The sequence below is a fragment of the Klebsiella sp. K-Nf6 genome, assembly GCF_002806655.1.
In the GTDB taxonomy this organism is placed as follows: Bacteria; Pseudomonadota; Gammaproteobacteria; order Enterobacterales; family Enterobacteriaceae; genus Klebsiella; species Klebsiella variicola.
In genome coordinates this window covers 112775-341660 of the sequence record NZ_PIBN01000001.1, presented here as the reverse complement: position 1 = coordinate 341660, position 228886 = coordinate 112775, and the positions used below count along the sequence as shown (strand labels likewise).

Here is a 228886-nt window from a genome sequence, read left to right as displayed (position 1 = left end):
TGTACCAGCAGGAAGTTCCGCAGTACGGGACGCTGCTGGAGCTGGTGGCAGACGTCAATCTGGCGGTACTGGAAAATAATCCGAAGCTGCATGAACAACTGGCCAATGCCGACGAGCTGGCGCGCTTAAACGTGGAGCGCCACGGCGCAATCCGCGTGGGCACAGCGGAGGAACTGGCGACGCTGCGTCGCATGTTTGCCATCATGGGGATGTATCCCGTCAGCTATTACGATCTCTCGCAGGCCGGCGTGCCGGTCCATTCCACGGCCTTTCGTCCCATCGACGATGCCGCGCTGGCACGCAATCCGTTTCGGGTTTTCACCTCGCTGCTGCGCCTGGAGCTGATTGAAAATCGCGCCTTGCGCGAGCGGGCCGAGGCCATCCTCGCCCGGCGCAAAATCTTTACCCCCCGCTGCCTGGCGCTGATTGCGCAGTATGAAGCTGAAGGCGAATTCACCTCTGCCGACGCGCGCGAGTTTGTGCAGGAGGCGCTGGAGACCTTTCGCTGGCACCGGCATGCTACCGTCGATGAGGAGACCTACCATGCCCTGCATCGCGAGCACCGCCTGATTGCCGATGTGGTCTGCTTTCCGGGATGCCATATCAATCACCTCACGCCGCGGACGCTGGATATTGATCGCGCCCAGGCCCTGATGCCCGAGTGTGGTATTGAACCCAAAGCGCTGATTGAAGGGCCACCGCGGCGGGAGGTCCCGATCCTCCTGCGGCAGACCAGCTTTAAGGCGCTTGAGGAGCCGGTGATGTTTGCCGGTGAGCATAAAGGCACCCACAGCGCCCGCTTTGGTGAAATTGAGCAACGCGGCATTGCGCTAACGCCAAAAGGACGCGCGCTGTACGACCGCCTGCTGCAGGCAGCGGGGACCGGAAAGGACAATCTCAGCCATCAGCAGCATCTGCAGGAGGTATTCCGCGAATTCCCGGACAGCGAATTTTTGCTCCGCCAGCAGGGGCTGGCCTGGTTTCGCTACCGCCTGACGCCCGCCGGCGAGGCGCATCGCCAGGCGTTTCGCCCGGGCGACGATCCGCAGCCGTTGATTGAGCGCGGGTGGGTGGTTGCCCAGCCGATTATCTATGAAGACTTTTTACCGGTCAGCGCGGCGGGTATTTTTCAGTCCAATCTGGGCAACGAAACGCAGGCGCGCAGCCACGGGAATGCCAGCCGCGAGGCCTTTGAGGCGGCGCTGGGCTGCCCGGTGGAGGATGAGTTTGCCCTGTACCGACAGGCGGAGGAGCGCAGCAAACGACGTTGCGGTCTGCTGTAAAATCAGTACCCTGCTGGCATCAGCCTTACAGGGAGCAGGTTATGCAACATCCGTCGAAACCGTTGGCGAAAACCCGCCAGGGAACCGTATCCGGGAGCGCAGAGCAGGGGATCCATATCTGGCGCGGCATTCCGTATGCCGCGCCGCCTGTGGGCCCGCTGCGCTGGCGCGCGCCGCAACCTCCTGCCCGCTGGCAGGGCGTCCGCCAGGCCGACGCCTTTTCCGCCGCCAGCTGGCAGGACATTGACTACTGCCGTGAGCTCGGCGGCGGCGATCCCGGCGCTTTCAGCGAAGACTGCTTATATCTCAATATCTGGGCACCTGCTGCTGCGGCGCAGCCGCTGCCGGTGATGGTCTGGCTGCACGGCGGCGGGTTTACCATCGGCGCCGGCAGCCTGCCGCCTTACGATGGCAAAGCGTTAGCCAGCCGCGATGTGGTGGTGGTGACGGTCAACTACCGGCTGGGCCATCTCGGCTTTTTCGCCCATCCGGCGCTGGAAGAAGAGGCAGGCGAACGTCTCTATAATTTCGCGCTGCTGGATCAGATTGCCGCCCTGCAGTGGGTTCAGGAGAATATCCACGCCTTTGGCGGGGATGCCGCTAACGTCACGCTGTTTGGCGAATCCGCCGGGGCGCGCAGCGTGCTGTCGCTGATGGCCTCGCCGAAAGCGAAAGGGCTGTTCCATAAAGCGATTATTCAGAGCGGGTATACGTTACCCGACCTGCCGCGAGAGAAGGCGCTGGAGAAAGGCCGCCTGCTGGCGGAACACTTTGCCTTACCGCAAGCCAGCGCTGAGGAATTGCGGGCGATCCCCGCGGAGGCCTTCTGGTCACTCACCGCACCGCTGAACACAGGGCCGGCCCCCATCGTCGGCGACGCGGTGCTGCCGCAGCCGATGCTGGAGACCTTTTTTGCCGGGCACCAGCATCCAATGCCGGTGATGATCGGCTCCAACAGCGATGAAGCCAGCGTGATGGCCGTGTTTGGCGTCGATATCGCCGGGCAGATCCAGAAGCTGCGCCGTGAGCGCCGCCTGGGTCTGGGGCTGATCAAACTCCTTTATCCCGGCGTGAAGGGCGATGAAGCGCTGGGGCGGGAAGTGTGCCGCGATATGGCCTTCACCACCCTCGGCTATGTGGTGATGCAGGCGCAGCAGCGCGTGGGGCAGCCGTGCTGGCGCTACTGGTTTGATTATGTTGCGGAAGCGGAGCATGACACCTATCCGCACGGCGCCTGGCATGGCAACGAGGTGCCCTACGTGTTTGATAACCTGCGGTTGACCGACCCGGTGTGTCAGTACGCCAGCGAAGCGGATCTGGCCTTCGCCGCTCAGGTCGCTGATTACTGGGCCCAGTTTGCCCGCGTCGCCAGCGGCGACCTGGCACTTTCCGGCGCAGTGCGCTGGCCGGCGTGTCTGCGTGGACGGGATCGTCTGTTGCGCATTGGCTTGCATAAGCGTGCCGGTTTTAAAGTGGAGAATCGCTTTATGCGCGCCCGGCTGGCGCTGTTTCGCCGGGTGATGAAGCATCACGTGACGCTCGAGTAAAGGTGGTTGTTCGTGGTTCCGCAAGGACATGACTCTGCTGAAAGCCACCGGCGGTGGAGAAACCGACACGTGATGAAGATGCCATACCAGGAACCGCTATCCGGTCCGATGACAGGCAGGCCTCAGACTGTGCCTTGCAGTCTCACTTCCCCGGAGATGAAAAAACGGGCTGTTCTGGTAGACAGGGCTTTTTTACCTTTTTTCTGCGGGCAACAATTGGATTATTAATCGTTTTTGTCTAGAGTGGGCGGAATTTATCACGCAGCGTGATGACGCGTTGCGAATCAATTCACCCGTGTAGAAGGACGCTTTCTCAGGCATGAACCGCAGACGTTTTCTTAAATCTTCCATGGCTGTTGCCGCCGTATGCGGAACGTCAGGAGTCGCCTCCTTATTCAGTCAGGCCGCTTTTGCCGAAGACGCGGGCATTGCCGACGGGCAAACGCGTCGTTTCGATTACACCGTGCTGCAGGGGATGGCCCACGATCTGGCGCGCCAGCCATGGGGCGGCGCCCCGCGCGATCTGCCGCCGACGCTGGCCAATCTGACTCCGCAGGATTATAACAGCATCCAGTATGACGCCAACCACTCGCTGTGGAACAACATTGAAGAACGCAAACTGGACATCCAGTTTTTCCACGTCGGGATGGGGTTCCGTCGCCGCGTGCGGATGTTCTCTCTTGACGCCGCCACCCAGCAGGCGCGCGAGATCCATTTCCGCCCTGAGCTGTTTAAGTACAATGACGCCGGGGTCGACACCCGCCAGCTGGAAGGCCAGTCCGACCTCGGTTTCGCCGGATTCCGGGTGTTTAAAGCGCCGGAGCTGGCGCGCCGCGATATCGTAGCGTTCCTCGGCGCCAGCTACTTCCGCGCGGTAGACAGCACTTACCAGTACGGCCTGTCGGCTCGCGGGCTGGCGGTGGACACCTTTACCGATACCCCGGAAGAGTTCCCTGATTTCACCTCCTTCTGGTTCGAAACAGTCAAAGGGGACGCCACGGTATTTACCGTTTACGCGCTGCTGGATAGCCCGAGCATCACCGGGGCCTACAAATTCACCATCCATTGCCAGGATACCCAGGTCATCATGGATGTGGAAAACCACCTTTATGCCCGCAAGGACATCAAACAGCTGGGTATTGCGCCGATGACCAGTATGTTCAGCTGCGGCAACAACGAGCGTCGGATGTGCGATACCATCCACCCGCAGATCCACGACTCCGATCGGCTGTCGATGTGGCTGGGGAACGGCGAATGGGTCTGCCGGCCGCTGAATAACCCGCAGAAGCTGCAGTTCAACGCCTTCCAGGACAAGAACCCGCGTGGCTTCGGTCTGCTGCAGCTGGACCGCGATTTCTCCCATTACCAGGACGTGATGGGCTGGTATAACAAGCGTCCCAGCCTGTGGGTCGAGCCGCGTAACCAGTGGGGCAAAGGGGCCGTCAGCCTGATGGAGATCCCGACCACCGGTGAAACGCTGGATAATATCGTCTGCTTCTGGCAGCCAGAAAAAGCGGTGAAGGCGGGCGACGAACTGGACTTCCGCTACCGTCTCTACTGGAGCGCGCAGCCGCCGGTGAGCACTCCGCTGGCGCGTGTGCTCGCCACCCGCACCGGGATGGGGGGCTTCCCGGAAGGCTGGGCGCCGGGCGAGCACTATCCGGATAAGTGGGCGCGCCGTTTTGCCATCGACTTTGTCGGCGGCGATCTGAAGGCCGCCGCGCCGCGCGGTATTGAACCGGTGATCACCCTCTCCAGCGGCGAAGCGAAGCAGATTGAGATCCTCTATGTTGAGCCGTTCGATGGCTACCGGATCCTCTTCGACTGGTATCCGACCTCCGACTCGACCGATCCGGTGGAGATGCGCCTGTTCCTGCGCTGTCAGGGCGAAGCCATCAGCGAAACCTGGCTCTATCAGTACTTCCCGCCGGCGCCGGATAAACGTAACTACGTTGACGACCGGATCATGAAATAGTCCCGTGACAGCCGCGGCCCGCAGGCAACGCCTGTGGGCCAGTAGAGAGCCCCATGACTACAGACATTCCCGCAGTACCTGAGTCGATCCCGGTGACCGACGCGCTGACGCTTATCGCGATTGATGAGCGCTACGTCAGCGATCTGCACCAGCTGGTGGTCAAAAACCGCCACTGGCTGCAGCAATCGCTCAACTGGCCCGCCGAAGTGAACAGCGAAGAGGAGACCCGCCGCCATGTGCAGGGTAACGTGATTCTGCATCAGCGGGATTACGCCAAAATGTTTTTGCTGTTTCTCGACCATCGACTCGTTGGCGTCCTGTCGTTCAACCAGATCGAGCCGCAGAACAAAACAGCCTATATCGGTTACTGGATCGATGAAGAGCACCAGGGGCAGGGGCTGCTTTCCCGCTCCCTGCAGGCCTTTATCCACCATTATGCCCGCAGCGGGCTGGTGCGCCGGTTTGTGATCAAATGCCGGGTGGCCAATACCCGCAGTAACCAGGTGGCGTTGCGCAATGGGTTCGTTCTGGAAGGTTGCCTCAGGCAGGCTGAGTATCTGAACGGCAGCTATGACGATCAGAATATCTATGCGCGCATTATTGACCGCGACGAGGCGCTAGAGGGCGCCTAACAGCGGCGTGCGGGTGATGTGCTGCTGGCCGTCAAGCGTTTTCGGGCCGCGCAGATGAATGGCCTCACCCTCCTGCGCGGCGATCTGCACCTCGTCATTGATGGTGACCTGGTGCTCAATGATCACATCGCCGATGATGACGGTCCGCCCCTGAATCAGCACGTCGTCGTCGAGCAGAATCGGACCACCGCGCAGCTGCGCCTCGCCACCGACCATCGCCCGGTGCTTTAACAGGCAGTTGCCTTCAATCACCGCATTCTCCGCAACCTGCGAACTGTAGCGCACGGTGGGAATGGCATCCTCTCCGCGACCGGCGATCAGACGCGCGTGACCATAAACCCGGGCATTATCGCACACCCAGACGTCGTTTTCTTCGTTCCCCTCCAGTCTTGCCTGGTCGAATACTTCTGCCCGGTGTTCGACAAAAGCGTGCTCGACAAAGGCATCGCCGTAGATTTGCGCCTGGTGGAGAATACGCGAGGCGCTAACAGTGGCTCGCTGATAAATCTGCAGGACTTTGTCGCGATCGGCGGTCAGCCCGCGGGCGGCAATCACCTGGCAGTGGGGCAGGAGACGCGCTTCGTCGGCAAGACGACAATAGCCGCGTACCTGGCTGTGATTAACCGTGACGTTGTCACTTATCTGCGCGTGATGGCTAATGTGCGAGGCGTGAATGCATGCCCGTCCGCCGATGGCGGCCTCATGGCTGACCACGCAAGGCCCGGTTACGCGGGCGTCGTCGCGGATGCATGCTCCGGCGAAAACCACGCTGTTGGCATCGTAGATCCAGCACAAGCCCTGTTGGCTGAGAGCGCTTTCCGCGTCAACCCAGCCGCCTTCGCTGCCCGCTTTGACGTCAGCGAAATCGATAAGCGCCACTATCTGGCGCAGGGTGACGCTCTGTTTGCCATCCTCTTGCTGGTAACAATACTGCCGGGTCTGTTCGCTGAGACGGTATTTACGCATTCCCGATCCTCATTACTTATGGTTAACATAAACATAGCAAAGAACGCCGTAGCGCGCGGGATAAGGTTCCTTTAAAATGCAACTTCAAATTAAATTGATATCATCAACAAAATGAAGAGTAAGCAAACGCCGCGGCAGGTGCTGAACCTGCCGGCAGGCTACTTTGGTATGGTGCTCGGCACCATCGGAATGGGCTTCGCCTGGCGCTACGCCAGCACGCTCTGGCCGGTTAGCCGCAGCATCGGCGAGGGTCTGGTGACGCTGGCGATAGCGATGTGGGTGCTGCTCAGCATGGCGTTTATCAGCCGGGCGATTCGCTTTCCGGCGAGCGTGCTACGGGAGATGCGTCATCCGGTCAGCAGCAGCTTTGTCAGCCTGTTTCCAGCCACCACGCTGCTGGTGGCGATCGGGCTGGTGCCATGGTGGCGGCCGCTGGCGCTGGGATTGTTTGTGCCGGGGGTGGCGCTGCAGCTTGCCTATGCCGCCTGGCAAAGTGCCGGGCTGTGGCGGGGGACGCATCCTCACGAGGCCACCACGCCGGGACTCTATCTGCCGACGGTGGCCAATAATTTCATCAGCGCGATGGCCTGCGGCGCGCTGGGGTTTACCGACGCCGGGCTGGTGTTCCTCGGCGCCGGGGTCTTCTCCTGGCTGAGCCTCGAGCCGGCCATCCTCCAGCGTTTGCGCAGTGCGGGCGAACTGCCGACGCCGCTGCGCACCTCGCTGGGGATCCAACTGGCGCCTGCGCTGGTGGCCTGCAGCGCCTGGCTCAGCGTCAACGGCGGGGAAGCGGATACCTTCGCGAAGCTGCTGTTTGGTTACGGCCTGCTGCAGTTGCTGTTTATGCTGCGCCTGATGCCCTGGTATCTTCGCCAGCCGTTCAATGCTTCCTTCTGGAGCTTCTCGTTCGGTATTTCCGCACTGGCCACCACCGGCCTGCATCTCGGCCAGGCCAGGGCGGACGGCTTTTTTCACCATCTGGCAATGCCGCTGTTTATTTTTAGCAATCTGGTTGTCGGCCTGCTGTTACTGCGCACAATTTTGCTGTTGGTGAGCGGGAAACTGCTGGTACAGGTCGACCGGGAAACACTCCTGAATGAGAAGGAAAGATCATGACAACGCGTGACGCGGATTATTTTTGTGAAAAATATGGCCTGACTCGCACCCATTCCGAGGTGCTGCATGCTGCGACGGTGGTGCCGCCGGGGCGGGCGCTGGATCTGGGCTGTGGCAACGGGCGTAACAGCCTTTATCTGGCGGCGAACGGATTCACGGTGACCGCGTGGGATAAAAATCCGATGAGCATCAATAATCTGGAAAGTATTCGCGCTGCCGAGGCGCTGGAAAATCTCCGCACCGCGGTAACAGACCTCAATAGCCTGACCTTTGATGGCGAATATGACCTGATCCTCTCCACCGTGGTGATGATGTTCCTGGAGCCTGACACCATCCCGGGCCTGATCGCCAATATGCAGCGCTGCACCGCCGCCGGCGGCTATAACCTGATTGTGGCGGCGATGGATACCGAAGACTATCCCTGCACCGTCGGCTTTCCGTTTGCCTTTAAACCCGATGAGCTTCGTGAATATTACCAGGGCTGGGAGCTGCTGAAATACAATGAGGACGTCGGCGAGCTGCATCGCACCGACGCCAACGGCAATCGCATCAAATTGCGCTTCGCCACCCTGTTGGCGCGCAAGCCTGCCTGATACGCGGCGGCGTGGGAAGCTGAGCATGGCCCGCGCCGCGTAGTAAGGTGAAGAGCAGGGAAAATAAGCGAGGAACTCCCCGTAAAAAAGAGGGATAAAATGCAGGCTTCTGCCTGTTTTAAGTGATTATTTAATAACGTAATGTTCATCCTATCAATATTTGTAAATCTTCCTTGACGAAGCCCATTTTTTGTCACAAAACTAGTGGGTCTTATTTGCTATAACGTCTGCCGAAAAAAAACTGCATTTACAGGGATCTCTCTATGCGTACTCGCGTGTTATTGAAAGTCGCCGCTCTGGCGGGGATGTTAGCGTTGACCGGCTGTGCGTCGAAGGTGGCGCAACCGAATCAGTATTCGGGCTTCTTAAAAGATTATTCCAACCTGAAAGAAACGACCTCCGCCTCCGGCAAGCCTGAGCTGCGCTGGATCGATCCAAACTACAATCCGGCCAACTACGATAACGTCGTGTACCATCCGGTAACCTATTATCCCGTCCCGAAACCGACCACCCAGGTAGGGGAAAAGGCGCTGCAGGATATTCTGAATTACACGAACAAAGAACTGAAACAGGCTATTTCGGAGCGTAAACCGCTGGCCACTACCGCCGACAAACGCAGCCTCATCTTCCGTGGCGCGATCACCGGTGTGGACTCCAGCAAAGAGGGACTGCAGTTCTATGAAGTGATCCCGGTCGCCATGATTGTTGCGGGTACCCAGGCCGCCACTGGCCATCGTACTATGGACACCGACCTCTATTTTGAAGCCGAGCTGATCGACGCCAGCACGAACAAGCCGGTGATCAAGGTTGTTCGTAAAGGGGAAGGCAAAACCCTGGCTAATGAAAACACGCCGCTGACCGTCGATACCCTGAAGCAGGTGATCGATGATATGGCAGTGGACGCCGTCAAATTTGACCCTTCTCAGCGTTAATCGCACCAGCGCCGTCTGACCGACGGCGCTGTTCTCCCTGCCATCGCCTTCTCAGGCCAGCTTGCGACGCAGCAGCAGCTGTTCCGGTTTGGCAAACATCACCAGGTTACCCAGCAGGATCAGCGCCAGCCCGATAACGGCGTTGCTGTGCCAGATATACCCTTCATAGACGGTGGAAATGGATAACGCCACCAGCGGAAACAGCAGCGTACTGTACGCGGCTTTGCTGGCGCCGATGCGCCCCACGAGAGTGAAATAGGCCCCGAAGGCGATCACTGAGCCGAACAGCGCCAGATAAAGCAGGGCGCCAAGGTAGCTGACGGTCCACTCCGGCGTAAAGTTATCGCCACGTAGCAGGGCGATAGCGCCCATCACCAGCGTGCCGTAGAGCATCGCCCAACTGTTTGTGGTCAGGGTTTCCAGCCCTCGCCGCTGGTGGCGAATGCTGAACATATTGCCCAGTGAAAAGCCGTAGGTGCCCAGGGCGCTCAGACCGATCCCCCACAGCAGCGAGGCGTTCAGCCCGTTGGCCAGCAGGTCATCCCAGAACAGCGTGACAATACCGGCCAAACCCAGCGCGGCGGCGGCCCAGAAGCGGCCTGGCGGCTGCTGGCGGAAAAAAAGGAAGCTGTTAATGGCGTTAAACAGCACCGCCATGGAAAAGATAACCGATTCCAGCCCGGTATTGATCCAGGCCGCGGCCGTGTAAAAACACCAGAAATTAAAGCAGAAAACGCAGCAACCCTGCAGCAGGCAGCAGAGGTGATCTTTCGCGCGCAGCGGCCGCAGCCGTCGCGTGACAAGCAGAACTGCCAGCATCGTGACGCTGGCCACGGCGAAACGCCAGAAAATGGAGACCGGCGCCGCCACCGGCCCCTGCTGTAAAAAAATCGCAATCCACGTCGTTCCCCAGATAACGACAACGAGTGCATAAAGTAATGCGTTCACCTGACTCTCCTCTGCCTGTTGAAGGGAGGAGTATGCCGCCTGTCGCAACCGGCAGCTTTCACCCGCTTGTTGTCGGCTTGCAAATTCTTGCGCTTATTTGTCATTCGTCTGCGGTGAGGACTGGAAACCGCGCCGGAGTCTCCCTAGACTAGAGCTTTTACGGGCAGATGCGTGAAGGCGATGGGTTACGGGACGTTTGAAACATTACGGCGACAGAACGCGGTGCTGCGGGGCACGGTGGAGCTGAATTCCGGTATTCAACTGGCCGCCTGGTACAACAATTGCGATACCGTGACGGTGCGCAGCGATCACCATACGTTAAGCCTGTACGTCGCCGATGGCTATGAAAGCTATCAAAAGACGCCGCACGGCTGGAAAAATGGCGGCGGCCCGGATCGCTTTTGTCTGATGCCGAAAGGCGATGAGAGCGTCTGGGATATCCGCGGCGATCTGTCGTTTGTGCATCTCTACTGTACCGATGAGCACCTGCGCCGCGTCGGCGAAGAGGTGTGGGATCGTAGCCCGGCAAACTTCACCCTGCAGGAAAAAACCTTCGCCAGCGATGACAAAATCACCGCGGTGTACCGCCAGTTTTTGCTGGCCAATGACTGGCGACAGCCGGCGAACCAGTTGACCCTCAGCGCCGCCAGCAGCTTATTGCTCACCCATCTTATCCAGCACTATTCCACCGTACAGTGGCGTTTGCCGACGGTCACCGGGGGGCTGGCGCCGGGCGTAAAGCGTCACGTGCTGGCCTGGATCGATGCCCACCTCGATCAGCCGCTGACCCTGGCCGACCTGGCGCAGCAGGCGGGACTCAGTGAGTTCCATTTTGCTCGCATGTTCCGCCAGTCGCTGAATATGGCCCCGCATCAATACGTCATGCAACGGCGAATGGCGAAAGCGCAAAATCTGCTCTGCCACAGCGCGCTGGCGTTAACCGAGATTGCGCTGGCCTGCGGCTTCAGCTCCGCCAGCCATTTCAGCCATCGGGTCAAAGCCGCCACCGGCCTGACGCCGTCCCAGCTACGGGCGGCGCAGCGCGGATAAGACGCCGTAGCTCACCCCACCGAGCACCACGCCCCAGAAGGCCGACCCAATTCCTGCCAGCGTCACACCGCTGGCGGTGACCAGGAAGGTCAGCACCGCCGCATCGCGTTCACTGGCCTGATGTACCGCCTGAAAAAGGCTGCCGCCGATGGTGCCGAGCAGCGCCAGGCCGGCCAGCATCTGGATCCACGCCGTCGGTAAGGCCGACATCAGAGCGGTGATCGACCCGCCAAACAGACCGGCCAGCAGATAAAAACCGCCTGCCGCCATGGCCGCCAGCCAGCGCTGTTGCGGATCCGGATGCGCTTCCGGACTCTGGCAAATCGCGGCGGTGATCGCCGCGATGCAGAGGGAGTACACCCCAAACGGCGCCAGCAATAGCGCCAGCCCTCCACAGACGACGAGCAGTGCCGACACCGGTACGGTGTAGCCGGATGCCTGCAGGGTGGCGAACCCGGGGGCGTTCTGCGAGGCCATGGTGACGAGGAAAAACGGCAGGCCGACGCTGAGCAGCAGCGCCGGGGTAAACTGCGGCGCGATCCACTCCGGTGCCGCGAAGGCCAGCGGTACGGCCGTCCTGGCGACGTCCCCGGAGGCCGCCGCGATCAGCGCCCCCACCACCAGCGCGGCGACTACCGCGAAGCGGGGCCACAGCGCTTTACAGAGAAGCCAGGCGGCGAGCATGCCGCCGCACAGCAGCAGATGGTCCTGCAAGCCGGCGAAGGCCTGCAAACCGAAACGCAGCAAGATCCCGGCCAGCATCGCGGCGGCCAGCGAATGGGGAATGATCTTCATCAGCCGGGCAAACAGGCCCGTCACGCCGCAAAGGACGATCAGCGCGTTGGCGAAGATAAATACCCCCACGGCCTCGGCGAGGGTGACTCCTTGTAGACCGCTGACCAGCAGCGCGGCACCCGGCGTTGACCAGGCAGTGAGCACAGGAACTTTACGCCAGCCGCTCAGCGCAAGGGTGCTGATACCCATGGCGAGGCCAAGGGCCGTCATCCATCCGGCGATCTGCCCGGGGGTAGCGCCAGCAGACGCAGCAGCCTGCCAGATAATGGCGGCTGAACTGGCGTAGCCCACCAGTACAGCGACGAAACCCGCCAACAGCGTGGGAAGAGGAAGGGTAAACGAGCGCATAGGGTTCTCTTGTGCGTTATAACATACGAACACTCTATCACTGTGCGTTATAGCGCACAAGGTGCGGATGGGGAGAGCGTAAGACAGCTGTTCTCATCGGTGATATGCCGAGAAACGCCCTGTAGAATCAGGCAAATGGGGATATACTCTTGCCTGTACAAGTCAGGAGGTAGGATGAATATTGCGCAACATCTGGCGGCAACGCTCAAAACCCTGCGCCAGCAGCGTGGCTGGAGCTTGTCGCGTCTGGCAGAAGAGACGGGGGTGTCGAAAGCCATGCTGGGGCAGATTGAGCGTAATGAATCGAGCCCGACGGTGGCGACGCTGTGGAAGATTGCTACCGGACTGAACGTGCCGTTTTCGGCGTTTATCGTTCCGGACGCCAGCGCGGCGCCTTCCGCTTTTGATCCGCAGCAGCAGGCGATGGTGGTGACCCCGGTCTTCCCGTGGGATCCGGAGCTGCGCTTTGACCATTTTTCGATAACCCTTGCCCCCGGCGCGTTGAGCGAATCGACGCCGCATGAGAAAGGGGTGATTGAACATGTGGTGGTGATTAGCGGCGCCCTGGATCTCTGTTTACAGGGGGAGTGGCATTTACTGCAGCCAGGTGAGGGACGGCGCTTCGCCGGCGATGAGGCGCATGCGTATCGTAACCGCGGCGTTCAGGCGGCCCATTTCCATTCACTTATCCATTATCCAAAAGAAAAAACCGCGGGCGAACCCGCGGCCAGACAAGATGACTGATGATAACCACTCACAACGTGACGAGGAAAATCCGGAATACGTGATGACAGTACGCTGCGCGATGATGTGAAGGAACTATCTTTTCCATCAATACTTTGCTGAAAAATGAAAATTCGTCGTCGTGCGGTGGTGGAAAAGGTTTTCGTCTGTGCCCGGTTCTGACTACAATAGCCGCCATTTCGACCCCCTTATACTGGATAACAACACGCGTATGCGCCTGCACAATCATCGTCTTGAACTTCTTAGTCCTGCCCGCGACGCCGGTATCGCTCGCGAAGCGATCCTCCACGGCGCCGACGCCGTTTATATCGGTGGGCCTGACTTTGGCGCTCGTCACAATGCCAGCAACAGCCTGAGCGACATCGCCGGTCTGGTGCCTTTTGCCCATCGCTATGGCGCCAAAATCTTTGTCACACTGAACACCATTCTGCATGATGATGAGCTGGAGCCGGCGCAGCGGCTGATTACCGATCTTTATGAGGCGGGCGTTGACGCGCTGATTGTGCAGGATATGGGGATCATGGAGCTGGATCTGCCGCCGATTGAGCTGCACGCCAGCACCCAGTGCGATATCCGCAGCGTGGAAAAAGCGAAATTTCTCTCCGACGCCGGCTTCAGCCAGATCGTGCTGGCGCGTGAACTGAATCTCAGTCAGATCAAAGCCATTTACGACCATACCGACGCGACCATTGAGTTCTTTATTCATGGCGCGCTGTGCGTGGCCTATTCCGGTCAGTGCAACATTTCGCACGCCCAGACCGGACGTAGCGCCAACCGGGGCGACTGCTCGCAGGCTTGCCGCCTGCCGTATACCCTGAAAGACGATCAGGGACGGGTGGTGGCCTATGAAAAACATCTCCTGTCGATGAAGGACAACGATCAGACCGCCAACCTGGCGGCACTGATCGACGCCGGGGTACGTTCCTTCAAAATTGAAGGCCGTTACAAAGACATGAGTTATGTGAAAAACATCACTGCGCACTACCGTCAAATGCTTGATGCCATTATTGAAGACCGCGGCGACCTGGCGCGTGCCTCGGCAGGGCGCACCGAGCACTTTTTTATTCCGTCTACCGATAAAACCTTCCACCGCGGCAGCACCGATTACTTCGTCAATGCCCGTAAAGGCGACATCGGCGCCTTTGATTCGCCCAAATTTATCGGGCTGCCGGTGGGCGAAGTCTTGAAGGTGGGTAAAGACCATCTTGATGTCGAAGCGAGCGAACCGTTAACCAACGGCGATGGCCTTAACGTGATGATTAAGCGTGAAGTGGTGGGCTTCCGTGCCAATACGGTGGAGAAAACCGGCGAAAATCGCTATCGGGTGTGGCCGAACGAGATGCCGGCGGATCTGCACAAAGCGCGTCCGCACCAGGCGCTTAACCGTAACCTCGATCACAACTGGCAGCAGGCGCTGCTGAAGACCTCCAGCGAACGCCGCATCGCCGTGGACGTTACGCTGAGCGGCTGGCAGGAACAGCTGGTTCTGACCATGACCTGTGAAGATGGCGTCAGCGTGACCCATACACTCGACGGCGACTTCGCCGAAGCCAACCAGGCAGAAAAAGCGCTGGCCAATTTGCGTGACGGTGTCACAAAACTGGGGCAGACCATTTACTACCCGCGCGAGGTGCAGGTCAACCTGCCGCCGCTGTTTGTCCCCAACAGCCTGCTCAACCAGCTGCGTCGTGAAACGGCTGAAATGCTCGATGAAGCGCGCCTCAACGCCTGGCAACGTGGCACCCGCAAGCCGGTCTCCGTACCGCCGCCGGTCTATCCCGAGACCCATCTCTCCTTCCTCGCCAACGTCTATAACCATAAGGCGCGGGCCTTTTACCAGCGCTATGGCGTACAACTGATTGACGCCGCCTATGAAGCGCACGAAGAGAAGGGCGATGTGCCGGTGATGATCACCAAACATTGTCTGCGGTTTGCCTTCAACCTCTGTCCGAAACAGGCGAAAGGCTCCATCAAGAGCTGGAAAGCCACGCCGATGCAGTTGATCCACGGCGATGAAGTGCTGACCCTGAAGTTTGACTGTCGCCCGTGCGAAATGCATGTCGTCGGGAAGATTAAAAATCACATCCTCAAAATGCCGCTTCCCGGGAGCATCGTCGCCTCCGTCAGCCCGGATGAGCTGATGAAGACCCTGCCGAAACGCAAAGGGGCCTGATCCAGCACGACGCTACTGGCAGTGAGGCGCCCGCGGTTTGCGCGCATCCTGCCAGCGGTGATGCTCGCGCAGGTCGGCGGCAGCCTCCTCGCACTGACTGCGAAGCTCATCGCTGTCCGCCTCGTGCAGCAGCTGCTGTTCGAGGCTTTGCACCGGAAAGTAATCGTGCCCCTGACGGTGGGCCAGCAGATGTCCTGAAAAAAGCGCGCACAGCAACAGCAGCGCGCTCATGCTTCTCCTCAACATACCTTTTCTCTGCGAATCAATGGCGTGGGCTTACTATGCCAGGCGCTGTGCAGGTTTTTTTCTCGGCTTCTCAAAGAAGGGCAAGAGTTTGTCAGCGGTGGCTGAAGGACGGTGAAAAAAAAGCCTGGCGCGGAAGGCCAGGCCTGAGGGATTACGCTTTTGGCGGCAGTGGTTTCCCGCTGTGATCGCCGCCTTTTGGCGGCTGCTTGCCGTCATGCTGCGGCTGTTTGCCGTCACGCTGCGGCTGCTTGCCGTCATGCTGCGGCTGTTTGCCGTCATGCTGCGGCTGTTTGCCGTCACGCTGCGGCTGCTTGCCATCATGCTGCGGCTGTTTGCCGTTGTGTTGCGCTTGCTTACCATCGTGTTGGCCGTTTTTCGCCGGCGGCTTACCCTGATGCTGCGCGCCTTTTTCTGGCGGCGGCGGGTTGTCGGCAGCGAAAGCCCATGACGATATTCCCAGCGTCATCACGGCAGAGAGTAAAGCTAACTTCTTCATAGCAATATCCTTTCTTCTGATGTATCGCCGTATTTCATCAGGCAAAAGTGAAGATAAGATGGAGAAGTCCCTTTTCGGACTTCTCTGCATCCCACTCAGACTTTTAGCCCTGCGGCGGTCATCAGCAGGCGAAACAGCAGGCTGATGGCGGCCAGCGTCAGTACGCTGCCTCCCCAGATCGCGATCAGCCACAGCAGACGTTTAGGCCAGTCAGTATGCATCAGTGATATCCCTCCCCGGTCTGAACTTTGCCGCGGAACACGTAATAGCTCCAGCAGGTGTAGCCAAGAATGACCGGAATAATCAGCAGTGCGCCCACCAGCATAAAGCCCTGGCTTTGCGGGGGGGCGGCAGCCTGCCAAAGCGTGATGGCCGGCGGGATAATATGCGGCCAGATGCTGATCCCCAGTCCGCTAAAGCCGAGAAAGACCAGGCCCAGCGTCAGCGTGAAGGGCGAAACATGGCGGTCGCGCTGATGCAGCGTGCGCCACAGCCAGCCGCTGATGAGGATCACCAGCAGCGGCACCGGCAGCAGGAAATAGAGATTCGGCAGGCTGAACCAGCGGGCGGCAATTGCCGGGTGCGCCAGCGGAGTCCACAGGCTGATGACGGCAAACACCGCCAGCAGGGCAACCAGCAGCTGCCGCGATGCGCTGCGCATGCGCTGCTGCAGCGCGCCTTCGCTTTTCATCACCAGCCAGGTGGCGCCGAGCAGCGCATAGGCCACGCACAGCCCGAGTCCGCAAAACAGGCTGAACGGGGTCAGCCAGTCAAACATGCCGCCGCTGAAGGCGCGACCGCTGACGGTGAAACCGTTGATCACCGCCCCGACCACCACGCCCTGGCTGAAGGTCGCCAGCAGGGAACCGCCAAAAAAGGCACGATCCCAGAAGGGCCGGTGCGACGGCGTGGCCTGGAAGCGAAACTCAAAGGCGACGCCGCGAAAAATCAGGCCGATCAGCATCAGGGTCAGGGGGATCGACAGGGCGTCGATTATCACCGCATAGGCGAGGGGAAAAGCGCCAAACAGACCGGCGCCGCCCAATACCAGCCAGGTCTCATTGCCATCCCACACCGGGGCGACGCTGTTGACCATCACGTCGCGCTCGGTGCTGCCCCGTACGGTGCCAAACAGCATGCCGATGCCCAGATCAAAGCCATCCATGACGATGTACATCAGTGTGGCAAAGACGATAATCACGAACCAGATCACCGATAATTCGATACCCATTAGCGGGACTCCTTCTGCAGATAACCTTCGGTGGCGGCGGACAGCGGGCGGGCTGGCGTACCGGTTGTCGCGGGCTGCACCTCCTGCGGCCCCTTGCGGATCAGACGCAGCATATAGCTGTAGCCGACGCCGAAGACGGCGCTGTAGACCACGATAAAGGTCAATAAACTGACCGACATATGCAGGTCACCGTGAGCGGAAACGGCGTCTGCAGTGCGCTGAACGCCATACACCACCCATGGCTGACGGCCCACTTCGGTGGTCACCCAGCCAGCGAGAATAGCAATCAGTCCTGAAGGGCCCATCCACAGCGCAAAGCGCAGAAATGGCCGTGAATGGTACAGTCGGCCGCCCCGACGCAGCCACAGGGCCAGTACGCCGAGCAGGAGCATCAGCATGCCAAGACCGGCCATCAGGCGAAACGACCAGAACACCACGGTAGCGTTTGGGCGATCCTCAGGAGCGAACTCTTTCAACGCCGGCACCTGTTTATCAAGGCTGTGGGTGAGGATCAGGCTGCCCAGGGCCGGGATCTCAAGCCCGTAGCGGGTGCGCTCCTGATCCATATCAGGCCAGCCAAACAGCAGCAACGGCGTTGGCTCGCCCGGCGGGTTTTCCCAGTGGCCCTCAATGGCGGCTATTTTCGCCGGCTGGTGTTTCAGGGTATTCAGACCATGCATATCGCCGATCAGCGCCTGGACGGGGGCAACCAGCAGCGTCATCCAGAGCGCCATAGAGAACATCTTACGGATCGCCGGCGACTGATTGCCGCGCAGCAGATGCCAGGCCGCCGAGGCGCCGACAAACAGCGCGCTACTGAGAAACGCCGCCACTGTCATATGCAGTAAGCGGTAGGGGAATGACGGGTTAAAGATCACCGCCAGCCAGTCGACGGGCACCACCTGGCCATCGACGATCTCAAACCCTTGCGGGGTCTGCATCCAGCTGTTAGAGGCGAGGATCCAGAAGGTCGAGATGATGGTGCCCAGCGCCACCATACAGGTGGCGAAAAAGTGCAGCCCCGGCCCCACGCGGTTCCAGCCGAAGAGCATCACTCCGAGAAAGCCTGCTTCCAGAAAGAACGCTGTCAGGACTTCATAGGTCAGCAGGGGGCCGGTAATGCTGCCCGCGAACTGAGAGAAACCGCTCCAGTTGGTGCCGAACTGATAGGCCATCACCAGCCCGGAAACCACCCCCATGCCGAAGTTGACGGCGAAGATTTTTGACCAGAAGTGGTACAGCGAGCGCCAGGTGGGATTTTTGCTTTTCAGCCACAGGCCTTCGAGTACCGCCAGGTAGCTGGCCAGCCCAATAGTAATGGCGGGAAAGATAATATGAAATGAGACCGTAAAGGCGAATTGAATTCGCGCAAGATGGAATGCATCAAGACCGAACATGCAGGACTCCACAACAAAATTGATTCAGCGCAATTTTAGGCAGGGAGGAGGCAAGGGGGCAGAAGCAGTCCGGCCATTTTTTATCATAACAGTTGGCCGCTGTTATGATTTTTCACCCTCCAGCCAAACCGGGGTTCCGGATGCCGTACGGTAGCCGTATTTATCCTGTCGAGATTAACAGCCCTTTTGGGCTTAATTTATTTTCATTCATTAGTATGAGAATCAGTAAAACCGATGAGCCGGTTAATAGTGAATTAAAAAATATTAAATTGTCGAGCCATTAGACAGTTCGTACTGTATTCACTGGATAATAAAAAAAGGGAATGCCAATGTCTGAAAAAGGATTACAGAGTCTGTGCATTACGCTCGGCGTGATGATTATCTTTTGGTTTGCGTTAATCTCGCTATTCTGGGTGGTGATATTTTAAACCCGTCTCGTCCTGACGGCGGCAACGTGGACGCTTCAGGTATAACAGTTACAGGAAACTATTATTTTTTTATAACTGATATATGATAAAGGGAGGTTAACGTACGGGGACGGCCGCAATGAAAAAGTATCAACAGCTGGCGCAGCAGCTGACCGAACAGATCGCGCTTGGCGTCTGGTTGCCTGGCGATCGGCTGCCGTCGCTGCGCGAGCAGGTGGTCAGCAGCGGCATGAGCTTTATGACCGTCAGCCATGCCTATCAACTGCTGGAAAGCCAGGGGCGCATCGTCGCCCGTCCACAGTCGGGTTATTATGTCGCCCCCCAGCCGGTGAAGCTCCGGCAGCCGTCGCCACCTGCCCTGGTGACCCGCGATGAAGCTGTCGATATCAATACCTATATCTTTGAGGTGCTCCAGGCCAGCCGTCAGGCGTCGATGCTGCCCTTTGCCTCGGCCTTTCCGGACCCGCGTCTCTTCCCGCTGCAGCAGCTTAACCGCTCGCTGGCGCAGGTGAGTAAAACCGCCACCGCCATGAGCGTCATTGAGAACCTGCCGCCGGGCAATGCGGAGCTGCGGCACGCCATTGCCCGACGCTATGCCCTGCAGGGGATGAACATCTCGCCGGACGAGATCGTCATTACCGCCGGGGCGCTGGAGGCGCTTAACCTCAGCCTGCAGGCGGTGACCGAGCCGGGCGACTGGGTGGTGGTGGAAAATCCCTGTTTCTACGGCGCCCTGCAGGCGCTGGAGAGGCTGCGCCTGAAGGCGCTGTCGGTGGCGACCGACGTCAAAGAGGGCATTGACCTGACGGCGCTGGAAGCGGCCCTGCAAAATTACCCGGTCAAGGCCTGCTGGCTGATGACTAACGGGCAAAACCCGCTCGGCTTTACCCTTAGCGCCGAAAAAAAAGCGGCGCTGGTGGCGCTGCTGGCGCGCTATAACGTGATGCTGATAGAAGATGATGTCTACAGCGAGCTTTACTTTGGTCGCGAGAAACCGTTACCGGCGAAATACTGGGATCACCAGGATATGACGCTGCACTGCAGCTCGTTTTCAAAATGTCTGGTGCCCGGGTTTCGTATCGGCTGGGTGGCGGCCGGCAAACAGGCGCGGCGGATCCAGCAACTGCAGCTGATGAGTACGCTCTCCACCAGCTCGCCGATGCAGCTAGCCCTGGTGGATTACCTGTCTACCAAGCGCTATGACGCCCACCTGCGCCGTTTGCGCCGCCAGCTGGCGGAGCGTAAACAGCTGGCCTGGCAGGCGCTGCTGCGCCATCTGCCGCCAGAGGTTATCATCCACCACAGCGACAGCGGCTACTTTCTGTGGATTGAACTGCCGGAAGGGGCTGACGCCAGCGTGCTAAGCGCCCGGGCGCTGGCGTCGCACATCAGCATTGCCCCGGGAAAAATGTTCTCCACCTCCGCCAGCTGGACCTCGTTTTTCCGTTTTAATACCGCCTGGGGCTGGGGAGAACGCGAAGAGCAGGGGGTGAGGCGGCTGGGTGAACTTATTCGTGAGCAGCTTACCTGACGACTCAGGCTATTTTTCGTCGCTATCAACTCTCGGCAAAAATAAACGCGGGTGAGTTTTTATCAAGGCCGGTCATTATTTTACCGGCGCTCACCATAGGAAATATGCATACCCCTCCTTTTTCTCTAACTCGTTGTCTATAATCCATAAAGTCCTGCTTGTGTTGGCGATTTTTGCGTAATGCGTCCCGGGTCACAACCTGAATAAATTCCCCAGGGGGCGTTAATCCGCTGACTACCCTTATTTCAGGAGATATTTTTACGGCACGGCTGCCGCTAATTACCTTGTGACAGGAGTAACACCTGATGAGCAAAAAATTTGCCCGTTGCAGCCTTTATGTGCTGAGTATGGCCTGTTTGACCGTGCAGGCGGCGGAGCCACTCACCTCGCTGGATAAACCGGAAGGGCGGCTCGATATTATTGCCTGGCCGGGGTATATCGAACGCGGCCAGACTGACAAGCAGTACGACTGGGTCACCCAGTTTGAAAAAGAGACCGGGTGTCAGGTTAATGTCAAAACCGCCGCTACCTCTGACGAGATGGTCAGCCTGATGGCCAAGGGGGGCTACGATCTGGTGACCGCATCGGGCGATGCTTCGCTGCGTCTGATCATGGGCAAACGCGTTCAGCCGATTAACACCGCGCTGATTGCCGGCTGGCGCACCCTCGACCCACGCATTGCGCAAGGGGCATGGTTTAACGTCGGCGGTAAAGCCTACGGCACGCCGTATCAGTGGGGGCCGAACCTGCTGATGTACAACACCCGCGTATTCCCGACGCCGCCGGACAGCTGGAGCGTGGTCTTCGTTAAACAGAACCTGCCGGACGGCAAAACCAATCAGGGACGCGTGCAGGCCTATGATGGCCCGATCTATATCGCTGACGCCGCGCTGTTTGTCAAAGCCACCCAGCCGCAGCTGGGCATTAAAGATCCCTATCAACTGACCGAAACCCAGTATAACGCGGTGCTGAAAGTACTGCGCGACCAGCAACCGCTGATCCATCGCTACTGGCATGACGCCACCGTGCAGATGAACGACTTCAAAAACGAAGGGGTGGCCGCCTCCAGCTCGTGGCCCTATCAGGCCAACGGCCTGAAGGCTGAAGGCCAGCCCATCGCCACCGTGTTTCCGAAGGAGGGGGTGACCGGCTGGGCGGATACCACCATGTTGCACAGCGAAGCGAAGCATCCGGTCTGCGCCTATAAATGGATGAACTGGTCGCTCACGCCGAAGGTGCAGGGCGATGTGGCGGCCTGGTTCGGCTCGCTCCCGGTGGTGCCAGAGGGGTGTAAAGCCAGCGCGCTGCTCGGTGATAAAGGCTGTGAAACCAACGGCTATGACCAGTTTACCCGGATCCACTTCTGGAAAACGCCGGTTGCCGAAGGCGGGAAATTCGTACCCTACAGCCGCTGGACTCAGGACTATATTGCGATAATGGGCGGCCGCTAAGGACGGGAGGCAGACAATGACGTACGCGGTCGAGTTTCAGAATGTATCGCGCCTGTACGGCGATGTGCGGGCCGTAGATGGGGTTAGCATAGGCATTCGCGATGGTGAATTTTTCTCGATGCTGGGGCCCTCCGGTTCGGGCAAAACCACCTGCCTGCGGCTGATTGCCGGTTTCGAGCAGCTCTCCGGCGGCACCATCCGTATTTTCGGTCAGCCGGCCAGCGAACTGCCGCCCTGGCAGCGGGATGTGAATACGGTGTTCCAGGACTATGCGCTGTTTCCCCATATGTCGATCCTCGACAACGTCGCCTACGGCCTGATGGTCAAAGGCATGGCGAAGAAAGCGCGCCATGCCCGCGCCCAGGAAGCGCTGGAAAAGGTGGCCCTTGGTTTTGCTCATCATCGCAAGCCTTCTCAGCTCTCCGGCGGCCAGCGGCAGCGGGTCGCCATTGCCCGGGCGCTGGTGAACCAGCCGCGGGTGCTGCTGCTCGATGAGCCGCTGGGCGCGCTGGATTTGAAGCTGCGCGAGCAGATGCAGGTGGAGCTGAAAAAGCTGCAGCAGTCGCTGGGGATCACCTTCATCTTCGTGACCCACGACCAGAGCGAAGCGTTGTCGATGTCAGACCGCGTGGCGGTGTTTAACAATGGGCGCATCGAGCAAGTGGATGCGCCGCAGGATCTCTATCTGCATCCGAAAACCGCGTTTGTCGCTGGCTTTGTCGGCACCGCCAACGTCTTTGAAGCCGAGGCGGCCCGGCGATTGTGCGGCATGCCGGGCAGCTGGTCGCTGCGTCCGGAGCATGTTCGCCTGCAGGGCGGCGGCGAGGTTCAGGTACAGGGCGTGGTGCAGGCGGTACAGTATCAGGGGGCGGCGACACGGATTGAGCTCAGGCTGGCGGAGGGGGACAAGCTGCTGGTCAGCCAGGCGAATACCGATGGCGCGGCGGCAGCCAGCGCCCCGCGGATGGGGCAAACGGTGCTGGCGTCATGGTCGCGGTCAGCGATGACCCCGCTGGAAAGCGGAGGCTGAAATGACCATGACGATGATTCCTGCGCAGGCCGGGCGCGTATCCGGGATCTTCTGGCGTCGGCCAGCATTGGGCCTGTTTTTACTGCTGCTCGGGCCGTTGATGTGGTTTGGCATCGTCTATCTGGGATCGCTCCTGACCCTGCTGTGGCAGAGTATTTATACCTTTGACGACTTCACCATGTCGGTGACCAGCGACTTTACGCTGGCCAACCTGCGGGCGCTGTTCAACCCCGCCAATTACGACATTATTGTCCGTACCCTGGTGATGGCCCTGAGTGTGACGCTCGCCAGCGCCATTCTGGCGCTGCCGATGGCCTGGTATATGGCTCGCTATACCAGCGGCAAAATGAAGGCTTTCTTTTATATCGCGGTGATGTTGCCGATGTGGGCCAGCTATATCGTCAAAGCCTACGCGTGGGTACTGCTGCTGGCCAAAGATGGTGTGGCGCAGTGGTTTCTGGGCCATCTTGGACTCGAAGGGGCGCTGAATGCGCTTCTGACCGTCCCGGCGGTCGGCGGCAACACCTTGTCCACCTCCGGGCTTGGACGCTTTCTGGTGTTCGTCTACATCTGGCTACCGTTTATGATCCTGCCGGTGCAGGCGGCGCTGGAGCGCATTCCGGGCTCCTTGCTGCAGGCGTCGGCCGATCTTGGCGCCGGGCCACGACAGACCTTCCGCTATGTGGTGCTGCCGCTGGCTATCCCCGGCATTGCCGCCGGATCGATTTTCACCTTCTCGCTGACGCTGGGCGACTTTATCGTGCCGCAGCTGGTCGGGCCGCCGGGGTACTTTATCGGCAACATGGTCTACTCACAGCAGGGGGCGATAGGCAATATGCCGATGGCGGCGGCGTTCACCCTGGTGCCGATCGTGCTGATTGCCCTTTATCTGGCGTTCGTGAAACGTCTGGGAGCCTTCGATGCACTCTGAACGCGCACCCTGGTATCTGCAACTGGCGACCTGGGGCGGAGTGGTGTTCCTCCACTTCCCGCTGCTGATCATTGCCATCTATGCTTTTAATACGGAGGATGCGGCCTTCAGCTTTCCGCCGCAGGGGCTGACGCTACGCTGGTTTAGCGAGGCAGCAGGGCGTAGCGATATTCTCGAATCCGTGACGTTGTCACTTAAAATTGCTGCCCTGTCGACGGCCATTGCCTTAGTACTTGGCACGCTGGCTGCAGGTGCCCTGTGGCGCAGTACTTTTTTTGGTAAGAATGCGGTATCGCTACTGCTGCTGTTACCGATCGCCCTGCCGGGGATCATTACCGGCCTGGCGCTGCTGACGGCGTTTAAAGCCGTCGGTCTTGAGCCAGGGCTACTGACCATTGTGGTGGGGCACGCGACCTTTTGTGTGGTGGTGGTGTTTAACAACGTCATCGCCCGCTTTCGTCGGACCTCGTGGAGCCTGGTGGAAGCCTCGATGGATCTGGGCGCGACCGGCTGGCAGACCTTTCGCTACGTGGTGTTGCCCAATCTGGGATCGGCGCTGCTGGCGGGGGGAATGCTGGCATTCGCGCTGTCGTTTGATGAAATTATCGTCACTACTTTTACCGCGGGGCATGAGCGAACATTGCCGCTGTGGTTACTGAATCAGCTGGGGCGGCCGCGCGATGTGCCCGTCACCAACGTTGTCGCGCTGTTGGTGATGCTGGTAACGACGATACCAATCTTAGGGGCCTGGTGGCTCACCCGTGACGGCGATAACGACGCCGGAAACGGGAAATAAAACCATGAAACAGGATAATGCTATGCAACACAACCTTTTGATAAACGGTAAGTTAGTGGCAGGTGAAGGCGAAAAGGTGCCGGTATACAACCCTGCGACCGGCGATGTGATCCTGGAGATTGCCGAAGCGACAGCGGCCCAGGTCGATGCCGCCGTTGAGGCGGCGGATCGGGCGTTCGATGCCTGGAGCCAGACAACGCCGAAAACGCGCTCGGAATGTTTGCTGAAGCTGGCGGACGCCGTCACGGCGCAGGCGGAGACCCTGGCGCAGCTGGAGTCTCTGAACTGCGGCAAGCCGTTGCACTGCGTGATTAACGATGAGATGCCGGCCATTGCGGACGTCTTCCGCTTCTTCGCCGGCGCCGCCCGCTGCCTGCCGGGAATGGCCGCCGGAGAGTATCTCGAAGGGCATACCTCAATGATCCGCCGCGACCCGGTGGGCGTGGTGGCTTCCATTGCTCCGTGGAACTATCCCCTGATGATGGCGGCCTGGAAGCTGGCCCCGGCGCTGGCGGCAGGCAACTGCGTGGTGATAAAACCCTCGGAGATCACTCCCCTGACGGCGCTGAAGCTGGCGGAGCTGGCAAAAGATATCTTCCCCGAAGGGGTGATCAACGTGCTGTTTGGCCGCGGCAAAACGGTAGGCGACCCGCTGACCTCGCATGCCAAAGTGCGAATGGTTTCGCTGACCGGGTCGATTGCCACCGGGGCCCATATCATCAGCCATACCGCCTCGTCGATCAAACGCACCCACATGGAGCTGGGCGGCAAGGCGCCGGTCATTGTTTTTGACGACGCGGATATCGATGCGGTAGTCGACGGGGTACGAACCTTCGGCTTTTATAACGCCGGCCAGGACTGCACGGCTGCCTGCCGGATCTACGCTCAGCAGGGTATTTACGACCAACTGGTGGAGAAACTCGGGGCGGCGGTGGCCAGCCTGAAAATGGGCGCGCCAGAGGATGCCTCTACCGAGCTGGGACCGCTGAGCTCGCTGGCGCATCTTGAAAGGGTCAGTGCCGCAGTGGAAGCCGCAAAGGCACTGCCGCATATTAAAGTGGTCACCGGCGGTCGCCGGGCTGACGGCGCGGGCTATTACTTCCAGCCGACGCTGCTCGCTGGCGCCCGGCAGGAAGACGCCATTGTGCAGCGCGAAGTGTTTGGCCCGGTGGTCAGCGTGACGCCTTTCAGCGATGAAGCGCAGGCCCTGAGCTGGGCGAATGATTCCCAGTATGGTCTGGCGTCCTCAGTATGGACGAAAGATGTAGGCCGCGCCCACCGGCTTAGCGCCAGGCTGCAGTATGGCTGCACATGGGTCAACACCCACTTTATGCTGGTGAGTGAAATGCCGCACGGCGGCCAGAAACTGTCGGGCTACGGAAAGGACATGTCGATGTATGGCCTTGAGGATTACACCGTGGTCCGCCATGTCATGGTTAAGCATGGCTAAAGCATTGACCCTGTAGTGGCTGGCGATGATTGCGCGACGGTTGTGTTAGTTCGCTAATAGTCACAATGGCAAAAATTGTCAAAACTCTGCGAGGGGGATATGAGATTATTCTGATGCCCCTTCAAGAGCTAAGCCAATGTGAGTGCCGGAGATAAGCGCCGGATGGGGTCCGCCAGTCACCCAGGGCGCGTTGCGCCCGGCGGGTGAGGCGACAACGTCGCGGTCCGCGAGCGTATATCGGCCTCTGCCTGTTGGCAGGGGCTTTTTTATGCCCGCGGCGTCGCGGGATGAAGACCGAATGGCCATCAGGAAGCGCATCGTCTGCCCGCCATTCAGCGCTTGGTTTTTTTGCTCGGCAAACTGGCGCTACGACGGTCACGAATATAGGAAATAAGATTATACACCGCCGCGACCAGCAGGATCAGCGCGATGACCAGCGTGATGATTCCGGACATATCCACCTCGAAATATAAAAAGCGCCCTGGCGCCAAAACATTACCAATAGTTATGAATGTAAGTATTATCTGAAGGGAAGGCAAATGATATTTGTTGTCATTTAGCGCTATTTTTGGCGATTAACCGCGAGATCCACAATGAAGGGGTTATGTAACAACGGCTTGTAGCGGCCTTTTATCGTATTAAGATAGAGGCCCTGCGCGGAATATCGCATTTTTGGTGAACGCGGCGACAATCTTTTCCCCCTGAGAACGGGGACATATTATCTTTATCGGACCAATCGAATTGCCCTGAACCGAAATTATTTCACGACTATAAATAAGGATTTAATATTTGCTGTTATTGCATGATATTTGTTCTGAATATTAAATATTCCGTGAGGCGGGCAAAATGCAGGCTGCAGGGGCGCGTGGGCGCTCCCGGGTTTGACTTTCCGCCGCTGCTCATGCGATCATTTAGCGCATATTAGGTTTAACGTTGATGTCGCTGTGAAAATTTTGGCTTTTATTCTGCTGGCTATCGGCGCTGTGACGCTGAGCTATGGTAACGCCCCGGCAAAACGCATTCAGGGCTGTGAGAACGCGGGAGTGGGGCGGGCCGTCTGCGCTGCCGCAGAATGGGATAGTGAACAGATGAATTTTCTGCCGAGCTATAACCCGGAGCTTAATAAGGTTATTGCGGCAGGCCAGTCAGCACCTGTCGCTTATAACCCTAATAATATCGCTAATGTCCGCACGTAAAGTCCGTGCGTAAAAAAGCAGCCCCAGTGGGCTGCTTTTTTAGGTTTCGTTGCTGAGTAAAATCATTAAAACCAGCCAAATCTCACGGACAGCAGGCTGATAAGTACGCACGCGGCGCAGACATTAATCAGAATGACGGTTTTGCTGGAGACATCCATAACGCCACCTTAATGAGTAAGTCCCTAAAGGTATAGTACGGCGCCTGCGGTTGCGCTATCGGATTAAGACGAATCAGGCTTTATTCTCAATATTCAGCCCGTTTCAGAATTTGTTATACAGGTATCTCTGAATCACGACGTCATGGCAGATAATCATCCCACCATGGAACGCCCCTCAGGGAAGGAAGAGTAAGAATGACGTTATATCAAAAAATGCTGGTGTTTTACGCCATTATGGGCGTGATATGCGCCGTGATTAGCTGGTTTTTGACCAAAGAGAGCCGGGTGATCCGCCTGCTGGCGGCCCTGTTGATCGGCGCCACCTGGCCGTTCAGCTTTCCGATGGCGCTGCTCGTCTCGCTGTTTTAACCCTCAGATGCCGGACGGCAGAAAAGGGTGGCGGAAAGGGTAAGGTTACTGTATAAAAAACCAGTAATCTTATCATGGAGGCATACAGGTGAACGGTTTCTTTTCTTCCGTCGCAGGCGCCACGCTGCGCTGGCTCGATCTTCCGGGAGATGGCCTCCCGGTGGTGTTTATCCACGGCCTCGGCTGTGCGTCATCTTATGATTATCCCCGCGTCGCCAGCGATCCTGCTCTGAACGGACGGCGCAAAATACTCATCGATCTGCCAGGCTTCGGCTACAGCGATAAACCGCACGACTTTAGTTACAACATACATATTCAAGCGCAAGTCGTGGAGCAGCTACTTAACCATCTGCGCCTGCAGCGCTTCGCGCTGTTCGGTCATAGCATGGGAGGAAGCATCGCCATCGAAGCGGCGGGGTTGCTGGGCGAGCGCGTGACCACGCTGCTGGTCTCAGAACCTAATCTGTTCGCCGGCGGCGGTGAGTACAGCAGGCGCATTGCGGCGCAGACAGAGGCGGCCTTTATTGCCGAAGGCTATGCCAGAATGCTGGCTGAGGAGCGCTCGCCATGGGCCGGCTGTTTGCAAAACAGCGCGCCCTGGGCCGTCTGGCGGGCCGCCAGCAGCCTGATGCGCGGCAGCGATACCCCCTGGTTTACTCAGCTTTGCCAGCTGCGCTGTCAAAAATGGCTGATCGTCGGCGAGCTCTCGCTGCCTTATGCCGATATTGACCTGGCTGAGGCGCAAGGGATCCCGGTCGGGATTGTGCCCCGCGGGGGGCACTCGATGGCGTGGGAGAATCCGCAAGGGCTGGCGCAGATCATCGCCAGCCAGGGTTAAAAGAATACCGGCTCAGAAAGGGAGTTCGCGGGGCTGGGTCTGGAGTGTTATCCAGCGCAGCTCGGTGAATTCCGCGATGCCGGCCCGACCCCCAAAGCGGCCATAGCCCGAGGCTTTGCAGCCGCCAAACGGCATTTGCGCTTCATCATGCACCGTTGGGCCATTGATATGGCAAATGCCCGTTTGCAGACGTTGCGCCACGTTCCACGCTCTGGCACTGTCGCGGCTGTATACCGCAGCGGAAAGGCCGTATTCACTGTCGTTGGCTACCGTCAGCGCCTGTTCTTCATTCTTAACCCGAATAATCGCTTTTACCGGGCCGAAGGACTCTTCGTTCCACAGCCGCATGTCGCGGGTCACGCCGTCCAGCAAGGTCGGCGCCATGTGGGTATCGCTGGCTTTACCACCGGTTAGCAGGCGAGCGCCTTTGGCTAACGCATCGTCGATTAACGCGTTGCAGCGGGTGATGGTGTTCATATCAACCACCGGCCCCGTCAGGCTGGCGGGCAGGGCGGCGGCGCGCCTGGCCAGCAGCGGGATAAACACCTCCGCTACGGCGTTATCGACAATAATGCGCTCGGTGGACATGCAGATCTGGCCGGCATTGGCGAAGGCGCCAAAAACCGCGCCCGCCGCCGCTTGCTCGATATCAGCATCGTCCAGCACCAGCAGCGGCGCTTTACCGCCGAGCTCCAGCACCGCCGGTTTAAGATATTGTCCGCAGGTGCGGGCGATAATTCGCCCCACCGGCGTGGAGCCGGTAAAGTTAACGCGCCGCACCGCCGGGTGGGCAATGAGCGACTCCACCAGTGCCGGCGCATCTTCAGGCGCACAGGTAAGATAGTTCACCACCCCCGGCGGGAAGCCCGCCGCGTCAAGGGCGTCGATAATCAGTCCCTGAGTGGCCGGCGACAGCTCCGCGCCCTTGAGGATCACTGCGTTGCCGCAGGCCAGCGGCGTTGCCAGCGCCCGGGTAGCCAGAATCAGCGGTGCGTTCCACGGCGCCATGCCCAGTACCACCCCCGCCCCCTGGCGGACGCCCATCGCCAGGTTGCCCGGCACGTTGGAAGGAATAATTTGCCCTTCAATTTGGGTGGTCAGCGCCGCTGCTTCGCGCAGGATATCGGCCGCCAGATGAACGTTAAAGCCGGCCCAGTGCGCGGTCGCGCCGGTCTCCGCCGCCATGGCGGCGATAAATTTAGCCTCCCGCAACAGCATATGTTCCGCCGCGTCGAGCAGTAAACGGCGTCGTTCCGCCGGAGGGGTATCACGCCACAGCGGGAAGGCTTTGGCCGCGGCTTCTACGCAGCGTTTGCCGTCGGCGAGACTGGCGGCCGCGGCCACCGAGGCGACGTCGTCGTGGGCCGGGTGGCGTCGGGTAAAGGTGCGGCGGCCTTCGGCATCGTGCCACTGGCCGTCAATGTACAGATTGCAGGTGATTGTCATGGGGGAAACCTCTTGTTCTGCGGTTCCTCCAGTGTACCGGGCACTACTGATGGTGAGCGTGAGCAGGGCGGTTATCGCACATTTTTTTGCAGGAATTATGTGTGGCTCACAACATCCCGACACCCGCTGGCGTAAAAAACAGCGCTACGCCGATTAAACCAGCGATTTCAGCGTGATTTGCATAAGGTGATAGCCATTGATTATTTGCCGGAGGCGGGCGCCTGTGCTGATATTACGGTTCTTATAATCAATAATCAGGACTTATAACCATGTCTACAGGGAAAACCACGCTGGCGCTGCTGCTGAGCGCACTGCTGCCGGCCGGCGCCGCCTGCGCCGCAGGCAATGACACACTGGTCTACTGCTCAGAGGCCTCCCCGGAGTCCTTTAACCCGCAAATCGCCAGCTCCGGCCCGTCGTTTGTCGCCAGCTCGCAGGTGCTGTATAACCGCCTGGTCACTTTTGACCCGGTGAAGAACACGCCGATCCCGTCGCTGGCCACCGAGTGGCATGTCTCTGAGGATGGAAAAACCTGGACCTTTACTCTGCGTCAGGGGGTGAAGTTCAACAGCAATAAATTCTTCAAACCGACCCGCGATTTTAACGCCGACGACGTCCTGTTTTCCGTGCTGCGCCAGATGGATCCTCAGCATCCCTATCACAAAGTGTCGCAGGGGAACTATGAGTACTTCCACGACGTGGGCCTCGATAAGTTGATTAAGTCGGTGAAAAAGGTCGATGACTATCACGTCCAGTTCGTGCTTAACGAGCCGAACGCGGCGTTTCTTGCCGACTGGGGCATGGACTTCGCCTCTATTCTGTCGGCGGAGTATGGTGAGGCGATGCTGAAGAAAGGGACGCCAGAGAATGTTGATAACTGGCCTGTCGGTACCGGGCCGTATGCCCTGCAGCAGTATAAAGTGGATTCCCAAATCCGCTATATCGCCAATCCCCACTACTGGGAAGGCGAGGTACCGACTAAGCACCTGATTTTCTCCATTACGCCGAACGTCGAGACCCGTCTTGCGAAACTGCAGACCAACGAGTGCCAGATTATTCCTGCGCCTTCGCCGGTTCAGTTCCCGGTGATTAAGGGCAATAAAGATCTGGCGCTGCATGCGGTTGAGGCGCTAAACGTCGGCTATCTGGCGTTCAACACGGAGAAAAAACCGTTTGATAATGTGCTGGTGCGCCAGGCGTTAAACTATGCCACCGACAAGCAGGCGATCGTCAAGGCGGTATTCCTCGATTCCGGCAGCGTGGCGAAATCACCGATCCCGTCGGCGATGCTCGGGTATAAGAAAGATCTTCCGGACTACGACTATGATCCGCAGAAAGCCAAAGCGCTGCTCAAGCAGGCGGGTCTGGAGCAAGGGACGGAAGTGACCCTGTGGTCGATGCCGGTCCAGCGCCCCTACAACCCGAACTCGAAGCGGATCGCCGAAATGATCCAAAACGACTGGGCTAAAGTGGGCGTCAAAGCCAAGATTGTCAGCTATGAATGGGGCGAATACCTTGCTGGTATGCGCAAGGGAGAAGATGACAGCGCATTGTTTGGCTGGATGTCGGACAACGGCGACCCGGACAACTTTGCCGGCACGCTGCTCAGCTGTGATAATATCCAGACCGGCTCCAATGTCGCCCGCTGGTGCGATAAGTCCTATGACGCGCTGGTGAAGAAAGCGCTGCTGGTGAGCGATCCGCAGGCGCGCGCCAAACTCTATGAACAGGCGCAAGAGATCTTCTACCAGCAGGCGCCGTGGATCACCCTGGCGACCGGCAAGACTTTCTATGCCACCCGTAGCAACGTCAGCGGCTACCGCGTGAGCATGATGGGGAGTGATTTTTCCAAAGCGAAGCTGAATTAAGCGAAAGGAGAACAGGATGGCACATCTGGATGAGGTTATCGTCAAAGTCGATGACACCCTTGCCGAGGGCGTTATCACTCATATGAATGAGCTGCTGATCGCCCTGAGCGATGATCCACAACTCAGCCGTGAGGAACGCTATACCCAGCAGCAGCGCCTGCGCACTGCCATCGCCCACCATGGGCGACAGCATCAGGAAGAGCTGGACGCACGCCGCGAGCAGTTGACGAAAGGTGGCGCGATCCTCTGAAGATGCGCTCAGAACTGGCGCCTGGCCACCAGCCAGGCGCCCACCACCAGCATCACCGCGCCGCATACCGGCCCAATCAGCGCCCGCACCGGCACGCCGTGGGCGCGTACTAAATCCATGATCAACCCGCCAACCAGCTGGCTGGCGACCAGTACCGCAATGGTGGTGGCCGCGCCCACGCTCTGATAGCCGCTGATGCTGGCGAAGACGAAAAAGGACCCCAGCAGGCCGGGGATCAGCGTCCACCACTTCACGCTCAGGGCCAGCTCCTGAAAGCCGGCGACGCCCTGGCGCAGCAGTAACATCGTCACGAAAATAACGATCCCCACCAGCGAATTGAGCAGCATGGCGATAAGGATCGTCGACGCCGACTGGGTGATGCGCACCATCAGGGTATTTTGCACCACCAGACCAACGCCGGCGGCGACCAGACAGGCGAGGGTAAGCGACGCATTCATGCCTTGCCGTCCGGATCCTGACGCTCATCCAGCTGCAGCTGCATAAAGGTGAGATCCAGCCAGCGACCAAATTTGGTCCCTACCTGCGGCATCTGCCCGGTAGTGATAAAGCCCAGCGTTTCATGCAGATGCAGCGAAGCGTGGTTCTGCGATTCGATACCGGCGACCATCACATGTTTATTCAGCCGACGCGCTTCGGCGATCAGCGCAACCAGCAGTTTGCGACCCAGCCCTTTCCCCTGATGATCGGGGTGAACGTACACCGAATGCTCTACGGTGTGGCGGAAACCGTCAAACGCGCGCCAGTCGCCAAACGAGGAATAGCCGGTGATGACGCCGTTTTCCTCGTTCACCAGCACCGGAAAGCCGGCCAGCTGGCGGGCTTCAAACCACGCGATGCGGTTGTCGGTATCCACGGTTTTATCATTCCAGATGGCGGCGGTATGCGTGACGGCGTGGTTATAGATCTCGGCGATCGCCGCACAGTCGTCTTTAATGGCAGGGCGGATGGACATAGCAAACCTCAGTTTTTGTACACTATAGTAGTACGATATTATTACAATAATGAACATCGCACTGTCATCCGTTTTCCGCATAATTTTTTCTGATGACCCGGTAATAACGCGGCCCGACGGGCAGTTGTGTAATGGGTGGTCGCACACTATAGTATTACGTTATGAATACTATAGAAGACAACCTCAATCAGCGCATCAGTGCACGCATCCGCATCGAGCGCGAGTCCCGCGGCTGGTCGCTGAACGACCTCGCCGAACGGGCCGGCGCCTCACGGGCGATGATCCATAAAATCGAGCGCGGCGAAAGCAGCCCGACGGCCTCGATGCTGGGCCGTCTTTCCGGCGCCTTCGGCATCAGTATGTCAACGCTGATCGCCCGGGCGGAAATGCAGGAGGGTAAGCTGCTACGCTTCGCCAGCCAGCCGGTGTGGCACGACCCGCAAAGCCACTATCTCCGCCGCCATGTCTCGCCGCGCAGCGATCTGCCGATCGATCTGGTGCAGATTGAGCTGCCGCCCGGCAGCGATGTGCCCATGCCGGCCTCTTCCTATGCGCTCGCCCGCCAGCTTATCTGGCTGCAGCAGGGCGAGCTGGTGTTCATCGAAGGGAATACCCGTCATGAGATGCAGAAGGGGGATTGTCTGGAGCTTGGCCCGCCCAACGACTGTCGCTTTATCAATGAATCTGCGGAGACCTGCGTCTATCTGGTGGTTCGCCTTAATCAATCGCCATCCGGCTCTTAATGGTAAAGCACGTTGCGCATAAAGCAGCTAGCCTCAGTACAGTCTGCTAACAAGAGGAGTTTGCTATGACAGATCAACCGCAACGCCAACACCGCTGGGTACTGGCTTCCCGCCCCCATGGTGAACCGACGGCAGAGAATTTCCGCCTGGAAGAGAGCGAGGTGCCGACGCCGGGACCGGGGCAGGTTCTGCTGCGTACCGTTTATTTATCGCTCGACCCCTATATGCGCGGGCGCATGAGCGACGCACCTTCTTATTCGCCACCGGTGGCCATTGGCGCGGTGATGGTGGGAGGGACCGTGAGCCGCGTGGTCACCTCAAATCATGCTGATTTTCAACCCGGCGACTGGGTGCTGGGCTACAGCGGCTGGCAGGATTATGAACTCTCCGATGGCAACGGACTGGTGAAGCTGGGTGACGACCCGCAACACCCGTCCTGGTCGCTGGGAGTTCTGGGGATGCCGGGCTTCACCGCCTACATGGGATTGCTGGACATCGGGCAGCCGAAGGCGGGCGAAACGCTGGTGGTCGCCGCGGCCACCGGGCCGGTTGGCGCCACGGTCGGACAGATCGGCAACATTAAGGGCTGCCGTACCGTCGGGATTGCCGGCGGCGCGGAGAAGTGTCGCTATGCGGTTGAGACGTTAGGTTTTGATGTCTGCCTTGACCATCGCGCCGCGGATTTCGCCGAACAGCTGGCCCAGGCCTGCCCGCAGGGCATTGACGTTTACTACGAAAATGTCGGCGGCAAGGTCTTTGACGCGGTGCTGCCGCTGCTGAATACCGCGGCGCGGGTCCCGGTCTGCGGGCTGGTGAGCGGCTATAACGCCACCGGTTTGCCGGACGGGCCGGATCGTCTGCCGCTGCTGATGGCGACCATCCTCAAGAAGCGCATTCGGATGCAGGGCTTTATTATCGGCCAGGATTACGGGCATCGGATCGCGGAATTCCAGCAGCAGATGGGGCGCTGGGTGCAGGAGGGGAAAATCAAATATCGCGAACAGCTGATCGACGGTCTGGAGCAGGCGCCGCAGGCGCTGATCGGCCTGTTAAAAGGTGAGAACTTCGGTAAGGTGGTGATCCGCGTCGCGGCGGACGACTAGTCCGGCGGATCCGACTTACTCTGCCCCTTTTCCCGCGACGGAAAAGGGGCATGTCAGGCATGTCAGGCGTGTCAGGCGTGTCAGGCGTGTCAGGCGTAAAAGGCTAACCGCTGGGCGAGCAGATCGACAAAGGCTTCGCGGTCCACATCCAGCATCAGGGTGGTATTGGGCCGATTGCCAGTCAGATGGTAGTAATCGACCACCGTCATCCCCTGGGTATATTTTCCTTCCGTTTCCACGCCGACCCAGCGTTCGATAGTGGTAAATATCTCCGGCTTGAGGAGCCAGGCGATGGTGCAGGGATCGTGCAGCGGCGCGCCGTCGAACCCCCACTTTTCATCCTTGTGGTAGGCCATAAAGAAGTCGAGCAGCTCGGCGACAATGGTGGACACCGGATTGCCAATCTGGCGGAATCGCTCGATATCGGCGGGAAGGATTTGCGCCTTATGGGTGACGTCAAGGCCTGCCATCACCACCGGGATCCCCGACTGAAAGACCATTTCCGCGGCCTGCGGATCGACGAAAATATTAAACTCTGCCGCTGGCTGCCAGTTGCCCAGCCCCATTGCGCCCCCCATGATCACGATGCGGGCGATTTTCGCGTGCAGCTCCGGGTGGCAGGCGAGCAGCAACGCCACGTTAGTTTGTGGCCCGGTGGCCACCAAGGTTACCGGCTCCTGGCTCTCGCGCAGCACCCTGGCCATCAGCTCGACGGCGGTGCAGTTCTGCGGGGCAAAGGTTGGTTCCGGCAGGCTTGGGCCATCCAGTCCGCTCTCGCCGTGCACGTTATCGGCGATGATCAGATCGCGCATCAACGGCTTCCGAGCGCCGCCGGCAACCGGGATATCCGGCCGGTTCAGCAGCGTCAGCATACGCAGCACGTTGCGCAGGGTCTTCTCCGGCGTCTGGTTTCCCGCGGAAGCGGTGACGGTTTTTACCTCCAGCTCCGGCGAGGCGAGGGCGAGGACCAGGGCGATCGCGTCATCATGTCCCGGATCGCAATCAATCATCATCGGCAGTGCCATAGCAGCTCCTTGTTGGCGTTGTTCTGTGACCAGACTAACGCTGTGAGGCGAGGCATACGAGATGGTGTGCAGAATAGTGTGATGGAGGCCACGATTGCAGCGATGGCATCGCGTATCGTCACGTGATCGTCCGCAATCATGTTGCCTCGTTTTGCGGTGGCGCAAGCTGGCGCCCGCCGCGGCGCAATATAATAGAAAAATTGCTAATCCTTACGGATATTAATGGTTTGCTTTTCGGTGAGCGGATTCTTATCCTTAAGAAAACTCGAGAGGTTATTACGATGAAAGATGTAGTAGATAAATGCAGCACCAAAGGCTGCGCCATTGATGTCGGTACCATCATTGATAACGAGGACTGCGTCTACCGGGCTGAGAAAATGTTCCCGAGCCGCGAAGAAGCAGAATCCACCGTTGCCGCCGTGCGCGAACGTGCCGCCGCCGCAGCGCCGGCCAGTGAACCGCCGCAGGTTGATTACACCATTGCCGCCGCCGGCGACGCGGTGAAACTCGATCTCGCCATCGCCTTCTCCTGCCAGGCGGAAAAGATCATTTTCGAGTTATCCCTGCGAAATCTGCTTTAACCCGCGGAAGCGCAACAACGTTAAGCCTTCGCCCGCCGCTCCGCGGGCGAAGTCGAGCGTTATTCGAAGCGCCAGGCGAGGTTCAGGCCGATGCCGTAGTTACGTCCGGGAGCAGGCTCGTAGTAGCGCCCGTTGGACTCATTAACGATAACGGACCCGACGTACTCCCGGTCGAACAGATTGTCGACGCGGCCGAACAGATCCATATCCATCCTGCCGTAGCTCCATTTATAGCCAGTCGTCAGGCCAACCACCGTCCAGGAAGGCGCTTTAGCCGTGTTTTCGTCATTGGCCATGATGTCGCTCATGTAGCGAATATCGCTGCCGGCGTACCAGCCCTGCTCCGGCTGGTAGCCAAAGGAGGCGTAGCCCATATTGCGCGCGATCCCCGGAATGCGGTTGCCGTTGCAGCTGGCGTCGTCGCAGACGTTGGTGCGATAGGTCGCGTCCAGCCAGGTCCATGCCGCCTTCAGACGCCAGCTCTCGCCAAACTGCTGATCCAGCCCCAGCTCCATCCCCTGACGACGGGTCTTGCCGGCGTTTTTATAGCTGGTGCGCCCGCCGCTGCTGCTGTCGACCACGATCTCATTATCGGTATTGGTCTGGAACAGGGCGGCGGTGAACAGCCCGTTGCCAATCCGCGTCTTACTGCCGATCTCCACCGTGTCGTTGGTGGAGGGCTTCAGGCCGAAATTGAGGCCGCTCTGGTTATCGGAGCGGTATGACAGTTCGTTAATGGTCGGCGTCTCGAAGCCGCGGCCAGCGGAGAGGTAGACGTTCCACGCGTCGGTCAGGGCATACTTCAGCGAGCCTGCGGGCAGCCATTTGTGATAGCTGGCATCGCCGCTGTCGTCGCCATTGCCCGGGGTGATGTAGTAGTCATTCGAGTCGAACCATACTGAGCTGTAGCGAACCCCGGCATCGAGCGAGAGTTTTTCCGTTAACTGCCACTGGGTCTGCAGGTAGGGGTCGACGTTCCACATCAGGTTGCGTTCGTTACGGCGCAGCGCGCCCTGTTCGCCATACTGTGGCGCGCCGTTGACCATCACAAAGTTTTCATACCCTTTGCGGCGCTCGCTCATGTTCTCGTAATCGAGACCGGCGGTCAGGGTGACGGGCACCAGCCACTCTCCGCGATGGGTCAGGCGGGTATCGATCCCCTGGTAGTGACGGGTGAGATCGATCACCCCGCCCGCATGGCTCGGCTTCAGCTGCGGCGCGCGCGGGATCGACTGGTACTGCGTGGTTTCGCGTTCGCCGGCGTACATCATGACGCTGAGATCGTCCTGGGCGCTGAGCTGGCGCTCATAGCGTAGGCCGGCCTGGGTCTGCCGGGTATTCTTGCGGGTATCATACTGGTCGCCGCGCGGCGACTGGCGCGGGTTATCGCGCCATTCGTCGGCGGTTAAGCCGCCGGCGTCATTGGCTTTGATATCCACGCTGTTCAGCAGCAGAGTCAGCTTACTGACATCGTTGATGCGCACCCCCAGTCGGGCGTTTGCCAGATTTTTGCGTGCGCCGCTGTGATCTCGATAGCCATGGGTGGTGAAGCGGTTGGTCGAGACCGTGTAATCCACATCGCCTGCGTGGCTGCCGTCGCCAACCGCGCCAGTGGCTTTCATCCCGTAGTGCCAGGTACCGAAGCTGCCATAGTAGCTACTGGCTTCCACGGTGGGCGGCTGGGTACCGGTCTGGCTGGTGACGTTGATCACTCCGCCGGACGAGTTTCCGTACAGGGCAGAGAAGGGGCCGCGCAGCACCTCAATGGTGTCGACGCTGCCAATATCGATATTCGAGGTCTGCCCCTGGCCGTCGGGCATGGTCGCCGGAATGCCATCGACATAGATGCGTAGCCCGCGCACGCCATAGGTTGAGCGGGAGCCAAAGCCACGAATCGACAGTTGCAGATCCTGGGCATAGTTTTGCCGGTTCTGCACCTGCAGGCCCGGCACGGCGCCCAGTGATTCAGAGAGGTTGACGCGCGGGGCGGCCTGACGCATTTCATCCCCATTGACCACGCTGACGGCGGCGGGGGTATCCAGTTCAGAAACAGTGGTTGGCGCGGCGGTCACCACCATGGTTTGTTCATCAGCGGCCTGGGCGGCGGCGATGAGCGGCAGCAGCAGAGCCGGCAGGGCCGCGTGACGCACGGACAGGATTTTCATCGATAGTACTCGGGAAACGAACCAAATGGAACATATGTAGATATGTTACCCCGTTTGTAAAATATTTGAAAATTATTAACCGTCGTTGGTTAACGGATAGTGCTTCTTGCTGATGAATTTACCGAACAACAACAATTAGCGCTCCACTTTGAGATAAATAATGATTACTATTCGCATTCAAAAATAAAGGTAAAGCCATGACTTTACCGCCGGAAGCGATGTCGGGTCAGCACATACTGGTTTATCAAAGGGAGTCGTCATGTCACTACGTCATTTTGCCGCGCCGCGTCTGCGCCATTCACTGTTATTTACCTCTCTGCTGCTGGCAGGTAGCTTTAGCGCCCACGCCGCGGATGAGATGCTGCGTAAGGCCGTCGGGAAAGGGGCCTACGAAATGGCCTACAGCCAGCAGGAGAACGCGTTATGGATCGCCACGTCGCAGAGTCGCTCACTGGACAAAGGCGGTATTGTTTATCGTCTTGACCCCACCACCCTGGACGTGACGCAGATTATTCACAACGATCTGAAACCGTTCGGCGCCGCTATCAACCATGCCACCGGCACGCTGTGGTTTGGCAATACCGTCGACAGCACCGTCACCGCCATTGACGCCAAAACCGGCGCGGTGAAAGGGCGTCTGGTGCTGGACGAGCGTCAGCGCAGTGAAACCGTGCGCCCGCTGCAGCCGCGCGAGCTGGCGGTCAATGAGCAGACCAACACGGTCTACATTACCGGTCTGGGCAAAGAGAGCGTGATTTGGGTGGTGGATGGCGCGACCCTGAAGCTGAAAACCACTATTACCGGCACCGGGGCGATGGCGACGGGTCTGGCGATCGATCCGCAGGCGAAACGTCTCTATACCACCAATGCCGATGGCGAACTGCTGACCATCGACAGCGAGAGCAACACCATTGTGTCGCGCAAAAAATTGCAGGACGATGGCAAAGCGCACTTCTACTTAAACCTGAGCCTTGATACCGCCGGTCATCGCGCCTTTATCACCGACAGCAAGCAGCCGGAAGTGCTGGTGGTTGATACCCGCGACGGTAAAGTGCTGGAGAAAATCGCCGCGCCGGAATCGCTGGCGGTGCTGTTTAACCCGACGCGTAATGAAGCCTATGTGACGCACCGTAAGGCCGGGGAAGTCAGCGTCATCGACGGTAAGCGCTACAAGATCGTGAAGACCTTTAAAACGCCGACTCACCCCAACAGCCTGGCGCTCTCTGATGACGGCAAAACGCTGTACGTCAGCGTGAAACAGGCTTCCAGCCGTGAGAAAGAGGCCACTGCGCCGGATGATGTGATCCGTATCGCGCTGTAAGCCAGCTGCCCGGGCGCGACGACGATCGGTCAAGGTCGCGCCCCGTATGCCGTCCGGCACCTCACCCTCTGTTACAAACGCGTATTGGCCTGATAAACCAGATGGTTATACACTTAACCCTTTCCCGCCTCGCGCGGGCAGTGGTAATCAGTGGAGATAAAATGAAAAAGCCATTTATGGTGATTTGCGCCGGTGCGATGCTGGCGCTGCTGGCAGGCTGTTCGTCCAACTACGTTATGACCACCAAAAGCGGTCAGACGATCGTCACCCACGGCAAGCCGCAGCTGGATAAAGAAACGGGGATGACCAGCTATATCGATGAGTCTGGTAATAAGCGGGAAATTAACAGCAGCGACGTGTCGCAGCTGGTTGAGGATAACTAAATCCTGACCTCCCGGTTTGCCCGCGATGGACAAACCGGGAGTCCTGCCAGTTACTTCCTGAGCGTCGGCGCCGTACTGTGGATCGCATGCACGCGTTTACGCACGCCAAACCAGCCAGCCACCAGCAGCACCGCCAGCAGTGGAATTGAGCCAATGGTGTAAGTGCCGTTCGGATAATCGAAGGCCATCAGCACCAGCACGCTGAACAGGAACAGCAGCGTCAGCCAGGAGGTGAATGGCGCCCCCGGCATTCTGAAGCTCACCTTCGCCGCTTTTCCTTCCTTGATCGCTTTGCGCAGACGCATCTGACACACCACGATAAAGCCCCAGGAAGCAATGATCCCCAGTGACGCGACGTTCAGCACGATCTCAAACACCTGCGACGGCACCAGATAGTTGAGGAACACCCCCACCACATACACCGCCAGCGTCGCCAGGATCCCGGCGTAAGGGACGTGGTGACGGCTCATCTTCGACATAAACTTCGGCGCGGAGCCCCCCATCGACATCGAGCGCAGGATACGTCCGGTGCTGTAGAGGCCGGAGTTGAGGCTGGAGAGGGCGGCGGTTAACACCACGATGTTCATCACGCTGCCGATATAAGGCACGCCCAGTTTTGAGAAGAAGGTGACGAACGGGCTCTGTCCTGCCTGGTAGGCGGTCCACGGCAGGAGCAGCACCAGCAGCACTACCGAACCGACGTAGAACAGGCCGATACGCCAGATCACGCTGTTAATGGCCTTAGGTACCATCGACTCCGGATCTTTACACTCGCCGGCCGCGGTGCCCACCAGCTCAATAGAGGCGAAGGCAAAGACCACGCCCTGCACCAGCACCAGCGCCGGCAGGAGGCCGTGAGGGAAGAAGCCGCCGTTATCAGTGATCAGGTGGAAGCCGGTGGTATTACCGTCCAGCGGCTTACCGGAGCCGAGGAAAATGGTGCCGACCACAAGGAACGCAACGATAGCCAGCACTTTGACCAGCGCGAACCAGAATTCCATCTCGGCGAACCATTTTACGCCGATCATGTTCATGGTACCGACGATCGCCAGCGCGCCAAGGGCGAAGACCCACTGTGGCACATCGCCAAACGCGCCCCAGTAGTGCATATACAGCGCCACGGCGGTGATATCGACGATCCCGGTCATGGCCCAGTTAACGAAGTACATCCAGCCGGCCACGTAAGCGGCCTTTTCACCGAGGAATTCCCTGGCATAGGAGACGAAGCTGCCGCTCGAGGGTCGGTGGAGAACCAGTTCGCCGAGAGCGCGAAGAATAAAGAAGGAGAAGATGCCGCAGACCAGATAGACCAGTGCGAGCGCTGGCCCTGCCATTTGTAAACGTGCCCCGGCGCCGAGGAACAAACCGGTACCGATAGCGCCGCCGATGGCGATCATCTGTACCTGACGGTTGCCCATCGCTTTGTGATAACCCGATTCATGCGAGTTGAGCCAGTGGCGTTTTGCAGCATGGTGCTCCGCTGCAGTGTCGTGTTTCGTATTCATTGATGTATCAGTTTCCTGTCAATGCCCATGTTTGCAGCCGGAGTGGATGACGGCTGGCACATTATGCTGGCTTTCTCATCATTCTGACGTAGGAGATAAGCTCAGACATGGCGCTGAATCCTACACGTAACGTAATAGTTACGCACCTAAAACATTTACCGATAGCATTTGACAGATTTATCAATGAGATCAATGTCGCAGAGTTTTCAGCAACAGAGTGAAAGCGCTGGTATGCTGGCGTCGACTGGGGTAGTAGAGATGGTAGCCGGGGAAGGTAGGCGTCCAGTCTGCCAGCACCCGCACCAGCCGGCCACTGGCTACGGCCTCCGTTACGCAGTCGTCCGGAACGTAGGCCAGACCCAGGCCCGCCTCCGCCGCGTCGATGCGCTGCGGCAGGCTGTTGAGGATCACTTGCCCCTCCACCCGCACCTGAATCTCCCGGCCGTCTCGGGCAAACTCCCAGGCGTAAAGCCCACCCCGTGTCGGCAGCCGCAGATTGATGCAACGATGCTGCGCAAGATCCCAGGGCGTCTGCGGCGTACCGGCCAGCTGCAGATAGGCTGGCGAACCCACCACCGCCATCCGCATATCCGGAGCAATGCGCACGGCAATCATCTCTTTCGCCACCTGTTCGCCGAGTCGCACCCCGGCGTCAAACCGGCCATCCACGATATCCGTGAGGCCATTATCAACAGTGATTTCGATGTTAATATCCGGATATTGCAGCATAAATGGCTTTAGCGCCGGCCAGAGTACGGTGCTGGTGGCATGCTCCCCGGCGGTGATGCGCAGGTTGCCCGCCGGGCGTTCGCGCGTATCGCGCAGCGCGGTCAGCGCCCGCTCCATCTCCTCCAGATGCGGACCGAGGCGCTGAATCAGTCGCTCGCCCGCCTCGGTCGGTACCACGCTGCGGGTGGTGCGGGTCAGCAGCCGCACATCGAGACGCGCTTCGAGATGGCGCATGGCATGGCTGAGCGCCGACTGCGACACCCCAAGCTGGGCCGCCGCGCGGGTAAAGCTGCGCTCACGCGCCACCACCATAAAGGAGAGCAGATCGTTTACGTTCTCTTTTAGCATAATCTTTCCGGATTGATGAATACTGCTCACAGGTACGCAGAGTGTATGCCCGATGAAGGGGAGGCGCCAGCCTGTTGGCCGGACGCAGTGGAGCAGAATGACCACGACGGTTAACAACGCAGGGTTTAATTCATCAAGACGGTGAATGTAATGTAAGATGTCCAAAAAACCGCAGTGCCAGGCGAACTCACACAATGACACCCTTACACTTTCATAAATATCACGGGCTGGGTAATGATTACCTGGTGTGCCATCGCGATGTTGCCGATCAGTTGAGCAACGAGCATATTCAAATTCTGTGTCATCGCCACTATGGCGTGGGATCGGATGGCCTGCTGATCGATAGCGGCGACCAAATTAATCCCACACTGCGTATTATCAATCCGGACGGCTCCGAGGCGGAGAAAAGCGGTAACGGGCTACGGATCTATGCGCGTTATCTTTTTGATATCGGTCGTGTCGGCCATGAGCCCTTTCTGGTACATACGGCGGGCGGTGACGTTTATTGCACTGTGCATGGCGATGTTCATCAGATTAGCGTCGACATGGGGCGGGCGAATTTCAATCCGGCGGCGCTGCCCGCCTTAGTGAATTTGCCTGAGGCGGTGAATTATCCCTTGCCGCTGGCGGATGAAACCCTGTCCGTCGTGCTGGTCTCGATGGGCAATCCCCACTGCGTTGTCCTCGTCGATAAGCTCGACCTGGCGCAGGTTCATCGTTTAGGGCCGCAAATCGAAAACCATTCCTTGTTCCCCAAACGCACCAATGTCCAGTTTGTGGAAGTTATCGATCGCCATACGCTGAAGATTGGTATCTGGGAGCGGGGCGCCGGGTTTACGATGGCCTCCGGGAGCAGCAGCTGTGCGGCTGCCAGCGCGATGCGCCGGTTAGGGAAGGTGGACGATCGGGTGGATGTCAACATGCCTGGTGGTCAGCTGCACATCACCTTCGACGCGGATTTTCAGGTTCGTATGCGTGGCCCGGTGCATAAAATCGCCAGCCTGACGCTGGATAGAGACTGCTTTGTTGGCGGCAGCGCCATCTTCACTGGCGCTGCATAACAGGTGGCGCGGTCAGCCTGAAATTAACTCTCCTGAGGATCAGCCGACGGCCCGTTTGCCGAACAAACGATGGTGGCATGATCCCACCAGGCATTGTGCTTAACGTCGGTGGCAAGGACGGTAAATTGCGCCTGCTGTATCTCATTCAGTAAAGCCGGGAGGGGTTTAAGCGTACGCCAGGGCTGCCCCTCTTTCAGGAGATGATGCTTGACAGGATCGTAAGTGGCGAGGTCTTCAGCATAACGAGGAAGCCCGCACATCGAGCCGATCACCAGCCGGCCTGCGGGTTTCAGCAATCTTCTCGCCTCGGCGAAAAAACGGCGACGCTGATCTTCCAGCAGACAATGTAGACAGCTGCCATCAATGATTAAGGCAAACTGGGCATCCTCACATTGAGAAAGATGACAGACGTTGCCGACGAAAAATGTGGCGTCCAGACCCGCTTGCTGAAAACGGTCTTCCGCCCAGCGGATCGCCGTTTCGGACACATCAACACCCCACACGGCATAGCCTCTTTCCGCCAGATACTGGGCGGCCATGGCACCATTGCCACATCCCAGTTCAAGTACCGGCGCGCCGGGAGCCGGTAAATAGCCATGGGAATCCAGCCAATGAAATGTTTTTTCCTGTTGTATCTTTGCCCTGGCAAAACCATCACCCGCCCAGGCGCTTGCTCCGTTGGCTAACAGCTGTCTGTAGCGTGCTTCATAGGGGTTCATCCTGAAAACACCTTTTATCATTGATTAAGATCACTACTGTATACGCCATTTAACATTGATATAAGTATTAGTTTGGCTACCTGGGAGAAACAGAAATGAACATCAACGTGGTCGGCACCAGCGGCTCAGGCAAATCCACCCTGGCCCGGCGCCTGGCACACCGGCTGGGACTACCCTGGATCGAGCTCGATCGCCTGTACTGGCGGCCGAACTGGCAGGGCACGCCGGATGAGGCGTTTTTCGCCGCCATTGCCGCCGCCACGGCCTCGCCGGGCTGGGTGCTGGATGGCAATTACAATCGCAGCCGCAGCGTCAAATGGCGCGAGGTGGATCTGGTGATCTGGGTCGATTATAGCCTCTGGCGCACGCTGCGCCAGGCGGTGTGGCGGGCGGCGAGCCGGGCGTGGCGGCATCAGGAGCTGTGGCCGGGCACGGGCAACCGCGAGAGCTTTCGCCGTTCGTTCTGCAGCCGGGAATCCATTATCCTCTGGACGCTGAAAACCTGGCGGCAGAATCGCCGACGCTATCTGGCCGATATGCAGGATCCGCAATATCGTCATATTCGCTTCGTCCGGGTGCACAGTCCGCGGCAGGCAGAGGCGCTGCTCCGCGAGCTGGAAGCGCAGCGGTCAGGCGGGCATATCTAATTTTCAGCAGTACACATGTGAATTAATTGTTTCTCAATAGTTAGCTGAGATTTTAATAATGCAGGCACGTACTTTCATATGAGCCTGCGAAATGTCTTATCGAATCAGTATCCTGGATAAAAGTCCGCTTGCCGCCGGGGAAACCGCCGCGCAGGCGCTGGCGCGTACATTAACGCTGGCGCAACACGCCGAAGCCTGGGGCTATCACCGCTTCTGGGTCGCCGAACACCACAATACCGATCAGCTGGCGAGCCCCTCGCCGGAGCTGGTTATCGCCTGGCTGCTGGGCCACACCCGGCGGATCCGCCTCGGGTCCGGCGGCGTCATGCTCCAGCACTATAGCCCCTATAAGGTCGCGGAAAACTTTAACCTGCTGGCCGCCCTCGCGCCGGGTCGCATCGATCTCGGCGTCGGCAAAGCGCCTGGCGGCCTGCCGCTCTCCACCCGCGCCCTGCAGCAGGGCCTGCATCAGGAGGAGAAAGGGACCTTTGCCGATCAGCTGGCGCAGCTGGATAACTGGCTGTCGCTGACTGAGCCCGGTGGAGAGGAGAGCCTGCGCGCCACGCCGATCCCGCCGCGTCGGGCCGACGGTTTCCTGCTCGGTGCCAGCCTGGAGAGTGCGGAACTGGCGGCTCGTCTTGACTGGAACTTTGTCTTTGCCGCTCATCTCAATGGTGACAGCGCGCTGCGCCGTTCCGTGTTCAACCGCTGGCGCGAGCTGAGCCCGCGTGAGGCGATCGTCGCCGTGCAGGTGGTGGTGGCCGACGATCCGGCCACCGCCGCCGCGCTGGCGCAGCAGGTCGAGGTGTGGGGCGTCGAGCTGGAGAACGGCCAGCGGGTGACCGTCGCCAGTGAGGCTCAGGCCGTCGCCTTTGCCCGCCAGGCTGGCAGCCGGCCGACACGCATCCACCGCCGCGAATCCTCACTGATCTCCGGTACTCCCGAACAGGTTAAAGCCCGGCTTGACGCGCTGCAGGCGGAAAATCAACTGGATGAATTAATCATTGATACCCCTATTAGCGACGGGCCAGCGCGCCTGCACTCCCTGCGCCTGCTTGCGCAGGCTCACTACGGCAAGGAGGTGCTGAATGTCCTTTGAACAACAACTGATTAGCTGGCGGCGCGAGCTGCATCAGAACCCGGAGCTCTCCCTGCAGGAGGTGGCCACCACCGCGCGGATCCGCGACTGGCTGCAGAGCGGCGGGCTGACTCTGCTGCCCTACGATCTGAAAACCGGGCTGGTCACCGAAGTCGGCAGCGGCGACAAGGTGATTGCCCTGCGGGCGGACATCGACGCGTTGCCCATCGAGGAGGCGACCAGTCTGTCCTATCGCTCGCAGAACCCCGGGGTGATGCATGCCTGCGGCCATGATATTCACACCAGCGTGATGCTGGGGGCGGCGCTGCTGCTGAAGGAGCGGGAAGCGGAACTTCCGGGGCGGGTGCGGATCCTGTTTCAGCCGGCGGAGGAAAATTTTGGCGGCGCGAAAACCCTGATCCGCGCCGGGGCGCTGGAGGACGTGTCGGCGATCTTTGGCATGCACAATGAGCCCGGCCTGCCGGTGGGCGAATTTGCCACCCGCGGCGGCGCGTTCTACGCCAACGTCGACCGCTTCGTCTTCAAAGTGACCGGGAAGGGGGCGCATGCCGCCCGCCCACACGAAGGAAAGGATGCGATCCTGCTGGCCAGCCAGCTGGTGACGGTGCTGCAGAGCGTGGCCAGCCGGGAAGTGAACACCCTCGACTCGGTGGTGCTCAGCGTGACGCGGATCCAGGGAGGCAATACCTGGAACGTGCTGCCGGAGAGCGTCGAGCTGGAAGGGACGCTGCGCACTCACAGCAGTGAAGTGCAGCAGCGGGTCAAGGCCCGGGTCAGCGAGATCGCGGCCGGTTTCGCCAGCGCCTTTGGCGCACAGATTGACGTCTTCTGGTATGCCGGCCCGACGGCCCTGGTCAATGATGCCCGCTGGGCCGACTTCGCCAGCGACGTGGCGGCCCAGGCCGGGTACCGCACCCATCACGCCGATCTGCATCTCGGTGGCGAAGATTTTGCGGTCTATCTTCAGCATATTCCCGGGGCGTTTGTCAGCATCGGCAGCGCCAGCGAATATGGTCTACACCATCCGGCATTTAATCCGGACGAACGGCTTATTGCGCCCGCAGCACACTATTTCGCCCAGCTGGCGGAACAGGCATTACAACACATTTAATGGATGACAGGGGAAGGGGTAGCTATGTCTGAAAATCGACAATTGCGTCTGGGAACAATATTACATGGCGCATCGGGAAATATGTCCGCCTGGCGTCATCCGGCGGCGCAGGCGGACGCCAGTATTAATTTTAACTTTGTCACACAGACGGCGTTAAAAGCGGAAGAGGGGAAGCTGGATTTTATTTTTGTCGCCGACGGGTTATATATCAATGAAAAATCGATTCCCCATTTTTTAAATCGCTTCGAACCCTTAACGGTACTTTCCGCGCTGGCCGCGGTCACCCGGCGTCTGGGACTGGTGGGGACCTTATCGACGTCGTACAGCGAGCCGTTTACCACCGCCCGCCAGTTCGCCAGCCTCGACCATTTAAGCCAGGGACGGGCGGGGTGGAACGTCGTCACTTCGCCACTGGAAGGGTCGGCGAAAAACTTCTCCCGGGCTCAGCATCCGGATCATGCGCTGCGCTATCGCATTGCCGATGAATATCTGCAGGTGGTGAAAGGCTTATGGGATTCGTGGGAAGAAGACGCCTTCGTGCGCAATAAAGAGAGTGGCCAGTTCTTTGACAAAAATAAACTGCATACGCTCGATCACCATGGCGATTTCTTTAAAGTGGCCGGCCCGCTAAATATTGCCCGCACGCCACAGGGACGGCCGATTATTTTCCAGGCCGGCGCGTCGGACGACGGCAAGAAATTAGCTGCACGCCACGCCGATGCCATTTTTACCCATCAGGAATCGCTGGCCGAGGCGCAGGCATTTTATCAGGATGTCAAAAGCCAACTCACCGCATATCAGCGCACCCCGGACCAACTGCATATCTTCCAGGGCGTCAGCGTCATCGTCGGGGATGACGCCGAGGATGCGGAACGTCAGTACCAGACTACCGCGGCGCTGGTCTCCATCGAGGATGCGCTGAATTATCTGGGGCGGTATTTCGAACATCATGATTTTTCACAGTATCCGCTTGATGAGCCGTTCCCGGATATTGGCGACCTCGGACAAAACAGCTTCCGCAGCACCACCGACGAGATTAAACGTCACGCCCGCGAGCGGGGATTAACCCTGCGCCAGGTGGCCCTGGAGGCAGCGAGCCCGCGTCCGCGCTTTACCGGCACCGCCAGCGATGTCGCCGATGGCCTGCAATTGTGGTTCGAACAGCACGCGGCGGACGGTTTCATTATTCAGGGCGGCACGCCGGAAACCTTCCCGCGCTTTGTGGATGAGGTGGTTCCGCTGTTACAGGCGCGCGGCCTGTTCCGTCGCGACTATCCGGGCACCACCCTGCGGGAAAGTCTGGGTCTGGCGCTACCTGCTAATCAATTCCAAAAATAATAAAAGAGAATCACGCTATGCAGAAAACAACACTCTTGCTGGCCGTCGCGTTGGCATTTAGCGCCTCGTCGTGGGCCCAGGACGTCAAGATCAATGGCACCGGGGTGAGCCTGGAGGCCAACAAAACGCCGATTCACACCGCGAAAAATCCACAGGCCATTGCGCTGTTGCCGAAAGATCTGCATCTGGCGGTGCCGGGGAAATTCACCGTCGCGGTGGCAGCCCTGAACTCACCACCGCTGACGGTCTTCGCCGATGACAACAAAACCCTGCTCGGCAGCGAGACGGATATCGCCCGACTGGTGGCGGAGAGCCTCGGACTGGAAGTGAACGTGGTTCCTACTTCATGGGAAGACTGGCCGCTGGGCGTCACCTCCGGCAAATATGATGCCGCGATCAGCAATATTACCGTCACCAAAGAGCGCAAAGAGAAGTTCGATTTCGCCACCTACCGCAAGGACTCGCTGGGCTTCTACGTCAAAAGCACCAGTCCGCTGAGCAAAATTGACAAGGCGGAAGACATCGCCGGGCTGAAGATTATCGTCGGCTCCGGTACCAACCAGGAGGCGATCCTGCTGGCGTGGAACGCAGAGAACGTCAAGAAGGGGCTGAAGCCGTTTACCCCGGTCTACACCAAGGATGACGCCGCCCAGACGCTGGCCCTGCAGACCGGGCGCGCCGACGCCTTTTTCGGCCCTAACGTAATTGGCGCATGGAAGGCGGCGCTGACCGGCAAAACCAAACTGGTGGGCAGCGTTGACGGCGGCTGGCCGAAAGCGGCGCATATCGCGGTGACGCTGAAAAAAGACAGCGGGCTGGTGAATGCCGTCCAGGCGGCGCTGAACGGCGCTATCGCCAGCGGGGACTACGCCAAAGTGCTTAACCGCTGGGGCGAAGGGGTGGAGAGTATTCCGCAATCAGAAATCAACCCACCCGGACTGGGCGACTGACAGGAGGCGCGATGAGCGAAGCATTCCGCGATATTTCTCCGGACGCACCGGAGCTGCAGCCGATTATTAGCGGCCTGTTTGCCGAATATGCCGCCCGCTACGGCGACTATTTTTCCCGCGATGCAGAAGTGGAGTTGACTGAGTGGTATTTGCCGCCGCAGGGGCTGTTTATCGTCCTTGAGCGTGAGGGTGAAATTATCGCCACCGGTGCTTATAAACCGAAAGATCGCCACACCGCGGAGATCAAACGTATCTGGACGCACCGCCGTCTGCGCCAGCAGGGGCTGGCGGCGAAGGTGGTCCAGGAGCTGGAGCGGCGGGCGGTGCTGGCCGGGTACAGCCATATCTACCTGACCACCGGCTTCCGTCAGCCGGAGGCAGTAAAGCTCTATCTCAGCCAGGGGTATGAGGCGCAGTTTGACCTCACGCGAGACCCGGAAGAGTACAGTCAGCCGCCGTACGATGGCCGGCTGCGGTTCACTAAAGCGCTGGCGGTGAGCGCCTTCAGCCACAGCGCCTGAGGAGGCATGATGCATTCATCTGAAACGATAAAAGTGGTGCCGGCGCGCTATCCGCTGCGGGTGGTCGGGGCGCTGGTCGCCCTGCTGGTGCTGGCGGTGGTGATCCAGTCGGTGGCCTTTAACCCGCGCTGGGAGTGGGGCGTCTTCGCCCGCTGGTTCTTCGACCCGGTGATCCTCGAGGGGCTGGGACAAACCCTGCTCCTGACCCTGCTCGGCACGGTGCTGAGCGTGATCTTCGGCGGCCTGCTGGCGCTGGCCCGCTTATCCTCATCGTGGCTGCTCAGCAGCCTCGCCTGGGGCTATATCTGGTTGTTTCGCTCGCTGCCGCTGATTGTGGTGCTGATTATTCTGTACAACTTTTCCTATCTCTACGACACCCTGTCGCTGGGGATCCCGTTTACCGGCGTCACCTGGGCCAGCTATCAGACCATTAACGTGCTGGGGCAATTCTCCACGGCGGTGGTGGGCCTGACGCTGGTGCAGAGCGCCTATACCGCGGAGATCATTCGCGGTGGCTTTTTAGGGGTCGACCATGGGCAGTATGAAGCCGCCGCTGCACTGGGGCTTCCCGCCTGGCGACGTACGCTGCGCATTATTCTGCCGCAGGCGCTGCGCACCATCCTGCCCTCCGGCTTCAATGAGATCATCAGTCTGGCCAAGGGAACGGCGATGGTGTACGTCCTGGCGATGCCGGAGCTGTTCTACACCATCCAGATGATCTACAACCGTACCCAGGAGGTGATCCCGCTGTTGATGGTTGGCGCCGCCTGGTATCTGGCGATCACCAGCGTCCTCTCCGCCATTCAGTATCTGGTGGAACGCGCCCTGGCGCGCAGCGAGCGCCGCTCGGCGGTAAACAGCGCCCGCAGCAGCCGTCTGAATCAACCCGCACGTCAACCACAGCCGCAGGAGGCCGTTCATGCCCAGCTCTCATAATGGCCATATCTCTATCACCGGGGTCAGCAAATACTATGGCCGCCACAAAGCGCTGGACGATGTGTCGCTGGAGATCCCCCCGGGCACGGTGACGGTGATCCTCGGCCCTTCCGGCTCGGGCAAGTCCACGCTGCTGCGCACCATAAATCACCTCGAACGCGTCGATGAGGGATTTATTCAGATTGACGGCGACTATATCGGCTACCGCCGCAAAGGCGACAAGCTGTATGAGATGAAAGAGAAGGAGATCCTCCGCCAGCGGATCAACGTCGGCTACGTTTTCCAGAATTTTAACCTGTTTCCGCATCTGACGGTGCTGGAGAACCTGATAGAGGCGCCGATCGCCCACAAGCAGGTCACGCGCAAAGAGGCTATTGCCCGCGCCTATGAACTGCTGGACGTCGTCGGACTGCGCAATAAAGCCGACGCCTGGTCGCGGCATCTCTCCGGCGGCCAGCAGCAGCGTATCGCGATTGCCCGGGCGCTGGCGCTGGACCCGCGGGTGATCCTGTTTGATGAGCCCACCTCGGCGCTGGATCCAGAGCTGGTGGGCGAGGTACTGGATGTGATCAAGAAGCTGGCGCGCTCCGGTACCACCCTGGTGGTGGTGACCCACGAGGTAGGCTTTGCCCGCGAGGTGGCCGACCAGGTGGTGTTTATGGTCGACGGCAGGATCGTCGAGCAGGGCAGCAGCGACGAGGTGCTCAACCATCCGCAGCATCCGCGTACCCGGCAGTTTTTATCCAGGGTGCTGCCGTCATGAACAGAGCGATAGTGACCCTTGTGCTCAGCGCCCTCGCCATGGACGCTCAGGCGGCGCTGGATCTGCGCGCCAATGAGCAGCCATTGCCGGTCACCCGCGACCCGCAGGCGATAGCGAAAATTCCGCCAGGCTATCGCTTCGTGGAGCCGGGGACGCTAACGGTGGCGATCTCGGCGCTCAATTCGCCGCCGCTGGCGCTGCTGGCCAGCGACAACCGCACGCGGGTCGGCAGCGACCCGGATGTTGCCCGCCTGCTGGCCGGAAGCCTTGGCCTGAAACTCAGGCTGGTGCCCACCGCGTGGGAGGACTGGCCGCTGGGCATCGCCTCCGGCCGCTACGACGTGGCGCTGATCAATATCGCTGTGACCGAGAAGCGCAAAGAGAAGTTCGATTTTGCGACTTACCGGGTGGACTCCCTGGCCTTCTCGGTGAAATCCACCAGCGACATCGCCGCGGTAAACGGACCCGCTGACCTCGCCGGGCGCAAAGTGATCGTCGGGTCCGGCACCAATCAGGAACGGATCCTGCTGGGCTGGAACGACGACAACCGGGCAGCCGGGCGGCCGCTGGCCCAGCCGGTCTACCTGACCGATGATGCCTCCGGCAATCTCTATATCCAGTCCGGGCGAGCGGATATCTTTTTCGGCCCGCAGTCGGTGGCAGCCTATAAGGCCGCTCTCAACGGACAGACCAGGGTGGTGGGCCTGGGGCCGAAAAAGGCGTGGGTGGCGACGACCACTAAAAAAGGCAACGGTCTGGTCTTTGCCTTGCAGGCAGCACTCGACGGGGCGATTGCCCGCGGTGAATATCAGCAGGTGCTGGCGCGCTGGGGAGAGCAGGGCGAGGCGGTGGCGCAGTCGGTGGTCAACCCGCCGGGGATTACCTACTAAAAAACCGCTGTTTCGCCGGAGTACGATGCGAAACAGCGGAGGCGAATGCTCGCCAGGGTCTTCAATCAAACGGTGCGCGGAGTGAGCGTCAAGCGATCCAGCGGCCCAACGATAAACAGATAGGAGAACAGACCCAGCACGCCCATGGAACCGACGTAGAGAATGGCGTAATCAAACGAGTGGGTGTTGGCGAGGATCACCCCGATGACCAGCGGGGTAATGATGCTCGCCAGGTTGCCGCACATATTGAACACGCCACCGGCAATACCGAGCATCTCTTTCGGCGAGGTGTCGCTCAGCACGCACCAGCCGAGGTTCCCGAAACCTTTGGCAAAGAACGCCAGACTCATGGCGGCGATCACCACCACTTCCGAGGAGGTGTAGTTGGCGACGACAATGACGCAGGAGAGCAGCATGCCGCAGATCACCGGGAGCTTACGGGCGGTGGTCAGACTGTAACCGCGTTTCAGCAGCCAGTCCGAAAACACGCCGCCCAGCAGGCCGCCGATAAATCCGGCAATCGCCGGGATACTGGCGACAAACCCGACCTTGAGGATTGACATGCCTTTAGCCTGGTAGAGGTAAGTCGGAAACCAGGTGAGGAAGAACCAGGTAATCGATGTGACGCAGAACTGGCCGATATAAACCCCGATCATCATGCGATTGACGCAGACGCTTTTAATCTGCGCGAGAGTTAATTTTTGCTTTGTTTTTTGGCTACCTAATTCCGGTACGCCGCCGCCTTCACGAATATAATCGAGCTCCTGCGGGTTAATTTTAGGGTGATGTGAAGGATCCTTTACTTTTACCAGCCAGAATATTCCCAGCACCACCCCGATAGCGCCAATATAATAAAAGACATAGTGCCAGCTTAAATTATGCAGAATGATGGTCATCAGCGGCGTAATAATGCCCAGCGAAATATACTGCGCGGCCTGATAGACTGAGGTGACAAATCCACGCTCTTTATTGGGGAACCACTGGACGCTCAGGCGACTGTTGGCCGGAAAAGCGGGGGCTTCAATGGCGCCCATCATCAGACGCAGGATCACCAGCACCACCAGCGGACTGGCAAACAGATAAATAGTGCCCTGAAACATAGTGACGACCGACCAGCCAATCAGCGCGCAGCCGTAGACCAACCGCGAACCATATTTATCCAGCAGCCAGCCACCGGGGATTTGCATAATGACGTAGGAAATACCAAAAACCGAAAAGGCCAGGCCCATTGCTTCGGGGTCAAAACCTAACTCTTTACTCATCATCGGCGCGACAACGGACAGGGTGGCCCGGTCTGCATAATTAAATACGGTCGCGAGAAATAAAAAAACTAATATACCGTAACGCACGTTGCTGCGTTTTATTTGCTGTTGCATGTTATTCAACTCCTTTGCAGGGTTGTGAAGACACGTCATCTTTCATGTCGCCTTAATGCTTGCCTGAATGATTTCGTGTATTGCGAGTACAGCGGGTCAGCGATTATTTCCGGTGGCGCTGCGCTTACCGGGGCTACGGGTTCTCAGTGGTCTGCAGACCGGTAGCCCGGATAAGGCGTGGACGCCGTCATCCGGGAAAAGTCATTACGGGCGTGTTCCAAACTCGCAGCTTTGCTGGGTCCAGCGGCGGGCCTGCTCGCTGAGGGTGAAGCCCAGACCATGGCGTTCGGAAACCCACATCCGGCCATCGCGCAGTTCTAACTGCTCGTTAAACAGCGGGTTCAGCCACTCGAAGTGCTCCAGCCACGGTTCCAGCGGGTAGGCGGCGGCGAGATGCAGGTGCACCTCCATCGCAAAATGCGGGGCCAGCTTGCGACCGTGCTTCGCGGCCAGATCCATTATTTTCAGGAACGGGGAGATCCCACCGACGCGCGGGGCATCCGGTTGCACGAAGTCGCTGGCGTTGCCGAGGATCAACTGCTCATGTTCGCGGAAGCTGGTCAGCATCTCGCCGGTGGCAATCGGCGTATCCAGCGCGGCGGCCAGCTGCGCGTGGCCTTCGACGTCATAGGCATCCAGCGGCTCCTCAATCCAGATCAGATTGAACGGCTCCATTTTGCGCCCCATGCGGATGGCGGTTTCGCGATCCCATTGCTGGTTGGCATCCACCATCAGCGGAAAGTCATCACCCAGCACTTCGCGCACCGCCGTCAGACGACGGATATCTTCGGCAGTATTAGGCTGACCGACTTTCAGTTTAATCCCGCCGATGCCGTTTTCACGGGAGATAGCCACGTTTTTCAACACCTGATCCAGTGGGGTATGCAGGAAGCCGCCGGAAGTGTTGTAGCACTGCACGGAATCACGATGTGAACCCAGCAGTTTGGCCAGCGGTAGACCGGCGCGTTTGGCTTTCATATCCCACAGGGCAATATCGATAGGGGAGATAGCTTGTACCGCCATGCCGCTACGGCCGACGGAAGCCCCGGCCCACAACAGTTTGGTGTAGATCTTGTCGATGTCGTTTGGATCTTCGCCAAGCAGATTATCGGCTATCTCTTTGGCGTGAGCGTAAATGCCCTGGCCGCCCGCACGTTTCGAATAACTAAAGCCGACGCCGGTGAATCCATCCCGGGAGTGAATTTCCGCGATGATAATCGCCACTTCGGTCAGCGGTTTTTGGCGACCGGTCAGCACTTTGGCATCGCTGACGGGAGTGGCCAGCGGCAGAAAAGCCAGCGACAGCCTGACGTGGTCAATGCGGTCACCGGTTTCAGCGGCGGTTTTGACGCCGGTGGTTTTGGCGTAGGTTACGGACTCGGAATTGGCGCTTGAGGTCATAGTGGTGTCCTTTTCGATAATGAAATGATTGCGCTATCATTTGTAATGGTGAAATGCTTTTGACGCTACGGTAGTGGTTTTAATTTGTACAAACGATCACAATTGGCCGTTATAAAGGCGAAAAATTTGCTGCGCAGGTCACGATCCAAAACAGTTTGTGAAAAGTGACAAGTTATAATGATAGCGATAACATTTTGTGTTGCAGGTCGTTGATTCTGTTAGGGGAGAAGCGGCGGGCGCTGGCAATTGCGTGGGGCATCATCAATAATGCCCACAGGAAACGACTTAACACAGGGGCTTAGCCGTGAAAAGCAAAAAAACGACGCGGGCGCCGACGCTGGAGGATGTGGCTCGCAGCGCCGGGTTGTCGCCGATGACGGTCAGTCGGGCGCTGAATACGCCCCAGCTGGTCAGGCCAAAAACGGTAGAGAAAGTGATGCAGGCGGTGCAGGCGACGGGCTATATCCCCAATGCGCTGGCCGGCGGCCTCGCCTCCAGGCGCAGCAAACTGGTGGCGGTCGTGGTACCGCAAATCAATAACAATATGTTTGTCGATACCATCCAGGCGCTGAGCGATACTCTGGCGGCGCGCGGCTACCATATGCTGCTGTGCGTGGCGGGCTATGATCGGCACACCGAAGCCGAGCTGGTCTCCACCTTGCTTTCGCGGCGCCCTGATGGCGTGGTATTAACCGGCATCCAGCATGCACCGCTGTTAAAGAAAACGATCCTTAACGCCGCCACGCCGGTGGTGGAAATCTGGGATCTCACCCCGACGCCGCTGGATATGCTGGTCGGTTTTTCCCATGAAAAAGTGGGCGAAACCATTGGCGAGTACGTGCTGGAGAAAGGCTACCAGCGACCAGGCCTGCTATGGGCGGGCGATGCGCGCGCGATGTTGCGTAAGCAGGGGCTCTGTGCCCGACTGGCTAAAAAAGGGCTGGACGATGCGCCTCAGGTTGAAGTGCCGCTCCCGGCGTCGCTGGCGCTGGGGCGAAGCGGTCTGGCGGAGCTGCTCGCCGCCGGCGAGTTTGATGTGATCATCTGCAGCTCAGACACCCTCGCCCAGGGGGCGATTATGGAAGCCGAAAGCCGGGGGCTACGCGTACCGCAGGATCTGGCGGTGATCGGTTTTGGCGATCTGGATTTCGCCGCCAGCAATCGTCCGGCTATCACCACCGTCAGCGTCGACCGTCATGCCATCGGTGAACGGGCCGCCACGCTGCTGGCTGACCGCATCGAAGGGGGAGAAGACAGCGGGGTGATTATAGATATCGGCTTTCAACTGGTGGCACGAGAATCGGCGTAGGCCTGCCTTTTCAGGGCGTGGTGTGCCGGGTGGGTGAGCGGCGAGTTTCTGCCTACACTTAGGCTTTACCCTGGAGGCAGACCATGATAACCGTTTATGGCGTGCCGGGATGGGGCTCGACGATTAGCGAGCTGATGCTCTCCCTGGCCGATATTCCCTACGAGGTGGTTGACGTGGAGGGCTTTGACCAGCCCGGTCCGGCGCGCGAGCGTTTGCGGCAGATTAACCCGCTGTGCCAGGTGCCTACCCTGCAGCTGGCCGACGGGAGCATTATGACCGAAACCGCCGCCATCGCGCTGATGATCCTCGACCAGCGTCCCGATCTGGCCCCCGCGCCAGGGACGCCGCAGCGTCAGCAGTTCCAGCGTCTGCTGGTCTGGCTGGTGGCCAACGTCTATCCTACCTTTACTTATGCCGATTACCCGGAACGCTGGGCGCCCGCCGCCGCGGAGCAACTGGTGGAGAATTGTCGCCAGTACCGGAAAAATCTCTATCTCTGGTTCGAACAGCAGCTGGCCGCCGGGCCGTGGGCGCTGGGCGCGTCGGTAACGTTGCTGGATTGCTATATCGCGGCGATGTACAGCTGGGGGCCGCGACAGGCGTGGTTTGACGACCACGCGCCAAAATTCGCCGCCATCGCCCGGGCGGTCTGTCAGCGACCGGAGTTGGCCGCGGCGCTTCGCCGTAACAAGCTGATTTAACGCACGCGATGGCAACCAGAACGGCCATTCTGTGGTAGCGTTATGGTTCTGACCACAAGGAGTCTTTGCTATGCCGCATGTTGATATTAAATGCTTTCCCCGTGAACTGACTGACGAACAAAAAACCGCGCTGGCCGCCGACATCACTGAGGTGCTGATCCGCCATCTGAACAGCAAAGAGAGCGCTGTCAGCGTCGCGCTGACTCAGGTTGAGCCGGACGCGTGGCAGGCGGTGTGGGACAGTGAGATCGCCCCGCAGATGGCGCAGTTAATTAAGAAGCCGGGTTATAGCATGTAGTTGCCACTGGCGGGCATGAAGTCCGCCAGTGACGATCCGTCAGAACCAAATCTCCGTCTGCACGCCGAAGTTCCATGTCCCGCCGGCGGTAAAGCCTTTACTGCCGAAATCATCGTTGATCGCATAACGATCCAGGTCTTTATCCCAGTTCATCCACGTGACAAAGAAACGTATCTCCGGCCGCGCTTTGATATCAAACACATCGCCCACTTTAAAGGTGGGGGCGAAGGTCAGCTTGTAGAAATCACCGCGCACCGCCTGATACTGATAAACGTTGTCATTATAGCGATAGCTGCGCCCGTTCGGATTGAGATCCATATACTGCCACGAGGCCTCATACAGCAGGGCGAAGTGAGCGGAGATCCCTTGCGACACCCGCAGGTTAAACGTCGCCCAGTCGTAGCGGTCGCCGTCGCGATAGCGGTCTTCGCTGTGCTGGGCTATCACCGACGGCGCCAGCTGCCAGTTTTTCCCCAGCGGGAGGATCCCGTACGAGGCAAAGCGCAGGGAGGCCGCGTTCTCGGTCAGGTCGCCATCGCTCCCCGGCTGACGCGCTTCGGCACCCAGCCCGACGCCGTACTGCAGCGCGCTTTCCGACACCCCCGGCGCCAGGCCGTAGAACTGCTGTTTGTCGTGCAGGGCCAGCATCGCGTAGTAGCCGTTTTTGGCGGTGTTATCGCTGCGCAGGGCATAGCTCCCGGTGGTCGAGGTATTATCTTTCAGGTCATCGTTACCCTGGGCGGTCATCACCGTGGTCATCAGCTGCCAGTTGCCGTAAAAATGGTTGGCGGTGAACAGCAGATTCTGGATGTCATTATCCGCGTAATTATCGCTGCCAAGGTCGCCGAAGTTACGCGCATACACCGAATAATCGCCGCGCAGGCCGCTTCCCCAGTCGACATCGTTGATCCCGCCGCCGGTGCCACCGAGGAACATGATGTCGCTATCGGTAAAGTGGATATCGAAGTTATCCCGATCGAAGCGTTTGCCGGCCCAGATCGAGGCGCGTTTTAACGGTCCGGTGAACTCGGCGAAGTCGCCCATCTCGACGTACAGCTGACGAATGTTCATATGGTGGCTGTCGTTGTCCTGAACCCACGGATCCGGGTTGGTGGCCCCGTCGGCGAGCATGGTCTTAAAGCGCGCCCATGAGCCATCGTTGAAGGTAAGCTTTTTGCCAAAGCTCAGCTCAGCGTAATTATCTTTTTCGTTGCCGAGACGACCGACGTGGGCATCGCCGTTGAGCGAACTGGCCGGGGAGATGCCTGGCCCGCCGCGGGCGCCTTTGCCGTGGCTGTTCACCAACATTCCGGAACGGGCGTAGGCGTTAAAGGTAAAGCCATCGTCCGGGGCGCGCTTCGCCAGCTGCTCGCTCAGTTGCTGATTGGTGGCCTGCTGTTTTTGTTCGCGAGCCGTGGTCTGCTGACTGAGCGCCTGCACCTGCTGCTCCGCAGCCGCCGCGCGCTGTTCGGCGGCGGCGGTTTGCTGTTCTGCCCGCTGCGCGCGGCGACTGGCTTCGCTGGCCTGCTGTTCGGCGAGATTGAGGCGCGCTTCAAGTTGCGCCAGCCGTTGTTCGACGCTCAACCCGGCGGCGCTGGTGAGTGGAAAAAGGGCGCAGCAAACCGCTGCGCTAATCACAGAGATACGCATAAAAGTCCTTAATTTATCCAGAGGTTAAATCAGCGGGGCGCCTTACATGGCGGGGGATTCTCCGGTGGTCGGGGTCGGGGCTGGCGAGGCGCCGCGTCCGGCATCGAGGTCGGCACGGATCTGCTCATAGTGATCGTCGAGGCGGTAGAAGCGGCCCATCCACAGCATCGAAGCGAGGATCAACAGCGCCGGAATGTACAGATAGCAGGCCTTGATGGCCAACAGGGCGCTGTCGCTTTGCGCCTGGTTGGCGATATAGCCGCCGGAGGAGAGCAGTACCCCGGTGATCGCCCCGGCGCCGGCCATCGCCACCTTGCCGAGAAAGCCGTTTATCGAGGTCAGGATCCCAGCGGTATTAATGCCGGTTTTCCACACGCCGTAATCCACCGGGTCGGCCTGCATCGAGAAATAGATAGCCGTGCGCTGACCGGCGCCAAGGGAGAGGATCACCGCCCCGACGATCAGCCCCAGCGCGTAGGTGCCAGAGAGCATCATCATCCCCATCCCGAGCAGATTGATCGCGCTGGCGACCAGATAGACATGACGTTTTTTCATGCGTCGGGCCAGCAGCGGGACGGTGAGGGTGCCGAGCAGGGGAACGAAGGTGGAGATCCCGGCGATAACCGCCGTCAGCTCGGTATTCCCGACGTAATAGTGGAAGAAGTACACCAGCGCTCCGGTCTGAAAGAAGAATGCCCCCCACATCAGAAAGATATTGCTGGCGAAGATCCACCACGGACGATTGGCGCGCAGGCTAATCCAGGCGCGTTTCAGGGTCATGCGCTCCCCGGCGAGGGTGATCTTTTCTTCGACGTTGCGAAAGCTCACCAGCAGGAAAAAGGCCGCCAGTACGCCAAAAATCACTGCGGTATAGAGGAATCCCTGCTGCTGATTGCCCTTGCCCAGCGCACCGACCAGCGGCAGGGTGGCCACGGCGACGATGGTGGCCCCGAGAGACCCCAGCAGAATACGTACCGCCGACAGCGTGGTGCGCTCTGCGGAATCACTGGTTAAAAACGGCAGCATGGCGCAGAACGGAATGTTCACCAGGGTGTAGAGGAACGACAGACACAGATAGGTGACAAAGGCGTACAGCAGTTTGCCGGTGGTGCCGAAATCCGGCACATAAAAGGCCAGAATACACAGCAGACCAAAAGGCAGGGCGCCGATCAGCAGCCAGGGACGGCAGCGCCCCCAACGGGTGGCGGTATTGTCGATTACCAGCCCCATCAGCACGTCGGCCACGCCATCCACCAGCCGGGTGACCAGGAACATCAGGCCAACATAATAGGCCGGGAGGCCCATCACGTCGGTGTAAAAGAACATCAGATACAGAGAGATCATCTGCCACACAAGGTTGCAGGAGAGATCGGCAATGCCATAGCCAAGGCGCTGCCGCCACAGGGTAAACGTTGTTTCTGCCATAAATCACTCGCTTATCGTTGTTGTTAAAGTCCGTACTGGCGAATAAACCAGGCCGGGGTACAGCTCCACGCATGGCAGTAACTGTTGATGAGCTTACTGCCATACGGGGAAAAGTCAGGATGCTGTGGGTCGAAAATTTCCCAGAAGGTGTCGGCGCCGTAGTCAACCATCGCTCCCCAGTAGGCTTTGATCTCCGCCACCGCCTCCTCGCGCAGGCCGCACTGCAGCAGGGCGGCAATGTGATGATGGCGCAGGTACGGGGTATTCATGGCAATGGCGGGCGGCTGTTTCTGCAGGCGGCGCATCAGCGCTTGCCGCTGCCCGGCGGTGCCAACTTCCGCCAGCACCAGCCAGATCTGCGATGCCCATGAGACCTGGCGCGCGGCGCCGCTGATAAACACCTGCCGCTCGCTGTCCCACAGGTGCTGCTGAGCGGCCTCTTTCAGCTGCGCCAGTGTGGCGGTGTCCTCGGGCACCCGCTGTGGCTCAACACGCTGCGCCAGCCAGATGGCGCGCTGCAGGCAGTAGATGAGCACCCCTTGCGCTGACGCCTGTTTATTCAGATCCGCCTGCCAGTCGATAAATACCCACCAGTCATCGCTGTCGCACACCAGGCCGCGGGTATCGCAACGGGTCAGCGCCAGCTCGATTTGCCGTCGCGCCGTGGGCCACAGTTCACGGGCGGTTTCCATGTCGCCAGTGCTTTGCAGGTAGTGATAGAGTACGTCGACAAAAAATAATGAATAATCAAAGAGAAAGGTGTCATCGGCGCGCACGTCAGGCTGAACAAAGACATTGGCGGAGACCATGCCGTCTTCCCGGGTATGGCCGGCAAACAGGTACAGGCAGCGGCGGACCAGGTCGTGGTGGCCGAAGGTCACGTCATTGACCAGCGCCTGCAGGCGCAGGTCGCCGAGCCACAGCCGACGGTCGCGTTTCGGCCCATCCTCAAACACCTCCTGCATGCAGTTTTGCAGGGTGCGAACCGCGACGTCATCAATGGCTTTCAGTTGCGGATCGGCGATGACCGCCGGCTGCGGACTGCCGGCTGAGGTAACGGTTTCCAGGGCTATCTCATCGAACTGCAGACGAAATTTGCGCGACAGCGCTTTGACCTCCACCTTCAGGTAGCGCAGGCAGTAGCGACGCGGCAGGTCAACCCGGGCGGGCAGGACGTCGAGCCACAGATCCTGTTGCTGCAACCAGCTACTGCTCAGCCACCCCCGGTACTCGCTGAACGGCTCGCAGACTTCGCTCAGCGTTTCGCCGAAGGTGAAGTGCAGATGGGCCGGGGCATCCGGCGGGCTGCCGACGCTGCGGCAGCTGAACTGCAGGTAGCCAACAAAATGGCTGCCAAAGTCAATAATGATGCTGTCGCCGGCGCTGAGCGGTTGCTGATAAAACTGCTCCGGCGTGCAGACGGTATGCCCCCGCCAGCCGTTCAGCGCTCCTGGTTCAGCGACGGCCTCGACGATGGCCTGCGGCGTCTGGCGCTGGCGATGCAGCGCGGGCGTCAGGGCGGCCGCACGCTGTAATAAATGCGGATGACGGGTCATCGCCACACTGGAATTGTATTGAATTGCCTGTGACATACTGCGTCCTCTCCATTAGGTTAGGCGCAGCATAGGCCGTCGTCTGGCGCCACCACCACTCTGGCAATGCCAAACCGTCAGTGAAAATGGCAGGAATAATGAGGTGGGGGCGCTGGCGATCACAAATCCGCACATCGGGCGAGTGACGAAGGCTGGAATAGATTATCGTGCCCCTGCGCACCACGCTGTTCAGGATTTGCTGTAATGATGACACTGACCGTTGAGTATTATTTCACCCATCCCCAGGATAAGCTCGGCATGTACGCCAGCGACCCGGAAGATAATAGCCAGGAGCATGGCCACGAGTTTGCCGAGCTGGTGATCGTCGAGGAGGGGCATGGATTACACGTTATTAATGGCCGCCCGCTGTATATCCAGCAGGGCGATGTATTTTACGTCCAGCCTGGCGATGTCCACTATTATGATGAGATGGGGACGCTGAAGCTGATTAATGTCTTAATTAATCCGGCGGTGGCCTTTCGCTATTTACAGCAGATGGAGGGATTGCTGCAGCAATTATCGGCGCAGCGCGCCGCCTGCTATGGCTGGCTGGCGCCGGAGACCCGCAGCTATTGTCGGGAACTGGTGGAAAAGATATTTTCCCCGGCGCTGAGGGCGGCGGATAATACCCCGCTACGGGAGTCTCTCTTTTTCCAGCTGGTGACCACCATTCTCACAGCCGAGTCGGAAGCCGAATATAGCAGCACCCGCTATAAACTCCATAAATTACTCACCTGGCTGCAGGAGCACTGTTTCGAAGAACATAACTGGCAGCAGCTGGCGGAGCAATTTCATCTCACCACCCGCACGGCGTTTCGCCATATTAAAGAGGCCACCGGCTTAACGCCGGATAATTATCTGAAACGTCTGCGGCTGGTCTCCGCGCGGGTCAAATTACGTGAAACGGAGATGACCATTACCGAAGTGGCTTATCTGTGCGGCTTCGCCAACAGCAACCACTTTACCACCCTGTATAAAAAAGTGTTTGGCCTGACCCCCAGCGCCGATCGCCGCCGCCCACCGGGTTAAAAGGGGGGCCGCAGGCCGGGCAGGGGAAACCGGCCGCCTGCGGCAAGTCACGCTTACTCGTCGAGGGAGTTTGCCCGCACATGACGACCGCTGGCGACAAAATTGCCGGTGCCAAGATGATGCAGGGTATTGAGCTTATCGTCGTCGAACTGCCAGCGTCCGGTGACGAACGCGCGCTCATCGGCGGCGGCAGACACCACCTCCCCGAACAGGGTGTCGTACTGGGTCTGGGCCGCCGTCGCCGGCAGCAGTCGGCACTCCATCCATGCCAGACACTTCTCCTCGATCAGCGGCAGCCCCAGCTCCGGACCGGTCACCACCGGGATCCCCCAGGCATTGAATTTGTCCTCATCGCGGCCGCTGACGCTGCCGACGGCGTAGGTCCAGCTGGCGGCTGCGACGCCGGGAACCACAATGCCGAAGGTGCCGTTGCGCTCGATGATCTCCCGCGTCCAGGTGCTTTTATCCACCACGATAGCCACCCGCGGCGGGGCGAATTCCACCGGCATTGACCAGGCGGCGGCCATGACGTTGCGACGGTCGGACGGCGCATCGTAGCTGGTGATCAAAATGGTCGGGCCGTGGTTGAGCAGGCGGCTGGCATACTGCAGTTCAACGTGGCGAAAGCGGCTCATAGGCGTTCCTTGAATAATGGGTCGGTTGGCAGGTAACACGTTAAGCCGCAATGAAAATGTAATCAATACGTCATCTCGTCTGACTATAGTCGCCAGCACTAAGTCCCAAAGAGGATCACAATATGTTGGCTCCCCTGATGTTATCCCAGGTGAGCGTGCCCCGTCGGATGTCGGCCGCCGGGCAGGTCTCGCTGTCCCGAAAGGGAGGGCGATGATGCGCACGCTGACCCCTATCACCCTGCAGGAGGTCTCTTTTGCCTTCGCAGAGACTCCCGTTCTTGACCGTTTCTCGTTGCATATCGAACCCGGCCGCATCGTGGCGCTACTGGGTCCGTCCGGCTGCGGCAAAAGCACTTTGCTGCGTCTGCTGGCCGGGCTGAGCGTGCCGGCCAGCGGCGAAATCCGCTTTGGCGACAGGCTGGTCGCCCGCGCAGGATGGGGATTGCCCCCGGAGCAGCGCGATATCGGCATGGTTTTTCAGGATTACGCCCTCTGGCCGCATATGAGCGTGGCGCAGAACGTCGCCTTTCCACTGCGCATGCGCGGTGTCTCCCGTAGCGAACGCGAGCGCCGGGTCAGCGAGGCGCTGGCGCGGGTAGGCCTCAACGGTTTCGCCGAACGTAAACCCTCTGGTCTTTCTGGCGGTCAGCAGCAGCGGGTGGCGCTGGCGCGGGCGATCGTCGCCGCGCCGCGGGTGCTGCTGTTTGATGAACCGCTCTCCAACCTGGACAGCGAACTGCGCGAATCGCTTTGCGGCGAAATGAGCCGCCTGTTGCGACAGCTCGGCATCACCGCCGTGTATGTCACCCATGACCGACGTGAAGCCGAGCTGTTAGCCGACCAGATTGTCTATTTATCCGCGGGCCGCGTGGCCGCTGTCCGCGCCGTTACGCCAACCTCAGGGGAAGTTGCATGAACACCGTTATGACCGTTAAGAAAGGAGTGGTACTCGCGATGGCTCTCTCCGCCATGATGCTTTCCAGCGCCCATGCGCTGACCGTTTACACCGCCGGCCCTGGCTCGCTGGCGAAAAGCCTGGCCAGCGGTTTTGAACAACAGACCGGGGTGAAGGTGACGGTTTTCCAGGCCACCACCGGCAAAGTGATGGCCCGACTGGAGGCCGAGCAGGCCAACCCGCAGGCGGATGTGCTGATCTCCGCCTCGTGGGATACCGCCGAAGATCTGCACCAGCGGGGCTGGTTGCTGCCTTTTGCGAGCGCCAATGCCGACCAGGTACCGGCGAACCTGAAATCAGCGGACTATATCGCCCAGGGTGTCTCCGCCCTGGGTATTGTCTGGAACAGTAAAAGCGGCACCCCGGAACCGAAAGAGTGGCGGGATCTCACCCAGCCGGCGTTTAAAGACAAGGTGACAACCCCCGACCCGGCGCTCTCCGGCGCGTCGCTGGATTTGCTGATCGGGCTACAAAACAGCATGGGCGACCAGGCCTGGCAACTGTTTGACGATCTGAAAAAGAACGGCATGGTGGTCAGCGGACCCAACGCCCAGGCGGTGACGCCGGTGATGCAGGGGGCGAAAGCAGCGGTATTTGGCGCGGTGGATTATGTCTCCTACGGCAATATTCAGCAGGGCGAGTCGCTGAAGGTGATCTTCCCGGCCAGCGGAACGGTGATTGCCCCGCGCCCGATGATGATCCTCAAAACCAGCCAGCATGCCGACGATGCCAAAGCCTTTATCGATTATGTTCTGTCGCCGGAAGGTCAGGCGAGGGTTGCCGATGCCTGGCTGATGCCCGCCCGCCGCGACGTGGCGGCCAAACGTCCGTTGCTGGACGCGCTGAAGGTGCTGCCCACCACCAGCGAAGGCAGCAGCGAACGGGGCGCCGTGCTCGCCCGCTTCAGTCAGCTGTACGCGCAGTAATTGCTCCTGTTCCTCCGGCGCTGGCCGTCGGGGGACCCCTCAGCTTCAGGAACCGGTTGTGAAACAAACATTCCTTTCCGGCGCGACCCTCGCCGCCCTGGTGATGCTGGTCGCGTTACCGTTAGTGTTTATTCTGCTGCAGGCGATTTTTCCCCATTTTAGCGCTGGTTCGCTCGGGAACGCCTTTGGCGGCGTCTCGGCGCTGCTGGCCGATCCCCAGTTGCCGGCGATGCTCGGCGGTACGCTGTGGATCGCCGCCGGCGTGGCGCTGGTCAGCGTAATGATTGGTCTGCCGCTCGGCATCCTGCGCGGTATGTTTTCGCTGCCGCTGCCCCGGCTGTGGGATCTCCTGTTTTTGATCCCCTTTCTGACGCCGCCCTATATCTCGGCGCTCTCCTGGATGCTGGCCCTGCAAAGCCAGGGCTATCTGCAGCAGCTGACCGGCTGGCAATTGAACGATCTGCTGTTCAGTCGCAGCGGGATCGTGCTGGTGATGACCTTTAACATTTTCCCGGTGGTCTACTTTGCCGTCTCCCGCAGCCTGCTGGCGAGCGGGACCCGGCTGGCGGTGGTCGCCCGCGTCCATGGCGCCAGCGCCTGGCGCGCTTTCTGGCACGTGACACTACCGATGCTCTCCCCGGCGCTGGCGGCGGGCACGCTGCTGGCGTTTACCCTCGCTATCGAGGAGTTTGGCGTACCGGCGGCGCTGGGCAGCCGGGCGGGAGTGGTGATGCTGACGGTCGGTATTGAGAAAAAGCTGGCCGACTGGCCGGTGGACCTTACCGGCGCCGCGCTGCTGTCGCTGCTGCTGATGGCGGTGGCGTTGTTCGCCTGGTGGCTGCAAATACGGCTGGTGGGGGAGAAAGAGGTCACCAGCGTCACCGGCAAGCCGGGAGAAAACCGCGGGGCATCGCTGGGCGTGATGACGCTGCCCGCCGTGCTGATAATGGCGGCCGTCGGCGGCCTGGCGGTCGGCGTCCCCGCCGCCTCGATGATGCTCACCAGCGTGATGGGCACGCTCTCAGGGGGCGTGAGTGTTGAGAATGTCACGCTGCGTCACTTCGCGGCGCTGTTTGACCAGCAGGGGGATGCCCTGTCGGCCCTCGGCACCAGCCTGTCGCTGGCCCTGGGCTCGGCGCTGATCGTCGGCGCGCTGGGCCTGCTGGCCGCCTGGCTGGTGATGGTGCAGAAGATTAAAGGGCGCGGGATGGTGGACGCGCTGTCGCTGATGCCGGCGGCGCTGCCGGGCGTGGTGGTGGGGGTCGGTTTGATCCTGCTGTGGAATCAGCCTTTCTGGCCGCGTTCGCCCTATAACACGCTGTGGATGTTGCTGCTCTCCTATTGCTGCCTGCTGTTGCCCTGGCCGGTGCGCTATGTCGGCAGCGCGCTGCGCCAGCTGGGCCCCAATCTTGAGCCCGCCGCCCGGGTGCACGGGGCGTCGCCACTGCAGGCGCTGCGGTTGATTGTCCTGCCGCTGGTCTTTCCGGCGCTGCTGGCGGCGATGCTGATGGTGTTCGCGGTGGCCTCCCGGGAGCTGGTGACCTCGCTGCTGCTCTCTCCAGCCGGTACGCAAACCGTGGCGGTGTTTATCTGGCGCCAGTTCGAACAGGGTTCAGTCGGTCAGGGCATGGCGATGGCCAGCCTGACGTTGTTGACCGGTCTGGTCCTGATGCTGACGGCGCTGGCGCTGATGCAGCGCAGCACGCGCGGTTAACGACAAGCGCACAAAAAAGACGGTCGGCGCGGAAAAATAGGCTATAAATGTCGGACACCTACAGCTGGAGGCCTTGATGAGTCCCTTTTTACGCGCCTATTTTTCCCGTCTGGGCTGGACGGGTGAGCCTGAAGTATCCATTGATACCCTGCGGGAACTGCATCTGCAGCATAACAGCGCCATCCCCTTTGAAAACCTCGACGTCCTGCTGCCGCGTGAGATCCACCTTGACGATCGGGCGCTGGAAGAGAAGCTGATCGCTGCCCGCCGCGGGGGGTATTGTTTTGAACAGAATGGCCTGCTGGAGCGCGCGCTGCGCGAGATAGGCTTTAATGTCCGCAGCCTGCTGGGCCGCGTGGTGCTGGCCAATCCGCCGCAGATGCCGCCGCGTACTCACCGTTTATTGCTGGTGGAAGTGGCGGGCGAGCGCTGGATCGCCGACGTCGGCTTCGGCGGCCAGACGCTGACCGCGCCGATCAAACTGCTGGCCGATATCCCCCAGCAAACGCCGCATGGCAGCTATCGTCTGGTGCATGAAGGGGATGAATGGACGCTGCAGTTCAACCATCACGAGCACTGGCAGTCGATGTACCATTTCGATTTAGGCCGCCAGTATGCGTCTGATTATGTGATGGGCAACTTCTGGTCGGCGCACTGGCCACAGTCTCACTTCCGTCACCATCTGCTGATGTGCCGTCATCTGCCGGATGGCGGCAAAATGACCCTCACCAATTTCCACTTTACCCACTGGGAGAATAACCACGTGGTGGAGAAGATCGATTTTGCCGATGTCTCCGCGCTGTATGAAGCGCTGCAGACCCGCTTCGGGCTGGGCGTGGACGATCCTAAACATGGCTTTAGTGAAGCGGCGCTGGCGGCGGTAATGGCGGCGTTCGATACCCATCCGGAAGCCGGGAAGTAAATTTCCTCATGCCCGGTGGCGCTGCGCTGACCGGGCCTGGGGGAAAGCTATCGAATGAAGATAGAAGCGTTTATGTAGGCCGGATAAGGCGTAGCCGCCATCCGGCAAACTAACGGCGCAACGGGGTCAATGGCCTCCGCCAGCAGTCAGTGCCCGCGATGGATCCATGCCACGCCCTGGCAGCGTCCGCTAAAACAATTCCATGGTAATCATCTTATTCAAATAACGGCTAAACGCCGCCTCATCCAGGGCCTGGGTACCAAGGGCATAAATCCCGTCGAGGCCGCACACCATGGCGATAAAACGCCAGGCGATATCCGCCGGTGGTTCGGACGATCGAAATTCGCCGCAGGCGAGGCCCTGCTCGATGATGGCGACGGTCTCTTCATGCCACATGGTCATGGTCAGCAGGTAGGCCGCTTTGATATCCGGGTCGCTGTCGGCCAGCACCTGGCCTTCGCGCCACAGGCGGATATAGGGTTCCAGTCGGCCATCTTCGCTGCCAATCATCGAGAATAACCGCTCGCGCCAGCTGGCGTCTTCGGCCACCAGCGGCATATCGAGCATCTCGCGGATCAGACGGATGAAAACCTGCGATTTCAGCTCGCCGATGGAGGCGAAGTGGTGGTGCAACTGCCCGGCGGCCACCTCGGCTTCGCGGGCGATCTGCCGCACGGTCATGGCGGCAAAGCCCCCGCGCAGCGCCAGCCGCATGGCGGCCTGCATAATCCCTTCCCGTCGTGCATCCCGCTGTAAATAGTGCATAGAACCCCGCTGTCATCTGACTTTGGCCGAGTGTAACAAAAAGTTGGACATATGTTCAACAATCCGGCAGGATCGCCATCCTGGACATGTGTCCAATTTCCAACATTGATTGAGGTACAAGCTATGTCACGGCAATGGATGACGCTGATGGCGATTTTACTGGTTTATATTCCGGTGGCGATTGACGCCACGGTATTGCATGTGGCTGCCCCGACGCTCAGCGTCGCACTGGGTAGCAGCGGTAATGAACTGCTGTGGATCATTGATATCTACTCCTTAGTCATGGCCGGTATGGTGCTGCCGATGGGCGCCCTCGGCGATAAAATTGGCTTCAAGCGCCTGCTGCTGCTCGGCAGCGCCATTTTTGGCGTCGCCTCGCTGTGTGCCGCGCTGTCGCCGACGGCCCTGACGCTGATTGCCTCACGCGCTTTGCTGGCGGTGGGGGCGGCGATGATCGTCCCGGCGACGCTGGCTGGGATCCGCAGCACCTTTGCCGAGGCCAGCCAGCGCAATATGGCGCTGGGTCTGTGGGCGGCGGTGGGCTCCGGCGGCGCGGCCTTTGGCCCACTGGTGGGCGGCATGCTGCTGGAGCATTTCTACTGGGGGTCGGTATTCCTGATCAACGTGCCGATCGTGCTGGTGGTTATCGCCATTAATGCGAAGGTGGTGCCGCGCCAGCCCGCGCGCCGCGAACAACCGCTCAATCTGCTGCAGGCGCTCATTTTAATTGCCTCGATCCTGATGCTGGTGTTTAGCGCGAAATCGGCGCTGAAGGGCCAGCTGGCGCTGTGGCTCACCGCACTGGTGGCGATCGGCGGGGCGGCGATGTTGACCTGGTTTATCCGCAAGCAGCTGTCGGCGGCCCGCCCGATGGTGGATATGCGGCTGTTCACCCATCGTATTATTTTAAGCGGGGTGATGATGGCGATGACGGCCCTGATTACTCTGGTCGGTTTTGAACTGCTGATGGCTCAGGAGCTGCAGTTTGTGCATCAGAAAACGCCGTTCGAGGCGGGGATGTTTATGCTGCCGGTGATGGTCGCCAGCGGCTTCAGCGGTCCGATCGCCGGAATACTGGTGTCGAAACTGGGACTACGGCAGGTCGCGACGGGCGGAATGTTGCTCAGCGCCTTCAGCTTTCTTGGCCTCGCGCTTACGGATTTCAGCACTCAGCCGTGGCAGGCGTGGGGGCTGATGACATTGCTGGGCTTCAGCGTCGCCAGCGCGCTGCTGGCCTCCAGTTCCGCGATTATGGCGGCGGCGCCGAAGGAGAAAGCGGCGGCGGCCGGGGCGATCGAAACCATGGCCTATGAACTTGGCGCCGGTCTCGGCATTGCGCTGTTCGGCCTGATCCTGACCCGCAGCTACAGCGCCACCATTGTGCTGCCGCCTGGCCTGAACGATGCTATGGCACAGCAGGCGTCGTCGTCGATTGGCGAGGCGGTCAGTCTGACCGAGGCGCTGCCCGCCGGGGTGGCCGAAGCGCTGATGGCGGCGGCGAAGGCGGCCTTTACCCAGGCTCACAGCCTGGTGCTGGCGACGGCGGGCGTACTGCTTCTGCTGCTGGCCGCCGGCATCTGGCGCAGTCTGGCGAGCGTGGCGAAACCGCAGTCAACGCTATAGCTGTAGCGACAGGTCCATCGCCGCGCGTCGAAGCGGGGCGAGGGCCTTCTCTTTTAACGCCGCGGCGCTGATCGTCGCGGCGGGGACTCCGACATTCAGCGCCGCCACCACCTGGCCATGGCGCGACAGCACGGGCACCGCCAGCGAACACAACCCTACCTCAATCTGCCGGTCGGCGAGGGCATAGCCCTGCATGCGCACCCGGGCAATCTCTGCACGTAAACCAGCCATATCGCACAGAGTATGCGGGGTATAGCGGATTAACGCTGCTCGTGACAGCGTCACTTCAAGCTGCTCCTCCGGCAGCGCGCTCAGCAACACCCGTCCCATAGAGGTCGCCCACGCCGGCAGGCGACTGCCGCGCCCCAGGTCGACGCTCAGTAAATTATTGACTGCCGCGCGGGCGATATAGAGCACGTTGTCGCCGTCCAGCGTCGCCGCTGAGCAGGATTCGCCGAGCGCTTTGCCAAGGCTATCCAGCGCCGTTTGCGCGACTTTCGCCAGCGGCGTGCCGGCCAGATAGGCGTGGCCGACGGCCAGCACCCGGGGCAGCAGTTCATAGCTGCGGCCATCCGGGCTGTGCACCATGCCCAGCGCGGCGAGGGTATACAGGCAGCGGCGTACCGCCGCGCGGGAGATTTGGGTTTTCTGGCTCAACTGGGAAATGGTCAGCCGCTGGCGCTGGGGGGTAAAAGCGTTAAGGACCTCCAGCCCGCGGGCCAGAGACAGCATAAAGTTGGGATCGTGCTCGGCCTGCCTGGCGCTCAAGGTGGTGGGGGTATGGTCACGCATTGATTCCCTCTCCGTTGCAATGCAAAGCTCACGGGGCATCACTATACCGTGCGCCAACCGCACCGTCCTGAATTGTGCCGGATTTACCACCGCGATCACATTATTAACTGCCTTTTAACAAACATGCCGATAATCGCACAACATTTCGATTATCGCCGTTGACCATCGGCCAGGCTGAACCCTATTGTCAATGGCACACACCTCCCCGTTATGGATGTGGGTACAAAAAGTTATACATCTCACCAGGAACCGAAAATGACCGCCACCGTAGAACGTATTGAGAGCTGGATAGTGGATGTCCCGACCATCCGGCCACACAAGTTATCGATGACCACCATGGGCTGCCAGACGCTGGTGATCGTCCGCCTTACCCGCTCCGACGGCATCTGCGGCATCGGCGAAGCCACCACCATTGGCGGCTTGAGCTATGGCGTCGAGAGCCCGGAGGCCATCTCGTCGGCGATAACCCATTATCTGACGCCGCTGTTGAAAGGGCAGCCGGCCGATAACCTGAATGCGCTGACTGCCCGCATGAACAGCGCCATTAAAGGCAACACCTTTGCGAAGTCCGCCGTTGAAACCGCGCTGCTGGATGCGCAGGGCAAAGCCTTAGGGTTGCCGGTGTCGGCGCTGCTCGGTGGGGCGCTGCAAACGGCGTTGCCGGTGCTGTGGACCTTAGCCAGCGGCGATACCGCGAAAGATATTGCCGAAGGGGAAAAACTGTTAGCCGAGCGCCGCCATCATGCGTTCAAACTGAAAATTGGCGCGCGGGAATTAGCCACCGACCTGCGTCATACCCGGGCCATTGTGGAAGCGTTAGGCGATCGCGCCAGCATCCGCGTCGATGTTAACCAGGCCTGGGACGCCGCGACCGGCGCGAAAGGCTGCCGCGAACTGGCAGCGATGGGCGTCGACCTCATCGAACAGCCGGTCAGCGCCCACGATAATGCCGCACTGGTGCGCCTGAGCCAGCAAATTGAAACTGCGATCCTCGCGGATGAAGCGGTCGCGACCGCCTACGATGGTTATCAGCTGGCGCAGCAGGGCTTTACCGGCGCTTATGCCCTGAAAATCGCCAAAGCCGGGGGACCGAATAGCGTGCTGGCGCTGGCCCGCGTCGCGCAGGCGGCGGGGATTGGCCTGTATGGCGGCACCATGCTGGAAGGGACCGTCGGTACCGTCGCCTCGCTGCACGCCTGGTCGACGCTGCCGCTGCAGTGGGGCACCGAGATGTTCGGCCCGCTGCTCCTCAAAGACGATATCGTCAGCGTGCCACTCACCTTTGCCGATGGACAGGTAGCGCTCCCGCAGACGCCAGGGCTCGGCGTGGAGCTGGATGAAGACAAGCTACGCTTCTATTCCCGTAAAGCATAACAGGAGTAAATAATGCTATTTAAAGTGGAGATGACCGTTAATATTCCGCTCGGTTTTCCTGCCGCCGAAGCGGATGAAATTAAACAACGCGAAAAAGCCTATTCGCAGCAATTACAACGTGAAGGCAAATGGCGACATATCTGGCGCGTCGCCGGTCTTTACGCCAATGTCAGTATTTTCGATGTTCAAGATGCCGAAGAGTTACATCAAATTTTAATGGGATTGCCGCTGTATCCTTTTATGGATATTCGCGTCGAGGCGCTATGCCGTCATCCCTCGTCTGTTCGTGAAGACGATAGCTAATAATAATAACATCTGTCCTCATGCCGGGAACACCTGGCAAATATCCTACAACGATAAGAGAGAATAATTATGAGTAATGCTTTCGTACAACAAGAAGCCGTGCAGAAATTATTACGTGAAGGCGCGGGGTTAAATGTCCCTGGCGGTAACGAGCGATTTAAAGCCATTGTCCACCGTCTGCTGGAGAATATCTGCACGCTGATCGACGACTATAACGTCAGCGAAGAAGAGTTCTGGCATGCGGTGAACTACTTGCACGAACTGGGCGGCCGTCAGGAAGCGGCGCTGCTGGCGGCGGGGCTGGGACTGGAGCATTTCCTCGACCTGCGTCAGGACGCCATCGACGCGGCGGCGCGGCGGGAAACCGGTACCCCACGCACCATCGAAGGACCGCTGTATGTGGCCAATGCGCCGCTGGCCGACAGCCACGCCCGGATGGATGATGGCGCCGATGCCGGGGAAGTGATGTGGCTGCATGGTCAGGTTAAAGATAATCAGGGCCAGCCGGTAGCCAATGCCATCGTTGATATCTGGCATGCCAATACCCTGGGCAATTATTCGTTCTTCGATCAGAGCCAGAGCGACTACAACCTGCGCCGGCGGATCCGCACCGGCGCCGATGGCCGCTACAGCGTGCGCAGCATCATGCCATCCGGATACGGCTGTCCGCCGGATGGCCCGACGCAGAAGTTGCTGGACCAGTTAGGCCGCCACGGCAACCGCCCGGCGCACATTCACTTCTTCGTCTCCGCGCCGGGCTATAAGCATCTGACCAGCCAGATTAACCTCAGCGGCGATAAATATCTGTGGGATGATTTTGCCTTTGCCACCCGCGACGGTCTGATTGCCGACCCGGTAAAAGTGACCGACCGCGAGACCATCGCGCAGCGCGATCTTGAGGGAGAGCACACCGAGGTCTGTTTTGATTTCACCCTCTGTAAAGCCCTGAACGCCGACGAAGAGCACCGCGGCTCGCGTCTGCGCGCCAAAGAGTAATCGGTTTTACTGGCCACGGGCACGCTGCTGCCCGGGCCGGATATTGCACCCGAAAACGACAAATTCACCCTGTTTCTTTCATCCTGAATCCTGCAGGAGGGACTGACTCATGCAAAAAACGCTCTCAGCGCTCAAAGACAAAATCACCAACGCGTTAATTGTCGACCGTGAAAATCATATCTACCGTTGTCATCGTTCTATATTTACCGATCAACAGTTATTTGATTTCGAAATGAAAAATATATTTGAAGGGAATTGGGTTTTTCTTGCCCATGAAAGTCAAATCCCAGAGCCGGGTGACTATTATACCCTGACGCTGGGGCGCCAGCCGGTTATTATTACCCGCGATAAAAAGAATGAACTGCACGCGTTAATTAATAGCTGCGCCCACCGCGGCGCGATGTTATGCCGACGCAAAAGCGGAAATAAAAACTCATTTACCTGTCCGTTCCATGGCTGGACCTTCAGCAATAATGGCAAATTATTAAAAGCCAAAGATGAGAGCACCGGCGGTTATCCTGAAACCTTCAAACAGGAAGGATCTCACGATCTGCAAAAGTTGCCGCGCTTTCAGTCTTACCGCGGTTTCTTATTCGGGAGCCTCAACGCCGACGTGCAGTCGCTGGAGGAGTATCTCGGCGAAACCCGCAAAATCATCGATCTGATCGTCGATCAGGCGCCGGACGGGCTGGAAGTGCTGAAGGGCTCGTCGAGCTACGTTTACGAAGGCAACTGGAAGCTGGGCGCGGAGAACGGCGCCGATGGCTATCACGTCAGCGTGGTGCACTGGAACTACGCCTCAACCATGTCACGCCGCAACTATGAAGCGGAAGGGACGCATGCGGTTGACGCCAACGGCTGGTCAAAGAGCGTCGGCGGCGGCTACGGTTTTGACAATGGCCACATGCTGCTGTGGACCCGGGCGCTGAACCCGGAAGTGCGCCCGGTGTATGCCCACCGCGAGCGTCTGCAGGCGGAATTTGGCGAACGACGCGCCGACCAGATGGTCAACGAAACCCGCAACCTGTGCCTTTATCCCAACGTCTATCTGATGGATCAGTTTTCTACCCAGATCCGCGTGATCCGCCCGATTGCGGTGGATAAAACCGAAGTCACCATCTGGTGCTTTGCGCCAAAAGGGGAATCTGACCAGGCGCGGGCGCTGCGCATCCGCCAGTATGAAGATTTCTTTAACGTTAGCGGCATGGGGACGCCGGACGATCTGGAAGAGTTCAGCGCCTGCCAGCGCGGCTATCTTGGCGAAAATCTGCCCTGGAGCGATCTGAGCCGCGGCGCGCTGCGCTGGGTCGATGGCCCGGATGAGCACGCCAGGCACGCGGGCTTCACGCCACGACTCAGCGGGGTGAAATCGGAAGATGAGGCGCTGTATATCGCCCATCATCACCACTGGCAAACGGTGATGCTGGCGGCGCTGGAACAGGAACAGCAGCGCTACGACCAGTCGATTACCCAGCGCGTGGAGGTGGCCTGATGCTGAATCTCGAACACGTTCGTCAGTTTCTCTATTACGAAGCCCGCCTGCTGGATGACCGTCAGTGGGACGAATGGCTGAGCTGTTACAGCCCGCAGGTGGTCTACTGGATGCCGGCGTGGGGCGACGATGACCAGCTGACGCGCGACCCGCAAAAAGAGATTTCCCTTATCTACTACCCCAACCGTGAAGGCCTGGAAGATCGCGTCTATCGCATTAAAACCGAACGTTCCGGCGCCAGTACGCCGGAGCCGCGCACCACGCACATCATCAGCAATGTTGAACTGATGGGCGAAAGCGACGAGGGGCTGGCGGTGCGCTACAACTGGGTCACCTGGAGCCATCGCTATCAACACACGGACGCTTATTTCGGCTCTACCTGTTGCACGCTAATCGAGCAGGACGGCAGGCCGCAGATCGTGCGCAAAACGGTACGCCTGAATAACGACTATATCCGTCAGGTGATTGATGTTTACCACATTTAAGAGGCGCTTATGACCTTCAATATTGCTCTTAATTTTGAGGACGGCATTACCCGCTTTATTCAATGTAATGCCGGGGAGAAGGTGCTGGATGCCGCCTATCGCCAGAAGGTGAATCTGCCGATGGACTGTTCGGACGGCGTTTGCGGTACCTGCAAATGTCACTGCGCCAGCGGTGAGTACGACCTGGGCGAAGATTATCTCGACGAGGCGTTAAACGACGACGAAGCGCAGGCTCGCCAGGTGCTGACCTGCCAGATGGTCCCGACCAGCGACTGTGTGATCGACGTGCCGGTGGCCGCCGCGCAGTGTAAAACCGCGCTGACCAACACCGGGGCGGAGGTGCGGCAGGTGAATTGTCTGTCCGATACCGCCATCGAACTGGTGGTCGCCCTGGATGAGCCGCTGGCTTTCCTGCCGGGGCAATATATCAACATTCAGGTACCGGGCACGCCTCATGTGCGCGCCTACTCATTCAGCTCGCTGCCGGGTTCTCTCGAAGGGCGCTTTCTTATTCGTAACGTGCCTGGCGGCATGATGAGCCAGTGGTTAACCCAGCAGGCGCGGCCCGGCGATCGTCTGATCCTCAGCGGGCCCATGGGCAGCTTCTATTTGCGCCACGGCGAACGCCCGCTGCTCATGCTGGCGGGCGGTACCGGGCTGGCGCCGCTGCTGTCCATGTTACACACCCTGCAGACACAGGGCAGTCAGCGCCCGGTAACGCTACTGTACGGCGTGACCCGCGATTGCGATCTGGTGAAAACCGACGCGCTGGATGCGTTTAACCAACAACTGACGGGATATCGCTGGCTGCCGGTGGTAGCCGATGAAAACAGTACCTGCCCACAGCGCGGTTTTGTCACCGACCATCTTGACGACGCCATGCTGAATAACGGCGACGTCGATATCTATCTTTGTGGGCCGCCGCCGATGGTCAACGCGGTCGCCACGACGCTGCGCGACAGAGGCATTTCCCCGGCAGGCTTCTGGTATGAGAAATTTATCGCCAGCCAGAGCGCGGCGGCATAAGGAGGCAGTATGCGTTTTACCGATAAGGTCGTTGCCATTACCGGCGCGGCGCAGGGGATTGGCCGCCAGACCGCGGAGCAGGCGGCAGCCGAAGGCGCCGCCCTGTTGCTGATTGACCGCTCGCCTTACGTACACGAACTGGCTGCCGTTCTAGCCCAGTCCGGAAGTCAGGTACTGGCGCTGGAGGCTGACCTTGAGCAGTGGCAGAGTACCGAGCAGGCGTTTGCCGCTGGGATCGCGCATTTTGGCCGCCTCGATGTGTTAATCAATAACGTCGGGGGGACTATCTGGGCGCGGCCGTTTGCCGAATACCAACCGGAGCAGATCGAGAAAGAGATCCGCCGCTCGTTGTTCCCCACGCTGTGGGGCTGCCGTGCGGCGCTGCCCTGGATGTTGAAGCAGGGGAAAGGCAGCATCGTCAATATCTCGTCGGTGGCGACGGCGGGGGTGAACCGGGTGCCTTACTCGGCGGCGAAAGGCGGCGTGAACGCGCTGACCCGCTCGATTGCCATGGAGTACAGCGGCAGCGGTATTCGGATTAACGCCGTCGCGCCGGGTGGCACCGAGGCGCCGCCGCGTCTGACGCCGCGCAACGATGAGCAGCCGAGCGAGCAGGAAAAGGCGTGGTATCAGCAGGTGGTCGATCAGACGGTGGCGAGCAGTCTGATGCGCCGGTACGGCACGCTGGCGGAACAGGCGAACGCGATCCTGTTTCTCGCCAGCGATGAAGCCAGCTATATCACGGGTGTGACGATACCGGTGGCGGGCGGCGATCTCGGTTAGCGGCGGGTGGCGTACCAGCAGAGCAGGGAGCCGAGACACACCATCCCGGCCCCCTGCCAGAAAGACCACGACAGCGTGGCGCTAAGCAGGACAGCCGCCAGCGCGGAAGAGAGCACCGGCGTGAAGTACGAGGCCGCCGCCAGCAGGCTGACGTTGCCGTGCAGGATGCCAACGTTCCACGCCGCGTAGGCCAGCCCCAGCGCCACGGAGACCGTCATCAGCTTAATGACTACCGCCCAGCTAAACAGCATCGGCGGCTGGTCGCTGGCGAGAAATTTCAGCCATAGCGTCAGGGCGGTTAACAGGACAAAGAGGGTAATGCCATTTTTACCTTTGGCGTACTTCGCGGTCACCGTGCAGTACGCCGCCCAGATAAACGCGCCGACAAACGCCAGAATGTAGCTGAGTGGGCTGGACACCACGTTATTGATGATTTCCTCGGGGTTGAGTCCGTGCTCACCGCCAAGTACCCAGCTCACGCCAAACAGCGCCAGCACTAAACCGGGGATCACCAGCCAACTGCTTTTCTGGCCATTAAAGAGAATGGCGAACAAAATCGTCAGGCTGGGCCACAGGTAATTGACCATCCCCACTTCAATGGCCTGCTGGCGAGTGGCGGCGAACCCCAGCGACAGGGCGAGGCAGATTTCATAGCTGACAAACAGCACGCTGCCGGCCAGCAGATAGCGGCGCGGGATCTGGCGCAGGTTGGGAAAGCCAACGGTAAAAATGAGCAGCAGGCCGCTGAGGCTATAAATCATCGCCGCGCCGCCAACAGGGCCTAACCCTTCGCTAACGCCGCGAATCAATCCGACCATCGTGCTCCATAAGATAATGGCGGCGAAGCCTATTGATGTCGCTCTCTTTTTTTGCATATTTAACCTGATAGTGACGCAAACGCAGCCGGAATTTATAACACCTTTTGCCGGTCGATGGTCGATATTTCCCGCCGGCGTTAACTCTTTGGTATTAGTCAAACTCGTCGCCGCTGACTATTAAGGGGGCGAGCGTTTTCGACCTTGATTTGACGCAAATAAAACAAAGGTATTGCTGTTAGTTTCCTCCGCGCGATGAATCAACATCCTGCATGGAGGAATGCAATGGACGTCAGCCGCAGAAAGTTCTTTAAGATCTGCGCAGGCGGTATGGCCGGAACCACAGCCGCCGCCCTGGGTTTTGCCCCTAAAATGGCGCTGGCTCAGGCACGCAATTTCAAATTGCTGCGTGCGAAAGAGATCCGCAACACCTGCACTTACTGCTCCGTGGGCTGCGGGCTATTAATGTATAGCCTCGGCGACGGCGCGAAAAACGCCAAAGAAGCGATTTACCATATTGAAGGGGACCCGGACCATCCGGTGAGCCGCGGCGCGCTGTGCCCGAAAGGCGCTGGCTTGCTGGACTATGTCCACAGTGAAAACCGCCTGCGATATCCGCAATACCGCGCCCCGGGCTCGGATACATGGCAGCGCATCTCCTGGGACGAAGCCTTTAGCCGCATCGCCAGACTGATGAAAGCCGACCGCGACGCCAACTTTATTGAAAAGAACGAGCAGGGCGTGACGGTTAACCGCTGGCTTTCCACCGGCATGCTGTGCGCCTCGGCGGCAAGCAATGAGACCGGCATGCTGACGCAAAAGTTTGTGCGTTCGCTCGGCATGCTGGCGGTAGACAACCAGGCGCGCGTCTGACACGGACCAACGGTAGCAAGTCTTGCTCCAACATTTGGTCGCGGCGCGATGACCAACCACTGGGTTGATATCAAAAACGCTAACGTCGTGGTAGTGATGGGCGGCAACGCCGCGGAAGCGCATCCGGTGGGGTTCCGCTGGGCGATGGAAGCGAAAAACAATAACGATGCTACGCTTATCGTCGTCGACCCGCGCTTTACGCGTACCGCGTCGGTGGCCGATATCTATGCGCCGATTCGTTCCGGTACCGACATTACCTTCCTGTCGGGCGTGCTGCTGTACCTGATCGAAAATAATAAGATCAATGCCGAGTACGTGAAGCATTACACCAATGCCAGTCTGCTGGTGCGGGATGATTTTGCCTTCGAAGAGGGCCTGTTCAGCGGCTACGATGCCGAAAAACGTCAGTACGATAAATCGTCCTGGAACTACCAGTTCGATGAAAACGGCTACGCCAAACGCGATGAAACGCTCAGCCATCCGCGCTGCGTGTGGAATCTGCTCAGGCAGCATGTTTCCCGCTACACGCCGGAAGTGGTGGAGAATATCTGCGGTACGCCGAAAGCGGACTTCCTCAAAGTATGCGAGGTGCTGGCGTCAACCAGCGTCGCGGATCGCACCACCACCTTCCTGTATGCCCTGGGCTGGACGCAGCACACCGTCGGTGCGCAGAACATCCGCACCATGGCGATGATCCAGCTGCTGCTCGGCAACATGGGCATGGCCGGCGGCGGCGTCAACGCGCTGCGCGGCCACTCTAATATTCAGGGGCTGACCGATTTGGGACTGCTGTCGACCAGTCTGCCGGGCTATTTGACGCTGCCGTCCGATAAACAGAGCGATCTGCAAAGTTATCTTAGCACCAACACGCCGAAGGCGACGCTGCCCGAGCAGGTGAACTACTGGAGCAACTACCCGAAATTCTTTGTCAGCCTGATGAAATCGTTCTATGGCGAGGCGGCGCAGAAAGAGAACGACTGGGGCTTCAACTGGTTGCCGAAATGGGATCAGGCTTACGACGTTATCAAGTACTTCAATATGATGGATAACGGCAACGTCACTGGCTATATCTGTCAGGGCTTCAACCCGGTAGCGTCCTTCCCGGACAAAAACAAAGTGGTGCGTAGCCTCAGCAAGCTGAAGTATCTGGTGGTTATCGATCCGCTGGTGACCGAAACCTCGACCTTCTGGCAAAACCACGGCGAGTCTAATGATGTCGACCCATCGGCGATTCAGACCGAAGTCTTCCGCCTACCGTCGACCTGCTTTGCCGAAGAGGATGGTTCGATCGCCAACTCCGGTCGCTGGCTGCAGTGGCACTGGAAAGGCCAGGACGCACCGGGGGAAGCGCGCAACGATGGCGAAATCCTGGCTGGGATCTATCATCGTCTGCGCGAGCTGTACCGTCGCGAAGGCGGGAAGGGCGCGGAACCGCTGCTGAAAATGAGCTGGAGCTATAAGCAGCCAGACCATCCGGAATCGGCAGAAGTGGCTAAAGAGAACAACGGCTACGCGCTGGCGGATCTCTACGATCAAAATGGCACTTTGCTGGCGAAAAAAGGACAGTTGCTGAACAGCTTCGCGCTGCTGCGCGATGACGGCAGCACCGCGTCGTCGTGCTGGATCTACACCGGCAGCTGGACCGAGCAGGGCAATCAGATGGCGAATCGCGATAACGCTGACCCTTCGGGCCTCGGCAATACGCTGGGATGGGCCTGGGCGTGGCCGCTCAATCGCCGGGTGCTGTATAACCGCGCCTCGGCTGACATGAACGGCAAGCCGTGGGATGCGAAGCGGATGCTGATCCAGTGGAACGGCAGCAAGTGGGTCGGGAATGATATTCCGGACTTCAATACTGCGCCGCCGGGGAGCAACACCGGGCCGTTTATCATGCAGCAGGAGGGACTTGGCCGCCTGTTTGCGCTGGATAAACTGGCGGAAGGGCCGTTCCCGGAACACTACGAGCCGATGGAAACCCCGCTTGGCACCAACCCGCTGCACCCGAATGTGGTCTCCAGCCCGGTGGTGCGTCTGTATGAAGAGGACGCCATCCGCTTGGGTAAGAAGGATAAGTTCCCGTATGTCGGCACCACCTATCGTCTGACCGAGCATTTCCACACCTGGACCAAGCATGCGTTGCTCAATTCCATCGCGCAGCCGGAACAGTTTGTCGAAATCAGTGAAGGACTAGCGAAAAGCAAAGGTATCGCCAACGGCGATTGGGTGAAAGTCAGCAGCAAGCGCGGGTTTATTCGCGCGGTTGCCGTGGTGACCCGGCGCCTGCGCACGCTGAGCGTCAACGGCCAGCAGGTCGAAACCGTCGGTATCCCGCTGCACTGGGGCTTTGAAGGCGTGGCCCGCAAGGGTTATATCGCCAACACCCTTACGCCTAACGTCGGCGATTCCAACTCGCAAACGCCGGAGTATAAGGCGTTTCTGGTCAACATCGAGAAAGCGTAAGGAGCGATTCAATGGCGATGGAAACACAAGACATTATTAAACGCTCCGCGACCAACCCGATCACGCCCGCGCCGCGCGCGCGGGACTATAAGGCGGAAGTCGCCAAGCTTATCGATGTCTCCTCCTGCGTGGGCTGTAAAGCCTGCCAGGTGGCTTGTTCTGAGTGGAATGACATCCGCGATGAAGTGGGGCACTGCGTCGGGGTGTACGACAACCCGGCGGATCTCAGCGCCAAATCCTGGACGGTCATGCGCTTTAGCGAGACCGAACAGAACGGCAAGCTGGAGTGGCTTATCCGCAAGGATGGCTGTATGCACTGCGAAGAGCCGGGCTGCCTGAAGGCCTGCCCCTCCGCCGGGGCGATCATTCAGTACGCCAACGGCATCGTCGATTTCCAGCAGGAAAACTGCATCGGCTGCGGCTACTGCATTGCCGGGTGTCCGTTTAATATCCCGCGCCTCAATAAAGAGGATAACCGGGTCTATAAATGCACCCTGTGCGTGGACCGGGTCAGCGTTGGTCAGGAACCGGCCTGCGTGAAAACCTGTCCTACCGGCGCGATCCACTTCGGTACGAAGAAAGAGATGCTGGAGGTGGCCGAGGAGCGGGTGGATAAGCTGAAAAAACGCGGTTATGCCAACGCCGGGATTTACAACCCGCAGGGCGTCGGGGGCACCCACGTGATGTACGTCCTGCATCATGCTGACCAGCCGGAGTTGTATCACAAACTGCCGAAGGAACCGCAGATCGATACCAGTATCAATCTGTGGAAGGGGGGGGTGAAACCGCTGGCGGCGGCGGGCTTTATCGCCACCTTCGCCGGGCTTATCTACCACTACATCGGTATCGGGCCGAACAAGGAAGTTGACGACGACGAGGAGGAGCATGATGAGTAAATCGAAGATGATTGTGCGCACGACGTTTATCGATCGCGCCTGTCACTGGACGGTGGTTATCTGTTTCTTCCTCGTGGCACTGTCGGGAATATCGTTTTTCTTCCCGACGCTGCAGTGGCTAACGGAAACCTTCGGCACGCCGCAGATGGGGCGTATCCTGCACCCGTTCTTTGGGGTGCTGATTTTTGTCGCGCTGATGTTTATGTTTGTGCGTTTTGTCCACCACAATATTCCTGATAAACAGGATATCCCCTGGCTGAAAGGCATCGTGGAGGTGCTGAAAGGCAACGAACATAAGGTCGCGCGCGTCGGTAAATATAACGCCGGGCAGAAGATGATGTTCTGGACCATTATGAGCATGATTTTCGTGCTGCTGGTGACCGGGGTGATTATCTGGCGGCCGTATTTCGCGGCATATTTCCCGATTCAGGTGATTCGCTATAGCCTGCTGATTCATGCGACGTCGGCGATTATCCTGATCCACGCGATCCTCATCCATATGTATATGGCATTCTGGGTGAAAGGGTCGATTAAGGGCATGATCGAAGGCAAGGTCAGCCGCCGTTGGGCGAAGAAACATCACCCGCGCTGGTATCGCGATGTCGAACGCCTGGAAGCGATCAAAGAGAGTCGCGAAGGGATGAAGTAAGCCGTCACGGCGCGAAACCCGCTCCGGAGATGTCGGAGCGGGTTCCCGACAGTCAGCAGTTCGTGATAAGTGTATCGATTGAATCGATAACGCCCTGGCGCGCATGACTCAGATTGCAGACGAAATCCTGTGGCTGGATCCGTTTATTATTTAAGTTACTGATCATTGGCGTACAAAGTAAAAAGCTGTCAAATTCTATATTTATCCTTGGTACGACATGCTGATGCCAGCGTGGTAACTGTTGTAGTCGCATTAAAGGAATAATGACTCTCGTGGCCAGGTCTGCATAATAATCATTCTGCACGATCATATAATACGGCAGGGTTTTATTTGTCTGAGCAGAACAATTTCGATAAACATTGAATTGTTCAAGCATCATAGTACCCTGAAGAATTCATCATCAGTAAGAGTGCCTCCTTTTGCAATAAATTCATTCATTGCGGCAATGAATTCCTTGTGCTGTCGCTGTTTATCTGCTTCTCGTAAATCCTTACCTGGCTGTGCTGACGCCTTCTGGACGGGTACGTCAGTGGGTCTTTTACGTAGCGTATTACTTTTCATCATAGGCTCCTTGCGGTTGGTTCTGTGATTATTCACTTTACTCACTAAAAAATAAATCCCAGCAGGAAATTTAATATTTATTTTGCGAGACAGCTTCCAGAGGAAAGTAACAGCCTGAAATATTCATGGTTATGGTAATAAACCCGCCGCTGGTATTAACCAGCGCGGCGGGGAATAATCAGAACTTCTCCGGAATAAAGCGGAAGGGGAAATTGGTTTGTTTCATTTTGCCAATTTTGCGCTTCGGCAGCGTCACATGCTCTACCGGTAAAGCTTCATAGGGGATCTGCGACAGCAGATGGGTGATGATATTCAGGCGTACGCGCTTTTTATCCTCCGAGCGGGCGACGAACCATGGCGCCCAGGCGGTATCGGTGGCGGCGAACATGGCGTCGCGGGCGGCGGTATATTCATCCCAGCGGTTGAAAGACTTAATGTCCATCGGCGAGAGCTTCCAGATTTTACGACCATCGTCGATGCGATCCCGCAGGCGGCGCTCCTGCTCCTGCGGAGAGACCTCCAGCCAGTACTTGAGCAGAATAATGCCCGATTCGACCATGCCGCGCTCTACCATCGGCGCACCGTCGAGAAACTTCTGCACCTCCTCCGGCGTGCAAAAGCCCATCACCCGTTCGACGCCGGCGCGGTTGTACCAGCTGCGATCGAAAATCACAATCTCGCCAGCCGCCGGAAGGTGTTTGATATAGCGCTGAAAATAGAGCTGGCTTTTCTCACGCTCGGTGGGTGAGGGTAAGGCGACGACCCGGAAGATACGCGGGCTGACGCGCTCGGTGATCGCTTTAATGGTGCCGCCTTTGCCGGCGCCGTCACGGCCTTCAAAGACGATGCACACCTTCAGCCCTTTATGCACCACCCAGCGCTGCAGTTTCACCAGCTCAACATGGAGTTTGCGCAACGCCTTCTCATACGCTTTATTGTCGAGCGGGGCGGTCTTCACCGCCGCGTCGACCGGATTACCGTTTTTCTTATTACCCATCGCCATGCTCCGTGTTGCCGAGGTATCCCTTTGAAGTGTAATCCTTCGCCGGCGAGGCGGTGGAAAATATTCGCGCAGGGGACGGGCTAGCTGGCGTTCCCCGCCGCAATGACTTCCAGCCCCACCCGCTGCCCCCATGACAGCTCCAGGGTGTTACCGTCCGGGTCGGCAAAGAAGGCGAAATAACCCACCGGATCGCCCAGCTGTTCCGGTTCCCGCCGCAAAACGCCTTCCCGCCGCGCCTGAGCGACCTTCTCATCGATCTCCGCCTGGGTGGCGCAGGCGACGCCGAGATGGCCGAACGGGCCCAGCGGCGTGTCGGCCGGATCGTCACTCTGCACCAGCACCAGAGCGAAGGGCCGGGTGCGATCGCTGAGCCACGCCACCTTACGTGCTGAGGGCAAGCCGGGCTCGCGCTGGTGAATGACGGTCATCGCGGTATAGCGGGTGTAAAAATCAATACTGCTGGCCAGACAGCGGACGGTAAAGGCGACATGGGTAAAACCGACATCAACAGTGTGCATCGATTATTCTCCAGAGGTGAATGATGGGAAGACTTTACAACCTCAAGTTAAGTTGAGATCAATTGGGCGTTTATCGCTTTGAGCCCACTGATTTTAATAGGGGAGGGTCATTGCTAAGCCACGCCGTCGCTGGCTCGATGACGGCCTGCCGCGCGGGCGGCGAGCATGAACGAATCAGGCCGTTGTATGGAGGAAGCTGCCGTCGGGCGTTTTTAGCTGGTGTGTCGGGGCGGGATAGTCAATAATGCCGGCCGTCTCTCAATACCCCTATAAGATGTATGAAAAAAACGATTTTTTCACTGGCGCTGGGCACCTTCGGACTCGGCATGGCGGAATTTGGCATTATGGGCGTGCTGCCGGATATGGCGCACGATGTCGGGATGTCGATCCCCGCCGCCGGCAATATGATTGCCTGGTATGCCTTCGGCGTGGTGATCGGCGCGCCGATCATGGCGCTGCTCTCCAGCCGGTTTTCGTTGAAATCGGTGATGCTGTTTCTCGCTGCCCTGTGTATTCTCGGCAATACCCTGTTTACCCTCTCCAGTAGCTACGCCATGCTGGCGCTTGGCCGCCTGGTTTCCGGTTTTCCCCACGGGGCGTTCTTTGGCGTCGGGGCGATAATCCTGTCGAAAATCGCGCCGCCGGGGAAGGTGACCGCCGCGGTGGCGGGGATGATTGGCGGGATGACGGTGGCTAATCTGGTGGGCGTCCCCGGCGGCACCTGGCTTGGGCATCACTTCAACTGGCGCTATACCTTTGCCCTTATCGCCGTGTTTAACGTCGCCGTGTTGATGACTATTTTCTGCTGGGTGCCCACCCTCTATGATCGCACCAGCACCCGGCTGCGCGAGCAGTTCCGTTTTCTGGCCTCCCCGGCGCCGTGGCTGATTTTTGCCGCCACCATGTTTGGCAATGCGGGTGTGTTTGCCTGGTTCAGCTATATCAAGCCCTTTATGATCAACGTCTCCGGCTTTGCCGAAAGCAGGATGATGCTGATTATGATGCTGGCGGGGCTGGGAATGGTGGTCGGCAATCTGTTCAGCGGCAAAATTTCCGGGCGCTTCAGCCCGCTGCGCATTGCGGCCATGACCGACGGGGTCATTGCCGTGACGCTGCTGCTGATCTTTGCCTTCGGTGAGCATAAAGTCGCCTCGCTGACCCTGGCGTTTATCTGCTGCGCGGGACTGTTTGCCCTGTCGGCGCCGCTGCAGATCCTGCTGCTGCAGAACGCCAAAGGCGGCGAGATGCTGGGGGCGGCAGGAGGGCAGATTGCCTTCAACCTCGGCAGCGCCATCGGCGCCTTCTGCGGCGGGATGATGATTGCCCAGGGCTTTGGCTGGAACAGCGTGGCGCTTCCTGCCGCCACGCTGTCATTTCTGGCGATGAGCGCCTTGCTCATCTATGGCTGCCATCAGCGCCGACAAGCTTGCTAACGACGCTTACTCACGCCAGGGTTCGCCAAGGGTCAGCATCAGCCGGTTGGCCCAGGCGAAAAAGGCCGCCGACTGCAGCAGATCCAGCTGGGCCAGGGTATCTAAACCCTGCTCATCAAGCGCCGCCAGATGGCGGGCATTCAGCCCGGGCGGCGTCACCGACAGCGCAGCGGCGGCGTCGATTTCCGCCTGCCAGCGCGGCGACTGGCCGTCACTCAAATTCTCCCCCGGCGTCACCGCCAGCAGCGTGTCGACGGCGGTCTCGTCCTTTGCCAGCTGCGCCGCTTTGCGGGCATGCACCGAGGCGCAGTAAATACAGCCGTTGATTTTGCTGGTCACCGTGGCCGCCAGTTCGCGTTCGGCGCGCGGCAATCCTCCGGGGGTAAAGAAAATGCCTTTATCGGTCAGCGTCCGCTGCTCCAGCACCGGCTGGTTGCGCGCCAGCAGGCGAAAGTAGGGGGAGTCGCTATGGCCATATTTGGCCAGAATCGCCTGTTCTTCAGCGCTGAATTCCGCCAGCGGTTTATCGGCCAGCCAGGGTTCCCAGTGCAGCTCGTCGCGGGTGAAGCGAACCGGGGCCGCTTTGCCGCTCTGGGTGTGCGGTGTGGTATGCCAGTATCCGGCGACCAGCGGCGTATCGGCGCTGACAATGGGCTTATGGTTTAGCGCCCGCAGGCCCAGCAGCAGTCGGCTCTGGAAGCTGACAAAGGCCACCAGTTGCGCCAGAGTGACGATGCCCCGCAGGCTCCAGCCCGCGCCGGTTAAGGTGTGCAGCGCGCCGGGGGTGGCTTCGACGGGGGTGAAGGTGAGCAGGCGGGCAAAGGCCAGCGCCGGGACCAGACGATCGGTGGTTGGATCGGCGAGCCCGAAACCGGCATAGTGCGCCGCCAGCGCGTCCGCCTGGTGCAGTTTCGCCACCTTCGCGGCCACCGCGAAGCGTTCATCAAGAGGAAAGTCAGCGTCCTGCTGGCTGAACAGTTCTTCATAACTTCCCTGGGCGTGACGGGTGGCGGCATCGCGTACGGCGCGCGCCTGGTCGAGCGGGGAACCGGCGGCAATCTCCGCCAGTTCGGCCAGAATATCCTGACTCAGCGTCATGGTGACTCCTTATCTGATGTGGGGGGCAATATGCTGAGCGATCAGCTCAATGGAACGCAGCGTATCCCGGTGCGAAGGCTCCACCGAGTGCACCTGAAACGAAATATCGGTGGCGCGGGCCAACACGCTGTCCTGCGCCAGGGAGGCAATGACATGCTCAGGATCGCCAACGTGGGCATCCAGCTGTTGCAGATAGTCGGTGACACTGTCACCTTCTATCGTATGACCCGCCGCCCGGTGCTGTGTCGCCTGCTTGCGCAGACCGGGCTCGGCGACCTGCAGGGCGTGGGCGTGACTATCGGCGACGAAGGCGGTGCGCGAGGCGAGGATCCGCGGTGCAACGCCGTCCGGGAGCGCCGCCAGGTAGGCGTCGATGATCGGGTTCTGAATGGCGTCCAGCGGCAGGCGTGGCTCACCGAGTGGACGTGGTTGTGTGCGCGACAGCATCAGCCCGTGCCCCGCCTGACCGGCACGGATGGCGCCCTCCGCCGAGAAGGTGGCGATCCAGATACGCTCCGCCAGCTGCGGCGCTGGCGGATAGAGACGGTTGTCCGGGTGGCTCAGGGTATCGCCGCGCCAGGCGCTATGGATCAGGTGCAGATGGTCGGCAAACACCGCCCCGCGCTGCTCGCTGGTCAGGCCGAAGGGCAGAAACGACGTTGGCGTGCCGCCGGAGCCAAACCCCACCTCCAGACGCCCGTCGGTGAGTAAATCCAGTACCGCCGCGTCTTCGGCGACGCGCAGCGGATTTTCCATCGGCAGAGTGATAATCGCCGTGCCGAGACGGATCCGGTCGGTCTGTGCCGCCACGTGGGCGAGAAACACCAGCGGTGATGGCAGGCCGCCTTCCTGTTCATGAAAATGGTGCTGGGCAATCCATGCGCTGTCGAAGCCCACGCGCTCCGCGTGGCGGATCTGTTCGGCCGCCAGCCGGTAGCGCGTTTGCGCGGAGCCCTGATCGAGCAGACGGGTAAAAAAGCCGAGGCGTTTAGGCATTATGCGTTCTCCGTGTGGGCCTGTGCTAAGCGGGGTGAAACCTGGGGAATGGCGGCGATCAGTTCGCGAGTGTAGGCCTGCTGCGGGGTAGCGAACAGGCGGCCAACGTCGCCATGCTCCACCACCTGGCCGGCGCGAAGTACCGTGACGCTGTCGGCAATCCGCCTGACCGTCGCCAGATCGTGGGTAATGAACAGGTAGCTGAGACCCAGCTGCTGCTGTAACTGCTGCAGTAGGGCGAGGATCTGCGCCTGAACGGTGACGTCGAGCGCCGAGGTCGCTTCGTCAAGAACCAGTATCGCCGGCTCGAGGATCAGCGCCCGGGCAATCGCCACCCGCTGCCGCTGGCCGCCGGAGAGCTCCCGCGGCGTACGCGATAGCAGCTCCGGGGCCAGCGCCACCCGCGCGGCGACGGTCTCCACGCGCAGGCGACGTGCCGACGTGCTGAGGCGCTCAAAGTTTTTTAACGGCTCTTCGATAATAGCAAACAGCGTCTGGCGCGGGTCGAGCGAGGCGAAGGGGTTCTGGTAGACAAACTGGATTTTCCGCCGCAACTGACGCTGCGCCTCGCGGCTGAGATGTCCGGCGTCGATACCGTCGATGGTCACCTGTCCGGCATCGGCGCGCTCAAAGCCCAGCAGGATCCGCGCCAGGGTGGTTTTTCCGGAACCGGATTCGCCCACCAGCGCATGGGTGGTGCCGCGTCTGACCTCAAAACTGACGCTGTCGAGCGCCTGCAGCGCCTGTTTGCCCAGCGAGAAGCGTTTACTGATCCCCTCCACGCGAATGGCCGGCGTGGCCAGCGGCCGGTGACGAGACGCCGTCAGCCCCAACGGCGCATCCTGCAGGTCGTGGAGCAGCTGGCGGGTGTAAGGGTGTTGTGGACGCTGGACAATCACCTCGGTGGGGCCCTGTTCCTGAATCTCTCCCTGACGAAACACCATGATCCGGTCGGCGCGTTCTGCGGCCAGCGCCAGATCGTGGGTGACAAACAGCACGGCGGTACCCGACTCGCGGCGCAGGATATCAAGCAGGTCGAGAATGCGCTTCTGCACCGTGACGTCGAGGGCGCTGGTGGGCTCGTCGGCAATAATCAGATCCGGCTGCAGGGCAATGGCGATGGCGATCAGCACCCGCTGTTTCATCCCGCCAGACAGCTGATGCGGATACTGGTCAAAACGCTGTTCCGGGTGGCTGAGACCGACTTTAGTGAGCAGGTTAAGGACCTGCAGTCGGCGCTCACCTGCGGAGAGGGACTGATGCAGCCGCAGGATCTCTTCCACCTGCTGACCTATGGTTTTTACCGGGTTAAGCGAATTGCCGGGATCCTGCGGGACCAGACTAATGCTCACCCCACGCAGGCGGTTAAGCCGTTTTGCCGACCAGTCGCTAATCTCTTCGCCATTGAGGACAATCCGCCCGCCATCCCGGCGGGCATTATCCGCCAGCAGGCCGATTATGGCCTGCGCGGTGGTGGTTTTCCCCGAGCCGGATTCTCCGACGAAGGCCAGCATTTCGCCACGCTGGATGGAAAAACTAACGTTATGCACCACTTCGCGCCATTCGCCCCGCGAGCGGTAGCTGATGCGCAGATCTTCAACGGACAAAACGTTCATGGGCGTACTCCACTCCACTGGCGGCTAAGACGATTGGCGGCAAGGACCACGGCGACCACGGCGAGGCCGGGGAAGGTGGTCAGCCACCAGGCGGTCGACAGGTAATTGCGACCTTCGGCGATCAATAATCCCCACTCCGGGATCGGCGGCGGGGTGCCGTAGCCGAGGAAGCTGAGGGTAGCCAGGGCCAACATCGCCTGTCCGAATTGCAGCGTCGCGAAAGCAAGCACCGCAGTGAGCGAGTTGGGCAGAATATGGCGCCAGAAGACGGCGAAAAAGGTGCCGCCGCTGCCCCGGGCCGCCTCGACGTAATCACTGTGGCGCACGCGCACGACTTCCGCCCGCGCCAGGCGTGCGAAGCTGGCGATCGCCGACACGCCAACCGCCACCGCCGCATTCACCGTGCCGAAACCGAGCAGAATAATTACCGTGAGCTGCAGCAGCAGGGAGGGGATGGCCAGCAGGACATCGACCAGGCGCATGATCGTGGATTCAACGCGTCCGGTCAGCGCCCCGGCGAGCGTACCAAGGGCGGTACCCACCACCAGGCCGATGGCGACGGCGATCAGCGCCGCCGACAGGGAATGTACCGCGCCGTAAACCACCCGCGTCCACAGGTCGCGCCCCAGCTGGTCGGTACCCAGCCAGTAGTGCGCCTGCGGCGCCAGGCGCTGAGCGCCGGGGATCCCTTCCAGCGGGTTAGCGGCGGTAAACCACTGCGGGGCGAGGGCCATTAACAACGCGGTAATCATCACCGCCCACGCCAGCCACAAGCCAGGCTGCAGACGCACCCTGCGCCATTCCGGGCGGCGGCGAACCGCGATGGCATAATCGACCAGGCTCATTTCGCACCTCCGGTCTGTAAATGGAGTCGGGGATCCAGTCGCGGCATAACCAGGTCGACCAGCAGGTTTATCAGGACGAAACCGAGGGCGGAGATCATCACCACTGCCTGCAGCACGGCGATATCCTGGTTATTGACCGCCTGCTGGGTCAGCTGGCCGAGGCCGCTGCGGCCGAAGACGGTCTCAGTGATCAGCGCCCCGGCAATCAGCTCGCCCAGCAGCAGCCCGGCAATATTCAGCGCCGGCAGCAGAGCGTTGCCCATCACATGGTGCCAGAGGACGCCCGTTTCGCTCATTCCCTTGGCGCGGGCGACCGCGACGAAGGGCTGAACCGCCACCTGATCCATGCTGCGCATCAGGATCTGCGCCAGCGGGGCCGAAATGGGCAGCGCGACGGCGATAACCGGTAAAATCAGCCCTTCCAGTGGGCCGGGGTTGATCACCGGGATCCAGCGCAGCTGAAACGAGAAGAGCTGGATCAGGGCGATACCCAGCCAAAAGGTAGGCAGAGAGATAAACAGCACCGGCAGCGACTGCAGGAGGTTGCTCAGCCAGCGCAGCCCCGGCAGACGCGAGGCGAAGGCGAGGGCGAACGCCAGCGCTACAGCCAGCAGGAAGGCCGGCAGCGCGAGGCTTAAGGTATCCGGCAGGTTGCTGGCAATCAGACTACTGACCGCCAGACCCGCCTGCAGGGAATAGCCGAAGTCGCCGTGCAGCATCGCCAGCAGCGTGTGCAGGTACTGGCGCCACAGCGGGCTGTCGGCGCCGTAGGCCAGCCGCATGTCAGCGATTTGCGCCGGGCTCAGGCCGAGGTCCGGGTTCTGAAACTTGATCAGCACCGCATCTCCCGGCAGCACCTGCAGCAGGAAAAAGGTGAGGGTAAATGCCGCCCACAGGACCAGCAGCCCCTGGCCGAACCGTCGCAGAAGATAAGCGCTCATACCCGGCCTCTTAGTGCTTGTCCAGCCACGCGCCGTAGAACGACGGACGACCGACGGCCTCGAAGCTGACGCCTTTGACCCACGGCGCGCCGGCGAACACCTGCGGCTCTTCGAAAATGGGGATCACATAGGCGTTATCGATCAGATAGCGCTGGGCGTCACCGGTTAACTGCAAGCGCTGCTGCGGCTCTACCGCCGCGGAGATGCCGGTCAGCAGGTCATTGAGCTTATCATCGCGGAAGTGCTGCACTTTATCGCTGGAGCCACCTTTCTGCAGCAGCGCATCGCGATTGTTGGGGAAGAACATACTTTTCACCACATCCGGGTCGGCGCGGCCCACTTCTGAGACAGTGAGCGGGGTTTTCTGCGGGTCAAGATTGTCCAGCGTACGGCTACCGGCATCCCCGGCTTTGACGGTCAACGCCACACCCACCTGGCGCCACTGCTGGGCGATTAGCTGCAGCACTTCCTTATTCTGCGGCTGCGGGAGAGACTCATAGACCGTCAGCGCCAGCCGCTGGCCGTCTTTAGTGCGAATACCGTCGGCGCCGGGCTTCCAGCCGGCATCGTCCAGCAACTGTCGGGCTTTGGCCTGGTCGAAGGTCAGTTTATCGCTCAGATTGACATAGCCGGCGGCGGAGCTGGCCAGTACGGAGGTCGCTTGCGGGTAGTTAGCGGAGAACAGCGTCTCCACCACCTGTTTGGCGTTGGTGGCATGGAGCAGGGCCTGGCGCACCCGCAGGTCGGCGACCAGCGAGTTATCCGGGCGGAAGCTCAGGCTGTCGTTGACCCCGCGGGTAGGGGCGGCGTAGACCTTAAATCCCTGATCGGTCGCCTGCTTTTCATCGTAGGCCTGCACCTGGCGAATAAAGCCCGCCTGACCCGCCAGCAGCGCGCCGATGCGCACACTGTCTTCCGGGGTCACAATATAGGTGATGCCGTCGAGGTTAGCGGGCCCCTGCTGGGCAATGTTTTTCGGCCCCCACTGATAATCCTTGCGCGCCACCAGCGTCAGCTCGCGGCCTGGCTTTTCATCCTGCACCACAAAGGGCCCGGAGCCGATAATATGTCGGGCATCGCCCAGCTCTTCAAAATTGCGCTGCAGGGTGCTGAGTGATACCAGACCGGAGCCGATGGTCGCGGTTCCCTGCAGGAAGCCCGGCGACGGTTTGTTGAAGTAAAATTTCACCGTCAGCGGGTCGATCACTTCGCTGCGCTGGTAGTTATTGATGACCTCTGAGACGGGCAGGCGATGGGCTCTATCTCCCAGACCATAGGTGTCGAAGTTTTTGGCCACGGCGGCGGCGTCAAGCGGCGTGCCGTCCGAGAAGGTAACCCCTTTGCGCAGGTGGAAAGTGTACTCGGTTTTATCGGCATTGCTGGTCCAGCTCTCGGCAATCCACGGCTCAATCTCCAGCGTTTTCGGGTTCTGCCAGGTGAGCTTGTCGGTTATCTGATTGAGAATACCGCCATTCGGATAAAAGCCGCCGGCGGGCGGATAGAGATTGGTGTGCGGTTGCTGCTCCAGATAAATTAAGGTGCCGCCTTTAACCGGCGTGTCGGCGGCCCAGACGGAAAAGGCGCCGGAGAGAAACAGGGCGGCCAGCGCAGGCAGGCGAAAATGACGATGCATGGTGAATTCCTTTGTTATCTATTGTGTTGCCATCATCGGGCGCGGCTAAAAACAAAGGAACCAAGGAATTGCGCTAAGCATTTGCGGAAATTGGATTTACTTCGCGAGTGGGAAGCGTGGAGCAAGCGCCTCTCCCGGGCGGGAGAGGCGTAGGTGATTAGCTGCGCAGATCGATAACCATACGGCCGCGGATCTGACCTTGTTCCATCTCTTTAAAGATGGCGTTGATATCTTCCAGCGGGCGCAGGGTGACTTTCGGCACCACTTTGCCTTCGGCGGCAAACTGGAAGGCTTCCACCAGATCCTGACGAGTACCGACCAGCGAACCGACTACCTCGATGCCGTCGAGCACCAGACGTGGAATATCGAGGCTCATCGCCTCCGGCGGCAGGCCTACCGCGACCACGCGGCCACCGGCACGAACGGCATCCACCGCCGAGTTAAAGGCCGCCTTAGCTACCGCGGTCACCACGGCAGCATGCGCGCCGCCGGTTTTTTCCTGAATCACTTTCGCCGCATCTTCATTACGGGAGTTGATGGTCAGATCGGCGCCCATCGAGGCCGCCAGTTCCAGCTGCCCGTCGTTGACGTCGATAGCGATCACTTTGGCGTTAAAGACATTCTTCGCATACTGCAGCGCCAGGTTACCCAGCCCGCCGAGACCGTAGATAGCGATCCACTGACCCGGTTTGATGTGGGAGACCTTGACCGCTTTGTAGGTAGTGACGCCCGCGCAGGTGATACTGCTGGCGGCGGCAGAGTCGAGGCCGTCCGGCACTTTAACTGAGTAGTTGGCGGTGACGATGCACTCTTCCGCCATGCCGCCGTCGACGGAATAGCCGGCGTTTTTTACCGAGCGACACAGCGTCTCATTGCCGCTGTTACAGTAATCGCAGTGGCCGCAGCCTTCGAAGAACCACGCCACGCTGGCGCGATCGCCTGGCTTCAGGGAGGTCACGCCCGGTCCGACTTTTTGCACCACCCCGATCCCTTCATGGCCGAGAATGACGCCGGTTTTATCGCCAAAATCGCCGTTTTTCACGTGCAGGTCCGTATGACACACGCCGCAGCATTCCATTTTCAACAACGCTTCACCGTATTCCAGCGGGCGCAGCGTTTTTTCCGTGACGTTAACCTGATGGTCGTGGGTAACAACAGCAGCCTTCATGCCTGTCTCCTTGTGAGGGGATTGTTTAATTTTATTAATGCAATAGTACCCAATAAGGATTAGACGCTATGGAGAAAAATACAAGGCGCTTTAGTACAGGATGTGGTTTTTTGCTACAGCGGCAGCACAAAATTCAGACAATACCTCTAATTTTGGTAGGTAATAATAGCGTCACTGAATGGTCATGTTTTCTTCATCACCCAACTCTATCGTTTTGCGCATCAATTTCTTATAACAACAGAGTGATACAACAATGCATCTGGTAAAAACCATCCTCACTGCCGGTCTGTTTCTGTCCGCCGCCGCGCAGGCGCAGAACGTACTGGAATTCCCCCAGCCGGAAAACAACCCGGAAGAATTTTACGCCGTCACCGAGATCCCGGCAGGTGGCATGATTAAGTATGAAACCGACGCCAAAACGGGGTTTATCATCGCCGACCGCTTTCAGTCGATGCCGGTGGCTTACCCGGCGAACTACGGCTCGCTGACCCAGTCGCTGGCCGGAGATGGGGACCCGCTGGACGTGGTGTTTTACACTCGCGCGCCGATGGCGCCGGGCACACTGATTAAGCTGCGGCCGATCGGTGTCCTAAAGATGATAGACGGCGGTGAGAAAGACGACAAAATCATCGCCGTGCCGGCCAGCAAAATTGATCCGACCTATGACGACATCAAGACCATCACCGATCTGCCGAAAATCGAGCAGCAGCGGCTGGAGGCCTTCTTCCGGGTCTATAAAGAACTGCCAGAGGGGCGTAAAAAGGTTGAGCTGGCCGGTTTTAATGATGCCGCCGCTGCGAAGCAGGAGATCAAATCGGCCTGGGAGGCCTGGAAAGCGAAGAACCCGCAATAATATTCATCGCGGGCGCTGTCCGGCGCCCGCGGTATTCGCTCTCACGACCCCTGTGGCGGCGAAATCACAGGTCACACGGCAACGCTTATCTCACCATATTGCATCTTGACGCAGGATGAAGATGATGGTTGTATTGTACAACCATTTCATGTTTCGGACCCGCTGCCATGCCTGACACCCCCTTAATCCAACAGATTCGTACCGCCTCGCGGTTAATGGTGCGCGAGCTGGGCTTTATGAGCACCACGCTGGCCGCCACCCATTATTCACCTTCGGCGGTGCACACCCTGCTTGAGGTATCGATGAGGGGGGAGATGACGGCCGCGCAGCTGGTCACGTTGCTGGGACTGGAAAAATCAAGCGTCAGCCGGATGGTCTCCCGTCTGCTGGCGGCCGGTGAGCTGGAGGAGCGTCCTTGCGCGGAGGATGCGCGCGCGAAATCACTCGCCTTGACGGCAAAGGGGCACGATACGGTGGCGAAAATTAACGCCTGGGGTACCCGCCAGGTGGTGGAGGCGTTAGACCATCTGGATGAGACGCAGCAGCAAACGGTCGCCACTGGACTGGCGGCCTATGCCCGGGCGCTGGCGCAGTGTCGGGATAGCGCGCTCGCGGATACGGCTCCGCAAATTTCGCTGATGACCGGCTATCAGCCGGGGATGATCGGCCGGATTGCCCAGATGCACGGGGAGTATTACGCCCGTCATCATGACTTTGGCGCTTTTTTTGAAGGCAAGGTCGCCAGCGGCGTAGCGGAATTTGCCACCCGGCTTTCCTCCCCGGCCAACCAGATCTGGCTGGCGATCCGCGAAGGGAAAATCGTCGGCTCGCTGGCTATCGATGGCGAGGACCTCGGCCAGCAGGAGGCGCATCTGCGCTGGTTTATTCTCGACGACAGCTGCCGGGGAACCGGCATCGGCAGGCGTCTGCTCAGCGAGGCGATGACTTTCTGCGATAGTCGCCAGTTTAGCGCGGTGCAGCTGTGGACCTTTAAAGGGCTGGACGCGGCCCGCAAACTGTATGAATCCTTTGGCTTCACGTTAACCCGCGAATGGCAGGGAGAGCAGTGGGGAAAGGTAATGACCGAGCAGCAATTTACCCGGTCCGGAAACACCGGCTAAGGGCGTGACGCCTTAGCCGGTGGGGGGAACATGGAGATTACGCCAGCTGGTTAAGCAGGCGGTTAATCTCCTCTCGCCACTGCGCCTGAAGTGACGGCTTTTGATGTTTTGGCTTGCGGCCCATATCGTCAGCCAGCCATTGCTCAAGGTCAATCAGCCGCGCCAGCAGCGCCTCCTCATCATTGTCAGCCCCGGCGGGCGTACTCTGCAAAGCGAGTCGACTGTCCGGGGCGGGCGCCACGGCCTGCAGACGGGCATAGACCTCCTCCAGGCTGTGCCATTCCGTTAACCCGGCGTTGTCGATCAGCCAGAAGCGGTTACAGCTTTCGCTAATCAGCTGGCGGTCATGACTGACCAGCAGCACGCCGCCGGGGTAATCGCGCAGCGTCTGCGCCAGCGCCGCTTTACCCTCCATATCAAGATGGTTGGTGGGTTCATCCAGCAGCAGCAGACTGTAGCGCGCCAGCGAGAGGCCAACAAACAGTAGCCGCGACCGCTCGCCGCCGCTGAGGGTGCTGACCTTCTGGCTATGTCTCGCCCAGCCAAACCCGGCGGCGATCAGCGCCCGTTTACGGGTGTCGGCCGACGGGGCGAACGGTGTCAGCGCGTCGAGCAGGCTGGCATCGTCCGGTAACTGCTCCAGCGTCTGGTCATAGTAGCCGGGGTGCAGCCGGGGATGCAGGCGCAGCCCCGGGAGGGGCGATGCGTCCTTCATCTGCTGCCACAGCAGGCGCAGCAGGGACGATTTACCGCCGCCGTTGCGGCCCATGATGGCCACGCGATCGCCGCTGCGCAGGCGCGCCACGCCGGTGGTGAAGAGGGATGGCAGGCCCGGCGCGGGCGCGACGGGCAGGGTGTCCATCTCCAGCAGGCGGTCAGCCGGCAGGGCGTCCCCCTGCAATGACAGACGCCACGGCGGGCCGACGCTGAGCTCGGTTTGCTCGTCTTTCAGGCGGGCGACCTGCTTCTCCATCTGTTTGGCTTTGCGGGCGAGGTCTTCGTTGTCATAGACCCGACCCCAGGTGGCCAGGCGCCGGGCGCTGGCGCTGACCCGGTCGATCTCCTTTTGCTCGGCCTTATGACGCAGCGCGGCGCTTTCATCCTGCTCCTGCAATGCCTGACGGGCAGCGCTGCAGGGCAAGGCGAAGCTGTGCAGCGTCTGGTCGCGGAGGATCCAACTGGCATTAGTTACAGCATCCAGTAAGGTGTTGTCGTGTGACACCAGCACGAAGCTCCCCTGCCAGGTTTGCAGGAAGCTTTCCAGCCACAGCAGAGTCGGCAGATCGAGATGGTTGCCGGGCTCATCCAACAGCAGCAGGTCAGGCTGGCGGATCAGCGCCCGGGCCAACAGCAGGCGCGTGTGCTGGCCGCCGCTCAGGGTAGTGGTTTGCTGCTCCATCACCGCCGGGGTAAAGCCCATCTGCGCCAGCAGGCGTTCGGCCAGCCAGCGCTGCGCTTCCCGTATATCGGCGGGTAACGGGGCCAGCACGGCCTGCAACAGCGACTGCGAACGCAGTGCCTCCGGCAGATGCTGTTCAACGCGGGCCATCAGACACTGACCGGCGAGTGAGACGCTGCCCGAAGTGGGCGTGAGGGAGCCGTCCAGCACCTGCAACAGGGTGCTTTTGCCGCAACCGTTATGGCCGATGAGACCGATACGGTCGCCTTTCTTCAGGGTGAAGGAGAGGGTATTAAACAGCGGCCCAAAGGCAGTCTCCACGTGGAGCGCATGGGCAGTTAGTAATGTACTCATAGTCAACTTACTCAAGAGTTACAGGCATGCAAATGCCTCGTCAAAACTCGCTGACGATAACCCGGTAAGCCGGAGAGAAGGGATTGCGTGAAGTGTCTTCGCTCAAGCCATAGTTATCGCAGCACGATACCGATAACGCTTGAGCTGGCGCAATTGCCTAATGCATGTGAAACAATAAACATTTCACAATACAGCATGGGGGGCCTCCTTTTTTATTCAGTCAGTGGATGGGTGGTGGCAGTGTAGTGGGGAAAAGCAAGCGACGCCAGTGACAAAACTGGCAGGGGGCCCCCGCCAGCTTTCGCCTGCTCCGCCTTTGTCTACGAAGCCGGGTTGGCGCAGAAGGCTTATGTGTTTGCTAGAACATGATGGGAAACCAGCGGGCGTGGTCGCGGGTATATTCCGTCAGCGCCTGGGGATCCTTTATCGCCTGGCAGGGGGCATCGAGAATATTCGGATACGCATCCGGATACCAATCTTCCTCGGTCGTTAAGGTCAAAAAGCGAGACTCACGGTGGGTTTCACAGGTATAGGCGTTTTTAATATTGTCGGCTTTGCGATATCCCTTGGGATCGCGATATTCGATATACACGTTGTACTCAGAGCGGGTATCCCGCCACGCGCCCGGCTCCGGTCTCTGCCAGCGGACCGTCTGGTAGTAGCGCTCCCGCTCGCCGTAGCGATAGACAGGGGTCTCTCCGCCGGGAATCACGTCGGGTCTCAGGAAGAAAAACACCAGTCCCGCCAGCAGGAGTAACACCGGTGAGAGAATGTGGGTCAGCAGCCGCGGCGTCCGACGGTTAACCAGCAGCAGCCACAGCAGCGGTGGGATCGTGCTGACGATAAAAGCAAAGAGGATTTTTGCCGGCGTATAGAGTTCATGCACCGAAACCTCGCCGGCTTTCGCCGCGTAAAACGCCTGCTTATCGCCGAAATACCAGTACTCACCGTGAAAGGCGCTGATGGCGCTCACCAACAACAGTCCGCTAAACAGCCCCAGCCAGAGACGTAATGTCGGTCGCAGAACGATTTTTTGCTGGCTCATTTACGGCTCCTGATGGTTTTAGTGACCAGAAGCTCGTCTTCAGAGACCGTATCCAGATCGGCAATCTGGCTACACTGGTTGGCAAGGATCTGCGGATCGCCGTTCGGAAACCAGCCCTCATTGAATGACAGGGTGTAAAACTGGCTATGCCGCTGCACTTCACAGCGCCAGGCGCGGCCAAGATTGTTTCTGTCGATAAGCCAGCGGGGATCTTTTGCTTCAACAAAGGTTTCATATTTTGATTGCTTAGCGGAATGACTACCTGACCGGGTTTTCATCCAGAATATAGACGCGTAATAGGTATTGTGTTTACCGTACTGAATACTGACATATCGTCCGGGGGTAACCTCCGGACGGAGGAAAATAAATATCCCGGCGGCAATCAGTACCATCAGCGGTAATATAGGATGCTGTATCGGCCGCCAGGGGATTTTACGTACCGCCAACAGCCAGACCAGGGTAATAATAAACACGTAGAGCAGGGCGAAGAAAAATTTACTCGGTTCATAGATGACGACATCCACCAGATCGCCGGTGGCGGGCTGATACTGGTCAGCGCGCGGGGTGAGCATCCACATATCGCCGCTGAAGAGGCACATTCCGGTGATGATGGCGATACCGCCGATAAGAAACAAGACAATCCGGATCAGAATAGCATTCGCTTTATTCGCGCCAGGGGTTAATTTTTGCATTTCACATTCCATTGTGAGGGGGTGAGAAACAACTATTTTGCACAGCGGAGGGCGCGCGGCAAATGCTATCCGTTTTATATTTTTACGATGAATGAATATGGGCGAAAAAGGCGTTTCTGTGGCGGGAGATATTATTCTGACGTTATTAAAAACCGGGCCGATATGTCGACCCGGTGAGCGTGATTAAATCGAGGTGCGGCGATAATTGCGATATTCCGGCAGCCAGAAATTATCGCTAATGGCCTGCAGCAGCGCTTCAGCGGAGGTTTTCACCGCCACGCCTTGCTCCTGCGCCACTTTGCCGACCGCGAAGGCAATTGCCCGTGAGACGGTCTGGATATCCTTCAGCTCCGGCAGCACCGGACCTTCGCCGTTGTTCACCAGCGGCGAGTGTTTCGCCAGGGTTTCACTGGCGGCCATCAGCATCTCGTCGGTGACCCGCGACGCGCCGGAAGCAATCACCCCCAGACCAATGCCCGGGAAGATATAAGAGTTATTGCATTGCGCGATGGCGTACTGCTTGCCTTTCAGGGTGACCGGGGCAAACGGGCTGCCGGTGGCGACCAGCGCCTCGCCGTCGGTCCAGCTCAGGATATTCTGCGGCGTCGCTTCCACCCGTGAGGTCGGGTTAGAGAGCGGCATCACGATTGGCCGCGGGCAGTGCTTGTGCATCTCGCGGATAATCTCTTCCGTGAACAGCCCCGGCTGACCCGAGACGCCGATCAGAATGTTCGGCTTCACGTTACGCACTACGTCCAGCAGGGACAGCACATCGTTAGTGGTATCCCAGCCCTGCAGATGCTCACGCTTCTGCACCAGCTTGTTCTGGAACGGCAGCAGATTAGGCATGCCGTCGGTTAACAGGCCGAAGCGGTCAACCATGAACACGCGCTGGCGGGCCTCTTCTTCGCTAACGCCTTCGCGGACGATCTGGGCGATAATCTGCTCGGCGATGCCGCAGCCGGCGGAACCCGCGCCGAGGAAGACGATTTTCTGCTCGCTGAGCTGGCTACCGGCGCCGCGGCTGGCGGCGATCAGCGTCCCGACGGTGACCGCCGCGGTGCCCTGAATATCGTCATTAAATGAACAGATTTCATTGCGATAGCGGTTGAGCAGCGGCATGGCGTTCTTCTGCGCAAAGTCTTCAAACTGCAGCAGGACGTCCGGCCAGCGGGCCTTAATCGCCTGGATCACGTCGTCAACGAACTGATAATACTCGTCGTCGGTAATGCGCGGATGGCGCCAGCCCATATACAGCGGATCGTCCAGCAGCTGCTGGTTGTTTGTTCCAACGTCCAGCACGATGGGCAGGGTATAAGCCGGGCTGATGCCGCCGCAGGTGGTGTACAGCGACAGCTTGCCGATCGGGATCCCCATCCCGCCGATCCCCTGGTCGCCGAGGCCGAGAATACGCTCGCCATCGGTGACCACAATCACTTTCACGTTATGGTTCGGGACGTTCTGCAGGATGTCGTCAAGGTTATGGCGATTCTGGTAAGAGATGAAGACGCCGCGGGCGCGACGGTAAATCTCGGAGAAACGTTCGCAGGCGGCGCCCACCGTCGGGGTATAGATAACCGGCATCATCTCTTCGAGATGGTTGCCGATCAGGCGATAAAACAGGGTTTCGTTGGTGTCCTGGATGTTACGCAGGTAGATGTGTTTGTCGATTTCAGTTTTGAATCCCTGATACTGGATCCAGGCGCGTTCCGCTTGCTCTTCGATGGTTTCAACCACTTCCGGCAGCAGGCCAAGAAGGTTGAAATTGCTGCGCTCTTCCAGACTGAAGGCGCTGCCCTTGTTGAGGAGGGGGAATTCAAGCAGAACGGGACCCGCGTAAGGGATGTACAGGGAACGGTTTTTCTTATGAGTAAATTGCATCGCACTAACTCCTTGATCATGACCACAGTCCCGGCGCGGCGATAAGCGAGGGTGGGTAGAAAGCAGCGGGCAGAGTATAGAGCAGATGGTCGTCAAGCGGGTAAACAAGCAATCAATTGCCATAAAAAAACACCATCCTGGCAACAGGACGGTGTTGTTTATCATCACTCAGACTGAAAATTAACCACCGCGGCGTTTGCGGCCGGTAGCATGGATGTGGTTGAGGGTGGTTTCTTCATCGCCTTCCAGCACCACTTTTTTCTGCTGGGAAAGCTTATAGTTCAGACCGAGAAGATGACGTGCCTGATGGTTCGATTTCATTCTGACTCCTTTATCCTGTTCTGGTTTCAAGGGCAAACCCGGTGGTGACCGGATGAAATGTAACCCAAAGTCGGCCGCACGTTTTTTGTGCGACCTCAGCTAGGGTGGTCCATTTTCAGGGCAATAGCAACCTTCGCGCGCCAGATTAAGAACAGTCTCCCTCACGCACCGCCGGGATCACCACTTCATCTCACCGGTGTTAACTTTGGCGCTTAACTCCAGCGAGCTGGTCTCCGCCAGGCCCGGCCACTGCGTCTCCATGGCCTTGATCACCCCGGCCGAATCCTGATGCGTCTTCAGCGCCTGCTCAAACTGCTGGAGATACGTTTTTGTAAAGCGCACCGCGCTGTCTCCCTCCGGCGGTGTGCCGAGGTAATGGCCAGGGATCACCCGCTGCGGGTGCAGGGCGATCATCTGGTCCAGGGTATTGCGCCATTGCTGGCGACTGGCCGGCGTCTGGGTGTCGGCGGTCCAGAGATGCATGCCCCACGCCACGCCTGTGCCGCCGAGGATCGTTTTGTTCGCCGGGATCCAGACGAACGCCGCGTAGTCCTGCGGCTGCTTAATCGTTACTTTCTCGCCGTCGATGGTAAAGCTGTTGGCCTTCAGCGCCTGCGGAACGTACACCTGCGTCGGCGCGCCATCTTTCATTTGCGGGCCCCAGTACGCCAGTTTGGCCGCTTTGGTGGCTTCAATATGTTTGACCACCTCCGGCGTGGCGACCACTTCCGCCTGCGGGAAGGCTTTCACCAGCGGTTCAAGACCAAAATAGAAATCCGGATCGCCAGAGGTGATCACAATTCGCGTCAGCGGCTTGCCGTTTTTCTTGATCATGTCCACCAGCTTTTCGCCGTCTTTGACGCTGAACTGCGCGTCAAACAACACTGCTTCGTGCGGGCCGGAAACGAGGGTGGAGTTAACGGCAAAGATGCTCTTTTCCTGCGGATTGTAGGTTTGCAGCGTCAGAGGCGCCGCGAAGACAGAACCGCTGAACAGGGCCGTGGCAACAGCAAGAGTAGATAATTTCATGATGTGTTCTCAGTAACAGGTGAATGCGTTCCATTGTACGGATTTCGCTATTTGTTAGAATTCCTGAAATAAGAGATGCTGAGTTTCATAAATCGTGCAGATGAAGGGGGCATGATGGACAGAGTGATTGCTGCGCAGGTGTACCTGCGCATCTGCGAACTGGGAAGTCTCAGCGCCGCGGCGCGGGCGCTGGGGATGTCGCGTCCGATGGTCAGCCGCTATCTGGAGCAGATGGAGAACTGGGCTGGCGCCCGGCTGATCCATCGTTCCACCCGCCGGCTGACCCTGACGCCGGCGGGGGAAACAGTGTTGCTTAAGACCCGTGGGTTGACGCGGATCGCCGATGAAATCGCCGGCGAACGTCAGCGGGCCGACCCTAGCGGCACGCTGCGCGTCGCCTGCGCGCACTTCACGGCAATGCAGCTGATCTCTCCGCTGCTGCCGGACTTCCTCGCTCGCTATCCGCAGCTGCGTCTGGAGCTGGATATCAATAACCATCCGGTCAGCCTGATCGGCGAGCGCATCGACGTGGCTATTCGCATTACCGACAACCCGGAGCCCGGGGCGATCGCTCGCCGCCTTGGGCTATGTCGTTCGCTCCTCTGTGCAGCACCGCGCTGGCTACAGCAGCATGGCCCGCTGAAGACGCTTGACGATCTGCAACAGCATAACTGTCTGTTATACAGCCACTTTTCCGGCCAGCGCTGGCAGTTCAGCGATGCGCAGGGGCAGGAGGCGTCGGTGGCGGTGAGCGGCAATCTGAGCGCGGGGATCTCTTCTCTGCTGCTGGAGGCGGCGGTCGCCGGGTGCGGCATTGCGATGCTCCCCGAACTGGAGGCGCGGAGCGCGTTGGCCAGCGGGGCGCTGGAGGTGGTGCTCCCTGACTGGACGCCGAAGGCGCTGAGCGTCTATGGCATCTATCTTTCCCGCGACTATCAGCCCGATGGGCTACCGCTGTTTCTGGATGCGCTGCAGCGACGTCTGGGGGAGATTGCCGCCGGGGCCTGAACATAGGTGTTGCGTTCAGCGGCAACACCGGCGGGCGGTGGCCCTGCCGGTGAGCTGACGATGAGACTTACTCGTTGCCCCATTGATTAAGGAAGTTGGCAATATCGTCTATTCGGCGTTCATCAATAGCCGCTTCACGGGCCATCTCCTGCTGCGCCTCTTCATCGATCTCTTCGTTATTCATCAGCCGCTCAATCAGCAGTTGAAAATAGCGCGCCAGCGCATCGCGTTCCGTCTCTTTGACCGGCGTGGCCGCTTCGGTCTCGTATTCGTCCACGATGTCATAAAATTTCAGGGGGATCTCATTACTCATCAGTTGTCCTCAGGGTCAGCGCACAGCGGCGGGCGGATATCATAGCATGCAGCCGGCTAAAGACGCTGCGGGAGAGGAAAAATCGCCACGCAGGGGTTGCGCGGCGATCGTGTTGGGGAGGGACCGGCATAACGCCGGCCCGGTTATCGGCCCGGAGGCGACGGATTTAGACCACGCCGTCCCCGCCGTCAGAACACCATACCTGACCGGAAGTATACGAGCAGGCATCCGATGCCAGGGTGACGTACAGCGGGGCGATCTCTACCGGTTGCCCCGGGCGGCCCATCGGTGTGTCTTTCCCGAATTGTTTCACTTTCTCGTCCGGCTGGCCGCCGCTGGATTGCAGCACCGTCCAGTAAGGGCCTGGCGCCACGGCGTTGACGCGAATGCCTCGCTTCGCCACCTGCTTGGCTAACGATTTGGTGAAGATCGCCAGGCAGGCTTTGGTCTGGGCATAATCGAGCAGGATCGGGCTGGGTTTATAGGCCTGCACCGAGGTGGTATTAATGATTGCGCTCCCTGACTGGAGATGGGGCAGCGCCGCGCGAGTGATCCAGAACGGCGCGTAGACATTGGTTTTAAAGGTGGCGTCAAAGTCTTCGGTGCTGAGCTCCTCGAGGGTCTCGCAGTATTGCTGACGTCCGGCGTTATTGACCAGAATGCTCAGGCCTCCCAGTTGTTCCACCGCGTCGGCCACCAGCGACTGACAGAAGGACTCTGAGCGAATATCCCCCGGCAGGGCCACCGCGGTGCGGCCTTCGGCTTTGATCAGCGCGATGACTTCATCGGCATCCTCTTGCTCCTCCGGCAGATAGCTTATGGCGACATCGGCCCCTTCGCGGGCAAAGGCGATCGCCACCGCGCGGCCAATGCCGGAGTCGCCGCCGGTAATTAACGCTTTCTTACCCGCCAGCCGCCCGGTGCCGGTGTAGCTGGTCTCCCCGTGGTCCGGTGACGGCTCCATTTCCGCATCCAGACCCGGTGGGTTTTGTTCTTGCTCCGGGAACTCCGGACGTGGAGCCGTCTCTTCTGGCAACATGGAGGTGGGTAATTTTTTCATTGGCGGTTTTTCATCTTGCATAGTCATCTCCTTCAGACAGAACGGGCCAGACCTAAGGATAGGTCAGCTTCACCCCAGGCCAGACAACGCGAGAGGATCATCTATCTTGTTTAACTGGCAAAATAGGGGCCTTATTTGACTTTAACCGGCTGATCCTTGGCGAATTTCGTTGTATGTCGTTGCGTTATTATTGGTGATGTTAAATTAGGATTATTCCATCCTTAATTCGGGGGTGGGGCTATTTTTATCGGGCGGGCTGAATGACGGTGCGATTTTTAAAAGCGAAGGGGTGGCACATTGTGAAAAAATATTCTTTCGCACCTATAGATGGTTGATGAGCTACCTCATTGTGAGTATTTTTATGGCTGGAGTGTCTGGCTGATGAAAAAAAATAAAAAAACGCCCATCATTTTCATTTTTTTACAAAAGCGCCGGAGCGAGAAAATTTCATGATAGTGAGTGGTGATAATCCAATGTGAATAAGTGAGTTACACTGTATTTATTTTTTCCGCCGCTTCGTTATTTATTTTTTATTTGCCATTTGGCGTGGATAAATGCCTGGCGTTAATTTGACTGCTGCGAGCATTCCTCTAGTGTTAGATATCGAGGGTGATGATTTGTAACAGGGTCATTTTCCATTTACCAACCGAGATCGAGTAAACCTAAAAGGTGAAATTATGGCAGAGCATAGAGGCGGTTCAGGTAACTTTGCAGAAGATCGTGAAAAAGCATCCGAAGCCGGGCGTAAAGGCGGACAGCACAGCGGCGGGAACTTTAAAAATGATCCTGAACGTGCATCCGAAGCCGGTAAAAAGGGTGGTAAGAACAGTCATGGCGGTGGTCGTAAAGCCGGTGACAGTTAATGACTGAAGCCTGAGGCGCGTTAAAACGGGCGCCGGAACAAAAACCTGTGGGCCTGCCGGTCCGCAGGTTTCTGTTTATATGGGCTGGTAATAATAAATCGTGTCGCCTAATCCATATTTATCTGTGAAACGCGAAGGGTAAATGATATTAACAATATGCTGGTCAATGGTTAAGTATTTATAACATAGCAGGTAATAAAAATGAAACTGACACCGGCATTGATTAAACGCTGCCATCTTGTCGCTGCTGTGATGTGGGTAATATTGGCAATACCCTCGTTAATCTGGTGGAAAAACAGCGTCCTGTGGGTCATTCTCATTAGTATTTATGCGAATATCGTTGGGCATTTGTCCGGATATAGCGCAGCGCGGGCGGATCAGGCGGCGGAAGAGAATGAAGATCCCACATCCAAATAAAGGATTAGTTATCAGAGGTATTTATGACGGATATTGAAAATTACCATAACTGGCTGCGCGATGCACATGCGATGGAAAAACAGGCCGAAGTGATATTAATCGCCGCAATCAGAAGGAGTGAAAACTATCCGCCACTGCGCACGCGTCTTGAACAACATCTCTATGAAACCCGCCGGCAATTATCGTCTCTGCAGGATATCATTGCCCGTAATCATATTTCCCGCTCCGCGCTGCAGGATGCGATGAGCCGGGTCGCCGCGTTGGGCCAGTCCATTGGGATGATGCTGCCCGGCGATGAGGTCATTAAAGTCATTATCACGGCCTATGTTTTTGCGCAATTCGAGGTCGCCTGCTATACCGCCTTATTGACTGCGGCGAAACGGGTGGGCGACCACCATGCCATCCACGCCCTGGAGGCGATGCTGGCGGAGGAGCGAGGCATGGCTGACTGGCTGCTTCATCATCAGCCGACGATCGTCGGGCAATTTCTGCATCGTGCTGAACTGCCTGGCGTTGAGGCCGGAAAATAAGCCGCCGGAGAAAAACTATGGTTAAACGCCACACGATCGCGCTTCATGCTGTCGAGGAACAGGTTCCTCTGAAATTAACCGCCAGACAGCAGGCTCTGGTGGACGCGGTGGCGAATCGGGCGCCTTCAGCGGAGCACGCTACCGTATCGCCTGTCGCCAAACCCCGGCCGACGGCGAGGGGTGGACGTAAACCGCGCTGAATCTGCTGGAGAGTGACGGGCCACCCGTCAGGGTGAATAAGCAAGGTGATAGTGATGCAACGGGAACAGTGGTTTCACAGAGCGGTCATTTATCAGGTTGATAGTTCACTGTTTTATGACGCTAACGGTGACGGCTACGGCGATCTCGCCGGTATTCGCCAAAAGCTACATTACATTCGCAGCCTCGGGGCGACGGTGCTCTGGCTGACGCCGTTCTATCTCACCCCTCTGCAGGATGATGGCTATGATATCAGCGATCATCTGCAGCCTGACCCGCGATTTGGCACCATTGCCGACGTCATTGAGCTGATTGCCCGCGCCCGGGAGCTGGGACTGCGGGTCATCGTCGAGCTGGTGATCCAGCATACCTCCGCGCAGCACCCGTGGTTTCAGGCGGCCAGGCACGATCCCCGGTCGCCGTGGCGGCCATACTATCTTTGGGCCGACAGGCCGCCGGAGAAGGACGATCCCCCCATGTTTCCCGGCGTCGAGGAGAGCGTCTGGCGCTGGGACGAACAGGCCGGGCAATACTATCGCCACATGTTTTATCGTCATGAGCCGGATCTGAATCTTGCTCATCCGCCGGTGATCGCTGAAATCGAAAACATCATCACCTTCTGGCTGCAGGCGGGAGTGTCAGGTTTTCGCCTCGATGCCGCGTCGCATCTGGTGAAACAGGCCGGGAAGGGTGACGAGGCGCGCGGCTACCCGCTCCTGACCCATCTCCGGCAGGTCGTTCAGCGCCTCAATCCCGATGCGATACTGCTGGGCGAAGTAGACGTTGCGGTAGAAGATTACCGCCATTATTTTGGCCACGGCGATCGGCTGCAGATGGTGCTCAATTTCTGGCTTAACAAATACCTCTACCTCAGTCTGGCGCAGCAGCGCGCCGCCCCGGTGGTGAAGGCTCTGCAGGCGATGGTGACCCCGCCGGACGGGTGCTGCTTCGTCAACTGGCTGCGTAACCATGATGAACTGGATCTCGAGGGGATTGGCGAACGCAATAAGCGCCAGGTTATCCGCACCTTTGCCCCTGATAAATCCATGTCCGTTTACCAGCGTGGCGTACGCCGGCGACTGGCGCCGATGCTGGATGGCGATACCCGGCGCATGGCGCTGGCCCATGCGATCCTGCTGGCGCTGCCCGGCGTGCCGGTGATGCGCTATGGCGACGAGATTGGCATGGGAGACGATCTGCGTTTACCGGAGCGCTATGCGGTCAGAACGCCGATGCAGTGGTCGGCGGCGCCCAACGGCGGCTTCTCCCGGGCGGCGCGGGACGATCTGCCGGTAAAACCGATAGCCAGCGGGCGGTGGCGCTACCAGCGGATCAATGTCGAAACGGCGCTACGCCACCCCCGATCGCTGCTGAACCGGGTGCGCAACATGGTGCTGGCGCGGGCGGAATATACCGAGCCGGGCTCCATTCCTTTCGCCATCCTCGCGGTGAAACCTGCTGCGGTGCTGGGCTTGTGCTATCGCAGCGAATCGCGGGAAGTGCTGATGCTGGCGAACTGCAGCCAGCAGACGGTAGAGGTGCAACTCCCGCCGCTGGCCAGGAGCTACTGGAGCCCGATACTGGAAGATAAATACTATCGGGACAGGTTGACCGGCGGGGATGACGCGCGGCTGTCGCTTTCCGGGTATGGGTACCGCTGGTTCAGCCGGAGCCTGGATTAGCGCCGTTTCCCGGAACGACGGAACAACGCCCGCAGGGCCATCGTCGCCACCGCTACTCCGACGCCGGCAGCCACTTTTCCCGGGAGATCGGCGCTGATCGTCACCGCTTTACGCCGCGCGCCATCGTTAAAGGGGCCGTGTCCGGGGTGATTGCCGCGCACCGGCGTGAACAGGTCGTCCTGATGCTCTGCCGGTTTCGGCTGGCCGGTAAACTGTCCCTCCCACGCCTTTTTCACCATCAGCCGATCGAGCAGGCGAGGGAAGAAGACCTGGCCGAGGATCGACTGGATGGTGCTTTTCCCGACCCACAGCTCGTTGACCGGACGCTGGATAACGCTGTAGATAGCCTCGGCGGCGACTTCCGGCTGATAGATCGGCGGCACCGGCTGCATGGCCTGATCCATTTTATTCCGCGCCCAGCCAAACTGGGCGGTGTTCATCCCCGGCAGCTGGACCATGGTCAACTGGATGTGGCTTTGCTCGTGCATCAGTTCGGTACGCACGGCATCGGTAAAGCCGCGGATCGCCGCCTTGGCTCCGCAGTAGGCCGATTGCAGGGGAATCGACCGCCAGGCCAGCGCCGAGCCGGCCTGAATAATCACTCCCCGATCCCGAGGCGTCATCACCTCCAGCGCCGCGCGGGTGCCATTGACATAGCCGAGATAGGTGACCTCCGTCACCCGGCGAAATTCCTCCTCGCTCATCTGACGAAAGGGGGCCAGGACGGTGGTCATGGCGTTGTTGATCCAAACGTCTATCGCGCCGAGTGTGGCTTCCACCTCGGCGGCAGCGCGCTGCAGCGCCCCGGCATCGGCGACGTCGGCGCTAATGGCCAGCGTTTTAATGCCAAACCGTTCGCAGGCCAGCTGTGCTTCCTGCAGACCCGTCTCATCTCGGGCGATCAGCGCCACGTGATATCCTGCGCGGGCGAAACGCAGCGCGGCGGCTTTACCCGCCCCCGCGGTTCCGCCGGTAATTACCATCACAGACATAGTGACCTCATTCTTTTTGGCTAGCGCAATATTAACTGCACGGATCGGTTAATTATTCCTCACAAATGACAATGACGAGGTGGGAAATATCCTGGAATAACCGCAGTGTGAATCAGGCGACATATCCGGGTGACGCTGGCTGGATCGTGCCTGCATCGGCGAGGACGTTCTATAATCTGTTAGAACCCTGACAACCCGCGAGGAGGAAAAATGGTGACATTAAATATGCTTAGCGTTGAAAAAGAAGAGGATGACGCCACCCGCGCCCCGGAATCGGGTGATAAACAACCGGAGCGCGATAAATAAAATTGAGACTATTCCTTTTCAGGAATAATGGATATCTGGCCGTTACGCTCGAGGATAGCGAATTTGATCGCTTTGAGCTCATAAATCCCATGGTGCTGCCTGGCTGCCAGCAGGATATCATCGACAGAGATATTGACGAGATTTATCTTTTCGTCGATGACAGCACCATTTTCCACCACAATAACCGGGCTGCCATCAATGAAATTTTCCGCCTGCGAGAAGCGTTTCTTAATATAGCCGAATAAAATATCAACACCCACCAGAGTGACGATGGTGAGCATCGAACCGGTGACGGAATAGTCTGTGCTGAGCATCGCCTGTTGGGTGGCTTCGCTAATTATCAGCAGCAATATTAGATCAAAGTTGGTTAACTGCATCAGCGTTCTTCTTCCAGCAATCTTAAAAATAATCAACAGGATAAAATAGATTGCTGCGGCTCTGAGGACCATTTCCATAGCCACTCCTAGGGATAGACAAACTGGTTCCAGGTGACAGGCGCGCGATCGTTCACTGCCGCCTGCAGGGAAATATTGCCGGCTGTTTTTGGGGTAATGGATAACCACACCGACATCGGCAAGCGGTTGGCCGTTTGCTGATACACGAGGTATAATTTCCCCTCGGCGCTGTACATTTTATCCGGCTGTGGGCGGATATCACCGACCTGGTAGCGCGATAAAAACGGGGCGGTGAAGCTGATAATGTTTTCATTCCCCCCATCGGGTTTAATCTGGATATTCACTTCGGTTTCACTCATCAGTCTGGCATAGCGTTGATAATCGACGCTTAATTCACCTGTGTCACTTTCCCGGTGCGCTTCACTGAAATAACCGGAGGACCACAGACCGCTTAGTGCGGTAAGAATGATGAGACTCAGAACAATTATTCCATAGCGCCGGAATCGATATTCGAAGCGTAGTGCTCGTTCATTTTCGTCAACGATGGGACAATCCTGTTGATTCTTAATCATTATTATTTCCCCCGCGTTTCGTTTCGGCAACAGCGTAACGATAAGGACATTCTTATATTAGTCGATACCAGAACAATTGACTTTGTAAAAGTGGATAGCCTCAGCCAGGCTTTATTCTAATCACTTATAAAATGACGGAGGGATGATGAAAAAATTAGCGCTCGCTATGGCCTGTGTACTCGCCGTGGGTATTGCACAGGCGGAGGATAAGGGCGGTTTTAGTCAGGATGCCGCACCGCCGCCGCCGCACAAACTGGATGACGGCTATCGCGGCGTCGAGGATGGCCGGATCATGACCGTTGAGCAGGCGAAAACCATGCACGATGGCGCGACTATTTCACTGCGCGGTAATTTGCTCACCCGAGGGGAAAATGACCGTTATCAGTTTCGCGATAAAAGCGGCACCATCACCGCCATCATTCCGGCCGCCGCTTTTAACGAACAGCACGTAGAGCCTGACGATCTGGTCAGCATCAACGGCAGCCTCGATCGCAAAATGACGCCGCCGGTGGTGCGTGTCGATCGTCTGCTCAAGCAGTCGCCTAAGTAACCTACGCAAGCGGAGAATACCGATATGAGTAAACAAGGCGAGCAGGGCGGAAAGCATCCTGCGCGAGAAGCGCCTGCCGAGCATGGCGAAGTGCCGCGTAAACGGGACGACAGCAAGGACGACAAAACCGATCCTTATCATCCACACGATGGCCGTTAGCGAGGCTGACCACGAGATCCTTAAGGGCACAGTGATGCCCAGGCCGCAGAAAAGGCGCAGGTTCGGCATCACGCACTATACTTTTTGTTCGACATCATCACAGGAGGAGTCACATGGCGATTCATAAGAAAGGGCTGGCGCACTGGGAAGGCGATCTGAAACATGGCAAAGGCACCGTGTCGACAGAGAGCGGGGCGCTGAGCCAGCAGCCCTACGGCTTTAACACCCGTTTTGAAGGGGTGAAAGGCACTAACCCTGAGGAGCTGATTGGCGCCGCGCATGCCGCCTGTTTCTCAATGGCTCTGTCGCTGATGCTCAGCGAAGAGGGCTATACCGCAACGTCAATCGACACGACGGCGGTGGTCACCCTCAATAAAACCGACGGCGGCTTTGCGATAACCGACATCGCGCTGCAAAGTCAGATTGTTCTGCCGGACGTTGCGCCGGCGGCGTTCGATGAGATCATTCAGAAAGCGAAGGCCGGTTGCCCGGTATCGCAGGTGCTGAAAGCCAATATCACCCTCGACTACCAGCTGAATCCGTAAGCTGTCGTGCCCGCGTGCAGCGGGCACCCTCTCCGCGATATCTCTCCCTGCCTGCCCAATAGTGGTATCTTTTGTCCTTTAGTTGAACGTAAGGGACACCATCATGATCGGCATTCGCGGGATGATCGAGGCGCAGGTGCTCGGCCTGACCGGCATGGCGCTAAAAGAGATCGATTTTGAACAGCCTAAAGGGGAGCCAGGGCTGTTTGGTCCGCAGTCGGCCATCTGGCAGGTACACGGCGATTTTACCTCGATGCTCTGCGGCGGCATCAGCGCGCTGCTGCTGCAGATGCTGCATCCCCTGGCGCTGGCCGGCGTCTGGGATCACTCCCGTTTCCGTGAGGACATCTTTGGCCGCCTGCGCCGTACCAGCCAGTTTATTTCCGCCACCACCTTTGCCACTACCCCCGACGCCGAGCGGCTCATCGCCAAAGTGCAGGGGATCCATCAGCGGATCGGCGGGGTGGATAAGGACGGAACGCCTTATCAGGCCAGCGACCCGGCGCTGTTGACCTGGGTGCACGTCGCCGAGTGCAGTCGCTTTATGGCCTCCCACCTGCGCTACAAGCGGACGGTGGTCAGCGCCGAGCGCCAGGAGGACTATTTCCGCGAGTCGGCGGAAATCGCCCGCCGGCTGGGGGCCCAGGACATCCCTCAGACGCCGCAGGAAGTGGCGGACTATCTCGAGGCGATGCGTCCGCAGTTGCGCTGTGACGAACGTACCCGGGAGGTAGCCGAGGTGCTGCTCTCTACTCGTCTGCCGGGTAGGCTGAGCCAGCCGGTGGGTCAGGTCATGATGCGCGCCGGGATCGATCTGCTGCCGGAATGGGCGCAGGAGATGCTGGGGCTGCCGCTCACGCCGCTGCAGCGGCGCACGACGCGCCTGATGGTGCATGGCGTGGCCCGTGTGCTCCGTGCCTCGGTACGCAACGGCGCCTGGCATTGCGCCATGCGCCGGATGGAAGTGGAGTGAAGGTCACTCCGCCTTGCCCAGCTGTCGGGCAATCAGTGCCTCCAGGCTGCCATCCGCCCGCCACTCGCTGAGCGCGTCATTCACCGCGTTGAAGCCAGCGACATCCGCCCTGGCGACGCAGATGGCCTGCTGGATCTCGGTAAAATTATCCGCCAGTACCCGCACCCCAGCGTGCTGACGGGCTGCCGCCTCCAGCGGCTGTCGGATACCGGCGACCATATCCCCTTCACCGGCGAGGAAGGCGTCAATGGCTTCCTGCGAGGAGGGAAGGCGATTCAGGCTGGCGTGCTGCAGATGACGGGTTAACCACAGATCGTAAGCGGCGTTTTGCCCGACGTTAATGATGGTTGCCGGGCGATCCATGTCAGCCACGCTCTGGCAGGGCGAATCGGCTCTCACCAGCGCGGTCCCCTTGATGGTGATGTAGGGAGGCGTAAAACGCAGGGTCGCTTCCCGGGCCGGGTCGATGGCCAGAAACGCGATGTCCCAGTGATCACCGCCAGCGTCAGCCACCACTTTTCCGGCGGCAGGATAGGGGACGAACTCGGCGGCGACGCCCCAGCGCGTCGCCAGCCGATGGCTAAGCTCGACGGTGAGGCCTGCGGGCTCCCCCGTCTCCCCGAGATGGGCCAGGACCGCGTTGCCCAGGTTAATGGCAAAACGCAGCCGGGATGAGGTGATCTCTGACATCGCTGACTCCTGTGGTGGTGAAGAGAAAGTGGCCCGACCTGCCGGGCCAGTCATAAGATAGCCCATCCGCGCGCGGTTGTACCTGTCCTGCCACCCTTTCAGAATATATTAATAATCGACAGCGCCGATATCGTTAAACGGAAAGGCAATGGCTTTTATATTGTTAAGCATAAACTCAGCTTGTCAGTTTATTCTTCCCGCTCACAAAGGGAGAGAAATAATGACACAACATAATTTTGAAAATGATAATAAATATCATGAGCGTTCGATGCAGGCGCGAAAGAGTACCCTTATTAGCGTGGTGGTCAATATTTTCCTTTCCGTGTTTCAGGTTGTGGTGGGAATATTCTCTGGCTCACAGGGGTTGATTGCTGATGGGATGCACTCTTTTTCCGATCTGGTCGCCGATGGGGTGGTGCTGGTGGCGAATAAAAAGAGCCGTCGCCCCTCGGACCACGATCACCACTATGGACACTGGCGCTACGAGAATGGCGCCTCGCTGATCCTCGGCGCGATCCTGGTGCTGGTCGGGGTCGGCATGCTGTGGTCCGCGACAGGTCACCTGGTGCAGCCGCAGACGATTCCGGCGGTGCACAGCGTGGCGCTGTGGATGGCGCTGGTGGCGCTGGCCGCCAAGGAGGGTCTGTTTCGCTATATGCTGGCGGCTGCCACGCGGCTGAATTCGTCGCTGCTCATCGCCAACGCCTGGCATGCCCGCTCCGACGCCGCGTCATCTCTGGTGGTGGCGCTGGGGATTATCGGTAATCTGGCTGGGTTCGCCTGGTTCGATCCGCTTGCCGCGCTGGCGGTGGGACTGCTGATCACCCGCATGGGCTATCGTTTCGCCGCCACGGCGCTGCACGATTTAATGGACCGCGCCGTCGATGAAGAGACGCAGCGGGCGATCGCCGGCACGCTGCAGTCCACGCCGGGCGTGGCGGGTCTGCACGATTTGAAAACCCGTAAGGCGGGGGATCTGGTGCTGGTGGATGTCCATCTCGAGGTGGCGGGAGAGATGTCGGTAGCCGAGGGACATCAGATTGCCCGTCAGGCGCGGGAGCGGGTCCTGGCGCAGCATCCGGTGCTCAATGTGATGGTGCATCTCGATCCCAGCGCGCTATGCGGGGCTGACGAAAGCGGCCTGGCGCCCCCGGTGTCCTGAAGCGACAATTTTATTGGCTCAGCGGCTATTTTTTCCCTGAGCCTTAATTGCTGGCGTAACGCGCCCGCGCATCGATTGCCTGAAATATAAAAAAGGCCCATACTAAAAACGCCATTACCATCGCTAAATAATGGCGAAGATCTGCCCATCGCAGTTAACGATAAAATAAACCAATCGGTTCATAGATAATCTCTATTCTTTATTCAGAGATAATGACCAGAGCGGTAATTCAGGAAGTCAGACAATGATCATTCGGCCAGAACAACACTGGTTTCTTCGCTTATTTGACTGGCACGGCTCCGTGCTGTCGAAAATCATCTTTCGTCTGCTGCTTAATGTGCTGATGTCCATCATCGCCATTATCAGCTATCAATGGTACGAGCAGCTGGGGATCCACTTAACGGTGGCGCCGTTCAGCCTGCTGGGGATTGCGATTGCGATTTTTCTCGGCTTTCGCAACAGCGCCAGCTACAGCCGGTTCGTCGAAGCGCGCAATCTGTGGGGGACGGTGCTTATCGCCGAACGTACGCTGGTACGCCAGTTGCGCAATATCCTGCCGGCCGAACACGATGTCCATCGCCGCATCGTCAGCTATCTGGTGGCCTTTAGCTGGAGCCTGAAGCACCAGCTGCGCAAAACCGATCCGACGGCTGACCTGCGGCGGCTGCTGCCGGATGACAAGGTGGCGGAGATCCTCGCCAGCTCAATGCCCACCAACCGGATCCTGCTGCTGGTCGGCAACGAAATTGGCCAGCTGCGGGAGGCGGGCAAGCTCAGCGACATCACCTACGGGCTGATGGACAACAAACTCGATGAGCTGGCGCACGTGCTGGGCGGTTGTGAAAGGCTGGCGACCACCCCGGTGCCATTCGCCTATACCCTGATCCTGCAGCGCACCGTGTACCTGTTCTGCACGCTGCTGCCGTTCGCGCTGGTCGGCGATCTGCACTACATGACGCCGTTTGTCTCGGTGTTTATCTCCTACACCTTTTTGTCGTGGGATTCGCTGGCGGAAGAGCTGGAAGATCCTTTCGGTACCGCCGCCAATGATCTGCCGCTGAACGCCATGTGCAATACCATTGAGCGCAATCTGCTCGACATGACCGGTCAGCATCCGCTGCCGGAGACGCTGCGTCCGGACCGTTACTTCAATCTGACCTGAATCAGACCCACCGGGCGGTTTCCGCTGCCCGGTCATCGCTTTCCCGTGGGTCTTTTATCCGTCAGCGCACAGCGACGATAACCGCGAAAATTTGCAAATAAGTTAAATTTAACACCTGATAGATAACATCAATTATACAGATTTGTTGTGTATGTTATTATTCAGTTAACAAACGCAGTACCTACGCTTTCCCATCGTACTATCCTTGAGAAACCGCATCCTAATCAGGTGACGCCGTGCTAACCACGCCACGTCGCCCGGGGCCGTCGTACGCCTTTTTTCAGGCTGCGGCGGCCAGAACAGAGCAGCAGGAGTTAAAAGATGACCAATAAAAGACGCGCGGTGCCCGGTGTTCACCCCTATGATGGCCCGGCAGGCGGGTGGGGCGCGCTGAAGGCCACGGCCATCGCTGTGCGCACCCAGATGGATGCCTTCGAGGCGCCCGCCACGCTGCTGCGAACTAACCAGCCGGATGGGTTTGACTGCCCGGGCTGCGCCTGGCCGGATAAAGAGCATAAATCCACTTTTCAGTTTTGCGAAAATGGCGCCAAAGCCGTGACCTGGGAAGCGACCACCAAACGGGTGACGCCCGCGTTCCTCGCGGCCAACACCGTGACCTCCCTGCTGGCGAAGAGCGATTTCGAACTGGAGGGCTACGGCCGCTTAACCCATCCTTTAGTCTACGACCGCGCCAGCGATACCCTGCGTCCGGTGGCGTGGGAGCAGGCCTTCGCCCGCATCGGCGAGATCCTTCGCGGCCTGCAGCCTGATGAGGTCGAGTTCTATACCTCTGGCCGGGCGTCCAATGAGGCGGCGTGGCTGTTCCAGCTGTATGCCCGCGAGTATGGCACCAACAACTTCCCCGACTGTTCCAACATGTGCCACGAATCCACCAGCGTGGGCCTGCCGCAGTCGATCGGTATTGGCAAAGGCACCGTCTCCCTCGACGATTTTGACCAGACCGAACTGGTGATTTCCATCGGCCATAATCCGGGCACCAACCACCCGCGGATGATGGGCACCCTGCATGAGCTTTCCCGCCGCGGCGTGCCGATTATCGTTTTTAACCCGCTGCGTGAGCGGGCGCTGGAGCGTTTTGCCGACCCGCAGAACGTGATGGAGATGGCGACCCGGCGCTCGACGCCGATCGCCTCGACCTACTACCAGGTGCGGGCCGGCGGCGACGCGGCGGCGCTGAAAGGGATCGCCAAAGCGCTGCTGCAGCTGGAGGAGGAGCAGGGCAATGTGCTCGACCACGCGTTTATTGCCCAGCATACCCAGGGATTCTCCGCCTTCGCCGAGGATCTGCACGCCACCCGCTGGCAGGATATCGAACAGGAGTCCGGCCTGACGCGTGGATCCCTGACCCAGGTCGCCGTGGCTTACGCCAAATCCAGGGCCACCATCGTCACCTACGGCATGGGTATCACCCAGCATAACAAAGGCACCTCCAACGTCCGTCTGATTGCCGACCTGCTGCTGATGCGCGGCAACATCGGCAAGCCGGGAGCGGGGATCTGTCCGCTGCGCGGCCACTCAAACGTGCAGGGAAACCGCACCGTTGGGATCAGTGAAAAACCCTCCGCGGCCTTCCTCGACAGCCTGCAACGGGTAATGGGGATTACGCCGCCGCGGCATCATGGCCACGATGCGGTAAAGGCCCTGGAGGCCATGATCGCCGGTGACGCCAAAGCGCTGATCTGCCTCGGGGGCAACTTTGCCGTGGCGATGCCTGACCACGAACGCGCCTTCCCGGCGATGCGCGGCCTTGAGCTTAGCGTTCACGTCGGCACCAAGCTCAACCGCTCGCACCTGCTGACGGCGAAAGAGACCTTTATTCTGCCGTGTCTGGGCCGCACCGAGCTTGACCTGCAGGCCAGCGGCCGGCAGTCGATCACCGTCGAGGATTCGATGTCGATGGTGCACGCGTCGTCGGGCAAGCTTAAGCCCGCTTCGCCGACGCTGCGCTCGGAGCCGGCGATTGTCGCCGGTCTGGCGAAGGCCACTCTGCCGGCCAGCAAAGTGGACTGGCTGTATCTGGTGGAAGATTACGACCGCATTCGCGATCGGATCGAACAGACCATTCCGGGGTTCGAGGAGTATAACCAGCGTATTCGCCATCCCGGGGGCTTTCGCATGCCGCTACCGCCGACCGAGCGCATCTGGCCAACGGCCACCGGTAAAGCCATGTTCTCGGTCTTCAAAGGGGTGCATGAGAACGTGGTGGTGGAGGGCGAGGACGTGATGCGCCTGGTGACGCTGCGCAGTCACGATCAGTACAACACCACCATCTACGCGATGGATGACCGCTACCGCGGCGTTTTTGGCCGCCGCGATGTGCTGTTTATGAATGAACATGACATGGCTGCCCAGGGGCTGGAACATGGCGATCGGGTAGATATTCATACCGCGCTGCCAGACAGCGAGCTGACGCTGGAAGATATCACGGTGGTAGCCTACGGCATCGCGCCCGGCACCGTCGGGGCCTATTATCCGGAAGCCAACGTGCTGGTGCCGCTGAACTATCTGGATGAAGAGAGCGGCACCCCTTCGTATAAGTCGGTTCCCGTTCGCCTGACGCTGCGCTCGAAAGAGATCCGCCCGCTGGCCGGCGTGCGCTAAAAGGTAGTGTGCAGGGCGGCATCTCGCCGTCCTGCGCCCCCGCGCCTTGTATATCCTCGCTTGAATTTATCGCTAGTGAAACTAACATTCTGGTAACCTGTGCGCGGCCCCGGGGGTGAACGGCGGGGTTCAAACGGGAAAGAGAATGGATATTAAGCAACTCAAGTATTTGATCGCGCTCGATCAGACGCGCCATTTTGGCCAGGCGGCGGCGGCCTGCCATATTACTCAGCCGACCCTCTCCATGCGCATTCGTAATCTGGAGGAGGAGCTGAACCTGACGCTCATTCAGCGCGGCCAGCGCTTTGAGGGTTTTACCCCTGAAGGTGAGCGGATCCTGGCCTGGGCGCGGGCGGTGCTGGCCGCCCATGATGGTCTGGCGGCTGAGGCGGCGATCTGCCGCGGGCAGATGGTCGGTCAGCTGCGGGTCGGTATGGTGCCGCTGGCGAGCCTCAATCCGATGCAGTTGATTAAACCCCTGGCGGAGAAATACCCGGCGCTGCAGTTCAGCCTGTTGTCGATGACCTCGGAGCAGATTATCGATGGCGTCAGCCGTAACCAGTTGGATCTGGGCATTTGCTATCTGCAGCATCTGGACCAGCGCCTGTTTAAGGTCGCCCGGTTGCCGCAAACCCGGATGGGGCTCCTGCATGATAAACGCCATTTCGACTTCAGCGGTGGGACGCCGGGGTGGGAGGCGCTGTCGACGTTGCCCCTCGGCTTTCTGACCAAGGGGATGCACTACCGTGAATCCATAGAAATCAGCTTTAAGGCCAAAGGGTTAACGCCGAAATATGTCTTTGAAAGTGATTCGACGTTTCAGATAATCCAGGCGGTGCAGGCGGGGATCTGCTGCGCCATCATGCCGCTTAACAACGGCCTCGAAGCGCTCAGCGATAATCTTGACATTCTGCCGATCGCCGAAACCCAGGTCGATTCACAGCTGGCGCTGATTATGCGCCAGCAGGAGCCGGTATCAACCCTGGCGGAAAAATGCTTCGCCGAGGCGCAGGGGATTTTTGGCTGAGGCCAGCCCCTGCGACAGCCGTCAAATATTCTCCAGACGAATACCCCGCGTTTTGGGGCCGAAGATCCCTACCGACAGCATCACCATCAGCATACTGACGACGATAAAGCTAATCACCCCCGGCGTGCCGGCGTATTGCAGAATAATGCCGATCAGGATGCTGGTGACTGCGGTGGAGAGTCGGCTGAACGAGTAGCAGAAGCCGACGGCGCGGGCGCGAATATGGGTCGGGAAGACCTCGGCCTGGTAGGCGTGGTAGCTGATGGTCAGCCAGGCGTTGGACCAGGTGATCATAAACCCGCAGATCACCAGCAGGATCGGGCTGTTTTGCAGGGCGAACAGGGTCCCGAAGATGACGGTCATCAGCGCGGAGAGGACAATCTGCCACTTGTTCTCAAAACGATGCACGAAGCGGGTGCAGAACAGGCAGCCCAGCGGATAGGCGAGGGTGATAAAGAAGGCGTACAGCAGACTGTGGGTGATGCTGGCTCCCTGACCGGAGAGCAGCGCCGGCAGCCAGTTGCCGAAGCCGAAGAAGCCGATCGCCTGGAAGAAGTTCATCACCATCAGCATCAGGGTGCGCTGCCGATACTGCGGCGCCCAGATCTCGCGGAAGGTGCCGCGTTTGACGACGCTCTGTGCCGCATGCGCATGCTTCGGCGACGGCGTCAGACCACAGCGGGCTTCCATCTCACTCATCACCGCATGCGCGTCATCATGCCGCCCTTTGCTTTCCAGCCAGCGCGCTGACTCCGGCAGCTTTTTGCGGATAAACCAGATCGCCAGCGAGAACAGCGCGCCAAAGATGATCACCCAGCGCCAGCCGCTGAGGCCGAAGAGGGTGGTCGGCACCAGCATCCAGGACATCAGCGCCACCGCCGGAACCGACAGGAACTGGATGAAGAAAGCGAAAGCAAAAGCTTTATTGCGCAGATGGGTTGGCATCCATTCGCTGAGGTAGGTGTCAATGGTCACCAGCTCAATGCCAAGGCCGATCCCCACCAGAAAGCGGAAAAAGATCACCCCTTCCGCGCTGCTCTGCGTCGCCATCAGCAGCGAAAAGAGGCCGTACCAGGCGAGCGCCACCATAAACGTCAGACGGCGCCCCAGCCTGTCCGCCAGCGGCGCTAACAGACTGGCGCCAATAAACAGCCCCATAAAGGTGGCGGAAGCAAAGGCCGCCTGATCGGCAATCCCGAATATCCCCGCCTGCCCGGTGTGGAAAATCCCGTCGGCCAGCAGCCCTGCGCTGATATACCCGGTCTGGAAAAGGTCGTAGAGCTCGAAGAAGCCACCGAGGGAGAGCAGGGTGATAAACGACCATAACCCGACGGAGGCGGGCAGCGCATCAATGCGCCCGGTTAAGCTGGCGTGCGGTTGTCCTGGCGAGGCATAAGGCGCGCCGCCGAGAACCTGGGTGGTAGACATGGTGTTGTATTCCTCAGGATGAATGGTTTGCCTGCTAATGTTAATTGATTGTTAATAGTTTTAAATTTTTAATCCTACGCGTTAGCCGCAATCTTTAGCGCAAGATCGCGCGGTACAACGTGAATAATGCGATTCATGCTGGTTTTCGCCGCATGCCAGGCGAAGAATTGAAGTAAATCACCGCGGACGGTATTTCCCGTTGTGCGATTCGCCAACCCGCGGGAAAGCGGCTAGAATGGCCTCCTCGCAGGAGGTTAAAAGAATGTTAAACAATGGACGTATGGCGTCGAATGCTGAGCAGACAGAGACGACGACTGAGTTTCGCTTTACCCGTGTGATGGCCGAGCAGGCGGCGCGGGCGCGTCTGACGCTTGATGACGATCAGCTGTCGCTGATCGCTCGCCTGGATGCACTGGGCCAGCAGCTGTTGTCCGCGGCGGGTACGCCGCAGGGGTTGTATGTCTGGGGACGGACCGGGCGGGGGAAAAGTTTTATCCTCGACCACTTTTTTGCCAGCCTGCCGCTCGCCGCCCGGCGTCGGGTCCATTTTCATCACTTCTTCCGCGAGCTACATCAGCGGCTGAATGCCCCCGGGGCGCCCGACCTGCAGGCGGTGATGAGGCAGATGACCTCTGGCTGTCGCCTGCTGTGCTTCGACGAATTTCATCTTCACGACCCCGCCGACGCGATGCTGATCAAGGTCTTACTGGAGCATCTCTTTCAGCGCGGCATTGTGCTGTTGGCGACGTCAAACTATCCACCGGAGATGCTGCTGCCCAATCCGCTATATCACGATCGCTTTTTACCGTCGATCGCGCTGATCCGCGCCCACCTGGCGGTCGTCGCGCTGAACGGTGAGGAGGATTATCGCCAGCGTCATCTGAGCGTCGATAATGCCTTCTGCAGCGGGCGGATGTGGGTTAATCCGAATGCACAACAGCGTCAGCTGTACGATCTGCCGTCGCTGCCTGCCGAACCGGTTTCGCTGGCGGTAGGTTATCGCACCCTGCTGGCGGCCGCGGCGTCACCCACTCTGCTCCACTTCACCTTTGCCCAGCTCTGTCAGGCCGCCACGGCGGTGATGGACTACCTGTCACTCAGCGAAAGCTATACCGTCTGGTTACTGGACGAGGTGCCGCCGCTGGCTACGGTGGGGCCGGCGGCCCAGCAGCGCTTTATTAACGTGATTGATGTGCTGTATGAAAAGCAGATCCGCTTGCTGTTGGTGACCTGCTGTGATCTGGAGACGCTGGTGGCCGGGGTGGAGCTGGAGGATATTCAGCGCACGCGGAGTCGCCTGCAACAGTTGCCGCGGGCGGTGTGAGAAAAACGCCCCGGCGGGATACCGGGGCGGGGGGATTACAGATCGAAACGGTCGAGGTTCATCACCTTGGTCCAGGCGGCGACGAAGTCATGGACGACCTTCTGCTGCCCGTCGGCGCAGGCATACACTTCCGCCAGCGCGCGCAGTACAGAGTTGGAGCCAAACACCAGATCCACGCGGGTGGCGCTGTACTTCGCTTCACCGGTTTTACGGTCGCTACCGGTAAACAGCTCCGCGTGGTCATCGGCCGCTTTCCAGACGGTGGCCATATCCAGCAGGTTGACGAAGAAGTCATTGCTGAGCACGCCGACGCGGTCGGTAAATACCCCGTGTTTGCTGCCGTCGTAGTTCGCGCCCAGTACGCGCAAGCCACCGACCAGCACGGTCATTTCCGGGGCGGTTAGCGTCAACTGCTGGGCTTTATCGATCAGCAGGGTTTCTGTCGATACACCGCCTTCGATACGGCGATAGTTGCGGAAGCCATCCGCCAGCGGCTGCAGCAGATCAAACGACTCGACGTCGGTCTGCTCAGGCAGGGCGTCGACGCGGCCTGGGGTAAACGGCACGTTAACGCTGACGCCGGCGGCAGCGGCCGCCTGCTCAACGCCGACCACGCCAGCCAGCACGATAATATCGGCCAGCGACGCTTTGCCGGAGGCGCGCTGGATCGCCTGCAGAGTCGGCAGCACACGGCTGGCGATAGCATTGACCGGCCAGTCTTTCTGCGGAGCGAGGGCCAGTCGTGCACCGTTGGCGCCGCCGCGCTTATCGCCACCGCGGAAGGTGGAGGCGGACGCCCAGGCGACCGAGACCAGCTCACTGACCGACAGGCCGGCGCCGGCGATGGCGGTTTTCAGGCTGGCGATATCCTCAGCGCTCGGCTGGTGGGTCGCTGCCGGCAGTGGATCCTGCCAAATCAGATCTTCTTTCGGCACTTCCGGACCGAGGTAACGGGATTTTGGCCCCATATCACGGTGGGTCAGCTTGAACCACGCCCGGGCAAACGCCTCGTTAAAGGCCTGCGGATCGTTGAGGAAGCGGCGGGAGATCTTCTCAAACTCCGGGTCGAAGCGCAGGGTCAGGTCGGTGACCAGCATGGTCGGTTTGCGCTTTTTCCCCGGATTAAACGGATCCGGGATAATTTCCGGCGCGTCTTTGGCTTCGAACTGGATAGCGCCAGCCGGGCTGCGGGTTTGCACCCATTCGTATTTAAACAAGTTCTCGAAGAAGTAGTTGCTCCACTGGGTGGGCGTCTGCGTCCAGACCACTTCCAGACCGGAGGTGATGGCATCCGCACCTGCGCCGCTGCCGTAGCTGGAGTGCCAGCCCAGACCCTGCGCTTCCAGCGGGGCGGCTTCTGGCTCGGCGCCGACGTGGCTGGTTTCAGCTGCGCCGTGGGTTTTGCCCAGCGTATGGCCGCCGGCGATCAGGGCGACAATCTCTTCATCGTCCATCGCCATATTGCCGAAGGTGGCGCGAATGGCAGCCGCGGCGGACAGCGGCTCGCCGCTGGCGTTCGGTCCCTCCGGGTTAACGTAGATCAGCCCCATTTCGGTGGCGCCGATGGCCTGTTTCGCCAGGCTTTCCGGGTGACGGTGGGCCAGCCACTCTTTCTCATCGCCCCAGTCGACGTCCAGATCCGGTTCCCAGACATCTTCACGACCGGCGCCAAAGCCAAAGGTGCGGAAGCCGGCGTTTTCCAGAGCGACGTTACCCGCCAGCATGTAAAGATCGGCCCAGGAGATTTTCTGGCCATATTTCTGTTTTACCGGCCACAGCAGGCGACGGGCTTTATCGAGGCTGACGTTGTCAGGCCAGGAGTTCAGCGGTGCAAAGCGCTGCTGCCCACGGCCCGCGCCGCCGCGACCGTCAACGGTGCGGTAGGTGCCGGCGCCGTGCCAGGCCATGCGAATAAACAAGCCAATATAGCTACCCCAGTCTGCCGGCCACCACTCTTGCGAGTCGGTCAGCAACGCTCTGAGGTCAGCTTTCAGCGCGGAGTAGTCGAGCTTTTTAAACTCTTCCCTGTAGTTAAAATCCTCACCCAACGGGTTGGAACGACTGGAGTGCTGGTTCAGCAGATCGACACGCAGCTGGTTAGGCCACCAGTCGCGGTTGCCGGTGCCGCTGCCGGCGCTCTGTTTTGGCGTCTCGGCGTGGAAAGGGCACTTCCCGGCGGATGCGTTGTTGGATGGGTCGTTAGACGTGCTCATATCAGGCTCCGTTTGCTTTTGTGAATGCCATTACGATATACACTGCTACCAATAAGCGATATTTGAATGAGTCTACGGATTTAATAGCTAATTCCGTTCAACGAAGGGCGAAATACCCTCTCATGGGACCTGGCGGATCCAGGGTGTAAAATAAACCTCACCATTAACCATAGACGTAACGAGACGGCAAAGGAAACGATCTGCAGCATTCTGGCAATCGGAATGCTAATTGTTTGAGATATGACAATTTTACTGCGAGAAAAAGATGAGGGTTGTCTGTTGAGCAACCGTTGCGAATGTCCGGTGCAGGGGTTGTTGCCTGACACAGAATAAGCTAATACTTAGGCACCATGTGACTGGCGCTAAAGACAGAATACTGTTGGGGAGCATGGTCGCCGTCGCCGCGCGCCTGGGCATTACCGATATCTGGAGATAAGTTATGCCTGAATTCGCTTCATTAATGGCCTTTGCCGCGGTGGCGCTGGGGTTGGTGTTAACCCCAGGCCCCAATATGATGTATCTCACTTCGCGGTGCGCGATTTACCCGCGGACAGTGGGCGTAAGCTGTTTCTGATGGGATTTATCACCAGCCTGGCGAACCCCAAAGTTGCCATCATGTATTTGTCCCTGCTGCCGCAGTTTATCACCCCCGGACTCGGCAGCGTGCTCAGTCAGTCGTTAATATTAGGCTGTACCCAGGCGATCATCAGCGTAGCGGTGAACGGCATGATTATCTTGCTGGCCGGGCAGGTGGCGCTATTTCTTGGGCGGCGGCCGGGCTGGCAACAATTTCAACGCTGGCTGATGGCGACGGTACTGGCCGGGATGGCGGTAAAGATCGCTTTTGAGGCCAGAAAATAAGCGGGTTGATCGTGTAAACAGATGCCAGCCGTCCCCGTTGCTGGCTAACCTCACACTCTGATGCCTTTCTCCTGCACAGAAAGGCTTCCCACGCTCTAACATGCTGAAACATTTCTGCCAGATCATTAGCAACCTTTCAGTAGGGCTGGCGCCGCGATAAGGCTATGCTTCCCGGCCGTTACGCTGTTGGCTTTTCTTGTGATTCAGGTGATGTACCGCTAATGCCCCTTTTGAGAGATGAAATTCGCGACCACTCCGCGGAAGAGATGCTGTTTATCCGCCGGGCCGCAATTGCTTTTCTGCTGGTGGTGGTCTGCTTTGGCGTGCTGATCGTCAACCTCTACCATCTGCAGGTGGAGCAGCATGATTTCTACCAGACCCGATCGAACCAGAACGACATTAAGATGCTGCCCATTGCCCCCAGCCGCGGGCTGATATTCGATCGCAATGGCATTCCGCTGGTGCAGAACATTACCCTGTATCGCCTGCAGGTGATCCCGAGCAAAATTCCCGATATGACCGCGCTGCTGCAAAGCCTGACGCCGATCGTCGACCTGACGCCGGATGACATCGCCAGCTTCCGCGACGATATGCACCACAACAGCCGCTATAAAGCGGTGACGCTGAAGTCCGACCTCAGCGACGTGGAGGTGGCGCGCTTCGCGGTTAACGAATTCCGTTTCCCCGGCGTGACGGTGGAGAGCTATCAGCAGCGCGAATACCCGTACGGCGCCGAGCTGGCGCACGTGGTGGGCTATGTGTCGAAAATTAACGACAACGACCTGCAGCGGCTGGCGAAAGACGGCGAAGAGGAGAACTATGCTGCCGACCACAATATCGGCAAGCAGGGGATCGAGGGCTATTACGAAAAAGCGCTCCACGGCACCACTGGCTATCAGGAAGTGGAGGTCGATAACCACGGCCGGGTGGTGCGTCTGCTGAAAGAGGTACCGCCGGTGGCCGGGAAAAACCTCTATCTGACCCTCGACCTGCACCTGCAGCAGTATATTGAGTCGGTGCTGAAGGGGCAGCGGGCGGCGGTGGTGGTGGTCGATCCCCGGGATGGCGGCGTGCTGGCGATGGTCTCCAGCCCCAGCTACGATCCTAATCCGTTCGTCAAAGGCATCGGCTATCAGGCCTATAAATCGCTGCTCGATAATCCGGACCGGCCGCTGATCAACCGCGTCACCCAGGGGCTGTATCCCCCGGCCTCGACGGTGAAGCCCTATATGGCGCTGTCGGCGCTCTCCGCAGGGGTCATCACCCCGAACACCACCTTCTTCGGCGCGCCGACGTGGACGCTGCCGGGCACGCAACGCCGCTACCGCGACTGGCTGAAGACCGGCCACGGGATGCTCAACGTGACCAAAGCCATCGAAGAGTCGGCTGACACCTTTTTCTATCAGGTCGCTTTCGAGATGGGCATTGACCGGATCCATGAGTGGCTGAGCAAGTTTGGTTACGGCCAGTCCACCGGCATCGACCTTAATGAGGAGTATGCCGGCGTACTGCCCAGCCGGGAGTGGAAACAGCGGGTGCATAAAAAGCCCTGGTATCAGGGGGACACCATCTCGGTCGGCATCGGCCAGGGGTACTGGATCGCCACGCCAATTCAGATGGTGAAGGCGCTCACCACCCTGCTGAACAATGGCAAGGTGCAGGATCCGCATCTGCTCTATTCGATGAAGCAGGGCGATCATGTGGAACGTTATCAGCAGCCGGCGAACCTGCCGCAGGTGGGCGATCCGAAATCGCCGTACTGGGGCATTGTGCGCAACGGCATGTATGGGATGGCGAATCTGCCCAACGGCACCGGCTACAAGCTGTTCCATACCGCGCCGTACCAGATCGCGGCGAAGTCCGGCACCTCGCAGGTGTTCAGCCTGAAGCAAAACCAGACCTATAACGCCAAAATGATCCCGGTGCGTCTGCGCGACCATATCTTCTATACCCTGTTTGCCCCTTATCAGCATCCGAAGGTGGCGATGGCGCTGATCCTGGAGAACGGCGGCGGGGATGGGGTGGTGGCCGGACCGACGGCGCGCGCCATTCTGGACCACATCTTTGTTCCGCAGCAGGCGTCATCCGCGGCGGCTGACGTGCCGCAGCGTGACAGCGCCGATGCCCAGTAAGCGGCTGGACTTATTCCGGACGCGCATCGTTCATAGATATTGGTTATTTGTCCCGCGGCTTTCCGGGCGGCATAGTGATGGCAGGAACATGACCCGGAGCGAGGAGGAAGGGTGACACGTAACCGATTATTGCTGGTTCAGACCGGCACGCCGCCGGCAGCCATCCGCGAGGAGCATGGCGATCTGCCGCACTGGTTCCGTACGCTGCTGGCGCCGTGGCAGGCGCAGCTGACCGCGGTGCGGGTCTTTGAAGATGAACCGCTGCCGGCGCCGGATCGCCAGACCGTGGCGGTTCTCACCGGTTCGTGGGCAATGGTGTCCGATCGCCTGGCATGGAGCGAACGGACCGCCGACTGGATCCGTCAGGCGGTGGCTATCGGCATGCCGCTGTTCGGCGTCTGCTATGGTCATCAACTGATGGCCCATGCGCTGGGCGGTGAGGTGGCTTACCATCCTGCCGGGCGGGAAAGCGGCAGCAAAACGATTGCGCTTTCGCCGTGGGGTGTCGATGACCCGCTGCTGAGCGGCCTGCCAGCGACATTCCCCGCGCATTTGAGCCATTTGCAAACCGTGACCCGTTTGCCGGAGGGGGCTACTGTGCTGGCCGCATCCTCCCACGATCCCCACCAGATTGTGCGCTACGGGCCGCAGGCGGTCTCCACGCAGTTTCACCCGGAATTCACCGCGCCGATTGCCCGCTCGCTGATCCGCTACCGGGAGGCGGTGCTGCAGGCGGAAGGCATCGACCCACAACAGTTACACGACGAGGTCCAGGAGAGCCCGCAGGCCGCGGCGATCCTCACCCGCTTCGTCAGCGACTTTCTGACCCCGGATGCCCCGGCCATTAACTCCCTGTCGTGAACAGCACTCGCCAGCGGCGACGCCGGCGGGTCATCTCACGCCACAGGGCGACCACCTCTTCAACGCGCAGCGCGTCAGCCGCCTGCGGCGTCACCCCCGGCAAGTTATACTCCTGGCGCAGCGCGTCCAGGGCGCGCACCTTCGGCGGTACCCGGGTGCGAGCCTGAGCGGCCAGCTGCTGCTGTAACAACCTGAAGGTCGCCTCATCCATGGGGTCCAGCTGGCGCAGAAAGGTTTTACAGCAGCGGAGGAGTTCTCCGGGACGGCGTTCCGGGGACTGGAGCGCCATCAGCAGCCCATCGCGATCGGCAACGCGCTGATAGCGGCAGCTCACCACATAGCCTATCTGCTGCTCCACCCGCAGGTGCTGGAAAAACGGCGGCTCGCAGAACTGCGCCAGCACCCGCAGGGCCGCCAATGAAGCGCCTTCCGGCAGCGGAAGAAAGACCAGTAGCGCCGTGTCGCCCCGGGGATAAGCCAGCCGCTCGACGCCGCCGCGGCAGGGGGCCGGAGCGGGCATCGGCGGATTAACCGGGACGGTAAGCCGGCTCAGCTGACGCGCTACCCACTGCGCATCTTTCGCGCTGCCGCCAATCAGGGCCGCCAGCCAACCTTCCTGGTGCGCTGACGTACCCAGCCGTTCGGGGAGCTGGGCCATGAGATGACGGATCGCAATACTCTCCGGCGGTGGGGGCAGCGGGGCGACCGGGAGCGCGAGATGCCGCACGATGGCCTGCAGAATCGCCTCCGGCCGTTGGCCGGACGCAGGCAACTGCAGGATCAGCTGCCAGCTACCGTCGAACAGATGCCACTCGCCGTGTCCCCCGGCATGGCGCAGGGCGGCAAGCAATGGACGCAGCTGTTCCCTGCGCGCCAGCCCTTCGGCCGGCGTGGGCGAGCAGTAGAAGGGCGGTCGCAGCAGGAGCGTCGGCGGCTCTTCCGGTGACGGGAGGTGACGCAGTGGCGCGGCTTCCGCCGGGCTTTCGGCCACGAGCTCGCCAGCGGCCTGCGGATAAAAAGCGAATGCCAGCGCCGGGTCAGAAACCGGACGTGGCGACCAGCGGCTGAGCGGCAGGCTAAAGCCCTGGGTGGCTACCGTTGCTCCGGGGGGCAGCGTCTGGCAGGCCAGGCTGACCGCGGGGGCGGCCAGCAGGGCGGCGCAAAAATCGGCGAACCCGGTGGGCGGCGCCCCGGGGGCAAAGCCGAATGCCCGCTGGCGCAGCTGATCGAGGGGCGACAGCGCCTGAAAACGGCGCCGGGACAGCTGATAGTAGTGTTGCTGCTGCTCAGGCGTCGTCTGCTGTAGCGCCTGCAACCAGTGGGTTATCTGCCGGTCGACCTGTTCCGGCCGGTCGCTGGCGAAAATCAGCGCCAGCCAGCCGAAGTGCTGATCCTGATACAACCAGTTCAGCGTCACGTCCTCGGCCAGCCCGCGCTGGCGCAGGCCGGCCATCAGACTGCCTGGGGCTTCATCCAGCAAAAACTCGCGCAGTAACGTGACATTGTCACTTAAGGCGATCAGCGGACAGCGCCACAGCGCGGGCTGGCTGGAGACGGCCAGCTGCTGTTCAGGGGGCTCGCCCAGACTGATCGGCGGCGCCGGCGGCGGTGCCTCGCCCGCAGCAAGCCCGGCGGCGAAACGCGCCGCCAGTTCGCCGAGGAGCTCCAGCGGCTGCGGTCCCTGCAGCCAGAGTTGCATCCGGCGGGCGACGTAGTGGCTATGGTGAAAGTCGCGTAAGGCCGCCTGTAGCGCGAGGAAATCCCCCCCCAGCGACCCGGCGTCGCCCACCTGAAAGCGGCGAAACGCCGCGGGCGCGATGGCGGCGTGGCGCACGGCGGCTTCCCGTCGCGACGGCTCATGCTGTTGGATCAAGCGGTTTTCAGCGTCGATAACCGCGACTTCGCGTTGAATATCGGCCCTGAGCAGCAGCGGCGCCTGCAGCATCTCCTGCAGGCGCGCGACGCCGTCAGCCAGGCCCTCGGCGGCGACCTCGAAAAAGAAAGCGCTGTGGCGGGCCAGGGTGGTGGCATTCACATTCCCTGTCTGGCGCTGCACCCAGCCCATCAGCCGTTCATCATTGCGGTAGCGCTCACCGCCGTAAAACAGCAGGTGTTCCAGCAGGTGCGCCAGGCCGGGGAAGCGCGACGGTTCGTGGTGGCTGCCGGCGGCAACCCGCACCAGGGCCGCCGCGCGATCGGCCTGCGGCTGATGAACCAGGGTGGCCTGCAGGCCGCCCGGCAGGGTGACGGTGCGGGTCGCCAGCGTCATTACAGTTCCCGGGTTTTGTAGATCAGCTGCGAGCGGGTACGGTTGCGGAACTGCAGCTGGCTGACTTTGATGTCGCTGCAGGCCGCTTCGCGCCGGGCCTCAAGGATTTTGTGATGATGTGGGGATTTGCTGCACACCGGATCGGCGTTATCGGCGCTGCCGGTCAGCATAAAGGCCTGACAGCGGCAGCCGCCGAAGTCTTTCTCTTTTTCATCACAGGAGCGGCACGGCTCCGGCATCCAGTCATACCCGCGATAACGGTTGAAGCCGAACGAGTCATACCAGATCGATTCCAGACTCTGCTCCAGCACCGACGGGAACGCCACCGGCAGCTGGCGCGCGCTGTGGCACGGCAATGCAGTGCCTTCCGGGGTGACGCTAAGGAAAATCGATCCCCAGCCGCCCATACAGCCTTTCGGGCGTTCCTCGTAATAGTCCGGGGTGACGAACAGCAGGTTGGTGAGGTTACCGCTGGCGGCCATTTTCTGCCGGTAATCGGCGACCACCTGCTCGGCGCGGGCGATCTGTTCCCGGGTCGGCAGCAGCCCTTCGCGATTAAGAAACGCCCAGCCGTAAAACTGGCAGGTGGCGAGCTCGACGTCATCGGCTTCCAGCTCAATGCACAGCTCGATAATTTTATCGAGCTGGTCGATGTTATGCCGGTGGAGGACGAAGTTCAGCACCATCGGGTAGTCGCGCGCTTTCACCGCTCTGGCCATCGCCAGCTTCTGCTGGAAGGCTTTTTTATTGCCGGCGAGAGCGGCGTTGAGCACCTCATCGCTGGCCTGGAAGCTAATCTGGATATGGTCCAGCCCAGCCTCGCTGAAGGCGTCGAGTTTGCTCTCGGTTAGCCCAATTCCCGAGGTGATCAGGTTGGTATAGAACCCGAGGTCGCGCGCGGCGCGGATCAGCTCCGGCAGATCTTTACGGGTCAGCGGCTCGCCGCCGGAAAAGCCCAGCTGTACGCTGCCCATCGCTCGCGCCTGGCGAAAGACCGCGATCCATTGTTCGGTGGTCAGCTCCTTTTCCTGCCGGGCGAAGTCCAGCGGATTGGAACAGTAGGGACACTGCAGTGGGCAGCGGTAGGTCAGCTCCGCCAGCAGCCACAGCGGCGGATTGACGGCGGGTTTATTCTGGCTCACGGCAGGTGATCCACTTCTGTTGACAGGCGATCTGCAGGAACTCGACGACGTCGTCATCGACGCCGCCGGCTTCCGGGAAACGTTCGTTAAGCATGGCGATAATCGCCGCGACGTCGCGCCGGCCATCGACCAGCTCGAGGATCGCCGCGGCGGTCTCATTGAGTTTAGCCATTCCCTCCGGATAGAGGATCACATGGCTCTCCTGGGCGGCTTCCCACTGCAGGCGGTAGCCGCGACGAAAGGCAACGATGGACGTTTTTTGCATGATTACACCAGTCGGGTCGTGTGCCAGGCCGCCTTGTCAGTGACCGTATGATAGGGCGGGCGCTGCAGAGCGTAGGCCATGGTCATGGCATCGAGCATCGACCACAGGATGTCGAGCTTAAACTGCAGGATCTCCAGCATCCGGTTCTGTTTTTCAGCGCTGTCGCAGTAGGTCTTCGCCAGCGCCAGACCATGCTCAACGTCGCGGTTGGCCTGGCTCAGACGACTGCGGAAGTAAAAATAGCCTTCCTCTTTGATCCACGGATAGTGCTGTGGCCAGCTGTCGAGGCGCGACTGATGGATCTGCGGGGCGAACAGCTCGGTCAGGGAGCTGCAGGCCGCCTCCTGCCAGCAGGCGCGACGAGCGAAATTAAGATAGGCATCCACCGCGAAGCGCACGCCGGGCAGCACGTGACGCTCGCTGAGCAGGTCGTCGCGGCTCAAACCGACCGCTTCCCCCAGCCGCAGCCAGGCTTCAATCCCGCCATCTTCGCCGTGGCTACCGTCGTGGTCGAGGATCCGCTGCACCCATTTGCGCCGGGTCTGCGCATCCGGGCAGTTGGCCATAATCGCCGCGTCTTTCAGCGGAATGGTGGTCTGGTAATAAAACCGGTTCGCCACCCAGCCCTGAATTTGCTCGCGGGTCGCTTCGCCGTTATGCATGGCGATATGGTAAGGGTGGTGAATATGGTAGAAGGCGCCTTTGGCCCGCAGAGCCTCTTCAAAGGCCTGCGGCGACAGCGTGTCGGTGATCAGCATGCGGTATCCTGAAGGGTGATAGCCATCCCGTCCCAGCTCACTTCAATCCCCTGTTGCGTTAGCGCCTGGCGCTGGGGAGACTGCTCGTTAAGGATCGGGTTGGTGTTATTAATATGAATGAGAATTTTGCGTTTTGCCGGCAGGGAGGCCAGCAGGGCCATCATCCCGTGCTCATCGCCGAGCGCCAGGTGGCCCATATCGCGACCGGTATTGCGCCCGACGCCGGCGGCCTGCAGCTCGTCATCCTGCCAGACGGTGCCATCGATCAGCAGACAGTCCGCTTTTTGCAGCCACGGCAGGAGGGCTTGATCCGGTTCACCCAGCCCCGGGGCATAGAACAGCGTCTGCCCGTTGCGGCGGTTTTCGATAAACAGCGCCACGTTATGGCCCGGCAGCGGCCGGTCGCGATACGGCGAATAGGGCGGCGCGTTGCTGGCGATAGGCACTGCGGTAAACTGCAAATCAGGACAGGCGTCAACGGTAAAAGGCTGCTGCGGGGCGATGGGATGATGCACCAGGCCGCCGTTCCAGTGCCGCAGCATGGTAAACACCGGGAAGCCGGTGGAGAGATCCTCATGAACCTCCGGGGTGCACCACACCTGGTGCGGGCAGCCTTCGCGCAGGCTCAGCAACCCGGTGGTGTGGTCGATCTGGCTGTCGGTGAGAATAATGCCGCCGATAGACGTCCCGCGCAGCACGCCGGGTTTATTTAACTCGGGGGTATGGGCAATCTGCTGGCTGATATCCGGCGAGGCATTGCACAGCACCCACTCTTTGCCGTTATCGCTGACGATGATCGACGACTGGGTGCGGGCGCTGGCCTGAATGGTGCCGTTGCGCAGGCCCTGACAGTTGGCGCAGTTGCAGTTCCATTGCGGGAAACCGCCGCCGGCGGCGGAGCCGAGGACTTTAATTAACATGAAGACGGACCGGGTAATGAATGAAGATGCCCGCGCGAACGGCGGGCGGGGCGACTAGCGGTTAGAAATGTACAGCGTCACTTCCAGACCGAGACGTAAATCGATAAAAGCAGGTTTCTTCCACATGTTTTGTTCCTCTTAAAAATGACGACAGGCCTCACGGATAATGGTGGATCTGTGACGGCTGCCGCATATTGCGCTTCACCGGGAGAGAGATCAACCCGGAATATGTAAGGAATTAACTTTATGTTTACAATATAACCTATTGTTGCCAAACATTTTTTAATACCCGTAGCCAGTTGTTCCACAACAGCTTATCCAGCACCAATTGATCATAGCCATTGTCCCGCAAGGCATTGATAAGCCGCGGTAAGCCGGCCACATCGCCCAGCTCGTCCGGCAGGGTGATGCCGTCAAAATCCGAGCCGAGAGCCACATGATCCTCACCCATTATGTTAATAAGATAGTCGATATGCCGGACAATGGTGGTTAAGGGCGTGTCGCTGTCACGCCGTCCGTCGGCGCGCAGGAAAGCATTGCCGAAATTGACGCCCACTACGCCGCCGCTGTCGCGGATCGCCCGCAGTTGCCGGTCGGTCAGATTGCGCGGCTGCGGGCAGAGGGCGTGGGCATTGGAGTGGGTGGCCACCAGCGGGGCGGTGGAGTGGCGGGCGGTATCCCAAAAGGCCTGTTCATTCATGTGCGAAACATCGATCTGCATCTTCAGGGCGTTGGCCTGAGCGATGAGCGCGATGCCCTCGCGAGTGAGACCTGGCCCGCTGTCCGGACTGCCGGGAAAGGCGCCGGTGACCCCGCAGCCGAAGCGATTGGCGATGTTCCAGAACGGACCAATGCTGCGCACCCCGGCGCGATAAAAGGCCTGCAGATCTTCGCCTTGCGCGTCGAACCCGCCGGCGCCTTCGATGTGCGCCACCATCGCCAGCGCGTTATCCTGCCGACAGCGTTCGATATCCGCCGCGCTCAGGCACAGCCGCGCGCGGCTAGCGTCATGGGCGCAAATCGCCTTGAGGATAGCCAGCTGCTGCCAGAGGATCGCCAGCGGATCCCACGCCTGGCTGGCGTACTGCGGCGCCACGCGGGCAATATACTCCTGCGGCGGTACAAAGAGGGCGAACAAGCCGCCGGCCAGCCCGCCCTGGCGGATACGCGGATAGTCGAGATGGCCGTTTTCTATCCCGGCAAAGAAGGCGCTCACCGGATCCTCGCGATGGTGAAGCCAGAGATTCAGCAGCAGGTCATTGTGACCATCAAAAATCGCCATAGCGGGTTCCTGCGTTCTTAAGTGGTGAAAAATGCCTGCCACGGTAACGGATTTATGCCCCGGGGCAAGCAGAAATTCACATGCCCGCAACAATTGCCAACCTCGACTCTGTATCACACTGTATCCCGCGGCGCAGCGCTGACATTAAGAGATAAAAACGGCCCCGGTCGGGCACATGGCAGATACAAATTTCCGCTTAACTGGTCACGTACTCTCTTGATGATGATAAAAGGTGAGAAAGTGATGAACAGATTATCCCTGATCCGCTATACCAGCGCCGCGGCGCTGGGGTTATCCACCCTGTGGTCCGCTGCCGTTTGCGCCGCGGAAGACGCGGGGGCGTTCGACAAGATCCACCAGATCCGCGCCGGCGACCTGAATATAGGCTACGTGGATATCGGCCCGCGCGACGGCCAGCCGGTGATCCTGCTGCACGGCTGGCCCTACGATATTCAGAGCTATGCTCAGGTGGCGCCGGCTTTAGCGCAGAAGGGTTACCGGGTCATTGTGCCGTATCTGCGCGGCTACGGCACGACCCGTTTCCTCTCCGCCAGCACGCCGCGTAACGGTCAGCCGTCGGCGATGGCGGCCGATATTGTCCATCTGATGGACGCCCTGAACATCAGGCAGGCGGATCTGGCCGGTTTTGACTGGGGCGCGCGCACGGCGGATATCGTCGCCGCGCTGTGGCCGCAGCGGGTGAAATCCCTGGTCTCGGTGAGCGGGTATCTGATCAGCAGTCAGCAGATTGGCGAAAAACCGCTGCCGCCGCAGGCGGAGCTGTCGTGGTGGTATCAGTTCTATTTTGCCACCCCGCGCGGCGAAGCCGGTTACCGGCAGAACACCCACGACTTTGCGAAATTTATCTGGCATCAGGCGTCGCCGCAGTGGAAATTCAGCGACGCGACTTTTGCCAGAACCGCCCGGGCGCTTGATAACCCGGACCACGTGGCGATCACCATCAGCAACTACCGCTGGCGCCTGGGGCTGGAGAAGGGGGAAGCGAAGTATGCCGGCTATGAACAACGGCTGGCGGCGCTGCCGCTGATAACCGTGCCCACCATCACCCTTGAAGGGGCGAATAACGGCGCGCCGCATCCGGCTCCCGCCAGCTACCGGGCTAAATTTACCGGGAAATATGAACACCGGGATCTGCAGGGGGCGGTGGGCCATAATCCGCCGCAGGAGGACCCGGCAGACTTTGTCCAGGCGGTGGTGGACGCCGACCGTTTGTAACCCGCACCTTGCCGGCGGCGCGACGTTGCGCTTCCGGCAACACGGCTTATGCTTGTGAAGAGTTAATTTTGCCGCAGGAGCACCCTTTGGAGCGTATTGACCACATCCTGGTCGTCGATGACGACCGCGATATTCGGGAACTGATTGTCGACTATCTGGAAAAATCGGGATATCGCGCCAGCGGCGCGGCGAACGGCAAAGCCATGTGGTCGGTGCTCAAAAATCATCAAATTGACCTGATTGTGCTGGATATCATGATGCCGGGCGAGGACGGCTTAACGCTCTGTCGCCAGCTGCGCGCCAACCCGCAGCAGGATATCCCGGTGCTGATGCTCACCGCCCGCACTGATGACAGCGACCGGATCCTCGGCCTGGAAATGGGGGCTGACGATTATCTGATTAAACCTTTTGTGGCCCGCGAACTGCTGGCGCGCATCAAAGCTATTTTACGCCGTACCCGGGCGCTGCCGCCCAATCTGCAGATCACCGAGGCGGGCAGGCTGATCGCCTTTGGCGACTGGCTGCTCGACACTGCCGCCCGCCACCTGCTGGATGACAGCGGCGCCATCGTCGCCCTCAGCGGGGCGGAGTATCGGCTGCTGCGGGTGTTTCTCGACCACCCCCAACGGGTGCTGAACCGCGACCAGCTGCTGAATCTGACCCAGGGACGCGACGCGGAACTGTTTGAGCGGTCAATTGACCTGCTGGTGAGCCGACTGCGCCAGCGGCTACGGGAGGATGCCCGCGAGCCGGCCTACATTAAAACGGTGCGCAGCGAAGGCTATGTGCTGTCGGTGCCGGTCTCCATCCGCGAGAGGCATGAATGAGGTTTTGGCCCGCCTCGCTGCAGTCGAGGCTGATGGCGCTGCTGTTTCTGGCGCTGCTGCTGGCGAATACTTTAACCCTGTCGCTGCTGTTTTATGAGCGCATGAGCAGCGCCCGCAGCGTGATGCTGGACAACCTGGCCTCCGATGTCGCCACCAGCGTGGCGATCCTCGACCGTCTGCCGGCCGCTGAGCGCCCGCAATGGCTGCCGAAGCTGGCGCGCGGCAACTATCGCTATCTGCTGGGCGCCGGAGAGCGCGGCGACTACCCGGACAGCTGGCGTGCCCGGGACGCGGCCCGCTCCCTGCAGGAGGCGCTGAGCGCGCAGTATCCGGTCAGTATTGTGACGATCCCCGGCCCCCGGCAGCATATTCAGGCCCATATTACCCTCCACGACGGCGCCCCGTTGACTCTCGATCTGTGGCCGAAGCTACCGGCCATCGCCCGCTGGCTGCCGGTGGTGCTGATTGCTCAGTTTGTTCTCCTGCTGGCCTGCGCCTGGTATGCTGTTCGCCAGGTGTTGCTGCCCATCACCCGTTTTACCCGCGCAGTGGACGCCCTTGAACCGGCCAGCGACACGGCGGGAACCATGGCCGAGCAGGGGCCGGAAGAGGTCCGCCGTGCCGCTCGCGCGTTTAACGCGATGCAGGCGCGCATCCACGACCATCTGCAGGAGCGGGCGCGGATCCTCGCCGCCATCTCCCACGATCTGCAAACCCCGATCACCCGAATGAAGCTGCGGGTGGAGATGGCCGACCAGCCGGAACTGCGCGATAAGCTGCTGCAGGATCTCGACAATATGACCCGTCTGGTGCGGGAGGGCATCGCCTTCGCCCGCACCTCGCAACCGCTGGCGGAGGCGCGCCAGCGGCTGAACCTTGACGCCTTTCTCGACACCATCGTCTGCGATTATGCCGATGTCGGCCGGCCGGTGCGCTTTTGCCCCGAGGAGACCGCCGGGGTGGTGTGGATCCCACCGCAGGCCCTGCGTCGGGTGATGACCAACCTTATCGATAACGGGCTGAAATTCGGTACGACGGTCACAGTAACCCTGACCCGCGACGCCGCCGGGGATATCACTCTCCATGTGCTGGATGAGGGGCCGGGGATCCCGGAGGCCTCGCTACAGGCGGTGTTGCAGCCGTTTTATCGCCTGGAGGACTCGCGCAATCGCGATACTGGCGGCACGGGTCTGGGGCTGGCGATTGCTGCGCAGCTGGTCAGCCAGATGAACGGCATGCTGCGTCTGACCAACCGCCCGCAGGGCGGCCTGGACGCCAGCGTTCGCCTTGCCGCGGCGGGATTGTATCCTGCTGTATCTCCGGCGCAGACGGATAACTAAGCCGACAATTCTCTCGCTTTCCCGACACATCCGCCTTACATGCCCTTGCTCTAATGTCGTGGCTGCCACTCTGGGTAGCGACGGCATAATGAGGAGAAGGCGATGTCGATATTAATTGCATTTTTGGGCGGGATGTTAACCCTGCTGAGCCCCTGTACACTGCCGGTGATCCCGCTGCTGTTCGCCAGCGTCCGGGGCCGCCGGGGGCAGCTGGCGATTATGCTGGCTGGAATGGCGCTGATGTTCGGCGCGGTTTCGTGGCTGGTGACGGTCGCCAGCGGCTGGGTGGTGAATTTGACTCTGGCTGGCCGCGGCCTGGCGCTGGCGTTCTTCGCCCTTGTCGGGCTGAGCTTGCTTTCGCAGCGCGTCGCGCAGCGGCTGACTTCACCCCTGGTGGCGCTGGGAAATCAGCTTAACAACGCCAGCTCACGCCAGCGCGGCTGGATCGGATCGCTGCTGGCCGGGCTGGCGGTGGGCCTGCTGTGGGCCCCGTGCGCCGGGCCGGTATTGGGGGCGATACTCAGCCTGGGCTTTGTGCATCCGGGGCAGGCGACCACCGGCGGGTTGCTGCTGGCCTACGGCAGCGGCGGGGCGCTGATGTTATTCCTGCTGGGGTGGTGTGGTGCAGCGTTGATCGCCCGACTGCGTCGCGGGCTGGCGTTCGGCGAACGGCTGCGCCGGCTGGCGGGGGTGGCGATGCTGGCCTCGGTGGCGCTGATCGCCAGCGGCGGCGATCGCTATCTGCAAAGCGCGGGAGGATGGAGTCAGGCGCTGGAGCAGCGGCTGGCCGCCCGTCTGCCGCAGCCGGAGCAAAAGACCATCCTCCAGCCCATCGCCGCGCCGCAGCCCAGCAGCGCGATGCCCTCCCTGGCGAGAGGCAGCGCGTGGCTCAACAGCCCGGCGTTAACCCCGGAGCGTCTGAAGGGCAAAGTGGTGCTGGTGGATTTCTGGACCCGGGAGTGCATCAACTGTCAGCATACCCTGCCTTACGTACGCGACTGGGCGAACAAATACCGCGCGGCCGGGCTGGTGGTGATTGGCGTCCATACCCCGGAATATCCCTGGGAGCGTTCGCTGCCTCTGCTGCGCCAGGCGGTGAAAGACTGGCGGATAACCTACCCGGTGGTGGCGGATAATGAGTACGCCATCTGGAACGCCTTCGGTAATCAGTACTGGCCGGCGCATTACATTTTCGACGCTCGCGGACAGCTGCGTTATACCGCCTTCGGCGAAGGGGATTATGCCCGCCAGGAGCAGGTGATCCAGCAGCTACTGCAGGAGAGCAAAGCCTGACCCGCGGTGTAGACGTCGGGCGGACGGATCCCTCGAGCCCCTATACCTGATGCCGGGCGGCGCTGCGCTTGCCCGGCCTACACGAGTGCGCAGGAAGAATGTAGGCCCGGTAAGGCGCAGCCGCCACCGGGCATTGAAGCGGGAACGGCGCAGAATGGCCATTGCCGGGCGGCGCTGTGCTTGCCCGGCCTACACGAGCGCGCAGGGAGAATGTAGGCCCGGTAAGGCGCAGTCGCCACCGGGCATTGAAGCGGGAACGGCGCAGAATGCCCATTGCAGGGCGGCGCTACGCTTGCCCGGCCTACACGAGCGCGCAGGGAGAATGTAGGCCCGGTAAGGCGCAGTCGCCACCGGGCATTGAAGCGGGAGAGGCGCTGGATGCCCATTGCCGGGCGGCGCTACGCTTGCCCGGCCTACACGAGTGCGCAGGGAGAATGTAGGCCCGCTAAGGCGCAGTCGCCACCGGGCATTGAAGCGGGAACGGCGCAGAATGCCCCTTGCCGGTGACTGCCGGACGGTTCCCTCTCCCTTCAGGGAGAGGGTTAGGGTGAATGGAAGTGGCGTGACACTGTCACATCTCGACCCACCCCTGCAGGGCCTCGGTCATTAGCTCGCCGAGCAGCGCCACGGCGGCGGAATGCTGTCCCTCTCGCGTGGTTTGTTGCAGGTTAACGGCCAGGCTCCCTGGCGATGGCAGTCGCCCGGCGACGGTGCGCAGGTTGCCGGGCATGCCAATGCGGGTGCGTATCGTCAGCCCCAGGCCAGCCTGTACCGCCGCCCAGATGCCGTTCAGGCTGTGGCTGACGAACACCACCTGCCAGGGGATCCCCGCGGCATCGAGACAGGCAATAGCGCGAGAGCGCATCAGGCACGGGCTATCGAACATCACCAGCGGCAGCGGCTCACCGGACGCCAGCAGAGCACCAATATCCAGGTCAGGATGCGCAATCCACGCCAGCGGGCAGCGACCCAGCCCGGGGCCCTGATCTTCGGTTTGCCACAGCAGCGCCAGATCCAACGTATCCTCCGCCAGCGCCTGGCGTAGCGGAGTATTGCGGTCCACCCTGGCGACTATCCGCACCTGCGGATGGTGCCGTTTAAACTGCCCAAGGATCCCCGGCATCAGCGATTCGCCAAAATCTTCCTGCATACCAAGGTGGATCTCGCCGGTGAGCCGCTCGCCCTGCAGCGCGCGCAGGGTTTCATCATTGAGCGCCAGCAGTCGTCTGGCGTAGCTCATCAGCTTTTCGCCTTCCGCGGTGAGCACCAGATGCCGCCCCTGTTTGGCCACCAGCGCCGCACCGCACTGGCTCTCCAGCTTTTTAAGCTGGGCGCTGACGGCGGAAGTGGAACGCGACAGGCGCTGCGCTGCCTGGGCGAAGCTGCCGCACTCCATGCCGGTCACAAAGCTGCGCAGGGCGTCGAGATCCAGCCCCGGTAAGCGTTTCTCCATCATCATCCTTATTTTCAGGATGTTCATCCTGAACGTTGTTATTCTCGGGATAGTACTGTGGCATCGAGAAAGGCAGGCGTCAACGGGCCCTGCGACCAGCCAGGGAGCAGAGAACGTCAGTGGCGCGGAAAGAAATAAAAAAGCCGATAAGGACATTATCGGCTTATTGCAGGCAAGGCTGACAGCGGGGCGGCAGGCGCCGCCTCGCTAAGGCAGGTTATTGCGCCAGCAGCTCCTGAGCGGTGCGTTCCACCAGGTTCAGCAGCACCTTCACGTCATCCAGCGTCACCACCGGGTTCAGCAGGGTCAGCTTCAGGCAGGTGACACCGTTGTGCTCGGTCACGCCAACGTTAGCGCGGCCGGAAGCCAGCAGAGCATCGCCGACACGCTGGTTGAGCAGGGCGATAGCCGCCGCGTCGCTCAGCGCCATCTGCGCCGGACGGGAACGGAACAGCACGCTCGCCAGCTGCGGTTGCATCACCAGCTCCAGCGTCGGCTGCGACTTCACGTACTCCGCCACGTTTTTCGCCATCGTGACGCCGTGATCGATGATCGCCGCATACTGTTTCTGGCCCAGCGCTTCCAGACCCATCCACAGCTTCAGCGCATCGAAGCGACGGGTGGTCTGCAGCGACTTAGACACCAGGTTCGGTACGCCGTGCTCTTCATCGAACTCGGAGTTCAGATAGGCCGCCTGATAACGCATCAGCTCGTAATGGCGCGCGTCCTTCAGCAGGAAGGCGCCGCAGCTGATGGTCTGGAAGAACTGCTTGTGGAAGTCCAGGGTAACGGAATCCACCAGCTCCAGACCGTCAAGGTAGTCGCGATACTGCTCAGACAGCAGCAGCGCGCCGCCCCAGGCTGCGTCAACGTGCAGCCAGATCTGATGCTCCGCAGCGATACCGGCGATGTCGCGCAGCGGGTCGATAGCCCCCGCGTCGGTGGTGCCGGCAGTGGCGACGATCGCCATGATCTGCTCGCCGTTAGCCTGCGCTTGCGCAATCTTCGCTTTCAGATCGGACACGTCCATCCGCGCGAATTCGTCGGTTTTCACCAGCGTGACCGAGCGGTAGCCGAGGCCCATCAGCGCCATGTTCTTCTGCACCGAGAAGTGGGCGTTTTCCGAGCACAAGACTTTGTACTTGCGGATATCCCCCGGCAGCCCATCCTGCTGGATAGAGTGCCCCTGACGGGCAAAGAAGGCGTCGCGCGCCAGCATCAGGCCCATCAGGTTGCTCTGGGTGCCGCCGCTGGTGAAAACGCCGGCGTCGCCAGCCGGATAACCGACCCGGGCGCGCAGCCATTCAATCAGCTTCATCTCAATGATGGTTGCCGACGGGCTCTGGTCCCAGGAGTCCATGCTCTGGTTGGTGGCGTTGATCAACACTTCCGCCGCCTGGCTAATCACCAGGCTCGGGCAGTGCAGGTGCGCCACGCACTGCGGGTGATGCACCGACAGGCTGTCTTTCAGGAAGTACTCGATCGCACGATCAATCGCCGCCTGGTTACCCAAACCCTGTTCGTTAAATTCAAGGGAGATACGCTCACGCAGCTCGTCAACGCTTTTCCCCTGATACATCTCAGGTTGCTTCAGCCACTGCACAACGGCCTGGCTGGTCTGCTCGATAACCTGCTGATAGGCCTCAACGCTCTGCGCTGAACCAGCAAGAATCGGATTCAATGTGGACATGGTGGTCACTGACTCCACTCAGACCGGCTTTACGCCGGCGGCCAGCAGGGCCTGTTCAAATTTGTCGAGGAACACATCCAGTTCCGCGTTGCTGATCAGCAGGGACGGCAGCAGACGCAGCACGCAGCCGTGACGACCACCGCGCTCGAGGATCAGGCCCGCTTCAAAGCATTTCTTCTGCAGCAGGGCAGAGAGTTCGCCGTCAGCCGGGTAGCAGCCCATGTGATCCTGAGCTTCGTTCGGCTTGACGATTTCGATACCGATCATCAGACCAAGACCACGTACGTGGCCAATGACCGGGTAGCGTTTCTGCAGCTCGGCCAGTTTGCCTTTCAGCCACTCGCCCTGGGCAGCGACTTTGTCGGCAATCTTGTTGTCGCGCAGATGACGCAGGGTGGTCAGACCGGTAGCCATCGCCAGCTGGTTGCCGCGGAAGGTGCCGGTGTGGTGACCCGGTTCCCAGGCGTCGAACTGTTTTTTAATGCCCAGCACCGCCAGCGGCAGACCGCCACCGACCGCTTTCGACATCACGATGATGTCCGGCTGGATACCGGCGTGTTCGAAGGCGAAGAATTTACCGGTACGGGCAAAGCCAGCCTGCACTTCATCGACGATCAGCAGAATGCCATGCTCTTCGGTCACTTTGCGGATGCGCTGCAGCCACTCGACCGGCGCCGGGTTCACGCCGCCTTCACCCTGCACGGCTTCGAGGATCACCGCCGCCGGTTTACGGACGCCGCTCTCCACGTCGTTGATCAGGTTTTCGAAGTAGTAGGTCAGGGCTTTCACGCCGGCTTCGCCGCCGATGCCCAGCGGGCAACGATACAGGTGCGGGTAAGGCATGAACTGGACTTCCGGCATCATGCCGTTAACCGCTGCTTTCGGCGACAGGTTGCCAGTGACGGACAGCGCGCCATGGGTCATCCCGTGATAGCCGCCGGAGAAGCTGATCACCGCCGTACGGCCAGTGTATTTTTTCGCCAGTTTCAGCGCGGCTTCCACGGCGTCAGCGCCGGAAGGACCGGTGAACTGCAGGCAATACTCTTTCCCTTCGCCCGGCAGGCAAGAGAGCAGGTATTCGGAGAAACGATCTTTTAACGGGGTAGTCAGATCGAGGGTATGTAACGGCAAGCCGCTGGTAATGACACTTTGGATGCTCTGCAATACATCAGGGTGGTTGTGGCCCAGAGCGAGAGTACCGGCGCCCGCGAGGCAGTCCAGGTACTGTTTGTTATCCGCATCCGTCAGCCACACGCCTTCAGCTTTAGTGATAGCCAGCGGTAACTTACGCGGGTAACTCCTGACATTCGATTCGAATTCGGCCTGACGGGCCAAAAAGGTTTCGTTGTTTGCGTCTAATAAATCGGCACGTAAAGTATCAATACGGACTTTATCCGTCATCATATCACTCCCACAACCAGCATTGCGGTTGAACGCTGGTTGAATAATTGGTCTAAGGAATTGAATTGGCATTCATAAAGCGCGCACAATATATGGCTTTTTAAATCCGCATTCAACGTTTTATTGATTGCGCTATTTTGACGTTATTCTTACCGGGGTAATAATTAACGTAACCTGCTGAATTATAATAGAACAACTGCGTGTCACGATAACCCTTTAAAGTGTAATTATTAGTGAGAAAGTCTCTATATTTTTATTGCCGCTGCGTTAAAACGCTGACGGCATGCGTTCCGTCAGCGATAGCAAGACTCAATGCAGTTCAACCGCATAATTTGTTAAAGGTGTGACTTTTTTCACCAACTTATTGTTATATAAAAACTGTTCATAAGCTTCATAGCGCGGTTTATCCAGTGCCGCCGGATCGGTGGCGAACAGCGGCACGGTTTGCAGCCACGCCTGGTGGTTGAGCTCGGTTTTCAGCTCCGGGTGGGCGGCGGCAAACGCCTCCCAGCTCTCCTGCGGATGGGCGCGCAGATAGCTCACCCCGGCCTGCAGGGCGATGAGGAATTTACGGATCCTGGCCTCATGAATCGCGTCGCGATGGGCGACAATCACCAGCTCGTCATAGGTCGGTACGCCATAATCTTCGACGTTCATCACCACCGGCGTTTTGCCCTGCAGCTTCAGCTCCTGCGCTTCTATATTACGGTAGCCGCCGATAACCGCGTCCACCTGGCCCGCCAGCAGGGCGCTGGTCAGCTGGAAATTGACGTTAACCAGTTTGATACTGGCCGGATCGATCCCCGCGTGTTGCGCCATGGTCGACAGGGTGGCCTGCTCAATGCCGCTGACCGAATAGCCCACCTTCTTGCCTTGCAGGTCTGCCGGAGTTTTGATGTGCTTATCCAGGGCGATCACGGTGTTCAACGGCGAGTTAATCAGGGTTCCGACACGCACCAGCGGTAACCCTTCGTCAGCGAAGAAGTGCACCTGCGGCTGGTAGGTGATGGCCAGATCCGCCTGACGGGCGGCCACCATGCGGGGAGGCAGCGCGGGATCGGAGGGAGGGACAATCTTGACGTCCAGCCCCTGGGCCTTAAAGGCGCCGATCTGCTCGGCCACCATAATCGGCGCATGGTCGGGGTTAATGTACCAGTCCAGCACCAGCGTCAGCGGTTCATTGGCCAGCGCGTGGCCGCTGAACAGGGCCGTCAGGGTTGCCCCGGCGAAAAGCGACTTTTTCATCTGTTTTCCTTTATTACTTCATCTTTATTCCGGTGACCAGTCGATCAGCCGGTGCAGCAGGGTATCTACCGCCAGCCACAGCAGGAGGGTCAGTAGCACTAAAATAAACAGCGCGGCGAAGCAGATATCGGTTTGCAGCCGCGCATTGGCATTGAGCATGACGTAGCCCAGCCCCTCAGCGGAGCCGACCCATTCGCCGATAATCGCGCCGATGGGCGCCACCGCCGCCGCCATCCGCAGGCCCGAGCCCAGCGCGGGCAGGGCAGCCATCAGGCGGACATGCCGCAGCTGAGCGCCAAAGGAGGCGTTCATGCTGCGCGCCAGATCGAGATATTCCTGGTTGACCCGTCGCAAGCCATCAAAGAAGGCGGAAGTCACGGGAAAGAAAATCACCAGCACGGCCATTGCCACTTTGGCGCTCATGCCAAAGCCCAGCCAGAGCACCAGCAGCGGGGCGAGGGCAAAGACCGGGATCGCCTGACTGGTGAGCACCAGCGGCATCAGCCAGCGCTGCAGGCGTGGAGAGAGGATCATGCCCAGCGCCAGCGAGACGCCGAGCGTTACGCCCAGCGCCAGGCCGCTCAGGATCTCACTGAGCGTGATAAGCGTGTGCCAGCCGAGATAGGCGCGATTGACCCACAGCGCCTCGGCGACCGCCATCGGGGAGGGTAAAAGAAAGTGAGGAATGCCGCTGCGGCTGGCCAGACCCCAGAGGATCATCAACCCGCAGAACACCATGCCTCCCCGCCAGAGACGTCCGGTCATGGATGAGCCCTCATCAGTTGCTGCAGCAGGGCGGCCTGGCTGTTCAAGAGATCGGGCGCGTCCGGCGCGCGCGGAGGTGTGCCGGCGAGGTGATGGCTGTCATCGATGTCGCCGTCGGCCGCCGAGAGGACCAGCAGGCGGTGGCTCAGCCGGCAGGCCTCCAGCGGATCGTGGGTGATCAGCACCACCGTGCGATCAGCCAGCAGGGTGGCCGCCAGGGTTTGAATGCGCGTGCGAGTGAGGGTATCCAGCGCCGAGAAAGGCTCATCCATCAGCACGATGGGGCGGTCCTCATACAGGGTGCGGGCCAGCGCGGCGCGCTGACGCATGCCGCCGGAGAGGGTTGCCGGCCGGGCGTCGGCCCAGGACGAGAGCTCCACCTGCTCAAGCAGGGCGGCAACCCGGGCGCGATCGACTTTTTCACCGCGCAGCCGCGCGCCGAGGGCGACGTTGTCCCGGACGCTCAGCCACGGGTAGAGCAGATCTTTCTGCCCCATCCACGCCAGACGGCCCTGAATCGGCTGCCCATCGCTGGCGACCACTTCTCCCCGGGTGGCGGGCGCCAGACCGGCCATTACCCGCAGCAGGCTGGTTTTGCCAGCCCCGCTGGCGCCGAGCAGCGACACCCACTGCCCGCCGGGGACCGTAAACGACAGGTTGTCGAACAGCCGGCGGTCGCCGAAATGCAGGCTCAGGCCACGGACCTCGATACCCGGCGCCGTCACGCCCGGGTCTCCGCCGCCGCGTTGAGGCCCATCTGCCAGAACTGCGCCTCAAGGCGGGTGGCGGTGGTAAAAATCTCGCTCAGCTCAGTGAGCCGGGCCTCGCTCCCGCGCTGCTGCCACACCGTTTCCAGCAGCGCCAGCGCGGCGTTGACGCCGTGCAGATAGCCTTCATCGCCATAGTTGCGGATCCACGAGGCGTAGGGGTTATCGTTCAGCCGGGTGGCGGGATGCTGCAGCAGGCCGAGACCGATTTCCGCATAACCGGCTACGCAGGGCATCAGCGCGACCAGCAGATCCAGCGCGTCACCCGAGTGGCCAATATCCAGCACGTAGCGAGTATAGTTAATGGTTTCCGGCGCTTCAGGCTGGGTAGCCATCTCCTGCTCGCTAATGCCCCACCGGGCGCAGTAACCGACGTGCAGCGGCAGTTCGTTGAGGATGGCGTTCATTGAGGCGGCCGCGGCCCGCATCTCCGGCAGCGTGCGCAATTTACTCACCAGCAGCGCGTAGCTGCGGGCAAAGTGGATCAGAAACAGATAATCCTGGGTCAGGTAGCGACGAAACGCGCTTTCCGCCAGGGTGCCCTCGGCAAGCTGCTGGACGAAAGGATGCGCCACATAGTGCTGCCAGTCAGCGGCGGCCAGCTGGCGTAAACGGCCGTAAAGACCATGGCTAAACGCGGGAACAATCACAGGACCTCCAGTCATTCAGGGGAGATCCGGGCGTGCAGGGGTGTGAACAGGCAATGGCGGTAATGCAGGCAAAATTGCCGACCCGTCCCTTCGCTGGCATGACCCAGATCAGGTTCAAAGGGTTCGGCTTGCGCCATCTCAGCCCTCACGGGACACCCCTCGGTAGCGCTATGTTATACGACATTCACCTTTTGAATACAATCACCGCGCTGTCCGGTATTGCGATGGCATGTTTCTGTGATAGCCAGCACTTTTTCGTATAAAAATAACCTAAAAACAGGCGGCTGCGCGTTGGTGAGCATTATTCTCTTACGTTATATTTTCATTATCCCGTTGTGATAACCCTGTTCGCCACGCGTGTTGTGCGCGCCCCAAAGCCCCGGAGTGAGCATGAAATTTCCGCTGTCCACGCTGGCGCTTCTGTTCCTGTTGTGCCCGCCTGGTGATGCCGCCGATCTGTTCGATGCGGAAGATGGCATGCTCGATATGAGTCAGTATCTCGCGGAAAACCGTTATGGTTTTCTGCCGGTGCCGCTGGCGATCACCGAGCCGGCGATCGGCTATGGCGGAGGGCTGTTTGGCCTGTTTTTACACGGTAAAGGCAGCCGGGAAAGTGGGCAGTTTATTCCTCCGCCGCTTACCGCCTTTGGCGGGGCCGCCACGCAGAACGGGACCTGGTTTATTGGCGGCGGTCATCGCCACACCTGGCAACATGACCACATTCGTTACCTGGTGGGGGCGGGTTACGCTAACGTTAATCTGGATATCTATTCCGGCGATACGGGCGGCTTCAGCCACGGTAAATCGGTGCAGACGGAGACCAAAGGCATCGCTGCGCTGCAAAAACTGCTGTTTCGCGTGGGCGACACGCCGGTATTCCTCGGAGCTTCGCAGGTATATGCCCGAGCGGATGTCTCTAGCGACAACCCGGTGGTCAACCGGGTCTGGCAGCAGGTGCTCGGGCAAAACAGCACCTCTTCGGCGCTGGGGGTGGTGGCGGAATATGACACCACCGATAATATTTTCTATCCTCAGAGTGGGTTAGCGCTGAAGGGCGAATATCGTTTTTTCCGTTCGCTGCTTGGGGGCGATTATCACTACAACACTTTCTCGCTGGACGGGAAGGTTTTTATTCCGCTCAGCCACACGCTGACGCTGGCGGTCGCGGGCAATTATCAGTCATTAACCCACCATGATAACCCTCTGATGCCGATGGCGCGTCCCTATATCGCGCTGCGCGGCATTTCGCGCTACCGCTATCAGGGCGACTACGTGGTCACGGCGCAAACCCAGCTGGCCTGGGCGTTCACCCCGCGCTGGATCCTGCAGGGATTCGTTGGCGCGGGGAGCGCCGCTGACACGGCGGGCACGTTAGGGGAACAGTCAGAGGTGGCATGGGGGGCCGGTTTTCGTTACCTGATTGCACGACAGTACGGTTTGCGTACCGGGATTGACGTGGCGTTCAGTGAGCATGAGCAGGCGGTCTATTTCAATGTCGGTTCGGGTTTATAACTACACATGAGAATAACAATGAGAGCATCCGGAACGGTGTTAACGCTGCTGTTGGCGGCCTGTGGCGCGTCGGCCGCGGAGCAGAGCGAGAGCGACAGCTATTTTCCGATATGGGGCGATGAGGCACGCGCCCGGGGGTATTCGATCCCGTTACCCTACGGCGTCAACCTGAGCTATATGAATATCCGTCAGGATATCATGGTCGACAGTATTACCTTTTCCGGGCTTAAGCTGGGCAACCATCCCATTCCCAGCGATATGTTCGCCATCGATGCCGGGCACACCCGCGAGAAGAGCAAAACCGAAAACCTGCGCCTCGATATGTGGGTCTTTCCGTTTCTCAACGTTTACGGGCTGGTGGGGCATACCCGCGGGTCGTCTGTTTCCCAGGTCTCCGTGGATTCGGATCCTTCGCAGTTTCGCGGTCTGGATCGGGTGATCGCCGGCGCGGTTCACCAGCTTTATCAGAGCGGAAAACTGCAGGATATTGATTTTACGCTTGATTTCAAAGGAACCACCTGGGGAACCGGCTTTACGCTCGCCGGGGGATACGGCAACTGGTTCGGGTTAGTAGACACTAACTACACCCGTACTGATTTCGATATTCTCGACGGCAGCATCTCGGCGGTCACCGTCTCGCCGCGCGTCGGCTACCGCTTCAGTTTTCAGGGGATCGACGGGCCGTCCCACCTCAGCCTGTGGGTCGGGAGCATGTATCAGGACGTGCAGCAGGAGTTTAAAGGCGATCTGGCCGACCTGCATATGCCGCCAGAGCTTCAGCCCCTGATTGCCGCGGTCAATAAAGACGGCGAGGGGAAATTCGACGTCAAGCAGAAGCTGACCTCACCCTGGAATATGCTGATTGGCGCCCAGTATGAAGTCACCAAAAACTTTAACGTGCTGACTGAATTTGGTTTTAACGAGCGCAATAGCTTCTTTGTCTCTGGTGAATACCGTTTTTAACTAAAACTGCTGGCGCCATCTGCCGGTAAGATGCGCGCTCTTTTGTTGTTGTGGAGAGGCTATTGATGCGTAAAGCCTTATGGCTGCTGTTTGCACTGTCGCTGCCGGCGCTGGCGCAGGATCCGGTGCTGCCCGCTGTGACGGCGATCCATCCGGTGCCCACCCTGGGTGAGCTGCCGCCGCCGGAGTCGCTGCGACCGTGCTGCGCTTTTGGTTACGACCTGCACGTGCGCGCGGTGGGCATCCCGATCCCGGTATACCAGATTGGCAATGTGCTGACCCTGGATACGCTTGGCAAGCACCATTACAACGACAGCGCGTTCGGGGCGGTGAAAAACCTGCTGGGGCTCAGCGAGGAGCAGAACGGGCTCATCTATACCCGTCGCGGCGGGTTTATTGATATCGCCCATGTGCGCGATACGGCGGACTACACCTTCTATCTGTTCAATCGTATTGCGCCGACGCTGGGCCAGGCGGGGCGGATCTTCTACAGTGAAGAGCTGGGCGTGCGCCGCGTTCAGCTGAATGCCTTTACGCCGCCGGCGGGCGTCAGGCAGCGCTATCAGCTGGCCGCCTGGCTGGCGGGTCATCTGGCCTTCGAAATTGCCCAATGGCATGAGATTGCCCAGTGGTATGGCTTCCAGTCGGTCCCCGGGTTTTCAGAGGAGATCTCCGCTTTTTCGCCAGAGGATCTCTACTCCAATTTACTCGGCGCCAGGCTGGCGATTAACGTGATCCTCAGCGGCCACGGTGGTTCGCTGGAAGACTATAACCAGGCCATGGATGCGGCGCTGAAACAGGCGCTGACCCGACTGATGGTAGCGACGCGAGGGGAGACGGAAGCGATGTTTCAGCGGATCGACGGCGACTGGTGGAACAGTCACCGACGGGTGCCGGATAAGTTTCTGGTGCTGAAGCGTAACTATGATCTGCAGGAGAATCGGCTGCCGACGCCGGTCCCTTTCGAAACCCTGCCGCCGTATCGCCTGACCATGCCGGAGCAGGTTGGGGGGTTCCGCTTACGCGACCTCGGCGAACTGCAGATCTACCCAGGGCATGATATGCAGGCGCTGCCGGTTCCCGCGCAATACTATGGCGCCGGCGCGTTCCAGGCGCTGGCGGATAGCGCACGTGAGGCGGATAAGACCCAGCTGTCACGAATTGAAAAATAGCCGTAAAGGCTCAGGGCGTGCGCCCTGAGCCAGTGAGTTAGCAGAAGTCGACCCAGCAGGCGCCGTTGTCGGCAGACCGTACACAGTTTTCCACCCAGCGCACGCCGAATGCGCCGGCGCGAGCGTCCGGATACCAGAAGTCGGCCAGCAGCGCTTCATCGCGACGGTCGGCGGCATCCATGGCGATGGCGAAACGGCGATAGAGATTCGACCATGCCTCAAACAGCCCCTCAGGATGGCCGCCGCCGATGCGGTCATCCTGACGCGCCAGCGGATCAAGGTAGTCCATGCCGCGCTCGAGGATGCGCACCGGCTCGCCCTGGATTTCATAGCGCAGCTGGTTGGGCTGTTCATCCCACCATTCAAGGCTGGCTTTTTCACCGACGATACGCACCTTTTGCCCGTGCATGGATCCGCAGTTAACGGCGGAGCTCCACAGCGAGCCGACGGCGCCGTTGTCATACTCCATAAGCACATGGGCGTTATCTTCCAGCGGCGCGCGGCTTTTGACGAAGCTTTGTCTGGCGCACATCAGCCGGGTGATGTTCAGCTGTGGGGCCATGGTTTCAACCAGAAACAGCGGATGGGTGGCCAGGTCGCCCAGAACATAGCTGGGGCCGACAAAGCGAGGATCGACCCGCCAGCGGGTACTGGCGTTTTCCAGCTCCACCGGCTGGGCGTGAAAACCGTGGGCAAACTGCATATTGACGATACGGATGTCGCCCAGCAGCCCGTCGGCGATCATCTGCCGGGCCTGCAGGATCAACTGGTGGCCGGCATAGCCGTAGGTCACCCCGATGATCTTGTGCTGCCGCTGGCTGAGCGCCACCAGTTCGTCAGCTTCCTCGCTGCTGAAGCACAGCGGCTTTTCGCACACCACGTGCAGCCCGGCCTCCAGCGCCGCCCGGCAGATGGCATAATGGGTGTTATTTGGTGTAGCAATCGACACCGCCTGAATGCCGTCCGGACGCTCCGCCTCGCCGCGGAACAGGCTCTGGTAGTCGGCGTAACAGCGTTCGGGATCCACCCCCAGCTGTTGGCCGAACTGGCGTCCGCGCTCGGCATCAATATCAAAGGCGCCGGCCAGCAGCGTAAAGGTGTTATCACGCAGCGCCGCTGAGCGGTGAATATAGCCGATCTGGCTGCTGCCGCCGCCGCCGACCATGCCCCAGCGCAGGGTGCGGTCGAGAGGTTTTAAACCGTTAATCATGTTGCGTCTCCTGTCAGAATCCCACGTCGCGCAGATAGCGCAGACTTTCCGTGACCGCCTGCAGGCTGCCTGCGGCATGGCGCGGATCACGCTCTTGTTCAATGGTTATCCAGCCCTGATACCCCCGACGGGCGAGAAAGTCTTTGATGGCCGGATAGTCAATGGCGCCGCTGCCGAGCGGGCACATTACCCCTTCGGCGCAGGCGGTGAAAAAGTCGATGCCCTCGGCGAGGGCGCGCTGGTAAACCTGCGGATCCACATCCTTGAAGTGCAGGTAGTCGAGTCGCGCGTAATAGCGATCCAGCCAGTCGAGCGGATCCATACCGGCGTAGTAGAGATGTCCGGTATCCAGACACAATCCCGCGACGTCGTGCGGAATATCGTTCGCCAGCCGCTCGATTTCATCCGCAAATTCGATGCAGCCCCCGGCATGGGGATGGATAACCGCCCGGACGCCATACTCCTGCCAGGCGAGGGTGCTGAGGGCGGTAATGTGCGCCATCATGCGCTGCCAGTCTTTGTCATCGAGTCGTGGAGCCAGCGCGCCGCGCCCGGCAAAGCGTGCCCGTTCAGGGTTGCCGAAATCAATAATCACCAGGTAAGGCGGCTGAACAGGATGCCCTGGCGTGGGTTCGGCGGCCGGAACCTGCGACAGATTGCGGCAGATCTGATGCGTCAGCGCCACCAGGGTGGGGAAATGGGCCTCGCTGACCAGATCGTCAAAGATCGTACCGGCTACCAGCGACAACTGATGCTGTTCCAGCGCCGCGCGCAGGCTGGCCGGGTCGGTGGGCAGGTAGCCCCAGGGCCCAAGCTCAATGCTGCGATAGCCGGCCTGCGCCGCCTCCTTCAGCACGGTAGCCCAGGCGGGAAGGTCAGGGTTATTTGGGTCATCCACGCCCCAGCTACAGGGGGCATTGGCGATAGAGAGTGTCATGTTGGCTTCCTTTTTACACAGGGGATGCCGCTGAGTATTGAATAAATATTTCATTCTCAACAATGATGGAATGATGATTTTTTGATGGCTATCATGCTTTGAATTGATGTGGTTTTTGATAGTTTTTTATCAAATTGAGGGCGGGCGCGGTCTGCCCGTTAACTGGCCCCGGTGGCGGCGGGGCCGGGAATTTACATATTTTCTTTGGTGATGATATCGAAAGGCTGAGGGAGAGAAATCACCTCGCTGTGCGAGCGAGAAACCGCGTCCGTTATGGTGCGTAGCGTGGCAGCGGCAAACGCCTCCAGCCGGTGGTTAAGCATGATGTCGATGGTGCCATCGATCAGCGCCAGTTCACTGTCGTTTAGCGGGCCGTGGCAGACCAGGGTGATCGCCTGCTGACGGCCGCTGTCGCGCAGCGCCTCGACAATGCCTTCGACGCCGCCGCAGGGGGCATAGATCGCCTGCAGGGCCGGGTACTGACTCAGCATCTGCTCCGTCACGGTCCTGGCGATATCCGCCCGTTCATGGCTGCGAACCGGCTCCAGGATCTGCTGCCCCATGCCTTGTTCACGCAGGCAGGAGCGGAAGCTGATCTCACAGCTTTCCTGACAGGTAAAACGATTGTCGCCAATGATAATGCCAATTTCACCATTCCCGCGGCATAAGCGCTCGATAAACCAGGCGGCGGTGCGCCCGGCTTTTTGATTATCGAGGCCGATATATCCGCTGCGCTGGGGGACCGACAGATCCGAAAGCAGGGTGAACACGCGAACGCCGCGGGCGGCAGCCCGGGAGACTGCGTGGCGAATCAGCGGGTGATCCAGCGCCACCAGGCCTAACACGTCCACCTCGTCACTTAGCCGGTGAATGGCCTGAGCCATCGCTTCCACCGCATCAATGGCAAAATGCAGTATCACCGGCGCCTGGCCTGCCGGTAGCCATGGGGCGGCCTCGCGCGTCAGCGCTCGGGCCAGCGGCAGGTAGAAGGAGTGGGTCTCTTGCAGCAGGATAAACCCCATTCTGACCGTGACCGGCGCTTTACCCGCTGCCAGACGATAGTGGGGTTGCTCGAGGGTAAACCCCAGCCGTCGTGCCGCCTCCAGTACACTGAATGCCGTGGACTCCTTCACCGCCGCACGCTTGTTCAGCACCCGGTCGACGGTGGCAATACCGACTTTGGCTTCACGAGCGATATCGGCAAGCGTGATTTTGGTAGCGTTTTTTTTCACTGTGATGGCCGTTTGTGATGAGAGTTATGATAGAAACTATCACGATTAGTCTGGGCATAAAAGCCGCAACGCGGGCGTCCTGGACAAAGCCAATACGCAGCCAACCGGGGGTAAGACCGATATACATACTCTGTGATCAAAAGCGACTACCAGTTCTGGTATTGCTGCTATGCTGTTGAAATAGAATTAATAAAAAAGACATTTTCGCATCCAGTCGGTTAAACCACGCGCAAAGTCGCCTCGGGTGGGCGTTGCTGCGTGCAGAACCGACTATACTTGCCGCGCATGCGCGTCATTAAGGTTTTTCGGTTTCTTTTTGCTATCACTTTATACCAGCGTCAGGGCCGCTCATCGTTGTGCGTTGCTCCGGCGCCGGGAATTGGTCGGTTTGGGGCCTGTATGTTATTAAAAGAACTGGCTGTTTTTGATGTATTAAGTACCCCGATATGGGTAGTCCATCCTTTTAATGAAAGTGTGGTCTATGCCAATCAGGCTTCCCGGACGTTGAGCGGCGATATGTCGCTGAAGGAGATGCGTAACGGTATCTATTCGACCTGTCCTGAAACACAGTTACAACATTATCTTCGCTATCTCGATACGATGACCGAGATATTTGAAGTCTGGACGCTACAGACTGAGAAGGGCCTGCAGTCGGTGTATTGTAAAACCACCCTGGTTGAGACTGACGACAGCGGTACCTTACTGCTGTTTGAAGCCGTGAAGCTGCTGGCGCAAAATCAATCCATTCACACCGGGTCCCGCCGCTACCAGCGGCGCAACAATGGCTTTTTTGCCCGTTTTTTTATGACCAATACCGCGCCGATGTTATTGATCGATCCCAATAAGGATGGTCGAATTGTCGATGCCAATATTGCGGCGCTGCGTTTTTATCATTATTCCGATGAGGAAATGCGCAATAAACATACCTGGCAAATTAATACCCTTGGTCGGGACGTGATCCCCATCATGAATAATATTGCCAATATGCCAGGCGGGCATAAACCGCTTAATTTTACGCATATTTTAGCCGACGGTACGCTGCGCCATGTCCAAACCTACGCCGGGCCCGTAGTGCTTTATAATATTCGACTGATGTTGTGTATTATTCACGATATCACCGAGGAAGTGCATCTGAAAAAAGAGCTGGAATTTTCTGCCGCCCACGATCCCCTCACCGGATTGCTTAATCGCCGCGAATTTTATCGCCTCGTCGAGGCACCGTCATTTATCGCGCAAGGCTTTTGTCTGCTGTTAATCGACATCGATCATTTCAAGAGCATTAATGATATTCACGGTCATCAAAAAGGGGATGAAGTCCTGCTGGTGCTCTCGCGCATTCTGGAAACATCGGTTGATCGTGAAGATAAAATTTATCGCTGGGGGGGAGAAGAGTTTCTGCTCTTTTTACCCCATTCGCCGATAGCGCGCGCCCTGATACTGGCGGAAGGGATCCGCCAGGCGGTCAGCGAGTATCAGACGCTGTCGGTGACGGTGAGCATCGGCGTGGCCGAACACCATGACGGGGAAGCGATTGATCAGCTTTTTTCCCGCGTCGATAAAGCGCTGTATGTGGCCAAAAATGATGGGCGCAACCGGGTCTCGCGCATGCCGTTTGAAAATGTGGAACTGCTGCACAGCCGCGGAGGCGCGGCCTGAGCAGCCCAATGCTTTTTCTCCCCGCCGGACGCGCAGGCTGACTCACCGACTATACTGAGTGAACGCCAGCCTGCTGATTTGGGTGGCAATATTGTTAGCCTGTCGCTGAGGTGGCAAACGACATATGGTGCGTCTTCTCGTTCTCCTGTCGGTACTTTCGCTTTCCGCGCCAGCGACGCTGGCGGCGAACGGCCACGCCATCAAACAGCGTGCCGATGCCGTATTGACCCTGATGAGCTATACCGTTGTCCCTGACGTGACCGCCAGCGATCTCAACATTGGTTCCGGCAGCAACGACAAGCATAACCTGGCCATCACCCAGTTTGGCGGCGGGGCAACCCTCAGCGAGTCGTTCCCGCTGTATCTTGAAGGTACGATGGGTTACAGCCGTTACGACCCGCGCTTTGTGGTCAGCAATGGCGAACAGACGCGGAATGTGCCGACCAAATGGAACAGTCTGACCACCACCGGCGGTGTCGGCTGGGATTTTTCGCTGCACCGGGACAGCCTCGGAGGCAACCTGGTGTTGCGGCCGATCGTCAATGTGATGCTCGGTACCCTGGCCAGCGATGCGCGCCTCGGCAGCTGGGCAATCGAGCGAAAAACCAACGCCGATCTGCAATTCCTCGACGGCGGTCGGTTCAATGCCTGGGGGCTCGGCGGGGCGTTGATGCTGGATTACGAACGCTTTTCCGCCACCCAGGATATTGATGCCGAACTGCGTTACTCCTATATGCATCTGCAAAGTTTCGGCAGTAGCGCTGAGGTGGTGCAGGGAGAGGCCAGCGCGGAGAATCTCGGCTTGTATCTGCGCCGCCGCGCGCCGATAGCGGACTGGACGCTGTTGGGTAACCCGCTGCGTTACGTTCTGGAGGGGGCGCATACCGAATTTCTCGGCGACCAGCGAGGGGCGCTGGGCTTTACCGGTTTGACCTCCCTGGGGATTGGCCTCGAGCTGGACAGCAGTAAATACCCGGTCTTTATCACTCGCACCCGGCTGGTGGCGCGCTATATGTTCGGCAATAACACCACAGGCTATGGTGTAGGACTGGCAATGAGTTTTTGATGACCTCAAATCTGGTGCCGGACAGTTCCCTGGCTCTCAGGGAGGGGGGCTGAGTCGCAACGATTATCGGACGATGCCCTCTCCCTTTAGGAGAGGGCCAGGGTGAGGGTCAATCCTGACACCACACCCGCTCGCCATTCACCCACGTCTCGCTGATATTGCGTTCATCTCCCAGGGTCATCAGCACGAACAACTGCTCATAAATGTCATGGCAGCGGCCTGTGCGCAGACGCTGCAGCGGGGTGACCGCCGGGTCAATCACCACAAAATCTGCCTCTTTGCCCGGCTGAAAATTGCCAATTTTCTCCTCCAGCCGCAGGGCGCGCGCCCCGCCGAGGGTGGCGTGATAGAAGGCCTCGCTGGCGCGCAGGCGATAGCTCTGCAGTTGTCCTACCTTGTAGGCCTCACCCAGCGTGCGCAGCATGCTGAAGGTGGTGCCAGCCCCGACGTCGCTGCCGATGCCCATCCGCACCTGGTGCTGCCAGCAGGCGGGCAGGCGGAACAGCCCGCTGCCGAGAAACAGATTCGAGGTCGGACAGAAGGCGACGGCGGATCCGGTGTCATGCAGGCACTGCCACTCGGCATCATCGAGATGGATCCCGTGAGCAAAAACGCTGCGTTCGCCGGTGAGCTGATAGTGATGATAGACATCCAGATAGTGCTCATGCTCAGGCCACAGCTGTTTAACCCAGGCGATCTCCTCGCGGTTTTCACTGAGATGTGTCTGCAGCCAGGTGTCGGGAAACTCAGTCCGCAGGCGCTGCACGGCCTCCAGCAACGCCGGTGTCGAGGTAGGGGCAAAGCGCGGGGTGATGGCATAGCCCAGCCTCCCGCGCTGATGCCAGCGGAGGATCAACTCCCGGGTCTGCTCGTAGCTCTCCCCGGCGGTTTCGCACAGATAATCCGGCACATGGCGATCCATCATCACTTTTCCGGCGATCAGCCGCATATTCAGACGCAGCGCTTCGCTGAACAGCGCCTCGGCCGAAGCCGGGTGCAAGGTACAAAACACCAGCGCGGTGGTGGTGCCATGGCTAATCAGCTGGTTAACAAAAAACTGCGCTATCTCCTGCGCATAATCCGCATCGGCAAACTGGCTTTCCACCGGGAAGGTGTAGGTGGTGAGCCACTCCAGCAGCTGTTCGCCAAAGGCGCCGATCATTTCAGTCTGCGGATAGTGAATGTGGGTATCGACAAAACCGGGCAACAGCAGCTTGCCTCGCTGGTCGACATAGCCCTTCAGCGGATGCAGAAAGGCTTCTCCTTCCTGCCATGGCAGCAGCGCTATAATTTTCCCATCCTGCAAGAACAACAGGCCATCATCGAGATAGCGGGCCTGGGCGGCCACCTCATCCGGGGTCTCTGCTACGCCGGCGATATCAAAAAATGCACCGCGCACCGCGGTCTGGTAATCCATCATCGAACCTGCCTTCTCTTAACGCTCCGGGAATAGTGATAAATAGCAAGATTGGTGCCAGTTTGCAGACTGCCGCGGCCAGACGCCGCGGCAGGTGGTGAGGGTTACTCTTTTTGCGCTACCGCGCCGGAACGGAAGGATGCTGTCGCCTGCACTTCACGCTCGTCGCGGGCCAGCCAGCGGTAGAGGGTGCCACCGAGGAAGACCCCAATAAACCAGCTGAAGTTCGCCACTTCATGCAGGGCCGGAATAAAGCTGATGATTAGCCCCAGGGCCACTGTCGGCAGCAGGGCGGTAATCGCTTTCGGGTTAAAGCCGTTGCGGTACCAGTATTTACCCTTCGGCGTATCGTTAAACAGATCGTCCACCGACACCCGGCCGCGTTTGATGAGATAGAAGTCGGCGATCAGGATGCCAAACAGCGGGCCAATAAAGGCACCCAGTACGTCGAGGGTATAGTGGATCAGTTCCGGAGAGTTAAACAGGTTCCACGGCGTCAGGAGTATCGAGCCCACCGCGGCAATCATCCCGCCGGTACGGAAGCTGATTTTCTGTGGCGCGCAATTGGAAAAATCGAAGGCCGGAGAGACGAAGTTAGCCACGATATTAATGCCGATGGTGGCGGTAATCATGGTCAGCAGGCCAATGGCCACCGCCAGATCGTTACCCACGCGGCTGACGGTTTCGATCGGGTCAGTGATCATTTTGCCGAACAGCGACTGGGTGCCGGAGACAATCACCACGGTCACCACCGAGAACAGCAGGAAGTTAAACGGCAGCCCCCAGCGGTTACCGCGGCGGATCTCGCCCATGCTTTTGCCGTAGCGGGAAAAGTCACCGAAGTTGAGCAGCGGTCCGGAGAAGTAGGAGACCACCAGCGCCGTGGCGGTGATCATCTGCCAGGTCTGCTCGCCGGCGCTCAGGGATTTGCTGGCGAGGGTAAAGGAGATCCCGTCCAGACCGGTCTTGTATACAATCCAGCCGGCCAGCGCCAGCATCACCACATAAACCGCCGGACCGGCGATATCGATAAAGCGTTTGATGGCGTTCATGCCATGCCAGAACACCATCGCCTGCAGCAGCCACATGGTGGCGAAGCACAACCAGCCGAGCGTCGACAGCCCGAGAAAGCTGCTGCTGGTCAGCGAGGCAAGGGAGGGCCAGAACTTGAGCAGGACCAGCATCAGGGCGTTAGCCGCCAGATAGGTCTGAATACCGTACCAGGCAAACGCGATCAGCCCGCGGATCACCGCCGGGATATTGGCGCCGAAGACGCCAAACGCCTGACGGCAGATAACGGCGTATGGCACCCCGGCCATCTGGCTCGGCTTCGCCACCAGGTTAGCGCACAGCTGCACAATACAGATGCCGACCAGCAGGCAGAGCAGAACCTGCCAGCTGGCCAGTCCAAGCGTAAAGAAGCTCGCCGCTACTACGTAGCCGCCCATGCTGTGCACGTCCGACATCCAGAATGAAAAAATATTGTACCAGCTCCAGTTCTGGTCGCGGGTGGGCGCCAGATCGTCATTACATAGCCGCGGACTGTAGCTGGCGGCCGCCTCGTGAGTCTTCGTCTGCTGCGTGTGGGATGAATGTGGCATGAAACCTGCTCCTCTGAATGAAAACCCTTTGATATGGATTGCTGAGGCTATTGCAGGATCCAGGCCAGAATGATGAATCTTGTATACAAAAAATAAATTTTATGTATACGATCTGCTATCGATAAGTGAAACCGGAGTGGGTTAATGAATAATGAACATCGTCTCCAGGCCGCGCCAGCGCTGCAGGACAAGGACGAAAGCATTTACCAGGCGCTGATGACGGCCATCGTCGAACATCAGTTGCCGCCGGGCAGCAAACTGCCGGAAGAGGCGCTGGCGGAGGTATTCGCCGTGAGCCGCACCGGCATCAGAAAGGTGCTGCAACGACTCGCCGCTGTGCAACTGGTCACGTTGACGCCCAAACGTGGTGCACATGTCACCAGCCCCAGCGTGGAAGAGTCCCAGGCGATCTTTCGCACCCGGGCGCTGCTTGAGGTCGCCAATTTGCCCGATGTGATCGCGCGCTGTCAGCCGCCGCATCTGGCGGCGCTGGAGAACATTATTCAGCGTGAACAGCAGGCGCATGAGGCGCATGACGGCCCGGCGGCGATCCGCCATTCCGCTGACTTTCATATTCAGTTGCAGGCCATCTCCGGTAATCCGGTGCTCACCGAGATGGTGACCCGCCTCAGCCAGCGCTCCTCTTTAGTGATTGCCGCCTGGGGCGCTCCCTGGCGACAGGGCTGTCGCTGCGACGATCACCAGCAGCTGGTGGGTTTGCTGCGGGATAAAGCCCTGCAGCCACTTAGCGAGGCGCTGATGCACCATTTTGATCATATTGTCGCCAGCCTGTGCTTCGAGCGCGATGGCGTCAGCCTGCCCGATTTTTCCCGGTTGTTCGCCGGCCACAAGGAGTCGTGATGTCTGCCATATGTATACAAGTGATCAACCCCAATACCAGCCTGGCGATGACCGAAACGATAGGCGCCGCCGCGCGTGCGGTCGCCGCGCCGGGTACCGAGATCCTTGCGGTCTGTCCCCACGCCGGGGTACCGTCCATTGAAGGCCACTTTGACGAGGCCATCGCGGCGGTCGGCGTGCTGGAGCAGATCAAGGCCGGACGCGAGCAGGGGGTGGACGGGCATGTGATCGCCTGCTTCGGTGACCCGGGGCTGCTGGCGGCGCGGGAGCTGGCGCAAGGGCCGGTGATCGGCATTGCGGAAGCGGCGATGCATATGGCGACGATGGTCGCCACCCGTTTCTCCATTGTGACCACGCTGCCGCGCACGCTGATCATCGCCCGTCATTTGCTGCACCAGTACGGATTTCATCAACACTGCGCGGCGCTACACGCCATTGATTTGCCGGTGCTGGCGCTGGAAGACGGCAGCGGCCTGGCGCAGGAGAAAGTGCGTGAGCGCTGCATTCGCGCGCTGAAAGAGGATGGTAGCGGGGCGATTGTCCTTGGCTGCGGTGGGATGGCGACCCTGGCGCAGGAGCTGACCCACGAGCTGCGGGTACCAGTGATCGATGGCGTCAGCGCGGCGGTGAAGATGGTGGAGTCACTGGTCGCGCTGGGCCTGGCGACCAGCAAGCACGGGGACTTAGCGTTCCCGGAGAAAAAAGCGTTAAGCGGACAGTTTCAGTCGTTAAATCCATTTTAAAAGGGGCAGGAGATGGGAGAGAACCAGGAGCACTATCCTCGCGATCTGCGAGGTTACGCAGGGCAGCCGCCGCACGCGCGCTGGCCGGGTGGGGCGCGGATCGCGGTGCAGTTCGTCCTCAACTATGAGGAAGGCGCTGAGAATCACGTCTTGCATGGCGATGCGGGTTCGGAACAGTTCCTGTCCGATATTATCGGCGCCGCCAGCTACCCGGCACGCCATATGTCGATGGATTCACTCTATGAGTACGGCAGCCGGGCAGGGTTCTGGCGCATCCATCGTGAGTTCAGCCAGCGCGGGCTGCCGTTGACCGTTTTCGGCGTGGCGATGGCGCTGGCGCGGCACCCGGAGATTGTGGCGGCGATCAAGGCCGCGGATTACGATGTGGTCAGCCACGGCTGGCGCTGGATCCACTATCAGCACATGGATATTGCCGAGGAGCGCGCGCATCTGCAAAAAGCGGTGCAGGTGCTGACCGACCTGTTCGGCAAACCGCCCACCGGCTGGTATACCGGCCGCGACAGCCCCAACACCCGCCAGCTGGTGGTGGAGCACGGCGGCTTTGACTACGACAGCGATTATTATGGCGATGATTTACCTTTCTGGAGCGAAGTGGCCTGCAGCGACGGCAGCCAGCGGCCACACCTGATCGTGCCTTATACCCTCGACGCCAACGACATGCGCTTCGCCACCGCCCAGGGATTCAACACCGCGGAGCAGTTTTATACCTATCTGAAAGACAGCTTTGACGTGCTGTACGCCGAGGGTGAAACCGCGCCGAAGATGATGTCCGTGGGGATGCACTGCCGGCTGCTGGGCCGTCCGGGCCGTTTCCGCGCGCTGCAGCGTTTCCTTGACTATATCCAGCAGCACGACAAGGTGTGGGTCTGCACCCGGCAGCAGATCGCCGACCACTGGCGCGAAACCCATCCGTATCGCGGGTAGCTTGCTGCCACTGAACCTGGCTCTTGTATGTATAAAGTCATTACAGTTTATCCGCCGTCAGGCGGGTAAACTATCATCAACTGCATCATTTTTCCTTTAAACCCGAGCAGCCACTAGGATAGCTTTAGGCCAGCCCGAATCCTGCAAGGTCGGGAGATATGAACATGATGGAATATACTTTTGTTGGCGTGAATATCACCAAAGCCATATTCGATTATTTATCATCCCTTCCGGCATCTGGAATGTTTTTTCACTCATAGCAGATTACATCCATATTCCATTAATCAATTAGGATGCTATGATTTTGTCGATTAGGGCATCTCGACCGGCATCTGGCGCCGTATTTCTAGCAGTCATAATTTGTCTCGCATTTTTTACGGCATTTCTAATGTCTGTTTTTTCTTGACTCCCTACTAATGCCATGCGTGCGCTAAGTACACTGGCAGCCTGATATCCACAAAAGGCTGGTTCTTCAAATAATCGGTTTGCGAGCCAGGTAATATAGTTAGGATCAAATTCCATTTGTAGGATACATACTGCAGCCAGTCGCTCACCAGGGGAGTTACTCACTGTTAGTTGTGGAAGAAAATATTTCGCTGCAAAGCCAAGACGTCGCATTCCGGCAGTAATAGAAGACATAAGGAGCGTACGCTTGTCTCCCGAGGGCATTGAAATCCGTGCTTGTTCATAGTTGTTTACGAGACTATGCAAGCTGGGTTTTATAGCGTCAGGATTATTACCTGGAAGTGTATCTTTTATCTTTTTTGCTATAGCCACATCGGTTGGCGTGGGCACAACAGGTGTTCCTTCTTTGAAAAACTCATCAGCATCTGCTTTTAAGACATCATCCAGAGTTTTGTAAAATTGACTATCAGAACGTTGGAATGCACCTTGTAAAAAAAGACGCGTATATAAATAGCCACACAGAAAACCGATCGTCGAAAACCCCAAAATTAAAGCAATTGACAAAGATTTCATGCTCTCATTAGGTTTGTCGCTCATCGAAGCAGCAACGTAATTACTAATAACTATTAGATGGTTCCCTAGTGTCTTTAAATTCACCAAAGTTAAACCAATAATGATTTTAGTAAGCCAATCGGAAACCTCTTCCAGATTTGTATTTGGCCGTCCTTGATAGATATCGCTTGTCGAAGTATATGTCTGTATTTGCTTGTTGTTGGGTGTTATTTTATTGGATTGATCCTTATTTCCAGCTCTCGGGATGCCAAACAAAAAACCAATCCCCGCACCAACCGACAGGCAAGCCATTACCCATAACAGAAGATAGCCGAGTTCTATTTTGAAACTTATGATAATAACTGAAACAACCCCCAGAGTCATCAGCGGGAATATCGCAGAATTCACAATCAATAAATCATCTCTCCCTGGTTTAAGAGAGGAGTGTTCGTATACTAGCACTGAGCTAAACCAAGTTTTTAAAGAAAGAATAAGAGGCTGGATAATCATGTAACACCTCGATAATGAGCTCTGCGCTCATGACTCTAGATTAAATTTTAGTAAGCAGTAGCCACAATATAAGTATATATATAGCAAGGGAAAAACCTGTGGCGTAATCCTGAGACTGGAGCGGAGTTAACAGTTGGATTAAATATTTAATAGCTAACCACACCCCCCATGTAATTGCTCCAACAAATATCCAGGCGATAGGCGGGAAATGGCTTGTAATGGCAATCCATTTTGTTCTTGACAGGCTAAGTGGAATGTTATTTTTGGACGGGAGTTTGCCGTTACGAATAAAACTGGCGATATGATCCCACAGTGGTTCTTCTATTGCTGCCCCGTGACCACCCTTGATATAGGTCAGTTGATGAATTCTAGGATGTGGGTTACTCAGGATAAAACCGTCATGACCTGCGCTACCTAAGTCTTGCCAGTGAGCAAATTGGAATAATTTTGAAAAGAAAGCTACCACCCAGTCTGTTGTTGCTACGAAATTCAGTACTGCATTAACTCGCGGCGGGGAACTGTTCAGATACTTGTGCCAGTTAAAGTCCTGCCGTACAACGCTGCCAGCGAAAACAACATTTTTGAACGTGCAGCATGGATAAAGTTCGAGCGCTCTTGCTAGTAGATAGGTACCGTTGCTATGTCCAACGTAAGAAAAACTGGCTTTGGGGTATTTTGCGAGTGCTTCCGTATACTGATCCATTAACCACTCGACTTTCTTACGGCGATATAAGGGGAAGAGAAAAGGCAGCATCGGGAAGTAGCCATAGCTCGATGTTTCTGTTGCCCATTTTTCATTATCTGGCACTTGAATACGCCGTGCAAGCTTGTGTGTCCAATAACCGGCATCTCTAATACCGTGTATGACAAAAGCTACTTGAGTGACCGATTCATCTGCTTTTGTGACTCGTTCGTCCGCAGGAAGAATATTATCGGAAGCCAGTTCAGAGGGAGATAGTATCAGAGCTTTTATAAAGACAGAGAAACGGCTCTGACCGTAGTCTGAATCATAGAGTTCGATAATGGACTTATGTCCTGAGTACGGCACATCTAGATAGATAAAATCCCCTCCAGAAATAAGGTCTATGTTATCATCGGGAGATACAATATCATCGCGCGAGCCTAACAACTGGATGGTAATAGCATTTCCGCCTGCTTTGGAATCGGAAGCGTACTCTCGACGCATGCATAACCACTGAACACGTAACTGAGTGATAAATTCTGCACCTCGGCGAATTGTGAAAATTGCTGGTGGTCGATGTTTGAATGCATACAGTAAATGACCCAAAATCACACCTAATGTCCAAAGCGGTGCCTTCGTAATACTCATATGATGACTAATACTCCAGCCTCGGTTCATACCTGCCATCAGAATCAGACGAGAGACACGTTTCGCCCAATATCTAGCTGCAAGCCTACCATTATCTAATGATGATTCAGATCTGAAGTAGCAAGCTTCGAACGGTGCTTTACGCGTCTCACCACAAGCGACGATATAGAGTTTACGGGCAAGCAGTGCACCAAAGCTGTGACCTATTAATATAATATTTGTAATTGGATTTGTACCATTTTCTGATTGCTGTATGATAGTATCTAACTGATTTAAATGAAGGTTAACTATCTCATTTGGGTTTGCCGTTGAAAACCATGACAGTGGAAGGTCAGGGCAATACATCTGGACATTAGGCCATTGTTTTTTAACTGCATCAATAACTGAAGATAAAGAAGTGGCATTGTTGGCATAGGCGTGGAATACAACTACTAGAATTCCTTTGCCGTCATGTGTCAATTTTTTTTCTGTCATACCCCCTCCGGACGACCCAATCATGAAACTGCCTGTGGCCATTATTCTTTCAAGGCCATATCTATTGGTTGATATATCTGCTTGAGGGCTTTAGAATAAAATAAGCTAAGCCAGTCTGCGGTTGTATCATAAATCCACTCAATCTCAATGTAGATGATTTGGCATGGTTATATTTCCCGCTCGTTCAAGTAAAATTAATTTTAAGACTTTCTCCATGCTTCGATTTTTATATGTTGCAAGTCAAAATGAATATATATCGATTGATTTAAATTCAGGAAAATAGTATATCCTCGCCCACCAATTCATCGTAATTTATTATTAAGAGTGAAGGGTGGGGGTATTAATTTTTCATGCTAAAATTTCAATGAGTAAATTAATTCATCTTATGAACTTAACACAAAATCTGAGCTTATAACTTATAAGAATGCATTAAACCACAACTCTTACAACAACATTGTTTCAAACTCTCTGACCGCATCGCGACGCAACCATGGATCAATTTCGTGTCTTGATACTGGTCCATGATGGTGAATGGTGCGACGCAGCAGTCGTGACACATATTCCATCGCAAGGGGGTGATTCTCTTTCATCGCTTTTTGAAAAATATTACCATCAAATGTCCCAACATCTCTTAATACCAAATCCTTAAGTTCCTGTCCAAAATGCATTGAGTTTGCACTTACCTGCCAAGCTCCAGCCTCAATAGTTTCTGGTGTTACTGATGTCGGATTATTTTTGTCTCGCCCTGCATTCCAATCCCACGACGATTCAAAACCAGCGAGTACGCGCATGACTTCGAGCATTACTGCGCGGCGATGGTTAATATCACGCCATGGGCCTAGTATATTTTTAATGCTTGAGTAGATATCACTTTCAGAGTTTGGTGCAAATATTTCATCGGGAGCACTTTTCCCCCAAGCAATTAACTGTTCCAGGAAATCATTCGTCGGTACACCTCGGTTTGAAACATGTTGCTTGATTGAGATAAATTTTATTTCAGTCGGCTTCTTCAATGCTTCTGTCTGAAAAAACTGATTAACCTCAAAATGCATTGGGTCATTAAAAGATTTTCCCCAAGTAAATCCAAAAGACTGAAAAATAGGAGCGAAGGGAGCAACCGAGTCGCCAAATCCAGGATCATCTTCATTTAAGTCGATCGCGATTCCAAAAGCATGATTCGAAGGAAGCTTGCTTAAGGCGCCACTGGTGGGTTTTCGTAAGCGTGGATTCAGTGTTCCAGCACATGATTTAACAAGGTGAAGATAGCCTTGCTCTTCAATTGCTTTAAAAACCGCGAGTATTTGTTGATGGGCAAGTCTATGAAAATGTAATTCTCCATCATTTGAACCTGGAATACCTTTAAGCTGCGGAATTGTAATAGGTGTAACATCGTTAATGTTAAAGCCACTAATAAAGAAAATAGCATCCCCACGTTTCCATTCAGGACTGGCTGTTCGGAATGTAACTTCACCAAACAATGGATGAATAAAACTGCTAAGAGGCATGATTCACTCCTGTTATGTTGGGATGTTAATAAGATGAAATCAAACTATACCATGCTGGAACGTGTCTTTTTATGAAACATTCTTTTGAATGGTAAAATCAGTGTAATCTATAGGTGCAAGGCGAGCAAGTTGTCCTGCATAAGTTCGATATAATAATTCTTTTAGATAGGAATTAAAACCATCTGCTAATCATTAGTATGGTTACAATTAAAGGTGGTTTGGGTGTTCATTATTAGTAATTTCAATTATATGACGATCATTTACGGATCAAGAATGCAGTGCCTTGTGACCATTATCCGAAATCCTGTTCCATGCAGAAATAGAGCTCCGGCATGATAAATACTCACCTGAACAGAGATTGCGCCAGTGAAAAAGCTATGACTTACCGAAATGCTGATTGTCTTTTCCCACAAACAGTCTGAGCTGAGTACGTTTGTGCCGGAATTCTGCCACAAGCTGAGCATCTCCGACGCCATGTTTTCACCTTGCGCAAAAGGACGGCGGAGCTTCTCCTTCAGAACTGAAGCACATGCTTAAGCTTGAAGAGGAAAACCTTTGCCTGAAGTAATGGGTTGTCGTCACTCTACGCAGACTATTCCTTGCGCCTGTCTTTGTTATCGAATAACGGACTTAACAGCCATAAGGGTCCTTTTTCGAATCCATCCACTGCCTGCCCGTATTGCCAGCCAGTAAGCCGTCATTTTCAGCAGAGTCGCTCTATCCGGACAGTAAATAAACGTTTCAGTTTGCAGCTCATGTTGCCCTTCATTCACTGTTTTTACTCGGTAGCGCAGTAAGAGCTTCGCGCTGCCCGGCATCACAGGCGCCAGATAAGCTTCAGTATTCGGCACGTTTTCCAGGCCGAAGTCCGCACGCCAGAATTGTCCGCGCAATCCGTAGCAGAGCTCGGATGCTGACTTTTCCAGAAGGGTAAAACTGTCCAGGCCAAAGCGGCTAACCGGCAGGGGGTATTTATTGCGCCGAAATTTTTGCGGAAATTGTCGTACAGACATCAATAACCGGATAACGGCGTCCTGCTGAATATCGAATGTCGCTATTAACGGCAGGATTTTTTCAGGCGAGTACGTCCTGATGATCGTCTGGTGTTTTTCATGGAACTGAAACTGTGGCAAGAAAACGGGTATATCCTGCCATTGAGCAAGTGCTCTGCTGGTAACGAATCCCGGGTTCAGCATGTTATTTCCTTATTATCCTTCAAGCCCAACCAGAGTAACAGATGCTTCACGGCAAACAAGAACCGCACAGCATCCGGTGATGACATTGTGATAGGTTACTTTATGGGGAGCAGCTAACATCGCTTAATTCAACGGCATATACACAAGCTGAATACGGAGCACTTGATGGTCACCACACATGTTTTTATCGCGGTCAGTCTTGATGGATACATCGCCCGACAGGATGGCGATATTGACTGGCTGTTGCAGCGCGATGACCCGACAGAAGATCATGGCTATGCTGCATTCATCGCGGACAAAGATTGGATCGTTATGGGGCGAGGTACCTATGAGAAGGCGCTGACCTTTGACGAATGGCCTTATGATCGACCCGTACTGGTTCTCTCCCGACAGCTAACCGATACCTCCGTGCCCAAAGCGTTGAAGGACAAAGTGCAAATCTCATGCCGCACGCCAAGAGAGGTGCTTGCTGACCTGACGGTAGAGAACGCGCGTCGCGTCTATTTAGATGGCGGGCAGGTCATACAGTCGTTCCTGCGCGAGGGGCTGGTCGCCGATATCGTTATCACGACCATTCCTGTCCTGCTTGGCTCGGGAAAACCGTTGTTCGGATCCCTGACCAGGGATATCGATTTGACGCTGTTATCAAACCGCAGCTTTCCTTCGGGTCTGGTGCAGTCGCACTATCGGGTGACGTCATAAACTGCCTATAAACATAGCGGCGACCTACGCAAAAGCGAGAGTACCGTCCTGCCGCCAGCGGTACTCTATTATATAGGGCATTCACTTCATCTCTGGTGGGCTTTAGCAGGGGAGCAACCTGCTATAGACAGATTCACCGCTACATCCACCGGAATGAAAACGAATTTTACCCCTACATTTAGTGATGGCTACCTACAGATGGTTCGTCTATTCTGCCTGTATTAACGACCAGGCCGGAGTCACGCTTTGTGGATAATCCCATTATTCTGAAAACCATCGTTAGCTTTATTCTCATTCTGTGGGTAATCGATGTATTCAGGACCAGGAAAAGAAAACGTTTTGATCCCGCTATTGAAGCCGCTGATGCCAGAGAACGCCATCAATGGCGCTATTTCAGATGGGCGTTCCGGATCATACAAGTGGTAGCGGGAGTGTATATCTTCGTGCAGCTGATTCAGGTTTTACTGAGATAGATTCTACAGCCAGGTACGACTGGACAGAACATCCTGGTGAGCAGAATAACGCAAGTGAATTGTTCTGTGGCGGCGCGCAGAAACCTCTGCCGCCGATGAACATGTGCTCATGGTTCAAATCATTGCAATTCAAAAACAGGGTGCGCCGCCATCATTCGGCATCCGATACAGGCGAGACATGCGCGCGCAGGCGAAGCTGACCCGTGGTGCGCTCCAGGGAGAAAGAATGCCGCTCTCATCAATGAAGGAGGGTAAGTTAAGCAATAACCAGAGAGTAAACGTCTTGCACCGAAAGTAACCTATCGTATGGTGCAGGGCTAATCTGAAGCTTCGTTGAATAGAAGAAATGCAACGCCTCATTTTGGTGCTTTACGGTATCTCTCCTGCATCATGATGATCCATGCTCCATAGTAAATTACCATTACGCATCATGTTATCTTATTGATAATAAATGAATAAATTAATGGCACGCTTTGTGCTTAAATTAATGTGAAAGCTTAAAAATTTAACTCCATGAACAAGTGATAATAACCTGTAGCTTGCATTGTCAGTACCGATGCGATGGGCCAAAAAATGATTTTCAATGCGATCATAATTTAACTCGCAACCGATTAAACGTTCACATTGACGATGATGGCCAAGGGGAGGTGACGGTACACAATATAACCATCAATACTAAATCAAAAATTCATGCAGAGATTTTTTATAAAATGACTCTGTGTTGCAAATAATAACTCCTCCTGTGTTTTGAGAAACGAAAGCTTTGAAGCTTTGTTCTGTGAAAGTAAAGTCTATACTGCCCAGGTCGGCGATTTAACAAGGATACAATGCTGATGCATAAACTCATAAAAAATTACGAAGCCGACATCTTTTTCGATGAGCTGATCGACCATGAGGGCAATCCACGTTTTTCCGCACAACGTCTGATTCAATGCCTTGATTCTCTTCCGCCGGATGAACTGGAGAAACGTCGTCTGACGGCAGAGGCGACAATTCAGGAAATGGGGATTAGTTTTACGGTATATACCGATAAAGGAAATATCGACAGGATTTGGCCATTCGATATTATTCCACGCATTATTGATGCCAGAGACTGGGCAATAGCGGAAACAGGCCTGAAGCAACGTCTTACCGCTCTGAACCGCTTTATCGATGACCTGTATAATGAACAAAACTGCATCAAAGATGGCATTATTCCTGAATATATTATTAAGGAATCTAAAAATTTCCGTCCTGAGTGTGTTGGCATGAAGCCACCGTATGGCGTATGGGCGCATATTTGCGGTACCGATTTAGTCCGGGATGAAACCGGGCAATTCTACGTCCTGGAAGATAACCTGCGGGTGCCTTCTGGCGTCTCCTATATGCTGGAAAACCGCGCCATTACCAAGCGCGTCCTGCCAGAACTGTTTGAAAGTGACGAGATCAAACCGATTGATGCTTATCCGGCACAGCTGCTGGAAACCCTGACGGCCCTGTCGCCGCGGCAGATTGAACGCCCGGAGATCGTGGTGCTGACACCGGGTATTTATAACTCCGCCTACTTCGAGCATGCCTTCCTGGCTCAGCAAATGGGGGTGGAACTTGTCGAGGGCGCCGATCTGTTTGTCGGCGACGACGACTGCGTCTACACCAAAACGATCTATGGCCCGGAGCGGGTGGACGTCATTTACCGGCGCATTGACGACATGTTCCTCGATCCGGAAGTCTTCGAGCCTGAGTCGGTTCTTGGCGTGCCTGGCCTGATGCGGGCCTGGAAAGCCGGAAATGTCGCGCTGGCTAATGCGCCGGGTGCCGGAGTGGCGGACGACAAGGTGGTCTATGCATATGTTCCGGACCTGATTCGCTACTATCTTGACGAAGAACCCATTCTCCCGAATGTCGAAACCTTCCTTTGCCAGAACGATGACGACCGCGAATACGTACTGCAGAATCTGAATAAGCTGGTGGTGAAACCGGCTAATGAATCAGGTGGTTACGGTATGTTGGTCGGGCCGCATTCAACCAAAAAAGAGCAGCAGATATTTGCCAAACTGATCCAGGAAAATCCCCGTAATTATATTGCTCAGCCGACACTGAAGCTCTCCACCGCACCGGCGCTCATCGCCAAAGATTATCTCGAGCCGCGCCACCTTGATTTACGTCCATTTATTTTGCAAAGCAAAGAGACTTACGTGACGACCGGCGGCCTGACGCGGGTGGCGATGAAAAAAGGTTCGTTAGTGGTGAACTCATCGCAGGGCGGTGGCAGTAAGGATACCTGGATCGTGGAGAGCAAACGATAATGAATATGCTATCAAGAGTTGCGGCACGCCTGTACTGGAGCGCGCGTTATCTGGAACGCGTGGAGAATATCGCACGGTTAGTCAGCGTGTATGACGATCTGCTTTACGATCTGCCACGCGATATTGCGGTTTCCTGGTATAACCTGATTGAAATTAACAGCGGTGTCGTCTTGTTTAACCAGCGCTATAAGATTAAAGACGAACGTAATGTTCTGAAATTTCTGCTGGCTGACGAGAGCAACCCAGATTCACTGCTGTCGTCATTAAAAATGGTCCGTGAAAATATCCGGACCAGCCGCGATGTGGTGCCGGGCGAAATGTGGGAGCTGATTAATGAGCTGGATCTCTATGCCCGCCAGAATATCCGCCTCGGTATCAACCGTTCTGAACGGCATACCTACCTTAATACCATCATAGAAGGATGTCAGAAAATTGTTGGTTTACTGACCGGTTCGATGAGTCGTGATGCCGGCTGGTATTTTCTGAACATGGGGCGCTATCTCGAGCGCGCCGATATGAATACACGCATTCTTGACGCCGCGAATTCCCTGATGATGCAGGCGCGTGAGGAAGAGAGCATTAAGTTAGGCCAGGTCGTGTGGTCGAAGGTACTGAAATCACAAAGCGCCTATCTCAGCTTTCGCCGGGTGATGCGCTGCTCTATTAAAGGCTCGCTGGTGGTCACTTTGCTCCTTACGGACAGGCATTTCCCCCGTTCGCAGCGCTTTTGTCTGGAGCAGATCAAACTGGCCGCCGCTGAGCTGCCGCGGGCATCAGACGTTTCTGTGCACATCGACAGCCTGCTGCTTGCGACCCGGGGCGTTGAACACTCTCACGATCTGAACCGAGAGTTCAGCCTCTATCTTAATGAAATCCAGCTCAGCCTGATTGCGCTTCATCATCTGATTACCGACAACTGGTTTCATTTCCTGCAAGGAGATGCCGTATGACCATCCGGGTAGCGATTCAACATAAAACGACCTATGACTTCGATCGTTTGATCAACGTGGCGCCACATATTTTGCGTCTGCGGCCTGCACCACATTCACGTACGCATATCCATGGCTACTCCCTGAAAGTGACGCCAGAGGACCATTTTATTAACTGGCAGCAGGATCCCTTCGGTAACTATCAGGCACGTCTGGTGTTTCCTGAAAAAGTGAAGCGCCTGGAGTTTGCGGTGGAGGTGATCGCGGATATGACCGTGATCAACCCGTTTGATTTCTTTATCGAAGAGTATGCCGAGAATTTCCCCTTTGCCTATGATGCCTTGATGCAAGAAGAACTCGCGCCTTATCTCAAGGTCACCGAGCAGTGTCCTGAGCTGGAGGCGTGGCTGGCAAGCGTTGATTGTGAGGAAATGGTGCCTATCGTCACCTTCCTCGTGCAGCTCAATAGCCGACTGGCCAACGAAATTGACTACGGTATTCGCCTTGAACCCGGCGTGCAGAGTTGTCAGGAGACGCTGACATTAAAAAAAGGCTCGTGCCGGGATACCTCATGGTTGCTGGTACAGATACTGCGTAATCTGGGGCTGGCCGCGCGCTTTGCCTCTGGCTATCTGGTGCAGCTCACCGCCGATGTGAAAGCGCTTGATGGCCCCTCAGGCCCGGAACAGGATTTCACCGATCTGCACGCCTGGTGCGAGGTCTATTTACCCGGCGCCGGGTGGGTGGGGCTCGACCCGACCAGTGGTCTGTTCGCGGGCGAAGGGCATATTCCTTTAGCCTGTACGGCTGACCCGCAGTCTGCGGCGCCGATTACCGGCGCAACCGACCCGTGCGAATGCGAGTTTAGCTATTCCAATATTGTCACCCGCATCCATGAAGATCCGCGGGTCACACGGCCTTATAGCGAAGACGAGTGGCTTAACATCAATGCACTGGGGCGCGCTGTTGACGCCGAACTGCAATCTAACGATGTGCGACTGACAATGGGGGGCGAACCGACGTTTATCTCCATTGACGATATGGATTCCGCACAGTGGAATACCGATGCGCTGGGTAAAGATAAATTACGCCTCGCGAAAGATCTGTTACTGCGCTTAAAAACGCAGTTTAGTCGCGGCGGATTGCTGCATTATGGTCAGGGAAAATGGTATCCGGGCGAAGAGGTTCCGCGTTGGGCGCTTGGATGCTTCTGGCGTACCGATGGCGAGGCGTTGTGGCACGACCAGGCGCTCCTGGCCCGTGTCGATCGGGATTATGGCCACACCCTTAGCGACGCGGAACGATTTGGTGAGGCTCTATGCCGGCAGTTAGGCGTTGCCGCCCGCTATTTACAACCCGCTTATGAAGATTCGCTCTACTATCTGTGGCTGGAGCGTTCTCTACCTGAGGGGGTCGATCCGAGGACCGCAAATCTGAATCATGACCTCGAACGGCGGAGACTGGCGAGTTTGCTTAGCCGCGGGATGGAAAACCCCACGGGCTACATCCTGCCTGTCGAATTCGATGGCGCATGCTGGCAAAGTAGCCCCTGGCCAATGCGTGCCGGGCTGATTACACTGATCCCCGGTGATAGCGCGATGGGCTACCGTCTGCCGCTCAATTCGCTGCCGCCATTAGCCGACGATGAGATCGTTGTCGAACGAGATCCTTTTGAACCTCGCGAACCCCTTCCGGTCTTTGCTATGGGGGGAGAGACGGCCCCTGTTCGTGCCCGGCAGACCTTACAGCAACAAAAAATGGTCGCCAACGGCACTAAAAGCGTGGTCCGTACCGCACTGTGCTTCGAACCGCGAGAGGGCAAGCTGCATCTGTTCCTGCCCCCGGTAACCCACCTCGAGAATTATGTGGCCCTGGTGCATGCCATCGAGGAGGCGGCCAGTGAACTGCAGCTTCCGGTGGTGATTGAAGGTTATGAGCCGCCAAAAGATCCTCGCTTGCAAAAGCTGTTATTGACCCCCGATCCGGGGGTTATCGAGGTCAATATTCACCCGGCCAGCCACTGGGATGAATTGGTGCATAATATTGAAACACTCTACGAGCAGGCGCACCAGGCAAGGCTGGGGGCCGAGAAGTTTATGCTTGATGGTCGGCACACCGGCACCGGAGGGGGAAACCATGTCACTTTGGGCGGGAGTACGCCAGCCGACAGTCCGGTACTTCGACGTCCCGATCTCCTGCGTAGCCTGGTGACCTACTGGCAACATCACCCCGGTCTTTCCTACTTATTCTCCGGTATGTTTATTGGACCAACCAGTCAGGCTCCGCGCCCGGATGAAGGGCGCGATGAAGCCCTCTATGAAATGGAAATTGCCTTCCAGAATATGCCGGAAGGGCTGGTTGATACGCCATGGCTGGTGGACAGACTGATGCGCAATCTGCTGGTGGATGTCACCGGCAATACCCATCGTTCAGAATTCTGCATTGACAAACTCTATGCGGCAGGCAGCAGTAGTGGTCGCCTGGGGCTGCTGGAGTTCCGCGGTTTCGAAATGCCCCCTCACGCTCGCATGTCGCTGGTGCAATTACTGCTCCTCCGGTGTCTGGTGGCGCGTTTCTGGAAAGAGCCGTATCACCAGCCGCTGGTCCGCTGGGGGACACAGCTGCACGATAAATTTATGTTGCCGCATTTTGTCTGGCAGGATGTGAAAGAGGTGGTGGATGATCTGCAGCGTCATGGTTATCCCTTCAAACTGGCGTGGCTGTTGCCGTTTGAAGAGTTCCGTTTCCCACACTATGGCCGTCAGCAAATCGATGATATTGAGCTGGAGCTGCGCTGGGCCATCGAACCGTGGCATGTTCTGGGTGAGGAAGTGACGCTGTCCGGGACGTCGCGCTATGTTGACTCCTCCGTCGAACGTATACAGGTGCGCCTGTCGGGTTTAACCGAAGGGCGCTACGTGCTGGCGTGTAATGGCCGCCGCGTGCCGCTGCGGGCTACCGGAAGACAAGGAGAGATGGTGGGGGCGGTACGTTATCGGGCGTGGGCGCCACCGTCAGCGCTGCATCCGACGATTGGGGTAAATACCCCGTTAGTGTTTGATTTGATTGATACCTGGAATGGTCTTTCCATCGGCGGCTGCACCTATCGCGTCAGCCACCCTGGCGGACGTAACTATGAGACGCGACCGGTTAACAGCAACGAAGCCGAAGCCAGGCGTGTCAATCGCTTCTGGGATCATGGTTTTACCCAAGGTACATTGATCCCCCCACCGGCATTCAGCGCGCTAAGGACCTTCTATGAGCATGAGCAGGTACCACGCCCGATGGCTCCACCTGCAGAGGAACCTGGTGATGAATACCCACATACTCTGGACCTTCGCAGGAAGTATACTAGGATTTAGTTTTGAGCCGGGTAATCAGAATACATGACTGCTTCTTTTTCTGAATCAATCGCGCCGGCCTGTGAGCCGGCTTCTTTCTCTGTCGAGAACGCGTCGACAGCAATTTATAACGAGGCCTGCGATCTGACGAACATCCTCCGCCCACACTGGACGGAGGTGATGAACAGCGTCAGTGAGATGGGTGTGGAAGGGATGGAAAACCGTCTTCGCCAGGCACAGCGTATTTTGCGTGATGATGGCGCCACCTATAACCTTAATGGTGATCCGCTTTCGCCAAACGTCTGGTCGCTGGATATCATTCCCACTCTGTTGGCGGAGGGGGAATGGGCAACCGTGGAACGTGGGCTGGCTCAGCGTTCGCTGCTATTCGATCTGATGCTTAAAGACCTCTATGGTGAACAGCGCCTGCTGAAAGAGGGGATCATCCCGTCAGAAATTGTCTTCTCTCACCCAGGTTTTCTGCGTCAATGCCACGGTATTCGTTTGCCTGGGGCTCACAATCTGATCTTCCATGCTGTCGATTTGGTTCGCGGTGGGAATGGACAGTTTGTGGCGATTGGCGATCGCACTCAGGCCCCGAGTGGTACTGGCTATGTTCTGGAAAACCGAATCGCTGTTTCCCGCGTACTGCCATCGTTGTTTCGTAACAGTCATGTCCGGCGACTTTCCGGTTTCTTTCATGCGCTGCGGCATACGCTGGCCAGCCTTGCCAGCCACAAAACCGATACCCCGCGGATCGTCGTCCTCACTCCCGGCGCCTACAGCAGTACCTATTTTGAGCACGCTTATCTGGCAAACTATCTCGGCTTTCAGCTGGTGCAGGGAGGCGACCTGACCGTGCGTAACGGCAGAGTATGGTTGAAATCCCTGAATGGCTTGTCGGAAGTGGATGTGATTTTGCGCCGGATGGATGATACCTACTGCGATCAGACAGAACTCCGTTCCGACTCTCGCCTGGGGGTACCCGGGCTGCTTGAAGTGGTGCGCAACGGTAACGTCGTACTGGCTAATCCTCTGGGCTCAGGGGTCCTTGAAGCTCCGGCGTTGCTGGCGTTTATGCCTGAAATAAGTCAGTTTTTGCTGGGTGAACCGCTGTTGATCCCCACGGTGAAGACCTGGTGGTGTGGCCGGGCGGAGGACCGCGACTTTGTGATCCACCACCTTGATCAACTGATCATCAAACCGTCTTATCGGAGTTTTGATAGCAAAAGTATCTATGGCCATAGTCTGGATGACGCAGGCCGCAAGCTCATTCTTCAGCAAATTACTGCTAGTCCGCACAGCTACGTGGCTCAGGCCTATATTCCGGGTTCACGTGTTCCGGTGTGGGCTAACCAGCAAATTGAGTATCGCCCCACGATTTTCCGTGCTTTCACCGTTGCCGCACCGGAAGGATACTGCGTCATGCCAGGAACGTTGTCGCGGGTAGCAGAGTCTGCAGATGATTTTATTGTCAGCGACTTATCCGGCGCGCGGAGTAAAGATACGTGGATACTTGGTGAAAGCTTCGATACCGCGCAGCCACTTCTGACAGACTCGATTCCCCGCGATGAGGGAAATTTGCCCAGCCGGGTGATAGAAAACCTGTTCTGGTTCGGCCGCTATGCGGAACGCGCGGAAATGAGCCTGCGCCTGATACGTATTCTGTTCAAACAGCTTAATGGCGTTGAGCAATTTATGCCTGAAAGTCGCGAAATTCTGCTGGGGGCATTATCAGCGCTCACCGGGACATTTCCTGAAAGCGACGCTGTCGGCGACCAGAATCATGAACTGTCTTCACTGGTTTGTGATGGCCAACGTGCGGGATCGATAAAATTTAATATCCTCAACATGCTGGCCTGCGGTGAGCAGGTGAAAGAGATGCTATCGGCCGATACTCGCATAATCATCAATGAATTACGTGATTATATTCGGACGGTGGAAGTCGCCTATCAAGACGGGCTGCCGGAGTTGCCGGAGGAGTCGCTGGATAATCTGGTCACCTCTTTACTGGCCCTGTCCGGACTGAGTCATGAGAGCATGCTGCGGGGCATGGACTGGCGGTTCCAGGAGATTGGTCGCCGCGCTGAACGGGCGCGTCTGACCGCCATTCTGCTGAAACATACCTTAACCCGCGCCGTTCCTGGTTTGCAGCAACAGCAAATTTTAGAATCGGTACTGATGAGCGTCGAGGCGTTAATTTCCTTTCGACGACGTTACCGGGGGCAGATGAATATCATTTCCGGTCTGGATTTATTGATGCTGGATGGGACGAACCCGCGTTCATTGATTTACCAGGTTGATCGGTTGCGTAAATATCTCCTCGATTTGCCGCGCCTGGAGGGACAAACCTCCAGCCTGACATCTGATATGCGACCGGTGATGAAATCACTCACGGATATTCAACTCGCCGATCTTGATCTACTGGCACAGGTTGATGAACAAACCGGACTGCGGGAACAACTGGATACGATAATGACGCAGATAATCAGCCAGCTGGAGCAATTCACCACCTTGCTGAGCGACAAATATTTCGACCATGCCAATGGACCGCAGCAACTGATTAACACCCAGTGGAAGACCGACTTATGAAATACCGGGTACGACATCTTACAAAGTACCAGTACAATTCTCCGGTGACGTTATGCTACAACATGACGCACCTGTTGCCGCGAAATACCGCGAATCAGCACTGCCTGCAACGGCGGATCATCGTAACGCCGATGCCGGTTTATCAGAACGAAGGCTGTGATTATTTCGGCAATTTGACGTTTTATTTTTCGATCCAGGTCCCGCACGACACCCTGACCATTGAGATGGAAAGTGAGCTTGATATTGACGAAATCAACCACGCGGACCTGCTGAATAGCCACTCTCTGACCTGTGGAGAGTATCGGCAGCGATTACATGAGTCCGGCACGCCGGAGCTGCGGATGGCGAAAGAGTATTTGCTCGATTCCAGTTTAATTCGCCGTTCTCAGCAACTGGCTTCCTACGTAGCGGATATTTTTCACGATGATGCCCCGGTCATTCAGGCGGCGGCGGCATTGACCCATCGTATTTTTGAGGAGTTTACTTTCGATCCGATTGCGACCAGTGTCAGCACCCCGCCAGAGCAGGTTTTACAGGAAAAGCGGGGCGTCTGTCAGGATTTTGCCCATCTGGCGATCGCCTGCCTGCGTTCCGTCGGCTTACCCGCTCGCTATATCAGCGGCTATATTGAAACGCTACCGCCCGAGGGGCAGGAAAAATTAGTCGGGACCGATGCGTCGCATGCGTGGTTTGCCATTTTTATCCCGGATGCAGGCTGGCTGGAGTTTGATCCGACTAACGATCTCATGCCTCAGGGACAACATATTGTGACGGCGTGGGGCAGGGATTACGCCGATGTTGCCCCATTGCAGGGGGTTATTTTTGATGGCGGAGCCACGCTGGCCCTTGAAGTTGCGGTCGATGTACAGCGCGGCTGAGCACTAATATTTCCCCCTCAGCGAGAGCGGAGGGGGAAAATTGGAAGTAACCCTGGGCGTTTAGTGTATAACCTGCGACAAAAACGTACGGGTACGTTCTGATTTTGGATGGGAGAAAAATTCCTGTGGCGGCGCCTGTTCGACAATCTCACCGCGGTCCATGAAGATCACCCGATCGGCCACCGTACGGGCAAAACCCATTTCATGCGTGACGCACAACATAGTCATACCATCTTCCGCCAGGCCAATCATTGTATCGAGCACTTCTTTGACCATCTCCGGATCAAGTGCTGAGGTAGGCTCATCGAACAACATGATTTTGGGTTTCATGCACAAAGAACGGGCGATCGCCACACGTTGCTGTTGACCCCCCGACAGCTGCCCGGGAAATTTATGCGCATGTTCCGCAATACGGACACGTTGCAGATAGTGCATTGCCAGCGCTTCCGCTTCTTTCGCCGGCATCTTCCGTACCCAGGTCGGCGCCAGGGTACAGTTCTGCAAAACGGTCAGGTGGGGGAACAGATTAAAGTGTTGAAATACCATGCCGACTTCAGTGCGTACGCGTTCTATGTTGCGGACATCATCGTTCAGATGAATGCCATCAACGACGATCCGCCCTTGCTGGTGTTCTTCCAGGTGGTTGATGCAACGAATCGTGGTCGACTTACCCGATCCTGAAGGCCCGCAAAGAACAATGCGTTCACGAGGTTTCACCTGCAGGTTAATATCTTTCAAAACGTGAAACTGACCGTACCATTTATTCACATTTTCGAGCGTAATCATCATGGCGTCAGCAGAATTAATCATAGTATGTGTCATGTAAAACCTCAGTGCGATTTGCGCCCGGTGTGAAAGCGCTTTTCCAGATACTGGCTGTAGCGCGACATGCTAAAACAGAAAATCCAATAGACGAGGGCTGCGAAAACATACCCCTCTGTCGACATACCCAGCCAGGCAGGATCTACCGTTGCCTGCTGTACGCTACTGAACAGATCGAACAGTCCAATGATGATCACCAGACTGGTGTCTTTAAATAGCGCGATTATCGTGTTTACCAGCCCCGGGATGGTGAGCTTGAGCGCCTGGGGGAGAATAACCAGAACCTGCGTTTTCCAGTAGCCCAGCGCCAGCGATTCCGCCGCTTCATACTGTCCTTTGGGAAGCGCCTGTAGCCCCCCACGCACGACTTCGGCAATGTAGGCCGACTGGAACAGAATCACCCCGACCAGAGCGCGCACCAGCTTATCGATAGTGCTCCCTTCGGCCATAAACAGCGGCAGCATCACCGATGACATAAACAGCACGGTAATCAGCGGCACGCCTCGCCAGAATTCAATAAAGATGACCGACAAGGTACGAACCACCGGCATCGTTGACCGCCGTCCCAGCGCCAGTAAAATCCCCAATGGCAACGCGCCGGCAATCCCGACAGAGGCGATAATTAATGTCAGCGTCAGGCCCCCCCACTGGCGGGTTTCAACACGTTCGAGGCCGAAAAACCCGCCGTACATCAGGAACCAGACCATAAGAGGATAGATCACGGCCCAACAGGCGATATAACGGCCCCGGCGCGGCATCGACTTGATAAACATCGGGATAATCGACAGCACGCCGATTATCAGCGCGAGATTAATGCGCCAGCGCAGTTCATGCGGATACAGCCCATACATAAACTGGCCAAAGCGTGCATGGATGAACACCCAGCAGGCGCCTTCTTTGGTACAGTCGGCACGGGTGGTGCCCATCCAGTTAGCCTGAAATACCAGCCAGTTTAGCGCTGGCGGTATAATGTTGCAGATAATCCACAGGCACAACAGTGTCAGCAGCGTATTGAACCCGCTGGAGAACAGATTTTTACGTGCCCAGCGCCAGGCTTTACGCACCGGGCTAGTGGGGACTGGCGGTGTTTCATGTGTGGTAGCAAACATAGTCATTCCGTTCTCTTAACGCTCAACCAGCGCAATTTTGCGGTTGTAGAGGTTCATCAGCAGCGAAATCATCAGACTGATAACCAGGTACACTGCCATGGTGATGGCAATCGTCTCGATAGCCTGACCTGTCTGATTCAGTACCGTACCGGCAAACAGCGAGACCATATCCGGGTAGCCGATCGCAGCCGCCAGTGAGGAGTTTTTTACAATGTTGAGGTACTGACTGGTCAGCGGGGGAATGATGACCCGCATCGCCTGCGGGATAATCACCTGCCGCATCGTTACGGGATTCGGCAAACCCAGCGAACGGGCCGCTTCATTCTGTCCATATGGAACAGACTGGATACCGGAACGAATGACTTCGGCAATAAATGAAGAGGTGTAGATCGACAGCGCCAACGTCAACGATGCCAGTTCCGGTATCATGACGAATCCGCCACGGAAGTTAAACCCGCGCAGCTGTGGGATATCCCAGTGAGTGGCGGCGCCAAACAGGATATGGGCAATCAGCGGGAAGAGAACGATCATTGCCGCCGCAATCGGCCATGTTCGCCGTAACTGGCCGGTTTTCAACTGATGTTGACGGTTGTAATGCCGTAAACCGACGCTACCAGCGATCGCCAAAACCAGCGCAATAACGAACGGCCAGCTGCCAGGTGCGTAGGTAGGCCAGGGGATGTACAGACCGCGGTTGCTGACAAATGCCAGGTCGAATGCGCTCAATGCTTCTCGCGGACCAGGTAAATTACGCAGCACGGCGAAGTACCAGAAGAAAATTTGCAACAATGGCGGAATATTACGGAATGTTTCGATGTAGATGGTCGATAGCCTTCGCAGCAACCAGTTATCCGATAGCCGCGCGAGGCCGATGAAGAACCCAAGAACAGAAGCGAACACAATGCACAGCGCGGAAACCAGCAGGGTGTTGGTTAACCCCACGAGAAAGACGCGAGCATAGGTATCGCCTTCCGTATAATCAATCAGATGCTGGACGATACCGAAACCGGCGCTTCGCTCAAGAAAACCAAAACCGGAGGTAATACCGCGATTGGCAAGGTTGATCACCGTGTTGTGGATCAGATATCCCACAATAGCAAGCACGGCTATGATGGCGGCCATCTGGTAAAGCCAGGCGCGAACCGTGGGGTTACCGAACGAAAAATCCCTTTTCACGGTTGGGCGTTGAGACATGTTGAAACCTCATTCAAAAAAGCGCATCGGCTACCCCCCGCGAGGGGCGGTAGCCGTCTGGAAGGCAGAATTAACGTACCGGCGGTGCGTACTGGATGCCGCCCTGGTTCCAGAGCGCATTCTGTCCACGCGCGATTTTCAGAGCACTATCTTTACCGACGTTGCGGTCAAAACTTTCCTGGTAGTTACCCACCTGTTTAATAATGTTGAACGCCCATTTGTTGTCGAGCTTCAGATCTTTGCCAAAGTCACCTTCAGCCCCCAGGAGGTGAGCAATGTCAGGGTTAGACGGTTTTGCCGCCATCTGCTCAACGTTTTTCGACGTGATCCCCATCTCTTCTGCGTTCAGCATGGCGTACAGAGACCATTTAACGATGGTGAACCAGTCGTCATCTCCACGGCGAACCACTGGACCCAGCGGCTCTTTTGAAATCACTTCTGGCAGAACAACAAATTCATCCGGTTTGCCCAGCTTAATACGCAGCGCATACAGTTGAGACTGGTCGGAAGCCAGCGTATCGCAACGACCGCTGTCGAGGGCTTTCGCGGACTCGTCAGAGCGATCAAAGGTCACTGGTGTGTATTGCATTTTGTTGGCTTTGAAGTAATCAGCCACGTTCAGTTCAGTATCCGTACCGGCCTGGATACATACGGTGGCGCCATCCAATTCTTTAGCGCTTTTGAGACCCGCTTTTTTATGGGTCAGGAAGCCAATGCCGTCATAGTAGTTAACCCCCGCGAACAAGAACCCCATCCCGCCATCGCGCGAAGAAGTCCAGGTTGTATTACGCGACAGAATATCCACTTCACCTGATTGCAGGGCGGTAAAACGCTCTTTGGCCGTCAGCGGGGTATATTTGACCTTGCTGGCATCGCCAAACACTGCCGCTGCCGTAGCACGGCAGATATCGACATCAATACCGGTGAATTTGCCGCTCGCATCTGCATAAGAGAAGCCCGGTAAACCATCACTGATACCGCACTGAACAAACCCTTTTTTCTTAATTGCATCCAGCGTGGTACCCGCATGCGCTTGCTGCGCGACAGCGAACAGAGAAGCCGCGGCGACCAGTGTGGAGAACATTATTTTTTTCATAAATCATCCTGTGTGGATAAGTCGTGGTGTTATGTGGTTGTGTTGGGCACTGTACCGTGCATTTTTCATGTGGCGGTCTGCCATTTTGGCTTAAGCAAATTTGATGCCATGCCTTCATATCGCTGAATTTACGAGAGGATTTGCGCATAATCTGAATCTGCAAGTAAGTTACACTCACTCTTGAGCACTAAAAGGAGACAATGTGAATCTTGGTGAGCAAAAACAGTGCAAAAGTTTCACGAAAGAAAGCAGCATGAGCCAAATAAGTTGTTGGCAATGGAATTTAATGACGAAACGGCTTACGGGTATAGAAAGTGGATTTTTAAGGGCGAAAAGGGGAGGCGCTGGACAATATCGTTGACAGTAGAGGAAAATTTGCAGGCAAAATCGAACTATTTTACCTGCAACTATTGTTTCTCTCAGGAAGCTAAATGTTTCATCACTTATTGCTGATTTGCCATTGATACAGCAATACCAGGTTTAAAGCCCCACTCACTTCAGTCATAAGCAGGATACAAAATTCAAGCCGAGCAATAAAGTTGCAGAACTTATTGAGACTGCCAGTAAAGCGGTGAACCGAACGCGTCTATGTAGTAATCGATAATCGCCCGAACGTTCAGCGGAGGGTGGCGGGCATTCGGATAGATTGCCGCGATGTGCTGTGGCTCCGTTTTTATGGACCTATCCAGTTCCGGCAGCAGTCCGACAAGCTCGCCGCTCTTCAGCCGGTCTCCAATCAGCCAGTCAGGAAACAGCACAATCCCCATCCCCCCAAGTGCGGCAATCAGCAGGGTTTCAGCATTATTCGATGACATCAGGGGCGAGACGGGATAGTGCACCCATTCCTCTCCGCGCCTGCGCAGCAGCCATTGGTTTGGTCCTGACGAACCGCGATAGACCAGGCATTTATGCCGCGCGAGCTCTTCGGGTGATCCCAGCATGCCGTGCCGGCGGATGTAATCCGGTGACGCGGCAAGATGATAGAACTGCTGGCCAAACACGCGCGCATGAAAGGCGGAATCCGTCAGCACGCCAATCCGGAAAATCACGTCAGCCGGCTCCCGGTGCGGATCGATGTAATCATCCGTCAGCGTAAGCTCAATACTGAGCTTCGGATATCGCTCCGTCAGGCCGGGTAACGCGGGTGCGACATGGCGTTGTCCAAAGAATACCGGTGCGTTTATGCGGACCATTCCGGAAGGCTCAAGCATTCTCTCGTTGAGTTCCCGCCGCGCCTCCTCCATGCTGCCCGTCATCGCTCGCGCATAGCGGATAAAAAGATGGCCGCTTTCCGTCGGGATTATCGCCCGGGTATTGCGGTAAAAAAGCTGCTGCCCGAGCACATCCTCCATCTGATGGATGACGCGCGAAACCTGAGAGGCTGATATCCCTTCCCGCCGTGCCACCACCGAGAAATTCTGCGTTTCATAAACGTCTATAAAAATCAGCAGGGCGCGAATACTGATGTTCCCAAGCTCACTCATTAATGCATATCCTGCACAGGTGTTTATCTCATTATGGCATTTTTCACATCCATGTTAAGTCGTAATCTTCTCCGCCTGGACTACGGGAGATTGATTGCTATGCAACTAATATTGATTTTTATCGTCATTGCCGGAGGCATGGGACTGTCCATAGAGGCAGGATTGCTCGGGCCACTGGGTGGGGAGGTCGGTGACCTCTGGGCGACCTTCAGCATATTTAGCGTGGGCGCGGCGCTGACCTTCCTGCTGATGCTTTTTTTCAGCCCGCGTAACAGCCCGTCATTCTTTGCGCAACCAGCGTGGCAGCTACTTGGCGGCGTGCTTGGGCCGATTTACGTCATCATCCTGACCGTGGTAACGCCGGCAATCGGCATCGCCATGACTATGATTGGCATCCTGGCAGGCCAGTTGTTCAAGAGCCTGATTATCGATCACTTCGGCCTGCTCGGTACGTCGCACAGGAAAATTGACAGTAAACGTATTATTGCGCTGATTTTCATCATTGCAGCGCTGGTTATGGTTGCACAGGGTTAAATTAACTTTATGACTATTATCATGATTCTTCTTGCCGTCGCCGGTGGCGCCATGCTGAGTATCCAGGCGGCTATCAATGGCCAGCTGGGCAGCAAGGTCGGCGTATTCAAAAGCGCGTTCCTGACATTTTCTGTCGGCGCACTGGTGACGGGGTTGCTGATCTTTTTCTTCGAACCCAAACACACCCTGACGTTGATGGACGTACCTAAATGGCAACTGCTGGGCGCAATGTTTGGCGTACCGTATATCGTCATTATGGTACTGGCCGTCCAGCGTATTGGCGCGGCAGTTGCTACGGTTGCTGTCATTTTTGGCCAGTTAACCATGAGCATGCTGATCGATAACTTCGGCTGGCTGGGCAATGCGTCGATTCCATTCTCGATGAGCCGTCTCGGCGCCATTGTCTGCCTGGGTATCGCGCTGTTCTTCATTTACTCCAGCAGCAGGTCAAAAGCCGCAACGGCGAAAATCCCCAGGCAGCAGGAAAACGCTAACACATAAGCCCAGGCAGTTCAGATGCTCTCTCTGAAGAATGCCAGAAATATCCTGGCACTCTTCAGGTGTTACACGGCAATACCATGGGCATATTATCAGGGACAAAAACCCGGTGCGCGTAGGGTTTATCCCGCTTTTGCTATTGAGAAAGGTCGTTTAATTTGCTTCCGGCAACGGTTGAAATTTGTAAGGTATGTCACATTTTTAAAAAATATCAAAGTAAGCTATTGTAAAACACTCCTACAAAATATTTAAATACACAGGCAGAACGACAGGCGTGTAACTGGTAAAGCAGGCAAGACCTGAGATGAGCGATGAATTTAGACCTATTCATTGTTCATCTCAGGTCTTTTTTTTTGCATTTGAGGTAGCAAATGGATTCCAAAAAAACAGCGCAGAAAATACGTAAATTGAACGGCGTGGCAAGCAATTTTGAACATATTTAACATTGTTTTCCCGGCTACGACTCAGCTTAAATGACAAAAAACTTTCTGCTCCGGACAATCCAAATGGCGTCAGGCTTACTTTTATCGGGAAGGGCGGTCATCTGCGTGCATTTGTAACAACAGAACTGTTGTGACGAGATAAGGCAAGAGAAGTATCCGTTCACGTTGCGAATCAGCACTGTTAAAGGAGTTACAACAATAAAATAATTTTGAAAGCATTTTTTATTTCCAAAAACAAGATTAATGATAAGAATCGCTCCGTTTCACTGGAGTTAAATAGCTATGAAATAATCAGGCTAAATACGCTTGCTTACCATATATATTTCAACCTGGAAAGGCGGGGCATAATTTTATTTTAATATGCGCTTTTACCCCTGTATTTTATATGAGAATTTTAAAATATGAACAAGACTATTCTATTTTGCCTTATCTCTGCCATGTTCAGCAATGCTTATGGACAGAGTTTAACAGTGGAAGAGAGACTGGCTTTGCTTGAGAAACAACTCCAGGAAAACACTGCAGAATTAAAAAGCACAAAAGCAGAATTAATCAGGTATAAGCAAGCTGATAAAACAAACAGAAACACAGTCAACTCAGTAGATGAAAAAAGCCAGCCAACAACAAATTCTGCCACTTCAACTATTGTTGCAGCATCGAGTACTAGCAACAAAACAGGCAATAGTGCCACGACTAAAGTTAATAATGATCTTACATTGAAAGAAATTAGTGACTTTGTTAAAAACGATATTGGATTTTCGTACAATGGTTATTTCCGTTCTGGTTGGGGAACGGCTAATCATGGATCGCCAAAAGAATATGCTATTGGATCTCTTGGCCGTTTCGGCAATGAATATACCTCATGGTTCGATCTTCAACTCAAGCAGAAAGTGTACGACCAGGATGGTAGAACTGCACATGCTGTCGTTATGCTGGATGGTAATGTGGGTGAGCAATACAACAATGCAGTCTTTGATAAAGATGCCGAGAGTAACTTACAATTTTCTGATATCTATCTCACGACGAAGGGATTTCTTAATTTTGCCCCTGAAGCTGATTTTTGGGTAGGTAAGCACTATCTGCCTAAGTATGAGATACAGATGCTTGACTGGAAAAGCGTCAGAACAGAAAGCGGAGCAGGGCTCGGTATAGAAAACTGGAAAATGGGTCCAGGCAAATTTAACGTTGCTGTAGTGCGGCAAGACCTGAACGCGCGCGCTCTTGATTATGATACATCAGGAAATTCATTACAGATCAATACGAATGCGCTTGATATACGTTATCGTGAAATTCCCTTATGGGACAAGGCAACATTAGAACTTGATGGGCGCTATAACATGGCAAACAAATCAGATGTCGTGAAGTCAGGAGAGGCTGATGGTCAGTATTATCATGTAAAAGATGCCTGGCTGGTAGGTGCGATTTTAAGGCAGAAGTTTGACGCAGGGGGTTATGATGAATTAACCCTGCAAGCTGCCGATAATTCTATTGCCAGTTCTTTTGCAAAAATATCCGGAGCAAATCCAACATTTGGGAGTGGTGATAACTATTATGGAAATCACACAAATGGAAAAGCATTAAGAATAATTTCTCAGGGGGAGTTTTACCCCACAGAAAACACTATTATTGCACACGCACTAGTATATTCAAATGGTAATGATATATTTAGCTATGATACTGGTGCTCATACAGATTTTGAAAGTTATCGAAGTGTCATCCGTCCTGCTTATATCTGGGATAAATTCAACCAGACCGGGGTAGAACTCGGATGGTTTAGACAGGATAACAAAACTCAAGAGCAGACATACAGTGAATCCGGTTACAAAACAACATTGTATCATGCGCTCAAAGTTAATACATCGATCCTAACCTCAAGGCCAGAAATTCGTTTCTATACAACGTATATCCGGGCAAACCAGAACGAGATATCGAATTATCAATTCAACGATAATAAAAAAGATCAATTGTCTATTGGCGCTCAAGCTGAGGTGTGGTGGTAACTATCGGTTAAGATAAAGCAAATATAATACAGGAGGAAAATATTCTCGGGAGGATTTTTATATCGTGGTCATTTACGAGGATTATTATGTGATAACTGTCACATTTTGATAAAAGATGGGTTAATTTTATTGCCTGTAACTATGTATATAGTATATTGTTGGCAAATATGTAGTACAGGCGTGTAACTGGTAATGCAGGCAAGACCTGAAATTCTCCCCCTCTTTTGGGGTGAGAATTTCAGGTCTTTTTTTTTGCTCATGAGGCAACTTATGGATCATCTAAATACTGGGCGTTCAATTCTCAAATTAGTCGGTGGAGCAGGTAACATCGAACACATTGAACATTGCTCAACCAGATTGCGATTAAGCTTGTATGACAATGCTAAAGTTGAAGTATCTGACCTCAAAAAATTACCTGAGGTAATGGGTGTCGTGACAAATGTGCAGTGTCAGATAGTCATTGGCAAAGACGTTGTTAAAGTGTTTGATGCTATTAGATCGTTAATGGCTAATGATGCTGACGCAAAACAGAAGCCAGGAACCAAGAAGAAATGGAATGCATGGTTGATTGATTTTGTTATCAGTATCTTTCAACCACTCATACCTGCAATTGCAGGTGGCGGCGTGCTGAAATCCATTTTAATTATTTTGAATATGGCTGGATGGCTGACTAAAGACAGTTCGACATATCAAATTTTGGACTGCATCGGAACCGCGCCTATTTATTTTTTACCCTTACTTATCGCCATCACTACTGCGAATAAGCTTAAAGTTAATCCATTAGTTGCATTGACTGCTGTCTCAGTCTTGTTGTTGCCCACATTTACTACCCTGGCAAAACAAGGTGCAACGTTAATGACTTTCGACATTACGAACGTCTCCTATGCAGCGCAGGTGTTTCCCGCAATTCTCTGTGTTATTTTTTATGCACAAACGGAATCTCTTTTCAATCGTTATACGCCTAATGCATTACGTGGTTTCTTATCGCCCATGTTATCGCTGGTCACGACGGTCCCCGTCACATTGCTTATCCTTGGCCCATTAGGTTTTGAAATGGGTTCTCTGTTAACGCATCTGATCCTTTGGATGCATGGCAAATTTGGATTCATCGCAACAGGCTTACTTGCGGGCGGACTGCCATTTATTGTAGCGGCCGGTATGCATAAACCTTTCCTCCCTTATGCCATAATGTCAATGGGGCAAACAGGTAAAGAATCTTTGTATAACCCAGCTTCCTTAGCTCACAATATCGCTGAAGCAGGAGCCTGCCTTGCCGTTTCGCTAAAAAGTAAAGATAAAATGTTTAAAGGGACTGCTCTTTCCTCTGGAATATCAGCTCTGTTTGGCATTACTGAACCTGCACTTTACGGGATTACTTTACTGCATAGGCCAGTACTGATCTCTGTGATGTTGGGTGCAATGGTCGGTGGATCCTTCATGGGATTTATGATGGTCTCAGCTTATGCAATAGTAGCGCCGAGCCTTGCCAGTATCTCAATTTTTGCGTCACCGGATAATCCAACCAGTTTGATATATGCAATCATCGGTGCACTTGTTTCATTCTGCCTGGCATTTTTATCAACATTATTCTTCTGGAAAGAAAAAACAGCAACGCCCCATCCAGAGGAGGAAATGCCCAAATTTGAGAAGACTGAAGTCACTGCTAATCCAGTCTTAATGAATGACTTTACCTTTACCAGTCCGGTTGAAGGGAAAGTCATCCCCCTGACAGATGTCAACGACGATGTATTTTCTTCAAAAATCATGGGGGATGGTATCGCTATCGTTCCAACTGTGGGAGCACTATATGCGCCTGCCGATGGCGTTATTGAGCATGTGTTCGAAAGTGGCCATGCAGCCAGCATGATGACTACCCATGGAGTAGAGGTTATCTTTCATATAGGAATTGATACGATACAAATGAACGGTCAAGGCTTTCACCCGAAAATTACAGATGGCCAACACGTTAAAGCGGGTGAACTATTAATCGAATTTGATATTGATGAAATAACTAAAGCGGGTTATGACCCAGTCGTAATAATGGTTATTACCAATAGCGATCGTTTTATGATGAAGCCGTCGAACGATCATATCAATACACTCCAGCAGTTTAATATTTTTTCATTAAAAGAGGCTTGATATTATGTCGAAATCTATTCTTCCCAAGAATTTTTTATGGGGTGCAGCCATTGCAGCCAATCAGGCAGAGGGTGCATGGAACGTTGACGGCAAAGGGCCTTCCGTTGCAGATGCAGTTGCCTATAAGGCGCATTTGAGCACAAGCGACTATGCCGGCCATATGGCCGTATCTGATCAAAACGTGAGTGATGCGCTTGAGGGGGAGAATGATCAAAATTACCCTAAACGCAGAGGCATAGATTTTTATCATCGTTACAAAGAAGACTTAGCGCTTTTTGCCGAAATGGGTATAAAAATCCTGCGCGTATCAATCGCATGGTCACGAATCTTCCCTACAGGTGAAGATGAGCAACCGAATGAAAAAGGATTACAGTTCTATGAAAATATGTTCACTGAAATGCGCAGACTTGGCATTGAACCGTTGGTTACGCTCTCACATTATGAAATGCCATTAGCATTGAGTGAGAAGTATAATGGCTGGGTCCACCGAAATGTTGTTGATGCATTTGTACGCTATTCAAATGTATGCTTTGACCGTTATAAGAATTTGGTACGTTACTGGTTAACATTCAACGAAATTGATAGCATTCATCGGCATCCTTTTACGACAGCGGGTGTCCGCGAAGAGAAAAGTCTACCAGGAGAAAGTACGCAGGATATTTATCAGGCGTTGCATCATCAGTTTGTTGCTTCGGCGTTAGCGACAAGGGACTGCCACGAAAAGATACCTGGCAGCCAGGTCGGATGTATGCTTACTAAGTTAACAACTTACCCACTGACCTGTCATCCTGCTGACGTGGAAGCCACTCTGAAAAAAAATCTCGAAAACTATTTTTATTCAGATGTTCAGATTAAAGGCGAATATCCACCATTAATTAAGCGGGACCTGGAACTGCGTAATATCAAGATAAAAATGCAGCCGGATGATTTGGAAACGTTACGTCGCTATACTGTAGATTTTCTTTCATTCAGCTATTATATGTCCATCACGGAATCTGTTCAGTCCGATGCAGAGCGTACGGCAGGAAATACTATCATGGGTGTAAAAAACCCTCATCTACCGGCTTCTGAATGGGGATGGCAAATAGATCCTGTAGGGCTTAAAATTTCGTTGCTGGAGCTTTACGATCGATATCAAATTCCTTTATTTATTGTTGAAAATGGGTTTGGCGCAAAAGATACAGTGGTTGATGGGAAGATACATGACGATTACCGTATTAATTATTTTCGTGCGCATTTTGAGCAGATGATTGAAGCTGTCAAAGAAGGTGTCGATTTAATAGGGTATACGAGTTGGGGAACAATTGATATTATTAGTGCTGGAACGTCGCAAATGACCAAACGCTATGGTTTTATTTATGTAGATCAAGATGACGAGGGGAACGGTTCTTTGAATCGGTTACGCAAGGACTCCTTCTATTGGTATCGCAAGGTCATAGCGACTAACGGGACTGATTTAAGTTAATCAATGCTACCGCGGGAACTGAGATGAAAGTTAAAAAGTCCTTAAATAACAGCATGTTGCTTGCCGAAAATGACGGTAAAGAGATGATACTCTTTGGCAAAGGTATCGGTTTTAACACCAAGCCAGGGACAATTATCGACTTGCAAAGTGTAGAACAGGTCTTTATGCCTTTGGATACCCTCAAGTCGCGACATTATCTGTCACTAACGGATACAATTCCCGCGGATTTCTTTGAGATCACTCATGAAATTGTCAAGCTGGCTCAAGCACATTACAGCGAAAAGCTTAATTCAGTTTTATTATTCACCCTCGCGGAACACTTGCATTTTGCTGTTGAACGCTGTAAGACAAATACGAACATTGCGAATAAACTGACCTGGGAAATAAAGCGGTACTATCAGAAAGAGTATAGCATTGGCGAGTTGGCAAGAGATTTGGTATCAGCTAAGTTTGCGGTGAGCCTTCCTGATGACGAGGCTGTACACATTGCTTTTCATATTATCAATGCAACTTTTCAATTTGATGAGACTAACGCACATAAGCAAGTAGAGTTAGTGAACAGAATTGCTGAAATTGTACGTTATAAACTCAATCAAAATATTGATGTTAATTCAATTCACTATGCCAGGTTTATTACGCATTTAAGATATTTCGCTGAAAGGGTATTAAATAATAGCCTTGCAACAGAAGAAACTGACGACTTCTATAATGAGTTAATTCGTTTCCATCCAAAAGCGATGGTGGTTGCTGAGGTGATTCGTGACTTTATAAAAAGCAATTACGCCATTGCTATTCCTAATGATGAACTTACCTGGTTAGGCATACATATCAGCAAACTCAGTAAGTATTCAAAGTAAAATTTTAGTTTGGGAACAGGAGTGAGGTTAGAGATTGATGCCATCGCGATGAGATGATTCACGCTTGAGCGCTCATCTTCGTTTACGTAGCGCATTAAGCAGCGCCTGTGTGGCATCAGAAGACGATCCGGATGGCGAACAAACCAGCCCAAATTCACGATGAATAGCCGGCGTCACTGGCGCCACGCACAGGTTGCGCAAGGTCTCCGGCAGGGCGGATTCCGGTACCAGCGCGACGCCCATCTCTTCACCGACCAGTTTACAGGCGCTTATCCAGTCGCGAACCGTCACGCGGATATCAGAGAGTTGCAACCCGGCCTTTTCCATCAGGCTTTTGCCATTCACGACACAGCCGCCCGTCGCCAGAACAAAGGGCTGGTCCGCCAGCGCCTTTAGCGTTATTCCATCAGCTCTCGCATGCTGTGCCAGCCGATGGCTGGCGGGCAGGACCGCGACCCATGCATCCTGTCCTAATACCACCTCTGCACGTCCGGGAACGGGATTCATGACTACCCCAAGCTCAACGGTGTCTGCGGCAAGCCACGCTTCGACTTCTTCGTCAGAGCCTTCCAGCACGACAACGTCAATACCCGGATGCAGGCGCTTAACGTCGCGCAGCAGGCCGGGCAACAAGGTAGACGTCACGGAGGGAAAACTGGCCAGCCGAATGCGACCGCGGGTGACGTTCCGGCCCCGATCAGCCAGTTCGCGGATGGCGTTCAGCTGCGAAAGCATGTTTCTGGCATGTTCAACCACCTGCTCACCCAGGGCGGTAATCCCGATGTATCGTCGCTCACGGGTAAATACCGGAAAGCCCAGGGAAGCCTCCAGTTGGGCAATGGCCTGGCTGGCGCCGGACTGGGTCATGCCTATCTCCTCGGCAGCGCGTGAGATATTGCCAGCATCCGCCACGGCCACCAGCAGGCGCCAGTGTAAAAGATTCATCATGATTATCAGTAGCTCAACTAATAGTTCTTTTCTATATCATTAATTTTACAGTGCGATCGGCGTTAAATACAGTGTGCAGAGGATCGTTCAGGACGTTGTCGGACGGCTTTACACATTAACGGAGACTAGATGAAACTCTATTACGCGCCAGATACCTGTTCATTATCACCGCACATCGTGCTGCGCGAGCTGAACCTTGAGTTTGAACTGGTGAAAGTCAACAACAGAAGCAAGATCACCGCTGATGGTCGCGACTTCCTCGCCATTAACCCGAAAGGGTATGTTGCTGCGCTTGAGCTGGATGATGGGCAGATACTCACCGAGGGGCCGGCGATGGTGCAGTACCTCGCCGACCGTAAACCCGAATATGGCCTGGCGCCGCGCGCGGGCAGCTGGGAAAGGGTGCGCCTGCAGGAATGGCTTAACTTTATCACCAGTGAAATACACGCGGGTTCGGCACCGCTGTTTAATCCCGCGCTGCCGGAAGACGTCAGAACGATGTTCCGGGACAAGCTATTCCGACGGTTCGATTTTCTCCAGACGACGCTCAGCGAAAAAAACTATCTGACGGGGTCATCCTTTAGCGTGGCGGATGCCTACCTCTTCACGGTGCTGGGATGGTGCAAATTCTTCGCGATCCCTCTGGATCGCTGGCCAGCGCTATCGTCGTACATGGAAATAATAAATGCCCGTCCTGCTGTACAGGCGGCATTACTGGCTGAAGCGTCTCAACAGGGCAGGTAGAAGGCGACATGCGTAGAAAAGGCCGCGCAAAAGAGGCGGCCTTCGGTGTCAGACTGCCAGTTCAGGCATCTGCGCCATCACAAACGCGAAAACTTTTTCCGCGTCGAGTGAGGCATAGGGCAGACTTTCAATCACCGCAATAGAACGAGCGTCGCCAACGATCCCTCTTATCTCCGCGACCTTATACTGAATATGTGGCGCAACGAGAAATCCGTCGAAAGCGGGCGCCACGCTGGCAAAATTTTCCAGGCCCACTGCGCTGACAATGAGAGGATGGCCCTTTTTTTCCGCCAGTAACTGTATCTTTTTGGCGAGAGAATTGGCGGTGTTGCCGAACAAACAACATATCAGAAGCTTTTTCATGGTTTTACCTCCTGAGAATTAGTCACAGGATATGACTCGCCATGCACATAAAATGAGCGCCACCTCATAATTGCGCGAAGAATTCATCATGATGATGATTTCTAAGCATCATGCCTGCTGACCACCTGAGAGAGGTTGTTTACGGATAATGAAGACGATGGGGTCTGATTTTTGATCCGCTCTTTGTAATTCCCAGGCGACATGCCCATGACACGACTGAAAGCCCGCCTGAATGCGGTCTCATCACTATATCCGCAGGCGTTGGCGACCTGAGAAATCGTTTTGCCAGGAATATCCAGCATAAGCGTCGCCGTTTCAATACGAACCCGCGTGATAAAGTTTTTCGGATTCTCCTGGATCAGCGCCATCATTTTGCGATTGAGAGTACGGGGTGTCAGGTTCAAGGCCTCAGCCAGCTGATCTACCGTGATGCCTGGGTTTTGATAACGCACCAGATGTTCAGCCTTCATCAGAAGAGGATGCCTTGAATTAAGAAATCCGGCAGGCGCATAAAGCTGCTGTGACAATGGCTGGCTATCCGCAACGGCCATATCAGCCGTCAGTTTGGCAATCTCATTGCCCGCATATTTGCGAACAATATAGATAACCAGGTCAATCCACGAAAACGGGCCTCCTGTGGTAATGATGTTGTCCTGTTCTGCCATGACTTTCCCCCAGACGGGCTTCGCCAGAGGGTATCGCGATCGCAAGGTATGATACAGCCACCAGGTCGTGGTACAGGCGCGTCCGTTGAGTAACCCGGCTTCACCCAGGATAAATCCACCGGCGCAGGCCCCTGCAATGCAGCTGCCCTGAAGATATTTTTCTTTCATCCATTCTGCGGCAGCGGTAACGGCCTCTTGCGCGAGGGGAAGCTTCTGCTCGTCAAGCTGCATACCGCTGGCAATAACCAGATCAACAGGTTCGGCATCATTGAACGAGCCCTCGCTAACGATTTTTCTCCCCTGTACGTCCATGACTGGCAGGCCATCGGCGGTGACCACCATGACCTCAAAAAACGGTGTCGTCCGTGCAATATCCGCGTTGACTTGCGGATTTTGGACGATGATCTGATTGGCGAGCCAGAACATGTCGGCTATGCCGGCAAGTGCCGATCTCATGCTGCCCGGTATAGCCAGTAACGCAATTCGCATGGTGAGTCCTGGGAAAAAAATTTTGTCTGATTTAGCATGATACCTGTCTTTTAAGACACTTTATAGGTTTCAGCCTGGCGCGTTAAAGTGTTCAAAGTTCTTTTAACGTCAACGGTAGAGTGAGAGTCGATGAACCATTTTCTTAAGAAAAACATTCGTCTGGGAGCATTCGTTATGTCTTTGATGACCTCATTCGCCTCGCCTCTCCGGGCAGAGGCGACGGATATTAAAAACATTGTTCTGGTCCACGGGGCGTTTGCGGATGGCTCCAGCTGGTCTGCCGTTATCCCGTTGCTTCAGGCTGACGGTTATCACGTCACCGCCGTGCAGAATCCCTTGACCTCATTGCAGGATGACGTGACGGCGACGGAACGCGTCCTCGATCGTCAGAAGGGCGGCGTTCTTCTGGTGGGGCATTCATGGGCTGGCGCGGTTATTACCCAGGCAGGTAATGCATCAAACGTGAAGGGACTGGTCTACCTTTCTGCCCTGGCGCCGGACTCAGGAGAATCTGTCGCCGATGCGCTGACACGGCTTAATGCGCCGATGGAGGGGATGCAGGCGGATAAAAACGGCTTGATCTGGCTGGATGATGCGAATGCTTTTCATCAGATCATGGCGAATGACCTTTCTGCATCACAGGCACGCCTTCTGGCGGCGCAGCAGCAGCCCATCGCCGCGGGCGCCTTCAGCGAAAAGATAGAGACCGCCGCCTGGCATAGCAGGCCATCATGGTACCTGATCACCGAAAATGACCATGCGCTGAATACCTCGGTCCAGGCGCGTTTTGCCCACGAGATGGGCGCCCACATTTCGCGGATGAATTCCGGTCACCTGTCCATGATTTCCCATCCCGCTCAGGTTGCTGAACTGATTAATCAGGCGGCGCTCAGCATAAAATAAATTCAGCGTTTGCGGGAGTCATGAAACCCGTTATTCAGACAGGTGCAGTTAAAAGAAATAAGTCAGACATTGAGATCAGTTTTCAGAACAACAACGACGATTTGCTAATGAGGTGTAGGCCATGATGCACGCGATAACATTGACATACCTGAGTTCGGAAGAGGAAATCTCAGCCCATCTTGAGGCACACAAGCAATGGCTGGTGAGAGGAATTAAAGAAGGAAAAATTGTGTTTGCCGGCCCTGTTGATAATCATGCCGGTGGGTTCATTCTTATGCGCGGAAACGATAAGCCCTTGATTCACGCTTTTCTGCAGGAAGATCCTTTTATCGAGCACAACATTGCTGATGCGGTGCTGCTCAGTTTTAAACCCCTGTTATGCGCTCAGGGCGTGCCTGTTGCATGGGCAGATAAGGCTAAATTTATTTAATCCATGTGGCGCGTCCGTGTTCTGATTACCCCCGCCGGCCAGTGCCGGCGGGGGAGCTGACGATTATTCCCAGCGTTTCAGCAGCAGGCTGGCGTTAACGCCGCCAAAGCCAAAACCGTTTGACAGCGCATAACGCATTTTCTGCGGGCGGGCCTGCAGCGCCACCAGGTTCAGGCCTGCTGCGTCTTCATCGGGGTGATGCAGGTTCAGCGTCGGCGGCACCACCTGGTCACGCAGCGCCTGAATGGTAAAGATGGCCTCAATCCCGCCGGCCGCGCCTAACAGATGGCCGGTGGCGGATTTCGTCGAGGTAATGGCGACCGGATGGGCGCCAAACAGCGTTTTAATCGCCGCCAGCTCACCCTTGTCACCGACCTGCGTTGAGGTGGCGTGGGCATTGATATGATCAATCTCTTCGACGGTCACTCCGGCCTGGCGAAGGGCGGTTTCCATGGCCCGACGCGCGCCGTTACCGTCTTCCGGGCCTGCGGTCAGGTGATAAGCATCTGCGCTGGTGCCGTAGCCCACCAGCTCGGCCAGCGGCGTGGCGCCGCGCGCCAGTGCGTGCTCCAGTGACTCGATCACGATAAGCCCCGCGCCTTCTCCCATCACAAAACCATCGCGGTCACGGTCAAAGGGGCGGGATGCGGCTTCCGGCTGGTCGCTGGAGGCGCTGGACAGCGCCCGCGCTGCGGCAAAACCGGCCAGACTAACGCGATGAATCGCCGCTTCCGCGCCGCCGCAGAGGGCGATATCCGCCTCGCCGCTGCGGATCATCCGCGCCGCATCGCCAATGGCCTGGGCGCCTGCCGCACAGGCGGTGACCGGCGCGCCGATGGGGCCCCGGAAGCCGTGGGCGATAGACACATGCCCGGCGGCCAGGTTGGCCAGAAAAGAGGGGATGGTGAACGGCGAGAGGCGACGCGGCCCGCGTTCATCGGTGGTATGTACCGCATTGGCGATCTCGCTGAACCCGCCGATCCCGGTGGCGATCACCGTGGCGGTGCGTTCCTGTTCGGCCTCGGATGCTGGCGACCAACCGGCCTGGGCCAGCGCTTCGCGGGCGGCGACCAGCGCAAACTCAATAAAGCGATCCATCTTTTTGCGCTCTTTCGCCGGGATGGTCGCCAGCGGGTCGAAGCCGTGCAGCGGATCGCTGTCAATGGACGGCACCTGGCCGGCCACTTTGCAGGGAATATCTGCGACCAGCTGCTCGCTGAGCCGGGTGATCCCTGACTTTCCTGCCAGCAGCGACTGCCAGACGTGCTGTACACCGCAGCCTAGCGGGCTGACAATCCCCATCCCGGTGACGACAATGCGTTTAACGGAAACGCCCATAGTTAACTCTCCTGTAGTATTAGTGTGCCGGCGGCTTTTTCATCAAGGGAACCAGCAGCGCGGCAAGCAAAAAACCCATCATGATGAGGTAGAAAGCATCGGAAAATGCCTGGGTTCGCGCCTCCCGCAGCGTCAGTGCGGAAAGATTTTTCAGTGCCGCCGTCTGCGCGGCATCCGGTGAGATCCCCTGGACGGCGAAGTTTGCCGCGCTGCGCTGAACAAAATCGCTCATCGCCAGGTTGGCGTTATTCAGATGGTCCGCCAGACGGCTGTAGTGCAAATTGGTTCTGTCATTAAGCACCGTGCCGCACAGGGCGATGCCGATGGCACCCCCGAGGTTGCGCATCAGATTAAACAGCCCGGAGGCCAGCTTCAGGCGCGCGGGCGGCAGGCTGCCCAGCGTCAGGGTCACCGTTGGCGCGACGGCAAACTGCTGCGCCAGTCCGCGAAAGGCCTGCGGGAGCAGCAGCTGATCCGCCCCCCAGTCGTGGGTGATCGGAACAAAGCTGTACATCGACACCGCAAAGCCGATCAGCCCGGCCATCAGCAGCCAGCGCAGGTCGACGCGGTTGGCGAGCCACGAATAAAACGGAATAGACATGACCTGGAACAGGCCGGTGGAAAATACCGCCAGGCCGATCTCCAGCGCGCTGAAACCGCGCACGCTACCGAGATACAGCGGGGTTAAATAGATGGTGGCGAAGATGCCGACGCCGGCCATAAACGAGAAATAGCAGCCGAGGCTAAAGGTTCGGTCCTGCAGGGCCCGGAGATCCATCACCGGCTGCGGATGGCGGAGGGTGCGGATCACAAAGGCCACGCCGCAGAGCAGGGCGACCCAGGCGGTGGTCGTCAGGGTCGCGTCATCAAACCAGCCCCAGCGCGGACCTTCTTCGAGGGTATATTCCAGGCAGCCGAGGGACAAGGCCAGCAGCAGAATACTGAGATAGTCGGCGCCGCGCAGCAGCGAGGGGTCGGCGCTGTCCACTTTCACCAGCAGCGGCACTGCCACCGCGATGTAAATCCCCGGAACCACGTTGATAAAGAACAGCCAGTGCCAGTTGTAGTTTTCGGTGATCCAACCGCCCACCGTCGGACCCAGCGTGGGGGCGAGGGAGGCCAGGCCGCCGATCGTCGCCGCGGCGATGACCCGTTGTTTGCCCTGAAAAAAGGCGAAGGCGGTGGTGAACACCAGAGGGATCATCGACCCGCCCGCCAGTCCCTGCAGGGCGCGGAAGGCGATCATACTCTGGATGTTCCACGCCCAGCCGCACAGCAGGCTCATCAGCGTGAAGCCCGCCGCGGAAGCGGCAAACAGCCAGCGGGTCGACATGACCCGGGTCAGCCAGCCGGAAAGCGGGATAATAATGATCTCGGCGATCAGGTAGCTGGTTTGTACCCAGACGGTTTCATCGTCGCCCGCCGACAAGCCGCCGCCGATATCCCGCAGCGAGGCGGAGACGATCTGGATATCGATAAGCGCGATAAACATCCCCACGCACATGCTGGCGAAGGCGAAGATCTTCTTTGCCGTCGGCATCGACAGTCCCTGCGGGGCAGACAGCGCCTGAACGGTGTTCATCGAGGGCTCTTTTCGTTCACGGTGACGATCACCGACAGTCCCGGGCGCAGGACGTCAAGCTTAGCCCCGTCACCGTCCAGCGCAATGCGGACCGGCACCCGCTGCACGATTTTAGTGAAATTGCCGGTCGCGTTCTCCGCCGGCAGAATGCTGAAGCGTGAGCCGGTCGCCGGCGCCAGGCTGGCGACATGGCCCTTAAAAGTATGGTTGGGCAGCACATCGGCGACGATGGTCACCGGCTGGCCGGCACGCATATGCGCCAGCTGGTTTTCCTTGAAGTTGGCGTCAATCCACAGGCCGTGCGCGGGTACCAGGGAGAGCAGCTGCGTACCGCTGCTGACGAACGAGCCGGACCACGCGCGGCGGTTGCCAATCACCCCATCGAACGGTGCGCGAATGTCGGTATAGCTGAGGTTCAGCCTGGCCATCTCGAGGTTAGCCTGGGCCTGTGCCAGGGCAGCCAGGGTTTGCTGCTGGCGAGCATCCAGCACCGCCAGCTGACGTTCGGCCACGGTTTTATCCGCTTTGGCCTTCTCCTGCTCGGCGTGCGCCCGGCGGTAATCGGCGGAGGCGTTATCGCGGATCTGTGCGGAAATCGCGCTCGACGCGGCCAGGGCGTTATAGCGTCGGTTGTCGTTAGCCAGTTTTTCGGTTGCCGCCGTGGCGGCCAGTAACGAGGCCGCAGAACCGGCAATGGTCGCCTGCTGTAGCTGGCGGGTGGCCAGGATATCGGCCAGCGCGGCCTGCTGCGCCGCCACTTCTCCGGCGGCTTTAGCGAGGGCGGCGCGATAATCGCGGTCGTCAATGCGGATCAACAGGTCGCCTTTTTTCACCGCCATGTTGTCCTGCACCGCCAGCTGCTGGATATAGCCAGAGACTTTGCTGGAAATGGCGCTAATGTCGCCGCCAACATAGGCGTCATCGGTGGTCTGCATAAAGCGCCCGGTATGCCACCAGTAAGCGCCGTAGCTCGCTGCCGCCAGGGCGGCGACGCCGAGTGCCGCCAGGATGAGGACGCTTTTCTTACTGGCCGGATTCATTGCTGGCCTCTCTGTAGGGTTCAGGCTGGAATTTTTGCCCGCTATCGCCTTCGCGTTTGCGCTGCAGATATTCATGACGGTATTTCATCATCGGCGAGGCTGCTGGCCCCGGTACCATGGTGTATTTACCCGGGATAATCTCTTCCCCGGTTGCTTTATCGACCATGATCGGATCCACCCGCCGCTGGGTTGCCGTTTCCACCAGCTGCATCTGACGGCCTTCGGGAGCGAAGTGGCGATTACCCCATTCCGCCAGCGCCAGCAATACCATGCGAAAATCGCGGCCGCTTTGCGTGAGATGGTATTCGTAGCGCGGCGGGGTGCTGCTGTAGCAAACCTTCTCCAGCAGCCCGTCGTCGACCAGCGCCTTCAGGCGGCGCGACAGAATATTGGGCGCGACGTTGCTGCTTTTCTGGAACTCGTCAAAGCGGGTAAAGCCCGCGAAGGCGTCGCGCAGGATCATGATGCTCCAGCTGTCGCCGATGCGGCCAAGGCTGCGGGCAATGGGGCAGGGAGCGTGGCAAAGCGGTTCATTTTTCATGGGCTGTCCAGTAACCAGGTGGCTTTTGCCAGCAAATTGACATAGTCACTATCAAAATGCAAGTTACTCTTCATTGTACCCTGGGAAGAAGCCGCTCCCGTTCCGCTACGTCGTTTCTCCTTTGAATGCCGAAAAGAGGGACAGTCTCCGCCGCCACCTTATTCCTGCTTTGCCGTAATAAGAGATAAAAATCGCTGATGGCGGATGAAGTATTTTAATAATGATAGAAATCGATATGGTGGGTAATGATCTTGTTACCGGACCGGGAGCGGGCCGGTGGATACCTTATTCCCCCGGCCCGCTCCCGTATACGCCACTCAGTCCATCAGACTGACCTGCGCGGCGACAATCCGCCAGCCGTAGGGGAAGCGTACCCAGGTCTGCTGCTGGCGGCCAAGGCGCGCGCTGCCTTCGCGAGTGAACTCGGTGCTGCACACCGCCATATCCGCCCCAAAGGTGGTAATGGTGGTATGGCGCAGATCGCGGGCCAGCCCGGCGGCGGGGCGGGCGGCACGAAAGGCGCGGATCGCCTCGATGCCATACAGATTTTCGCCGGCTCCCAGCCGTACGGTGCGCGGGTCGTGCCAGAACAGCGCATCCAGCGCCTCGATATTATTGCTGACCAGCGCCTCTTCATACTGATAAAACGCCGCCGTCACCTCGGCGAGGATCGCCGGGCGGTCTACATTATCCAGATTGATCATGCTGCACTCTCCGCCACTCGGGCATCGGTAATGCCCATCGCTTCCAGCGCCCGCGCGGCGCGAAGACAGGCTTGTTCGTTAAACGGCGCGGCAATCAGCTGCAGGCCAATCGGCTTGCCGCTGGCGGTGCGCAGGGGGACGGTCACCACCGGCAGGCCGAGGAAGGAGATCGGCTGCGTTAGCATTCCCATGCTGGCGCGTACCGGCAGCGGCTGGCCGTTAATCACCATCTCCTCCGCGCCTATCGGCGTGGCGCTGCATGGGGTAGCGGGGGCGATCAGCACGTCGGCCTGGCTGAACAGGGATTTCATCGCCTGGCGAGCATGACGGCGGAAACGCTGCGCCTGCAGATACCATGCGGAGGGGATCATCGCCCCGGCCAGCAGCCGCTCGCGGGAGTGGGGTTCAAAACGCTCTGGCGAGTGACGAAGATCCGCCAGGTACTGATTGCCGCCTTCGCTGGCGCTGATGATAAAGGCCGCCGAGCGGGCCAGCGCGGCATCCGCGAACTGCAGCTCGCTGTCGGCGCCCAGCGCGTGGGCGACCCGATCCACGGCCGCCCGGGCGTCGTCATCGCACCAGGTGGTGAAATAGCCGCCCAGCCGCGCGCAGCGCAACCCCTCCAGCCCCCGCTCCAGCAGATTGCCGGTGCGCTCGCTGGCTTTATCAGCCTGAAAGTCATCGGCCGGGTCGCGCCCCTGCAGGGCGTCATACACCGCGGCGAGGTCGGCCACCCGGCGGGCAAAGGGACCAATATGATCCAGACTGGCGACAAACGGATGGCTGCCGGAGCGCGAAAGGCGGCCGAAAGTGGGTTTCAGGCCAAAGATCCCGCACAGCGACGCGGGGACGCGGATCGAGCCGTTGGTGTCGCTGCCGAGGCTGAAATGAACCAGCCCGGCCGCCACCGCTGCGGCCGAACCGCCGGAAGATCCGCCGGCGATCCGCGACAGATCGTGCGGATTGCGCGTCGCGCCATAGTGGCTGTTTTCAGTGGTAAAGCCGTAGGCGTAGGCGTCCATATTGAGCATCCCGCTGAGCAGGGCGCCGGCGCTGTGCAGCTGGCGCACCGCCCAGCTGTCGCTGGTCGCCGGCGGCCGGTCGCTCAGCAGTTCCGCCCCGGCGAGGGTGGTATGCCCGGCGACATCAAACAGATTCTTTACCGCATAGGGAATGCCTGCCAGCGGCGGCAGGGGGCGCTTTTCCCGGCGCAGGGCGTCAATGCTGTCGGCTTCTGCCAGCATGCGCTGGGCGGTGACCTCGGTCCAGGCGTTGATCTGCGGATTCACGCGGGCGATATCGTCCAGCGTCTGGCGGGCGATCTCCCGGGCGCTGAGTTCGCCATCGTGCAGCGCACGCTGGAGCTCGGCAATGGTGAAGTGATGAAGAGTCATGCTTTATACACCCCCGCAATCTCCTCGCGCGGCCCGAGGGGATAGTCCATCAGCGGCTGCGCCATGGCGGCGATGCGGGTAAACTGGCGCTCCAGCTCCTCACGACGGGGTGCATCCAGCTCCAGGTGCAACAGGTGAGTCACCTGCGTCAGATACTCGCTCCAGTCTGGCTGTGTGGTCATGGTCTGTTCCTTAGTATCCGGCGGCGGCGCCGTTGCTGCGTGGATCGGTAGCCCCTTCAAGCAGGCCGTTGGGATGGCGGACAATGGCGCCGGCGTGGCCCATCGCTTCGCTGAAATCGGCCAGCACTTCCACTTCGTGCCCCAGCTCGCGCAGGCGAGCGATACAGGCAGGGGCAAAGCGTCCCTCCAGCTTCAGTGAGTCGGAGGACTGGCCCCAGGTGCGGCCCAGCAGCCAGCGCGGACGGGAGATGCTCTCCTGCAGCGGCACCCCCTGCAGGATATAGCGGGTAAACAGCGCTGCCTGAGTTTGCGGCTGACCATCGCCGCCCATCGAGCCATAGACCATCACCCGGCCATCGTTCAGGCGTGCGGCGGCAGGGTTGAGGGTATGGAAGGGCTGTTTGCCAGGGGCCAGCGCCAGGAGATGCTGCGGATCGAGGCTGAAGGCCGCCCCGCGGTTTTGCCAGACGATCCCGGTGTCCGGGAGCACCACGCCGCTGCCGAACTCGTGATAGATACTCTGAATAAACGACACTGCCAGTCCGCTGTTATCCACGACGCCCATCCAGACGGTATCGCCCGGGCCTTTGCCGCGGCCCCAGGGGGAAGCGCTGGCGTCGTCGATGCTCTCGGCCAGCGGCTGCAGGGCTTCCGGGGTGAGCAACGCCTGCACATCCACATCCAGATGGCGTGGATCGGTGATATGCGCATCGCGCAGGGCAAATGCCCGCTTGGTGGCTTCGACGATACGGTGCACCGTTTGCGCATCATCGGCATCGGCCATGTTCAGGCGGTCGGTGATGCCAAGGATCGCCAGCGACACCAGCCCCTGCGTTGGCGGCGCAAGATTCCACAGCGTGCCCTGCTGGTGCTGGAGCGTCAGCGGCGCCGGACGCCGGGCGCGGTGGGCCTGCAGGTCGCCGAGGGTGATCGGCATCCCCAGCGCGGCCATGCCCTGCGCGAGACGTTCGGCCAGCGGCCCGCGATAGAAACTGTCGAGACCGTCGCTGGCCAGCAGGCGCAGGGTGCCGGCGAGGGCGGGTTGGCGAAAGCGGCTGCCGGGCCGCGGGGCCTCGCCCGATACCAGCCAGGTTTCACTGAAGCCTGGCTGATGGCGCAGCTCTTCCAGTTTGCTGGCGGTGGCGTGGGCTTGCGAGGCGGTGACCGGAATGCCGTCTTCGGCATACCCGATCGCATCGGCCAGCAGGCGGGCCACCGGCAGCGCGCGGCCGGTTAAGTCCCGTGAAATACGCAGCGCCTCGTCCCAGCCGCTGACGGTGCCGGCGACGGTCAGCGCGGCCTGCGGTCCCCGGTGGGGAATATGCCGCTGTCCGGCGTAGGCCTCGAGGGTCGCCAGCGACCCGGCCGCCCCGCTGGCGTCAATGGCGATGGGGTCTCCCTCAGGCGGCACGATCAGCCAGAAGCCATCGCCGCCGAGGCCATTCATATGGGGATAGACGACGGCGATGGCCGCGGCGGCAGCCACCATCGCTTCAATGGCGCTGCCGCCCTCGCGCAGGATCGCCAGCGCGCTCTGACTGGCGAGGTGGTGGGGGGCCACCGCCATGCCGTGGGTCGAAACGTTGCTACTGTGCATAAATTATCCTTTCTGAACGAATCACCCGCAGAACACTGCAAAAGCTGTTCCATCTCTGAACGTTTCGTTTCATTGATAAAAACAATGACCAGAATTTTCCCACTGGCACGCTATGTGTAAGGCATAGCAGATACAGTATGATGAGGGATGGATGATGAAACGAAAGTTACAGGGGCGCTATGCAACAACTCGATGAACGACTAAAAGGGCAATACGCCTCGCTGTCGCCGCAGGAGCAGCGGGTGGCGGATTTCATCTTTGACCACTTTGACGACCTGATAAGCTACAACAGCGCCGAGCTGGCGCAGCTGAGCGGCGTGTCGAAAGCCACCGTCAGCCGGCTGTTCAAGCGCCTCGGCTATGACAAATATAAGGATATGCGCGATGAACTGCGCACCCTGCGCCAGAGCGGTATGCCGCTGACCGACCAGCGCGACGCGGTGCAGGGTAACACGCTGCTGGCGCGCCATTATAAGCAGGAGATGGCGAACCTCACCCAATGGGTCAACGCGCTCGACGCCCGCCAGTTCGCCGAGGCGCTGACGGCGATGGTGGCCGCCCGCCGCATCGTGGTGGTGGGGATGCGTAACGCCTATCCGGCGGCGCTGCATCTGCGCCAGCAACTGCTGCAGGCCCGCGGCCAGGTGCTGGTGCTGCCCCAGCCGGGTCAGAGCCTTAGCGAAGAGCTGGTCGATCTGACCACCGATGATCTGGTGGTGATGATGGCGTTTCGCCGCCGGCCGCGAATAGTACGCCCATTGCTGCAGCAGTTGCAGCGCGACGGGGTGCCGGTCCTGTTAATGTGCGAGCCGCAGGCCCATAGCCTGTTTCCGCTCTCCCGCTGGCAGCTCTGCGCGCCGCTGGACAGCGTCTCGGCCTACGACAGCTATGCCTCGGTCAACAGCCTGATCAATCTGCTGGCCAATGCCTTTCTGCATGAAACGCTCGACAGTGGTCGTCCGCGCATCCACGATATTGCCACGCTTTATCAGCAGCTGGACGAGCTGGAACAACGCTGATGGGGCGCCAGCGTGGTGCTGTGCATCATTATGGTGCACGAAAAGCCACGTGATGGCGCCGCCGCTCTCTGAACACTTTCCCGTTAACGCTTGTCCTTTCTCACTTTTTGTTTTAATTCCTCGCAAACCCTCGTCTCGTCTGTATCTGGCACATTAGTTGCAAAATCAGATTCAAAGAATCTTTTGTTTCATGCTAACGTAACGGGTAAACATCATGAAGAAACTGTTGATTGCACTGGCCGGGGCCGCTTGTCTCCTTTCGTCTGTTTCTGCCGCGCAGGCTGACCAGCTCCAGGATATTGAAAAACGCGGCGTCATCCGCATTGCCGTACCCCAGGATTTTCCGCCGTTCGGCTCGGTGGGTACCGACCTGCAGCCGCAGGGGTATGACATCGATATGGCGCGCTATCTGGCGAAATCGATGAAGCTCAAGCTGCAGCTGGTACCGGTGACCAGCGCCAACCGCGTGCCGTATCTGCAGACGGATAAGGTGGACCTGGTGATCTCCAGCCTCGGCAAGAACGCCGAGCGCGAGAAGGTGATCGACTTCAGCCGCGCCTACGCGCCGTTCTTCCTCGGCGTGTTTGGCCCGAAAGGGGCGGAGCTGAAGGACGCGGCCGCGCTGAGCGGTAAAAGCATCGGCGTGACCCGTGGGGCGGTGGAAGATATGGTGCTGACCAGCGTGGCGCCGCAGGCAGCGCAGATTAAGCGCTACGAGGACAATAACACCACGCTGTCGGCTTACCTGTCCGGTCAAGTGGAGTATGTCGCGACCGGAAACCTGGTGGTGGCGGCCATCTCCCGGCAGAACGCCGACAAAGCGCCGGTGCCGAGCTTTATGCTGAAGGACTCGCCGTGCTTTATCGGTCTGAAAAAGAACGAACCGGCGCTGAAGGCGAAAGTGGATACCCTCATCGAGCAGGGCATTAAGGACGGCACCCTCAACGGTCTGTCTGAGAAGTGGCTGAAAGCGCCACTGCCTGCCAGCCTCGGCGCGTAAGGTCTGGGGATGACGGAGCAACTTCATTTCTCTGAGCTCTGGCCGCACTGGCCGGAGCTGCTGGCCGGCCTGTGGGTGACGGTGCAGTTGACGGTGCTGGCGACGATCGGCGGACTGGCGATCGGCATCCTCGGGGCGGCGATCCGCAGCGGGCGCCCGGGAATGCTCAGCCGGGTATGGGGCGGATATGTGGAAATCATCCGTAACACGCCGTTTGTGGTGCAGCTCTTTTTTATCGTCTTTGGTTTACCGAACCTTGGACTGAAGATGACCGCCGGTGAAGCGGCGCTGCTGGCGATGGTGGTTAACCTCGGCGCCTATAGCACCGAGATCGTCCGCGCCGGTATTCAGGTGACGCCGAAGGGCCAGTGGGAAGCCGGTCGCGTGCTCGGGCTTAGCCGGACGCAAACCTTCGTTCGCGTCGTACTGCCCCCGGCGCTGCAGCGGATTTACCCGGCGCTGGTCAGCCAGTGCATCATTGTGATGCTCGGCTCGTCAGTGGTGTCGCAGGTCTCCTATGAGGAGCTGACCTTCGCCGCCAACCTGATCCAGTCGCGGACATTTTTGAGCTTTGAGGTCTATCTGGTGACCACCGGGATCTACTTAGCGTTATCGATAGCGATGCGCCAGCTGCTGATGGCGGCGGGGCGTAAATGGCTGGGGGTACAGGCCTGATGACCACTTTTACTGACTGGGACATTATCCGCAACCTGCTGCTGGCCGGTCGCTGGACGGTGCTGCTGTCGCTGGTCGCGTTCACCGGCGGGGCGCTGGTGACCTTACCGTTACTGCTGCTGCGCCTCACCGGCGGACGCCAGGTGAAACGGCTGATCCGCGGCTACATTGAGCTGTTTCAGGGGACGCCGCTGCTGATGCAGCTGTTTCTGGCATTCTTTGGCGTGGCGTTGTTCGGCATTGACGTCTCGGCGTGGACCGCCGCCTCGGTCGCTCTGACGCTCTACACCAGCGCCTTTTTGCTGGATATCTGGTTCGGCAGCATTCGCGCGCTGCCCAAAGGCCAGTGGGAAGCCTCGCGGTGTCTCGGGCTGAGCTTCGGCCAGACCCTGTACCGCGTGGTGGCGCCGCAGGCACTGCGCATCGCCATCGCGCCGACGGTGGGCTTTGCCGTACAGGTGATCAAAGGCACGGCGCTGGCATCGATTATTGGCTTTGTGGAGCTGACCAAGGCCGGGACGATGCTGACCAACGTCACTTATCAGCCGTTTAAAGTGTTTGCCCTGGTGGCGCTGGGCTATTTCATTCTGTGTTATCCGCTGTCCCGCTACAGCCGCTATCTGGAGAACAAATTCAATGCCTCTCATCACCATTAATCAGATGCAGAAGTACTACGGCGACAACCATGTACTGAAGGGCGTCGATCTGGATATCGACATGGGGGAAGTGATCTCGATCATCGGCCGCAGCGGCTCGGGTAAAAGCACGCTGCTGCGCTGTATCAATGGTCTGGAGGGCTACCAGGAGGGCAGTATCAAGCTCGGGGGCATGACCATCACCGACCGCGATTCACAGGCCCGGGAGATCAGCCGCTCCATCGGCATGGTGTTCCAGAATTTTAACCTGTTCCCGCACATGACGGCGCTGGAGAACGTCATGCTGGCCCCGCGGCGGGTGCTGAAGAAGTCCCAGGCCGAATGCCGGGAACTGGCGCAGCGGATGCTGGAGAAGGTCGGTCTTGGCGACCGTCTGGATTACTATCCGGCCAATCTCTCCGGCGGCCAGCAGCAGCGCGTGGCCATTGCCCGGGCGCTGGCCATGTCGCCGAAAGTTTTACTCTGTGACGAAATCACCTCGGCACTCGACCCGGAACTGGTGGGTGAAGTGCTGAAGGTGCTGGAGCAACTGGCGGCGGAAGGTATGACGCTGATCCTCGTCACCCATGAAATGAATTTTGCCCGCGAAGTGGGCGACCGCGTGGTGTTTATGCATCAGGGACGCGTCTGGGAGCAGGGCGACAGCAAAACGCTGTTCGCCAGCCCGCAGACCAGCGAACTGAAACAGTTTATCTCCTCGGTGCGCGGTCTTAACTAACGTAAGGAATGGCAGATGGATATCACTCAGTTTTCGCAAATTAACCCGCCGCAGCGCCTGCTGATGGGGCCGGGGCCGATCAATGCCGACCCGCGCGTGCTGCGCGCCATGTCGAGCCAGCTGGTTGGCCAGTACGATCCGGCGATGACCCACTATATGAATGAAGTCATGGCGCTCTACCGCGGCGTGTTTCGCACCGAAAACCGCTGGACGATGCTGGTCGACGGCACCTCGCGCGCCGGGATCGAAGCGATTCTGGTGTCGGCGATCCGTCCGGGTGACAAGGTGCTGGTGCCGGTGTTTGGCCGGTTTGGTCATCTGCTGTGCGAGATCGCGCGTCGCTGCCGGGCAGAGGTGCACACCATCGAGGTGCCGTGGGGCGAGGTCTTTACGCCGGATCAGGTTGAGGACGCGATTAAGCGCGTGCGCCCGCGCCTGCTGCTCACCGTACAGGGCGATACTTCCACCACCATGCTGCAGCCACTGGCGGAGCTGGGGGAGATTTGCCGTCGTCACGATGTGCTGTTCTATACCGACGCCACCGCGTCGCTCGGCGGCAACCCGCTGGAAACCGACGCCTGGCAGCTGGACGCGGTGTCCGCCGGGATGCAGAAGTGCCTGGGCGGTCCTTCCGGCACGTCGCCCATCACCCTCAGCCCGCGGATGGAAGAGGTCATCCGCCGCCGTCGTTGCATTGAGCAGGGGATCCGCACCGACGCCCACCACGACGGCGTCGACGAGATGATCTACTCCAACTATTTCGATCTCGGCATGGTGATGGATTACTGGGGGCCGGAGCGCCTTAACCACCATACCGAAGCGACCTCGGCGCTGTTTGCCACCCGGGAGTGCGCGCGCCTGATCCTCCAGGAGGGACTCGACAACGGCATCGCCCGCCACAAGTTGCACGGCGATGCGCTGCTGAAGGGCATCCAGGCGATGGGGCTCGAGACCTTTGGCGATCTGCGGCACAAAATGAATAACGTGCTGGGGGTGGTGATCCCCAACGGGGTCAACGGCGATCAGGTACGCAAGCTGATGCTGGAAGATTTCGGCATTGAAATTGGCACCTCGTTTGGCCCGCTGCACGGTAAAGTCTGGCGCATTGGCACCATGGGCTATAACGCGCGAAAAGACTGCGTGATGCAGACGCTCAGCGCGCTGGAAGCGGTCCTGAACTACCTCAAGTTCACCACCACTCAGGGCGCAGCGATGCAGGCGGCCTGGGATCACTACCGCACCGAGGCCACCCTATGAGTGATACCGCCCGCCAGCAGGCGGAGAGAGAAGCGGCGGCCAGCCGGGTGATGGCCCGCGCCGATCGGCTGGCCGCCCTCAGCGAAACCGCCGATGCCCTGACCCGGGTCTATCTGTCACCCGAACATCTGCAGGCCAACCAGCTGGTGGGCCAGTGGATGCAGGCTGCCGGCATGATGGTGTGGCAGGACAGCGTCGGCAACATCTGCGGACGCTATGAAGGACAACAGGAGGGGGCGCCGGCGGTGCTGCTGGGTTCTCATCTTGACACCGTGCGCAACGCCGGGCGCTACGACGGCATGCTCGGCGTGCTGGCGGCGATTGAGGTGGTCCAGCGTCTGCACCAGCAGGGGCGACGGCTGACAAAGGCAATCGAGATCGTCGGCTTTGGCGATGAAGAGGGCACCCGCTTTGGCATCACCCTGCTCGGCAGTCGCGGTGTCACCGGCACCTGGCCTGAAAGCTGGCTGTCACAGTGCGATACCGACGGCGTGAGCGTCGCCCAGGCGCTGGTGAATGCCGGACTCGATCCGGCGCGGATCGGCCACGCGGCCCGTCACCCGCGGGATATCGCCGCCTATCTGGAACTGCATATCGAGCAGGGGCCGTGCCTGGAGCAGGCGGGGCTGGCGCTCGGCGTGGTGGAGGCGATCAACGGCGCCCGACGGCTGAACTGCCGTTTTACCGGCGAAGCTGGCCATGCCGGCACGGTGCCGATGCTCCATCGCAAGGACGCCCTCGCCGCGGCGGCGGAATGGATGGTGCAGGTGGAAAGCCTGACCCGGCAGCGCGGCGGTAATCTGGTGGCGACGGTCGGCACCCTGCGCTGTGCGCCAGGCGCGGTGAACGTGATACCGGGCGAGGTGCAGTTGACCCTGGATATTCGCGGCCCGCAGGATGCGCCGCTGACGGCGCTGCTGGATGAGCTGCTGGGGGAGGCGCAGGCCATTGCCGGGCGTCGCCAGCTGAGTTTCGCCGCCGAGGAGTATTATCGCATCGCCGCCACCGCCTGCGACAGTCACCTGCAGGCGGTGCTGAGCGAGGCGGTGGTGGCGGTGCAGGGGCGTTCGCTGACGCTGCCGAGCGGCGCAGGGCATGACGCCATCGCCATCGCCGAGCGCTGGCCTTCGGCCATGTTGTTTGTGCGCTGCCTGGGAGGCGTCAGCCATCACCCGGCGGAGTCGGTCACCGCCGCCGACGTCGGACTGGCTATCGACGCTTTCTCCCGGGCGGTAGAGAAGGTGGCCGACGCCTGATCGCGCCGGTTGCGGTGCCCCGGCTGGCGGCTTCACACCGCCAGCTGGTTGACCACCTCGGCGACGGAGGTGATGGCATGGATGTTGCCAATCCCCGCGCCCACCGAGATATACCCCTCATCAGTATTCCCCTCCAGCATGCCCAGCCGCATCCCGCGCAGACCGCCCATCGCCTGGGCCAGCTCGGCCTTTGAGGCGCCGGCACGATCCATGGCCACCAGTGTGTCGCTCAGTTTGCCGGGCAGCGCGCGGTAGTAGTCCGGCAGGGTACGGAACAGGCGCAGATCCAGACCGTTGGCGGCCACAATTTTCGCTTTCACCGAGTCGGGAACCCGACTTTCGATGGTGCTGATGAATACCGAACCAGCGAAGACGCCTTCCGCCCCCAGGGCATGAACGGCGCGCGCCCCCCGGGCGTCGGTGATCCCCCCGGCGGCCATGACAGGAACCCGCTGTACCGCGTCAACGATCAGCGGGACGATGGTGAAGGTTCCGAGGGCAGTGCCCGGCAGCGTGCCGCCTTCGTCAAAGCCGGTGGCGACAATAATGTCCGCTCCGGCCTGCTCCGCACGGCGGCTGTTCTCCGGCGTCGGGTTGATGTCACGATAGATAATGGTGATCCCGGCGGCTTTCAGTTCGTCGAACAGCGCCGGTTTTAACGAACCATCGCCGTAGCCGGTGTAGACCACCACCTTAACGCCTTCCTCTTTGATCACCGGCAGGATCGCCGGCGTCCAGATGTCGTTTTCCGCCGTCGGGATCAGGTTGACGCCAAAGGGTTTCTCCGTCAGCTGTTTGGTTTTGCGGATCTCTTCGCGCATTTTCTCGGCGGTGGCCTCCGGGGTGGAGACGGCGGTTGCCGCCGTCAGTCCGGCGTTCGGGCCCAGCACGCCAAGCCCACCGGCGTTGCCGACGGCCGCCACCAGACGCGCATCGGTCAGCCAGGAGAGCGGTCCCTGGACCACCGGTTTTTCAATACCCAGAATGCGGGCGACGCGGTTGGATTGCATGATATTTTTCCTTGTATGTTAATAAGTTATAAATTTCTTCGCCCCAGCGATGCGGCAATGAGGGCAGTGTAGGCGTCTTTATTGTTTTAAAAAATGAGCAAAAATTTTCATCACTATTATTAAATTAGTAATAATGTGGGCAGGCGATGAGGCGGGAGACGGGCCGTTATGCAAATGAATCTGTTTGAGAATATTAAAATCTTTATTGAAATCGTCGATGCCGGCAGCTTTGCCCAAGCGGCGGAAAATTTGCAGGTCCACCGACCGGCGGTGACCAAAGCGCTGCAGCAGCTGGAGCAAGAGAGCGGGGTCCGGCTGCTGCAGCGCACCACCCGGCGTCTGTATCTCACGCCGGAGGGGGAAGAGTTTTATCGCCGCAGCAAACCGTTGCTCTCCCAGGCCGACGATCTGCTGGAGTCGTTCGGGCCGGACCGGCCGATCCGCGGTCAGCTGCGCGTTGATATGCCGATCGCCTTTGCCCGGCTGCTGGTGATCCCGCATCTGCCGGATTTTTATCAGGCCCATCCGGAGGTGGAGATTGTCCTCAGCAGCTCCGACGTACGCCGGGATATGCTGCGCGATGGTCTGGATTGCCTGCTGCGGGTGGGGGATCTTGAGGATGGCGACTATGTGGCGCGTTCGCTGGGGGAGGTGGCGTTAACCACCTGCGCCAGTCCGGGCTATCTGGCGCGCTATGGGGCGCCCGCGACGCTGGAGGACCTGCAGTCGCATCTGGCGGTGAACTGGGTGAACAGCAGCAGCCGGCAGATTATGCCCTGGCGATTCCAGACCCCGGAGGGCATCAGGCAGATCGCCATCCCCGGTAAACTGGTGCTGGACAACTCTGAAGTCTTTACTGCCGCCGGGCTGGCGGGGCTGGGGATGCTGCAGGGGATGCGTTTCTTTTTGCAACCTTATATCGACAGCGGGCAACTGGTGGAAATTTTGCCGGACTTTCCGGCGCCGCGTCGACCGTTGTCGCTGCTCTATCCGCACCGGCATCTGTCGCATAAGGTGCGGGTCTTTGCCGACTGGTTGCAGGGGCTGGTGGCGACGCTGGATCGATCGGTGTCGGCTTGACTCTGCAGACTGAGCGATTATATATAAAATGTGAATGCTATTAAGCAATGAATCACAAAGCTGGATAACGACTTAACCTGTAAGGGAATGCTGATGAAACTCTGGAATAAAACACTGCTTGCTTCCGCCCTGTGTCTGACCCTGTTTGGCTGCGACGATGCGTCGAAAGTGGATAACAAACTGGATAAGGCCAAAGATAATGCGGAGCAGATGAAGGATGCCGCGGCGGACAAAGCGCAGGCGATTAAACAGGATGCGGATAAGCAAATCGATACGCTGAAAAGCCAGGCTGACGCCGAGGCCGACCGCCTGGAGGATCAGGCCAGCGCCATCAAGGCGGAGGCGGACAAGAAAGCGGATGCCATCGCCCAGCAGGCGAAAGCCCAGGCCGATGCCGTGAAGCAGAACGCAAAGCAGGAAAGTGACCGCATAGTCAAAGAGGCGGGTCAGATCAAAGACAACGCCATCGGCGACGCCAATCAGCTCTCGGCGGAGGCGGCGAGCAAAACCAAAGCCATCCAGGACAGTATCGCGGCGGACAAACAGAACACCACGCCACCGCCCGCCCAGCAGTAACTCGCGGTGTTTGCCGGACCCGCGCCCGGAAATACAGGGAGCGGAGCCTGATAGATTGCCCGGCGGCGCTGCGCTTGCGCGGGCCTACGCAGGGAGCGGGTTGGCTGCGCAATGACCGGGTATCACCTTTTTGTAGGCCGGGCAAGGCGTCGCCGCCGCCCGGCACGTCGACCGCAATAACATCCTGCTCAGGGGTATCTTCCGATACCCCTTTTTTATGCCCGCCGCGGGTTCAACGGTTTGGCAGCAGGGTGCCTTTCAGGCCGTGCGGCTCCGAGCGCAGGTACTGCGAAGGGACGCGAACCTGGGCGCCGAGGCTGGCCGCAGCGTGCCACGGCCAGTGCGGATCGTAGAGTACCGCGCGGGCGAGGGCGATCAGGTCGGCATCGCCATCCTCCAGCGCCGCTTCCGCCTGCTGCGGGTCGGTGATCAGCCCCACGCCAATCACCGGGATGGCAACCTGCTGGCGAATGTCGTGGGCGAATGGCAACTGATAACCCGGTCCGATGGTGATCGACTGCTGCGGCGACAAGCCGCCGCTGGAGACGTGAATGTAGTCGCTGCCCAGCGCTTCCAGCTGCTGGCTGAACTGAATGGACTGCTCCACGTCCCAGCCGCCTTCGACCCAGTCGGTCGCCGACAGCCTGACGCCCACCGCCATGGTGTTGCCCACCACCTCGCGGATCGCGTTAAACACTTCCAGCGGATAGCGCAGACGGTTTTCCAGCGAACCGCCGTACTCATCACGGCGCTGATTGCTGAGCGGCGAGAGAAACTGGTGCAGCAGATAGCCGTGGGCGGCGTGCAGTTCAATCAGCTCAAAGCCCAGACGCTGGGCGCGCAACGCGCTGGCGACAAACGCCGCTTTGATGCGCGCCATATCGGCAAGGCTCAGCTCGGCGGGGGCGCGGTCGCCATCGTGAAATGCCACGGCGGAGGGGGCAACGGTTTGCCAGCCCCCCTCGTTGAGGGCCAGCTGATGACCACCCTGCCACGGGGCCGCGCAGGAGGCTTTGCGTCCGGCGTGCCCCAGCTGGATCCCCAGGCGGATCGGCGACCAGGCCCGAATATCCTCTACCACCGCGCGCAGCGCGTTTTCGGTTTCATCATCCCACAAACCCAGATCCCCCGGTGAGATACGTCCCGCCGGCTCTACCGCCGTGGCTTCGAGAATTAACAGGCCGGCGCCGGAGAAAGCCAGCTGACCAAGATGGATCCGGTGCCAGGAGGTGGCTTTACCCTCGTCGGCAGAGTACTGACACATGGGGGCAATAACGATGCGGTTATCCAGCGCCAGCTGACCAATACGCGTCGCGCTAAAAAGATGGCTCATGAGTACCTCGTAAAAGTTAGACAGGGTCTTGCATGGGGGCGAACAGTCACTGTTTATAGCACGCCTGTTTGCCCCCCTTTATTCGGATATTGCGTTTAAGCAGCCCGCTATTCGATAAACCACAGGCGGCGCCGGCGGCCCGTCGCCTGCTGCGACACGGCGCGGGCCATCGCGCTGCCAATCTCGGCGCTGGCCGTCAGCCCCTGCACAAAGGGACGATCGTGCATCAGCCAGGGAAGGGCGCCGAAAGCGACCCGTCCGCGCAGCGTCTCGGGCGCCTGCAGCGTGTAGTCATCGCCGACGTCCGGAATGTCGTCGCCGCAGGCCAGCAGCTGCTGGCGCAGCGATGGGAAGGGCAGATCCCGGGTTTTCAACGCTTGTTGCCCGCGGGCATCGATAAACACATCGAATTCACAGCGCTGCTGATGATGAACAATCAGCGTTCGGTGAGACTCGCGCTGCAGGTCATAATCCTCGCCGAGCGCCACAATACGCAGAATATCGGCCTGGTATAGGGCCAGCAGCCGGCGAATGGATTCCGGCGGGATGGCGGCATAATTATCGATAAACACCCGGGCAAGCCCGCGCCGGAATCGGCGGTTGTCCTCGTCGTTGAGCTGCGGCACCACGCTTTCAATCGCCTCGTGCAGGCGGAGAATAGCATAGCGCCAGGGCACCGTATGGTGTTCGCGCTTATTGCGCTCCACCTCCTGCAGATTGCGTTGCGCCCAGTGGAAAGGATCATGGGTGAGACGGTCGGCAAACCAGGCGTCGGCGATGCTGTCAGGCGTTAGCTGGCGCAGCCCCGTCGCCTCGCACCAGGCCGGGGCGGCATATTCCAGCTCCTGGACGACCAGCTCGAATACCCGATCCAGCAGCCCATCGCTGCCCCGGGCGACAGCCGCCTCAAGGGCGGCAGGGGTGGCGATCTCCAGCGGCTCCCATGGGATCGGACAGTAAAAATCGGCTTCCGGGAGCACCCCGCTGCGCGACATCAGCGTTATCTCCAGTGCCTCGCTGCCGGGATGGAGGGTAAAATGGGTCGTTTTGTCGTTCTCAGTATGGAAAACACCATGCTGGGCCACCACGGCGATGGCGGCATCAATCGCGCTTAAGGAGGTCCCGAGGATCCCGACCCGACAGGGCGCGATCCGGGCGTCCATCAGCCCGGTCCACGGACTGGGGAAGTACTGTCGACTGGCGCGCTCTTCCTCAGGCCACAGATGGCCGGTGGCTATCGCCACCAGGTCGACGATAACCGGTTCTGCCGCGCTATCGGTATGGATAGCGATCCCGGCGGGCTGGACGGCAATATCCGTGACTTCACAGGATTCACAAACGCTAACAATGAAGCCGGCGTCCCGGGCCCGCTCAGTGAGATAGAGAAAACGGTCGCGATAGTACTCGCCGAGGATCACTCGCGGCAGGAACTGGCGCTCATGCAGCGTGTGCCGCTCGAGACCGCGCGCCGCCAGCCAGGCGTCGCTGTGCTGCTGGAGCCATTGCAGATAGGTCAGGTCGATAGGGGGGATCTCAATGCTGGCAATGTTGGCCAGCATTTGCGCCGCCGTATTATCATCGCTGTAGGGCATACCCACCCCGGCCTGCGCCTCTTTTTCAAACAGGGTGATCGCCAGCGGCTCACCACGCTTCACCAGTTCATAGAACGTGTAAATCCCCGTCGGCCCCACGCCGACGATGGCAACTCTCTTCATGATTCTCTCCCTTCCTGTGGGCGGATGCGGCATGGACAGCGTTTCATTGACGCCAGCCTGTCTTTAATTCTGGTCGAAAATTGCCGATCCGGTGGGCCGCTACACGCAATTTGAAACAAATTAGCAGGCTAATAAACTTGCCGACGGCCGGAAAAAGGGTGTAATTAACAAAAGAGCAACTTTCTATACAAACAATTTACATAAGCGGTGACACCAGCTTGCTCTGCCGGACGCCGCGCAAGCTCCCGGCAACGCCGTCGGGATAGGGATGACAAGATGCATGGCTGGACTTCACGACAGCGCAACGCGGCGATTGCCAGTTTTTTAAGCTGGACGCTCGATGCTTTCGATTTCTTTCTGTTGGTCTTTTTACTGAGCGATATCGCCCACTCGTTTCACGTCGACCTTGAAGAGGTCACCCTGGCGATTCTGCTTACCCTGGCCGTGCGGCCGATAGGCGCGCTGATTTTCGGCAGGGCGGCGGAAAAGTATGGCCGCAAACCCATCCTGATGCTGAATATCGTCTTCTTCTCCGCCTTTGAACTGCTCTCCGCCGCCGCGCCGTCGTTGCTGCTGTTTTTTCTGCTGCGGGTGCTGTATGGCGTGGCGATGGGCGGGATCTGGGGCGTGGCCTCTTCGCTGGCGATGGAGACGATCCCCGACCGCTCGCGTGGCCTGATGTCCGGCCTGTTCCAGGCGGGATATCCCTTCGGCTATCTGCTGGCGGCCGTCGCCTATGGGCTGCTGTTTGAACATCTCGGCTGGCGCGGGATGTTTGTGATTGGCGCCGCGCCGGTGCTGCTGCTGCCGTTTATCTATTTCTGCGTCGAGGAATCCCCGGTTTGGCTGGCGGCCCGGCAAAGTAAAGCGAGTACGGCGCTGCTGCCGGTGCTACGTAGCCACTGGAAGCTGTGCCTGTACCTGGTGGTACTGATGGCGGCCTTTAACTTTTTCTCCCACGGGACGCAGGATCTCTACCCGGTCTTTTTGAAGGTTCAGCACGGCTTCGAGCCTAAAACGGTCAGCATCATCGCCGTCTGCTACAACATTGCCTCGATTATGGGTGGGGTGTTCTTCGGTTCGCTGTCGGAGAAGATTGGCCGACGCAAAGCGATTATGATCGCTGCCCTGCTGGCGCTGCCGGTCATTCCACTGTGGGCTTTCGCCAGCGGCTCGCTGGCGCTGGGGGCGGGGGCGTTTCTGATGCAGTTTATGGTGCAGGGGGCCTGGGGAGTGATCCCCACCTGGCTCAATGAACTGGTCCCGGCCAACACCCGGGCGGTGCTGCCTGGTTTCGTCTATCAGCTGGGTAATCTGCTGGCGTCAGTGAATGCCACTCTCCAGGCGTCAATCGCCCAGCATCATGGGCATAACTACGGTCTGGCGATGGCCCTGGTGGCCGGTACGGTGGCAATTGTCATTACCGTCCTGACCTTCTTTGGTCGCGAGGGACGGGTGACTCAGCCCGCAGGAGCGGGGCATCGCCAGCCGCTCTCCACCAGCCGTTAACTTCTGCTACCGGGTGTCGTCAGGCGCCCGGTAGCGTACGTTAGCCGCGCAGACGAATTGCCGCCGCCTGGCGTTTCTCCAGCGAGCAGATCCCAATCCCCACCATGATAAACAGGGCGCTGAACAGATGCCAGGCATGCGGCTGGGTATGCAGGAAGAGGATACTCAACGCCCCGCCGGAGAGCGGGATGATATGGGTGTAAATTTCTCCCCGGGTGGCGCCAATCGCGGCGATACCTTTGTTCCAGAACAGATAGGCCAGCCAAGACGGGAAAATCACCAGATACGCCAGGCCGCTGAGGAAAAACGGCTCGCGCCAGGCTGCCCAGTCCTGCGCCGGGTGGCGCATCAGCCAGAAGATGACGATGGGCAGCAGGATCAGGGCGCCGAGCAGCGAGCTGACGGCGACAAAGCCATTCGCCGGGATCCGGCGATCCTTCAGCCGTAATAGCGAGCAGTAGAGCGCCCAGCTCAGCGCCGACCCCATGGCCCACAGATCGCCGACGGAAAAGGTATGCAGCGAGGTGGCATGCAGTGGGTTCCCCTGGAATAACAGAATCATCACGCCAAGGGTGCTGAAAATGACCCCCAGCCAGTTGCGCGCCGATACCGGGTCACGAAAAATCAGCCGGTTAATCAGCAGCACCATGCTCGGCGTGGCGGACATATAGATGGCGGCGTTGAGGGCGGAGGTGGTTTGCAGGCCAATATAGAGCGTAAGCGGGAAGCTGACCTGGCCACAGAGGGTTAACACCAGCACCGCCGGCGCGTTATCCCGTAGCAGGTGGCGGCTGGCGGCAATTTGCCGGTGGTAGAGCAGGCCCAGTAACAGCGCCGTCAACGCCCATCGCGCTTCTGTCATCAGGATCGGATCCACGCCCTGGACCAGCACGTGACCGACCACGTAATTTCCCCCCCAGAACAGGGCGGCCAGCGTCAGTAATAAATAGGGCATGCTGATTCCTTGCGTCGCTTATCACTGTACCAGATGGTAACTTTAATAATTTTATAATATCAATATTTTTATAGTGGTCTTTTTGTTATTTATTAAAAAACCATATTTTACAATGTGATATTCGTTATCCATAAATTTTCGTTGCCGCGTTGTTAACGGTACTATACCGTATAGTTGCCATGCATTTCACAGGGATAAATTCATGCGTAACACAGAAAATGGGGTCATTGGTAGTGACCAGACCGCGGTGATGGCCAGGCTGGCACTGGATGAGTTAATTGACCAGCTTCTGCACAGCAACGCGCTGTCGCTGAAGCTGACGGCCAACCCGCTGGTCGCCGACAGAGCCTGGCATCTGACTGAGAATACCTGCATCCGCGCCTTCTCCGCTGAGGATCCACAGGCCAAAAAGCGCGCTCACCATGCGCTGTTCATCCTCTATCAGTCCTGGCTTGCCGACCCGCTCTCGCCAGCGGCAGCCAATCAGTTTCATCCGCTACTCTCCGGGATCAGAAATTACATTGAGTCTGAGTGGCTGCGGGCGGAAAGCAAACGTTTCCATCGCCAGAGACCGGTGCTTAACGCCGGCAATATCGTCGACGAACTGCGCGCCTTATGCCAGCAGCACCCGGCGTCTCATCATCCGCTGTTCGATTTCCTTGCCAGCGAGGCCTCCGCGGCGCAGATCGACTACTTCTTCAAAAGCGACAGCGCGCTGAATCTGCTGTTCTTCGATCTTGTGGCGATGGGGTTGGTGGGTTCGCTGCCAGAAACCCGCGCGGAGATTGCGCAAAATCTGTGGGATGAGATAGGTCAGGGCAGCACTGAGATCACCCACGTCAATCTGTATAAGGATTTACTGAAGCGGCGGAATATCGCGTTGCCGGACAATCATTTTGCCCACCTGTACGACTGGCCGGGCCTGGCCGGGTATAACGCCTTTATGCTGGGCGGCGTAAACCGTCAGCATTATTACAAATCGCTGGGGGTCATGGCGATGACCGAGCTGCTCGACCCACCGCAGTATGAAAAACTGGTGGCGGGCTGTCGGCGGATTGGGCTTTCCGATCGCGATGTGCATTATTATGCCGAACATATCACCGTCGATATCGGTCATGCGGATGGCTGGCTGAACAATGTGATTGTGCCGATTGGCAAAAAACATCCGGCGGCGATGGAGGAGGTCTACTTTGGCGCCGCGCTGCGCCTGCAAACCTGCAACGATTACTATGATTGCCTGCTGGCGGCCCTGCAGTCACTGGACGGCAGCGCATCATCTCACAGCGTACCGCCTTCTGAGTAAATAAGCGCTTTGGCCGCGCTCCAGGCGGTGATCCCCGGTGGGATCTCCCGGCATTCGGCGGACTCGGCTTGCTGTGCAGCGATGGCGCCATCGATGAGCATCACCATCATCATGGCGACCCGCTCGGCAGGTTCCGGTTTTAACACCTGCAGGAGGATATCGCGGAAGAACTGCCAGAGGAGCGACTTGAACCGGGAGCACTGCTCCCGGATCGCCGGCGATGACGCGCCATATTCAAACAGCGCGCGGGTAAACATGCAGCCGTGGAACGTGTCGCAGGTAAACCAGCGATGGTAGTAGTCGAACACGGCAAACAGCCTCTCCCGCGCGCTGGCTTTATCGGCCGTGATCTGCGCCAAATCCTGCATAAATTCGCTCTCTTTCTGCTTGAGGATAGCCAGAATGAGCGCCTCTTTATCGGCGTAATAGCGGTAGAAGGTCATTTTGGAGATGCCGGCATGTTCAGCAATCCGCTCGATGCTGGGCGACTGATATCCTTCGCGATTAAACAGCGCGCTGGCGTGGCGGAGAATGTCCGCTTGTTTTGGCTTCATGCGTTTTCCTGTCGAATGTTCGCTGTCACGACTGCCGGTGACACGGCCGTCCTGCGACAGCGGTGCATTATGCCGGATCTTGCCGCCAGACGGGCAAAAAGTAAATCAGCCGCGGTTTATGCGGTGTCGGTTTCCTCAATAAAAACAAGATTGCGTAGACTTGCACAAGTCATGTCCTAATGTTTCCGAACCGGCGTATTATTCGGACCTTTATACACATAAGCTGTGAATGATGTACTTTCTGATAGCCATTATTTCTGAAGTCTGAGACGGTTACAGAAGGACAGGCATCGAATGAGGGTATTACAGACATCATTACAAGGATGATCCGATAACTATGATGAATCTTATTAAAAGATTGCTGCGAAGAATATTCCGGTCGTTAATTTCAAATTATGGCCCAGCTGTATTGACCATCCTCTTCGCCGTGGCGCAAGGGCTCTTTTTTCCAAAGACGCCTCTCTGGCTTGTTCCCCTGTTTTTCGTATTTGTTATTGTAATGTTTTATCGGTTTGTGAAATTTTAATATCGAAATTTAACTTTATATTAAATTGACAAGGAAGTGCGATGGCTGGGTTGAGGCTGCGCAGGTTAAGATGGCCCCGCGATTGCCTGTCTCATTAAGAAGAAGAGAAGAGATGATATTACCCCTGACCACGCCCCGGCTGCTGCTGCGCCGGTTCAGAACGGAAGATCTGCCGTCTTTCAGCCATTATCGCAACCTGCCGGAGGTGGCCCGCTTTCAGAGCTGGACCCACTATGGCATGACAGAGGCGACAGCCTTCTATGAACAACAGCGTTCGCTGGCCTTTGCTGAGGATGAGAGCTGGTTCCAGCTTGCCGTAGAGATCCAGGCCAACGGTGCGCTGGCGGGGGATGTGGGGATCCACTTTTTCGATCAGGGCAGACAGGCCGAGCTGGGGATGACCTTTTCCCCGGTGTATCAGCATCAGGGGTATGCCCGGGAAGCCATGCGGGCGGTGATGGCCTTACTCTTTGAACAGTTAGCCCATCACCGGCTGATGGCGGTGGTTGATACCCGCAATTCCGGCGCGATCAAACTCCTTGAAGGGCTGGGCTTTCGTCGCGAGGCGCATTACCGGCAGAATATCTTTTTTAAAGGTGAGTGGGGCGATGAGTATCTGTACGCGCTGCTGCGCAGCGAATATCCGTGAAGTGACGGGCGAGCCGTCACTTCTGTCAGCGCTGCAGTTAGCTGTGCTGGCGGATAAAGCGCGCGCGCCACGGTTTTAGCACCCACAGCGCGAGGGCGGCGGTGACAAAATCAAGGCCAATCGCGCAACTGAAGACTACATGCCAGCCGTGGGTGTACTGATAGAGCAGTGCCGCCAGCGGGCCGCCGAAGATTGACCCGATGCCCTGAGAAATATACAACCAGCCATAGTTGGTGGCGGCATGCTCGCTGCCGAACGTATCGGTGAGTGTCGACGGGAAGAGGGAGAAGATCTCCCCCCAGCCAAAGAAGACCACCCCGGAGAGCAGGACAAACAGCAGCGGATCTTCCCGGCACGCCAGCCAGAGCATCATCGCCACGCCTTCCAGCGCAAAGGCGATAAACATGGTTTGCTCGCGGCCGAAGCGGTCGGAAATAAAACCAAAAAGCGGCCGGGTTAAGCCGTTGGTGAAGCGGTCTATCGTTAACGCCAGCGGCAGCGCCGCCATGCCAAACACCACCGCCTGGCTAATGCCGAAATCCTCGGCGAACACCGCCATCTGCGAGGTGACCATCAGCCCGGAAGTCGACATCATCGCCATCATGGCGAACATCAGCCAGAACAGCGGCTGGCGCAGCATTTCCCGGGAAGTAAACGATCTGCTGCTCTGCGCCACCGTCTGACTGACGGGCTGAGAGACAGCGGGCGGCGGCAGCTTCAGCCCCTGACTGGCGAGGAAGCCGACGAGGGCGAAAAGGATCCCGAAAGTCGTCATCGTGTGTTCGATGCCGTTAGTGGTCAGCGACAGGGAGATGGGGAAGGTGGTTATAATGGCCCCCATCCCGTAGCCCGCCGCCACCGCGCCGGCGGCAAACCCCCGCTGCTGCGGGAACCATTTGACCATCAGGCCGACAACGCCGATGTAGACGATCCCGGTCCCGAGGCCGCCCATGCAGCCATAAACCAGCCAGAGCGTTGCCAGGCCATTCACCTGTGCGGAAAGCACCCAGCTCATTCCCGCCATCACCGTGCCAATAGCGATCAGCCGCCGTGGACCAAATTTTTCCACTAACCGCCCCTGAAAAGGGGAAAAGAAGGTCTGCAGGATGATCAGCAGGGAGAAGGTGACCTGCAATTCTGGCAGACCCACGCCAAGTTTGGCGGCCAGAGGTTTTGTCAACAGCGTCCAGACATATTGCGGACTGGAAATGGCGGCCATACAGATCAAGCCCAGCACCAGCTGGCGCCATTTGCCATATCTCGGGGTAACCAACGGTTCGCTGAGTGTCGTCATGTTGTTCTCCGTTTTCAGTAAGCAGGCTTCCGTGAAACGCATCCACCCTGGATGCCTCACGGAAAGGGGAAGGTGGCGACCGCAGAGTGACGACGTGTTGTGGCCATACGGCATTCGATCTTGTCCACATCGCGGTATACAAGCGCACAGCATTAAACGTGCCAGTTAAAATAGTGTTTTATATTCATATGGATAAGGCGAAAAGGTGGCATATGACGGGGTTTTTCATGGGGAATATGCAGCACTGAGGCGGTGCAAATGGGTCATCGCGGTGCGTGGGAAACGTTCGTGGCAAATCCGCAGAATGTCGGCGCATGCGCTCTGCGTTTTCCTGCACCAAAGCCATGCAATGCCCCAACATCACTCCCCATTTTTGGGAATCGATGCGCCCGCTGGCGGCGAAACGCGGCTGTGAGCGGCCTCTGGCTCCTGGCATGGCGCTTGCAAGAACATCGGCAGAAAGCAGCGCAACAGACAATTCAGATCACACAATAGCTGGCTAGGGTTCCGG

General features: G+C 58.1%; 211 protein-coding genes, 6 pseudogenes and 3 riboswitches (2 of these 220 cut by a window edge). Of the genes and pseudogenes, 118 read left to right on the top strand and 99 right to left on the bottom strand.

The annotated features are described in order from the left end of the window. The 4 genes from CWM61_RS01645 to rimL form a co-directional block, all read left to right on the top strand. Window positions 1-1283 carry the 3' portion of a VOC family protein gene (locus tag CWM61_RS01645; protein WP_074385680.1) on the top strand. It extends 61 nt beyond the left edge of the window, so the window shows 1283 of its 1344 coding nt (coding positions 62-1344); its start codon lies beyond the left edge, outside the window; the stop codon is at window positions 1281-1283. A 41-nt stretch (window positions 1284-1324) separates the two neighbouring features. After that, window positions 1325-2830, top strand: a complete 1506-nt coding sequence (locus CWM61_RS01640; RefSeq protein WP_100630575.1) for a carboxylesterase/lipase family protein — start codon at window positions 1325-1327, stop codon at window positions 2828-2830. Between the two features lie 319 nt (window positions 2831-3149). Further along, window positions 3150-4805: a glucan biosynthesis protein D gene (locus tag CWM61_RS01635; protein WP_100630574.1), complete on the top strand. Its 1656-nt coding sequence runs from the start codon at window positions 3150-3152 to the stop codon at window positions 4803-4805. 53 nt (window positions 4806-4858) lie between these two features. After that, complete coding sequence (rimL, locus tag CWM61_RS01630; protein ID WP_060875735.1) at window positions 4859-5437, top strand: 50S ribosomal protein L7/L12-serine acetyltransferase; 579 nt, start codon at window positions 4859-4861, stop codon at window positions 5435-5437. Here rimL and ydcK read toward each other — a convergent pair. Then, window positions 5423-6403: a YdcK family protein gene (gene ydcK / locus CWM61_RS01625; protein ID WP_074385683.1), complete on the bottom strand. Its 981-nt coding sequence runs from the start codon at window positions 6401-6403 to the stop codon at window positions 5423-5425. The two genes, rimL and ydcK, sit on opposite strands and share 15 nt — an antisense overlap. A 111-nt stretch (window positions 6404-6514) precedes the next feature. Between ydcK and tehA the strand changes: the two genes are divergently transcribed. From tehA to CWM61_RS01610, 3 genes are all read left to right on the top strand, one after another. Further along, window positions 6515-7519, top strand: coding sequence for a dicarboxylate transporter/tellurite-resistance protein TehA (gene tehA / locus CWM61_RS01620; protein WP_100630573.1), 1005 nt, complete (start codon window positions 6515-6517; stop codon window positions 7517-7519). Beyond that, entirely contained in the window at window positions 7516-8112 is a 597-nt protein-coding gene (tehB, locus tag CWM61_RS01615; protein ID WP_100630572.1) for a tellurite resistance methyltransferase TehB, read from the top strand. Before tehA ends, tehB begins: the two co-directional genes overlap by 4 nt. 263 nt (window positions 8113-8375) lie before the next feature. Beyond that, on the top strand, window positions 8376-9044 hold the full coding sequence (locus CWM61_RS01610; protein ID WP_061154410.1) for a DUF3313 domain-containing protein: 669 nt from the start codon (window positions 8376-8378) through the stop codon (window positions 9042-9044). A 51-nt stretch (window positions 9045-9095) separates the two neighbouring features. Here the strand turns inward: CWM61_RS01610 and CWM61_RS01605 are convergent, their stop codons facing one another. After that, entirely contained in the window at window positions 9096-9992 is an 897-nt protein-coding gene (locus CWM61_RS01605; protein WP_074385686.1) for a DMT family transporter, read from the bottom strand. 180 nt (window positions 9993-10172) lie between these two features. Between CWM61_RS01605 and CWM61_RS01600 the strand changes: the two genes are divergently transcribed. Continuing rightward, entirely contained in the window at window positions 10173-11042 is an 870-nt protein-coding gene (locus tag CWM61_RS01600) for an AraC family transcriptional regulator (RefSeq protein WP_061154412.1), read from the top strand. On the opposite strand, the gene CWM61_RS01595 is transcribed toward CWM61_RS01600, so the two are convergent. Continuing rightward, the gene (locus CWM61_RS01595; protein ID WP_074385687.1) at window positions 11019-12185 is read right to left on the bottom strand and encodes a benzoate/H(+) symporter BenE family transporter; all 1167 of its coding nucleotides are present in this window, start codon (window positions 12183-12185) and stop codon (window positions 11019-11021) included. The genes CWM61_RS01600 and CWM61_RS01595 overlap by 24 nt on opposite strands. 174 nt (window positions 12186-12359) lie before the next feature. Here CWM61_RS01595 and CWM61_RS01590 point away from each other — a divergent pair, with 174 nt between their 5' ends. Continuing rightward, window positions 12360-12929: a helix-turn-helix domain-containing protein gene (locus CWM61_RS01590; RefSeq protein WP_008804673.1), complete on the top strand. Its 570-nt coding sequence runs from the start codon at window positions 12360-12362 to the stop codon at window positions 12927-12929. A gap of 10 nt (window positions 12930-12939) precedes the next feature. Here CWM61_RS01590 and CWM61_RS01585 read toward each other — a convergent pair whose 3' ends face one another. Continuing rightward, the gene (locus tag CWM61_RS01585; protein WP_165784116.1) at window positions 12940-13107 is read right to left on the bottom strand and encodes a hypothetical protein; all 168 of its coding nucleotides are present in this window, start codon (window positions 13105-13107) and stop codon (window positions 12940-12942) included. A gap of 33 nt (window positions 13108-13140) precedes the next feature. On the opposite strand from CWM61_RS01585, the gene CWM61_RS01580 reads away from it, so the two are divergent. Continuing rightward, window positions 13141-15102, top strand: coding sequence for a peptidase U32 family protein (locus CWM61_RS01580; RefSeq protein ID WP_100630571.1), 1962 nt, complete (start codon window positions 13141-13143; stop codon window positions 15100-15102). Window positions 15103-15114: 12 nt separating this feature from the next. On the opposite strand, the gene CWM61_RS01575 is transcribed toward CWM61_RS01580, so the two are convergent. From CWM61_RS01575 to CWM61_RS01555, 5 genes are all read right to left on the bottom strand, one after another. Continuing rightward, window positions 15115-15348, bottom strand: coding sequence for a DUF2554 family protein (locus CWM61_RS01575; RefSeq protein ID WP_061154416.1), 234 nt, complete (start codon window positions 15346-15348; stop codon window positions 15115-15117). 151 nt (window positions 15349-15499) lie between these two features. After that, on the bottom strand, window positions 15500-15844 hold the full coding sequence (locus CWM61_RS01570; RefSeq protein WP_074385690.1) for a hypothetical protein: 345 nt from the start codon (window positions 15842-15844) through the stop codon (window positions 15500-15502). Between the two features lie 95 nt (window positions 15845-15939). Further along, window positions 15940-16065: a DUF2474 domain-containing protein gene (locus tag CWM61_RS01565; protein ID WP_100630570.1), complete on the bottom strand. Its 126-nt coding sequence runs from the start codon at window positions 16063-16065 to the stop codon at window positions 15940-15942. Next, window positions 16065-17075 carry a cytochrome d ubiquinol oxidase subunit II gene (gene cydB / locus CWM61_RS01560; protein WP_074385691.1) on the bottom strand — a complete coding sequence of 337 codons (1011 nt, stop codon included), beginning with the start codon at window positions 17073-17075 and terminating at the stop codon, window positions 16065-16067. The genes CWM61_RS01565 and cydB overlap by 1 nt, the downstream gene beginning before the upstream one ends. Then, complete coding sequence (locus CWM61_RS01555; RefSeq protein ID WP_074385692.1) at window positions 17075-18472, bottom strand: cytochrome ubiquinol oxidase subunit I; 1398 nt, start codon at window positions 18470-18472, stop codon at window positions 17075-17077. The genes cydB and CWM61_RS01555 overlap by 1 nt, the downstream gene beginning before the upstream one ends. Before the next feature lie 546 nt (window positions 18473-19018). On the opposite strand from CWM61_RS01555, the gene CWM61_RS01550 reads away from it, so the two are divergent. The 6 genes from CWM61_RS01550 (at window position 19019) to patD (ending at window position 26089) form a co-directional block, all read left to right on the top strand. Next, window positions 19019-20431, top strand: a complete 1413-nt coding sequence (locus CWM61_RS01550) for a PLP-dependent aminotransferase family protein (protein ID WP_074385693.1) — start codon at window positions 19019-19021, stop codon at window positions 20429-20431. 305 nt (window positions 20432-20736) lie between these two features. Beyond that, window positions 20737-21882 carry a putative ABC transporter substrate-binding protein YdcS gene (gene ydcS, locus CWM61_RS01545; protein ID WP_074385694.1) on the top strand — a complete coding sequence of 382 codons (1146 nt, stop codon included), beginning with the start codon at window positions 20737-20739 and terminating at the stop codon, window positions 21880-21882. 16 nt (window positions 21883-21898) lie between these two features. Then, on the top strand, window positions 21899-22912 hold the full coding sequence (locus CWM61_RS01540; RefSeq protein ID WP_074385695.1) for an ABC transporter ATP-binding protein: 1014 nt from the start codon (window positions 21899-21901) through the stop codon (window positions 22910-22912). A gap of 1 nt (window position 22913) precedes the next feature. Further along, window positions 22914-23843, top strand: a complete 930-nt coding sequence (locus CWM61_RS01535; RefSeq protein WP_061154422.1) for an ABC transporter permease — start codon at window positions 22914-22916, stop codon at window positions 23841-23843. Next, entirely contained in the window at window positions 23833-24639 is an 807-nt protein-coding gene (locus tag CWM61_RS01530; RefSeq protein ID WP_008804683.1) for an ABC transporter permease, read from the top strand. The genes CWM61_RS01535 and CWM61_RS01530 overlap by 11 nt, the downstream gene beginning before the upstream one ends. Before the next feature lie 22 nt (window positions 24640-24661). Then, complete coding sequence (gene patD / locus CWM61_RS01525) at window positions 24662-26089, top strand: aminobutyraldehyde dehydrogenase (protein ID WP_074385696.1); 1428 nt, start codon at window positions 24662-24664, stop codon at window positions 26087-26089. A gap of 332 nt (window positions 26090-26421) precedes the next feature. Here patD and CWM61_RS28965 read toward each other — a convergent pair whose 3' ends face one another. Next, window positions 26422-26544 (bottom strand): small membrane protein, encoded by a 123-nt coding sequence (locus CWM61_RS28965; RefSeq protein WP_004175940.1) that lies wholly within the window; start codon window positions 26542-26544, stop codon window positions 26422-26424. A gap of 489 nt (window positions 26545-27033) precedes the next feature. Here CWM61_RS28965 and CWM61_RS01520 point away from each other — a divergent pair, with 489 nt between their 5' ends. Continuing rightward, window positions 27034-27285, top strand: a complete 252-nt coding sequence (locus CWM61_RS01520; protein ID WP_074385697.1) for a hypothetical protein — start codon at window positions 27034-27036, stop codon at window positions 27283-27285. Between the two features lie 65 nt (window positions 27286-27350). On the opposite strand, the gene yncL is transcribed toward CWM61_RS01520, so the two are convergent. Beyond that, window positions 27351-27443: a stress response membrane protein YncL gene (gene yncL / locus CWM61_RS01515; protein ID WP_012968073.1), complete on the bottom strand. Its 93-nt coding sequence runs from the start codon at window positions 27441-27443 to the stop codon at window positions 27351-27353. 195 nt (window positions 27444-27638) lie between these two features. Between yncL and CWM61_RS01510 the strand changes: the two genes are divergently transcribed. Together CWM61_RS01510 and CWM61_RS01505 are read left to right on the top strand one after the other, a co-directional pair. Continuing rightward, entirely contained in the window at window positions 27639-27812 is a 174-nt protein-coding gene (locus tag CWM61_RS01510) for a GhoT/OrtT family toxin (RefSeq protein ID WP_008804686.1), read from the top strand. A gap of 88 nt (window positions 27813-27900) precedes the next feature. Further along, window positions 27901-28650 (top strand): alpha/beta fold hydrolase, encoded by a 750-nt coding sequence (locus CWM61_RS01505; protein WP_074385698.1) that lies wholly within the window; start codon window positions 27901-27903, stop codon window positions 28648-28650. Window positions 28651-28662: 12 nt separating this feature from the next. Here the strand turns inward: CWM61_RS01505 and CWM61_RS01500 are convergent, their stop codons facing one another. After that, window positions 28663-30096 (bottom strand): aldehyde dehydrogenase, encoded by a 1434-nt coding sequence (locus tag CWM61_RS01500; protein WP_100630569.1) that lies wholly within the window; start codon window positions 30094-30096, stop codon window positions 28663-28665. A gap of 269 nt (window positions 30097-30365) precedes the next feature. Here CWM61_RS01500 and CWM61_RS01495 point away from each other — a divergent pair, with 269 nt between their 5' ends. Then, window positions 30366-31964 carry an ABC transporter substrate-binding protein gene (locus CWM61_RS01495; protein WP_074385700.1) on the top strand — a complete coding sequence of 533 codons (1599 nt, stop codon included), beginning with the start codon at window positions 30366-30368 and terminating at the stop codon, window positions 31962-31964. Between the two features lie 16 nt (window positions 31965-31980). Then, window positions 31981-32214 (top strand): YdcY family protein, encoded by a 234-nt coding sequence (locus CWM61_RS01490; protein WP_061154428.1) that lies wholly within the window; start codon window positions 31981-31983, stop codon window positions 32212-32214. Window positions 32215-32222: 8 nt separating this feature from the next. On the opposite strand, the gene CWM61_RS01485 is transcribed toward CWM61_RS01490, so the two are convergent. Both CWM61_RS01485 and CWM61_RS01480 read right to left on the bottom strand, forming a co-directional pair. Then, the gene (locus CWM61_RS01485) at window positions 32223-32672 is read right to left on the bottom strand and encodes a DMT family transporter (protein WP_032730509.1); all 450 of its coding nucleotides are present in this window, start codon (window positions 32670-32672) and stop codon (window positions 32223-32225) included. Beyond that, window positions 32669-33187 (bottom strand): GNAT family N-acetyltransferase, encoded by a 519-nt coding sequence (locus CWM61_RS01480; protein ID WP_074385701.1) that lies wholly within the window; start codon window positions 33185-33187, stop codon window positions 32669-32671. The genes CWM61_RS01485 and CWM61_RS01480 overlap by 4 nt, the downstream gene beginning before the upstream one ends. Window positions 33188-33348: 161 nt before the next feature. Between CWM61_RS01480 and CWM61_RS01475 the strand changes: the two genes are divergently transcribed. Continuing rightward, window positions 33349-33930, top strand: a complete 582-nt coding sequence (locus CWM61_RS01475; protein WP_074385702.1) for a helix-turn-helix domain-containing protein — start codon at window positions 33349-33351, stop codon at window positions 33928-33930. Window positions 33931-33995: 65 nt separating this feature from the next. After that, window positions 33996-35033: an NADP-dependent oxidoreductase gene (locus tag CWM61_RS01470; RefSeq protein ID WP_100630568.1), complete on the top strand. Its 1038-nt coding sequence runs from the start codon at window positions 33996-33998 to the stop codon at window positions 35031-35033. An 89-nt stretch (window positions 35034-35122) separates the two neighbouring features. Here CWM61_RS01470 and rihA read toward each other — a convergent pair whose 3' ends face one another. After that, window positions 35123-36058: a pyrimidine-specific ribonucleoside hydrolase RihA gene (gene rihA / locus CWM61_RS01465; protein ID WP_100630567.1), complete on the bottom strand. Its 936-nt coding sequence runs from the start codon at window positions 36056-36058 to the stop codon at window positions 35123-35125. On the opposite strand from rihA, the pseudogene CWM61_RS01460 reads away from it, so the two are divergent. Further along, window positions 36020-36250: pseudogene (locus CWM61_RS01460) on the top strand (hypothetical protein). The gene rihA and the pseudogene CWM61_RS01460 sit on opposite strands and share 39 nt — an antisense overlap. An 89-nt stretch (window positions 36251-36339) precedes the next feature. Continuing rightward, on the top strand, window positions 36340-36639 hold the full coding sequence (locus CWM61_RS01455) for a DUF406 domain-containing protein (RefSeq protein ID WP_100630566.1): 300 nt from the start codon (window positions 36340-36342) through the stop codon (window positions 36637-36639). Window positions 36640-36698: 59 nt separating this feature from the next. On the opposite strand, the gene pqqU is transcribed toward CWM61_RS01455, so the two are convergent. After that, window positions 36699-38804: a TonB-dependent receptor PqqU gene (gene pqqU, locus CWM61_RS01450; protein WP_165785228.1), complete on the bottom strand. Its 2106-nt coding sequence runs from the start codon at window positions 38802-38804 to the stop codon at window positions 36699-36701. A 259-nt stretch (window positions 38805-39063) separates the two neighbouring features. On the opposite strand from pqqU, the gene CWM61_RS01445 reads away from it, so the two are divergent. Further along, complete coding sequence (locus tag CWM61_RS01445) at window positions 39064-40125, top strand: YncE family protein (RefSeq protein ID WP_074385704.1); 1062 nt, start codon at window positions 39064-39066, stop codon at window positions 40123-40125. 161 nt (window positions 40126-40286) lie between these two features. Beyond that, window positions 40287-40508 (top strand): YgdI/YgdR family lipoprotein, encoded by a 222-nt coding sequence (locus CWM61_RS01440; protein ID WP_002906779.1) that lies wholly within the window; start codon window positions 40287-40289, stop codon window positions 40506-40508. Between the two features lie 50 nt (window positions 40509-40558). On the opposite strand, the gene ansP is transcribed toward CWM61_RS01440, so the two are convergent. Both ansP and CWM61_RS01430 read right to left on the bottom strand, forming a co-directional pair. Continuing rightward, window positions 40559-42013, bottom strand: coding sequence for an L-asparagine permease (gene ansP / locus CWM61_RS01435; protein ID WP_100630565.1), 1455 nt, complete (start codon window positions 42011-42013; stop codon window positions 40559-40561). Window positions 42014-42202: 189 nt separating this feature from the next. Further along, the gene (locus CWM61_RS01430; protein ID WP_074385706.1) at window positions 42203-43090 is read right to left on the bottom strand and encodes a LysR family transcriptional regulator; all 888 of its coding nucleotides are present in this window, start codon (window positions 43088-43090) and stop codon (window positions 42203-42205) included. A 194-nt stretch (window positions 43091-43284) separates the two neighbouring features. Here CWM61_RS01430 and dapF point away from each other — a divergent pair, with 194 nt between their 5' ends. Beyond that, window positions 43285-44151 carry a diaminopimelate epimerase gene (gene dapF, locus CWM61_RS01425; RefSeq protein ID WP_074385707.1) on the top strand — a complete coding sequence of 289 codons (867 nt, stop codon included), beginning with the start codon at window positions 43285-43287 and terminating at the stop codon, window positions 44149-44151. A gap of 23 nt (window positions 44152-44174) precedes the next feature. Here the strand turns inward: dapF and CWM61_RS01420 are convergent, their stop codons facing one another. Next, the gene (locus CWM61_RS01420) at window positions 44175-44870 is read right to left on the bottom strand and encodes a class I SAM-dependent methyltransferase (RefSeq protein WP_074385708.1); all 696 of its coding nucleotides are present in this window, start codon (window positions 44868-44870) and stop codon (window positions 44175-44177) included. 95 nt (window positions 44871-44965) lie between these two features. On the opposite strand from CWM61_RS01420, the gene CWM61_RS01415 reads away from it, so the two are divergent. The 8 genes and pseudogenes from CWM61_RS01415 to CWM61_RS01375 all read left to right on the top strand — a co-directional run bounded on the left by CWM61_RS01415 (window position 44966) and on the right by CWM61_RS01375 (window position 53125). After that, window positions 44966-45517 carry a shikimate kinase gene (locus CWM61_RS01415; protein WP_100630564.1) on the top strand — a complete coding sequence of 184 codons (552 nt, stop codon included), beginning with the start codon at window positions 44966-44968 and terminating at the stop codon, window positions 45515-45517. A 91-nt stretch (window positions 45518-45608) separates the two neighbouring features. After that, a complete protein-coding gene (locus CWM61_RS01410; protein WP_100630563.1) occupies window positions 45609-46616 on the top strand; it encodes an MsnO8 family LLM class oxidoreductase in 1008 nt (335 codons plus the stop codon). Continuing rightward, on the top strand, window positions 46606-47727 hold the full coding sequence (locus CWM61_RS01405; RefSeq protein WP_100630562.1) for a M20 peptidase aminoacylase family protein: 1122 nt from the start codon (window positions 46606-46608) through the stop codon (window positions 47725-47727). The genes CWM61_RS01410 and CWM61_RS01405 overlap by 11 nt, the downstream gene beginning before the upstream one ends. Window positions 47728-47751: 24 nt before the next feature. Continuing rightward, window positions 47752-50015 (top strand): annotated as a pseudogene (locus CWM61_RS29755) (NtaA/DmoA family FMN-dependent monooxygenase). 11 nt (window positions 50016-50026) lie between these two features. Further along, on the top strand, window positions 50027-50536 hold the full coding sequence (locus CWM61_RS01390; protein ID WP_008804708.1) for a GNAT family N-acetyltransferase: 510 nt from the start codon (window positions 50027-50029) through the stop codon (window positions 50534-50536). 9 nt (window positions 50537-50545) lie between these two features. After that, window positions 50546-51472, top strand: a complete 927-nt coding sequence (locus tag CWM61_RS01385) for an amino acid ABC transporter permease (protein ID WP_008804709.1) — start codon at window positions 50546-50548, stop codon at window positions 51470-51472. Next, the gene (locus tag CWM61_RS01380; RefSeq protein ID WP_008804710.1) at window positions 51456-52235 is read left to right on the top strand and encodes an amino acid ABC transporter ATP-binding protein; all 780 of its coding nucleotides are present in this window, start codon (window positions 51456-51458) and stop codon (window positions 52233-52235) included. Before CWM61_RS01385 ends, CWM61_RS01380 begins: the two co-directional genes overlap by 17 nt. A 38-nt stretch (window positions 52236-52273) precedes the next feature. After that, window positions 52274-53125, top strand: a complete 852-nt coding sequence (locus CWM61_RS01375) for a transporter substrate-binding domain-containing protein (RefSeq protein ID WP_165785241.1) — start codon at window positions 52274-52276, stop codon at window positions 53123-53125. A gap of 65 nt (window positions 53126-53190) precedes the next feature. Here the strand turns inward: CWM61_RS01375 and CWM61_RS01370 are convergent, their stop codons facing one another. Continuing rightward, window positions 53191-54501, bottom strand: coding sequence for an MFS transporter (locus CWM61_RS01370; protein WP_074385713.1), 1311 nt, complete (start codon window positions 54499-54501; stop codon window positions 53191-53193). Between the two features lie 204 nt (window positions 54502-54705). Beyond that, a complete protein-coding gene (locus CWM61_RS01365; protein ID WP_061154444.1) occupies window positions 54706-55902 on the bottom strand; it encodes an L-talarate/galactarate dehydratase in 1197 nt (398 codons plus the stop codon). Between the two features lie 304 nt (window positions 55903-56206). Here CWM61_RS01365 and CWM61_RS01360 point away from each other — a divergent pair, with 304 nt between their 5' ends. The 3 genes from CWM61_RS01360 (at window position 56207) to pptA (ending at window position 58210) form a co-directional block, all read left to right on the top strand. Further along, window positions 56207-57211 (top strand): LacI family DNA-binding transcriptional regulator, encoded by a 1005-nt coding sequence (locus CWM61_RS01360; RefSeq protein ID WP_100630560.1) that lies wholly within the window; start codon window positions 56207-56209, stop codon window positions 57209-57211. Window positions 57212-57294: 83 nt separating this feature from the next. Continuing rightward, the gene (locus CWM61_RS01355; RefSeq protein WP_100630559.1) at window positions 57295-57912 is read left to right on the top strand and encodes a glutathione S-transferase family protein; all 618 of its coding nucleotides are present in this window, start codon (window positions 57295-57297) and stop codon (window positions 57910-57912) included. Window positions 57913-57982: 70 nt separating this feature from the next. Then, entirely contained in the window at window positions 57983-58210 is a 228-nt protein-coding gene (gene pptA, locus CWM61_RS01350) for a tautomerase PptA (RefSeq protein ID WP_002906690.1), read from the top strand. A 39-nt stretch (window positions 58211-58249) separates the two neighbouring features. Here the strand turns inward: pptA and CWM61_RS01345 are convergent, their stop codons facing one another. The 3 genes from CWM61_RS01345 to CWM61_RS01335 are packed head-to-tail and all read right to left on the bottom strand — an operon-like array spanning window position 58250 to window position 62877. Continuing rightward, entirely contained in the window at window positions 58250-59860 is a 1611-nt protein-coding gene (locus CWM61_RS01345; protein WP_100630558.1) for a carbohydrate porin, read from the bottom strand. 42 nt (window positions 59861-59902) lie between these two features. Then, complete coding sequence (locus CWM61_RS01340) at window positions 59903-61285, bottom strand: MFS transporter (RefSeq protein WP_100630557.1); 1383 nt, start codon at window positions 61283-61285, stop codon at window positions 59903-59905. Between the two features lie 23 nt (window positions 61286-61308). After that, window positions 61309-62877, bottom strand: a complete 1569-nt coding sequence (locus CWM61_RS01335; protein WP_100630556.1) for a family 78 glycoside hydrolase catalytic domain — start codon at window positions 62875-62877, stop codon at window positions 61309-61311. 204 nt (window positions 62878-63081) lie between these two features. Here CWM61_RS01335 and CWM61_RS01330 point away from each other — a divergent pair, with 204 nt between their 5' ends. Next, complete coding sequence (locus CWM61_RS01330; protein ID WP_100630555.1) at window positions 63082-63906, top strand: helix-turn-helix domain-containing protein; 825 nt, start codon at window positions 63082-63084, stop codon at window positions 63904-63906. A gap of 53 nt (window positions 63907-63959) precedes the next feature. Here the strand turns inward: CWM61_RS01330 and CWM61_RS01325 are convergent, their stop codons facing one another. Beyond that, a complete protein-coding gene (locus CWM61_RS01325) occupies window positions 63960-64541 on the bottom strand; it encodes a flavin reductase family protein (RefSeq protein WP_004151228.1) in 582 nt (193 codons plus the stop codon). A gap of 211 nt (window positions 64542-64752) precedes the next feature. On the opposite strand from CWM61_RS01325, the gene CWM61_RS01320 reads away from it, so the two are divergent. The 4 genes from CWM61_RS01320 to nhoA all read left to right on the top strand — a co-directional run bounded on the left by CWM61_RS01320 (window position 64753) and on the right by nhoA (window position 69058). Then, window positions 64753-65457 carry an ABC transporter ATP-binding protein gene (locus CWM61_RS01320; RefSeq protein WP_012541582.1) on the top strand — a complete coding sequence of 235 codons (705 nt, stop codon included), beginning with the start codon at window positions 64753-64755 and terminating at the stop codon, window positions 65455-65457. Next, window positions 65454-66422: an ABC transporter substrate-binding protein gene (locus CWM61_RS01315; RefSeq protein ID WP_008804721.1), complete on the top strand. Its 969-nt coding sequence runs from the start codon at window positions 65454-65456 to the stop codon at window positions 66420-66422. Before CWM61_RS01320 ends, CWM61_RS01315 begins: the two co-directional genes overlap by 4 nt. Window positions 66423-66480: 58 nt before the next feature. Beyond that, window positions 66481-68136: an ABC transporter permease gene (locus tag CWM61_RS01310; RefSeq protein WP_074385720.1), complete on the top strand. Its 1656-nt coding sequence runs from the start codon at window positions 66481-66483 to the stop codon at window positions 68134-68136. Between the two features lie 76 nt (window positions 68137-68212). Further along, entirely contained in the window at window positions 68213-69058 is an 846-nt protein-coding gene (gene nhoA / locus CWM61_RS01305; protein ID WP_064169264.1) for an N-hydroxyarylamine O-acetyltransferase, read from the top strand. 189 nt (window positions 69059-69247) lie between these two features. On the opposite strand, the gene CWM61_RS01300 is transcribed toward nhoA, so the two are convergent. Then, complete coding sequence (locus tag CWM61_RS01300) at window positions 69248-69823, bottom strand: TetR family transcriptional regulator (RefSeq protein ID WP_100630554.1); 576 nt, start codon at window positions 69821-69823, stop codon at window positions 69248-69250. A 123-nt stretch (window positions 69824-69946) separates the two neighbouring features. Between CWM61_RS01300 and kmrA the strand changes: the two genes are divergently transcribed. Next, on the top strand, window positions 69947-71446 hold the full coding sequence (gene kmrA, locus CWM61_RS01295; RefSeq protein ID WP_061154453.1) for an efflux MFS transporter KmrA: 1500 nt from the start codon (window positions 69947-69949) through the stop codon (window positions 71444-71446). On the opposite strand, the gene CWM61_RS01290 is transcribed toward kmrA, so the two are convergent. Further along, window positions 71441-72277 (bottom strand): IclR family transcriptional regulator C-terminal domain-containing protein, encoded by an 837-nt coding sequence (locus tag CWM61_RS01290; RefSeq protein ID WP_162677452.1) that lies wholly within the window; start codon window positions 72275-72277, stop codon window positions 71441-71443. The two genes, kmrA and CWM61_RS01290, sit on opposite strands and share 6 nt — an antisense overlap. A gap of 171 nt (window positions 72278-72448) precedes the next feature. On the opposite strand from CWM61_RS01290, the gene CWM61_RS01285 reads away from it, so the two are divergent. The 7 genes from CWM61_RS01285 (at window position 72449) to CWM61_RS01255 (ending at window position 78697) form a co-directional block, all read left to right on the top strand. Then, window positions 72449-73612 carry a muconate cycloisomerase family protein gene (locus CWM61_RS01285; RefSeq protein WP_165785227.1) on the top strand — a complete coding sequence of 388 codons (1164 nt, stop codon included), beginning with the start codon at window positions 72449-72451 and terminating at the stop codon, window positions 73610-73612. Between the two features lie 12 nt (window positions 73613-73624). Next, window positions 73625-73915, top strand: a complete 291-nt coding sequence (gene catC, locus CWM61_RS01280) for a muconolactone Delta-isomerase (RefSeq protein ID WP_061154455.1) — start codon at window positions 73625-73627, stop codon at window positions 73913-73915. A gap of 69 nt (window positions 73916-73984) precedes the next feature. Further along, a complete protein-coding gene (catA, locus tag CWM61_RS01275) occupies window positions 73985-74911 on the top strand; it encodes a catechol 1,2-dioxygenase (protein WP_074385724.1) in 927 nt (308 codons plus the stop codon). A 109-nt stretch (window positions 74912-75020) separates the two neighbouring features. Next, window positions 75021-76403 (top strand): Rieske 2Fe-2S domain-containing protein, encoded by a 1383-nt coding sequence (locus CWM61_RS01270; protein ID WP_100630552.1) that lies wholly within the window; start codon window positions 75021-75023, stop codon window positions 76401-76403. Continuing rightward, complete coding sequence (gene benB / locus CWM61_RS01265; protein WP_100630551.1) at window positions 76403-76888, top strand: benzoate 1,2-dioxygenase small subunit; 486 nt, start codon at window positions 76403-76405, stop codon at window positions 76886-76888. The genes CWM61_RS01270 and benB overlap by 1 nt, the downstream gene beginning before the upstream one ends. A 9-nt stretch (window positions 76889-76897) precedes the next feature. Then, window positions 76898-77914 (top strand): benzoate 1,2-dioxygenase electron transfer component BenC, encoded by a 1017-nt coding sequence (benC, locus tag CWM61_RS01260; RefSeq protein ID WP_100630550.1) that lies wholly within the window; start codon window positions 76898-76900, stop codon window positions 77912-77914. A gap of 9 nt (window positions 77915-77923) precedes the next feature. Next, entirely contained in the window at window positions 77924-78697 is a 774-nt protein-coding gene (locus tag CWM61_RS01255; RefSeq protein ID WP_100630549.1) for a 1,6-dihydroxycyclohexa-2,4-diene-1-carboxylate dehydrogenase, read from the top strand. Here CWM61_RS01255 and yddG read toward each other — a convergent pair. Further along, the gene (gene yddG, locus CWM61_RS01250; protein ID WP_100630548.1) at window positions 78694-79572 is read right to left on the bottom strand and encodes an aromatic amino acid DMT transporter YddG; all 879 of its coding nucleotides are present in this window, start codon (window positions 79570-79572) and stop codon (window positions 78694-78696) included. The two genes, CWM61_RS01255 and yddG, sit on opposite strands and share 4 nt — an antisense overlap. 225 nt (window positions 79573-79797) lie before the next feature. Between yddG and fdnG the strand changes: the two genes are divergently transcribed. The 3 genes from fdnG to fdnI are packed head-to-tail and all read left to right on the top strand — an operon-like array spanning window position 79798 to window position 84390. After that, the gene (gene fdnG / locus CWM61_RS01245) at window positions 79798-82845 is read left to right on the top strand and encodes a formate dehydrogenase-N subunit alpha (RefSeq protein ID WP_100630547.1); all 3048 of its coding nucleotides are present in this window, start codon (window positions 79798-79800) and stop codon (window positions 82843-82845) included. 11 nt (window positions 82846-82856) lie between these two features. Then, a complete protein-coding gene (gene fdxH / locus CWM61_RS01240) occupies window positions 82857-83741 on the top strand; it encodes a formate dehydrogenase subunit beta (RefSeq protein ID WP_100630546.1) in 885 nt (294 codons plus the stop codon). Further along, complete coding sequence (fdnI, locus tag CWM61_RS01235; protein WP_048330292.1) at window positions 83734-84390, top strand: formate dehydrogenase-N subunit gamma; 657 nt, start codon at window positions 83734-83736, stop codon at window positions 84388-84390. Before fdxH ends, fdnI begins: the two co-directional genes overlap by 8 nt. Before the next feature lie 52 nt (window positions 84391-84442). On the opposite strand, the gene CWM61_RS01230 is transcribed toward fdnI, so the two are convergent. The 4 genes from CWM61_RS01230 to CWM61_RS01215 form a co-directional block, all read right to left on the bottom strand. After that, entirely contained in the window at window positions 84443-84769 is a 327-nt protein-coding gene (locus tag CWM61_RS01230; RefSeq protein ID WP_074385734.1) for a CcdB family protein, read from the bottom strand. Continuing rightward, a complete protein-coding gene (locus tag CWM61_RS01225; RefSeq protein WP_025711567.1) occupies window positions 84766-84951 on the bottom strand; it encodes a hypothetical protein in 186 nt (61 codons plus the stop codon). The genes CWM61_RS01230 and CWM61_RS01225 overlap by 4 nt, the downstream gene beginning before the upstream one ends. Window positions 84952-85129: 178 nt before the next feature. After that, a complete protein-coding gene (gene ppk2, locus CWM61_RS01220) occupies window positions 85130-85948 on the bottom strand; it encodes a polyphosphate kinase 2 (protein ID WP_012541603.1) in 819 nt (272 codons plus the stop codon). Window positions 85949-86034: 86 nt separating this feature from the next. After that, the gene (locus CWM61_RS01215; RefSeq protein WP_008804740.1) at window positions 86035-86472 is read right to left on the bottom strand and encodes a VOC family protein; all 438 of its coding nucleotides are present in this window, start codon (window positions 86470-86472) and stop codon (window positions 86035-86037) included. A gap of 278 nt (window positions 86473-86750) precedes the next feature. Between CWM61_RS01215 and araJ the strand changes: the two genes are divergently transcribed. Next, window positions 86751-87905, top strand: coding sequence for an MFS transporter AraJ (araJ, locus tag CWM61_RS01210; RefSeq protein ID WP_100630545.1), 1155 nt, complete (start codon window positions 86751-86753; stop codon window positions 87903-87905). Window positions 87906-87911: 6 nt separating this feature from the next. Here the strand turns inward: araJ and CWM61_RS01205 are convergent, their stop codons facing one another. The 7 genes from CWM61_RS01205 to adhP form a co-directional block, all read right to left on the bottom strand. Next, window positions 87912-89003, bottom strand: a complete 1092-nt coding sequence (locus CWM61_RS01205) for an alkylhydroperoxidase domain protein (RefSeq protein WP_100630544.1) — start codon at window positions 89001-89003, stop codon at window positions 87912-87914. Between the two features lie 9 nt (window positions 89004-89012). Further along, entirely contained in the window at window positions 89013-89999 is a 987-nt protein-coding gene (locus tag CWM61_RS01200) for a putative FMN-dependent luciferase-like monooxygenase (protein ID WP_165785226.1), read from the bottom strand. Continuing rightward, complete coding sequence (locus tag CWM61_RS01195) at window positions 89999-91615, bottom strand: dipeptide ABC transporter ATP-binding protein (RefSeq protein ID WP_100630542.1); 1617 nt, start codon at window positions 91613-91615, stop codon at window positions 89999-90001. The genes CWM61_RS01200 and CWM61_RS01195 overlap by 1 nt, the downstream gene beginning before the upstream one ends. After that, complete coding sequence (locus CWM61_RS01190; RefSeq protein WP_100630541.1) at window positions 91612-92460, bottom strand: ABC transporter permease; 849 nt, start codon at window positions 92458-92460, stop codon at window positions 91612-91614. Before CWM61_RS01190 ends, CWM61_RS01195 begins: the two co-directional genes overlap by 4 nt. Beyond that, complete coding sequence (locus tag CWM61_RS01185; RefSeq protein ID WP_008804745.1) at window positions 92457-93401, bottom strand: ABC transporter permease; 945 nt, start codon at window positions 93399-93401, stop codon at window positions 92457-92459. Before CWM61_RS01185 ends, CWM61_RS01190 begins: the two co-directional genes overlap by 4 nt. Before the next feature lie 10 nt (window positions 93402-93411). Continuing rightward, window positions 93412-95034, bottom strand: coding sequence for a TIGR04028 family ABC transporter substrate-binding protein (locus tag CWM61_RS01180; RefSeq protein ID WP_100630540.1), 1623 nt, complete (start codon window positions 95032-95034; stop codon window positions 93412-93414). Between the two features lie 157 nt (window positions 95035-95191). Then, window positions 95192-96202 (bottom strand): alcohol dehydrogenase AdhP, encoded by a 1011-nt coding sequence (gene adhP / locus CWM61_RS01175; RefSeq protein WP_060875756.1) that lies wholly within the window; start codon window positions 96200-96202, stop codon window positions 95192-95194. 253 nt (window positions 96203-96455) lie between these two features. Here adhP and CWM61_RS01170 point away from each other — a divergent pair, with 253 nt between their 5' ends. Together CWM61_RS01170 and CWM61_RS30080 are read left to right on the top strand one after the other, a co-directional pair. After that, a complete protein-coding gene (locus CWM61_RS01170; protein ID WP_074385741.1) occupies window positions 96456-97055 on the top strand; it encodes an inorganic diphosphatase in 600 nt (199 codons plus the stop codon). Window positions 97056-97222: 167 nt separating this feature from the next. Further along, complete coding sequence (locus tag CWM61_RS30080; RefSeq protein ID WP_100630539.1) at window positions 97223-98176, top strand: helix-turn-helix domain-containing GNAT family N-acetyltransferase; 954 nt, start codon at window positions 97223-97225, stop codon at window positions 98174-98176. A gap of 37 nt (window positions 98177-98213) precedes the next feature. Here CWM61_RS30080 and CWM61_RS01160 read toward each other — a convergent pair whose 3' ends face one another. From CWM61_RS01160 to CWM61_RS01145, 4 genes are all read right to left on the bottom strand, one after another. Then, complete coding sequence (locus CWM61_RS01160) at window positions 98214-99929, bottom strand: ABC-F family ATP-binding cassette domain-containing protein (protein WP_100630538.1); 1716 nt, start codon at window positions 99927-99929, stop codon at window positions 98214-98216. 358 nt (window positions 99930-100287) lie between these two features. Continuing rightward, window positions 100288-100974, bottom strand: a complete 687-nt coding sequence (locus CWM61_RS01155) for a hypothetical protein (RefSeq protein WP_100630537.1) — start codon at window positions 100972-100974, stop codon at window positions 100288-100290. Continuing rightward, the gene (locus CWM61_RS01150; RefSeq protein WP_100630536.1) at window positions 100971-101666 is read right to left on the bottom strand and encodes a glycosyl transferase; all 696 of its coding nucleotides are present in this window, start codon (window positions 101664-101666) and stop codon (window positions 100971-100973) included. The genes CWM61_RS01155 and CWM61_RS01150 overlap by 4 nt, the downstream gene beginning before the upstream one ends. 183 nt (window positions 101667-101849) lie before the next feature. Continuing rightward, window positions 101850-103547: an NAD-dependent malic enzyme gene (locus tag CWM61_RS01145; RefSeq protein ID WP_008804752.1), complete on the bottom strand. Its 1698-nt coding sequence runs from the start codon at window positions 103545-103547 to the stop codon at window positions 101850-101852. A gap of 85 nt (window positions 103548-103632) precedes the next feature. On the opposite strand from CWM61_RS01145, the gene CWM61_RS28955 reads away from it, so the two are divergent. Further along, the gene (locus tag CWM61_RS28955) at window positions 103633-103731 is read left to right on the top strand and encodes a hypothetical protein (protein WP_048268468.1); all 99 of its coding nucleotides are present in this window, start codon (window positions 103633-103635) and stop codon (window positions 103729-103731) included. On the opposite strand, the gene sra is transcribed toward CWM61_RS28955, so the two are convergent. Further along, on the bottom strand, window positions 103728-103868 hold the full coding sequence (sra, locus tag CWM61_RS01140) for a stationary-phase-induced ribosome-associated protein (RefSeq protein WP_012541615.1): 141 nt from the start codon (window positions 103866-103868) through the stop codon (window positions 103728-103730). The genes CWM61_RS28955 and sra overlap by 4 nt on opposite strands. Before the next feature lie 177 nt (window positions 103869-104045). Continuing rightward, window positions 104046-104897 carry a Vmh family MBL fold metallo-hydrolase gene (locus CWM61_RS01135; RefSeq protein WP_100630535.1) on the bottom strand — a complete coding sequence of 284 codons (852 nt, stop codon included), beginning with the start codon at window positions 104895-104897 and terminating at the stop codon, window positions 104046-104048. A 114-nt stretch (window positions 104898-105011) separates the two neighbouring features. On the opposite strand from CWM61_RS01135, the gene CWM61_RS01130 reads away from it, so the two are divergent. Then, window positions 105012-105905 (top strand): LysR family transcriptional regulator, encoded by an 894-nt coding sequence (locus CWM61_RS01130; protein WP_100630534.1) that lies wholly within the window; start codon window positions 105012-105014, stop codon window positions 105903-105905. A 67-nt stretch (window positions 105906-105972) separates the two neighbouring features. On the opposite strand, the gene CWM61_RS01125 is transcribed toward CWM61_RS01130, so the two are convergent. Both CWM61_RS01125 and CWM61_RS01120 read right to left on the bottom strand, forming a co-directional pair. Further along, complete coding sequence (locus tag CWM61_RS01125; RefSeq protein WP_061154472.1) at window positions 105973-106218, bottom strand: DUF2543 family protein; 246 nt, start codon at window positions 106216-106218, stop codon at window positions 105973-105975. 166 nt (window positions 106219-106384) lie between these two features. Beyond that, the gene (locus CWM61_RS01120) at window positions 106385-107299 is read right to left on the bottom strand and encodes an SDR family oxidoreductase (protein WP_165785225.1); all 915 of its coding nucleotides are present in this window, start codon (window positions 107297-107299) and stop codon (window positions 106385-106387) included. A gap of 656 nt (window positions 107300-107955) precedes the next feature. Between CWM61_RS01120 and CWM61_RS01115 the strand changes: the two genes are divergently transcribed. From CWM61_RS01115 to CWM61_RS01095, 5 genes are all read left to right on the top strand, one after another. Continuing rightward, on the top strand, window positions 107956-108141 hold the full coding sequence (locus CWM61_RS01115) for a general stress protein (RefSeq protein WP_008804757.1): 186 nt from the start codon (window positions 107956-107958) through the stop codon (window positions 108139-108141). Between the two features lie 201 nt (window positions 108142-108342). Then, on the top strand, window positions 108343-108558 hold the full coding sequence (locus tag CWM61_RS01110) for a hypothetical protein (RefSeq protein WP_008804758.1): 216 nt from the start codon (window positions 108343-108345) through the stop codon (window positions 108556-108558). 23 nt (window positions 108559-108581) lie between these two features. Then, window positions 108582-109088, top strand: coding sequence for a ferritin-like domain-containing protein (locus CWM61_RS01105; RefSeq protein ID WP_074385747.1), 507 nt, complete (start codon window positions 108582-108584; stop codon window positions 109086-109088). A gap of 17 nt (window positions 109089-109105) precedes the next feature. After that, window positions 109106-109288 carry a hypothetical protein gene (locus tag CWM61_RS01100; protein ID WP_012968126.1) on the top strand — a complete coding sequence of 61 codons (183 nt, stop codon included), beginning with the start codon at window positions 109106-109108 and terminating at the stop codon, window positions 109286-109288. Between the two features lie 54 nt (window positions 109289-109342). Further along, window positions 109343-110968, top strand: coding sequence for an alpha-amylase family protein (locus CWM61_RS01095; RefSeq protein ID WP_100630533.1), 1626 nt, complete (start codon window positions 109343-109345; stop codon window positions 110966-110968). Here CWM61_RS01095 and CWM61_RS01090 read toward each other — a convergent pair. The 3 genes from CWM61_RS01090 to CWM61_RS01080 form a co-directional block, all read right to left on the bottom strand. Continuing rightward, on the bottom strand, window positions 110965-111960 hold the full coding sequence (locus CWM61_RS01090; RefSeq protein ID WP_100630532.1) for an SDR family oxidoreductase: 996 nt from the start codon (window positions 111958-111960) through the stop codon (window positions 110965-110967). The genes CWM61_RS01095 and CWM61_RS01090 overlap by 4 nt on opposite strands. A 314-nt stretch (window positions 111961-112274) precedes the next feature. Then, entirely contained in the window at window positions 112275-112721 is a 447-nt protein-coding gene (locus CWM61_RS01085; RefSeq protein ID WP_061154478.1) for a DUF421 domain-containing protein, read from the bottom strand. 8 nt (window positions 112722-112729) lie between these two features. Further along, window positions 112730-113233, bottom strand: coding sequence for a hypothetical protein (locus tag CWM61_RS01080; RefSeq protein WP_100630531.1), 504 nt, complete (start codon window positions 113231-113233; stop codon window positions 112730-112732). 145 nt (window positions 113234-113378) lie between these two features. Between CWM61_RS01080 and CWM61_RS01075 the strand changes: the two genes are divergently transcribed. From CWM61_RS01075 to CWM61_RS01065, 4 genes are all read left to right on the top strand, one after another. Further along, window positions 113379-113783, top strand: coding sequence for a YdeI family stress tolerance OB fold protein (locus tag CWM61_RS01075; protein WP_074385752.1), 405 nt, complete (start codon window positions 113379-113381; stop codon window positions 113781-113783). Window positions 113784-113807: 24 nt separating this feature from the next. Then, the gene (locus tag CWM61_RS28950; RefSeq protein WP_074385753.1) at window positions 113808-113942 is read left to right on the top strand and encodes a hypothetical protein; all 135 of its coding nucleotides are present in this window, start codon (window positions 113808-113810) and stop codon (window positions 113940-113942) included. 113 nt (window positions 113943-114055) lie between these two features. Further along, the gene (locus CWM61_RS01070) at window positions 114056-114487 is read left to right on the top strand and encodes an OsmC family protein (RefSeq protein ID WP_008804765.1); all 432 of its coding nucleotides are present in this window, start codon (window positions 114056-114058) and stop codon (window positions 114485-114487) included. Between the two features lie 103 nt (window positions 114488-114590). Further along, window positions 114591-115460, top strand: a complete 870-nt coding sequence (locus tag CWM61_RS01065; RefSeq protein ID WP_074385754.1) for an oxygenase MpaB family protein — start codon at window positions 114591-114593, stop codon at window positions 115458-115460. Between the two features lie 3 nt (window positions 115461-115463). Here the strand turns inward: CWM61_RS01065 and CWM61_RS01060 are convergent, their stop codons facing one another. After that, window positions 115464-116150 carry an ABC transporter substrate-binding protein gene (locus CWM61_RS01060; RefSeq protein WP_100630530.1) on the bottom strand — a complete coding sequence of 229 codons (687 nt, stop codon included), beginning with the start codon at window positions 116148-116150 and terminating at the stop codon, window positions 115464-115466. A gap of 220 nt (window positions 116151-116370) precedes the next feature. On the opposite strand from CWM61_RS01060, the pseudogene CWM61_RS01050 reads away from it, so the two are divergent. The 4 genes and pseudogenes from CWM61_RS01050 to CWM61_RS01035 form a co-directional block, all read left to right on the top strand. Continuing rightward, window positions 116371-117292, top strand: a pseudogene (locus CWM61_RS01050) (cation diffusion facilitator family transporter); the annotation flags it as partial. A 264-nt stretch (window positions 117293-117556) separates the two neighbouring features. Further along, on the top strand, window positions 117557-118474 hold the full coding sequence (locus tag CWM61_RS01045; protein ID WP_012968132.1) for a bestrophin family protein: 918 nt from the start codon (window positions 117557-117559) through the stop codon (window positions 118472-118474). 321 nt (window positions 118475-118795) lie between these two features. Continuing rightward, entirely contained in the window at window positions 118796-121096 is a 2301-nt protein-coding gene (locus CWM61_RS01040; RefSeq protein ID WP_100630528.1) for an FdhF/YdeP family oxidoreductase, read from the top strand. 145 nt (window positions 121097-121241) lie between these two features. Then, complete coding sequence (locus tag CWM61_RS01035) at window positions 121242-122123, top strand: LysR family transcriptional regulator (RefSeq protein WP_061154484.1); 882 nt, start codon at window positions 121242-121244, stop codon at window positions 122121-122123. A gap of 21 nt (window positions 122124-122144) precedes the next feature. On the opposite strand, the gene CWM61_RS01030 is transcribed toward CWM61_RS01035, so the two are convergent. Next, window positions 122145-123551, bottom strand: a complete 1407-nt coding sequence (locus tag CWM61_RS01030; protein WP_074385757.1) for an MFS transporter — start codon at window positions 123549-123551, stop codon at window positions 122145-122147. Window positions 123552-123813: 262 nt separating this feature from the next. Between CWM61_RS01030 and zapE the strand changes: the two genes are divergently transcribed. Further along, window positions 123814-124875, top strand: a complete 1062-nt coding sequence (zapE, locus tag CWM61_RS01025) for a cell division protein ZapE (RefSeq protein WP_100630527.1) — start codon at window positions 123814-123816, stop codon at window positions 124873-124875. Window positions 124876-124910: 35 nt separating this feature from the next. On the opposite strand, the gene katG is transcribed toward zapE, so the two are convergent. Then, window positions 124911-127088 (bottom strand): catalase/peroxidase HPI, encoded by a 2178-nt coding sequence (katG, locus tag CWM61_RS01020; RefSeq protein ID WP_074385759.1) that lies wholly within the window; start codon window positions 127086-127088, stop codon window positions 124911-124913. A 342-nt stretch (window positions 127089-127430) separates the two neighbouring features. After that, a riboswitch (ZMP/ZTP riboswitch) is annotated at window positions 127431-127510 on the top strand. 17 nt (window positions 127511-127527) lie between these two features. Here katG and CWM61_RS01015 point away from each other — a divergent pair. The 3 genes and pseudogenes from CWM61_RS01015 to CWM61_RS01005 all read left to right on the top strand — a co-directional run bounded on the left by CWM61_RS01015 (window position 127528) and on the right by CWM61_RS01005 (window position 130942). Continuing rightward, a pseudogene (locus tag CWM61_RS01015) lies at window positions 127528-127949 on the top strand (LysE family translocator). Window positions 127950-128170: 221 nt separating this feature from the next. Then, window positions 128171-130081, top strand: coding sequence for a penicillin-binding protein 2 (gene mrdA / locus CWM61_RS01010; protein WP_043875224.1), 1911 nt, complete (start codon window positions 128171-128173; stop codon window positions 130079-130081). Between the two features lie 111 nt (window positions 130082-130192). Beyond that, a complete protein-coding gene (locus tag CWM61_RS01005; protein WP_012968138.1) occupies window positions 130193-130942 on the top strand; it encodes a glutamine amidotransferase in 750 nt (249 codons plus the stop codon). Here the strand turns inward: CWM61_RS01005 and pqqF are convergent. From pqqF to CWM61_RS00970, 7 genes are all read right to left on the bottom strand, one after another. Further along, complete coding sequence (gene pqqF, locus CWM61_RS29645; RefSeq protein WP_100630526.1) at window positions 130926-133211, bottom strand: pyrroloquinoline quinone biosynthesis protein PqqF; 2286 nt, start codon at window positions 133209-133211, stop codon at window positions 130926-130928. The genes CWM61_RS01005 and pqqF overlap by 17 nt on opposite strands. Then, entirely contained in the window at window positions 133211-134353 is a 1143-nt protein-coding gene (gene pqqE / locus CWM61_RS00995) for a pyrroloquinoline quinone biosynthesis protein PqqE (protein WP_074385764.1), read from the bottom strand. Before pqqE ends, pqqF begins: the two co-directional genes overlap by 1 nt. Continuing rightward, window positions 134340-134618 carry a pyrroloquinoline quinone biosynthesis peptide chaperone PqqD gene (gene pqqD / locus CWM61_RS00990; protein WP_008804779.1) on the bottom strand — a complete coding sequence of 93 codons (279 nt, stop codon included), beginning with the start codon at window positions 134616-134618 and terminating at the stop codon, window positions 134340-134342. Before pqqD ends, pqqE begins: the two co-directional genes overlap by 14 nt. A 2-nt stretch (window positions 134619-134620) precedes the next feature. Then, window positions 134621-135376: a pyrroloquinoline-quinone synthase PqqC gene (gene pqqC / locus CWM61_RS00985; RefSeq protein ID WP_008804780.1), complete on the bottom strand. Its 756-nt coding sequence runs from the start codon at window positions 135374-135376 to the stop codon at window positions 134621-134623. Further along, on the bottom strand, window positions 135370-136296 hold the full coding sequence (gene pqqB / locus CWM61_RS00980; protein WP_100630525.1) for a pyrroloquinoline quinone biosynthesis protein PqqB: 927 nt from the start codon (window positions 136294-136296) through the stop codon (window positions 135370-135372). The genes pqqC and pqqB overlap by 7 nt, the downstream gene beginning before the upstream one ends. 54 nt (window positions 136297-136350) lie before the next feature. Next, on the bottom strand, window positions 136351-136422 hold the full coding sequence (gene pqqA / locus CWM61_RS00975; RefSeq protein ID WP_002905689.1) for a pyrroloquinoline quinone precursor peptide PqqA: 72 nt from the start codon (window positions 136420-136422) through the stop codon (window positions 136351-136353). Between the two features lie 136 nt (window positions 136423-136558). Continuing rightward, window positions 136559-137578, bottom strand: coding sequence for a dipeptidase (locus CWM61_RS00970; RefSeq protein WP_100630524.1), 1020 nt, complete (start codon window positions 137576-137578; stop codon window positions 136559-136561). 243 nt (window positions 137579-137821) lie between these two features. On the opposite strand from CWM61_RS00970, the gene CWM61_RS00965 reads away from it, so the two are divergent. The 4 genes from CWM61_RS00965 (at window position 137822) to CWM61_RS00950 (ending at window position 142274) form a co-directional block, all read left to right on the top strand. After that, window positions 137822-138814 (top strand): alpha/beta fold hydrolase, encoded by a 993-nt coding sequence (locus CWM61_RS00965; RefSeq protein WP_100630523.1) that lies wholly within the window; start codon window positions 137822-137824, stop codon window positions 138812-138814. Window positions 138815-138900: 86 nt separating this feature from the next. After that, window positions 138901-139641, top strand: coding sequence for a response regulator (locus tag CWM61_RS00960; protein WP_004180014.1), 741 nt, complete (start codon window positions 138901-138903; stop codon window positions 139639-139641). Further along, the gene (locus CWM61_RS00955) at window positions 139638-140981 is read left to right on the top strand and encodes a sensor histidine kinase (protein ID WP_074385769.1); all 1344 of its coding nucleotides are present in this window, start codon (window positions 139638-139640) and stop codon (window positions 140979-140981) included. Before CWM61_RS00960 ends, CWM61_RS00955 begins: the two co-directional genes overlap by 4 nt. A gap of 102 nt (window positions 140982-141083) precedes the next feature. Further along, window positions 141084-142274 carry a cytochrome c biogenesis protein/redoxin gene (locus CWM61_RS00950; protein ID WP_100630522.1) on the top strand — a complete coding sequence of 397 codons (1191 nt, stop codon included), beginning with the start codon at window positions 141084-141086 and terminating at the stop codon, window positions 142272-142274. A 571-nt stretch (window positions 142275-142845) separates the two neighbouring features. Here the strand turns inward: CWM61_RS00950 and CWM61_RS00945 are convergent. From CWM61_RS00945 to tenA, 7 genes are all read right to left on the bottom strand, one after another. Further along, window positions 142846-143739 carry a LysR substrate-binding domain-containing protein gene (locus tag CWM61_RS00945; RefSeq protein WP_100630741.1) on the bottom strand — a complete coding sequence of 298 codons (894 nt, stop codon included), beginning with the start codon at window positions 143737-143739 and terminating at the stop codon, window positions 142846-142848. 205 nt (window positions 143740-143944) lie between these two features. Further along, complete coding sequence (locus tag CWM61_RS00940; RefSeq protein WP_165785223.1) at window positions 143945-145426, bottom strand: pyridoxal phosphate-dependent decarboxylase family protein; 1482 nt, start codon at window positions 145424-145426, stop codon at window positions 143945-143947. A gap of 9 nt (window positions 145427-145435) precedes the next feature. Further along, a complete protein-coding gene (locus tag CWM61_RS00935) occupies window positions 145436-146821 on the bottom strand; it encodes a diaminobutyrate--2-oxoglutarate transaminase (RefSeq protein WP_008804788.1) in 1386 nt (461 codons plus the stop codon). A gap of 306 nt (window positions 146822-147127) precedes the next feature. After that, window positions 147128-148063 (bottom strand): ABC transporter substrate-binding protein, encoded by a 936-nt coding sequence (locus CWM61_RS00930; protein ID WP_074385773.1) that lies wholly within the window; start codon window positions 148061-148063, stop codon window positions 147128-147130. Window positions 148064-148087: 24 nt separating this feature from the next. Further along, a complete protein-coding gene (locus tag CWM61_RS00925; protein WP_074385774.1) occupies window positions 148088-148828 on the bottom strand; it encodes an ABC transporter permease in 741 nt (246 codons plus the stop codon). Beyond that, on the bottom strand, window positions 148825-149553 hold the full coding sequence (locus CWM61_RS00920) for an ABC transporter ATP-binding protein (RefSeq protein ID WP_100630521.1): 729 nt from the start codon (window positions 149551-149553) through the stop codon (window positions 148825-148827). The genes CWM61_RS00925 and CWM61_RS00920 overlap by 4 nt, the downstream gene beginning before the upstream one ends. After that, window positions 149550-150245, bottom strand: a complete 696-nt coding sequence (gene tenA / locus CWM61_RS00915; RefSeq protein WP_100630520.1) for a thiaminase II — start codon at window positions 150243-150245, stop codon at window positions 149550-149552. The genes CWM61_RS00920 and tenA overlap by 4 nt, the downstream gene beginning before the upstream one ends. 68 nt (window positions 150246-150313) lie before the next feature. Further along, a riboswitch (TPP riboswitch) is annotated at window positions 150314-150415 on the bottom strand. Between the two features lie 220 nt (window positions 150416-150635). Between tenA and CWM61_RS00910 the strand changes: the two genes are divergently transcribed. From CWM61_RS00910 to CWM61_RS00900, 3 genes are all read left to right on the top strand, one after another. After that, complete coding sequence (locus CWM61_RS00910) at window positions 150636-151757, top strand: BamA/TamA family outer membrane protein (RefSeq protein ID WP_074385777.1); 1122 nt, start codon at window positions 150636-150638, stop codon at window positions 151755-151757. Between the two features lie 18 nt (window positions 151758-151775). Continuing rightward, window positions 151776-152720 (top strand): hypothetical protein, encoded by a 945-nt coding sequence (locus CWM61_RS00905; protein WP_012541648.1) that lies wholly within the window; start codon window positions 151776-151778, stop codon window positions 152718-152720. Window positions 152721-152785: 65 nt separating this feature from the next. Continuing rightward, window positions 152786-153892 (top strand): DUF4056 domain-containing protein, encoded by a 1107-nt coding sequence (locus tag CWM61_RS00900; protein WP_048330241.1) that lies wholly within the window; start codon window positions 152786-152788, stop codon window positions 153890-153892. A gap of 37 nt (window positions 153893-153929) precedes the next feature. Here the strand turns inward: CWM61_RS00900 and CWM61_RS00895 are convergent, their stop codons facing one another. The 3 genes from CWM61_RS00895 to CWM61_RS00885 form a co-directional block, all read right to left on the bottom strand. Next, complete coding sequence (locus CWM61_RS00895; protein WP_074385778.1) at window positions 153930-155102, bottom strand: Gfo/Idh/MocA family protein; 1173 nt, start codon at window positions 155100-155102, stop codon at window positions 153930-153932. A gap of 13 nt (window positions 155103-155115) precedes the next feature. Beyond that, complete coding sequence (locus CWM61_RS00890; protein ID WP_100630519.1) at window positions 155116-156039, bottom strand: TIM barrel protein; 924 nt, start codon at window positions 156037-156039, stop codon at window positions 155116-155118. Between the two features lie 191 nt (window positions 156040-156230). Further along, window positions 156231-157271 carry a LacI family DNA-binding transcriptional regulator gene (locus CWM61_RS00885; RefSeq protein ID WP_100630517.1) on the bottom strand — a complete coding sequence of 347 codons (1041 nt, stop codon included), beginning with the start codon at window positions 157269-157271 and terminating at the stop codon, window positions 156231-156233. 399 nt (window positions 157272-157670) lie between these two features. Between CWM61_RS00885 and CWM61_RS00880 the strand changes: the two genes are divergently transcribed. Continuing rightward, a complete protein-coding gene (locus tag CWM61_RS00880) occupies window positions 157671-158927 on the top strand; it encodes a sensor domain-containing diguanylate cyclase (protein WP_074385781.1) in 1257 nt (418 codons plus the stop codon). Window positions 158928-159051: 124 nt separating this feature from the next. Then, window positions 159052-159993, top strand: a complete 942-nt coding sequence (locus tag CWM61_RS00875) for a hypothetical protein (protein ID WP_074385782.1) — start codon at window positions 159052-159054, stop codon at window positions 159991-159993. 109 nt (window positions 159994-160102) lie between these two features. On the opposite strand, the gene guaD is transcribed toward CWM61_RS00875, so the two are convergent. Both guaD and CWM61_RS00865 read right to left on the bottom strand, forming a co-directional pair. Beyond that, window positions 160103-161413: a guanine deaminase gene (guaD, locus tag CWM61_RS00870; protein WP_100630515.1), complete on the bottom strand. Its 1311-nt coding sequence runs from the start codon at window positions 161411-161413 to the stop codon at window positions 160103-160105. Window positions 161414-161514: 101 nt separating this feature from the next. Beyond that, window positions 161515-163011 (bottom strand): NCS1 family nucleobase:cation symporter-1, encoded by a 1497-nt coding sequence (locus tag CWM61_RS00865; protein WP_100630513.1) that lies wholly within the window; start codon window positions 163009-163011, stop codon window positions 161515-161517. Window positions 163012-163155: 144 nt separating this feature from the next. Between CWM61_RS00865 and CWM61_RS00860 the strand changes: the two genes are divergently transcribed. The 3 genes and pseudogenes from CWM61_RS00860 (at window position 163156) to puuE (ending at window position 165560) form a co-directional block, all read left to right on the top strand. Beyond that, window positions 163156-163872 (top strand): GntR family transcriptional regulator, encoded by a 717-nt coding sequence (locus tag CWM61_RS00860; protein WP_002905523.1) that lies wholly within the window; start codon window positions 163156-163158, stop codon window positions 163870-163872. After that, window positions 163872-164743 (top strand): annotated as a pseudogene (gene hpxA / locus CWM61_RS00855) (allantoin racemase). The gene CWM61_RS00860 and the pseudogene hpxA overlap by 1 nt, the downstream one beginning before the upstream one ends. Next, a complete protein-coding gene (gene puuE / locus CWM61_RS00850; RefSeq protein ID WP_032730424.1) occupies window positions 164628-165560 on the top strand; it encodes an allantoinase PuuE in 933 nt (310 codons plus the stop codon). Before hpxA ends, puuE begins: the two are co-directional and overlap by 116 nt. A 288-nt stretch (window positions 165561-165848) precedes the next feature. Here puuE and CWM61_RS00845 read toward each other — a convergent pair whose 3' ends face one another. The 4 genes from CWM61_RS00845 to CWM61_RS00830 form a co-directional block, all read right to left on the bottom strand. Then, a complete protein-coding gene (locus CWM61_RS00845; RefSeq protein WP_100630511.1) occupies window positions 165849-167027 on the bottom strand; it encodes a hypothetical protein in 1179 nt (392 codons plus the stop codon). Window positions 167028-167067: 40 nt separating this feature from the next. Further along, window positions 167068-168831, bottom strand: a complete 1764-nt coding sequence (locus CWM61_RS00840; protein ID WP_133122451.1) for an alpha/beta hydrolase — start codon at window positions 168829-168831, stop codon at window positions 167068-167070. A 443-nt stretch (window positions 168832-169274) separates the two neighbouring features. After that, entirely contained in the window at window positions 169275-170336 is a 1062-nt protein-coding gene (locus CWM61_RS00835; RefSeq protein ID WP_100630507.1) for a M15 family metallopeptidase, read from the bottom strand. 614 nt (window positions 170337-170950) lie between these two features. Further along, a complete protein-coding gene (locus tag CWM61_RS00830) occupies window positions 170951-171532 on the bottom strand; it encodes a hypothetical protein (protein ID WP_074385787.1) in 582 nt (193 codons plus the stop codon). A 165-nt stretch (window positions 171533-171697) separates the two neighbouring features. On the opposite strand from CWM61_RS00830, the gene CWM61_RS00825 reads away from it, so the two are divergent. From CWM61_RS00825 to CWM61_RS00790, 7 genes are all read left to right on the top strand, one after another. Then, window positions 171698-172234 carry a dihydrofolate reductase family protein gene (locus tag CWM61_RS00825; RefSeq protein ID WP_074385788.1) on the top strand — a complete coding sequence of 179 codons (537 nt, stop codon included), beginning with the start codon at window positions 171698-171700 and terminating at the stop codon, window positions 172232-172234. A gap of 248 nt (window positions 172235-172482) precedes the next feature. After that, entirely contained in the window at window positions 172483-172707 is a 225-nt protein-coding gene (locus CWM61_RS00820) for a hypothetical protein (protein WP_071839073.1), read from the top strand. Window positions 172708-173540: 833 nt separating this feature from the next. Continuing rightward, window positions 173541-174992, top strand: coding sequence for a circularly permuted type 2 ATP-grasp protein (locus tag CWM61_RS00810; protein ID WP_074386186.1), 1452 nt, complete (start codon window positions 173541-173543; stop codon window positions 174990-174992). A 5-nt stretch (window positions 174993-174997) separates the two neighbouring features. Then, complete coding sequence (locus tag CWM61_RS00805) at window positions 174998-175942, top strand: alpha-E domain-containing protein (protein WP_074386187.1); 945 nt, start codon at window positions 174998-175000, stop codon at window positions 175940-175942. Further along, on the top strand, window positions 175939-179283 hold the full coding sequence (locus CWM61_RS00800) for a DUF2126 domain-containing protein (protein ID WP_100630505.1): 3345 nt from the start codon (window positions 175939-175941) through the stop codon (window positions 179281-179283). The genes CWM61_RS00805 and CWM61_RS00800 overlap by 4 nt, the downstream gene beginning before the upstream one ends. Window positions 179284-179442: 159 nt before the next feature. Continuing rightward, window positions 179443-181854 (top strand): circularly permuted type 2 ATP-grasp protein, encoded by a 2412-nt coding sequence (locus CWM61_RS00795; RefSeq protein WP_206053094.1) that lies wholly within the window; start codon window positions 179443-179445, stop codon window positions 181852-181854. Next, a complete protein-coding gene (locus tag CWM61_RS00790; protein WP_074385792.1) occupies window positions 181851-182732 on the top strand; it encodes a transglutaminase family protein in 882 nt (293 codons plus the stop codon). The genes CWM61_RS00795 and CWM61_RS00790 overlap by 4 nt, the downstream gene beginning before the upstream one ends. A 60-nt stretch (window positions 182733-182792) precedes the next feature. On the opposite strand, the gene CWM61_RS00785 is transcribed toward CWM61_RS00790, so the two are convergent. The 5 genes from CWM61_RS00785 to CWM61_RS00760 all read right to left on the bottom strand — a co-directional run bounded on the left by CWM61_RS00785 (window position 182793) and on the right by CWM61_RS00760 (window position 188437). Beyond that, the gene (locus CWM61_RS00785) at window positions 182793-183554 is read right to left on the bottom strand and encodes an amino acid ABC transporter ATP-binding protein (protein ID WP_061154520.1); all 762 of its coding nucleotides are present in this window, start codon (window positions 183552-183554) and stop codon (window positions 182793-182795) included. 8 nt (window positions 183555-183562) lie between these two features. Further along, on the bottom strand, window positions 183563-184663 hold the full coding sequence (locus tag CWM61_RS00780; RefSeq protein ID WP_074385793.1) for an amino acid ABC transporter permease: 1101 nt from the start codon (window positions 184661-184663) through the stop codon (window positions 183563-183565). Between the two features lie 15 nt (window positions 184664-184678). Then, window positions 184679-185857 carry an amino acid ABC transporter permease gene (locus CWM61_RS00775; RefSeq protein ID WP_074385794.1) on the bottom strand — a complete coding sequence of 393 codons (1179 nt, stop codon included), beginning with the start codon at window positions 185855-185857 and terminating at the stop codon, window positions 184679-184681. Window positions 185858-185927: 70 nt separating this feature from the next. Continuing rightward, on the bottom strand, window positions 185928-186953 hold the full coding sequence (locus tag CWM61_RS00770) for an amino acid ABC transporter substrate-binding protein (protein WP_061154523.1): 1026 nt from the start codon (window positions 186951-186953) through the stop codon (window positions 185928-185930). Window positions 186954-187501: 548 nt separating this feature from the next. Continuing rightward, window positions 187502-188437 (bottom strand): LysR family transcriptional regulator, encoded by a 936-nt coding sequence (locus tag CWM61_RS00760; protein ID WP_074385796.1) that lies wholly within the window; start codon window positions 188435-188437, stop codon window positions 187502-187504. A gap of 99 nt (window positions 188438-188536) precedes the next feature. Here CWM61_RS00760 and CWM61_RS00755 point away from each other — a divergent pair, with 99 nt between their 5' ends. The 6 genes from CWM61_RS00755 to CWM61_RS00730 all read left to right on the top strand — a co-directional run bounded on the left by CWM61_RS00755 (window position 188537) and on the right by CWM61_RS00730 (window position 196370). Beyond that, window positions 188537-188971 (top strand): DMT family transporter, encoded by a 435-nt coding sequence (locus CWM61_RS00755; protein WP_074386189.1) that lies wholly within the window; start codon window positions 188537-188539, stop codon window positions 188969-188971. Window positions 188972-188980: 9 nt separating this feature from the next. Then, window positions 188981-189472 carry a DMT family transporter gene (locus CWM61_RS00750; protein ID WP_074385797.1) on the top strand — a complete coding sequence of 164 codons (492 nt, stop codon included), beginning with the start codon at window positions 188981-188983 and terminating at the stop codon, window positions 189470-189472. 841 nt (window positions 189473-190313) lie between these two features. Beyond that, window positions 190314-191909 (top strand): carbohydrate porin, encoded by a 1596-nt coding sequence (locus CWM61_RS00745; protein WP_100630503.1) that lies wholly within the window; start codon window positions 190314-190316, stop codon window positions 191907-191909. Window positions 191910-192179: 270 nt separating this feature from the next. Continuing rightward, window positions 192180-194048 (top strand): beta-glucoside-specific PTS transporter subunit IIABC, encoded by a 1869-nt coding sequence (locus tag CWM61_RS00740; protein WP_074386190.1) that lies wholly within the window; start codon window positions 192180-192182, stop codon window positions 194046-194048. A gap of 4 nt (window positions 194049-194052) precedes the next feature. Then, window positions 194053-195513 (top strand): glycoside hydrolase family 1 protein, encoded by a 1461-nt coding sequence (locus tag CWM61_RS00735; protein WP_074385799.1) that lies wholly within the window; start codon window positions 194053-194055, stop codon window positions 195511-195513. Between the two features lie 23 nt (window positions 195514-195536). After that, window positions 195537-196370, top strand: coding sequence for a PRD domain-containing protein (locus CWM61_RS00730; RefSeq protein ID WP_004205815.1), 834 nt, complete (start codon window positions 195537-195539; stop codon window positions 196368-196370). A gap of 72 nt (window positions 196371-196442) precedes the next feature. On the opposite strand, the gene CWM61_RS00725 is transcribed toward CWM61_RS00730, so the two are convergent. Next, the gene (locus tag CWM61_RS00725) at window positions 196443-197318 is read right to left on the bottom strand and encodes a LysR family transcriptional regulator (protein WP_100630501.1); all 876 of its coding nucleotides are present in this window, start codon (window positions 197316-197318) and stop codon (window positions 196443-196445) included. Window positions 197319-197447: 129 nt separating this feature from the next. Between CWM61_RS00725 and gstA the strand changes: the two genes are divergently transcribed. Further along, on the top strand, window positions 197448-198062 hold the full coding sequence (gene gstA / locus CWM61_RS00720; protein ID WP_100630499.1) for a glutathione transferase GstA: 615 nt from the start codon (window positions 197448-197450) through the stop codon (window positions 198060-198062). Window positions 198063-198110: 48 nt separating this feature from the next. Here the strand turns inward: gstA and CWM61_RS00715 are convergent, their stop codons facing one another. Beyond that, window positions 198111-198425 (bottom strand): PTS sugar transporter subunit IIB, encoded by a 315-nt coding sequence (locus CWM61_RS00715; RefSeq protein ID WP_012968173.1) that lies wholly within the window; start codon window positions 198423-198425, stop codon window positions 198111-198113. Window positions 198426-198526: 101 nt separating this feature from the next. After that, window positions 198527-199579, bottom strand: coding sequence for a GlxA family transcriptional regulator (locus CWM61_RS00710; RefSeq protein ID WP_100630497.1), 1053 nt, complete (start codon window positions 199577-199579; stop codon window positions 198527-198529). A gap of 174 nt (window positions 199580-199753) precedes the next feature. On the opposite strand from CWM61_RS00710, the gene CWM61_RS00705 reads away from it, so the two are divergent. Further along, a complete protein-coding gene (locus CWM61_RS00705) occupies window positions 199754-200482 on the top strand; it encodes an alpha/beta fold hydrolase (RefSeq protein ID WP_100630739.1) in 729 nt (242 codons plus the stop codon). 121 nt (window positions 200483-200603) lie between these two features. Continuing rightward, the gene (locus CWM61_RS00700; RefSeq protein WP_100630495.1) at window positions 200604-200912 is read left to right on the top strand and encodes a YciI family protein; all 309 of its coding nucleotides are present in this window, start codon (window positions 200604-200606) and stop codon (window positions 200910-200912) included. 63 nt (window positions 200913-200975) lie between these two features. On the opposite strand, the gene fabF is transcribed toward CWM61_RS00700, so the two are convergent. From fabF to hpxW, 9 genes and pseudogenes are all read right to left on the bottom strand, one after another. Then, the gene (gene fabF, locus CWM61_RS00695; RefSeq protein ID WP_100630493.1) at window positions 200976-202250 is read right to left on the bottom strand and encodes a beta-ketoacyl-ACP synthase II; all 1275 of its coding nucleotides are present in this window, start codon (window positions 202248-202250) and stop codon (window positions 200976-200978) included. A 19-nt stretch (window positions 202251-202269) separates the two neighbouring features. Next, window positions 202270-203832: a DHA2 family efflux MFS transporter permease subunit gene (locus CWM61_RS00690; protein WP_100630491.1), complete on the bottom strand. Its 1563-nt coding sequence runs from the start codon at window positions 203830-203832 to the stop codon at window positions 202270-202272. Continuing rightward, window positions 203829-204872, bottom strand: a complete 1044-nt coding sequence (locus CWM61_RS00685) for an HlyD family secretion protein (RefSeq protein WP_100630489.1) — start codon at window positions 204870-204872, stop codon at window positions 203829-203831. Before CWM61_RS00685 ends, CWM61_RS00690 begins: the two co-directional genes overlap by 4 nt. After that, on the bottom strand, window positions 204856-205413 hold the full coding sequence (locus CWM61_RS00680) for a winged helix-turn-helix transcriptional regulator (protein ID WP_074385807.1): 558 nt from the start codon (window positions 205411-205413) through the stop codon (window positions 204856-204858). The genes CWM61_RS00685 and CWM61_RS00680 overlap by 17 nt, the downstream gene beginning before the upstream one ends. Next, window positions 205410-205529, bottom strand: a pseudogene (locus tag CWM61_RS28935) (hypothetical protein); the annotation flags it as partial. The gene CWM61_RS00680 and the pseudogene CWM61_RS28935, both read right to left, overlap by 4 nt. 201 nt (window positions 205530-205730) lie before the next feature. Beyond that, window positions 205731-206117, bottom strand: coding sequence for an oxalurate catabolism protein HpxZ (gene hpxZ, locus CWM61_RS00675; protein ID WP_002905421.1), 387 nt, complete (start codon window positions 206115-206117; stop codon window positions 205731-205733). After that, window positions 206114-207511 (bottom strand): AtzE family amidohydrolase, encoded by a 1398-nt coding sequence (locus CWM61_RS00670; RefSeq protein WP_061154539.1) that lies wholly within the window; start codon window positions 207509-207511, stop codon window positions 206114-206116. The genes hpxZ and CWM61_RS00670 overlap by 4 nt, the downstream gene beginning before the upstream one ends. Continuing rightward, window positions 207508-207693 carry an oxalurate catabolism protein HpxX gene (gene hpxX, locus CWM61_RS00665; protein ID WP_100630487.1) on the bottom strand — a complete coding sequence of 62 codons (186 nt, stop codon included), beginning with the start codon at window positions 207691-207693 and terminating at the stop codon, window positions 207508-207510. The genes CWM61_RS00670 and hpxX overlap by 4 nt, the downstream gene beginning before the upstream one ends. Window positions 207694-207703: 10 nt before the next feature. Then, window positions 207704-209290: an oxamate amidohydrolase gene (gene hpxW / locus CWM61_RS00660; protein WP_074385811.1), complete on the bottom strand. Its 1587-nt coding sequence runs from the start codon at window positions 209288-209290 to the stop codon at window positions 207704-207706. Window positions 209291-209469: 179 nt separating this feature from the next. On the opposite strand from hpxW, the gene hpxU reads away from it, so the two are divergent. From hpxU to hpxK, 7 genes are all read left to right on the top strand, one after another. Further along, entirely contained in the window at window positions 209470-210309 is an 840-nt protein-coding gene (hpxU, locus tag CWM61_RS00655; protein WP_100630485.1) for a MurR/RpiR family transcriptional regulator HpxU, read from the top strand. Window positions 210310-210523: 214 nt separating this feature from the next. Beyond that, window positions 210524-211309: a transporter substrate-binding domain-containing protein gene (locus CWM61_RS00650; RefSeq protein WP_032754423.1), complete on the top strand. Its 786-nt coding sequence runs from the start codon at window positions 210524-210526 to the stop codon at window positions 211307-211309. A gap of 9 nt (window positions 211310-211318) precedes the next feature. Continuing rightward, on the top strand, window positions 211319-211984 hold the full coding sequence (locus CWM61_RS00645; protein ID WP_004176117.1) for an amino acid ABC transporter permease: 666 nt from the start codon (window positions 211319-211321) through the stop codon (window positions 211982-211984). Beyond that, window positions 211984-212640 carry an amino acid ABC transporter permease gene (locus CWM61_RS00640; protein WP_004179948.1) on the top strand — a complete coding sequence of 219 codons (657 nt, stop codon included), beginning with the start codon at window positions 211984-211986 and terminating at the stop codon, window positions 212638-212640. Before CWM61_RS00645 ends, CWM61_RS00640 begins: the two co-directional genes overlap by 1 nt. Then, window positions 212621-213358, top strand: a complete 738-nt coding sequence (locus CWM61_RS00635; protein WP_004179947.1) for an amino acid ABC transporter ATP-binding protein — start codon at window positions 212621-212623, stop codon at window positions 213356-213358. The genes CWM61_RS00640 and CWM61_RS00635 overlap by 20 nt, the downstream gene beginning before the upstream one ends. Window positions 213359-213373: 15 nt before the next feature. After that, window positions 213374-214615 carry a pyridoxal-phosphate-dependent aminotransferase family protein gene (locus tag CWM61_RS00630; RefSeq protein WP_074385814.1) on the top strand — a complete coding sequence of 414 codons (1242 nt, stop codon included), beginning with the start codon at window positions 213374-213376 and terminating at the stop codon, window positions 214613-214615. After that, the gene (gene hpxK / locus CWM61_RS00625; protein ID WP_074385815.1) at window positions 214612-215871 is read left to right on the top strand and encodes an allantoate amidohydrolase; all 1260 of its coding nucleotides are present in this window, start codon (window positions 214612-214614) and stop codon (window positions 215869-215871) included. Before CWM61_RS00630 ends, hpxK begins: the two co-directional genes overlap by 4 nt. A 32-nt stretch (window positions 215872-215903) precedes the next feature. Here the strand turns inward: hpxK and CWM61_RS00620 are convergent, their stop codons facing one another. After that, window positions 215904-216881 (bottom strand): NAD(P)H-dependent flavin oxidoreductase, encoded by a 978-nt coding sequence (locus CWM61_RS00620; protein ID WP_008804833.1) that lies wholly within the window; start codon window positions 216879-216881, stop codon window positions 215904-215906. A gap of 174 nt (window positions 216882-217055) precedes the next feature. Here CWM61_RS00620 and CWM61_RS00615 point away from each other — a divergent pair, with 174 nt between their 5' ends. Together CWM61_RS00615 and CWM61_RS00610 are read left to right on the top strand one after the other, a co-directional pair. Further along, complete coding sequence (locus CWM61_RS00615) at window positions 217056-217961, top strand: LysR family transcriptional regulator (RefSeq protein WP_165785240.1); 906 nt, start codon at window positions 217056-217058, stop codon at window positions 217959-217961. 87 nt (window positions 217962-218048) lie between these two features. After that, a complete protein-coding gene (locus CWM61_RS00610; protein ID WP_165785222.1) occupies window positions 218049-218537 on the top strand; it encodes an E3 ubiquitin--protein ligase in 489 nt (162 codons plus the stop codon). Window positions 218538-218769: 232 nt separating this feature from the next. On the opposite strand, the gene CWM61_RS00605 is transcribed toward CWM61_RS00610, so the two are convergent. Both CWM61_RS00605 and CWM61_RS00600 read right to left on the bottom strand, forming a co-directional pair. Beyond that, window positions 218770-219870, bottom strand: a complete 1101-nt coding sequence (locus CWM61_RS00605) for an NADH:flavin oxidoreductase/NADH oxidase (RefSeq protein WP_100630479.1) — start codon at window positions 219868-219870, stop codon at window positions 218770-218772. A 107-nt stretch (window positions 219871-219977) separates the two neighbouring features. After that, a complete protein-coding gene (locus CWM61_RS00600) occupies window positions 219978-221585 on the bottom strand; it encodes an FAD-NAD(P)-binding protein (protein ID WP_074385819.1) in 1608 nt (535 codons plus the stop codon). Between the two features lie 276 nt (window positions 221586-221861). Between CWM61_RS00600 and CWM61_RS00595 the strand changes: the two genes are divergently transcribed. Next, a complete protein-coding gene (locus CWM61_RS00595; RefSeq protein WP_074385820.1) occupies window positions 221862-223094 on the top strand; it encodes an MFS transporter in 1233 nt (410 codons plus the stop codon). Between the two features lie 40 nt (window positions 223095-223134). Here CWM61_RS00595 and CWM61_RS00590 read toward each other — a convergent pair whose 3' ends face one another. Then, window positions 223135-224049, bottom strand: a complete 915-nt coding sequence (locus CWM61_RS00590) for a DMT family transporter (RefSeq protein WP_074385821.1) — start codon at window positions 224047-224049, stop codon at window positions 223135-223137. Between the two features lie 202 nt (window positions 224050-224251). Between CWM61_RS00590 and CWM61_RS00585 the strand changes: the two genes are divergently transcribed. Continuing rightward, a complete protein-coding gene (locus CWM61_RS00585) occupies window positions 224252-225352 on the top strand; it encodes an iron-containing redox enzyme family protein (protein WP_074385822.1) in 1101 nt (366 codons plus the stop codon). Here CWM61_RS00585 and CWM61_RS00580 read toward each other — a convergent pair. Continuing rightward, window positions 225328-225906: a TetR/AcrR family transcriptional regulator gene (locus CWM61_RS00580; protein ID WP_100630477.1), complete on the bottom strand. Its 579-nt coding sequence runs from the start codon at window positions 225904-225906 to the stop codon at window positions 225328-225330. The two genes, CWM61_RS00585 and CWM61_RS00580, sit on opposite strands and share 25 nt — an antisense overlap. 337 nt (window positions 225907-226243) lie before the next feature. Here CWM61_RS00580 and CWM61_RS00575 point away from each other — a divergent pair, with 337 nt between their 5' ends. Both CWM61_RS00575 and CWM61_RS00570 read left to right on the top strand, forming a co-directional pair. Then, on the top strand, window positions 226244-226432 hold the full coding sequence (locus CWM61_RS00575; protein ID WP_074385823.1) for a hypothetical protein: 189 nt from the start codon (window positions 226244-226246) through the stop codon (window positions 226430-226432). A 70-nt stretch (window positions 226433-226502) separates the two neighbouring features. Further along, on the top strand, window positions 226503-227081 hold the full coding sequence (locus CWM61_RS00570; protein ID WP_165784126.1) for a GNAT family N-acetyltransferase: 579 nt from the start codon (window positions 226503-226505) through the stop codon (window positions 227079-227081). A gap of 37 nt (window positions 227082-227118) precedes the next feature. Here the strand turns inward: CWM61_RS00570 and oxlT are convergent, their stop codons facing one another. Further along, on the bottom strand, window positions 227119-228417 hold the full coding sequence (oxlT, locus tag CWM61_RS00565; protein ID WP_100630474.1) for an oxalate/formate MFS antiporter: 1299 nt from the start codon (window positions 228415-228417) through the stop codon (window positions 227119-227121). Between the two features lie 446 nt (window positions 228418-228863). Further along, window positions 228864-228886: riboswitch (guanidine-I (ykkC/yxkD leader) on the top strand; it runs 76 nt beyond the window's last position.

Bases quoted from the DNA above. Each gene is read 5' to 3' on its own strand.
- CWM61_RS01640 (WP_100630575.1), top strand. From the start codon at position 1,325: ATGCAACATCCGTCGAAACCGTTGGCGAAAACCCGCCAGGGAACCGTA.
- CWM61_RS01635 (WP_100630574.1), top strand. From the start codon at position 3,150: ATGAACCGCAGACGTTTTCTTAAATCTTCCATGGCTGTTGCCGCCGTA.
- rimL (WP_060875735.1), top strand. From the start codon at position 4,859: ATGACTACAGACATTCCCGCAGTACCTGAGTCGATCCCGGTGACCGAC.
- ydcK (WP_074385683.1), bottom strand. From the start codon at position 6,403: ATGCGTAAATACCGTCTCAGCGAACAGACCCGGCAGTATTGTTACCAG.
- tehA (WP_100630573.1), top strand. From the start codon at position 6,515: ATGAAGAGTAAGCAAACGCCGCGGCAGGTGCTGAACCTGCCGGCAGGC.
- tehB (WP_100630572.1), top strand. From the start codon at position 7,516: ATGACAACGCGTGACGCGGATTATTTTTGTGAAAAATATGGCCTGACT.
- CWM61_RS01610 (WP_061154410.1), top strand. From the start codon at position 8,376: ATGCGTACTCGCGTGTTATTGAAAGTCGCCGCTCTGGCGGGGATGTTA.
- CWM61_RS01600 (WP_061154412.1), top strand. From the start codon at position 10,173: ATGGGTTACGGGACGTTTGAAACATTACGGCGACAGAACGCGGTGCTG.
- CWM61_RS01595 (WP_074385687.1), bottom strand. From the start codon at position 12,185: ATGCGCTCGTTTACCCTTCCTCTTCCCACGCTGTTGGCGGGTTTCGTC.
- CWM61_RS01590 (WP_008804673.1), top strand. From the start codon at position 12,360: ATGAATATTGCGCAACATCTGGCGGCAACGCTCAAAACCCTGCGCCAG.
- CWM61_RS01585 (WP_165784116.1), bottom strand. From the start codon at position 13,107: ATGGCGGCTATTGTAGTCAGAACCGGGCACAGACGAAAACCTTTTCCA.
- CWM61_RS01580 (WP_100630571.1), top strand. From the start codon at position 13,141: ATGCGCCTGCACAATCATCGTCTTGAACTTCTTAGTCCTGCCCGCGAC.
- CWM61_RS01575 (WP_061154416.1), bottom strand. From the start codon at position 15,348: ATGTTGAGGAGAAGCATGAGCGCGCTGCTGTTGCTGTGCGCGCTTTTT.
- CWM61_RS01570 (WP_074385690.1), bottom strand. From the start codon at position 15,844: ATGAAGAAGTTAGCTTTACTCTCTGCCGTGATGACGCTGGGAATATCG.
- CWM61_RS01565 (WP_100630570.1), bottom strand. From the start codon at position 16,065: ATGCATACTGACTGGCCTAAACGTCTGCTGTGGCTGATCGCGATCTGG.
- cydB (WP_074385691.1), bottom strand. From the start codon at position 17,075: ATGGGTATCGAATTATCGGTGATCTGGTTCGTGATTATCGTCTTTGCC.
- CWM61_RS01555 (WP_074385692.1), bottom strand. From the start codon at position 18,472: ATGTTCGGTCTTGATGCATTCCATCTTGCGCGAATTCAATTCGCCTTT.
- CWM61_RS01550 (WP_074385693.1), top strand. From the start codon at position 19,019: ATGAAAAAGTATCAACAGCTGGCGCAGCAGCTGACCGAACAGATCGCG.
- ydcS (WP_074385694.1), top strand. From the start codon at position 20,737: ATGAGCAAAAAATTTGCCCGTTGCAGCCTTTATGTGCTGAGTATGGCC.
- CWM61_RS01540 (WP_074385695.1), top strand. From the start codon at position 21,899: ATGACGTACGCGGTCGAGTTTCAGAATGTATCGCGCCTGTACGGCGAT.
- CWM61_RS01535 (WP_061154422.1), top strand. From the start codon at position 22,914: ATGACCATGACGATGATTCCTGCGCAGGCCGGGCGCGTATCCGGGATC.
- CWM61_RS01530 (WP_008804683.1), top strand. From the start codon at position 23,833: ATGCACTCTGAACGCGCACCCTGGTATCTGCAACTGGCGACCTGGGGC.
- patD (WP_074385696.1), top strand. From the start codon at position 24,662: ATGCAACACAACCTTTTGATAAACGGTAAGTTAGTGGCAGGTGAAGGC.
- CWM61_RS28965 (WP_004175940.1), bottom strand. From the start codon at position 26,544: ATGTCCGGAATCATCACGCTGGTCATCGCGCTGATCCTGCTGGTCGCG.
- yncL (WP_012968073.1), bottom strand. From the start codon at position 27,443: ATGGATGTCTCCAGCAAAACCGTCATTCTGATTAATGTCTGCGCCGCG.
- CWM61_RS01510 (WP_008804686.1), top strand. From the start codon at position 27,639: ATGACGTTATATCAAAAAATGCTGGTGTTTTACGCCATTATGGGCGTG.
- CWM61_RS01500 (WP_100630569.1), bottom strand. From the start codon at position 30,096: ATGACAATCACCTGCAATCTGTACATTGACGGCCAGTGGCACGATGCC.
- CWM61_RS01495 (WP_074385700.1), top strand. From the start codon at position 30,366: ATGTCTACAGGGAAAACCACGCTGGCGCTGCTGCTGAGCGCACTGCTG.
- CWM61_RS01490 (WP_061154428.1), top strand. From the start codon at position 31,981: ATGGCACATCTGGATGAGGTTATCGTCAAAGTCGATGACACCCTTGCC.
- CWM61_RS01485 (WP_032730509.1), bottom strand. From the start codon at position 32,672: ATGAATGCGTCGCTTACCCTCGCCTGTCTGGTCGCCGCCGGCGTTGGT.
- CWM61_RS01480 (WP_074385701.1), bottom strand. From the start codon at position 33,187: ATGTCCATCCGCCCTGCCATTAAAGACGACTGTGCGGCGATCGCCGAG.
- CWM61_RS01475 (WP_074385702.1), top strand. From the start codon at position 33,349: ATGAATACTATAGAAGACAACCTCAATCAGCGCATCAGTGCACGCATC.
- CWM61_RS01470 (WP_100630568.1), top strand. From the start codon at position 33,996: ATGACAGATCAACCGCAACGCCAACACCGCTGGGTACTGGCTTCCCGC.
- rihA (WP_100630567.1), bottom strand. From the start codon at position 36,058: ATGGCACTGCCGATGATGATTGATTGCGATCCGGGACATGATGACGCG.
- CWM61_RS01455 (WP_100630566.1), top strand. From the start codon at position 36,340: ATGAAAGATGTAGTAGATAAATGCAGCACCAAAGGCTGCGCCATTGAT.
- pqqU (WP_165785228.1), bottom strand. From the start codon at position 38,804: ATGAAAATCCTGTCCGTGCGTCACGCGGCCCTGCCGGCTCTGCTGCTG.
- CWM61_RS01445 (WP_074385704.1), top strand. From the start codon at position 39,064: ATGTCACTACGTCATTTTGCCGCGCCGCGTCTGCGCCATTCACTGTTA.
- CWM61_RS01440 (WP_002906779.1), top strand. From the start codon at position 40,287: ATGAAAAAGCCATTTATGGTGATTTGCGCCGGTGCGATGCTGGCGCTG.
- ansP (WP_100630565.1), bottom strand. From the start codon at position 42,013: ATGAATACGAAACACGACACTGCAGCGGAGCACCATGCTGCAAAACGC.
- CWM61_RS01430 (WP_074385706.1), bottom strand. From the start codon at position 43,090: ATGCTAAAAGAGAACGTAAACGATCTGCTCTCCTTTATGGTGGTGGCG.
- dapF (WP_074385707.1), top strand. From the start codon at position 43,285: ATGACACCCTTACACTTTCATAAATATCACGGGCTGGGTAATGATTAC.
- CWM61_RS01420 (WP_074385708.1), bottom strand. From the start codon at position 44,870: ATGAACCCCTATGAAGCACGCTACAGACAGCTGTTAGCCAACGGAGCA.
- CWM61_RS01415 (WP_100630564.1), top strand. From the start codon at position 44,966: ATGAACATCAACGTGGTCGGCACCAGCGGCTCAGGCAAATCCACCCTG.
- CWM61_RS01410 (WP_100630563.1), top strand. From the start codon at position 45,609: ATGTCTTATCGAATCAGTATCCTGGATAAAAGTCCGCTTGCCGCCGGG.
- CWM61_RS01405 (WP_100630562.1), top strand. From the start codon at position 46,606: ATGTCCTTTGAACAACAACTGATTAGCTGGCGGCGCGAGCTGCATCAG.
- CWM61_RS01390 (WP_008804708.1), top strand. From the start codon at position 50,027: ATGAGCGAAGCATTCCGCGATATTTCTCCGGACGCACCGGAGCTGCAG.
- CWM61_RS01385 (WP_008804709.1), top strand. From the start codon at position 50,546: ATGCATTCATCTGAAACGATAAAAGTGGTGCCGGCGCGCTATCCGCTG.
- CWM61_RS01380 (WP_008804710.1), top strand. From the start codon at position 51,456: ATGCCCAGCTCTCATAATGGCCATATCTCTATCACCGGGGTCAGCAAA.
- CWM61_RS01375 (WP_165785241.1), top strand. From the start codon at position 52,274: ATGGACGCTCAGGCGGCGCTGGATCTGCGCGCCAATGAGCAGCCATTG.
- CWM61_RS01370 (WP_074385713.1), bottom strand. From the start codon at position 54,501: ATGCAACAGCAAATAAAACGCAGCAACGTGCGTTACGGTATATTAGTT.
- CWM61_RS01365 (WP_061154444.1), bottom strand. From the start codon at position 55,902: ATGACCTCAAGCGCCAATTCCGAGTCCGTAACCTACGCCAAAACCACC.
- CWM61_RS01355 (WP_100630559.1), top strand. From the start codon at position 57,295: ATGATAACCGTTTATGGCGTGCCGGGATGGGGCTCGACGATTAGCGAG.
- pptA (WP_002906690.1), top strand. From the start codon at position 57,983: ATGCCGCATGTTGATATTAAATGCTTTCCCCGTGAACTGACTGACGAA.
- CWM61_RS01345 (WP_100630558.1), bottom strand. From the start codon at position 59,860: ATGCGTATCTCTGTGATTAGCGCAGCGGTTTGCTGCGCCCTTTTTCCA.
- CWM61_RS01340 (WP_100630557.1), bottom strand. From the start codon at position 61,285: ATGGCAGAAACAACGTTTACCCTGTGGCGGCAGCGCCTTGGCTATGGC.
- CWM61_RS01335 (WP_100630556.1), bottom strand. From the start codon at position 62,877: ATGTCACAGGCAATTCAATACAATTCCAGTGTGGCGATGACCCGTCAT.
- CWM61_RS01330 (WP_100630555.1), top strand. From the start codon at position 63,082: ATGATGACACTGACCGTTGAGTATTATTTCACCCATCCCCAGGATAAG.
- CWM61_RS01325 (WP_004151228.1), bottom strand. From the start codon at position 64,541: ATGAGCCGCTTTCGCCACGTTGAACTGCAGTATGCCAGCCGCCTGCTC.
- CWM61_RS01320 (WP_012541582.1), top strand. From the start codon at position 64,753: ATGATGCGCACGCTGACCCCTATCACCCTGCAGGAGGTCTCTTTTGCC.
- CWM61_RS01315 (WP_008804721.1), top strand. From the start codon at position 65,454: ATGAACACCGTTATGACCGTTAAGAAAGGAGTGGTACTCGCGATGGCT.
- nhoA (WP_064169264.1), top strand. From the start codon at position 68,213: ATGAGTCCCTTTTTACGCGCCTATTTTTCCCGTCTGGGCTGGACGGGT.
- CWM61_RS01300 (WP_100630554.1), bottom strand. From the start codon at position 69,823: ATGCACTATTTACAGCGGGATGCACGACGGGAAGGGATTATGCAGGCC.
- kmrA (WP_061154453.1), top strand. From the start codon at position 69,947: ATGTCACGGCAATGGATGACGCTGATGGCGATTTTACTGGTTTATATT.
- CWM61_RS01290 (WP_162677452.1), bottom strand. From the start codon at position 72,277: ATGCCCCGTGAGCTTTGCATTGCAACGGAGAGGGAATCAATGCGTGAC.
- CWM61_RS01285 (WP_165785227.1), top strand. From the start codon at position 72,449: ATGGATGTGGGTACAAAAAGTTATACATCTCACCAGGAACCGAAAATG.
- catC (WP_061154455.1), top strand. From the start codon at position 73,625: ATGCTATTTAAAGTGGAGATGACCGTTAATATTCCGCTCGGTTTTCCT.
- catA (WP_074385724.1), top strand. From the start codon at position 73,985: ATGAGTAATGCTTTCGTACAACAAGAAGCCGTGCAGAAATTATTACGT.
- CWM61_RS01270 (WP_100630552.1), top strand. From the start codon at position 75,021: ATGCAAAAAACGCTCTCAGCGCTCAAAGACAAAATCACCAACGCGTTA.
- benB (WP_100630551.1), top strand. From the start codon at position 76,403: ATGCTGAATCTCGAACACGTTCGTCAGTTTCTCTATTACGAAGCCCGC.
- benC (WP_100630550.1), top strand. From the start codon at position 76,898: ATGACCTTCAATATTGCTCTTAATTTTGAGGACGGCATTACCCGCTTT.
- CWM61_RS01255 (WP_100630549.1), top strand. From the start codon at position 77,924: ATGCGTTTTACCGATAAGGTCGTTGCCATTACCGGCGCGGCGCAGGGG.
- yddG (WP_100630548.1), bottom strand. From the start codon at position 79,572: ATGCAAAAAAAGAGAGCGACATCAATAGGCTTCGCCGCCATTATCTTA.
- fdxH (WP_100630546.1), top strand. From the start codon at position 82,857: ATGGCGATGGAAACACAAGACATTATTAAACGCTCCGCGACCAACCCG.
- fdnI (WP_048330292.1), top strand. From the start codon at position 83,734: ATGAGTAAATCGAAGATGATTGTGCGCACGACGTTTATCGATCGCGCC.
- CWM61_RS01230 (WP_074385734.1), bottom strand. From the start codon at position 84,769: ATGATGCTTGAACAATTCAATGTTTATCGAAATTGTTCTGCTCAGACA.
- CWM61_RS01225 (WP_025711567.1), bottom strand. From the start codon at position 84,951: ATGAAAAGTAATACGCTACGTAAAAGACCCACTGACGTACCCGTCCAG.
- ppk2 (WP_012541603.1), bottom strand. From the start codon at position 85,948: ATGGGTAATAAGAAAAACGGTAATCCGGTCGACGCGGCGGTGAAGACC.
- CWM61_RS01215 (WP_008804740.1), bottom strand. From the start codon at position 86,472: ATGCACACTGTTGATGTCGGTTTTACCCATGTCGCCTTTACCGTCCGC.
- araJ (WP_100630545.1), top strand. From the start codon at position 86,751: ATGAAAAAAACGATTTTTTCACTGGCGCTGGGCACCTTCGGACTCGGC.
- CWM61_RS01205 (WP_100630544.1), bottom strand. From the start codon at position 89,003: ATGACGCTGAGTCAGGATATTCTGGCCGAACTGGCGGAGATTGCCGCC.
- CWM61_RS01200 (WP_165785226.1), bottom strand. From the start codon at position 89,999: ATGCCTAAACGCCTCGGCTTTTTTACCCGTCTGCTCGATCAGGGCTCC.
- CWM61_RS01195 (WP_100630542.1), bottom strand. From the start codon at position 91,615: ATGAACGTTTTGTCCGTTGAAGATCTGCGCATCAGCTACCGCTCGCGG.
- CWM61_RS01190 (WP_100630541.1), bottom strand. From the start codon at position 92,460: ATGAGCCTGGTCGATTATGCCATCGCGGTTCGCCGCCGCCCGGAATGG.
- CWM61_RS01185 (WP_008804745.1), bottom strand. From the start codon at position 93,401: ATGAGCGCTTATCTTCTGCGACGGTTCGGCCAGGGGCTGCTGGTCCTG.
- CWM61_RS01180 (WP_100630540.1), bottom strand. From the start codon at position 95,034: ATGCATCGTCATTTTCGCCTGCCTGCGCTGGCCGCCCTGTTTCTCTCC.
- adhP (WP_060875756.1), bottom strand. From the start codon at position 96,202: ATGAAGGCTGCTGTTGTTACCCACGACCATCAGGTTAACGTCACGGAA.
- CWM61_RS01170 (WP_074385741.1), top strand. From the start codon at position 96,456: ATGCATCTGGTAAAAACCATCCTCACTGCCGGTCTGTTTCTGTCCGCC.
- CWM61_RS30080 (WP_100630539.1), top strand. From the start codon at position 97,223: ATGCCTGACACCCCCTTAATCCAACAGATTCGTACCGCCTCGCGGTTA.
- CWM61_RS01160 (WP_100630538.1), bottom strand. From the start codon at position 99,929: ATGAGTACATTACTAACTGCCCATGCGCTCCACGTGGAGACTGCCTTT.
- CWM61_RS01155 (WP_100630537.1), bottom strand. From the start codon at position 100,974: ATGAGCCAGCAAAAAATCGTTCTGCGACCGACATTACGTCTCTGGCTG.
- CWM61_RS01150 (WP_100630536.1), bottom strand. From the start codon at position 101,666: ATGCAAAAATTAACCCCTGGCGCGAATAAAGCGAATGCTATTCTGATC.
- CWM61_RS01145 (WP_008804752.1), bottom strand. From the start codon at position 103,547: ATGCAATTTACTCATAAGAAAAACCGTTCCCTGTACATCCCTTACGCG.
- CWM61_RS28955 (WP_048268468.1), top strand. From the start codon at position 103,633: ATGGTCGTCAAGCGGGTAAACAAGCAATCAATTGCCATAAAAAAACAC.
- sra (WP_012541615.1), bottom strand. From the start codon at position 103,868: ATGAAATCGAACCATCAGGCACGTCATCTTCTCGGTCTGAACTATAAG.
- CWM61_RS01135 (WP_100630535.1), bottom strand. From the start codon at position 104,897: ATGAAATTATCTACTCTTGCTGTTGCCACGGCCCTGTTCAGCGGTTCT.
- CWM61_RS01130 (WP_100630534.1), top strand. From the start codon at position 105,012: ATGGACAGAGTGATTGCTGCGCAGGTGTACCTGCGCATCTGCGAACTG.
- CWM61_RS01125 (WP_061154472.1), bottom strand. From the start codon at position 106,218: ATGAGTAATGAGATCCCCCTGAAATTTTATGACATCGTGGACGAATAC.
- CWM61_RS01120 (WP_165785225.1), bottom strand. From the start codon at position 107,299: ATGCAAGATGAAAAACCGCCAATGAAAAAATTACCCACCTCCATGTTG.
- CWM61_RS01115 (WP_008804757.1), top strand. From the start codon at position 107,956: ATGGCAGAGCATAGAGGCGGTTCAGGTAACTTTGCAGAAGATCGTGAA.
- CWM61_RS01110 (WP_008804758.1), top strand. From the start codon at position 108,343: ATGAAACTGACACCGGCATTGATTAAACGCTGCCATCTTGTCGCTGCT.
- CWM61_RS01105 (WP_074385747.1), top strand. From the start codon at position 108,582: ATGACGGATATTGAAAATTACCATAACTGGCTGCGCGATGCACATGCG.
- CWM61_RS01100 (WP_012968126.1), top strand. From the start codon at position 109,106: ATGGTTAAACGCCACACGATCGCGCTTCATGCTGTCGAGGAACAGGTT.
- CWM61_RS01095 (WP_100630533.1), top strand. From the start codon at position 109,343: ATGCAACGGGAACAGTGGTTTCACAGAGCGGTCATTTATCAGGTTGAT.
- CWM61_RS01090 (WP_100630532.1), bottom strand. From the start codon at position 111,960: ATGTCTGTGATGGTAATTACCGGCGGAACCGCGGGGGCGGGTAAAGCC.
- CWM61_RS01085 (WP_061154478.1), bottom strand. From the start codon at position 112,721: ATGGAAATGGTCCTCAGAGCCGCAGCAATCTATTTTATCCTGTTGATT.
- CWM61_RS01080 (WP_100630531.1), bottom strand. From the start codon at position 113,233: ATGATTAAGAATCAACAGGATTGTCCCATCGTTGACGAAAATGAACGA.
- CWM61_RS01075 (WP_074385752.1), top strand. From the start codon at position 113,379: ATGAAAAAATTAGCGCTCGCTATGGCCTGTGTACTCGCCGTGGGTATT.
- CWM61_RS28950 (WP_074385753.1), top strand. From the start codon at position 113,808: ATGAGTAAACAAGGCGAGCAGGGCGGAAAGCATCCTGCGCGAGAAGCG.
- CWM61_RS01070 (WP_008804765.1), top strand. From the start codon at position 114,056: ATGGCGATTCATAAGAAAGGGCTGGCGCACTGGGAAGGCGATCTGAAA.
- CWM61_RS01065 (WP_074385754.1), top strand. From the start codon at position 114,591: ATGATCGGCATTCGCGGGATGATCGAGGCGCAGGTGCTCGGCCTGACC.
- CWM61_RS01060 (WP_100630530.1), bottom strand. From the start codon at position 116,150: ATGTCAGAGATCACCTCATCCCGGCTGCGTTTTGCCATTAACCTGGGC.
- CWM61_RS01045 (WP_012968132.1), top strand. From the start codon at position 117,557: ATGATCATTCGGCCAGAACAACACTGGTTTCTTCGCTTATTTGACTGG.
- CWM61_RS01040 (WP_100630528.1), top strand. From the start codon at position 118,796: ATGACCAATAAAAGACGCGCGGTGCCCGGTGTTCACCCCTATGATGGC.
- CWM61_RS01035 (WP_061154484.1), top strand. From the start codon at position 121,242: ATGGATATTAAGCAACTCAAGTATTTGATCGCGCTCGATCAGACGCGC.
- CWM61_RS01030 (WP_074385757.1), bottom strand. From the start codon at position 123,551: ATGTCTACCACCCAGGTTCTCGGCGGCGCGCCTTATGCCTCGCCAGGA.
- zapE (WP_100630527.1), top strand. From the start codon at position 123,814: ATGTTAAACAATGGACGTATGGCGTCGAATGCTGAGCAGACAGAGACG.
- katG (WP_074385759.1), bottom strand. From the start codon at position 127,088: ATGAGCACGTCTAACGACCCATCCAACAACGCATCCGCCGGGAAGTGC.
- mrdA (WP_043875224.1), top strand. From the start codon at position 128,171: ATGCCCCTTTTGAGAGATGAAATTCGCGACCACTCCGCGGAAGAGATG.
- pqqF (WP_100630526.1), bottom strand. From the start codon at position 133,211: ATGACGCTGGCGACCCGCACCGTCACCCTGCCGGGCGGCCTGCAGGCC.
- pqqD (WP_008804779.1), bottom strand. From the start codon at position 134,618: ATGCAAAAAACGTCCATCGTTGCCTTTCGTCGCGGCTACCGCCTGCAG.
- pqqC (WP_008804780.1), bottom strand. From the start codon at position 135,376: ATGCTGATCACCGACACGCTGTCGCCGCAGGCCTTTGAAGAGGCTCTG.
- pqqB (WP_100630525.1), bottom strand. From the start codon at position 136,296: ATGTTAATTAAAGTCCTCGGCTCCGCCGCCGGCGGCGGTTTCCCGCAA.
- CWM61_RS00970 (WP_100630524.1), bottom strand. From the start codon at position 137,578: ATGGCGATTTTTGATGGTCACAATGACCTGCTGCTGAATCTCTGGCTT.
- CWM61_RS00965 (WP_100630523.1), top strand. From the start codon at position 137,822: ATGAACAGATTATCCCTGATCCGCTATACCAGCGCCGCGGCGCTGGGG.
- CWM61_RS00955 (WP_074385769.1), top strand. From the start codon at position 139,638: ATGAGGTTTTGGCCCGCCTCGCTGCAGTCGAGGCTGATGGCGCTGCTG.
- CWM61_RS00950 (WP_100630522.1), top strand. From the start codon at position 141,084: ATGTCGATATTAATTGCATTTTTGGGCGGGATGTTAACCCTGCTGAGC.
- CWM61_RS00935 (WP_008804788.1), bottom strand. From the start codon at position 146,821: ATGATGACGGATAAAGTCCGTATTGATACTTTACGTGCCGATTTATTA.
- CWM61_RS00930 (WP_074385773.1), bottom strand. From the start codon at position 148,063: ATGAAAAAGTCGCTTTTCGCCGGGGCAACCCTGACGGCCCTGTTCAGC.
- CWM61_RS00925 (WP_074385774.1), bottom strand. From the start codon at position 148,828: ATGACCGGACGTCTCTGGCGGGGAGGCATGGTGTTCTGCGGGTTGATG.
- CWM61_RS00910 (WP_074385777.1), top strand. From the start codon at position 150,636: ATGAAATTTCCGCTGTCCACGCTGGCGCTTCTGTTCCTGTTGTGCCCG.
- CWM61_RS00905 (WP_012541648.1), top strand. From the start codon at position 151,776: ATGAGAGCATCCGGAACGGTGTTAACGCTGCTGTTGGCGGCCTGTGGC.
- CWM61_RS00900 (WP_048330241.1), top strand. From the start codon at position 152,786: ATGCGTAAAGCCTTATGGCTGCTGTTTGCACTGTCGCTGCCGGCGCTG.
- CWM61_RS00895 (WP_074385778.1), bottom strand. From the start codon at position 155,102: ATGATTAACGGTTTAAAACCTCTCGACCGCACCCTGCGCTGGGGCATG.
- CWM61_RS00890 (WP_100630519.1), bottom strand. From the start codon at position 156,039: ATGACACTCTCTATCGCCAATGCCCCCTGTAGCTGGGGCGTGGATGAC.
- CWM61_RS00880 (WP_074385781.1), top strand. From the start codon at position 157,671: ATGTTATTAAAAGAACTGGCTGTTTTTGATGTATTAAGTACCCCGATA.
- CWM61_RS00875 (WP_074385782.1), top strand. From the start codon at position 159,052: ATGGTGCGTCTTCTCGTTCTCCTGTCGGTACTTTCGCTTTCCGCGCCA.
- guaD (WP_100630515.1), bottom strand. From the start codon at position 161,413: ATGATGGATTACCAGACCGCGGTGCGCGGTGCATTTTTTGATATCGCC.
- CWM61_RS00865 (WP_100630513.1), bottom strand. From the start codon at position 163,011: ATGCCACATTCATCCCACACGCAGCAGACGAAGACTCACGAGGCGGCC.
- CWM61_RS00860 (WP_002905523.1), top strand. From the start codon at position 163,156: ATGAATAATGAACATCGTCTCCAGGCCGCGCCAGCGCTGCAGGACAAG.
- puuE (WP_032730424.1), top strand. From the start codon at position 164,628: ATGGGAGAGAACCAGGAGCACTATCCTCGCGATCTGCGAGGTTACGCA.
- CWM61_RS00845 (WP_100630511.1), bottom strand. From the start codon at position 167,027: ATGATTATCCAGCCTCTTATTCTTTCTTTAAAAACTTGGTTTAGCTCA.
- CWM61_RS00840 (WP_133122451.1), bottom strand. From the start codon at position 168,831: ATGACAGAAAAAAAATTGACACATGACGGCAAAGGAATTCTAGTAGTT.
- CWM61_RS00835 (WP_100630507.1), bottom strand. From the start codon at position 170,336: ATGCCTCTTAGCAGTTTTATTCATCCATTGTTTGGTGAAGTTACATTC.
- CWM61_RS00830 (WP_074385787.1), bottom strand. From the start codon at position 171,532: ATGCTGAACCCGGGATTCGTTACCAGCAGAGCACTTGCTCAATGGCAG.
- CWM61_RS00825 (WP_074385788.1), top strand. From the start codon at position 171,698: ATGGTCACCACACATGTTTTTATCGCGGTCAGTCTTGATGGATACATC.
- CWM61_RS00810 (WP_074386186.1), top strand. From the start codon at position 173,541: ATGCATAAACTCATAAAAAATTACGAAGCCGACATCTTTTTCGATGAG.
- CWM61_RS00805 (WP_074386187.1), top strand. From the start codon at position 174,998: ATGCTATCAAGAGTTGCGGCACGCCTGTACTGGAGCGCGCGTTATCTG.
- CWM61_RS00800 (WP_100630505.1), top strand. From the start codon at position 175,939: ATGACCATCCGGGTAGCGATTCAACATAAAACGACCTATGACTTCGAT.
- CWM61_RS00795 (WP_206053094.1), top strand. From the start codon at position 179,443: ATGAACAGCGTCAGTGAGATGGGTGTGGAAGGGATGGAAAACCGTCTT.
- CWM61_RS00790 (WP_074385792.1), top strand. From the start codon at position 181,851: ATGAAATACCGGGTACGACATCTTACAAAGTACCAGTACAATTCTCCG.
- CWM61_RS00785 (WP_061154520.1), bottom strand. From the start codon at position 183,554: ATGACACATACTATGATTAATTCTGCTGACGCCATGATGATTACGCTC.
- CWM61_RS00780 (WP_074385793.1), bottom strand. From the start codon at position 184,663: ATGTTTGCTACCACACATGAAACACCGCCAGTCCCCACTAGCCCGGTG.
- CWM61_RS00775 (WP_074385794.1), bottom strand. From the start codon at position 185,857: ATGTCTCAACGCCCAACCGTGAAAAGGGATTTTTCGTTCGGTAACCCC.
- CWM61_RS00770 (WP_061154523.1), bottom strand. From the start codon at position 186,953: ATGAAAAAAATAATGTTCTCCACACTGGTCGCCGCGGCTTCTCTGTTC.
- CWM61_RS00760 (WP_074385796.1), bottom strand. From the start codon at position 188,437: ATGAGTGAGCTTGGGAACATCAGTATTCGCGCCCTGCTGATTTTTATA.
- CWM61_RS00755 (WP_074386189.1), top strand. From the start codon at position 188,537: ATGCAACTAATATTGATTTTTATCGTCATTGCCGGAGGCATGGGACTG.
- CWM61_RS00750 (WP_074385797.1), top strand. From the start codon at position 188,981: ATGACTATTATCATGATTCTTCTTGCCGTCGCCGGTGGCGCCATGCTG.
- CWM61_RS00745 (WP_100630503.1), top strand. From the start codon at position 190,314: ATGAACAAGACTATTCTATTTTGCCTTATCTCTGCCATGTTCAGCAAT.
- CWM61_RS00740 (WP_074386190.1), top strand. From the start codon at position 192,180: ATGGATCATCTAAATACTGGGCGTTCAATTCTCAAATTAGTCGGTGGA.
- CWM61_RS00735 (WP_074385799.1), top strand. From the start codon at position 194,053: ATGTCGAAATCTATTCTTCCCAAGAATTTTTTATGGGGTGCAGCCATT.
- CWM61_RS00730 (WP_004205815.1), top strand. From the start codon at position 195,537: ATGAAAGTTAAAAAGTCCTTAAATAACAGCATGTTGCTTGCCGAAAAT.
- CWM61_RS00725 (WP_100630501.1), bottom strand. From the start codon at position 197,318: ATGATGAATCTTTTACACTGGCGCCTGCTGGTGGCCGTGGCGGATGCT.
- gstA (WP_100630499.1), top strand. From the start codon at position 197,448: ATGAAACTCTATTACGCGCCAGATACCTGTTCATTATCACCGCACATC.
- CWM61_RS00715 (WP_012968173.1), bottom strand. From the start codon at position 198,425: ATGAAAAAGCTTCTGATATGTTGTTTGTTCGGCAACACCGCCAATTCT.
- CWM61_RS00710 (WP_100630497.1), bottom strand. From the start codon at position 199,579: ATGCGAATTGCGTTACTGGCTATACCGGGCAGCATGAGATCGGCACTT.
- CWM61_RS00705 (WP_100630739.1), top strand. From the start codon at position 199,754: ATGTCTTTGATGACCTCATTCGCCTCGCCTCTCCGGGCAGAGGCGACG.
- CWM61_RS00700 (WP_100630495.1), top strand. From the start codon at position 200,604: ATGATGCACGCGATAACATTGACATACCTGAGTTCGGAAGAGGAAATC.
- fabF (WP_100630493.1), bottom strand. From the start codon at position 202,250: ATGGGCGTTTCCGTTAAACGCATTGTCGTCACCGGGATGGGGATTGTC.
- CWM61_RS00690 (WP_100630491.1), bottom strand. From the start codon at position 203,832: ATGAACACCGTTCAGGCGCTGTCTGCCCCGCAGGGACTGTCGATGCCG.
- CWM61_RS00685 (WP_100630489.1), bottom strand. From the start codon at position 204,872: ATGAATCCGGCCAGTAAGAAAAGCGTCCTCATCCTGGCGGCACTCGGC.
- CWM61_RS00680 (WP_074385807.1), bottom strand. From the start codon at position 205,413: ATGAAAAATGAACCGCTTTGCCACGCTCCCTGCCCCATTGCCCGCAGC.
- hpxZ (WP_002905421.1), bottom strand. From the start codon at position 206,117: ATGATCAATCTGGATAATGTAGACCGCCCGGCGATCCTCGCCGAGGTG.
- CWM61_RS00670 (WP_061154539.1), bottom strand. From the start codon at position 207,511: ATGACTCTTCATCACTTCACCATTGCCGAGCTCCAGCGTGCGCTGCAC.
- hpxX (WP_100630487.1), bottom strand. From the start codon at position 207,693: ATGACCACACAGCCAGACTGGAGCGAGTATCTGACGCAGGTGACTCAC.
- hpxW (WP_074385811.1), bottom strand. From the start codon at position 209,290: ATGCACAGTAGCAACGTTTCGACCCACGGCATGGCGGTGGCCCCCCAC.
- hpxU (WP_100630485.1), top strand. From the start codon at position 209,470: ATGCAACAACTCGATGAACGACTAAAAGGGCAATACGCCTCGCTGTCG.
- CWM61_RS00650 (WP_032754423.1), top strand. From the start codon at position 210,524: ATGAAGAAACTGTTGATTGCACTGGCCGGGGCCGCTTGTCTCCTTTCG.
- CWM61_RS00645 (WP_004176117.1), top strand. From the start codon at position 211,319: ATGACGGAGCAACTTCATTTCTCTGAGCTCTGGCCGCACTGGCCGGAG.
- CWM61_RS00640 (WP_004179948.1), top strand. From the start codon at position 211,984: ATGACCACTTTTACTGACTGGGACATTATCCGCAACCTGCTGCTGGCC.
- CWM61_RS00635 (WP_004179947.1), top strand. From the start codon at position 212,621: ATGCCTCTCATCACCATTAATCAGATGCAGAAGTACTACGGCGACAAC.
- CWM61_RS00630 (WP_074385814.1), top strand. From the start codon at position 213,374: ATGGATATCACTCAGTTTTCGCAAATTAACCCGCCGCAGCGCCTGCTG.
- hpxK (WP_074385815.1), top strand. From the start codon at position 214,612: ATGAGTGATACCGCCCGCCAGCAGGCGGAGAGAGAAGCGGCGGCCAGC.
- CWM61_RS00620 (WP_008804833.1), bottom strand. From the start codon at position 216,881: ATGCAATCCAACCGCGTCGCCCGCATTCTGGGTATTGAAAAACCGGTG.
- CWM61_RS00615 (WP_165785240.1), top strand. From the start codon at position 217,056: ATGAATCTGTTTGAGAATATTAAAATCTTTATTGAAATCGTCGATGCC.
- CWM61_RS00610 (WP_165785222.1), top strand. From the start codon at position 218,049: ATGCTGATGAAACTCTGGAATAAAACACTGCTTGCTTCCGCCCTGTGT.
- CWM61_RS00605 (WP_100630479.1), bottom strand. From the start codon at position 219,870: ATGAGCCATCTTTTTAGCGCGACGCGTATTGGTCAGCTGGCGCTGGAT.
- CWM61_RS00600 (WP_074385819.1), bottom strand. From the start codon at position 221,585: ATGAAGAGAGTTGCCATCGTCGGCGTGGGGCCGACGGGGATTTACACG.
- CWM61_RS00595 (WP_074385820.1), top strand. From the start codon at position 221,862: ATGCATGGCTGGACTTCACGACAGCGCAACGCGGCGATTGCCAGTTTT.
- CWM61_RS00590 (WP_074385821.1), bottom strand. From the start codon at position 224,049: ATGCCCTATTTATTACTGACGCTGGCCGCCCTGTTCTGGGGGGGAAAT.
- CWM61_RS00585 (WP_074385822.1), top strand. From the start codon at position 224,252: ATGCGTAACACAGAAAATGGGGTCATTGGTAGTGACCAGACCGCGGTG.
- CWM61_RS00580 (WP_100630477.1), bottom strand. From the start codon at position 225,906: ATGAAGCCAAAACAAGCGGACATTCTCCGCCACGCCAGCGCGCTGTTT.
- CWM61_RS00575 (WP_074385823.1), top strand. From the start codon at position 226,244: ATGATGAATCTTATTAAAAGATTGCTGCGAAGAATATTCCGGTCGTTA.
- CWM61_RS00570 (WP_165784126.1), top strand. From the start codon at position 226,503: ATGGCCCCGCGATTGCCTGTCTCATTAAGAAGAAGAGAAGAGATGATA.
- oxlT (WP_100630474.1), bottom strand. From the start codon at position 228,417: ATGCGTTTCACGGAAGCCTGCTTACTGAAAACGGAGAACAACATGACG.